The 176,884-nt window shown below is 64.1% G+C and carries 165 protein-coding genes, 1 tRNA gene, 1 pseudogene and 2 riboswitches; of the genes and pseudogenes, 85 read left to right on the top strand and 82 right to left on the bottom strand.

All coding sequences use genetic code 11. The features are described 5' to 3' along the window. Window positions 1-102 precede the first annotated feature (102 nt). Window positions 103-1,536: a S1C family serine protease gene (locus HNP71_RS07070; RefSeq protein ID WP_183266185.1), complete on the bottom strand. Its 1,434-nt coding sequence runs from the start codon at window positions 1,534-1,536 to the stop codon at window positions 103-105. Window positions 1,537-1,600: 64 nt separating this feature from the next. On the opposite strand from HNP71_RS07070, the gene apbC reads away from it, so the two are divergent. The 3 genes from apbC to HNP71_RS07055 are packed head-to-tail and all read left to right on the top strand — an operon-like array spanning window position 1,601 to window position 3,602. After that, entirely contained in the window at window positions 1,601-2,602 is a 1,002-nt protein-coding gene (gene apbC / locus HNP71_RS07065) for an iron-sulfur cluster carrier protein ApbC (protein WP_183266184.1), read from the top strand. Next, entirely contained in the window at window positions 2,602-3,048 is a 447-nt protein-coding gene (locus tag HNP71_RS07060) for a DNA polymerase III subunit chi (protein WP_183266183.1), read from the top strand. Before apbC ends, HNP71_RS07060 begins: the two co-directional genes overlap by 1 nt. 29 nt (window positions 3,049-3,077) lie before the next feature. Continuing rightward, window positions 3,078-3,602 (top strand): hypothetical protein, encoded by a 525-nt coding sequence (locus HNP71_RS07055; RefSeq protein ID WP_183266182.1) that lies wholly within the window; start codon window positions 3,078-3,080, stop codon window positions 3,600-3,602. Here the strand turns inward: HNP71_RS07055 and HNP71_RS07050 are convergent. Continuing rightward, the gene (locus HNP71_RS07050) at window positions 3,599-4,477 is read right to left on the bottom strand and encodes a Kdo hydroxylase family protein (RefSeq protein ID WP_183266181.1); all 879 of its coding nucleotides are present in this window, start codon (window positions 4,475-4,477) and stop codon (window positions 3,599-3,601) included. The two genes, HNP71_RS07055 and HNP71_RS07050, sit on opposite strands and share 4 nt — an antisense overlap. Before the next feature lie 165 nt (window positions 4,478-4,642). Between HNP71_RS07050 and HNP71_RS07045 the strand changes: the two genes are divergently transcribed. After that, window positions 4,643-5,200 (top strand): nitroreductase family protein, encoded by a 558-nt coding sequence (locus HNP71_RS07045; RefSeq protein WP_183266180.1) that lies wholly within the window; start codon window positions 4,643-4,645, stop codon window positions 5,198-5,200. On the opposite strand, the gene HNP71_RS07040 is transcribed toward HNP71_RS07045, so the two are convergent. Together HNP71_RS07040 and HNP71_RS07035 are read right to left on the bottom strand one after the other, a co-directional pair. Further along, window positions 5,197-5,802: a ribonuclease HII gene (locus tag HNP71_RS07040; protein ID WP_183266179.1), complete on the bottom strand. Its 606-nt coding sequence runs from the start codon at window positions 5,800-5,802 to the stop codon at window positions 5,197-5,199. The two genes, HNP71_RS07045 and HNP71_RS07040, sit on opposite strands and share 4 nt — an antisense overlap. Continuing rightward, complete coding sequence (locus HNP71_RS07035; protein ID WP_221246670.1) at window positions 5,795-6,232, bottom strand: nucleoside deaminase; 438 nt, start codon at window positions 6,230-6,232, stop codon at window positions 5,795-5,797. Before HNP71_RS07035 ends, HNP71_RS07040 begins: the two co-directional genes overlap by 8 nt. A gap of 58 nt (window positions 6,233-6,290) precedes the next feature. Between HNP71_RS07035 and HNP71_RS07030 the strand changes: the two genes are divergently transcribed. From HNP71_RS07030 to rsmD, 3 genes are read left to right on the top strand one after another with little or no spacing between them, the layout of a single operon-like run. Beyond that, on the top strand, window positions 6,291-7,001 hold the full coding sequence (locus HNP71_RS07030; RefSeq protein ID WP_183266177.1) for a gamma-glutamyl-gamma-aminobutyrate hydrolase family protein: 711 nt from the start codon (window positions 6,291-6,293) through the stop codon (window positions 6,999-7,001). Continuing rightward, entirely contained in the window at window positions 6,994-7,740 is a 747-nt protein-coding gene (locus tag HNP71_RS07025) for a pseudouridine synthase (RefSeq protein ID WP_183266176.1), read from the top strand. The genes HNP71_RS07030 and HNP71_RS07025 overlap by 8 nt, the downstream gene beginning before the upstream one ends. Next, complete coding sequence (gene rsmD / locus HNP71_RS07020) at window positions 7,737-8,285, top strand: 16S rRNA (guanine(966)-N(2))-methyltransferase RsmD (RefSeq protein WP_183266175.1); 549 nt, start codon at window positions 7,737-7,739, stop codon at window positions 8,283-8,285. Before HNP71_RS07025 ends, rsmD begins: the two co-directional genes overlap by 4 nt. Here the strand turns inward: rsmD and HNP71_RS07015 are convergent. Continuing rightward, complete coding sequence (locus tag HNP71_RS07015) at window positions 8,275-8,997, bottom strand: type 1 glutamine amidotransferase (protein ID WP_183266174.1); 723 nt, start codon at window positions 8,995-8,997, stop codon at window positions 8,275-8,277. The two genes, rsmD and HNP71_RS07015, sit on opposite strands and share 11 nt — an antisense overlap. A 95-nt stretch (window positions 8,998-9,092) precedes the next feature. Here HNP71_RS07015 and HNP71_RS07010 point away from each other — a divergent pair, with 95 nt between their 5' ends. From HNP71_RS07010 to HNP71_RS07000, 3 genes are read left to right on the top strand one after another with little or no spacing between them, the layout of a single operon-like run. Beyond that, window positions 9,093-10,865 carry a putative bifunctional diguanylate cyclase/phosphodiesterase gene (locus tag HNP71_RS07010; protein WP_183266173.1) on the top strand — a complete coding sequence of 591 codons (1,773 nt, stop codon included), beginning with the start codon at window positions 9,093-9,095 and terminating at the stop codon, window positions 10,863-10,865. Between the two features lie 28 nt (window positions 10,866-10,893). After that, window positions 10,894-12,642, top strand: coding sequence for a DNA mismatch repair endonuclease MutL (gene mutL, locus HNP71_RS07005; RefSeq protein WP_183266172.1), 1,749 nt, complete (start codon window positions 10,894-10,896; stop codon window positions 12,640-12,642). Window positions 12,643-12,700: 58 nt separating this feature from the next. Further along, window positions 12,701-13,108, top strand: coding sequence for a ketosteroid isomerase-related protein (locus tag HNP71_RS07000; protein ID WP_183266171.1), 408 nt, complete (start codon window positions 12,701-12,703; stop codon window positions 13,106-13,108). 71 nt (window positions 13,109-13,179) lie between these two features. Here the strand turns inward: HNP71_RS07000 and HNP71_RS06995 are convergent, their stop codons facing one another. From HNP71_RS06995 to HNP71_RS06940, 12 genes are all read right to left on the bottom strand, one after another. After that, the gene (locus HNP71_RS06995) at window positions 13,180-14,394 is read right to left on the bottom strand and encodes a porin family protein (protein ID WP_183266170.1); all 1,215 of its coding nucleotides are present in this window, start codon (window positions 14,392-14,394) and stop codon (window positions 13,180-13,182) included. Window positions 14,395-14,604: 210 nt separating this feature from the next. Continuing rightward, window positions 14,605-15,012 carry a fluoride efflux transporter CrcB gene (gene crcB / locus HNP71_RS06990; protein ID WP_221246669.1) on the bottom strand — a complete coding sequence of 136 codons (408 nt, stop codon included), beginning with the start codon at window positions 15,010-15,012 and terminating at the stop codon, window positions 14,605-14,607. A gap of 1 nt (window position 15,013) precedes the next feature. Then, window positions 15,014-16,465, bottom strand: coding sequence for an amidophosphoribosyltransferase (gene purF, locus HNP71_RS06985; protein ID WP_183266169.1), 1,452 nt, complete (start codon window positions 16,463-16,465; stop codon window positions 15,014-15,016). A 91-nt stretch (window positions 16,466-16,556) separates the two neighbouring features. Further along, entirely contained in the window at window positions 16,557-17,132 is a 576-nt protein-coding gene (locus HNP71_RS06980) for a CvpA family protein (RefSeq protein WP_183266168.1), read from the bottom strand. Then, window positions 17,132-18,541 carry a DNA repair protein RadA gene (gene radA, locus HNP71_RS06975; RefSeq protein ID WP_183266167.1) on the bottom strand — a complete coding sequence of 470 codons (1,410 nt, stop codon included), beginning with the start codon at window positions 18,539-18,541 and terminating at the stop codon, window positions 17,132-17,134. Before radA ends, HNP71_RS06980 begins: the two co-directional genes overlap by 1 nt. A gap of 2 nt (window positions 18,542-18,543) precedes the next feature. After that, a complete protein-coding gene (locus HNP71_RS06970) occupies window positions 18,544-19,599 on the bottom strand; it encodes a hypothetical protein (protein ID WP_183266166.1) in 1,056 nt (351 codons plus the stop codon). 52 nt (window positions 19,600-19,651) lie between these two features. Then, the gene (locus tag HNP71_RS06965; RefSeq protein ID WP_183266165.1) at window positions 19,652-20,167 is read right to left on the bottom strand and encodes an adenine phosphoribosyltransferase; all 516 of its coding nucleotides are present in this window, start codon (window positions 20,165-20,167) and stop codon (window positions 19,652-19,654) included. A 66-nt stretch (window positions 20,168-20,233) separates the two neighbouring features. Then, entirely contained in the window at window positions 20,234-20,644 is a 411-nt protein-coding gene (locus tag HNP71_RS06960) for a hypothetical protein (RefSeq protein ID WP_183266164.1), read from the bottom strand. 55 nt (window positions 20,645-20,699) lie between these two features. After that, entirely contained in the window at window positions 20,700-21,281 is a 582-nt protein-coding gene (gene pgsA / locus HNP71_RS06955; protein ID WP_183266163.1) for a CDP-diacylglycerol--glycerol-3-phosphate 3-phosphatidyltransferase, read from the bottom strand. A 10-nt stretch (window positions 21,282-21,291) separates the two neighbouring features. Beyond that, on the bottom strand, window positions 21,292-21,984 hold the full coding sequence (locus tag HNP71_RS06950; protein WP_183266162.1) for a TVP38/TMEM64 family protein: 693 nt from the start codon (window positions 21,982-21,984) through the stop codon (window positions 21,292-21,294). Then, the gene (locus tag HNP71_RS06945) at window positions 21,974-22,720 is read right to left on the bottom strand and encodes a glycosyltransferase family 2 protein (RefSeq protein ID WP_183266161.1); all 747 of its coding nucleotides are present in this window, start codon (window positions 22,718-22,720) and stop codon (window positions 21,974-21,976) included. The genes HNP71_RS06950 and HNP71_RS06945 overlap by 11 nt, the downstream gene beginning before the upstream one ends. Before the next feature lie 4 nt (window positions 22,721-22,724). Continuing rightward, a complete protein-coding gene (locus tag HNP71_RS06940) occupies window positions 22,725-23,369 on the bottom strand; it encodes a 2OG-Fe(II) oxygenase (protein ID WP_183266160.1) in 645 nt (214 codons plus the stop codon). 116 nt (window positions 23,370-23,485) lie between these two features. Here HNP71_RS06940 and zapE point away from each other — a divergent pair, with 116 nt between their 5' ends. From zapE to odhB, 5 genes are all read left to right on the top strand, one after another. Then, window positions 23,486-24,640 (top strand): cell division protein ZapE, encoded by a 1,155-nt coding sequence (gene zapE, locus HNP71_RS06935; RefSeq protein ID WP_183266159.1) that lies wholly within the window; start codon window positions 23,486-23,488, stop codon window positions 24,638-24,640. Between the two features lie 156 nt (window positions 24,641-24,796). Next, window positions 24,797-25,993: an ADP-forming succinate--CoA ligase subunit beta gene (gene sucC / locus HNP71_RS06930; RefSeq protein WP_183266158.1), complete on the top strand. Its 1,197-nt coding sequence runs from the start codon at window positions 24,797-24,799 to the stop codon at window positions 25,991-25,993. Next, the gene (gene sucD / locus HNP71_RS06925) at window positions 25,993-26,868 is read left to right on the top strand and encodes a succinate--CoA ligase subunit alpha (protein WP_183266157.1); all 876 of its coding nucleotides are present in this window, start codon (window positions 25,993-25,995) and stop codon (window positions 26,866-26,868) included. The genes sucC and sucD overlap by 1 nt, the downstream gene beginning before the upstream one ends. A gap of 192 nt (window positions 26,869-27,060) precedes the next feature. After that, window positions 27,061-29,916 (top strand): 2-oxoglutarate dehydrogenase E1 component, encoded by a 2,856-nt coding sequence (locus HNP71_RS06920; protein WP_183266156.1) that lies wholly within the window; start codon window positions 27,061-27,063, stop codon window positions 29,914-29,916. A gap of 46 nt (window positions 29,917-29,962) precedes the next feature. Then, entirely contained in the window at window positions 29,963-31,171 is a 1,209-nt protein-coding gene (odhB, locus tag HNP71_RS06915; RefSeq protein WP_183266155.1) for a 2-oxoglutarate dehydrogenase complex dihydrolipoyllysine-residue succinyltransferase, read from the top strand. Window positions 31,172-31,216: 45 nt separating this feature from the next. On the opposite strand, the gene HNP71_RS06910 is transcribed toward odhB, so the two are convergent. Further along, complete coding sequence (locus tag HNP71_RS06910) at window positions 31,217-31,882, bottom strand: transglycosylase SLT domain-containing protein (protein WP_183266154.1); 666 nt, start codon at window positions 31,880-31,882, stop codon at window positions 31,217-31,219. 257 nt (window positions 31,883-32,139) lie between these two features. Between HNP71_RS06910 and typA the strand changes: the two genes are divergently transcribed. After that, window positions 32,140-33,975: a translational GTPase TypA gene (gene typA / locus HNP71_RS06905; protein ID WP_183266153.1), complete on the top strand. Its 1,836-nt coding sequence runs from the start codon at window positions 32,140-32,142 to the stop codon at window positions 33,973-33,975. A gap of 98 nt (window positions 33,976-34,073) precedes the next feature. Here the strand turns inward: typA and HNP71_RS06900 are convergent, their stop codons facing one another. Together HNP71_RS06900 and HNP71_RS06895 are read right to left on the bottom strand one after the other, a co-directional pair. Then, window positions 34,074-34,811, bottom strand: a complete 738-nt coding sequence (locus tag HNP71_RS06900; RefSeq protein ID WP_183266152.1) for an energy transducer TonB — start codon at window positions 34,809-34,811, stop codon at window positions 34,074-34,076. A 7-nt stretch (window positions 34,812-34,818) separates the two neighbouring features. After that, window positions 34,819-35,034 carry a hypothetical protein gene (locus HNP71_RS06895; protein WP_183266151.1) on the bottom strand — a complete coding sequence of 72 codons (216 nt, stop codon included), beginning with the start codon at window positions 35,032-35,034 and terminating at the stop codon, window positions 34,819-34,821. 175 nt (window positions 35,035-35,209) lie between these two features. Here HNP71_RS06895 and HNP71_RS06890 point away from each other — a divergent pair, with 175 nt between their 5' ends. Continuing rightward, complete coding sequence (locus HNP71_RS06890; RefSeq protein ID WP_183266150.1) at window positions 35,210-36,229, top strand: transporter; 1,020 nt, start codon at window positions 35,210-35,212, stop codon at window positions 36,227-36,229. 15 nt (window positions 36,230-36,244) lie between these two features. On the opposite strand, the gene HNP71_RS06885 is transcribed toward HNP71_RS06890, so the two are convergent. The 5 genes from HNP71_RS06885 to HNP71_RS06865 form a co-directional block, all read right to left on the bottom strand. Next, complete coding sequence (locus tag HNP71_RS06885; protein ID WP_183266149.1) at window positions 36,245-38,200, bottom strand: TonB-dependent receptor plug domain-containing protein; 1,956 nt, start codon at window positions 38,198-38,200, stop codon at window positions 36,245-36,247. Window positions 38,201-38,308: 108 nt separating this feature from the next. Next, window positions 38,309-38,498: riboswitch (cobalamin riboswitch) on the bottom strand. A gap of 29 nt (window positions 38,499-38,527) precedes the next feature. Next, window positions 38,528-38,947, bottom strand: a complete 420-nt coding sequence (arfB, locus tag HNP71_RS06880) for an alternative ribosome rescue aminoacyl-tRNA hydrolase ArfB (RefSeq protein WP_183266148.1) — start codon at window positions 38,945-38,947, stop codon at window positions 38,528-38,530. A gap of 29 nt (window positions 38,948-38,976) precedes the next feature. Further along, complete coding sequence (rpmB, locus tag HNP71_RS06875; protein WP_183266147.1) at window positions 38,977-39,276, bottom strand: 50S ribosomal protein L28; 300 nt, start codon at window positions 39,274-39,276, stop codon at window positions 38,977-38,979. An 84-nt stretch (window positions 39,277-39,360) separates the two neighbouring features. Further along, entirely contained in the window at window positions 39,361-39,621 is a 261-nt protein-coding gene (locus tag HNP71_RS06870) for a hypothetical protein (protein ID WP_183266146.1), read from the bottom strand. Window positions 39,622-39,677: 56 nt separating this feature from the next. Next, on the bottom strand, window positions 39,678-41,534 hold the full coding sequence (locus tag HNP71_RS06865; protein WP_183266145.1) for an ABCB family ABC transporter ATP-binding protein/permease: 1,857 nt from the start codon (window positions 41,532-41,534) through the stop codon (window positions 39,678-39,680). 10 nt (window positions 41,535-41,544) lie between these two features. Here HNP71_RS06865 and HNP71_RS06860 point away from each other — a divergent pair, with 10 nt between their 5' ends. From HNP71_RS06860 to HNP71_RS06800, 13 genes are all read left to right on the top strand, one after another. After that, window positions 41,545-42,375 carry an NUDIX hydrolase gene (locus HNP71_RS06860; RefSeq protein ID WP_183266144.1) on the top strand — a complete coding sequence of 277 codons (831 nt, stop codon included), beginning with the start codon at window positions 41,545-41,547 and terminating at the stop codon, window positions 42,373-42,375. Window positions 42,376-42,438: 63 nt separating this feature from the next. After that, entirely contained in the window at window positions 42,439-44,121 is a 1,683-nt protein-coding gene (locus HNP71_RS06855) for an NF038122 family metalloprotease (protein ID WP_183266143.1), read from the top strand. 106 nt (window positions 44,122-44,227) lie between these two features. After that, window positions 44,228-45,601 carry a signal recognition particle protein gene (gene ffh / locus HNP71_RS06850; protein WP_183266142.1) on the top strand — a complete coding sequence of 458 codons (1,374 nt, stop codon included), beginning with the start codon at window positions 44,228-44,230 and terminating at the stop codon, window positions 45,599-45,601. A 29-nt stretch (window positions 45,602-45,630) separates the two neighbouring features. Beyond that, the gene (rpsP, locus tag HNP71_RS06845; protein WP_183266141.1) at window positions 45,631-45,978 is read left to right on the top strand and encodes a 30S ribosomal protein S16; all 348 of its coding nucleotides are present in this window, start codon (window positions 45,631-45,633) and stop codon (window positions 45,976-45,978) included. Window positions 45,979-45,993: 15 nt separating this feature from the next. Then, window positions 45,994-46,509 (top strand): ribosome maturation factor RimM, encoded by a 516-nt coding sequence (gene rimM / locus HNP71_RS06840; RefSeq protein WP_183266140.1) that lies wholly within the window; start codon window positions 45,994-45,996, stop codon window positions 46,507-46,509. After that, a complete protein-coding gene (gene trmD, locus HNP71_RS06835) occupies window positions 46,506-47,207 on the top strand; it encodes a tRNA (guanosine(37)-N1)-methyltransferase TrmD (RefSeq protein ID WP_183266139.1) in 702 nt (233 codons plus the stop codon). Before rimM ends, trmD begins: the two co-directional genes overlap by 4 nt. Before the next feature lie 28 nt (window positions 47,208-47,235). Next, complete coding sequence (gene rplS, locus HNP71_RS06830; protein WP_183266138.1) at window positions 47,236-47,625, top strand: 50S ribosomal protein L19; 390 nt, start codon at window positions 47,236-47,238, stop codon at window positions 47,623-47,625. Between the two features lie 169 nt (window positions 47,626-47,794). After that, on the top strand, window positions 47,795-49,198 hold the full coding sequence (leuC, locus tag HNP71_RS06825) for a 3-isopropylmalate dehydratase large subunit (RefSeq protein WP_183266137.1): 1,404 nt from the start codon (window positions 47,795-47,797) through the stop codon (window positions 49,196-49,198). Further along, window positions 49,198-49,812, top strand: a complete 615-nt coding sequence (gene leuD, locus HNP71_RS06820; protein WP_183266136.1) for a 3-isopropylmalate dehydratase small subunit — start codon at window positions 49,198-49,200, stop codon at window positions 49,810-49,812. The genes leuC and leuD overlap by 1 nt, the downstream gene beginning before the upstream one ends. Window positions 49,813-49,818: 6 nt before the next feature. After that, on the top strand, window positions 49,819-50,928 hold the full coding sequence (gene leuB / locus HNP71_RS06815; protein WP_183266135.1) for a 3-isopropylmalate dehydrogenase: 1,110 nt from the start codon (window positions 49,819-49,821) through the stop codon (window positions 50,926-50,928). 55 nt (window positions 50,929-50,983) lie between these two features. Then, window positions 50,984-51,060, top strand: a tRNA-Arg gene (locus HNP71_RS06810). A gap of 200 nt (window positions 51,061-51,260) precedes the next feature. Beyond that, window positions 51,261-52,316, top strand: a complete 1,056-nt coding sequence (locus HNP71_RS06805; protein WP_183266134.1) for a DMT family transporter — start codon at window positions 51,261-51,263, stop codon at window positions 52,314-52,316. 454 nt (window positions 52,317-52,770) lie between these two features. Further along, a complete protein-coding gene (locus tag HNP71_RS06800; RefSeq protein WP_221246668.1) occupies window positions 52,771-53,358 on the top strand; it encodes a Spy/CpxP family protein refolding chaperone in 588 nt (195 codons plus the stop codon). Window positions 53,359-53,444: 86 nt separating this feature from the next. On the opposite strand, the gene HNP71_RS06795 is transcribed toward HNP71_RS06800, so the two are convergent. Then, window positions 53,445-53,654 (bottom strand): hypothetical protein, encoded by a 210-nt coding sequence (locus HNP71_RS06795; RefSeq protein ID WP_183266132.1) that lies wholly within the window; start codon window positions 53,652-53,654, stop codon window positions 53,445-53,447. Between the two features lie 206 nt (window positions 53,655-53,860). On the opposite strand from HNP71_RS06795, the gene HNP71_RS06790 reads away from it, so the two are divergent. Next, the gene (locus HNP71_RS06790) at window positions 53,861-54,922 is read left to right on the top strand and encodes an ArsO family NAD(P)H-dependent flavin-containing monooxygenase (RefSeq protein WP_183266131.1); all 1,062 of its coding nucleotides are present in this window, start codon (window positions 53,861-53,863) and stop codon (window positions 54,920-54,922) included. Window positions 54,923-55,226: 304 nt separating this feature from the next. On the opposite strand, the gene HNP71_RS06785 is transcribed toward HNP71_RS06790, so the two are convergent. Beyond that, window positions 55,227-55,997, bottom strand: a complete 771-nt coding sequence (locus HNP71_RS06785; RefSeq protein ID WP_183266130.1) for a crotonase/enoyl-CoA hydratase family protein — start codon at window positions 55,995-55,997, stop codon at window positions 55,227-55,229. A gap of 78 nt (window positions 55,998-56,075) precedes the next feature. Between HNP71_RS06785 and HNP71_RS06780 the strand changes: the two genes are divergently transcribed. Together HNP71_RS06780 and HNP71_RS06775 are read left to right on the top strand one after the other, a co-directional pair. Then, window positions 56,076-56,675 (top strand): TetR/AcrR family transcriptional regulator, encoded by a 600-nt coding sequence (locus HNP71_RS06780; RefSeq protein WP_183266129.1) that lies wholly within the window; start codon window positions 56,076-56,078, stop codon window positions 56,673-56,675. Then, the gene (locus tag HNP71_RS06775) at window positions 56,672-57,136 is read left to right on the top strand and encodes a MaoC family dehydratase (protein WP_246344109.1); all 465 of its coding nucleotides are present in this window, start codon (window positions 56,672-56,674) and stop codon (window positions 57,134-57,136) included. Before HNP71_RS06780 ends, HNP71_RS06775 begins: the two co-directional genes overlap by 4 nt. Before the next feature lie 156 nt (window positions 57,137-57,292). Here the strand turns inward: HNP71_RS06775 and thiC are convergent, their stop codons facing one another. Continuing rightward, complete coding sequence (gene thiC / locus HNP71_RS06770; RefSeq protein WP_183266128.1) at window positions 57,293-59,104, bottom strand: phosphomethylpyrimidine synthase ThiC; 1,812 nt, start codon at window positions 59,102-59,104, stop codon at window positions 57,293-57,295. Between the two features lie 46 nt (window positions 59,105-59,150). Next, window positions 59,151-59,273: riboswitch (TPP riboswitch) on the bottom strand. 177 nt (window positions 59,274-59,450) lie between these two features. Here thiC and HNP71_RS06765 point away from each other — a divergent pair. Next, window positions 59,451-59,945 carry a metal-dependent hydrolase gene (locus tag HNP71_RS06765; protein ID WP_183266127.1) on the top strand — a complete coding sequence of 165 codons (495 nt, stop codon included), beginning with the start codon at window positions 59,451-59,453 and terminating at the stop codon, window positions 59,943-59,945. Window positions 59,946-60,152: 207 nt separating this feature from the next. Here HNP71_RS06765 and hmpA read toward each other — a convergent pair whose 3' ends face one another. After that, the gene (gene hmpA, locus HNP71_RS06760) at window positions 60,153-61,340 is read right to left on the bottom strand and encodes an NO-inducible flavohemoprotein (protein WP_183266126.1); all 1,188 of its coding nucleotides are present in this window, start codon (window positions 61,338-61,340) and stop codon (window positions 60,153-60,155) included. Window positions 61,341-61,571: 231 nt separating this feature from the next. Here hmpA and HNP71_RS06755 point away from each other — a divergent pair, with 231 nt between their 5' ends. The 3 genes from HNP71_RS06755 (at window position 61,572) to HNP71_RS06745 (ending at window position 64,174) form a co-directional block, all read left to right on the top strand. Beyond that, a complete protein-coding gene (locus HNP71_RS06755; RefSeq protein ID WP_183266125.1) occupies window positions 61,572-62,030 on the top strand; it encodes an RrF2 family transcriptional regulator in 459 nt (152 codons plus the stop codon). Between the two features lie 401 nt (window positions 62,031-62,431). Continuing rightward, on the top strand, window positions 62,432-63,421 hold the full coding sequence (locus HNP71_RS06750; protein WP_183266124.1) for an aldo/keto reductase: 990 nt from the start codon (window positions 62,432-62,434) through the stop codon (window positions 63,419-63,421). Between the two features lie 12 nt (window positions 63,422-63,433). After that, entirely contained in the window at window positions 63,434-64,174 is a 741-nt protein-coding gene (locus tag HNP71_RS06745) for an SDR family oxidoreductase (RefSeq protein WP_183266123.1), read from the top strand. A 115-nt stretch (window positions 64,175-64,289) separates the two neighbouring features. Here the strand turns inward: HNP71_RS06745 and HNP71_RS06740 are convergent, their stop codons facing one another. Next, window positions 64,290-65,339, bottom strand: a complete 1,050-nt coding sequence (locus HNP71_RS06740) for an NAD(P)-dependent alcohol dehydrogenase (RefSeq protein WP_281376885.1) — start codon at window positions 65,337-65,339, stop codon at window positions 64,290-64,292. 8 nt (window positions 65,340-65,347) lie between these two features. Then, the gene (locus HNP71_RS06735; protein ID WP_183266122.1) at window positions 65,348-65,749 is read right to left on the bottom strand and encodes a (R)-mandelonitrile lyase; all 402 of its coding nucleotides are present in this window, start codon (window positions 65,747-65,749) and stop codon (window positions 65,348-65,350) included. Window positions 65,750-65,850: 101 nt separating this feature from the next. Between HNP71_RS06735 and HNP71_RS06730 the strand changes: the two genes are divergently transcribed. After that, window positions 65,851-66,744: a LysR family transcriptional regulator gene (locus HNP71_RS06730; protein ID WP_183266121.1), complete on the top strand. Its 894-nt coding sequence runs from the start codon at window positions 65,851-65,853 to the stop codon at window positions 66,742-66,744. A 3-nt stretch (window positions 66,745-66,747) separates the two neighbouring features. Here the strand turns inward: HNP71_RS06730 and HNP71_RS14065 are convergent, their stop codons facing one another. After that, entirely contained in the window at window positions 66,748-67,023 is a 276-nt protein-coding gene (locus HNP71_RS14065) for a hypothetical protein (protein ID WP_221246667.1), read from the bottom strand. A gap of 525 nt (window positions 67,024-67,548) precedes the next feature. On the opposite strand from HNP71_RS14065, the gene HNP71_RS06720 reads away from it, so the two are divergent. The 8 genes from HNP71_RS06720 (at window position 67,549) to HNP71_RS06685 (ending at window position 75,137) form a co-directional block, all read left to right on the top strand. Further along, the gene (locus tag HNP71_RS06720; protein ID WP_183266120.1) at window positions 67,549-68,676 is read left to right on the top strand and encodes a 4Fe-4S dicluster domain-containing protein; all 1,128 of its coding nucleotides are present in this window, start codon (window positions 67,549-67,551) and stop codon (window positions 68,674-68,676) included. Then, the gene (locus HNP71_RS06715; protein ID WP_183266119.1) at window positions 68,663-69,127 is read left to right on the top strand and encodes a cyclic nucleotide-binding domain-containing protein; all 465 of its coding nucleotides are present in this window, start codon (window positions 68,663-68,665) and stop codon (window positions 69,125-69,127) included. The genes HNP71_RS06720 and HNP71_RS06715 overlap by 14 nt, the downstream gene beginning before the upstream one ends. Then, complete coding sequence (locus tag HNP71_RS06710; protein WP_221246666.1) at window positions 69,108-69,944, top strand: FAD/NAD(P)-binding protein; 837 nt, start codon at window positions 69,108-69,110, stop codon at window positions 69,942-69,944. Before HNP71_RS06715 ends, HNP71_RS06710 begins: the two co-directional genes overlap by 20 nt. Window positions 69,945-69,946: 2 nt before the next feature. Next, window positions 69,947-70,723, top strand: a complete 777-nt coding sequence (locus HNP71_RS06705) for an NADH-quinone oxidoreductase subunit B family protein (RefSeq protein ID WP_183266117.1) — start codon at window positions 69,947-69,949, stop codon at window positions 70,721-70,723. Next, window positions 70,704-71,993: a Ni/Fe hydrogenase subunit alpha gene (locus HNP71_RS06700; RefSeq protein WP_183266116.1), complete on the top strand. Its 1,290-nt coding sequence runs from the start codon at window positions 70,704-70,706 to the stop codon at window positions 71,991-71,993. The genes HNP71_RS06705 and HNP71_RS06700 overlap by 20 nt, the downstream gene beginning before the upstream one ends. Beyond that, window positions 71,990-72,403, top strand: a complete 414-nt coding sequence (locus tag HNP71_RS06695) for a hydrogenase maturation protease (protein WP_183266115.1) — start codon at window positions 71,990-71,992, stop codon at window positions 72,401-72,403. Before HNP71_RS06700 ends, HNP71_RS06695 begins: the two co-directional genes overlap by 4 nt. Before the next feature lie 134 nt (window positions 72,404-72,537). Next, complete coding sequence (locus HNP71_RS06690; RefSeq protein WP_183266114.1) at window positions 72,538-73,008, top strand: septal ring lytic transglycosylase RlpA family protein; 471 nt, start codon at window positions 72,538-72,540, stop codon at window positions 73,006-73,008. Window positions 73,009-73,289: 281 nt separating this feature from the next. Continuing rightward, on the top strand, window positions 73,290-75,137 hold the full coding sequence (locus HNP71_RS06685) for a methyl-accepting chemotaxis protein (protein WP_183266113.1): 1,848 nt from the start codon (window positions 73,290-73,292) through the stop codon (window positions 75,135-75,137). A 215-nt stretch (window positions 75,138-75,352) separates the two neighbouring features. Here the strand turns inward: HNP71_RS06685 and prpF are convergent, their stop codons facing one another. Genes prpF through HNP71_RS06670 form a run of 3 tightly spaced genes read right to left on the bottom strand, consistent with a single transcriptional unit; the run spans window position 75,353 to window position 79,838 of the window. Then, a complete protein-coding gene (prpF, locus tag HNP71_RS06680) occupies window positions 75,353-76,534 on the bottom strand; it encodes a 2-methylaconitate cis-trans isomerase PrpF (protein ID WP_183266112.1) in 1,182 nt (393 codons plus the stop codon). An 11-nt stretch (window positions 76,535-76,545) separates the two neighbouring features. Next, window positions 76,546-79,143, bottom strand: a complete 2,598-nt coding sequence (acnD, locus tag HNP71_RS06675; protein ID WP_183266111.1) for a Fe/S-dependent 2-methylisocitrate dehydratase AcnD — start codon at window positions 79,141-79,143, stop codon at window positions 76,546-76,548. After that, the gene (locus tag HNP71_RS06670) at window positions 79,140-79,838 is read right to left on the bottom strand and encodes a GntR family transcriptional regulator (protein WP_183266110.1); all 699 of its coding nucleotides are present in this window, start codon (window positions 79,836-79,838) and stop codon (window positions 79,140-79,142) included. The genes acnD and HNP71_RS06670 overlap by 4 nt, the downstream gene beginning before the upstream one ends. A 176-nt stretch (window positions 79,839-80,014) precedes the next feature. Between HNP71_RS06670 and HNP71_RS06665 the strand changes: the two genes are divergently transcribed. Next, window positions 80,015-80,548: a DUF1543 domain-containing protein gene (locus HNP71_RS06665; protein ID WP_183266109.1), complete on the top strand. Its 534-nt coding sequence runs from the start codon at window positions 80,015-80,017 to the stop codon at window positions 80,546-80,548. A gap of 36 nt (window positions 80,549-80,584) precedes the next feature. On the opposite strand, the gene HNP71_RS06660 is transcribed toward HNP71_RS06665, so the two are convergent. The 3 genes from HNP71_RS06660 to HNP71_RS06650 are packed head-to-tail and all read right to left on the bottom strand — an operon-like array spanning window position 80,585 to window position 86,024. After that, window positions 80,585-83,641 (bottom strand): efflux RND transporter permease subunit, encoded by a 3,057-nt coding sequence (locus tag HNP71_RS06660; RefSeq protein ID WP_183266108.1) that lies wholly within the window; start codon window positions 83,639-83,641, stop codon window positions 80,585-80,587. Beyond that, window positions 83,638-84,687, bottom strand: coding sequence for an efflux RND transporter periplasmic adaptor subunit (locus tag HNP71_RS06655; RefSeq protein WP_183266107.1), 1,050 nt, complete (start codon window positions 84,685-84,687; stop codon window positions 83,638-83,640). The genes HNP71_RS06660 and HNP71_RS06655 overlap by 4 nt, the downstream gene beginning before the upstream one ends. Then, window positions 84,684-86,024 carry a TolC family protein gene (locus HNP71_RS06650; RefSeq protein ID WP_183266106.1) on the bottom strand — a complete coding sequence of 447 codons (1,341 nt, stop codon included), beginning with the start codon at window positions 86,022-86,024 and terminating at the stop codon, window positions 84,684-84,686. Before HNP71_RS06650 ends, HNP71_RS06655 begins: the two co-directional genes overlap by 4 nt. Window positions 86,025-86,130: 106 nt before the next feature. Here HNP71_RS06650 and HNP71_RS06645 point away from each other — a divergent pair, with 106 nt between their 5' ends. Next, window positions 86,131-86,805 carry a winged helix-turn-helix domain-containing protein gene (locus HNP71_RS06645; protein ID WP_183266105.1) on the top strand — a complete coding sequence of 225 codons (675 nt, stop codon included), beginning with the start codon at window positions 86,131-86,133 and terminating at the stop codon, window positions 86,803-86,805. Continuing rightward, window positions 86,795-88,207, top strand: a complete 1,413-nt coding sequence (locus HNP71_RS06640) for a sensor histidine kinase (protein ID WP_183266104.1) — start codon at window positions 86,795-86,797, stop codon at window positions 88,205-88,207. The genes HNP71_RS06645 and HNP71_RS06640 overlap by 11 nt, the downstream gene beginning before the upstream one ends. 56 nt (window positions 88,208-88,263) lie before the next feature. Here HNP71_RS06640 and katG read toward each other — a convergent pair whose 3' ends face one another. The 3 genes from katG to HNP71_RS06625 form a co-directional block, all read right to left on the bottom strand. Beyond that, on the bottom strand, window positions 88,264-90,435 hold the full coding sequence (katG, locus tag HNP71_RS06635) for a catalase/peroxidase HPI (protein WP_183266103.1): 2,172 nt from the start codon (window positions 90,433-90,435) through the stop codon (window positions 88,264-88,266). 201 nt (window positions 90,436-90,636) lie between these two features. Continuing rightward, window positions 90,637-92,259: an ABC-F family ATP-binding cassette domain-containing protein gene (locus HNP71_RS06630; protein ID WP_183266102.1), complete on the bottom strand. Its 1,623-nt coding sequence runs from the start codon at window positions 92,257-92,259 to the stop codon at window positions 90,637-90,639. 139 nt (window positions 92,260-92,398) lie between these two features. After that, a complete protein-coding gene (locus tag HNP71_RS06625; protein WP_183266101.1) occupies window positions 92,399-92,848 on the bottom strand; it encodes a desulfoferrodoxin family protein in 450 nt (149 codons plus the stop codon). Between the two features lie 227 nt (window positions 92,849-93,075). Between HNP71_RS06625 and HNP71_RS06620 the strand changes: the two genes are divergently transcribed. Next, the gene (locus HNP71_RS06620) at window positions 93,076-94,761 is read left to right on the top strand and encodes a sigma-54-dependent Fis family transcriptional regulator (protein WP_221246665.1); all 1,686 of its coding nucleotides are present in this window, start codon (window positions 93,076-93,078) and stop codon (window positions 94,759-94,761) included. A gap of 30 nt (window positions 94,762-94,791) precedes the next feature. On the opposite strand, the gene HNP71_RS06615 is transcribed toward HNP71_RS06620, so the two are convergent. Together HNP71_RS06615 and HNP71_RS06610 are read right to left on the bottom strand one after the other, a co-directional pair. After that, window positions 94,792-95,838, bottom strand: a complete 1,047-nt coding sequence (locus HNP71_RS06615) for an aromatic ring-hydroxylating dioxygenase subunit alpha (RefSeq protein WP_183266099.1) — start codon at window positions 95,836-95,838, stop codon at window positions 94,792-94,794. Window positions 95,839-95,913: 75 nt separating this feature from the next. Then, on the bottom strand, window positions 95,914-96,840 hold the full coding sequence (locus HNP71_RS06610) for a PDR/VanB family oxidoreductase (RefSeq protein ID WP_246344108.1): 927 nt from the start codon (window positions 96,838-96,840) through the stop codon (window positions 95,914-95,916). 130 nt (window positions 96,841-96,970) lie between these two features. Between HNP71_RS06610 and HNP71_RS06605 the strand changes: the two genes are divergently transcribed. From HNP71_RS06605 to HNP71_RS06595, 3 genes are read left to right on the top strand one after another with little or no spacing between them, the layout of a single operon-like run. Next, window positions 96,971-97,156, top strand: a complete 186-nt coding sequence (locus tag HNP71_RS06605; protein WP_183266097.1) for a hypothetical protein — start codon at window positions 96,971-96,973, stop codon at window positions 97,154-97,156. A gap of 50 nt (window positions 97,157-97,206) precedes the next feature. Beyond that, window positions 97,207-97,503: a 2Fe-2S iron-sulfur cluster-binding protein gene (locus tag HNP71_RS06600; protein ID WP_221246664.1), complete on the top strand. Its 297-nt coding sequence runs from the start codon at window positions 97,207-97,209 to the stop codon at window positions 97,501-97,503. 3 nt (window positions 97,504-97,506) lie between these two features. Then, complete coding sequence (locus HNP71_RS06595) at window positions 97,507-98,736, top strand: NAD(P)/FAD-dependent oxidoreductase (protein WP_183266095.1); 1,230 nt, start codon at window positions 97,507-97,509, stop codon at window positions 98,734-98,736. On the opposite strand, the gene HNP71_RS06590 is transcribed toward HNP71_RS06595, so the two are convergent. The 15 genes from HNP71_RS06590 to HNP71_RS06520 form a co-directional block, all read right to left on the bottom strand. Further along, window positions 98,733-100,142: a sigma 54-interacting transcriptional regulator gene (locus HNP71_RS06590; protein WP_183266094.1), complete on the bottom strand. Its 1,410-nt coding sequence runs from the start codon at window positions 100,140-100,142 to the stop codon at window positions 98,733-98,735. The two genes, HNP71_RS06595 and HNP71_RS06590, sit on opposite strands and share 4 nt — an antisense overlap. Continuing rightward, window positions 100,139-100,969 (bottom strand): PAS domain-containing protein, encoded by an 831-nt coding sequence (locus HNP71_RS06585; RefSeq protein WP_183266093.1) that lies wholly within the window; start codon window positions 100,967-100,969, stop codon window positions 100,139-100,141. The genes HNP71_RS06590 and HNP71_RS06585 overlap by 4 nt, the downstream gene beginning before the upstream one ends. A gap of 12 nt (window positions 100,970-100,981) precedes the next feature. Continuing rightward, window positions 100,982-101,746: a type 1 glutamine amidotransferase gene (locus HNP71_RS06580; protein ID WP_183266092.1), complete on the bottom strand. Its 765-nt coding sequence runs from the start codon at window positions 101,744-101,746 to the stop codon at window positions 100,982-100,984. After that, window positions 101,743-102,948 carry a cytochrome P450 gene (locus HNP71_RS06575; protein ID WP_183266091.1) on the bottom strand — a complete coding sequence of 402 codons (1,206 nt, stop codon included), beginning with the start codon at window positions 102,946-102,948 and terminating at the stop codon, window positions 101,743-101,745. Before HNP71_RS06575 ends, HNP71_RS06580 begins: the two co-directional genes overlap by 4 nt. A gap of 61 nt (window positions 102,949-103,009) precedes the next feature. Beyond that, window positions 103,010-104,500: a glutamine synthetase family protein gene (locus HNP71_RS06570; protein WP_183266090.1), complete on the bottom strand. Its 1,491-nt coding sequence runs from the start codon at window positions 104,498-104,500 to the stop codon at window positions 103,010-103,012. Between the two features lie 19 nt (window positions 104,501-104,519). Continuing rightward, on the bottom strand, window positions 104,520-105,848 hold the full coding sequence (locus tag HNP71_RS06565; protein ID WP_183266089.1) for a type I glutamate--ammonia ligase: 1,329 nt from the start codon (window positions 105,846-105,848) through the stop codon (window positions 104,520-104,522). A gap of 30 nt (window positions 105,849-105,878) precedes the next feature. After that, on the bottom strand, window positions 105,879-107,375 hold the full coding sequence (locus tag HNP71_RS06560) for an APC family permease (RefSeq protein ID WP_183266088.1): 1,497 nt from the start codon (window positions 107,373-107,375) through the stop codon (window positions 105,879-105,881). A gap of 297 nt (window positions 107,376-107,672) precedes the next feature. Further along, the gene (locus HNP71_RS06555) at window positions 107,673-109,181 is read right to left on the bottom strand and encodes a succinate CoA transferase (protein WP_183266087.1); all 1,509 of its coding nucleotides are present in this window, start codon (window positions 109,179-109,181) and stop codon (window positions 107,673-107,675) included. A 273-nt stretch (window positions 109,182-109,454) separates the two neighbouring features. Continuing rightward, window positions 109,455-110,171, bottom strand: a complete 717-nt coding sequence (locus HNP71_RS06550; RefSeq protein WP_183266086.1) for a BON domain-containing protein — start codon at window positions 110,169-110,171, stop codon at window positions 109,455-109,457. Next, window positions 110,168-110,719 (bottom strand): HPF/RaiA family ribosome-associated protein, encoded by a 552-nt coding sequence (locus HNP71_RS06545; protein WP_183266085.1) that lies wholly within the window; start codon window positions 110,717-110,719, stop codon window positions 110,168-110,170. Before HNP71_RS06545 ends, HNP71_RS06550 begins: the two co-directional genes overlap by 4 nt. A 76-nt stretch (window positions 110,720-110,795) precedes the next feature. Beyond that, window positions 110,796-111,758 carry a ribose-phosphate diphosphokinase gene (locus HNP71_RS06540; RefSeq protein WP_183266084.1) on the bottom strand — a complete coding sequence of 321 codons (963 nt, stop codon included), beginning with the start codon at window positions 111,756-111,758 and terminating at the stop codon, window positions 110,796-110,798. After that, window positions 111,755-112,405 (bottom strand): phosphoribosyltransferase, encoded by a 651-nt coding sequence (locus HNP71_RS06535; RefSeq protein ID WP_183266083.1) that lies wholly within the window; start codon window positions 112,403-112,405, stop codon window positions 111,755-111,757. The genes HNP71_RS06540 and HNP71_RS06535 overlap by 4 nt, the downstream gene beginning before the upstream one ends. 1 nt (window position 112,406) lies before the next feature. Continuing rightward, a complete protein-coding gene (locus tag HNP71_RS06530; RefSeq protein WP_183266082.1) occupies window positions 112,407-113,057 on the bottom strand; it encodes a dienelactone hydrolase family protein in 651 nt (216 codons plus the stop codon). Window positions 113,058-113,064: 7 nt separating this feature from the next. Further along, complete coding sequence (locus HNP71_RS06525; RefSeq protein ID WP_183266081.1) at window positions 113,065-114,138, bottom strand: phosphotransferase; 1,074 nt, start codon at window positions 114,136-114,138, stop codon at window positions 113,065-113,067. Further along, entirely contained in the window at window positions 114,135-115,469 is a 1,335-nt protein-coding gene (locus tag HNP71_RS06520; protein ID WP_183266080.1) for a nicotinate phosphoribosyltransferase, read from the bottom strand. The genes HNP71_RS06525 and HNP71_RS06520 overlap by 4 nt, the downstream gene beginning before the upstream one ends. 251 nt (window positions 115,470-115,720) lie before the next feature. Between HNP71_RS06520 and HNP71_RS06515 the strand changes: the two genes are divergently transcribed. After that, entirely contained in the window at window positions 115,721-116,410 is a 690-nt protein-coding gene (locus tag HNP71_RS06515) for a polysaccharide deacetylase family protein (RefSeq protein WP_221246663.1), read from the top strand. Beyond that, a complete protein-coding gene (locus HNP71_RS06510; RefSeq protein ID WP_183266078.1) occupies window positions 116,407-117,651 on the top strand; it encodes a putative glycoside hydrolase in 1,245 nt (414 codons plus the stop codon). The genes HNP71_RS06515 and HNP71_RS06510 overlap by 4 nt, the downstream gene beginning before the upstream one ends. A 19-nt stretch (window positions 117,652-117,670) precedes the next feature. Here the strand turns inward: HNP71_RS06510 and dmpG are convergent, their stop codons facing one another. The 3 genes from dmpG to HNP71_RS06495 all read right to left on the bottom strand — a co-directional run bounded on the left by dmpG (window position 117,671) and on the right by HNP71_RS06495 (window position 120,657). Beyond that, window positions 117,671-118,723 (bottom strand): 4-hydroxy-2-oxovalerate aldolase, encoded by a 1,053-nt coding sequence (gene dmpG, locus HNP71_RS06505; protein ID WP_183266077.1) that lies wholly within the window; start codon window positions 118,721-118,723, stop codon window positions 117,671-117,673. Window position 118,724: 1 nt separating this feature from the next. Then, entirely contained in the window at window positions 118,725-119,639 is a 915-nt protein-coding gene (locus tag HNP71_RS06500; RefSeq protein WP_183266076.1) for an acetaldehyde dehydrogenase (acetylating), read from the bottom strand. Window positions 119,640-119,745: 106 nt separating this feature from the next. After that, complete coding sequence (locus tag HNP71_RS06495) at window positions 119,746-120,657, bottom strand: LysR substrate-binding domain-containing protein (RefSeq protein WP_221246662.1); 912 nt, start codon at window positions 120,655-120,657, stop codon at window positions 119,746-119,748. 172 nt (window positions 120,658-120,829) lie between these two features. Between HNP71_RS06495 and HNP71_RS06490 the strand changes: the two genes are divergently transcribed. The 7 genes from HNP71_RS06490 to HNP71_RS06460 are packed head-to-tail and all read left to right on the top strand — an operon-like array spanning window position 120,830 to window position 126,443. After that, complete coding sequence (locus tag HNP71_RS06490) at window positions 120,830-121,198, top strand: 2Fe-2S iron-sulfur cluster binding domain-containing protein (protein ID WP_183266075.1); 369 nt, start codon at window positions 120,830-120,832, stop codon at window positions 121,196-121,198. Between the two features lie 29 nt (window positions 121,199-121,227). Further along, window positions 121,228-122,157: a catechol 2,3-dioxygenase gene (locus tag HNP71_RS06485; protein ID WP_183266074.1), complete on the top strand. Its 930-nt coding sequence runs from the start codon at window positions 121,228-121,230 to the stop codon at window positions 122,155-122,157. Between the two features lie 33 nt (window positions 122,158-122,190). Continuing rightward, the gene (locus HNP71_RS06480) at window positions 122,191-123,648 is read left to right on the top strand and encodes a 2-hydroxymuconic semialdehyde dehydrogenase (RefSeq protein ID WP_183266073.1); all 1,458 of its coding nucleotides are present in this window, start codon (window positions 122,191-122,193) and stop codon (window positions 123,646-123,648) included. Continuing rightward, window positions 123,629-124,432 carry a 2-oxopent-4-enoate hydratase gene (gene dmpE, locus HNP71_RS06475; protein WP_183266072.1) on the top strand — a complete coding sequence of 268 codons (804 nt, stop codon included), beginning with the start codon at window positions 123,629-123,631 and terminating at the stop codon, window positions 124,430-124,432. Before HNP71_RS06480 ends, dmpE begins: the two co-directional genes overlap by 20 nt. Before the next feature lie 10 nt (window positions 124,433-124,442). Next, window positions 124,443-125,231: a 2-oxo-3-hexenedioate decarboxylase gene (dmpH, locus tag HNP71_RS06470; protein WP_183266071.1), complete on the top strand. Its 789-nt coding sequence runs from the start codon at window positions 124,443-124,445 to the stop codon at window positions 125,229-125,231. Then, a complete protein-coding gene (locus tag HNP71_RS06465; RefSeq protein ID WP_183266070.1) occupies window positions 125,231-125,980 on the top strand; it encodes an SDR family NAD(P)-dependent oxidoreductase in 750 nt (249 codons plus the stop codon). The genes dmpH and HNP71_RS06465 overlap by 1 nt, the downstream gene beginning before the upstream one ends. A 16-nt stretch (window positions 125,981-125,996) precedes the next feature. After that, a complete protein-coding gene (locus HNP71_RS06460) occupies window positions 125,997-126,443 on the top strand; it encodes a tautomerase family protein (protein ID WP_183266069.1) in 447 nt (148 codons plus the stop codon). Here HNP71_RS06460 and HNP71_RS06455 read toward each other — a convergent pair. Then, window positions 126,435-127,049: a DNA-3-methyladenine glycosylase I gene (locus HNP71_RS06455; RefSeq protein WP_456304182.1), complete on the bottom strand. Its 615-nt coding sequence runs from the start codon at window positions 127,047-127,049 to the stop codon at window positions 126,435-126,437. The genes HNP71_RS06460 and HNP71_RS06455 overlap by 9 nt on opposite strands. A 169-nt stretch (window positions 127,050-127,218) precedes the next feature. On the opposite strand from HNP71_RS06455, the gene HNP71_RS06450 reads away from it, so the two are divergent. Then, on the top strand, window positions 127,219-128,940 hold the full coding sequence (locus HNP71_RS06450) for a cytochrome c biogenesis protein DipZ (RefSeq protein WP_221246661.1): 1,722 nt from the start codon (window positions 127,219-127,221) through the stop codon (window positions 128,938-128,940). A 49-nt stretch (window positions 128,941-128,989) separates the two neighbouring features. On the opposite strand, the gene HNP71_RS06445 is transcribed toward HNP71_RS06450, so the two are convergent. From HNP71_RS06445 to HNP71_RS06430, 4 genes are all read right to left on the bottom strand, one after another. Continuing rightward, on the bottom strand, window positions 128,990-130,099 hold the full coding sequence (locus HNP71_RS06445; protein ID WP_183266067.1) for an NAD(P)-dependent alcohol dehydrogenase: 1,110 nt from the start codon (window positions 130,097-130,099) through the stop codon (window positions 128,990-128,992). A 35-nt stretch (window positions 130,100-130,134) separates the two neighbouring features. Beyond that, window positions 130,135-131,610: a benzaldehyde dehydrogenase gene (locus HNP71_RS06440; RefSeq protein ID WP_183266066.1), complete on the bottom strand. Its 1,476-nt coding sequence runs from the start codon at window positions 131,608-131,610 to the stop codon at window positions 130,135-130,137. 130 nt (window positions 131,611-131,740) lie between these two features. Next, the gene (locus HNP71_RS06435; protein WP_183266065.1) at window positions 131,741-132,667 is read right to left on the bottom strand and encodes a helix-turn-helix domain-containing protein; all 927 of its coding nucleotides are present in this window, start codon (window positions 132,665-132,667) and stop codon (window positions 131,741-131,743) included. 259 nt (window positions 132,668-132,926) lie between these two features. Continuing rightward, a complete protein-coding gene (locus HNP71_RS06430; RefSeq protein ID WP_183266064.1) occupies window positions 132,927-133,568 on the bottom strand; it encodes a pyridoxamine 5'-phosphate oxidase family protein in 642 nt (213 codons plus the stop codon). Between the two features lie 178 nt (window positions 133,569-133,746). Between HNP71_RS06430 and pdxR the strand changes: the two genes are divergently transcribed. Further along, complete coding sequence (pdxR, locus tag HNP71_RS06425) at window positions 133,747-135,282, top strand: MocR-like pyridoxine biosynthesis transcription factor PdxR (RefSeq protein ID WP_183266063.1); 1,536 nt, start codon at window positions 133,747-133,749, stop codon at window positions 135,280-135,282. On the opposite strand, the gene HNP71_RS06420 is transcribed toward pdxR, so the two are convergent. Both HNP71_RS06420 and HNP71_RS06415 read right to left on the bottom strand, forming a co-directional pair. Further along, window positions 135,236-136,069, bottom strand: a complete 834-nt coding sequence (locus tag HNP71_RS06420; protein ID WP_343062293.1) for a shikimate 5-dehydrogenase — start codon at window positions 136,067-136,069, stop codon at window positions 135,236-135,238. The genes pdxR and HNP71_RS06420 overlap by 47 nt on opposite strands. Before the next feature lie 79 nt (window positions 136,070-136,148). After that, complete coding sequence (locus tag HNP71_RS06415) at window positions 136,149-136,886, bottom strand: TetR/AcrR family transcriptional regulator (RefSeq protein ID WP_183266062.1); 738 nt, start codon at window positions 136,884-136,886, stop codon at window positions 136,149-136,151. 201 nt (window positions 136,887-137,087) lie between these two features. Between HNP71_RS06415 and HNP71_RS06410 the strand changes: the two genes are divergently transcribed. From HNP71_RS06410 to HNP71_RS06385, 6 genes are all read left to right on the top strand, one after another. After that, entirely contained in the window at window positions 137,088-138,218 is a 1,131-nt protein-coding gene (locus tag HNP71_RS06410; RefSeq protein WP_183266061.1) for an aromatic ring-hydroxylating oxygenase subunit alpha, read from the top strand. Between the two features lie 152 nt (window positions 138,219-138,370). Then, window positions 138,371-139,726 (top strand): type III glutamate--ammonia ligase, encoded by a 1,356-nt coding sequence (gene glnT / locus HNP71_RS06405; protein ID WP_343062290.1) that lies wholly within the window; start codon window positions 138,371-138,373, stop codon window positions 139,724-139,726. 53 nt (window positions 139,727-139,779) lie between these two features. After that, window positions 139,780-140,787: an alpha/beta fold hydrolase gene (locus HNP71_RS06400; protein ID WP_183266059.1), complete on the top strand. Its 1,008-nt coding sequence runs from the start codon at window positions 139,780-139,782 to the stop codon at window positions 140,785-140,787. A 96-nt stretch (window positions 140,788-140,883) separates the two neighbouring features. Then, window positions 140,884-142,752: a sigma-54-dependent Fis family transcriptional regulator gene (locus tag HNP71_RS06395; protein ID WP_183266058.1), complete on the top strand. Its 1,869-nt coding sequence runs from the start codon at window positions 140,884-140,886 to the stop codon at window positions 142,750-142,752. Window positions 142,753-142,876: 124 nt separating this feature from the next. Next, on the top strand, window positions 142,877-143,953 hold the full coding sequence (locus HNP71_RS06390; protein ID WP_183266057.1) for a 2,3-butanediol dehydrogenase: 1,077 nt from the start codon (window positions 142,877-142,879) through the stop codon (window positions 143,951-143,953). 18 nt (window positions 143,954-143,971) lie between these two features. Then, complete coding sequence (locus HNP71_RS06385) at window positions 143,972-145,789, top strand: NAD(P)/FAD-dependent oxidoreductase (protein WP_183266056.1); 1,818 nt, start codon at window positions 143,972-143,974, stop codon at window positions 145,787-145,789. 1,445 nt (window positions 145,790-147,234) lie between these two features. Here HNP71_RS06385 and HNP71_RS06380 read toward each other — a convergent pair. The 4 genes from HNP71_RS06380 to HNP71_RS06365 all read right to left on the bottom strand — a co-directional run bounded on the left by HNP71_RS06380 (window position 147,235) and on the right by HNP71_RS06365 (window position 150,413). Further along, entirely contained in the window at window positions 147,235-147,600 is a 366-nt protein-coding gene (locus HNP71_RS06380; protein ID WP_183266055.1) for a phenol hydroxylase subunit P4, read from the bottom strand. Between the two features lie 12 nt (window positions 147,601-147,612). Next, a complete protein-coding gene (locus HNP71_RS06375) occupies window positions 147,613-149,127 on the bottom strand; it encodes an aromatic/alkene/methane monooxygenase hydroxylase/oxygenase subunit alpha (RefSeq protein ID WP_183266054.1) in 1,515 nt (504 codons plus the stop codon). A 96-nt stretch (window positions 149,128-149,223) separates the two neighbouring features. After that, entirely contained in the window at window positions 149,224-149,316 is a 93-nt protein-coding gene (locus tag HNP71_RS14410) for a hypothetical protein (RefSeq protein WP_183266053.1), read from the bottom strand. Window positions 149,317-149,423: 107 nt separating this feature from the next. Beyond that, complete coding sequence (locus HNP71_RS06365) at window positions 149,424-150,413, bottom strand: ferritin family protein (RefSeq protein WP_183266052.1); 990 nt, start codon at window positions 150,411-150,413, stop codon at window positions 149,424-149,426. Between the two features lie 590 nt (window positions 150,414-151,003). Between HNP71_RS06365 and istA the strand changes: the two are divergent. Continuing rightward, window positions 151,004-152,531: pseudogene (gene istA / locus HNP71_RS06360) on the top strand (IS21 family transposase). A gap of 10 nt (window positions 152,532-152,541) precedes the next feature. Continuing rightward, window positions 152,542-153,288, top strand: a complete 747-nt coding sequence (gene istB, locus HNP71_RS06355; RefSeq protein ID WP_183266051.1) for an IS21-like element helper ATPase IstB — start codon at window positions 152,542-152,544, stop codon at window positions 153,286-153,288. 1,109 nt (window positions 153,289-154,397) lie between these two features. Here the strand turns inward: istB and HNP71_RS06350 are convergent. Continuing rightward, on the bottom strand, window positions 154,398-154,787 hold the full coding sequence (locus HNP71_RS06350; protein WP_221246659.1) for a hypothetical protein: 390 nt from the start codon (window positions 154,785-154,787) through the stop codon (window positions 154,398-154,400). A 430-nt stretch (window positions 154,788-155,217) separates the two neighbouring features. After that, window positions 155,218-155,493, bottom strand: coding sequence for a metal/formaldehyde-sensitive transcriptional repressor (locus tag HNP71_RS06345; protein ID WP_183266049.1), 276 nt, complete (start codon window positions 155,491-155,493; stop codon window positions 155,218-155,220). Window positions 155,494-155,775: 282 nt separating this feature from the next. Between HNP71_RS06345 and HNP71_RS06340 the strand changes: the two genes are divergently transcribed. The 5 genes from HNP71_RS06340 to HNP71_RS06320 all read left to right on the top strand — a co-directional run bounded on the left by HNP71_RS06340 (window position 155,776) and on the right by HNP71_RS06320 (window position 159,451). Beyond that, entirely contained in the window at window positions 155,776-155,955 is a 180-nt protein-coding gene (locus HNP71_RS06340) for a hypothetical protein (RefSeq protein WP_183266048.1), read from the top strand. 43 nt (window positions 155,956-155,998) lie between these two features. Further along, on the top strand, window positions 155,999-157,372 hold the full coding sequence (locus tag HNP71_RS06335; RefSeq protein WP_183266047.1) for an NRAMP family divalent metal transporter: 1,374 nt from the start codon (window positions 155,999-156,001) through the stop codon (window positions 157,370-157,372). Window positions 157,373-157,380: 8 nt separating this feature from the next. Next, window positions 157,381-157,578 carry a hypothetical protein gene (locus tag HNP71_RS06330; RefSeq protein WP_183266192.1) on the top strand — a complete coding sequence of 66 codons (198 nt, stop codon included), beginning with the start codon at window positions 157,381-157,383 and terminating at the stop codon, window positions 157,576-157,578. Between the two features lie 11 nt (window positions 157,579-157,589). Then, window positions 157,590-158,285 (top strand): MgtC/SapB family protein, encoded by a 696-nt coding sequence (locus HNP71_RS06325; protein WP_183266046.1) that lies wholly within the window; start codon window positions 157,590-157,592, stop codon window positions 158,283-158,285. Window positions 158,286-158,845: 560 nt separating this feature from the next. Further along, on the top strand, window positions 158,846-159,451 hold the full coding sequence (locus HNP71_RS06320; RefSeq protein ID WP_183266045.1) for an acyltransferase: 606 nt from the start codon (window positions 158,846-158,848) through the stop codon (window positions 159,449-159,451). Between the two features lie 3 nt (window positions 159,452-159,454). Here the strand turns inward: HNP71_RS06320 and HNP71_RS06315 are convergent, their stop codons facing one another. Beyond that, a complete protein-coding gene (locus HNP71_RS06315) occupies window positions 159,455-161,521 on the bottom strand; it encodes an FAD-dependent oxidoreductase (protein WP_183266044.1) in 2,067 nt (688 codons plus the stop codon). Between the two features lie 2 nt (window positions 161,522-161,523). Next, window positions 161,524-162,732 (bottom strand): 3-oxoadipyl-CoA thiolase, encoded by a 1,209-nt coding sequence (pcaF, locus tag HNP71_RS06310; protein ID WP_183266043.1) that lies wholly within the window; start codon window positions 162,730-162,732, stop codon window positions 161,524-161,526. Window positions 162,733-162,868: 136 nt separating this feature from the next. Between pcaF and paaI the strand changes: the two genes are divergently transcribed. Both paaI and paaK read left to right on the top strand, forming a co-directional pair. Continuing rightward, entirely contained in the window at window positions 162,869-163,369 is a 501-nt protein-coding gene (gene paaI, locus HNP71_RS06305; RefSeq protein ID WP_183266042.1) for a hydroxyphenylacetyl-CoA thioesterase PaaI, read from the top strand. 20 nt (window positions 163,370-163,389) lie between these two features. Continuing rightward, window positions 163,390-164,730, top strand: coding sequence for a phenylacetate--CoA ligase PaaK (gene paaK / locus HNP71_RS06300; RefSeq protein WP_183266041.1), 1,341 nt, complete (start codon window positions 163,390-163,392; stop codon window positions 164,728-164,730). A 26-nt stretch (window positions 164,731-164,756) separates the two neighbouring features. On the opposite strand, the gene HNP71_RS06295 is transcribed toward paaK, so the two are convergent. The 5 genes from HNP71_RS06295 to paaG form a co-directional block, all read right to left on the bottom strand. Beyond that, on the bottom strand, window positions 164,757-165,359 hold the full coding sequence (locus HNP71_RS06295; RefSeq protein ID WP_183266040.1) for a TetR/AcrR family transcriptional regulator: 603 nt from the start codon (window positions 165,357-165,359) through the stop codon (window positions 164,757-164,759). A gap of 100 nt (window positions 165,360-165,459) precedes the next feature. Further along, complete coding sequence (locus tag HNP71_RS06290) at window positions 165,460-166,050, bottom strand: TetR/AcrR family transcriptional regulator (RefSeq protein WP_183266039.1); 591 nt, start codon at window positions 166,048-166,050, stop codon at window positions 165,460-165,462. A 79-nt stretch (window positions 166,051-166,129) separates the two neighbouring features. After that, on the bottom strand, window positions 166,130-166,438 hold the full coding sequence (locus tag HNP71_RS06285) for an EthD family reductase (protein ID WP_183266038.1): 309 nt from the start codon (window positions 166,436-166,438) through the stop codon (window positions 166,130-166,132). A gap of 10 nt (window positions 166,439-166,448) precedes the next feature. After that, a complete protein-coding gene (gene paaZ, locus HNP71_RS06280) occupies window positions 166,449-168,473 on the bottom strand; it encodes a phenylacetic acid degradation bifunctional protein PaaZ (protein WP_183266037.1) in 2,025 nt (674 codons plus the stop codon). A gap of 16 nt (window positions 168,474-168,489) precedes the next feature. Then, a complete protein-coding gene (gene paaG, locus HNP71_RS06275; RefSeq protein ID WP_183266036.1) occupies window positions 168,490-169,278 on the bottom strand; it encodes a 2-(1,2-epoxy-1,2-dihydrophenyl)acetyl-CoA isomerase PaaG in 789 nt (262 codons plus the stop codon). Window positions 169,279-169,436: 158 nt separating this feature from the next. On the opposite strand from paaG, the gene paaA reads away from it, so the two are divergent. Genes paaA through paaE form a run of 5 tightly spaced genes read left to right on the top strand, consistent with a single transcriptional unit; the run spans window position 169,437 to window position 173,024 of the window. After that, window positions 169,437-170,423 (top strand): 1,2-phenylacetyl-CoA epoxidase subunit PaaA, encoded by a 987-nt coding sequence (gene paaA / locus HNP71_RS06270; RefSeq protein ID WP_183266035.1) that lies wholly within the window; start codon window positions 169,437-169,439, stop codon window positions 170,421-170,423. A 1-nt stretch (window position 170,424) separates the two neighbouring features. Next, a complete protein-coding gene (gene paaB / locus HNP71_RS06265) occupies window positions 170,425-170,709 on the top strand; it encodes a 1,2-phenylacetyl-CoA epoxidase subunit PaaB (protein WP_183266034.1) in 285 nt (94 codons plus the stop codon). Continuing rightward, entirely contained in the window at window positions 170,709-171,431 is a 723-nt protein-coding gene (paaC, locus tag HNP71_RS06260; protein ID WP_183266033.1) for a 1,2-phenylacetyl-CoA epoxidase subunit PaaC, read from the top strand. The genes paaB and paaC overlap by 1 nt, the downstream gene beginning before the upstream one ends. A gap of 4 nt (window positions 171,432-171,435) precedes the next feature. Beyond that, entirely contained in the window at window positions 171,436-171,927 is a 492-nt protein-coding gene (paaD, locus tag HNP71_RS06255) for a 1,2-phenylacetyl-CoA epoxidase subunit PaaD (protein ID WP_183266032.1), read from the top strand. An 11-nt stretch (window positions 171,928-171,938) separates the two neighbouring features. Next, window positions 171,939-173,024 (top strand): 1,2-phenylacetyl-CoA epoxidase subunit PaaE, encoded by a 1,086-nt coding sequence (gene paaE / locus HNP71_RS06250; protein WP_183266031.1) that lies wholly within the window; start codon window positions 171,939-171,941, stop codon window positions 173,022-173,024. An 844-nt stretch (window positions 173,025-173,868) separates the two neighbouring features. Here the strand turns inward: paaE and HNP71_RS06245 are convergent. After that, complete coding sequence (locus tag HNP71_RS06245; RefSeq protein WP_221246657.1) at window positions 173,869-175,746, bottom strand: sigma-54-dependent Fis family transcriptional regulator; 1,878 nt, start codon at window positions 175,744-175,746, stop codon at window positions 173,869-173,871. Between the two features lie 491 nt (window positions 175,747-176,237). On the opposite strand from HNP71_RS06245, the gene HNP71_RS06240 reads away from it, so the two are divergent. Continuing rightward, complete coding sequence (locus HNP71_RS06240; protein ID WP_183266029.1) at window positions 176,238-176,849, top strand: thiolase family protein; 612 nt, start codon at window positions 176,238-176,240, stop codon at window positions 176,847-176,849. Window positions 176,850-176,884: the final 35 nt, after the last annotated feature.

Raw genomic sequence — 176,884 nt, 5'->3', positions numbered from 1 at the left:
TTTCTTTGCTTATACCTCGATAACCCATTCTTTTTGTTGAGCATTCGACCATAATACCACAGTATTCATGGTCTAGAGCCTTTTTAAAAAGCCCCCACGTTCTTAGTTCTTAGCTTCCACAGCCACCCAGCGCGGGCCGGGGTTGGTGCCGTCAGCCGTGTTGCCGCTGATGAGGAAAACGGGCGTCTGTCCCGCCAGCGCCTTCAGCTTGGCTTGCAAATCATCCGCCGAGGCCACTGTCTGCCCGTTCACCTGCTCGATGACATCGCCCGGCACGATCCCCGCCTTGCCCGCCGCCCCCTTGGCGGCCAGCACGCTCACGCCGTTATCCGCCGGTTTGGCGGCAACACTTAGTCCCAGTCCTTGCAGCGCCACCGGGCCGGGCGTGGGCGGGGTTACGGTGTCGTCCAGCGCCGCGGGCGGCACGTCGATGGTGATCTTCGTCTTCTGCGCCGAACCGTCGCGCCAGTATTTCACGCTCACGCTCTGCCCGGCCGGGATCTCGGCGGTGCGGATCTGCAATTCGCGCGGGTTGGCCACATCCACCCCGCCGAGCACGGTCACCACATCGCCCGCCTGCAACGCGCCATCCGACGGCCCGCCCGGCGAGACGGAGCCGATGAGCGCGCCGCTGGTGCCGGGCAGATGCAGCGCCGCCTGCACCTGGGGTGTCACTTCCTCGGTGGCGAGGCCGAGCCAGCCGCGCGTCATGGAGCCCTCATGCGCCAACTCCTCGGCCACCGGAGCGGCCATGGCGGCGGGAATGGCGAATCCCACACCGTCCGACGCGCCGCTGGGGGCGTAGATGGCGGAATCCACGCCGATCACCTGCCCCTGCATGTTGAACAGCGGCCCGCCGGAATTGCCTTTGTTGATGGCGGCGTCGGTCTGGATGAAATCGTCTAAATCTGTGTCGCCGATGTCGCGGTGCAGGGCGCTGACGATGCCCGCCGAGCTGGAACCGGGCAGTCCGAACGGGTTGCCCACGGCCATCACCCAATCGCCCACATGCACGGTCGCGGAATCACCGAACTTCACATAAGGCAGCTTGTGCCCAGCATCGATCTTCAGCACCGCGAGGTCCGCCGCTTTGTCCCGCCCGGCTATGCTGGCGGTGTAGACCGTGCCATCGGGGAAGGTGACAATAACGGCATTGGCGTTGTTCACCACATGGGCGTTGGTGAGGATGTAGCCGTCCGGGTCGAAGACGAAGCCGGAGCCAAGGGATTCGATGGTCTTGGGCGGAGGCACCACGGTGCCGGAGGTGTTGTCCGGCGTGTCGGCGGTGGCGTGGAGCGAGCTGTCGGCGCCACTGTTATCGCCACCGCTATTATCGCCGCCATCGCCATTATCCGGGGCGTTATCGCCATCGTCCTGGTTGCTGTTGTCGCCAGCCGGGGCCATGGCCGCGATGCTGACCACCGCCGGCAGCACCTTGGCCGCCAAGGGTTGCAGCGAGGGCGGCATGTCGGCGGCGCGGGCAGCGCTGCCGGCCAGGAGGAAGAGCGCGCAGAGCGGGCGGACCGGGAATGGCATGCATGAAGTTTGCGGGCGGGGGACGATCTTCGCAAGAGGGGGCTGGCGGGATATGTCTTGTCGCATGACTGAGGATGATATTCGCGCGGCGCTGGCGCCGTTCAACATCGCCAACCGGCTGGATGGCGTGCATGTGCAAGGCGGGATGGTGCAGGTGAGTCTGGCCGCCACCCGGGACGAGGCTGCCAAGCTGGAGCCGCTACGTCGCGAGGTGGAAGCTGCCCTGCGCGCCATGCCGGGGGTGAAATCCGCCACCGTGGTGCTGACGGCCCATGCCGCCCCCTCCTCCCCACCAGCCGCCGAGGTGCTGCTGCCGGGGGTGAAGCACGTGATCGCCGTGGCCTCGGGCAAGGGCGGCGTGGGTAAATCCACCGTGGCCGTGAACCTCGCCGTGGCGCTGGCGCAGAGCGGGTTGAAAACCGGGCTGCTGGATGCGGATATCTATGGTCCGTCTCTGCCCAAGATGCTGGGCATCACCTCCCGGCCCGAGGTGCGCGATGGCAAGATGATCCCCCTGGAAGCCTGGGGGCTGAAAGTGATGTCCATCGGCTTCCTGGTGCCGGAGGAGAAGGCGCTCATCTGGCGCGGGCCGATGGTGATGGGCGCGCTGAACCAGATGCTGGGCCAAGCCGAATGGGGCGAACTGGACGTGCTGGTGGTGGACATGCCCCCCGGCACGGGCGACGCGCAGCTTACCCTGGCACAGAAAGCCAAGCCGCATGGCGCGGTCATCGTCTCCACCCCGCAGGACATCGCCCTGCTGGACGCGCGGCGCGGCGTGCAGATGTTCGCCCAGGTGGGCGTGCCAGTGCTGGGGATCGTGGAGAACATGTCCTATTTCTGCTGCCCCAATTGCGGGCATAGGTCCGAGATCTTCGGCCATGGCGGGGCGCGGGCCGAGGCCGAGCGCATCGGCGTGCCGTTCCTGGGCGAAATCCCGCTTCAACTGGCCATCCGCGAGGCCGGGGATAATGGCGCGCCTGTGGTGGTGGCGCAGCCCGAGGGCGAAGTGGCGACGGCCTTCCGCAACGTGGCGGCCGAAGTGGCGCAGGCGCTAAGCCGCTAATGGCCGAGATCGGGTTCTACCACCTCACCCGCAGCGATGTATTCGCCGCCCTGCCCGCGCTGCTGGGGCGCACCTTGCAGGCGGGCGAAAAGGCGCTGGTGGTGTGCCCGGACGAAGCCCTGTTGAAGCTGCTCGACGAGCGGCTATGGACCTGCCCCACCCCGGAGTGGCTGCCCCACGGCACGGCCAAAACCCCGCACCCTGAATGGCAGCCCGTTTTCCTCACCACCCAGGCTGAGGAAAACCCGGCCCAGGCTGGTTTCCTGTTCCGCATCAACGGCGCGGGTGGAGATAGCGCGGGGTTCAAACGCGTGTTCGACCTGTTTGACGGCAATGACGAGGAGGCCGTGATGGCGGCGCGGGAGCGCTGGCGCGCGGCCAAGGCCGAGGGCCACACCCTGGCCTATTGGAAGCAGGAAGAGACAGGCTGGGTGAAGGCGGGGTAAGATAAAGGTACCATCAGAGGAGGCCCATCATGCCGAATGTCATCCGGGAGATCGTCGCGGCGTTTGATACGCCGGAAGCCTTGGACAACGCCGTCTTCACCTTGGAAAGCCAGGGCTTCGACCGCGCGGCGTTTTCCGTGCTGGCCACGGAGGAAACCGTGAACAGCGTGCTCGGGCATCGCTACGAGCAGGTGAAAGAGGTGGAGGACGATCCGCAAGTGCCGTGCGAGACGTTCTTCTCCCGCATGTCCCGGCTGGAGGCGGAAGCCTTCCCCGTTCCCGTCCTGGCCTCCCTGGGCTGGCTGACCGTGGCCGGAATTGGCGGGCCCATTACGGCGGTAATCGCCGCCGGGGCAGGCGGACTGATCGGCGCGGTGCTGAGCGGGCTCATCCATCACCACCATGCGGAGCGGGTGCAGGAGCAGCTGGCCCGGGGCGGGATGGTGCTATGGGTGAGCGTGCGCGATGCCGTGGCGGAGCAAAAAGCCCTGCGCGTTTTGCAAGAACAGGGCGCGCATGATCTGCACGCTCACGACATCCCCCTGCAGGCTTAAGCCGGGCAGCGCATGTCCTTACCCGCCATGCGCGAGAGCACGGAGAGCGGCGCGCGCTCGGGCACCTGCATGCATTCGGGCTCGACAAGGAAAGTCTGCTCCAGGGCGTTGCGGCCCGAGAGCACGGCATGCGCCACCTGGTCGGTATAGACCATCCAGACATGTCCTGGGAGGAAGGAGAATTCCTGCGCCGGGGCGGTACGCTGCCAGCCCATGTCGCGCTTGGCGGCGTCGTGCAGGGCTAACATCGCCTCGTCGTAATGCGAGCGGCGGGCCTTGGTCAGCCCCAGCAGATGCCGCAGACTAGCCGCCCCCGGCAGTGGCGTTTTCAGCGGCCAGAACTCCTGCGCATAAGCCTCGAAATCCGGCCCCACGCGCCAGCGGCGGGGCGTGCCGTTCTGGTCCACATTGGCGAAGACGCGCAAAATCCGCCGCCCCTGCACCGGTGAGGAGGGAAAGGCATCGACATGGCGGCGCGTATCGTCCTGCCGCCAGGAGCGCACGCGCCCTGAAATCTCCACCGGGCGGAAGCTGGTCCGCGCGCGGGTGAGGCCACTGGCATAGGCGGGCAGAACGGTACGCACCAGCGCCTCGGTGAACTCGCCATAGCGTCGCATCATGCCCATCAGCGTCTTGCGCACCGCACCTTCCAGCGCCGTGCCCTTGATCTCGCCTTTAGCCGGATCATAGCTAACATTCTTGGCCGTGCCCTCGGCATGACCGGCGCGGATCAGCGCGGCTTCCTCGGGCTTCAGCGCGAAGGACAGGGCCGGAAACTGAAGCACCGCGCCGCCTTCCAGCGCCAGGGTGGCGCGCTGAGCTAGGGCTGCATCCACTCCGGCCAGACCGGCAATTTCGATTTGCTCAAGCATCATTACATTCCCTGCGCATGGGACAGCATCAATCGGCGGCCTGAGTATCACCCCGCAACCACCGGAACCACAACAAATTTGTCATATTGGCCCGCAACCCGGGCTTGACTTCAGTCAAGGCGGCGCACGGCACCTTGGAATATCGTGTAATGTTAAAAGGGGGACGCCATGGAACTCAGAGAAGCAATTTATGGCCGCCGTTCAACAAGAGGCTACACATCGGAGCCTATACCCGCGCCAGTAATCGAGGGACTCATCTCCGCCGCCATCCAGGCGCCGAGCGCCGTGAACGAACAGCCCTGGCATTTTACCATCGTGCGCAGCCAGGAAACGCTGGACCGCATCTCAACCGCCGCCAAGGCGCATATGCTGAAGCTGATGGAAAGCAGTTCTTTTCCGCATCATCTGCATGGCCGGCTGCAAGACCCCGGGTTTCATATTTTCTACCGCGCGCCTGCGCTGATCGTGATTTCTACGCGCGAAGGCGACTGGCATGTGGAAAACGCCGCCCTGGCCGCGCAGAACCTGATGCTGGCGGCACATGGCGCAGGGCTTGGCTCGTGCTGGATAGGCTTTGCCCAGCGCTGGCTGGAAACCAGCGAAGGCCGGATGATCCTGGGCCTGCCGGAGCATTATCTTCCTGTGGCGCCGATCATCATCGGCCACGCCAAACACCCGGTACCGCCCGTACCGCGCGAGGCACCCTGGCTGCACTGGCTGGATTAAACCAGCTTACCCTGCAATAGCGCGCCGAATCCCATGCGGTGATGCTTTGTCGGGCCATGAGCGATAATCGCCTCGCGGTGTACTTTCGCGGCGTAGCCGGCGTTCTTCTCCCAGGCATAGGCCGGATAGCGCAAGGCCAGTTTTTCCATCAGCGCATCACGGGTCTGCTTGGCGAAGATTGAGGCAGCCGCAATGGAAAGTGAAAGTGCGTCGCCGCCTACCAGCGTTGTGCAGGGCAGGCCGCAAGCGGGGGCGCGGTTACCGTCCACCAGCACATGGCTTGGCGAAACCGGCAGGCGAGCGATGGCACGGCGCATCGCCAGCATCGAGGCGTGCAGGATGTTAAGGTCGTAAATCTCGCGCACCGAGGCAGCGCCGAGCGCCATCACCGCACCGCTCTCGCGCAGAGCGGCCAATGCCTTCGCCCGCTTTGCGGCGGAAAGTTTCTTGGAATCGTCGATGAGTTTGGCGATCTCACCAGGAAGCTCTGCGGGCAGGATCACCGCCGCGGCCACCACCGGCCCCGCCAGCGGGCCGCGCCCGACCTCGTCCACCCCGGCGACAAGACCGCCGATGCGCGCCTCGCGCGAGAGATCAGGCACTGCGGAACCCCGCGAAAAATTCCTTCAGCAGCGCCGAACAATCGGAATCACGCACGCCGCCGATCACCTCCGGCTTGTGGTGCGTGGTGGCGTGGAAGAACACGCGCGGCCCGTGCTCCACGGCGCCAGTTTTGGGATCGTACGCGCCGAACACCACCCTCTTCACCCGGAAGGCGGCAATGGCCCCGGCACACATGGCGCAGGGCTCCAGCGTTACGGTGAGCGTGCAATCGGCCAGATATTTGCCGCCGCGCGCGGCACGGGCCTGGGCCAGCACCAGCATCTCGGCATGGGCGGCGGGGTCTTCCTCAGCCTCGGTCCGGTTACCCGCCACCGCCAGCACCGCGCCCGTGGCGTCGGTCAGCACCGCGCCCACGGGCACCTCGCCAGCGGCGGCGGCGCGGCGGGCTTCCTCCAGGGCTATGTCCATCGGGTTTTGCATCGGCGCAGATTTGCCTTGGGCGGCGGCGGCGGTCTAGGTGCTACACATGAAAAAACGCCCCCTGATTGGTCTGACCCTGGATGCCGAGCCGGCTGGCGGCTGGTCCAAATACCCGTGGTACGCGCTGCGGCAGAATTACACCGAGGCGGTGAACAGCCTCGGCGGCTTGGCCGTGGCGCTGCCGCACGATGCCGCACTTGCCGAGGAGTATCTGGACCGGCTGGACGGGCTGATCGTGACCGGCGGGGCGTTCGACGTGGACCCGGCGCTGTACGGCGAGACGGAGCGGCACCAGACAGTGGAGCTGAAGGCCGACCGCACCACGGCGGAGCTGGCGCTACTGCAGGGCGCGCTGCGCCGGAACATGCCGGTGCTGGGCATTTGCGGCGGGCAGCAGCTTATGGCGGTGGCGCTGGGCGGCACGCTGCACCAGCATATCCCCGATGCCATACCGGACGCGCTGGAGCATGAGCAGAAGACCAGCCATTACGAGCCCGGGCATGAGGTGAAGATCCTGGCCGGGACGAAGCTGTACGACATCGTCGGCCCGGTGATGAAGGCCAATACCTCGCACCATCAGGCAGTGCGCGCCCCCGGGCGCAGCGTGGTGAACGCGCTGGCGCCGGATGGGGTGATCGAGGGGATCGAGGACCCGACACGTAAATTCTGCATCGGGGTGCAGTGGCACCCGGAATATTTCGTCGATGCGGGAGACAAGGCGCTATATGAAGCCTTCCTGGGAGCATGCCATGACTGAGACGCCCGAAACCGCGGAGCGCGGGGAGCGCATAGCCAAATTCCTCTCCCGCGCCGGGGTAACTTCCCGTCGCGATGCCGAGGCGATGATCGCGGCCGGACGCGTGCGGCTGAACAATGAGCCGGTGACCCAGCCCGCCACCTTCGTGAAGCCGGGCGACATGGTGCTGGTGGATGGCAAGCCCGTCTCCGAGCCCGAGCGCACGCGGCTGTGGCGCTACCACAAGCCCGACGGCCTCGTGACCACGCACAAAGACCCGGAAGGCCGCCCGACCGTGTTCGAGCATCTGCCCCCCGGCCTGCCGCGCGTGATCTCGGTGGGGCGGCTGGACCTCACCTCCGAGGGGCTGCTGCTGCTCACCAACGATGGCGCGCTCGCCCGCAGGCTGGAACTGCCCGCCACAGGCTGGCTGCGCCGCTACCGCGTGCGCGTGCATGGCGGCGTCTCTCCCGAGAAGCTGAAACGCCTGGCCAGCGGCATGCAGGTGGAAGGCGTGCAATACGGCCCCATCGAGGCGCATATTGATAGCGTGCAACGCTCCAACACCTGGCTCTCCATGAGCCTGCACGAGGGCAAGAACCGCGAAATCCGCCGTGTGATGCAGGCGCTGGAACTGCCGGTGACGCGCCTGATCCGTGTGGCCTACGGGCCTTTCCAGCTTGGCACACTGCCGCGCGGCGCGGTGGAAGAGGTGAACGGCAAGGTGCTGCGCGAACAGGTGCCGGGCCTCGCCAAATGAGCGAGCCGAGGATCATCGCCGGGGAGTTCAAGGGCCGCAAGCTCGCCGTCCCCGCGGGGCTGGAGACGCGTCCCACCAATGCCCGCGCCCGGCAGGCGGTGTTCGACATTCTGGCCCACGCCCCCTGGTGCGAGTTGCGTGGCGCCAAGGTGCTAGACGTGTTCGCCGGGACCGGGGCGTACGGACTGGAGGCGCTCTCGCGCGGGGCGGCATCGGCGGTGTTTTTCGAGCAGGCCCCGGCGGCGGTAGCGGCGCTGCGGGCGAATATCGCGGCGTGTAAAATGCAGGATGCTGCGCGCGTGGTGACAGGCGATGTACTCGCCGTCCCGCAGGGTACGGCGCACGACCTCGTGTTCCTCGACCCGCCTTACGGCAAGGATCTGGTACCCAAGGCACTCGCCGCCTTGCGGGCGCGCGCGTGGATCGCGCCCCAGGCGGTCATCGTGGCCGAGCTGGGCCCCGACGACACGCTGGAGACGCCCGACCTGCTGGCCGAGCGAGCCCATGGCAAGGCGCGGGTGAAAATCTGGCGCGTTACGCCTTAACCGCCAGCGCGGTCTCGGCGATGCGCAGGAAATTGCTGAAGACCTTGTTCGCGGCGTCGTTCAGCGCGGCGAAATTATCCTCCACCTCGGCCTGGATCAGCGGCAGGCTGCCCGGCCCGCGCACGCGCTCCAGCGCTGCCTCGTACTCCGGCAGCGCGCCCCATTCAGCGGCGGTGGTGTGGGTCAGCTCCATGTGGAATTGCAGCCCGTAGGCGGACTCGCCCAGGCGGAAGGCCTGGATGCCGCAGGCATCGGAGCTGGCCAGCAAAGTGGCGCCCTCGGGCAGACGCTTCACCTCCGCCCCGTGCCACTGGAAGCAGGTACAGAGCGGCGGCACGCCGGTGAAGATCGGGTCCGGCTGGATGGGCACCTGCGAAATGCCGACTTCCGGCGCGCCGTCCATGAGCGCCACATGACCGCCGCAGGCCTGGGCCAGGAGCTGGTGGCCAAGGCACAGCCCCAGATAAGGCCGCCCGGCCTGCACCCAGTCGCGGATCACCGTCATCTCCTCGACCAGCCAGGGATGCTTGTCGGTCTCCCACACATCCATCGGGCCGCCCATCACGAGCAGGATGTCGTAACCATCGAGCGGCGGAATCGTCTCGCCCTCATCCAGCTCCACGGCGTGCATCTCATGGCCTTCGCGGGCCATCACGTCGCGGAAACTGCCCGGATGCTCCGAGGCCACATGCTGAAACACAAGAATTCTCATGAGTAACCACTCCCCAGCGTCACCTCATATTTATTGCAGGGAACAAAAATTTCGTAAACCGCGCGTTGAGCGGCGGTTAAGGTTTTTCGGCTTTGATGAACCCCGTTTTTACCATTCGGGGCATGACGATGGGCTATCTGCATATCGACGGTTCCGCCGCCGCAACCCTGGCGGCACTGGCTCTGGCGGCGCTGGCGTTTGTGGCCATGCGGCTGGACAGCGCCGCCCTGCACCGGCGCCTGAAGGCCGAGAACGAGGCGCGGCGGCTGTGGAACCGAGGACTTGCCGATGCCAGCCTCGACGGGCTGCTGGTACACCGCCAGGGCGTGATTCTGATGATGAACCGCGCCCTGGTGCGAATGCTCGGGGTACGTGAGCGCGAATGGGTGGGGCAGAGCTTCGCCACGCTGGCGCAGGATGACCATGTGGCTCCCCTGCGCGCCGAGCTGGAGGCCCCGCAGACGGCCCTGGCGGAATTCACCCTGCTGCGGGCCGACAAGATGCCTCTCGTGGTGGAGATCAGCAGCCAGGCAATGGAGTTCGAGGGCCTGCCCGCCACCGCCACGGCGGTGCGCGACATCACCCAGCGCCGCGCCGATGCCGAAAAAATTGCCCGACTGACGCATTACGACGCGCTGACCGGCCTGCCCAACCGCGAGCTGTTCACGGGGGCATTGCAGGCGGCTCTCGCCGGGACCACGCGCGGCCAAGCGGGGGTGACACTACTGCTGATGGATATCGACAACTTCAAGATCCAGAACCAGCAGCTCGGGCGCGTGGGCGGCGACATGCTGTTGCAAATGCTGGCGATGCGCATGCTCTCCCTGCTGACCACGGAGGATATGCTGGCCCGGCTTGGCGGCGATAAATTCGCCCTGCTGCTGGGCGCCAGCGGGCCGCCCAATCGCGGCGCGAGTCTGGGCGGGCAGTTACTCGCGGCCTGCGGTGAGCCATTCATCGTGGAAGGGCGGCTGGCGCGGCTCACGCTCTCCGCCGGACTGGCCATGTACCCAGAACACGCCGCCGAGGCGGAGGCGCTGCTGCGCGTGGCGGAGCTGGCCCTGGGCAAAGCCAAAGAAAGCGGCGGCGGGCTGTATGTGTACCGGCACGAGGATCAACGCCCGCAGCGGATCACCGGCCCGGCCCCGGAAACGCTGCGCGGCGAGCCCAGGGTGCTGTACCAGCCCGTGTTCAGCCTGGCCGATCTGTCGCTCGCCGGGTTCGAGGCCCTGCCCCGCTGGCAGCACCCCTCGCGCGGACTGCTGGGGCCGGATGAGTTCATGCCGCTGGCCGAGTCGGCCGGTGTGGCCCAGGAGCTATGCGGCCAGATGATCGAGCGCGCCTGCGCCGAGTCCCTGGCCGCCAACGTGCCCCGCATCTCGCTCAACCTGCTGGAACTGAGCACCAACCTGCCCGCGCGCATCGCCGCGATCCTGCGCAAGACAGGGTTGAGGCCCGAAGCCCTCGAAATCGAGGTCAGCGAGGCGCAGATGGCCAACCGGCCCGAACAGGGACAGTTGCTGCGCGAGCTGCAAAGCATCGGCGTGGGCATCGCGCTGGACGATTTCGGCACCGGTGCCACCACGCTTAACGCGCTGCGCCATCTGCCGCTGACGCGGCTGAAGATCGACCGCCGCTACACCGCCAAGCTGGGACTCGACCGCAATGCCGACGCCATGCTCGGCGCCACTCTCACCCTGGCGGCGAGTTTGCACCTGGAGGTAACGGCTCTGGGGGTGGAGACCGAGGCGCAGCTCGCCTTGCTGCGCGAGGCGGGGTGCCATGCGGCGCAAGGGCGGCTGCTGGGCGAACCAGCCTCGCGCCCCGTGGCCCGGCCAGCTTCTCGGCGCGAGGCGGCCATGGGCTGAGACTCGGGCTGCGTGCTATAGAGAGAAGATGCCGCCGCAGATCCGCCGCCTTGCCGAAACCACCGTCAACCGCATCGCCGCCGGCGAAGTGATCGAGCGCCCCGCCGCCGCCGTGAAGGAGCTTGTGGAGAACGCGCTGGATGCCGGGGCGAAGCGGATCGAGGTGATCCTCGCCGGGGGCGGGATCGAGCGGATCGAGATCATCGACGATGGCTGCGGCATTGCCGCCGAGCAACTGGCTTTGGCCATCGAGCGGCACGCCACCTCCAAGCTGGCCGACGAGGCGCTGGTGCGCATCACCACGCTGGGGTTCCGGGGCGAGGCACTACCTTCCATCGGCGCGGCAGCGAAGCTCACGCTCATCAGCCGCCCGGCGGAGCAGGATTCGGCGTATCGCATCAATGTCTCCGGGGGGGCGGTCAGCGAGGTGGCGCCCGCGCCCGGCGTTACAGGCACGCGGGCCATCGTCGAGGATTTGTTCTACGCCACCCCGGCGCGTCGTAAGTTCCTGCGCTCGCCGCGCGCCGAGGCCGCCGAGCGCACCGTGTGGCGGCTGGCGTTGGCGGCACCGCATGTCGCCTTCCGGCTGGTCTCCGGCGAGCGCGTGCTGTTCGACCTGCCCGCCCAGACCGAGGCGGCGCGGGTGTCGGCACTATTCGGGCGCGAGACCGCCGCCTCCCTGCTGCCGCTGGAAGCCGAGCGCGAGGATGTGCAGCTCACTGGGCTGATCGGTCCCGCCAGCCTCTCACGCGCCACGATGGGGCTGCAAAGTTTCGTTGTGAATGGCCGCCCGGTGCAGGACCCGATGCTGCGGCTCTCGCTGCGCCTCGCCTACCGCGACGTGATGCAGGCCGGACGCCATGCCGTGGCGGCGTTGCGCCTGACGTTGCCCGAAGAGGCGCTGGACGTGAACGTGCATCCGGCCAAGACGGAGCTGCGCTTTGCCGACGCCAATGGCATCCGCAGCCTCGTCATCGGCGCCATCACCCGCACGCTGGAACGCCCCGTCTCACTGGCTTTGGCCCCGGCAGCCGCCCCCGCCCCAAGCCGCGCCCCCGCACCGCGCCTACCTTTTGGCGCACCGCCGCCCCCCTCCTACGCCGCGCGTGGCTTTGCCGAGGCCGAGTTGGCTTTGGCCGCGCCGCCCGCTGCAAGACAATTTTCCGCGCCCCCTGCCCCGCCGCCCACCGAACATCCGCTGGGCGCGCCGCTGGCGCAGATATTGGATACCTACATCCTGGCCGCCGCCGCCGATGGCTCGCTGGTGATCGTGGATCAGCACGCCGCACATGAGCGCCTGACCGAGGAGCGGCTGCGCGAGGAATTCACCGCCGGGCGAGTGGCGAGTCAGCCGCTGCTGGTGCCGGTGGTGGTGGATTTCCCGCCCATCGAGGCCGCTCGGCTGATGGCGGAAGCCGGGACACTGGAAAGACTAGGCCTGGAGATCGAGGCCTTCGGGCCTGGGGCGATTCTGGTGCGCGCCGTGCCCGCCGCGCTGAAGAACCCGGATGCCGCCGGGCTACTGCGCGACCTCGCGGGCGAGTTCGCCGAGTCGGATGCGCCGCTGGCTCTGGAAGCCAAGCTCGACGGCGCGCTGGCACGGCTGGCGTGCCATCGCTCCATCCGCGCCGGACGACGGCTGGCGCTGGAGGAAATGTCCGCCCTGCTGCGCGAGATGGAGGCAACCCCCCGCGCCGCCACATGCAGCCACGGACGCCCGACCTTCCTGAAACTCTCCCGCGCGGATCTCGAAGTGATGTTCGGACGCCGCAACTAATTCGTCTCTTGCCCCGCAGCCGGGGTGCACGGCATGGTTATTCCAGAAAGGAAAAAACATGACCGAGACCGTCCATCAGCTCATCAACGCCTATTATGCCGCCTTCAACAACGGCGACACCGCGGCGATGCTGAGTCTGCTCACCGACGATGTGAAACACGACATCAACCAATCCGGCAGCGAAACCGGCAAGGCGGCCTTCGCCGTGTTTCTGGAGGAGATGAGCCGCTGCTACCGTGAACGGCTCACCGATATCGTGGTACTGGCCGATAAGAGCGGCACCCGCGCCGCGGCGGAATACCTGGTGCATGGCGAGTATCTGGAAGCCGGGCATGGCATGCCCGTGGCACATGGGCAGAAATATGTGCTGCCAGGTGGGGCGTTTTTTTCCATCCGCGACGGTAAGATCGCCCGCGTCACGAATTACTATAACCTGCCCGACTGGCTGGCGCAGGTTTCCAAATAAACTAACACCGTTCAGGCAATAAAAAGGCCGGGGAAATTCCCCGGCCTTTTCCGTTTTGGCTGAGCGCCAGATTAGAACAGCAGACCGGCTTCCAGCGTGCCGGTGAACTGGCCATGGCTGCCGGAGTAAGGCTGGTAGGAGACACCGTCAGACCCCTTGGTGTGCAGCAGGTAGATGTAACCAGCGTTCGCACGAGCAAACAGGTTCTTGTACTGCCAGGTCGGCGCAACGGCGAGGCCGATGGCTTCCGCGTTCGGGCTGATCGCCCAGGTGTAGGTCGTCGGGGTCTGACCCGGCACCGTCGACGCATTCGCCGCGGCATGAGAGTCGAAATACTCAACCCAGCCACCCAGAGAGTAGGGGGAGGTGCCGAAGGTATAGTCGCCGAACAGGGCGGCACCGAAGGTGCTGGACTCGCCCGTAATGCCGATCTGACGATCCGGACGGGCATAGGTGTACTGGATCTCCGGCACCAAGCTCAGGTTGCCCAGGGTGTAGTTGTAATAGGCGCCGATCAGAGCGTTGTTGGCATAGGCATTACCCCAACCGGTGATGCCGTTCGGCTGCTTACCACCACTAGGCAGCGCGTACATGTAGGTGTTCGGGCCGGTCTTGCCGAGGTTGTAGGCGCCATACACGTTCAGCACGTTGTTAGCGTTGAACTTGTAGCTCAACAGGGCCTGGAGGGTGTTCCACACGCCGGAGTCGGTGGAGTCACCGAACTGCACGGTGGCGGAGAACGGCCCTTCGGTCAGGGTCGCCTCAACGCCACGGGCGTTGTTGTTCTGCACGTAGTACAGCAGGGTCTCGAGCTGCACGGCGTTATAGTAGTCGGCGCCATATTCCCAACCTTCGACGGAGGGGAGCATACCAGCGGAGACGGTGACCGGGGAATTCGGCGGGGCAATGGTGATGTAGCCCTCATAGAGCGGGCCGGTCGGGAACTGGGTGATGGAGGCGTTGGCGATATGGCCCTTGCTGTCGTAAGCCTCGGCGCCCAGAACCTGGAAGGAGTTCGCGCCCAGCTCAATGGTGAACTGCACAATGCCAGTGGTCTTCTGGATGTTCAGGATGCCGGAGCTGATGTTGAAGCCGTTGGACTGGATGCCATTCGGCGTGTTGCTCATGACATAGCCGTAACCGTCAACGCCGCCGCTGATTTCCAGGTTGCCGAGCGGGCCGCCATCGATGGTGATGGGCTGCGGGGCCGTCATGGCGTGGGCAGCGTGCAGGGCCAGGAGGGAGGACGCGGCCGCGAAGCCGAGGCCAAGAAGATGACGACGCATATATAAGTCTCCTCTACGCGCATTTTGAATGCGACTGATAACAGGACCCCGCCCACCACTCCCCAGACATTCAGGATCTCTGCCGTGGAGGGCTAAAAGGGTAACGACTATATTTCTAACCGCCAAAAAGGCATCGGTACTAGGCAAAAAGCGCAACCCTATAACTTTGCAGCATTTGTGTGGCGCAAATGACACAAAATCTTAAACGGTTCAGCCTTGACGCGGGGCGTTTACTGCTTGTGCGACAGACACGCCCAAAGCGCAGGCAAGCAGACATAAAATCACTGACGCAATGACATAAAAAACAGCACGGCCGGTATGGCCGTTGCGGGCCAGTTCAACCGTTTGCAAACTGAAAGAAGAAAAAGTGGTGAATCCGCCGCAAACACCTACGGTCACGAAGAGTCGGGCTTCTAACGGCAATGGGAATCGCCCCTGCGCACTGGCGATGGTGCCGAAGCAGCTGATGACGAAGGAGCCGAGCACATTGATGAGCAGCGTACCCCAGGGAAACGAGGCACCCAGGGCGAGCGTCATGGCATTGCCCAAAGCATAACGGGCGACGCTGCCGAGAGCGCCGCCCAGAGCCACCCAGAGATAGGCGGCGATATCGTCCATGTTACTTCGTTTCGGCCAGCAGGCTCGGCTGGTTGTCGCGCGGCTCGTTGTTGTCGGTCAGGTCGATCGGGTAATCGCCGGTGAAGCAGGCATCGCAGAAAGCCGGCGATGCGGCATCTCGCCCAGGCTTTCCGAGCGCCCGGTAAAGACCGTCGATGGAAATGAACGCGAGGCTGTCCGCGCCGATCAGCTTGGCCATTTCCTCGACGCTGTTGCGCGCGGCCAGCAGCTTGCTGCGTTCGGGCGTATCGATGCCATAGAAGCAGGAATAAGAGGTCGGCGGGCCGGCGATGCGCAAATGCACCTCGGCCGCACCGGCTTGGCGCACCATCTCCACGATCTTCTGCGAGGTGGTGCCACGCACGATCGAGTCGTCCACCAAGACCACACGCTTGCCCTCGATCATCGCGCGGTTGGCGGAGTGCTTGAGACGCACGCCCAGATGGCGGATCTGGTCGGTGGGCTCAATGAAGGTCCGGCCCACGTAATGGTTACGGATGATGCCAAGCTCAAAGGCAACTCCCGAAGCCTCGGCGAAGCCCATGGCGGCGGGCACGCCGGAATCGGGCACCGGCACGATCACATCGGCCTCAACCGGGGCTTCCTTGGCCAGCTGGGCGCCGATCATCTTGCGCGCGGTATAGACCGAGGTTCCCTCCATCACGGAGTCGGGCCGGGCGAAATAGATGTACTCGAACACACAGAAGCGCGGCGGCTGCGGGGTGAAGGGCTTGATGCTCTGCACCCCCCTGTCGTCGATAATGACGATCTCGCCCGGCTCCACGTCGCGCACGAACTCTGCGCCCACAATTTCCAGCGCACAGGTCTCGGAGGCCAGCACCCAGCCGGTCTTGCCGTCCGCTCCATGGGTGCGGCCCAGGATCAGCGGGCGCACGCCCAACGGGTCGCGCACGCCGATGAGCTGCTCCTGCGTCAGCGCCACCAGCGAGTACGCGCCGATAACCTGCTTCACCGCGTCGATCAGACGATCGATGACGTTGGAGTAGAGCGATATGGCGATGAGGTGGACAAACACCTCGGAGTCCATGGTGGACTGGAACAGGCAGCCCCGGCGCACCAGCGCGCGGCGCAGCGTGTTGGCGTTCGTCAAGTTGCCGTTATGGCCGACCGCCAGCCCGCCGAACTCGAACTCCGCGAAGAGCGGCTGCACGTTGCGCAGCACCGTCTCGCCCGAGGTGGCATAACGGTTATGCCCGATGGCGCGGGTGCCGGGCAGGCTCGCCATCACCTTGGCATCGCCGAAATTGTCGCCGACCAGACCAAGCCCCTTATGGGAATGGAACCGTACGCCATCATGCGTCACGATACCGGTCGCCTCCTGGCCGCGGTGCTGCAGGGCATGCAAGCCCAGCGCAGTAATCGCCGCCGAATCCGCCACATTCCAGGCGCCGAAAACGCCGCACTCCTCGTGCAGCTTGTCATCATCAATCATCGGGCCCAACCTCCAAGCCTACGCGCGCGTCAACTACTCGCGCACCGCCGTGATGTCGAGGCGGCTGCGCAAAAAAGTGCCACCGCCGTGTTTAATATGTTTGCAATGCGCTGCCCGCGACGGGCTGCTGCATCAGCGTGGCGGCTGCCGGGGCGGGACTGCCGGGCAGCGGGTCCACCTTTGGCTGATAGGTGCCAGGCAGCAGGGAAACCAGCGCCTTCGCGCCCTGATAGGCCATCGGCAGGAAGCGCGCCTTCACCACCGGATCGGGCCATTGCGGCTGCGCCACGCCCACCGAAAGCGCGACGTAAGCGACGCACACCACCAACGCCCCGCGCACCGCGCCGAACACCAGCCCAAGGCTGTGATCCAGCCCTGAGAGCGCCGAGTCCCGCACCAGACCGCCAATAAGCGCGCTGACCAAGCTGAGCACGATCAGCACGATCAGGAACACCACGGCCATGGCGCCGTAGATCACGAAGTTCTTCATGCTCGCGGGCAGGATGGAGGCGATCTCGGGCTGCGCCAGCGGGTAGAGCTTCACCGCCGCGAAGGCGGCGCCCACCCAGGCGCCTACGCCCAGAACCTCACGCACAAAGCCGCGCACCATCGAAATTGCCGCGGAAAGCAGCACCACCACCAGCGCGGCGGCATCGATCCAGGTCATCAATTCTCCTCGTTACGCCCTGGTTTTACCCCGGCCGCGATGATCCCAACAAGGTCGGTCAGGTGCCCAATTTCAACCAGTCCCAGCGATTTCGGTACAGAAATTTTTGCAGTCCCGCCCGCCACGCGCTTCGGCGCCGCCGCGCGAGCGAAGCCGAGCTTCGCCGCCTCCTTCAGGCGCAGCTCCGTCTGCGCCACCTGGCGCAGTTCGCCGGAGAGCCCGACCTCGCCAAAGAACACCATTTCCGGGCTGGTCGGCACGTCGGATGCCGCCGAGATCAGCGCCGCCGCCACGGCGAGGTCCGCCGCCGGTTCGCCCACGCGCAGCCCGCCCGCCACGTTCAGGTACACGTCGTTCATGGCGAGCTTCAGCCCGCAGCGCGTCTCCAGCACCGCGAGCAGCATGGAGAGCCGCCCGGAATCCCAGCCGATGACCGAACGCCGGGGCGAGCCGCCCGGGTTGGGGGCGAGCAGCACCTGGATTTCCACCAGCACGGGGCGCGAGCCCTCCAGCCCCGCGAACACTGCACTGCCCGAGACATTGCCCCGCCGCTCGGCCAGGAACAGCGCCGAGGGGTTGGCGACCTCGGAGAGGCCGGAGCCGGTCATCTCGAACACGCCAATTTCGTCGGTCGCGCCGAAGCGGTTCTTGATGCCGCGCAGGATGCGGAACTGATGGCCGCGATCGCCCTCGAAATGCAGCACCACGTCCACCATGTGCTCCAGCACGCGCGGCCCGGCGATGTTGCCCTCCTTGGTGACATGCCCGACCAGCATGAGCGCGAAGCCTTGCGTCTTGGCGGCGCGGATCAGCTCGAAAGCGGCGGCGCGCACTTGCGTGACCGAGCCGGGGGCGGAGTCCACGCCCTCGGTCCACATGGTCTGGATGGAGTCGATGACCACCAGCGCCGCCTTGGGGAATTGCGCGAGGCTGGCCAGGATGTCCCCCAGCTGGGTCGCGGCGGCGAGATGCATGGGCGATTGCGTGAGGCCCAGCCTGCGCGCGCGCAGGCGGATCTGGTCCACGGATTCTTCGCCGGAGATATACACGACCTCCCGCCCTGCCCGGCCCAAAGCCGCCCCCGCCTGGAGCAGCAGGGTGGATTTGCCGATGCCCGGATCGCCGCCGACCAGCACCACCGAGGCGGGAACCAGCCCGCCGCCGAGCACACGGTCGAACTCCGCGATAGTGGTGGGCACGCGGGGCGGCGGTGGGGAGATGCCCTCCAGCCCGACGAACTCGATCTTTCCGGCCTGCCGCGCGCCGTCCTTCAGCCCGCCCGGCAGAGCCTTGGGAACAATCTGCTCCTCCAGCGTGTTCCACTCGCCACAGGCCTCACACCGCCCCGCCCATTTCGGGAAGACGCTGCCGCAGGCGGAGCAGACATAGGTTTTAGCCGGCTTCGCCAAGGTTAGCTTGGCTGCCAGCCATAGGTCTTGGCGAGGAAGGTTTGCAGGCTAACCTGAGCGTCCACCGGCAGGCTGAGCGCGGCCAGGGCTGCAGCCAGCACCGGGGCGGGTTGCAGGCTGATGGCGCTGGCATCGGCGGCGGCGGAAAGCCCTGGCGTGGTGCTGGCGGTCGTGGCCGCCTTGCGCCATTGCGCCACGGAATTGGCGTCGGTCAGGCGCGGGAGCACCAGCAGGAAATCCAGCCGCGCGGCAACGGCGGCGGCGGCGTAGGCTGCATCCAGGAATGGTTCTGTGCCGGGGCCGAAGGCGAGGGCGTCGGGCAGGCTGGGAAAGAGCGGATCGGCGGCGACACGGCCGCTGGCATCCATGGCACCAAGGCTGAAGGCCGGTACGGCGCCCGAGGCGGAGAGCGGTGCCAGATCCTCTGGCACGCCCTCACCGCTGATGAACACCGCATCCACCTCGCCCGCGATGAAGGCGCGGGTTTTGGCGGCTGTATCGCGCAGGCCGAACACCGGGGCGGTGGCCACGCCGATTCGCGCCAGCGCCAGCAGCGCCGCGAGATCGGCGCTCTGCGGCGAATCCGCGCCCAGGCGCAGCGGGGCCATGGATTTGAGCAGGTTGAGATCAGGCTTCACGCCGCCTGCGGCGCGAACCATCAGCACGCCGGAATTGCCACCCGCGAGCAGCGGGGTCCAGCGCGTGGGGTCGAAATGCACGCGGCTGTCGCCGCAGAGGAAAGCGATGAGCGCCACGCCGGGTAGGATGGCGGCAGTCTTGCCGTCGGGCACCACCAGGGCGTCCAGCCGGTTGGCGCCGGTCACGCCGTCCAGCCCGCCGACCGTCATGGTATTTATGGCCGGATTGCCGGGGAAACAGCCGGACATGGCGAGCGCGCAGGCATCGCCCCAGCGGCTGGTCTGCTGGCCGTCCGGCCCGGCGACGAGCAGGGTCAGCGGCGGCGCGGCAACGGTGACCGACACATTGTCGGCCCACCCCTTGCGCGCCAGCATGGCGGCGAGCGCCAATCCGGTGAACATATCCCGGCGTTTCAGCATTCCACCTTTCCGCGTTTCCTGGCGGCGGACATTAGGGGAACCCCCGGTTTCGTCAATTGTCGTACTGAACGAGCGCCTCGAACGGCACGTCCAGCTTGTCACGGCCGCCCAGGAAGGTCAGCTCGATGAGCGACGCGGCGGCGACCACATCGCCCCCCACCTTCTGCAGCAGCTGGATCCCCGCCGCCATGGTGCCACCGGTGGCGAGAAGATCATCCACCACGACAACGCGCGCGCCGGGCTCGATGGCGTCCGCCTGGATCTCGATCCGGTCCGTGCCGTATTCCAGCGCGTAGTCCAGCCCCACGGTGGCGCCCGGCAGCTTGCCCGGCTTGCGCAGCATCACGAAGCCGCAGCCCAGCTTCAACGCCAGCGGGGCCGCAAGCAGGAAGCCGCGGCTCTCAACGCCCGCCAGCACGGTGGGGTGATAGGCGCGCACCACGTTGGCCAGACGGCCCATCGCCACCTGCCAGGCATCGGCGTGCCGCAGCAGGGTCGAGATGTCATAGAAAAGGATCCCCGGTTTGGGGAAATCCGGAATACCGCGAATATGTTGCTTCAGGTCCATGATGGCGCTCCTATAGCCGGTCCGGCCCGGGGGGCAAATCCTGCCGCCGCGTGGCCGGGGCTGGGGTTATCTTGCGTCGCCCGGTACGGCGGGCACCACCTGCGGCGCGCCGTTCACTGTGTTGTAGAGTTGGCCATCAGTGGGACTTTCGGACTTGCCGTTATCCTTCGGCTCCTCGCCGGGCGGATAAGGCGACGGCAAGGACGGCGTATAGCCCTGGCCGAGCGGCAGGTTCGAATATTTCTGGACCTGGCTCAGCGTCGGCATCGGCTGCACGGGGCCGGGCCAGACATCGCCGGGCTGCGGTTGCAGCGGGGCGAGGGTCACGTCATGTCCCAGGGCGCGCTGCGCCGTCTCGCTGGTGGTGGCCGGGGCGTTGGGGTTGCCGAACGGCCACAGGGAATGAGCGGCGAAATGCCGCTCGCTGGCACAGCCGGAGAGAACCAGCAACAGGCCCACGGCCAGGGATATTCGCAAACTTCCGTCTCCTTGGGGATGGGGGCAAAGCAGTGTGAGAAAGCCCGCGGCGCTCTCAGGCATCCACGCCGACGCCAGCATGCCGCAGCCCGGCGGTGAGGTAGTCCCAGCCGGTAATCAGGGTCAGCGCCGCGGCAAGCCAGAGCAGCGTGCCGCCGATCCAGTCCATCGGCAGGGAACCCAGGCCCATGACGCGCGCGCCATCGCCGCCCAGCAGCAGCAGGCCTAGGGCGACCATCTGCACGCCGGTCTTCCATTTGGCGAGCTTTGTCACCGGCAGGCCAACGCGGATCTCGGCCAGATATTCACGCAGGCCCGAGACCAGAATCTCGCGCAGCATGATGACAATGGCCGGGTACAGCCCGTAGGCCGGTAGCCGCCCGAAGCCGACCAGAGCCATCAGCGTGGCGCCTACCAGCAACTTGTCGGCAATAGGGTCGAGCATGCGGCCAAAATCGGAAAGCTGCTTGCGCTCGCGGGCAAGGTAGCCGTCTAGATAATCGGTGATCCCGGCCAGGGTGAACACCAGCGCGGCGAGAAAATCGGGCAGCGGCCCGCGCAATGCCGCCAGCAGCACCAGCAGGGGGATCGCGCCGATCCGGGACAAGGTCAGGACATTGGGCAAATCTGTCAGCATTGCCGCTACCCTAAACGGGTTTTTGCGCTGGTGAAACCGCTAAAACCCGCGCCAGCAACCGTCCCAGATACCAGGCGAGCGCCAGCGTGGCCACGGCACCGACCAGTAGCAAGGCGGTATGCAACCAGCGCTCGGGCCCGGCGGGCAGGCGCGTCCCCCAGCCGCCCAGCGCACCGATGACGACGTAGCCGAACAAGGCCGGCAGCGAGGCCAGAGTTCCCATCATGTAATGGCGCGGCGAGACGCCGGAGAGCCCCAGCGCGTAGGAGGTGAGGCAGAACGGCATGACTGGCGACACACGCAGCAGCGCCACCAGCCGCCAGTCTTCGGCGGAGACGGCGCCGTCCAGCCGGGCGAGAAACCCACCGCGGCGCAGCAGCGCCTGCGCCCAGGGCCGCGCCACGCCGCGTGCCAGCGCAAAAGCCGTCACCGCCCCGGCCATGACCCCAGCGGCACTGGCGGCGAATCCGGCAACCACCCCGAACACCACGCCAGCCGCGATGCCGATCAGCCCGCCCGGCACGATGCCCACGAGCGCGAAAACAAACGCAGCGCCGCAGAACAGGACGAGCCCCAGCGCCCCCAGCGCGCGCAGGCTGTCCGCTCCCGCTACCACGGCTCCCGCAATGCGCGGCCCGGCCAGCACGCTCACCCCCAGGGAGAGCGCCACGACCGCCAGCAGCACGAGGACCTTAACCCGCATCGGCGAAGAGCGGGTCTTGCCGCCACCCCCAGCGCGCCAGCCGGTAGGTGAGCGCGGTGCGCAGCACGCCCAGCCCATACACCACCGAGCGGCGGAAATTGATCGAGGAGGCCTCGGCGAAATAGCGCGTGGGACAGGAGATCTCGCCGATCTCGGCATTATGCCACCGGGCCAGGGCCAGCATCTCGTTATCGAACACGAAATCGTCCGAGCAGCGCTCCAGGGGCAAAGCGCGCAGCAGCGCCGCCGACCACGCCCGGTAGCCGGTATGGTATTCGGAGAGTTTCAGCCCAAGCAGGATATTCTCGACGAAAGTAAGTCCACGATTGGCGATGTATTTGTAGAACGGCATGCCGCCCTTGAGCGCCCCGCGCCCGAGAATGCGCGAAGCCAGCACCGCGTTGTAATGGCCCGAGGCGATCATGGAGGCCATGGCCGCCACCAGCTTCGGCGAATACTGATAATCGGGGTGCAGCATCACCACGATATCCGCGCCACGCGCCAGGGCCTCTTCGTAGCAGGTCTTCTGGTTGCCGCCATATCCGCGGTTCTTCTCATGCACCAGCGTGTGCAGCCCGAGCCGGCGCGCGAGGGCCACCGTCTCGTCCTTGCTGCCGTCGTCGGTAAGGATCACATCGTCCACGATGTCGCGCGGGATTTCCGCCACGGTGCGCTCCAGCGTGCGCGCCGCATTATAGGCGGGGAGGATGACAGCGACTTTTTTTCCAGCCAGCATCTGCTCAGGCCGCCCGGGTAAGGCGCTTGATGAACGCCGAGAGATGGTGCCGGCGCATCTCGGCCTTCGCCTTGGCGCTGGTGGTCATGTAGTTCATCTGCACCACGTAGCGCTGACCTATATACTGCTTGTGCCCATGCCAGGTGGTCGGGCCGTTGGGGAAGACGAGGAGCGTGCCGTCCACCGGCGGCACCTCGGCGGCGTAGTTCTCCAGGTCGTCCGGCCCGCGCAGCAGGCGCAGGCAGCCTTCCCGCCGGGCCCAGGCAGCACCGTTGCTGGGGTTCAGATACAGCAGGATGGTCACGCGCTTAGCCAAGGAATCGGTGTGGATCTGTCCATCCTGCTCACCGGAATTGCCGCGCAGCGTGGTCATGGAGGGCGCGCCCTTCAGGTCGAGCCCGAATTTCTCAGCCACGATCTCGCGGAACGTCTCGCTCTGCAGTCCGGCGATGGCGGCCTTGGCGGCGGGGGCGAGCTTCAGCGCCTCGATGGGGAAGCTTCCCCGCCCTTTCATTGGCGGCAATGCTGCAAATACGGCCTGCAGCGCCTCGGGCTTCACAAAACGCGGCAACAGGATATGCGCGAACGGGTCGTTAGACACCCGTGTGGCACGCAGCGCCTCGAAATCTAGCACATCCATAGGTTGCATCCCTAGCAAAACTCCTGCTCCGACATCAATGCGCCGTTAAAATTTGCGCATCAACCCCGCGCGAGTGACAGTTTTCCCGTGTTGCTCCGCACAATCGGTTGCAGTATCGCCGCGGAATGTCCAGCGCCTCCTCCACCGTGACCGGCGTGATTCCGGCCTACCGCGCCCGCATTGCCGCCGGCACCATCGTTTACGACCCGGCCCAGGCCGCCGCTGCCGAGCGGTTACAGGATTTGTGGAGCAAGCTGCGCGGCTACAATCCCTCCCCCCTGCCCTCCACGAGCAATAGCGGCTTCCTCAGCCGCCTGCTGCGCCGCAAGCCAGTGGATGAAACCCAGGACCACCCGAACGGGCTGTATATCGTCGGCGAGGTGGGGCGCGGCAAATCCATGCTCATGGATCTGTTCTTCGAGGCGGCGGAAGTGCCGCGCAAAAAACGCATCCACTTCCACGAATTCATGCAGCAGACGCATAGGCGCTTCCACGCCATCAAGCGCGCGCATCCCGAGATCTCGGACCCGATCCCCCCGCTGGCCGACGAGATCGCGGGGGAAGCCGCCCTGCTCTGCTTCGACGAATTCCAGGTGCACGACATCGTGGACGCGATGATCCTGGGCCGGTTGTTCGAGGCGCTGTTCGCCCGCCATGTGGTGGTGGTCGCCACCTCCAACACGATCCCCGATGACCTTTATAAAGGTAAGCCGGGACGCGATGCCTTTCTGCCCTTTATTGCGCTCATCAAGCAGAAACTCGACGTGCTGGTGCTGGAGTCGGCGCAGGATTACCGGCGCGGGCGCCTGCACGGCCTGCGCGCGTGGTACGTGCCCGCCGACAGCCGGGCCGACGCCGCGCTGGACAAGGTCTTCAGCACACTGACCGAAGGCGACAAAGTGCGGGCTGACACGCTGACGATCCAGGGCCGCAAGCTTACCGTGCCGCTGGCCGGGGCCGGAGCCGCGCGGTTCGACTTCCATGCCTTGTGCGGCGTGGCGCTGGGGCCGGGCGACTACCTCGCTCTGGCCACGCATTATCACACCCTGGTGATCGACGGCGTTCCGCGACTCTCGCCGGATAATTTCGACGAGGCCCGGCGTTTCGTCACGCTGATCGACGCGCTCTACGAGCACCGGGTGAAGCTCTACGCCTCCGCCGCCGCCTTCCCCGATGAGCTGTATCGCTCCGGCGAAGGAGCGCAGATCTTTGAACGTACGGCATCGCGCCTGGAGGAAATGCAAAGCGAGACCTATCTCGCTTTGCCGCACCTGACATAGCACCCCCGGCGACCCGGCATAACACCTGACATAAAATGCATTCACTCGGGGCTCGTGGTTTTTGCCATGCAGCCAAGTGCTTGCTGCGCTCCATGAATGATAGTAGCACCCCCTGCGACGCCCCTTTAACCCAAGAAACAGGTAGGCTGAACGTACATGAACATACATGAATACCAGGGCAAAGAACTGCTGAAGGCCTATGGCGTCGCGGTTCTCGATGGGCATGTTGCCTGGACGCCCGAAGAAGCGGTCGAAGCCGCGAAGAAGCTCCCCGGTCCTATTTATGTGGTGAAGTCCCAGATCCACGCCGGTGGCCGTGGCGCCGGTAAGTTCAAGGAAGACCCGAATGGCAAGGGCGGTGTGCGCCTGGCCAAGACCCTCGACGAAGTGCGTGACGCCGCGAGCGCGATGATCGGCCACACGCTGATCACCAAGCAGACAGGCCCGCACGGCCGCCTGGTCCGCCGCGTGTATGTGGAAGCGGGTTGCGACATCAAGCGCGAGCTGTACCTCTCCCTGCTGATCGACCGCTCGGTGTCCGAGATCGTGATCATGGCCTCCACCGAGGGCGGCATGGAGATCGAGGAAGTCGCCGAGCACCACCCCGAGAAGATCCTGCGCGCCCCGGTTGACCCGGCCTCCGGCATCTCCGGCTTCCATGCCCGCAAGCTGGCCTTCGGCCTGGGCCTCGAAGGCAAGCAGATCGCCACCTTCGGCAAGTTCATCACCGCCATGTACAACGCCTATGTGGCGCTGGACGCGGCAATCATCGAGATCAACCCGCTGGTCGTGACCGGCGCTGGCGAGATCTACGCGCTCGACGCCAAGGTGTCCTTCGACGACAACGCCCTGTACCGCCACCCCGAGATCGAGGCGCTGCGCGACGAGGGCGAGGAAGACCCGAAGGAGCTGGAAGCCAACAAGCACTCGCTCTCCTATGTGGCGCTCGATGGCAACATCGGCTGCATGGTGAATGGCGCGGGCCTGGCCATGGCGACCATGGACATCATCAAGCTCTACGGCGCCGAGCCCGCGAACTTCCTGGACGTCGGCGGCGGCGCCACCAAGGAGCGCGTGACGGCGGCGTTCAAGATCATCCTCTCGGATCCGAACGTCGAGGGCATCCTGGTCAACATCTTCGGTGGCATCATGCGCTGCGACGTCATCGCCGAGGGCGTTATCGCCGCGGCGCGCGAGGTCTCGCTCTCCGTGCCGCTGGTGGTGCGCCTCGAGGGCACCAACGTGCAGCTCGGCAAGGACATCATGGCGAAGTCCGGCCTGCCCATCATCCCGGCCGACAACCTGGCCGATGCCGCTGAGAAAATCGTCAAAGCCGTGAAGGAAGCCGCGTAATGGCCATTCTCGTCAACAAAGAAACCAAGGTCATCACCCAGGGCTTCACCGGCGCTCAGGGCACCTTCCACTCCGAGCAGGCTCTGGCCTACGGCACCAAGGTCGTCGGCGGCGTGACCCCCGGCAAGGGCGGCACCAAGCACCTGGACCTGCCGGTGTTCAACACCGTTGAGGAGGCCGTGGCCAAAACCGGCGCCAACGCCTCGGCCATCTACGTGCCGCCGCCGTTCGCCGCCGACTCCATCCTGGAGGCGATCGACGCGGGCGTGGAGCTGATCGTCTGCATCACCGAGGGTATCCCGGTGCTGGACATGGTCAAGGTCAAGCGCGCCCTCTGCGGCTCCAAGTCCCGCCTCGTCGGCCCGAACTGCCCGGGCGTGATCACCCCGGACGAGTGCAAGATCGGCATCATGCCCGGCCACATCCACAAGCGCGGCTCCATTGGCATCGTCTCCCGCTCCGGCACTCTCACCTATGAGGCCGTGGCGCAGACCACCGCCGCTGGCCTCGGCCAGTCAACCTGCGTGGGCATCGGCGGCGACCCGGTGAAGGGCACCGACTTCATCGAAGTGCTGGACCTGTTCCTGCACGACGATGAGACCCAGGCGATCATCATGATCGGCGAGATCGGCGGCCCCTCCGAGATCGACGCGGCCGAGTTCCTGGCCCGCCACAAGATCAAGAAGCCGACCGTCGGGTTCATCGCCGGCGCCACCGCGCCTCCGGGCCGCCGCATGGGCCATGCCGGCGCCGTGATCTCCGGCGGTAAGGACACTGCTGCTGCCAAAATCGCCGCGATGAAGGAGGCCGGAATTTTCGTGGCTGATAGTCCTTCTTCGCTTGGCAGCACCATGGTTAAGGCTTTGAAGGGCTAAATCCTTGAAGGGGCGGGGAAAACACCGGCAACCATGCACGGTGAACAACCCTGCCCCTTTAACTTGGATAACGGCATCATAACCCTAGTGGGCTTATATGCGGCGCGGATGGGGAGACTTCGCCGTGCTGCCGTGAACTCCCCGGTCCACCCGCCTCACCGGGCGGGAGCATTGTAAATGTGAGGAACAGGTATGGCCGGTGTAGATGTGATTGCCACCGCGATGAATGGCGCGAATGCCCAGTTCATTGCCCAGCTTTATGCCAAATGGGTTGAAGCGCCTAACTCCGTTGATCCGGATTTCGCCGCCCTGTTTGCTGCGCTGGACGACGAAACGCGCTCCATCATGATGGATGCCACCGGCGCCTCCTGGGCCCCGCGTCCGAAGGCTTTCGGTCCTGATGAGGCCGAAGGCGCGGCCAAGCCCGCCAAGTCCACCACCTCCCCGGCCGAAACCCGCGCCGCCACGCTCGATTCCATCCGCGCCCTGATGCTGATCCGTGCCTACCGCGTGCGCGGCCATCTGGAAGCGCAGCTCGACCCGCTGGGGCTGAAGCAGCCCGGCCACCATATCGAGCTCGACCCCGCCACTTACGGCTTTACCGCCGCCGACATGGACCGCCCGATCTTCATCGACGGCGTGCTCGGTTTCGAGACCGCGACGTTGCGCGAGGTTATCGCCGCGCTGCGCAAGAGCTATTGCGGCGAAATTGGCGTCGAGTTCATGCATATCCAGGACCCGGCCCAGAAGAGCTGGATCCAGCGCCGCATCGAGGGCGCGCCCTGGCTCAACGCCTTCGACGCCAAGGCCAAGGCCAAGATCCTGAACCAGCTCACCGAGGCCGACAGCTTCGAGAACTTCTGCCAGCGCCGCTTTGTCGGCACCAAGCGCTTCGGCCTGGAAGGCGGCGAGAGCACCATCCCGGCGCTGCACTCCATCATCGAGACCGCCGCCAATGCCGGCGTGCGCGAAATCGCCATCGGCATGCCGCATCGCGGTCGCCTCAACACCCTGGTCAACATCGTCAAGAAACCGCTGGTGCAGCTCTTCGCCGAGTTCGGCGGCGCCTCCGCCAAGCCCGATGACGTGCAGGGCTCCGGCGACGTGAAATACCATCTCGGCACCTCCACCGACATCGTCGTCAACGGCAACAAGGTCCATCTCTCGCTGCAGCCCAACCCCTCGCATCTCGAGGCGGTGGATCCGGTGGTGGTCGGCAAGATCCGCGCCCGCCTGGACATGGCGGGTGACCGCACCCGCAAATCCGCCATGGCCATCATCATGCATGGCGACGCCGCCTTCGCCGGCCAGGGCCTGGTGTACGAGACCCTGGCGATGAGCCAGCTCATCGGCTATCGCACCGGCGGTTCCATCCATCTCGTCGTCAATAACCAAATCGGCTTCACCACCGTTCCGGCGCATGCCTTCTCCGGCCTGTACTGCACGGACGTCGCCAAGGCCGTGCAGGCGCCAATCCTGCATGTGAATGGCGACAACCCGGAAGCCGTGGTGTTCGCCACCAAGCTGGCCGCCGAGTTCCGCCAGGAATTCGCCGTGGACGTTGTGATCGACCTCGTCTGCTACCGCCGCCACGGCCATAACGAAAACGAAGAGCCGGCATTCACCCAGCCGATCATGTACAAGGCGATCAAGGCGCTGAAGACCACCCGCGCCCTGTATGCCGAGCGCCTGATCCAGGAAAACAGCGTCACCGCCGATGAGGCGAAGGCCATGGTGGATGATTACATCCAGACCCTGGAAGACGCCTATAAGGGCGCTCAGGACTATAAGGTGAACAAGGCCGACTGGCTGGAAGGCCACTGGGCCGGCCTGAAGCAGGCCGATGAGGAGGCTGAGCGCCAGGAGGAAGTGACCTCCGCGTCGCTCGAGCAGCTCAAGGAAGTCGGCGCCGCCATCTCCCGCCCGCCCGAGAACTTCGACCTCAACTCGAAGATCGCCCGCCAGCTCGAAGCCAAGAAACATGCGATCGAGACCGGCGAAGGCATCGACTGGGCAACCGGCGAGGCGCTGGCCTTCGGCACCCTGATGCTCGATGGCCACCGCGTGCGTCTCTCCGGCGAGGACTGCCAGCGCGGCACCTTCAGCCAGCGCCATGCCGTGCTGATCGACCAGACCAACCAGAACGAATACACCCCGCTGAACAATATCCGCCCCGACCAGGCGCATATCGAGATCTTCAACTCCCTGCTCTCCGAATACGGCGTGCTGGGCTTTGAATACGGCTACGCGGTGTCCGACCCGAACGTGCTGGTGTTGTGGGAAGCGCAGTTCGGCGACTTCGCCAATGGCGCACAGGTGTTGATCGACCAGTTCATCGCCTCGGGCGAGACCAAGTGGCTGCGTATGTGCGGCTTGGTGATGCTGCTGCCGCATGGCAGCGAAGGCCAGGGGCCGGAGCACTCCTCCGCCCGCCTGGAGCGCTATCTGCAGCTCTGCGCCGAGAACAACATGGCGGTGTGCAACATCTCCACTCCGGCCAACTACTTCCACGCGCTGCGCCGCCAGCTGAAGCGGAACTTCCGCAAGCCGTTGGTGCTGATGACGCCGAAGTCGCTGCTGCGCCACAAGCTGTGCGTCTCCAGCCTCAGCGAGTTCGCGCCGGGCTCCAGCTTCAAGTTCGTCATCCCCGAGACCGACGAGCTGGTGGCGCCGGAGAAGGTCAAGCGCGTCGTCATCTGCTCCGGCAAGGTGTATTACGACCTGCTGGCCGAGCGCCGTGAGCGCGGCATCAAGGATGTCGCCATCGTGCGCCTGGAGCAGTTCTATCCGTTCCCCGTGAAGAACCTGAAAGCCGCGATCGAGGCGTATACCAACGCCGAAGTCGTGTGGTGCCAGGAGGAGCCGGAGAACAATGGCGGCTGGACCTTTGTCGATCGCCGGATCGAGGGTGTGCTGACCTGCCTGAACAACGCCGCCAAGCGTCCCCGCTATGTGGGCCGTGCCGCCGCCGCCTCGCCCGCCACGGGTCTGGCCAAGGTGCACGCCGCCGAGCAGGCCGCTCTGGTCAACGAGGCGCTGAGCGTCTGACGTTATCTGAAATCGCGAAGTCAACAAGCAGTAATCAGGAGTAGCTATGGCCGCCGATATCAAAGTCCCCACACTGGGCGAGAGCGTGACCAGCGCGACCATCGCGCGCTGGATCAAGAAGGCCGGTGACGCCGTTGCCGCCGACGAACCCGTGGTGGAGCTGGAGACCGACAAGGTGACCGTTGAGGTCAACGCGCCGGAAGCTGGCGTGCTGTCCGAGATCATCGCCCCGGAAGGTGCGGAAGTGGAAGTGGGCGCCCTGCTGGGCCGCGTTGACGTCGGCGCCGCCGCCGCCAAGCCCGCCGCCGCCCCGGCCCCGGTGGCCGCCGCCGGCGTGCATGCGCCGCAGGCCGCCCCCGGCCCGGTGGCCCGCCCCGGCGCCGCCCCGCTGCCCGCCGCGGCGAAGCTGATCGAGGAAAACAAGATCGCCGCTGGCGCCATCCAGGGCACCGCCAAGGATGGCCGCGTCTCCAAGGGCGATGTGCTTGAGTTCCTGAACAAGCCCGCCGCCGCCCCGGCCGCTGCCGCGCCGAAAGCCCCGCGCGTGGCCGATGTCCGCGAAGAGCGCGTGAAGATGACGCGCCTGCGCAAGACCATCGCCGCCCGCCTGAAGGACGCGCAGAACACCGCCGCCATGCTCACCACCTTCAACGAGGTGGACATGAGCGCGATCATGGCGCTGCGCTCCGAGTACAAGGAGACCTTCGAGAAGAAGCACAAGGGCATCCGCCTGGGCTTCAACGGCTTCTTCGTGAAGGCTGTCTGCGCCGCGCTGGCCGAGTTCCCGGCTGTGAACGCCGAGATCGACGGTGACGAGATCGTCTACAAGAAGTTCGTGAACATGGGCATCGCCGTTGGCGGCGCCTCCGGCCTCGTGGTGCCCGTGATCCGCGATGCCGAGCAGAAGTCCATCGCCGAGATCGAGGCTGAGATCGCCGGCTTCGCCAAGGCGGCGAAAGAGGGCACGCTGAAGCTGGAACAGCTCTCCGGCGGCACGTTCTCCATCACCAATGGTGGCGTGTACGGCTCACTGATGTCCACCCCGATCATCAACCCGCCACAGTCCGCCATCCTGGGCATGCACAAGATCCAGGAGCGCCCGGTGGCCCTGAATGGTCAGGTGGTGATTCGCCCGATGATGTATCTGGCCGTGTCCTACGACCACCGCATCATCGACGGCCGCGAGGCTGTCTCCTTCCTGGTGCGCGTCAAGGAGTCCCTGGAGGATCCGCGCCGCCTGCTGCTGGAAATCTGATCCACGACAACGGAAAAGGGCCCCAAACGGGGCCCTTTTTTATTGCTAATCGCCTTCGTACACATGCGGCAGGCCGGGGCGCCAAGCCGCGTCCATTGGCTGGCTGGAGGTGTACACATGGATACGCTTCGCCGCGGCCGACTGGATGATCGCCACGTTATCCGGCGGCGGGATGTAGCTGGCCTCCTGCACGTCGGCGGTGAAATTGAACGGCATGTTGCCCATGCGCTTCCACGCCGCCAGCACCAAGCGCTGATACGGCAAGCCCAAATCCGGCAGGGCGGAATGGTAATCGGCGATCGCGGTGGTCCAGGAGCCGGTCCGCCCTTTCAGCGCGGAGAGGAAGCGCGCGGCGTAGGCGGCGTTTTTCGCGGGGTCAAAAGCCTCGTCCAGCGAGGCAAAGGCATCCGGGTGGCTCTCCAGGCTGATCTGGAAACAGCCGACATCGATATCCCGCGCGCCCGATTCCTGGGCGAAGCGCACGAAGGCCATCGCGGCCTCCTTGGTGGGGAAATACTGGCCATTGCCATCGGCATTCACGGTCCAGGGCCAGGGGGTCATGTGGCCGGTCGCGGGGTCGGGGTGGCCGCTTTCCACCATGCCGATGGAGAGCAGCAGATTGGCGGGCAACGCCCCTTCCTGCTCGGCTTCGTGGCCCGCGGTGGTGCAGGCGGCGCCGGGCGGGGTGTCCGCCCATGCGAAGCCCCCCATGGCAGCCGCAACACCTATGCACAACAATAGTCTACGCACCGCATCTCCCGGTGAAGCCATACCCAGATGACAGGGCTTTAACCCTTAACCGCCCCAAAAACCACAGCCGCAACGATGCCACATTGCGCCCATGTGCAATTAACCCTCGCTTTTGCGCGGCAATATCGCTATGCCGTGCGCAAATCTCACCGCCCAAACCGAATTGCGGGGCAAACGCCCCGTGATTCGGCTTGGGCTAGCCATTGGGTAGTTTCTGTATGTCCGCGCCGAAAATTCGCAACATTGCCATCATCGCACACGTCGACCATGGCAAGACCACGCTTACCGACCAGCTGCTGAAGCAGTCCGGCGCCTTCGCCGCCCACCAGGCCGTGGCCGAGCGTGCGCTCGACCGCAACGACCTGGAAAAGGAGCGCGGCATCACCATTCTGGCGAAGGTTGCCTCGGTGGTGTGGAAGGACACGCGCATCAACATCGTTGACACCCCTGGCCACGCCGATTTCGGCGGTGAGGTGGAGCGCATCCTGAGCATGGTGGATGGCGCCGTGATCCTGGTGGACGCCGCCGAGGGCGTGCTGCCGCAGACCAAGTTCGTGCTCGGCAAGGCGCTGGCGCGCGGCCTGAAGCCGATCGTGGTGGTGAACAAGATCGACCGTGGCGATGCCCGCCCGGACGACGTGCATAACGAGATGTTCGACCTGTTCGCCTCGTTGGACGCGAACGAGGAGCAGCTGGACTTCCCCATGCTGTTCGCCTCGGGCCGCCAGGGCTGGGCTGTCGCCAATCTGGACGACCCGCGCGAGAGCCTGACCCCGCTCTTCGACCTGATCCTGAGCCATGTTCCCGCCCCGAACCTGGACGTGGACGCGCCCTTCGCCATGGTTGCCACCATTCTGGAGTCCGACACCTTCCTCGGCCGCGTGCTGACCGGGCGCGTGGAGCAGGGCAAGGCGACCGTGAACATGCCGGTGAAGGTGCTGGGCCTGGATGGCAAGGTCGTCGAGACCGGCCGTCTGACCAAGCTGCTCTCCTTCCGCGGGCTGGAGCGCGTGCCGGTGGACGAGGTCTCCGCCGGTGACATCGTCGCCGTGGCCGGTCTGACCGACGCCACCATCCCCTACACCATCTGCTCACCGGAAGTGGCCGAGCCCCTGCCCGCCACCCCGATCGATCCGCCGACCCTCTCCATGACCTTCCGCATCAACGACGGTCCGCTCGGCGGCCGCGAGGGCAAGAAGGTTACCTCCCGCCAGATCCGCGACCGTCTGTTCAGCGAGATCGAGGGCAATGTCGCCATTCAGGTGGTCGCCTCCACCGAGAGCGACGCCTTCGAGGTGTTCGGCCGTGGCGAACTCCAGCTCGGCGTGCTCATCGAGACCATGCGCCGCGAGGGCTTCGAGCTGACCATCGGCCGCCCCCGCGTGCTGACGCGCCTCAACGAGGAAACCGGCGAGCGCGAGGAGCCGTATGAGGAAGTGCTGATCGACGTGGACGAGCCCTATGCCGGCGCCGTCGTCGAGAAGATGTCCCGCCGCAAGGGCGAGCTGTCCGACATCCGCCCCTCCGGCGGCGACAAGCAGCGCCTGACCTTCAAGATCCCGTCGCGCGGCCTGATCGGCTATCACGGCGAGTTCCTGACCGACACGCGCGGCACCGGCGTGATGAACCGCCTGTTCGCCGGTTACGGCCCCTGGAAGGGTAAGATCGAAGGCCGCCGCAATGGCGCGCTGATCTCCTCCGAGGATGGCGAGGCCGTGCAGTACTCTCTGTTCTCCCTGCAGGACCGCGGCGTGCTGTTCGTGAGCCCCGGCGAGAAGGTCTATGTGGGCATGATTCTCGGCGAACATAGCCGCGAAAACGACCTCGACGTAAACCCGGTGCGCGAGAAGAAGCTGACCAACATCCGCGCCGCCGGCAAGGACGAGGCGCTGCTGCTGGTGCCGCCCCGCAAGATGTCGCTGGAACAGGCGATTGCCTACATCGAGGACGACGAGCTGGTGGAGGTTACCCCGTCCGCCGTGCGCATCCGCAAGCGCTATCTGAACCCGCATGACCGCAAGAAGGCCGAGCGCCGGTCTGACGACGCGGCATAAAACCAAAAGGGCCCCAAACGGGGCCCTTTTTTTGTGGCTTCGGCCCAAAGTCACAGAATTTTTGGTGCCGCTTTTTCTAACAAGCGGCGTCTTTCGCGCTATTGCGGCTCGAAGCGTACCCAGAGCTTCAGCGTGGAAGCCACCGGCTTGCCGTTGATCTGGGCCGGGTGGAAATGCCATTGAAGGGCCGCCATGCGCACGCTGTCGTCGAGGTCGGGATAGCCGCTGCTGCCGGTGACGCTGACATTGTTCACGCTGCCCCAGGGCGTGATGCTCACCACGAAATGCACCTCGCCCTGCTCGCCCGCCATGCGGGCCTGCTCGCTGTAATCGGGCACAACATTGCTCGCATCGGGTGAGGCCGGGCGAGTGATCCGCACCTCCTGCGTGCCGCGATGCGGTGCCGGAACATGGCTGCCCTGGGTGCGGGCCTGGGGCTGCGGCGTGGGGCGTGGCGGTACCGGACGTGGCGGCGCGGCGGGCGGCGGAAGCGGCAATGCATCGTCTGGCGTCTGGGCCATGCTGGCCGTGAGCTTGGGCTGCGGCGGTTGCGGCACGGGCGGCGTGGCTTGGGGCTGGGCCTCACCTTGCGGCGGGGCTTCGGGGATCACCTCGACCACCGACTCGTCGGGTGGCGGCGGCAGGCGCAGCACCACCAGCGCCAATACCAGCACCAAGGTCGCCACATGCAACCCGGCGGACACGATCCCCGCCTCCCAATCATAGGACAAAGGCAAGCTGAGACGGGGAAAGCGGGCATCGCCCCAGGCACGCAGGCCTGTTTTCTGCGCCCGTATCTCCGGGGCAAGCGGCCGGGTCCGCTGAGAGGCGGTCATGCGGGCCTCAAGGCACCAGCGCGCCCTCTTGCTTGGCCTTCTCAGTCGGCTCGACATGAATGGTAACGATGACCAGCGCGGAGGACGCCACGTTCACAAGGGCTTCCAGAGCGTCCGAAAGCAAGGCAGTACCGCCACTGACTTTTGCCGCCAGCATCTTGCCGGCAAACACCAGGGCCCCGACCGCGACGCTCCCAGCTGCGATTTTCTGGATCGGTTTCACGCGCCTAGCTACCAGGGCTTTGAGGCGAAACGCAACGCTGGGATCCGCCGCCGCCCAGCCGGCAAAATTGTTATTCGCCTGTCAATTCTATTGACAATCTCATAAGCACTCTTTGACAAGTAACTATATACATCCGGCGTCCTGCCAGGATCACAACATCACAAGGGACAGGCTTATGTGGGGGGTATTACGGCGCGTCGTTCTGCTGGGCGCAAGTGTTGCGCTATGCCTGGGTGGACAAGCCGCGCGGGCCTCCGTCCCCTTGCCGGGGGATGCCGTCCAACCTCCGGCCAACATCAATATCCTGCTCTATTACAACGTGCTCGACGGCGCCGGAGAGTTCGCCCCCGTGCGCGGAAACGGCTACGGCAAGAACACGCGCGTCTCGATCGATGTCCAGGCCATCCGCTACATCCACACCTTCAATGTCGCCGGCATGGTCGGCGGAGTGCAGCTGTATCAGGTGTACACTAACTTTCTCGGCCCGCAGGAAATCGGCACCCCCAACCTGCCCGGCCTTGGCTCGGGGCGCGCGCGCCTCCGCCATGGCGACGGCCTTGCCCAACCCAATCTGGGCGCGTTCCTCTTCCCCTATGCCAACGACAAAAACGGCACCTATCTGGTGCTGGGCCAGTGGTTCGACCCGCCAATCGGCAGCTACGACAAGACGGCGACCTTGAACTATACGAAGAATATGTGGACCTTCGAGAGCGAGGCGGGGTTCCGCACCACGTTGCTAGGCTCGCCGCAGGGGCGGAACCTGTCCATCGAAGTCTGGGGCGAGCTGTATATCTTCAGCGACAATAACGGCGCGGGGGTGGTCTCGCCCGCCCTCTACGCCAACGACTACCTAGCCTATGGGCCTATCCGACCGGCCAGCACGGTGCCGGCACGGTTGCACCAGCAGCCCGAAGGCGAGTTCCGTGTATTCCTGCCTTTCCAGTTCTACCCGGCCACCCTCGCCACAATCACGCCAGGGTTTTACCAGTCCCTCGGCGGCAAGCAGGTTTACCGCCTGCAAAACGGCGCAACGCTGGATTCCGGCAGCAGAACCGAAGAGAGCCAGGTCTTCCTCGGACTATCCTCTTACGTCTCTCCGCATTGGCAGGTGATGCTGAACGGCGAGTACGATGTGCTGGTGCATGGCGGGCCGGTGAACCGCGCCGTGGAGCTGCGGGTGGCGACGGCTTTTTAGCCGCCGCCCGCGCCGTTACTCGACCGTGGCGCGCACCCCGATCAGCATCGAGGCGCCGGGGATCTGCAGCCCGTTCGCGGCCTCGAAATTCGAGTTCAGAATGTTCCTGCCGGTGGCGAACAAGGTAAGCTTGTCGTTGAGCCGGTAGGAGACATTGAGGTTCACCACCGTGCCCGGGTCCGCGTTGCCAGTGCCGGTGAGATAGCCGGCATCGTTGTACAAATAGTCATTGAAGCGGCCGATATACTGCACCTGCGGCGCGATGGAGAGCCCCGGTACCGGCGTGAAGGTGAAACTGGCGCTGCCTGAGTGCTGAGGACGGCGCAGCAGGGGCGTGCCATCGGTGCCGGAAACGGCGTGGGTGTAGGTATAGTCGATAGTGGCGGTCACCCAGTTGGCCGGATGCAGCGTAAGCCCGGTTTCCACGCCCTGGATATTGGCCCGGGCCACGTTCTGCTCGGTGTAGGTATAATCGGCGTTTGCCTGGGCTTGGATGAGCCCGCGGATGCAGGTGGAAAAATAAGTGGCCGAGAGGGTGGCGAAATCCTCCTGGCCGAAGGCGGGAAGGTCGAACTCCGGCCCCAGCTCCCACCCCGTGCTGTATTCAGGGCGCAGGTTCGGGTTACCGCGATCACCGTAATTATCGATGTAATGCAGGTCGAACAGCGAGGGGGCGAGGAAGCCCGTGCCAACCGAGCCTTTCAGCATGGCGTCGATCTCGGGCAGAGCCAGTACCGCGCCCGCGCGCCAGGTAATGGCATTGCCGAAGCTGGAAACGGTATCGTTGCGCAATGCGCCGGTAAGGGTGAGGCGGTTGGCGATGGTCGTTTGCAGGCCCATATGGCCGGACCAGCTATGCTGCGAGGCGCTGAGGCTGGTGGTGTAGCCGCCGCTCTCCTCGTTCACGTTCTCGTCAGCGTGGTCGTTGCTGTACTCGGCGCCGAAGAGCAGCGAGGAGTGGGTGAGCAGCCCTGCATCGGGCAGGCGCAGCGTGTTGTTCCACTGCGTGTCGGTCCGGCGTCCGTGATAAATATCGTTGGCGCTGGCGTAGTTTGGATCGGTGGCGTCGAGCAGGTTGCGGTTATGGATGTCGTTCCACATACGGGCCACGAACAGATCGGTGCTCAGGCGGCCATCGAACAGCGTGCTGGAGACGCCGAGCTTGCCGAAATAGCTGCTGTTGTAGAACATGTTGTTGGGGTCATCGAACTCGGGATAGGCGAGGTTCGGCGAAGCGGAATCAGTACCCTGGGCGCGGGCGATGAGGTAGACCCGCGTCATCGGCGCGACAGTGTAGCCCAACTGCACGGAGCCCATGCGGGCGCGATACGGGTCCTGGTGATTGGCGTACACGCTCATGCGCCGGGGGGTGTAGTCGAACCCCGCCTCCTCATCGATGCCGCCGCTCAAGGAGTAGTCGAAATTGCCCGTAACACCGGAGATGGTGGCGCTGGCCTGGGCCTGGGCTGGGTAGCCGCCCGCCACCGAGATGGTGGCCTGGGACGGCTTGGTGCCGCGCTTGGTGATGATGTTGATGACACCGCCGATGGCGTGCGAGCCATACAGCCCGGACATCGCGCCGCGCACGACCTCCACGCGCTCGATATCGGGGATCTGGAACTGGCCAAAATCGAAGGCGCCATTGGCGTTGGCCGGGTCGTTCACCGGCACGCCGTCGAGCAGCACCAACACGTCCTCGGAATTGGTGCCGCGGATGAACACGCTGGCTTGGTTGCCCGGACCGCCGAGCTGCACCACGTTCAGGCCCGGTACTGTGCTCAGCGCCTCGGTGAGGGTGGTGTCGCCCTGGCGGGCGAAATCGGCCTGGGTGAGCACGGTGACGCCAGCAGGCACTTGGCCAACTGGGGTGGCAATGCGCGTGGCGGTTACGGTGATGGGCTGGTCGTCGGCCCAGGCGGCAAATGGCAGCAACGCCGCCGCCAGGCAGAGGCCGAATCGGTTATGAGGCATGAATCCCCTCCTCGCGGTACGCCGGCAATCTGAGCCGGCGCTTGATAACAGCGACAGAGGCTTGGGGACTTTACCCCTTCATCCCCGGTGCACCCCGCCCGGAAACGCGCAAATGTCTCGATGCTGGCCGGTCTCCTGGCTCGCGGGTCAACGCTCCACCCCGCCTTCTCGCCCGATTGGGCAATGGCTTTCCGGGGCGGCACTCACCGCTCACAGTTGCGGGGGCAGCCGCGGAGTCTGGCACCGCGTTCCCGTTTCAGCCCGGTTTTCACGGGCCACCTGCATCTGGCGCGGGTGGTAAACCGGCCGGGCGGTGCGGGGCAAGGGTTAAAAATCCTTATCGCGCCGTAAACGCTTAATGTCGCCCCGGCGGGATTTCTCGTCCAGGCGACGGGTCTTGGAGCCTTTGGTCGGCTTGGTCGGGCGGCGCACCTTGGGCACTACCGCAGCCTCGCGGATCAGGGCGAAGAGCCGCTCTCGCGCGTCCTCGCGATTGCGCGGCTGATCGCGGTACTGCTCGGCCTGGATGATGACCACGCCGTCCTTGGTCAGCCGCCAGCCGGCCAATTGCGCCAGCTTGGCCTTTACATGCTCGGGCAGCGTGGTGTTGGCGGCGAGGTTGAAGCGCAGCTGCACCGCGCTCGCCACCTTGTTCACGTTCTGCCCGCCAGGACCTGAAGCGGTGACAAACGATTCCTCCAGATCAGACTCGCTGATCTGGAGGCTCCGAGTAATTCTTATAAGCACGGGAGCCTCTTCTCAGGGCTCCGGCAGGCTCAGGCGGCCTTGGCTTCTTTCTTCGCCAGCGCGCGCTCCAGGCGGCGCTTCAGGGCCAGGCCCTCGCCGGTCAGCTTGGCGTCGGTCTGGCTCAGCAGGAAGGAGTCCAGGCCACCATTGTGCTCGATCGTACGGATCGCGCGGGTGGAGAGGCGCAGGCGGACATTGCCGAGCGCATCGGAGAGCAGCGTGGTGACCTGCAGGTTCGGCAGGAACCGGCGGCGGGTCTTGTTGTTCGCGTGGCTGACATTATTGCCAGTTTGCACGGTCTTTCCGGTCAGTTCGCAACGGCGGGCCATGGGTCTATCCTCAAAAAACGCAAAGCGGGTTGGCAGGGCCAACCCGGAATTGGGCAGGCTTATGGGGTGAAACGGCAGGAGTCGTCAAGCCTCGCCAGCGTGATCCTCGCCATCGGCGCGGCTCATTTCGCCATTTTCAATGCTTTCAATGGCGTTTTCCAGGATCTGCACCACCACCTCATCGGGCAGGACTCGGGTGAGCAGGCCCATCGCACCACCCAGCAGGGCGGAGGCAATGGCCAGTTCGCTCAGCTCCTGACCGATCATGAACTCGATCGCCTTGTCGACTACCGAGCCGGCGTGGCTCAGCTCGCGTTCCGGCGGGGATTGTCTGTCGTCGCTCATTGCATCTTCCACTTCACATCAAACCAAAATCTTGCCCGGCGCTAGCACGCGCCAGATCATTCCGCCACGTCCGCAATGGCGGGGCTGGCGTCATCCAACTCCACCTGCGCGGCCCACATGCCGGCGTAAACACCATTCTGAGCCAGAAGCGCCGCATGCGTGCCGCGTTCCACGATCAGCCCTTCGCGCAGCACCAGAATCTCGTCAGCGTCCGTCACGGTGGAGAGGCGGTGGGCGATGACAAGGGTGGTGCGGTCATGCGCCACGTCGCGCAGGGCGGCGGAAATTTCCTGCTCGGTATGGGTGTCGAGCGCGCTGGTCGCCTCGTCGAGGATCAGGATTCGCGGGTTCTTCAGGATGGTGCGGGCGATGGCGACTCGCTGTTTCTCGCCGCCCGAGAGCTTCAGCCCGCGCTCGCCCACCTTGGTCTTGTAGCCCTGAGGGAGCGAGACAATGAAGTCATGCACCTGCGCCAGCTTGGCGGCGTGTTCGATCTCTTCCACCGTGGCGCCGGGACGGCCATAGGCGATGTTGTAGAAGATCGTGTCGTTGAACAGCACCGTATCCTGCGGCACCACGCCAATGGCGGCGCGCAGCGAGTTCTGGGTGTAGTCGCGCACGTCATGGCCATCGACCAGCACACGCCCCTCTGTCGCGTCGTAAAAACGGAACAGCAGGCGCGAAATGGTGGACTTGCCCGAGCCGGTGGGACCGACGATGGCAATCTTCTGCCCGGGGGCGGCGGTGAAGCTCACTCCCTTGAGGATCTGCCGGTCCGGATTGTAGGCGAAATGCACGTCCTCGAAGCTGACCTCGGCCGGTGCGCCGTGGCGCTCCAGCTCCAGCGCGCCGGGGGTGTCCTTCACCTCCTGGTTGACGCGCAGCAGCGAGAACATCTGCTCCATGTCGATCAGACCCTGGTTCAGGGTAAGATAGGTGAAGCCAAGGAAGTTCAGCGGCACGTAAAGCTGCATCAGATAGGTGTTCACCACCACGAAGCTGCCGGGCGACATGTGGTTATACACCACGCCCCAGGCGGCCATGAGCATCATCGCGCCCAGGGCCAGGGAGATGATGACCGCCTGCCCGATATTCAGCGCGTTCAGCGAGACTTGGGACTTCACCGAGGCGGTCTCATACCGGGCCAGGCTTTCGTCGAAGCGATTGGACTCATGAGCCTCGTTGCCGAAATACTTCACCGTCTCGAAATTCAGCAGGGAGTCGATAGCCTTGCCCTGCGCCTCGGTGTCCGTCTCGTTCATGGCGCGGCGGAACTTGGTGCGCCAGGCGGTGAAGGCGAAGGTGAACGCGATATAGAGTCCAATAGCCGTGAAGGTGATGAGCGCGTACCAGACATTGAACAGATGCCACAGCATGAAGGTGGTGAGCAGCAATTCGATGATGGTGGGCAGCAGGTTGAACGTGGCGAGGCGCAGCACGTTCTGGATGCCCAGCGTACCGCGCAGGATGATGTTGGAGAGCCCGCCGGTCTGCCTGTCGAGATGAAAGCGCATGGAGAGCGCGTGCAGATGCTCGAAGGTTTTGCGCGCCACGACGCGCGAGGCACGCATCTGAACAGCCGCGAACAAGGCGTCGCGCATCTCGCCAAAGGCCGCCGCCGCCACGCGCACCAGCGCGTAGCCAATGATCAACGCCGCCGGAACGGCCAGCGGCCCGGCCTGATGGGTGAGCTTGTCCACCGACCGGCCATAGATAACCGGGATATACACCGTGGCCACCTTGGAGAGCAGCATGGCGAGGCTTGCCAGCACCAGCCGGGCGCGCAGGGCTGGTTCGCCCTTTGGCCAGAGATAAGGCAACAGTGAAATAATTGTGGCAAGGGAGCCATGCGTCTGCTTGGTTCCGGGGGCAGGCGCAAGATGGGGGTTGGCACGGGCGGCATTACGGGTCATGGGAGCGCACATGGCATCTGACGCACGAATTGCAAAGCTTCTCTCGCACATAGCGGCCTGCCACACGGCCGTTTTGCCCGGTACGCGCCTGCCGCTTTACGCGGGGGCGCACCATATCGGCTATGTCCGCCCTGCCTTGGCGGCGCGGCTGGCCGAGATCTCGCCGCGCGTGACCGTGCTGGAACACAAAGCGCTGCTGAACGAGGCCGCCCTGCCCCAGCTCAACGAGCTCGCCGCCGCCGCGGGCGTTCCCACCCGCTCGGAGGATTTCGACGTGCGCGAGGAGGGCGAAGGCCCGGTGCTGGCGGTGCTGGACCGTGGGGCGCTGCCGAGCTTCGGGGTGATCGGGGTTGGCGTGCATCTCAACGGCATCGTGCGCCGGGCGGATGGCGTGCATCTCTGGGTGGGCAAGCGCGCCGCCAACAAAAAGCTGGACCCCGGCAAGCTCGACCATCTGGTGGCGGGCGGAGTACCTGCCGGGTACACGCCGTTCGAGGCCCTGGTGAAGGAGGCCGAGGAAGAGGCCGCCCTGCCCGAGGCTTTGGCCGTGCAGGCGCGGCATGTCGCCAGCTTCCGCTACGACATGGAGCGCCCGGAGGGGCTGCGCCGCGACCTGATCCACGCTTATGACTTGGAGTTGCCCGAGGATTTCACCCCCGAGCCGGTGGATGGCGAGGTGGAGTCCTTCTCGCTCTGGCCGCTGCCGCGGGTGCTGGAGGTGCTCGCCACCACCGATGAGTTCAAGTTCAACGTCGCCCTGGTGCTGACCGACCTACTGATCCGCGAAGGGTTGATCACCGGCGAGGCCGCCGAGACGCTGCGCACCGCCCTGCATCCGTAACCCCCCTTGCGGCGGAATGGTTTTCCGCCATTCTGATGGCGTATCAACGCCGGGGAGCGCCGTATGGAGATCGATCTCAACTTCACCAGCAGCGTCTCGCTGGCGCCGAGCGGCTTTGTCGCGGCGGTTGAGTATGCGGCCCAGGCACTGGATTCGCTGATTACCGACAGTATCAACGTTGGCATCAACGTGTCCTGGGACACGAGCGGGACTATCCTTGGCGAGAGCGAGCTGATGCCCGTCTTCCATATCAGCTACGCCTCGCTGGTGAGCCTGCTGGAGAGCCATGCCAGCGCCGCCGTGGCCCTCGGGGTGGTCAGCGGCAGCATCGCCCTCACCGCCGCGGCGGACATGCCCACGGCAGACCCCACCAATGGCAAAGGCGTGTGGCTGACCGAAGCCCAGGGCAGGGCACTGGACGTGCAAGGCGCTGCGGGCACGGCCTTTCTCAGCTCCGCCGAGCCGACAGTGATCTTCGGCACCGGCGGCGCCGACCTAAATTTCAGCACCATCAACCTCTCCGTCGCGGGCGAGATCACCTTTCTCGGCGTGGCGCTGCATGAGCTTACCCACGCCCTGGGGCGGGCTGGTGCAGGCGATGGCGTGGACTATACGGTGATGGACCTGCTACGTTACCACGCTCCCGGCGTGCTGGAGGAGAGCGCCAACCCTTCGACCGGCAGTTCACCCAGCGCCTATTTCTCCATCGACGGCGGCAAGACCAACCTCGCCGATTTCTCCACCACCAGCGATTATTACGACTGGTCGGGCACCGTCCCGAACGACTCCTTCGACGCATATGCCAATTACGGCGCCGCAGACACCATCTCGGCGGCGGATGAGACCCTGCTGACCGCGCTTGGCTTCAACCTCGCCGCCACCTGCTTCACGCCCGGCACGCGCATCCGCACGCCAGAGGGCGAAATGCCGGTGGAGGCGCTTCGCCCAGGCGATGCCGTGCTTACCCGGCTGCGCGGGGCGCAAAGAGTGAAGTGGGTCGGCAAGCGCGAATATGACGGGCGGTTCGTGGGCGATAATCATCTGATCCTGCCCGTGACCATCCGGGCCGGGGCACTGGGGCCGGGCGTGCCGGCGCGGGATCTCATCGTTTCTCCCGGCCATGGCATCTGCCTGCACGGCGCGCTGGTGCCTGCGTGGCGGCTGGTGAATGGCGCCTCCATCACCCAGGCTACGCAGGTGGAGCGCGTGACCTATTATCATGTGGAACTGGCGGCCCATGATTTGCTGCTGGCCGAGAACTGCCTGTGCGAGAGCTATCTCGATAGTGGCGACCGTGCGCAATTCCACAACGCCACCGAATACGCGGCGCTGTATCCAGGCGAGGCCGCGCCCGCCCTGCCCTGCCTCCCCCGGCTGGAGTCGGGCTTCGCCCTGGCGGAAGCGCAGGTCGAAGTGAACGCCCGAGCCGGCCTCCCCCCGATGACGGAAGTGGCGGGCGGACTGCGCGGCTTTATCGACATCGCCGGGCCAGACCGCGTGACCGGCTGGGCGCAGTGCGAAGCCTCCCCCGAGGCTCCCGTGGCGCTGGACATACTGGCCGGCGGCGTTCCCGTGGCGCGGGTGCTGGCCAATCTCTACCGAGCGGATCTGCGCCGGGCGGGGCTGGGGAGCGGGTGCCATGGCTTTGAACTCATCCTTCCCGCCGGGGTGGAAGGGCCGATCACCATCCGCCGGGCGCTGGATGGCGCGCTCCTGCCCTTTACCGAAGCCGCGCTGGCCGCGTAACCCCATTGACTTGCGCGCCCCAGGGGCGCATGAGCCAATCTACATAAACCGCCGTGCTGCGAGGGTTCGCACCACGGCGCGTTTTGCGTTGTAAGGAATTCTGGCCATGTTCGACACGCTGTCGGGCAAATTTTCGGATATTTTCGACCGGCTCCGCCGCCGTGGCGCGCTGTCCGAATCTGATGTGAACGACGCGCTGCGGGAAATCCGCCTGGCGCTGCTGGATGCCGACGTGGCCTTGCCGGTGGTGAAGGATTTCGTCGCCAAGGTGAAGGAGCAGGCGGTCGGCGCGGAAGTGCTGCGCTCCGTCTCCCCGGGCCAGATGGTGGTGAAGATCGTCAACGACGCGCTGATCGAAGCGCTCGGCGGCGCGCCCTCCCCGCTCAACCTGTTCGCCCCGGCGCCCATCCCCTTCCTGATGGTCGGCCTCCAGGGCTCGGGCAAAACCACCACCTCCGCCAAGATCGCGCTGCGGCTGAAGACCCGCGAGCGCAAGAAGGTGCTGCTGGCCAGCCTGGATACCCAGCGCCCCGCCGCCCAGCTCCAGCTTGAGCAGCTGGCGCAGAAGGCCGAGGTTGTCTCCCTGCCCATCATCCCCGGGCAGACGCCGCTGCAGATCGCGCAGCGCGCCATGGAGACCGCGCGGCGCGAAGTTTACGACGTGGTGATCCTGGATACCGCCGGGCGTCTGTCCATCGACCTCGCGTTGATGGAAGAGGTCAAGGCGATCCGCGCCGCGGTGAACCCGGTGGAGACCCTGCTCGTCGTGGACGCCATGACCGGCCAGGACGCCGTGACCACCGCCACCGCCTTCAACGAGGCCGTGCAGATCACCGGCATCGTGATGACCCGGCTGGACGGCGATGCCCGTGGCGGTGCGGCACTCTCCATGCGCTCGGTCACCGGCGCGCCGGTCAAGCTCGCCGGCATGGGCGAGAAGCTGGACGCGCTGGACGAGTTCAACCCGGAGCGTATCGCCGGGCGCATCCTGGGCATGGGCGATATCGTCGGGCTGGTGGAACGCGCCGCCGCGAATATCGACCAGGTGGAAGCCGAGAAGCTCGCCAAGAAGATGGCGAAGGGCAAGTTCGACCTCGACGACTACGCCTCCCAGCTCAAGCAGATTTCCAAGATGGGGTCGCTCTCGGGCATCCTCGGCATGCTGCCGGGTGTCGGCAAGATCAAGCAGCAGATCGAGTCGGCGAATTTGGATACCACCGTGTTCAAGAAGCACGTCGCCATCATCTCCTCGATGACCCCCGCCGAGCGCCGCGCCCCGGACATCCTGAAGGCCAGCCGCAAAAAGCGCATCGCGGCGGGCTCCGGCACCACCGTGCAGGAAGTGAACAAGCTGCTGAAGCAGTTCGACGATATGTCGACCATGATGAAGCGCATGAACAAGATGGGCGGCGCGGAGGCGATGATGCGCCAGGTGCAGGCCGCCATGGGTGGCCAGAAACCCGGCCGCCGACCCTTTTAACCAGTTTTTAGTTAACCGAAGGAGTACTCATGTCTGTTAAAATTCGTCTCGCCCGTGGCGGCGCCAAAAAGCGCCCGTTCTACCACATCGTCATCGCCGATGCGAACGCCCCGCGCGACGGCAAGTTCATCGAGCGCGTTGGCACCTATAACCCGATGCTGCCGGCCGACCACGCCGAGCGCGTGACCCTGGTGACCGAGCGCCTGCAGCATTGGCTGGCCAACGGCGCGCAGCCGACCGACCGCGTTGCCCGCTTCCTCGCCAAGGCCGAGCTGATCAAGGCACCGGTGCGCACCGAACAGCCGAAGCAGTCCGCGCCGAAGAAGAAGGCGCAGGAGCGTGCCGCCGAGCGCGCCAAGGCCGAAGCAGCCGCCTAACCGGAAAGAGGACGCGTGGACGACCGGTTGATCCTGATGGGCGTGATTGGCAAGCCGCACGGCGTGCGCGGCCAGGTGCGCGTGAACGTTTTCGCCGAGGACCCGGAGGCCCTGGCGACGTACACGCTTACCGACCGCAAGGGCCGGCAGTTTGCGCTGGACTGGGCGCATGAGAATGCCGCCTGGATCAGCGAGGTTACGCCCAAGGGCAAGCGCCGGATTACCGACCGCAACGAGGCCGAGACGCTGACCAATGTGGAGCTGTTCATCCCCCGCGAGGCTTTGCCCGAGGTGGAGGATGAGGAGTTCTACCACACGGACCTGATCGGCCTTACCGCCCGCAACGCGGCTGGCGAGGAGATCGGGCGCGTGGCCAACGTGCTGGATTACGGTGCCGGTGCCTGCCTGGAGCTGACACCGGGCGGCGCGCTGATCCCCTTCACCAAGGCCTGCGTGCCTGTGGTGAATATCAGCGGCGGCTTCGTCGTCGTCTCCCCGCCGGACGAGGTGGAGGCACGCGAGGAAGCATGACCTGGCGCGCGGACATCCTTACACTGTTTCCCGCCATGTTTCCGGGCCCGCTGGGGGATTCCCTGGCCGGCAAGGCGCTGGCGGAGGACAAGTGGAGCCTGAAGGTCACGGATATCCGCGACTTTGGGCTGGGGCGGCACCGCAGCGTGGACGACACGCCCTTCGGCGGCGGCGCAGGCATGGTGCTGCGCCCGGATGTGCTGGACGCGGCCATCGGTGCCGTGGCTGATGAGCGGCCACTTATCTTCCTCACCCCGCGCGGCACGCCGCTCACCCAGTCCCGCGTGCGGGCGCTGGCGGACGGCCCAGGCGCCGTGCTGGTGTGCGGGCGGTTCGAGGGCTTCGACCAGCGCGTCATCGAGGCGCGGGGGGGCGAGGAGATCAGCATCGGGGATTATGTCCTCTCCGGCGGGGAACTCCCTGCCTTGGTGCTGCTCGATGCCGTCATCCGCCTGCTGCCGGGCGTGATGGGCCATGCGGAAAGTGGCGTGGAGGAGAGCTTCTCCGAGGCGCTGCTGGAATACCCGCATTACACCCGCCCCGCCCTGTGGGAAGGCCATGCCGTGCCGGAGGTGCTTACCTCGGGCAACCATGCCGCCATAGCCGCCTGGCGCCTGGAGCAATCCAGGCAGATTACGCAGTCCCGCCGGCCCGACCTCTATCATCAATACATTGCATCCGGCGCCCACGCGCCCTAAACACCCCATTCGAGAAGGACCCGAACCCATGAACATCATCCAGACGCTGGAAGCCGAGCAGATCGCGAAGCTGACCGAAGCCAAGACCATCCCCACCTTCGTCCCCGGCGACACGCTGCGCGTGAACGTGCAGGTGAAGGAAGGCGAGCGTTCGCGTATCCAGGCTTTCGAGGGCCTGTGCATCGCCCGCTCCAACCGTGGCATCAACTCCTCCTTCACCGTGCGGAAGATCTCCTACGGCGAGGGCGTTGAGCGTATCTTCCCGCTCTATGCCCCGGTCATCGCCGACATCACCGTGGTCCGCCGCGGCGATGTGCGCCGCGCCAAGCTGTACTACCTGCGCGGCCGCCGCGGTAAGTCCGCCCGTATCGCCGAGAAGGCGCGTGAGGTCGTGACCGAGACCGCCGCCGCCGAGTAAGGCATACAAGGGGGGAGGTTCCTCCCCCCAACGCCCCCCCAGCAATGAGCCGGGAGGCTCTTGGAACCCCGGCGACGGGCTACGACATGGGGGCTTCGAGCCCCCTTTTTCATATCCGGCAGCCCGCACCGCCGAGGACCGGAATTTTACGCAGGAGACCCCAGTTTCGATGCCGCGCACGTTATTCGACAAGATTTGGGATGCGCATGTGGTGGACCGGTTGGAGGACGGCACGTGCGTGCTCTACATCGACCGGCATCTCGTGCATGAGGTCACCAGCCCGCAGGCCTTCGAAGGGCTGCGCATGGCCGGGCGCAAGGTACGCCGGGTGGAGAACACCATCGCCGTAGTGGACCACAACGTGCCCACCGACGCGGACCGCCTGAAGGGCGTGAACGAGCCCGAGAGCAAGCTGCAGATCGAGACGCTGGAGCAGAACGTCGCCGAGTTCGGGGTGACGTATTTCCCCATGTCCGACGCGCGCCAGGGCATCGTCCACGTGGTGGGGCCGGAACAGGGCATCTCGCTGCCCGGCATGACCATCGTGTGTGGCGACTCCCACACCTCCACCCATGGCGCGATGGGCGCGCTGGCGTTCGGCATCGGCACCTCCGAGGTGGAGCATGTGCTGGCCACCCAGACCCTGCTGCAGAAGCCCGCCAAGAACATGCTGGTGCGCGTGGACGGCAAGTTGGCCCCCGGCGTGACCGGCAAGGATATCGTGCTCGCCATCATCGGCAAGATCGGCACCGCGGGCGGCACCGGGCATGTCATCGAGTTCGCGGGCGAAGCGATTCGCTCGCTCGACATGGCCGGGCGGCTGACCGTGTGCAACATGGCCATCGAGGCCGGGGCGCGCGCCGGGCTGATCGCGCCGGATGAGACGACCTTCGCGTACATCAAGGGCCGCCCCTTCGCGCCCAAGGGCAAGGATTTCGAAGCCGCCGTCAATTACTGGAAGACCCTGCCTTCCGATGAGGGCGCGCATTACGACAAGGTCGTGGTGCTCGACGCCGCCGAGATCGCCCCGGAAGTGACCTGGGGCACCAACCCCGAGGCGGTGATCCCCATCACCGGCACCGTGCCCAACCCTGCTGATGAGCCGGACGAGACCAAGCGCGCCCAGATGGAGCGCATGCTCTCCTATATGGACCTGAAGCCGGGCCAGAAAATCGCGGGCACCAAGGTGGACGTGGTGTTCATCGGCTCCTGCACCAATTCGCGCATCGAGGATCTCCGCCAAGCCGCCGCCGTGGCCAAGGGCAAGCATGTGGCCCCCGGCGTGCGCGCGCTGGTGGTGCCGGGCTCGGGCCTTGTGAAGAAGCAGGCCGAGGAAGAGGGCACGGCGCAGATCCTGATCGACGCCGGGTTCGAGTGGCGCGAGGCCGGGTGCTCGATGTGCCTGGGTATGAACCCCGACAAGCTGACGCCGGGGCAGCGCTGCGCCTCCACCTCCAACCGCAATTTCGAGGGCCGCCAGGGACCGGGGGGGCGTACCCACCTGCTCTCCCCGGGCATGGCCGCCGCCGCCGCCGTGACCGGCGCGCTCACTGATGTCCGGGAGCTGATCTGATGGATAAGTTCACCACCCTCACCGCCGTCGCCGCGCCGCTGAACGTGGCGAATGTGGATACCGACAAGATCATTCCCGCGCGCTTCCTCAAGACGATCAAGCGCACCGGGCTGGGCAAGTCGCTTTTCGCCGATATGCGCTACAACGCGGATGGCTCGGAGAAGGCCGATTTCGTGCTGAACCAGGAGAAGTACCGCAAGGCGCAGATCCTGGTCGCGGGCGATAATTTCGGCTGCGGCTCCTCTCGCGAGCACGCCCCCTGGGCGCTGCTGGATTTCGGCATTCGCTGCGTTATCGCGCCCAGCTTCGCCGATATCTTCTTCAACAACTGCTTCAAGAACGGCATCCTGCCGATCCGCCTGCCGGAAGACGTCTGCGCCAAGCTGATGGATGACGCAGCGCTCGGCACCAATGCGCGCCTCACCGTGGACCTGGAGCGCCAGGTGGTGGTGCGGCCCAATGGCGAGGAGTTCGCCTTCAACGTCGATCCGTTCTGCAAGCACTGCCTGCTGAACGGGCTGGACGATATCGGCCTGACGCTGGAACACACCGCCGCCATCGACGCCTATGAAGCCCGCCAGCCTTCCTGGCAGCCCAAGATTCACGGAGCCTGACCCATAATGACTGCGAACAAGACCCTTCTGCTTCTCCCCGGCGACGGCATCGGCCCCGAGGTGATGACCCAGGCCAAGCGCGTGCTGAACTGGCTCCAGGCCTCCGGCCGCGCCAGCTTCACCATCGCCGAGGACCTCGTCGGCGGCGCGTCCATCGACGCCAATGGCGTGCCGGTGACCGACGCCACCGTGGCCAAGGCCAAGGAAGTGGACGCGGTGCTGTTCGGCTCCGTCGGCGGGCCCAAGTGGGACAAGGTGCCCTTCGAGATCCGCCCCGAGGCCGGGCTGCTGCGTCTGCGCGCCGAGCTGCAGGTGTTCGCCAATCTCCGCCCCGCCAAGGTGTTCGATGCGCTGGCCGATTCGTCCTCGCTGAAGCCGGAGCTGGTGCGCGGGCTGGATATCATGATCGTGCGCGAATGCATCGGCGGCATTTATTTCGGCGAGCCGCGCGGCATCGAGACCCTGCCCAATGGCGAACAGCGCGGCATCAACACCGAGGTTTACACCACGCATGAGATCCAGCGCGTGGGCCGAGTCGCGTTCGACCTCGCCCGCAAGCGCCAGGGCCGCGTGTGCAGCGTGGAGAAGGCGAATGTGATGGAGGCCGGGCTGCTCTGGCGCCAGGTGATGACGAAGCTGCAGGCCGAGGAATTCCCCGATGTGCAACTGAGCCACATGTACGCCGATAACTGCGCCATGCAGCTCGCGAAGAATCCGAAGCAGTTCGACGTGATCGTCACCGGCAATCTGTTCGGCGACATTCTCTCCGACCTCGCGGCGATGCTGACGGGCTCGCTGGGCCTGCTGCCCTCCGCGACCCTGGGCGCCAAGGACGAGGCCACAGGCCGCCGTCCAGGCTTCTACGAGCCGATCCACGGCTCCGCCCCGGATATCGCCGGCAAGGGGGTTGCCAACCCGCTGGCGCAGATCCTGAGCCTCGCCATGCTGCTGCGCTATTCCTTCGACATGCAGGAAGACGCCGCCGCCATCGAGGCCGCCGTGGAGCGCGTGTTGGCTAAGGCTGGCCGTACGCCTGACATCGCCGTGCCCGGCCGCGCCACCATTTCCACCTCCGAGATGGGCGATGCACTGATTGCGGAGCTCGAAGCGATTTAATTTGCCGGTGGGGGTTGCCTGATCGAGAAGGTTCGATTACACCCCCGCTCACAACGCGCCCGTAGCTCAGCTGGATAGAGCATCAGACTACGAATCTGAGGGTCAGGAGTTCGAATCTCTTCGGGCGCGCCACGGAATTCCTTGGCAATCACGCGTTAACGGGCCGGTCAGCGATGACCGGCCCGTTGGCGTTTTAGGGCACCCCACCACTCCCCCCAATGGTCCCGGAACGCCGCAGATCGCCCGGTGGGAAGCGCGCGGCGGGGCGGGCAGCGCCCAACGCAACCGCGATGCCCGACGACAGCCGGGGGCGACTAGGCTAGGGTGCCGCCATGTCACGCACAGGCATCCTGCTCGCCCTTCTCTCGGCCGTTCTGTTCGGCGCCAGCACGCCGCTTGCCAAGCTCCTGCTCGGGGTGGTGAGCCCTTGGATGATGGCCGGGCTTCTCTACCTGAGCGCCGGCCTTGGGCTCGCCTCCATCCAAATCTTCCGTGCGGGGTTGCGCATCCCAGCGGCGGAGGCGCCGCTGCGGCGCGCAGACCTGCCCTGGCTCGGGCTGGTGATCCTCTCCGGCGGCCTCGGCGGGCCGCTCCTGCTCATGTTTGGCCTGTCTCACACGGGGGCGGCGAACGCCTCGCTACTGCTAAACCTTGAGGGACTCGCCACCATGGGCATCGCCTGGGTCACCTTCCGGGAGAACGTGGACCGGCGGCTGCTGCTCGGCGCCTTCGCCATCCTGGCCGGGGCGGCGCTGCTCTCCTGGCAGGGGCGGGCGAGCCTGGATGTCGGCGCCGGGCTGATCGCCGGCGCCTGCCTGTGCTGGGGCATCGATAACAACCTCACCCGGAAATTGTCCTCAGCGGACCCGGTGCAGATCGCGATGATGAAGGGGCTGGTGGCCGGCGCGGTGAACGTGGCGCTGGCGCTTGGTGCGGGTGGGCATTTCCCTACGGCGGGGCTGCTCGCGGCGGCCGGGCTGGTCGGCTTCCTCGGCTACGGGGTTAGCCTGGTGCTGTTCGTTCTGGCGCTCCGCCATCTCGGCACCGCCCGGACCGGCGCGTATTTCTCCCTCGCCCCCTTCGTGGGTGCCGCGATCGCCGTGGTGTTCCTCGGCGAGCCCTTGTCCGCTAGGCTGCTAGTCTCGGGCGCGCTCATGGGCCTCGGCCTCTGGCTGCATCTGGCGGAGCGGCATGAGCACGAGCATGTCCATGATGAACTGGAGCACGAGCACCGCCACAGTCACGATGAACACCACCAGCACGAGCACGGCGCGAACGTACCGCCGGGAGAGCCACACTCACACAGGCACCGGCACGCGCGACTGGTCCACAGCCATGCGCACTACCCGGACTTGCACCACCGGCACACGCATAGACGCACGCCCTAATAGGCCCTGCCCTTCCCCAACGCGCCCAGCCGCACCATCACCACAGCCTAATCCAGCTTTCTCCTCCACCCCGCCGGTAGCGATGGCGGCTGGTGGTGCTGTTTCCGCCCCAGGTCGGGCCGTTCGTCTTTCGCTGGCTGGTTGCCTTCCCAGGAGGTCAGACCGCGCGGGCTAAACCGGCACGGAACACGATAGGCTACGAAACATCATCCTCTGGACGGCTCAGCGCCCCCGCACTGAACCACGGGCCGTTGCAGGCTCCTTAGTTCCCACCGCCCGAAGCTGGGTTGAGCGAAATCAAGGACACATCCTCCCGCCCGTGTTTTGTTCCCACCGGCATGAGGCTGCCAGCCTCTCGTGCAGCGCTATGCCAGCAGTCATAGGAGAGAATTTCATGGGCAAGACATCACACGGCCTTGCTGCATTTGTCGCAGCAGGTCTGGCTTTTGCTGGCATGGCACCGGCCGCCCTGGCGCAGGCATCAGGCACCGCCGCATCCCCCCCCACGGCCCAGCCGGAGGAACCGGCAGGCTATGGCTACGGCCCTGGCATGATGGGCGGCAGCTGGGGCGACGGACTTGGCATGATGGGTGGCGGCATGATGCCCGGTTGGGGTGGAAAACCCTGGCCCGGTATGATGGGCGGTTGGGGTGGTCCCGGCACCGGACCCGGCCATTGGGGCGGACCGGCGGTCTCGATCGCGGACCGGCTGGCAGCGCTGAAAGACGAGCTGAACATCACGGCCGGCGAAACCGATGCCTGGAACACCTATGCGGCGGCAGTGACGGCGGCGGATCAGAGCTTCGCGGACGGGGTGAAGTCGTTGTGGCACCCGCCAGCCAGCGGTGCGGTGACACCCGATCAACGTTTCGACACCATGACCAAGATGGTCGCGCTGATGAAGCAGGGTTACGACCAGAAGAAAGCCGCTGCTGATGCGCTCATGCCGCATCTGACGCAGTATCAGCAGGGCCAAGCCAGCGAGATTCTGCCTGGTCTGGCCACCCGGCACGGCGGCCGGGGCATGATGGGCGGCTGGTAAGCCGGCTAAGGCCGAAACCCAACAAAAAAACAAATGCTGCTGCATGGCGCATCGGGCGTTCCCCGGCGCGCCATGCTTCTGACTCCCTATAACCCACCAGAGCGCAGCGGGGCCTGAACGCCCCGCCCCTGCGCGAAGCACGCATCAGCGGTCCAGCCGGTGCCGCTCTCGCGCAGCACGCGCTCCAGCATGGCGATGTGGTCCTCATGCTGGCACTGGAAGAACCGGACCTTGGCCCTCTCGAAGGACACTCGCATCTCAACCGTGATGTCCTTCGAGAAGACGTCGGTCTTCACCGCCAAAAGCCCAATCAACGCCCCTAATCGCGTGACACCTACCCCAGAGAGAGGCCCCGGTTTCATTTTGGCAGACACCGGTTCCGCACAGCTAGCCGCTTGGTCGATTTTGTCGCTCGATCTCTCACTATAAGTGGCATGAAACATCCGCTAAGCACGTATAATCCACCCCCCAGGCCTCTACCCATGTGGAAATTTTGAACAGCATGAGCATTCCGGACCACAGCGTCATCATAATAGGCTGTGGCCAAGCAGGTTTGGCGACAGCCTATTACCTGCGCCGGGCCGGGCTGGACTTCATGCTCTTTGACGCTGGCACAACCCCCGGGGGAGCATGGATCCATGGCTGGAATTCCCTGCGCCTATTCTCACCCGCCGCCTTCAGCTCGCTGCCAGGTTGGCCCATGCCCGCCAGCGCGAGCGCGGACTACCCCACGCGAGATGAGGTCATAGACTATCTGACCCGTTACGAAGCCCGCTACGGCTTCCCGGTTGAGCGCCCCGCCAAGGTGGAGGCCGTTACGCGCGATGGTGCGCTGCTGCGCCTTAGCCTTGCCGATGGCAGCTGCCGCACGGCGCGTGCCGTTGTCAGCGCCACCGGCACCTGGTCTGCCCCCTTCATTCCGGATTATCCAGACCGCGCGCTGTTTCAAGGCGAGCAGCTGCACTCGGCACAGTACCGTAATCCAGAGCGTTTCACTGGCAAACACGTCCTTATCGTCGGCGGCGGCAATTCCGGTGCGCAGCTTGTGGCAGAGCTGAGTTGGGTTGCCGATACGCGCTGGGTAACCACCTCAGAGCCGGTTTTTCTGCCCGATGATGTCGATGGCCGCGTGCTGTTCGAGCGGGCCAGTGCCCGCGTAAAAGGCGATTTCGGCACAGCCGCCACCACGACAATTGGCGACATTGTCATGGTACCGCCGGTAAAGGAGGCGCGTGACCGTGGCGTTCTGACCTCTGTGCGGCCCTTCTCACGCTTCACGAAAACCGGGGTGGTCTGGCCGGACGGAACAGAAACGCTCGTTGATGCGGTCATCTGGTGCACCGGCTACAGGCCCGCAACCGGGCACCTCAAACCGCTGGGCATTGTTGGCGATGATGGGCGCGTCGAGGTGGTCAAGCAGCGCGCCTTGCATGAGCCGCGCCTGTGGCTTGCAGGCTATGGCAACTGGACCGGCGCGGCATCTGCGACTCTGATCGGGGCAGGCCGGACCGCGCGGGAATTCACCCCGGACATCACCCACCTACTGGCGCAACCTACGTACTGACGCACGCCCCACAACGCGGAGGCGCCAGACCAGCGCCTGCGAGCTGGCCAGTTCACGTAGCGCTACAAGCGCCGTTTCCGTACGCTCTTCTTGGACCACGACCATGACGACATTGAGCGTGGCGAAGCCAATCAGAATCAGGGCCTCGGCGAAATTGCCAAGCAACAGCTAGCCCCCCACTGCGGCAATCGTTGTCATTATGACAACGACACGCATGCCGCCTTGAGGTAGCGCAAGGTGGGGGCTCTTGGCTTAATGCAACGATGCTCCGCGACCGAACAGCCGCGAAGACTTCAAGCCACCCTCAGGAGTTGCGCCGGTTCTGGAAGGCGCGAAAAGCGTCGATCGCTTCTTGCGACTTCAAGCGAGCTACGAAATGCCGTCCTTCCTCTTCGATCCGGCTCAGCACCGCGGTCTTGTCGCCGCGCAGAAGCCGGCGGGTAAGGGCCAGGGCTTCGGGTGGTTTGGCCGCCAGCCTGGCGGCGGCGGCAAGCGTCTCACGCTCCACATCCTCTGGCGCCGTCACTTTCCAGACCAGCCCCGCCTGCTGGGCATCGTGGGCTGAGAACTTCTCGCCCGCAGCCAACAGCGCAAAGGCGCGTTGATGCCCCATGGTCAGCGGCCCCAGCAGGCTCGACGCCGCTTCGGGCACCAATCCGAGATCGACGAAAGGCGTAGCAAAAACCGACCGGCTGGAGGCAATGCTGAGATCGCAATGGAAATTCAGTGTCGTGCCGATCCCGACAGCGAGACCGTCAATGCCCGCGAGAAGAGGTTTGTCAAAGCCGACCAAAGCCTGGAGAAAGAAAAACGCCGCCGGCGCCTCGCCGGCGGCGGCAGGGTTCGAGGCGATGTGGATGAATTCCGCAAGATCATTGCCCGCGCTGAAAGCACCTTCCGATCCCAGAAACACGGCGGCACGGACCTCGGGATCTTCGTTGGCCGCATCGAGCGCCTCCGTCATGCCGTGATACATGGCGGCCGTCAGGGCATTCTTTTTCTCCGGCCTCGTCAAACGGATGACAAGTATGCGCGGATCGGCCGCCAGCTTCTCGGCAATGAATTCAGCACTCACGTTTCTCTCCTCCAAATCGCTCTTGACGTTGGCGCCACGCTAGCCCACCCTAGACTGACCGGTCTAGAGAGAAACCGCATGAGTTCAACCCGCGAACGCCTCGTCGATGCCATGGCCACATCGCTGGCCCGCAAGGGCTTCGCCGGCGTCGGCGTGAACGAGATCCTGGAACGGGCACAAGCTCCCAAAGGCGTGCTTTATCACCACTTCGCCGACGGCAAGACTGGCCTTGCCATTGCCGCCATCAGACTATCGATTGAGCGTATCACCGCCTCTCTCACCCGCAAGCGCGCGGCAAGCGCCGATCCGATCGAGGCACTGGAACTCTGGCTTGAGGGCATGCGCCAGCGCCTGGAAGCCAGCGGCTTCGAATATGGCTGCCCGCTGGCGGCAACGGCGTTGGAGGTGCACGCCGAACAAACCGAACTGCGCGCTGCCCTCGCCGAGGGCTTCCGCGCCCTGCAGGCCGAGGTGGCACGGACCATTGAGGCCACCGGTATTCCCGCGCCCCGGGCGCTTGAACTCGCCGTCTTTTTCGTCAGCGCCTATGAGGGCGCGCTGATGCAGGCGCGCGTGGCTAGCGACAGCACGTTGCTGCGCGGCATCTGCGCGACGCTGCTCGGATTGTTGCGCGCCGAACAACGCCACGTCATCCCACCCCCAAAGGAGCGTCCATGATGTCTGATCACGCCGCCCGCGAACTCTATCTCGACGATATTGCCGTCGGAGACGAGTTCGTCAGCGCCGAGCACCAGCTCGATGCCGCACAGATCATCGCTTTTGCCTCGCAGTTCGACCCTCAGCCCTTCCATCTCGACGACGAAGCCGCACAGGCCTCGTTCTTTCAGGGGCTGGCCGCCAGCGGGTGGCATACAACAGCCATCACCATGAGGCTGCTGGTGCAGAGCCTGCCCTTCGCCTCGGGCCTTATCGGTGCGGGCGCCAATGTGACCTGGCCACAGCCAACCCGCCCCGGCGACATCCTGCATGTCAGAAGCCGGATCATCAACATCACCCCCTCCCGCTCCAAGCCGGACCGGGCCATCGTGGAGGCGCGCAGCCTGACCTATGCCCAGGACGGACAAATACGGCAGGACCTAACGGCTCGGCTACTGGCATTCAAACGGGCAAACAGCTGACCGGCATTGCCGCGAAGCCAAGCGTGCGCGTGCCTTCGAGGCAGGATGACGCGGCGGATGCCGCGCGGATTACAGAGGGCGCATCTTCACGCTGCGCCCTCCTCTGAACCTGCCCGGCCTGCCGCCGATGAAGCCGCCCCGGCTTCGAGGCCAGCCTCAAGGGGTGGCGACGTAAATCTTCCCGCCACCTTCGTTGAAGGCTGCGCTCATCTCGCACATCCCCTCTTCCCGCCGCACCTTCTCGCGGATGTCCTGGCTGATCTTCATGGAGCAGAATTTGGGGCCGCACATGGAGCAGAAATGCGCGGTCTTGTGGGCTTCCTTGGGCAGGGTCTGGTCATGGAAATCCCTCGCCGTGTCAGCATCCAGGCCGAGATTGAACTGATCCTCCCAGCGGAATTCGAAACGTGCGCGGGAGATGGCGTCATCGCGCAGCCGCGCGGCCGGGTGCCCCTTGGCAAGGTCCGCCGCGTGGGCCGCGAGTTTGTAGGTGATGACGCCTGTTTTCACATCCTCACGATTGGGCAGGCCAAGATGTTCCTTGGGCGTGACGTAGCAGAGCATGGCTGTGCCGAACCAACCGATCATCGCCGCACCTATGGCCGAGGTGATGTGGTCGTACCCAGGCGCGATGTCTGTGGTGAGCGGCCCCAGCGTGTAGAAGGGCGCCTCGCCGCAGGTGGCGAGCTGCTTGTCCATATTGGCCTTGATTTTGTGCATAGGCACATGGCCGGGGCCTTCGATCATCACCTGGCAGCCTTTGTCCCAGGCCAGGCGTGTCAGCTCGCCCAGCGTCTCCAGCTCGGCGAATTGCGCGGCGTCGTTGGCATCGGCGTTGGAGCCGGGGCGCAGACCGTCGCCTAGCGAGAAGGAGACGTCGTATTTACGCATGATGTCGCAGATCTCGCTGAAATGCTCATAGAGAAAGCTCTCGCGGTGATGCGCGAGGCACCATTGCGCCATGATCGAACCACCGCGGCTGACGATGCCGGTGACACGATCGGCGGTGAGCGGAATATGCGCAAGCCGTACCCCGGCATGGATGGTGAAATAATCCACCCCCTGCTCGGCCTGCTCGATCAGCGTGTCCCTGAACACCTCCCAGTCGAGTTTGCTTGCGTCGCCGCCAACTTTCTCCAGCGCTTGGTAGAGCGGCACGGTGCCGATGGGCACGGGCGAATTGCGCAAGATCCAGTCACGGATATTGTGGATGTTGCGCCCGGTGGAGAGATCCATCACCGTATCCGCGCCCCAGCGTATTGCCCAGACCAGCTTCTCCACCTCCTCGGCAGCCGATGAGGTGACGGCGGAATTGCCGATATTGGCGTTGATCTTCACCAGGAAATTGCGTCCGATGATCATCGGCTCCAGCTCCGGGTGGTTGATGTTGGCCGGGATGATCGCACACCCGGCGGCGATCTCCGCGCGCACGAATTCCGGCGTCACGAAGCTGGGGATGCTGGCGCCGAAGCTCTCGCCATCGGCCAGACGCTCCGAGGCCCCCTCGGCGGCCTGGACACGGCCGAGATTCTCCCGGTGCGCGACGTAGATCATCTCCTCGGTAACGATCCCCGCGCGGGCGAATTCATATTGCGTCACCGGCGCGCCCTCGCGGCCCATCTGCACGTCATGCGGCGCCGGGCAAGGCGGCACCAGCATCTCGGCGCTCGCAAAGCCGTTATCCTCGGGTCGCACGGCGCGGCCCGGCACGCTGGCGAAACCCCGCCGCACCAGCCAAGCGGCGCGGGTCCAGGGCGCGCCCTCGTTCAGATCGATCCGCAGCGCCGGATCGGTATAGGGACCGGAGGTGTCATAGAGCCGGAACGGCGGCTCGTTGGCGCTAGGGTGCAGCAGCACCTCGCGGAAAGGCACGGCGATATCGGGCCGTTCCGGCGGCGCGGCGTAGACCCGGCGCGAGCCGGGGATGGGGCCGGTGGTGACTTTTGCGGGTTCCGTCTGGGCCGTCATGCACGCTCTCCTTTGCATACGGAGAGCGGGACGTACGCAGGACGCTCCTGTGTAAAACCCCCGTCCCTCCGCCGGTGTTAACCGGATCAGGTTCAAAGGGTCCGTCGCGGCGGGCTTTGGGCCCCTGGCAACGTCTCAGCTCCGTCTCGGAGCACCCCTCGGTGAGGCCGAGCCGAGCATCATGGGCGGGGGCTGTCAAGTCATTCTTGCAGAGGCGCTTGGCCGGGGACGCCTTGGCCTTGCCTAGCGCGGTTACCGCTTGGCACCGCGAAAGGCCAAGACGAGGCATTCACGAGCAGCGGGGCGGCGTCTTGCCGCGTTCAAGCGGTGCGTATAGCCACGTGGAATGATGGTTAAATCCCATGTCGTTGTCGGCCTTGCGGCGTGGATCGCCGCGGCGCCCCTGTTACACCTCTCCTCCTTCGATCCAGCTTATCTCGCACTGGCCGTGGGCGGATCGCTCCTGCCGGACGTGGACCACCCCAACTCCTGGATTGGCCGGCGCGCCCGGCCGATTTCAACGGCGATCGCCGCAATCCTGGGCCACCGTGGCTTAACGCACTCGGCTGTCGCGGTGGTTGGTCTGGTGGCGCTGCTGCTGCACTCAGGGTACCGGCAAGCGGAGGTGTCCGCCTTGGCCGTTGGCTACCTGTCCCACCTAGCGGCGGACATGCTGACACCGCGAGGGTTGAGGCTGGCCTGGCCGCTTCAAAAAACCTGGGGATTGCCGCTATGCCGCACTGGTTCTCCCATGGAGGGCGTCATCGTCGCTCTCTTGGTTTGCGGGGTCACTTGGCGGTATCTCGCGCATGACACAAGCCCATTAACGGCACTCCTCTAAGCCACTGAGGGCCGCCGCGGCCAGCGCCGCAGTCTGGATGATGGTGCCGTCCGCGTCTGGCATGCCCGTGTCTTCTGGGCCGGTTACGGTTCAAGCTAGAACGGCGCGGCGTAGCAGTGGCGCAGACCGTGCAGGCGCAACCTCCGCCTCCCGCCGGGCAGAAAATATGCCGCCGCCCTCTACGGACGGCGGCATATGGGAAAGCGCTTAGTTCAACGCCTCGGCGGGGCCGAAGAACTCGAAGTGCAGGCGCTCCTGCGGCAGACCCAGCGCCAACAGGCTCTTGCGGATAAATGCCATGAAGGGCTTGGGGCCAAGGAAATAGGCTTCGCAATCACGGCTCTCGGGCAACCATTCCTCGAGATGCGCGATCTCGGGCCGGCCCAGCTTGGTCGGCCACGCGCCGTCCTCCTTGCCCCCCTGCTCGTACACCACATGCGCGCGAAACTGCGGATAGGCCTCGGCCCAGGCGCCGATCTGATCACCGAAGGCATGGACATCGCCATTGCGGGCATAATGGGCGAAGATGACATCTCGCTTACCTTCCGCCAACGCGGCTTCGGCCATCGCCAACGTGGGGGTGATGCCCACACCGCCACTGACGAGCACCAGAGGGGATGTGCCGGGTTTAAGCGTGAACTCGCCGGCTGGCGGGAATACGTCGATGACATCGCCCGCCGCCACTTTGTCGTGCAGGTAATTCGAGACCACCCCGCCCTTCTCGCGCTTCACGCTGATGCGCAGGGTTTTGCCATTCGCCGCCTGCGAGAGCGAGTAGTTGCGGCGCACCTCCTGGCCATCAATGACAAGGCGCAGGCCCAAATACTGACCCGGCAGATACTCGACCACCGCGCCGCCATCCACCGGCTCCAGGTAGAACGAGGTGATCTCCTGGCTCTCGGCCACCTTGCGGGCCACGCGGAACTGCCGTGCGCCGCGCCAGCCGCCGGGTGCCGTTGCCAGACGGTCATACTCCGCCTTCTCGGCCCCGATGAGGATGTTGGCGAGCTGCCAATAGGCCGCGCCCCAGGCCTCGATCACCGCATCGGTCGCGATTTCCGCACCCAGCACCTCGCGGATGGCGCGCAGCAGGCACGTGCCCACGATGGGGTAATGCTCGGGCTGGATCTGCAGCGCGACATGCTTCTGGATGATCTGCGCCGGGAGATTGCCGAGCGCACCGAGATTATCAATGTGGCGCGCATATTGCAGCACGCTGTTGGCCAGGGCGCGGGGCTGGGAGCCGCTGGCCTGATGAGCCTGATTGAAGAGCGGGCGCACCTCGTCATACTCGCTGAGCATGGTCTTGTAGAAATGCGTGGTCAGCGCCTCACCGCCGGTCTCCAGGAGAGGAACGGTGGCTTTGATAATGGCGGTTTGTTCCGGTGTAAGCATTTTCTGTCTTTCGTGGTTTGGTGACGTGTTGCGCCGTGCACCTCCCTCGGGAGGGAGACGCTGAGTCCGGCGCGGTAGGCGGAAGGACTACGTGGCGTTTTGGCCGCCCCGTGGGGCCGGATCCGGCTCAGAGTCTGTCATGAATTGCACTCCAAATCATGCATTACAGATGCTATATATCGGAGACAAACATATCATGCAATACGGATGCATGTTTTAGGATGATGCGAAATGCGCCTGACCCGCTTCTCTGACTACGCCATCCGCGTGCTGCTCTACCTTGCCGCCCATACCGACCGGCTTTGCTCAATCGGCGAGATCGCCACCGCCTATGACATTTCGCAAAACCACCTAATGAAGGTGGTCAGCGACTTGGCGGGCAGTGGCTATCTCCAGTCGCTGCGCGGACGCACAGGTGGCATCCGGCTGGCCCGGCCGGCCGGTGAGATCAATATCGGCCGGCTGCTGCGCCATACCGAGGGCGAGATCGACCTCGTCGGCTGCGCCGAGTGCAAGCTCAATGGCGCTTGCGGCCTGCCCGACCCGCTGGATCAGGCGCTGGAGGCGTTTTTCGCCGTGCTGGAGCGCTTCTCGCTGGCAGATGTCATGGGCCGTGACCAGCTGCTACAGCGGCTTGGCGTTGGCGGGCACGGCGACGCTGAGGTAATCCGCCGCCACCGAGAGCCTTGAACCTCCCGGGTTGATCTGCCGTATAGGCTTGACTGTTGATTTGCGCTGAGAATGGACCCGGGAGTGGCGGACGCCGACGGCTGACCCCGGCCAGAGCTGCTGCGTGCATCCAGACCGCGCCAACTCCACCATCCATCGTCAAAATTCCAGCGGGTACGCCGCTCGATATCGCCGCATCAGACATATACCAAAAAAGCTTAAAACTGCTGCTCAAACCAGGGTAACTTCAACCCCACTGTCAGAGTGCGGCGCTGAGCGACTCTGACGGTCAAGCCGCCGCATTCATGAATGCTGCGCATCACGTCATGCTGTTTGTTGCGGCTAATCAACCGTGCGCCGGGCCATTAATCTATCCAACTAATCTGGCCGGCGGGACAGCCGCCTTTGCAAGGAGAAAGACAATGCAAACACGGCAATTGGGCAAAAGCGGGCTTGAGGTTTCAACGCTTGGCTTCGGCTGCATGGGGCTGAATTTTGGTTATGGCACAACGCTGGAGAAGAGTGAGGCCATCGCCCTGATCCGCGCCGCCGCCGAACGCGGCGTCACCTTCTTCGACACTGCCGAGGTTTACGGCCCCTACACCAACGAGGAACTGGTGGGCGAGGCGCTGGCGCCGGTACGTGACAAGGTGATGATCGCGACCAAGTTCGGGTTCAACATCGTGGACGGAAAGATGTTCGGCATGAACAGCCGGCCGGAGCAAATCCGCGCGGTGTGCGAAGCCTCGCTCAAGCGCCTGCGGACCGACCGCATCGACCTGTTCTACCAGCACCGGGTGGACCCGGACGTGCCCATCGAGGATGTGGCCGGAACGGTGAAGGAGCTGATCGCCGCAGGCAAGGTGAAGCATTTCGGCCTGTCGGAACCCGGTGCGGCGACCGTCCGCCGGGCCCATGCCGTGCAGAAAGTGAGCGCGCTGCAAAACGAATATTCACTCTGGACGCGCGGGGTGGAGAGCAACGGTATTCTGGAGGTTTGCAAGGAGCTGGGTATCGGCCTCGTGCCATACAGTCCGCTGGGCAAGGGCTTCCTCACCGGCGCCATGGGCAAGGACACGAAGCTGATGGAAAATGATTTCCGCCGCCTGCTGCCCCGCTTCACGCCAGAGGCGATGGAAGCCAACCAGGCGCTGGTCGATCTGCTCCAAGCCATCGCGGCGCGCCACAACGCCACCGCCGCGCAGGTGGCATTGGGCTGGCTGCTCGCCCAGGCGCCGTGGATCGTGCCTATCCCCGGCACCACCAAGCTGCATCGGTTGGAAGAAAACCTCGCCGCCGCCGACCTGACGCTGCTTCCCGCCGATCTTGCCGAGATCGAGACGGCGTCGGCCAAAATTCATATCGAGGGCGAGCGCTACCCGGCTCATCTGCTCGCCACCACCGGGCGCTGAGAGCGCACGCATATGACCAACAACATCGAAGGCAAAATCGTCGTCATTACGGGCGCCAGCTCAGGGCTGGGCGAGGCAACAGCCCGGCACCTTGCCGGGCTAGGCGCGAAGCTCATGCTGGGGGCAAGGCGCATTGAGCGGCTGGAAGCACTGATCTGGGAGCTGGGGCAGGATCAGGCCTCCTGCCTCAAAACCGATGTCACCGAAGCCGCCCAGGTAAAGGCGCTGGTTGACCAGGCCGTCAGCCTGCACGGGCGCGTGGATGTTCTGCTCAACAATGCCGGCGTGATGCCGCACTCCCCGCTCGAGCGGCTGAAAATCGCCGAATGGGAGCAGATGATCGACGTAAACTTCAAAGGCGTACTCTACGGCATCGCCGCCGCGCTGCCGCATATGACGGTGCGGAAATCCGGGCATATCATCAACGTCTCGTCAGTGGCCGGGCACAAGGTTCGGGCGGGAAGCTCGGTCTATGCCGCCACCAAGGCGGCGGTGCGCATGCTCTCCGAAGGACTGCGCCAGGAGGTGAAGCCCTACAACATCCGCACCACGATCATTTCGCCGGGTGCGGTGGAATCCGAGTTGCCCAACAGCATCACCGAACCGGATGTGGCGGCGGGGATCAGGAGCTTTTACGAAAGCTGCGCCATTCCGGCCGAGAGCTTCGCCCGTATGGTGGCTTTCGCCATCTCTCAGCCTGACGAGGTGGATGTGAACGAGATCCTCTTCCGCCCCACGTCGCAGGAATTCTGAGCTTCCATCTCCGCGCTGGCGGTGGCGCGTCGGGGGGGCGTGCCGGATGGCGCTCAGGCCGTAACGGGCGGGCCGTGCGGTGCCGTAGCACGGCACTGCACGGCCCGGTTGTAGGTCAGGCATCGAGGGATGCCATGTCGATGACGAAGCGGTAGCGCACATCGGCACGGTCCATGCGCTCAAAGGCGGTGTTGATGTCCTGGATGTTGATCATCTCGCACTCGGGCAGGATGTTCTTGCGTGCACAGAAATCCAGCATCTCCTGCGTCTCCGCGATGCCGCCGATAGGCGACCCGGTAATGCGGCGGCGGCCCAGGATCAACGGCACTGTGCTTGGCTCCGCGACTGGGCCGATCTGCCCGACCAGCACCAGCGTGCCGTCCACATCCAGCAGCGGCAGATAGAGGTTGAGGTCGTGCTTCACCGGCACGGTGTCGATAATGAGGTCGAAACCCGATGCCGCCTTGGCCATCGCCGCCGCGTCGGTGGAAACCAGCAGCCGCGCCGCGCCCAGGGCCAAAGCGTCGGCCTCCTTGCCCTGGTGGCGGCTCAGCACAGTCACTTCCGCGCCCATCCCCGCGGCAAGCTTCACCGCCATATGGCCAAGCCCGCCAAGCCCCACCACGCCCACGCGGCTGCCAGGTCCCACATTCCAGGTGCGCAGCGGCGAATAGGTGGTGATGCCCGCGCAGAGCAGCGGCGCGGCACGGGAGAGGTCGAGCCCTTCCGGCACGCGCAGGGCGAATTCCTCACGCACCACCAAATACTTGGAATAGCCACCCTGGGTAGGTTCGCCGGTGATGCGGTCACGCCCGCCATAAGTGCCGGTGTTGCCCTCCCGGCAGAGCTGTTCCAGCCCCTTCCGGCATTGGTCACAGCTCTGGCAGCTATCCACCATGCAGCCCACGGCCACGGCACCGCCCACCTTGTAGCGGGTTACGGCGTTGCCGGTTTCAATAACACGCCCGACAATCTCGTGCCCCGGCGCCACCGGGTATGAGGTCCAGCCCCAGTCATTGTGGGCCCAGTGCAGGTCTGAATGGCAGACGCCGCAATAGAGGATCTCCATGACAATATCATTCTCGCGCGGAGCCCGGCGCTCGAAGCTGAACGGCGCGAGCGGCGTGTCGCAGGTGAAAGCGGCGTAGCCTTTGGTTTTCATCATGGTCTCCATCAAATTGCGGCGGTGTAGTCGGCGTCGCTCACCTGTTCCATCCAGGTGACCACTGAACCATCCAGCGCTTCCGCGATGGCGATATGCGTCATCGCGCAGTGCGGCGCGGCGCCGTGCCAGTGTTTTTCACCGGGCTTGATCCAGACGATATCGCCGGGGCGGATCTCCTGCACCGGCTCGCCCTCTTTCTGCACACGGCCGAGCCCGGCGGTGACGATCAGCGTCTGCCCCAGCGGATGGGTGTGCCAGGCTGTGCGCGCACCTGGCTCGAAGGTGACGGTGGCGCCGCTGACACGCGCGCCATCGGTGCCAGCGAAAGGCGCATCGACGCGCACCGTTCCCGTGAAATAATCGACCGGACCGGGCCGCGAGGCCGTGCCACCGTTGCGCATAATGTCCATGATCAAATTCTCCCGGAATTTCTGGTGCATCTTGTATGGCACTCAGCCGGGAACAGGATTAGATCGGATAATCAGCTTGAAGTCATATCAGAGGTTCATGAATGCAGCGGGAAGATCTCGTTGATCTCAACGCCTTTCTCACGGTGGCGGAGGAGCGGAACTTCACCCGCGCGGCGGCGAAGCTCGGCACCTCGCAATCGGCGTTGAGCCATACCATCCGCAGACTTGAGGCAAGGCTCGGGATCAGGCTGCTCACCCGCACCACACGCAGCGTCGCCCCCACCGAGGCTGGCGAGCGCCTGCTGAAAACGCTCGGCCCGGCGCTGGGGAGCATCGGGACAGAGCTGAACGCGCTGAGCCGTCTACGTGAAAAACCGGCTGGCAATATCCGCATCACCACCTCGGAGCATGCCGCCCATACCGTACTCTGGCCCGCGCTGGAAAAGCTGCTGCCAGAATACCCGGACCTTCATGTCGAGCTCGACATCAATTCCGGCTTGACCGACATCGTCACCGAGCGGTTCGACGCCGGTGTGCGGCTTGGCGAATCCATCGCCAAGGACATGGTGGCCGTGCGGATCGGGCCGGAACTGCGCATGGCCGTGGTTGGCGCGCCGGACTATTTCGCACGCCACGGCAAACCGCACACGCCGCAGGATCTGGCGCATCACCACTGCATCAACATGCGCCTGCCCACGGCGGGCGGGCTCTATGCCTGGGAGTTTGAAAAAGACGGCCGTGAGCTGCGCGTGCGCGTGGAAGGACAGCTGGCGTTCAACAATGTCGGGCTGATCATGCGCGCCACGCTATCCGGCATGGGCCTCGCCTGCGTGACAACCGATCACGCCGAAACCTACATTGCCCAGGGCCGCCTGGAGCGTGTGCTGGAGGATTGGTGCCCGCCTTTCGCGGGCTACCATCTTTACTACCCCAGCCGCCGTCAGCCCTCGGCGGCATTCTCGCTTTTCGTCGAGGCGCTGCGCTACAAGGGGTAATACTTATTCCCAGGCCGGATATTGGCCGAGCAGACCGGCACCCTTGGCGGTATCGCGGATCGTGCCGAGCACGCTATACCCTCGGGCGCGGAAGCGTAGAGCCGCTCCACCACATCCTTGCCGATGATCTGCGGTCTGCACCACCAGCCCCTTCTCCCTGCGCGTCTCCGGCGTGGTGGTGGACTGGCCGGGCAGCGGCAGGGGCACGCCGCGTTCGGTCAGCACCTCGTTGGTGGCGTGCAGAAAGTCGAAATCCTTGACGATGCCGACATAAGGCACGGCCTGATAAAGAATCTCCCCAGAAGATAGACCAGGCAGGAATCAGGCAGCGCGGCGACCGCCACCTCCTTCGCGCCAAGCACGACCGGCGTGGGAACGCCGCTGTCATAAATCGTCGCATCGCCTCGGATCTTGATGTCTCCGGCAGGCTCGGCCAAGCGACGGCAGAGATTGCCGTACAAATCGCGTGACCAGACCCGCTGGAGTGGTGCTGAATGTTTCCCGGGTGCACAGATCCGCCGTGCGGTCCCGCGCAGGGAAAGCGGGCAGGTCAGGGATATTTCGCAGCCATAGTGAATGAGCATTGGGGCTCCGATTCTTGTGTCTTCGTGGCCCGAAACACCAGAAACCAGGGCACACTTCGACGTACTACGCGAAACCAGAACGGGACGGTGTCATTTTCCCATCATACCACCCGGGCCCGGACCGGCTCACATCTCTGGCCAGCCGGGCATTGCGGCGCTAAACTGGCTGCGTAACGTCTGTGTCGCCCTCCCGCCCGGGGGCGAAAAACGGAGGCGGCTGATGCAACAAGCGACAGCGGCAATACGAGTTCTGGCGCCGGAGGCGCTGCAGGACCTCATCTCGGCGCTGGCCGCCACCCGCGTGGTGCTAGGCCCTGTGCGGCGCGACGGCGCCATCGTATACGACGAAATTTCCCGCCTCGACGATCTGCCCGCAGGCTGGACCGACCGCCAGGAGGCAGGCCAGTACCGGCTGGAGCCGCGCACCGATGCCGCTTTGTTCGGCTATGCCGTGGGGCCGCATTCCTGGAAGCAATTCCTGCTCCCGCCGCGCGAGGTGCTGTTCACCACACGCCAGACGGCCGACGGCCTGGACTTCCTGCCCCCACCGGCAGAGGAGCGGACATACGCCTTCATCGGCGTGCGCGCCTGCGAGTTGGCGGCGATCGCGGTGCAGGACAAGGTGCTGCGCGACGGCCCCTACGCCGACACCGCCTACGCCGCGCGGCGGGAGAACGCCTTCATCGTGGCGGTGAATTGCGGCACCGCCGCGCCCACCTGCTTCTGCGCCTCCATGAATACCGGGCCAAAGGCGGCGGCCGGGTACGACATCGCACTCACCGAATTGCTGGACGGCCGCCATGAGTTCCTGGCCGAAGCGGGCAGCGAGGCGGGCGAGGCGCTGCTGGCCGCCCTGCCCAGCCGCCCCGCCAGCGCGGGCGACCTTGCCGCCGCCGAAGCCGTGACCGTAAACACCGCCGCCGCGCAGACCCGCGCGCTGAACACCGAAAACCTGCCCGCGCAGCTCGCCGCCGCCGCCAACCATCCGCACTGGCAGGAGGTGGCGCAGCGCTGCCTCTCCTGCGGCAACTGCACCATGGTCTGCCCCACCTGCTTCTGCACCACGGTGGCCGACCATACCGACCTCACCACCGCCGACGCCCAGCGCGTGCGCAGCTGGGACTCCTGCTTCACGCTCGACTTCTCCTACCTGCATGGCGGCTCGGTACGGCAGAGCACCGCCGCCCGCTACCGCCAATGGCTGACGCACAAGCTCTCCACCTGGGTCGAGCAGTTCGGCACGATGGGCTGCGTCGGCTGCGGGCGCTGCATCACCTGGTGTCCCACGGGCATCGACCTCGTGGCCGAGGCCACGGCCCTGCGGGAGGCGCAGAATGGAAACTCTTGAGCGCGTCATCGGCACGCAGCGCGTATTTGCGGAGCTGGCGCCCGAGCATCTCGCGGTGCTCACGGGCTGCGCGCGCAACCATCGCTTTACGGCGGGGCAGTATCTGTGCCGCGAGGGCCTGCCCGCCAACGAGTTCTTCATCATCCGCCAGGGCCGCGCGGCGCTGGAGATCGCCCCGCCCGCCCGCCACGCGGTGGTGCTGGAGACACTCGGCCCTGGCGATGTCGCCGGTGCCTCCTGGCTGATTCCGCCCTACCGCTGGAGCGCCGACATAAGGGCCGTGGAAACCACACTGGCCCTGGGGATCGACGCCGCCTGCCTGCGCAGCAAATGCGAAACCGACCATGATTTCGGCTATGCCATGATGAAATGCTTCCTGCCCATGCTGGTGCAGAGCCTGAACGCGGCGCGGCTGCAGGTGCTCGATGTCTATGCCGGCCCCTATTACTGAGCGCGGCGCCTTTGTGCCCACGCCCTACCGCGTCATCGCGGCGCGGCGGGAGCTGGGCGACACGGTGACGCTGAACATCGCCCCGCAGGCCGGGGCGCTACCCGCGATACTGCCCGGGCAGTTCAACATGCTCTACGTGCCCGGCGTGGGCGAGGCCGCCATCTCCCTCTCCGGCGCCACTGAGGCGGCGTTCATCCACACCATCCGCGATGTCGGCGCCATCAGCCACGCGCTGACCCGCCTGCCCCCGGGGGCCAGCCTGGGGCTGCGCGGCCCCTTCGGCACCGCCTGGCCAGTGGCCGAGACGCAAGGGCGCGACGTGCTCATCGTCGCGGGTGGGCTCGGCCTGGCCCCGCTGCGCCCTGCCATCCGCCATCTGCTCGCCCACCGCGAGCGCTACGGCAAGCTGTCGCTGCTGATCGGCGCTCGCACCCCGCCGGATATCCTGTACCCGCACGAGATCGCCCAGTGGCGCGCCAATCTCGACCTGTACGTGGCCGTTACCATGGACCGGGCCGATGCCATGTGGCACGGCCATGTCGGGGTGGTGCCGCTGCTTCTGCCCCGCGCGGATTTCGACCCGGCGAACACCGCCGCCCTCATCTGTGGCCCCGAGGTGATGATGCGCGCCACCGCCCAGGCCCTGCTCGGCATGGCGGTGCCCGCCGAGCGCATCCACCTCTCCCTGGAGCGCAACATGAAATGCGCCATCGGCCTGTGCGGCCATTGCCAATTCGGCGCCGCCTTCATCTGCAAGGACGGCCCGGTGATGCGCTACGACCGTATCGCCCCCGCTTTGGCCGTAAGGGAGCTGTAGCCATGCCCCGCTTGCGCCTCGCCGTGTTCAAATTCGCCTCCTGCGACGGTTGCCAGCTCTCGCTGCTGGACTGCGAGGACGAGCTGCTGGCGATTACCGATGCCGTCGAGATCGCCCATTTCGCCGAGGCCTCCAGCACGCTCGCCCCCGGCCCCTACGACCTCGTGCTGGTGGAAGGCTCCATCACCACCGCGCAGGACGCTGAACGCATCCAGGAGATCCGCAAACAGGCCGGGCTGCTGGTGACCATCGGCGCCTGCGCCACCGCAGGCGGCATCCAGGCGCTGCGCAATTTCGCGGATGCCGCCGAGTACACGCGGGCCGTCTACCCGCACCCCGACTATATCTCGACGCTTGCCACCTCCACCCCCATCGCGGCGCATGTGAAGGTGGATGCCGAACTGCGCGGCTGCCCGATCAGCAAGGAGAGTTTGCTGGAGTTCATCGCCGCCACGCTGGCTGGGCGCGCGCCGGTGCTGCCCGCCCGCCCGGTGTGCATCGAGTGCAAATCGCGCGGCACGGTGTGCGTGCTGGTGCAAGGCACGCCCTGCCTGGGGCCGGTGACGCATGCGGGCTGCGGCGCGCTGTGCCCCAGCTACCGGCGCGGCTGCTATGGCTGCTTCGGCCCCTCCGAAACCCCCAACACCGCCGCCCTGGCCGCGCGCTTCACGGCGCTTGGCCAGACGCCGCGTGAGATCGTCCATGCCTTCCGCAACTTCAACGCCGGGGCGGCGGCTTTCAAGCGGGAGAGCGAGGCCAATGAGCACAAGACGGATTGAGGTCGATCTGCTCACCCGCGTGGAGGGCGAGGGCGCGCTCGATATCGAGATCGAGAACGGCGGGCTGAAAACCGCGCATCTACGCATCTTCGAGCCGCCCCGCTTCTTCGAGGCCCTGCTGCGCGGGCGCGACTACGCTGAAATCCCCGACATCACGGCGCGCATCTGCGGCATCTGCCCCATCGCCTACCAGATGGGCGCGGTACAGGCGGTCGAGCGCGCCTTTGGCGCGGACATCCCCGCCGCGATGCGCGATTTACGCCGGCTGCTGTATTGCGGCGAGTGGATCGAGAGCCATGCCCTGCATGTGGTCATGCTGCACGCGCCCGATTTCTGCGGGCTGCCCGACGGCATTGCGCTCGCCAGGGAGCAACCCGGCATCGTGCGCGCGGGGCTGGCACTCAAAAAGACCGGCAACGCGCTAATGCGTGTCATCGGCGGACGAGAAATCCACCCGGTGAATCTGCGGCCCGGCGGCGTGTTCCGCCTGCCCACGCGCGCCGAACTGGCGGCGCTGGCACCAGCGCTTGAGGAAGGGCGGGAGACCGCCATCCGCCTGTTCCGCTGGGCGGCGGCCCTGCCCTTCCCGGAGGTGGAGCGGGACTATGAATTCGTGGCCCTGCGCCATGGCGGCGAATATCCCATCACCGCCGGGCGGCTGGCCTCGTCGCGCGGGCTGGACATCGACATCGGCGATTTCGAGACCGAATTCGAGGAACGGCAGGTCACCCATTCCACCGCCCTGCACGCGCTGCGGCGGAACGGCGGGGCTTATCTCACCGGCCCGCTGGCGCGTTACGCGCTGAATTCCAACCTGCTGCCCGAGACCGCCAAGACCCTGGCCGAGGAGGCCGGGCTGGGGCCGGTCTGCCGCAACCCGTATAAGAGCATCCTGGTCCGCTGCCTGGAAATGCTCTTCGCCTGCGAGGAAGCCTTGCGGCTCATCGCCGCCTACACCCCGCCCGCCGAAGCTTTCCAACCGCTCACCCCGCGCGCCGCCACCGGCTTTGGCTGCACCGAGGCCCCGCGCGGCATCTGCTGGCACCGCTACGATTTCGCCGGGGATGGCAGCGTGCTGGCCGCGCGCATCGTCGCCCCCACCACCCAGAACCAGCCGGCCATCGAGGAAGACCTCGTGGCGCTGGTGGGCGGCATGCTGGCCGCGCCGGATGACGCCATCCGCGCCGCCGCCGAGGCCGCCATCCGCAACCACGACCCCTGCATCTCCTGCGCCACGCATTTCCTGCGCCTTTCCGTGCGCCGGGCATGACCACGCTCATCCTTGGCTTCGGCAACCCGGACCGGGGGGACGACGCGCTCGGCCCTATCGCCACCGCGCAGTTGGGCGGGGCCCATGCAAACCCGCTGACGATCGACCTCGCGGGCGTGACCACGCTCATCTGCCTGGATGCCGCCGCCCCCAACGGCACGCCGGGGCGCATTCATGAATTCGACGCCTCCGCCGCGCAGCTGCCCGCCGCGCTGGAGGCTGTGTCGTCGCACGGCTTCGGCCTCGCCGCCGCGCTGGAACTGGCCCGCGCGCTGGGGGAACTGCCGCCGCGCGTGCTCGTCTTCGCGGTGGAAGGAGTGTGTTTTGACCATGGCGCGCCGCTCTCCCCAGCCGTGGCGGCGGCGCTGCCGGAGTTGCAACGCCGCGTGCGGGCCGTGCCCGGCGCATAGCGCCACCGCGCTCTGAGCGCGAAAACTGTGCGAAAAATGCTAAAAACAAGGGCTCAAAGCTATGCAAGAGCATCAGATACGGGTTACGCTCCCCGCATGGACAAGCCCGCAACACAATCCGGCGGCCTGTTTTAATGAGCAGGACCCGTCTTGTGCCATTCCTGGCGCTCGCCCTTCTTTCCGGTGGCCTTTCCGCCTGCGCCACCGCGCCCGCCCCGCAGGCCACTATTGCCGCGCCCGCCCCAGCCCCCGCGCTAGTGCAACTCACCCCGCCCGCGCCGCAATATCAGGCCACCGGTCCCGCCGTTGTCGGCATGGCCTCCTGGTACCGCCCCGGCCCCGGCCTGCACCGCACCTGCACGGGCGAGGCCTTCACCCGCGACACGCTGACCGCCGCCTCATCCTCCATCCCTATGGGCACTCAGGTGCGCGTCTCACTCATCGGCGATAGCCGCTCCATCGTGGTGCGAGTGAATGACTGCATGCCGCACGGCCACCGCATCATCGACCTCTCCGAAGCCGCGGCGAAACAGTTGGGGCTGGTTAGCAGCGGCGTGGCCAAAGTGACCGTGACCAAGCTGGAACTGGCTGACATCCGGCAATAGGCGATGCTGGCCAGCGCCCGGCGCGGTTAGCTTCCTGCAATCGAAGACGCGGTTGAACCAGGGCCAAAAAGTCGCTGACCGCTTCGTGCTGCAATGCGTGCCCACCCCGGCAAGGCGCTGGCCGCGCCTGCCCGGCACAGCTTCATAAAAGCGCTGTTAATTTAGCATAAATATCAACGCCATATTTTGAGGTGCGTGCGGCCGCAAGCACACAACATGCGCCAACACATTACAAAACAAGACTTTTGCCAGACACATCTGGTTGTTCAGGAGCCCATTGCATGAGCCGGTTATTGGATAAGCTTTCCATCACCAAACAGTTCGTCCTGATCTTCCTGATGGCGCTGGCGATCATGGCGTCCGGCACCGGCATGGCGCTGCTGCACAGCTACAACCTGCACCTTGGAGCCAAGAAAAAAGAGCTACAGGACATTCTGGACACCACGCGCACCATTACCAGCTACTACGTGGCCCAGGCGCAAAGCGGGGCGATGACCACGCAGGAGGCGCAGAGCAAGGCGCTGGCCGCGATTTCCGCCATACGCTACGACAATTCAAACTATATCTTCGTGGTGGGGGAGGATGGCACCATCCTCTCAGAGCTGAACCCTGCGCTGAACGGCACCAACCAGATGAACCTGGCCGATGCGGACGGACACCCGGTGTTCAAGCCGCTGATCGAAGCCGCGATGGCCGGACAGCCCGCCTATAACAGCTACGCCTTCCCCCAGATTGCGGGCGGTCCGCCGGAGCCGAAGATCGCCCTGGCGGTGGAGGTGCCGCAATGGCGCTGGATCATCGGCACGGGCGTGTATGTCACGGAAATCCGTACCGACATGCTGAACTACCTGCTCGGGCTGGCCGAGATCTTCACGCCGCTGCTGGCGGCCTATGTGGCCTTGGCCGTGTGGGTGATGGGGCGGCAGAAAGACCTGCTGAACGGGCTGTCCGGCACCATGCGCCGCCTGGCGGGCGGGGCGCTGCACGGCAGCATCCCCGGGCTGCAACGCGCCGACGAGATCGGCGACATGGCCCGCGCGGTGCAGGTGTTTAAAGAGAACGCGCAGGAGAAGCAACGCCTGGAGGCCGAGGCCCAGGCCCAGAGCCAGCGCCTGGAAGACGAGCGCAAACGCAACGAGGCCGAGCGCGAGGCGGCGGCCAAGGAACTTGCCTTTGTGGTGCATGAGCTGGCCTCGGGGCTGGAGCGGCTCTCGGGCGGGGACCTGATGATCCGCCTCAACACCGGCTTTGGCAGCGGCTACGAGAAGCTGCGTCAGGACTTCAATGCCGCCATGGACAAGCTGCACGAAACGATGCGCGCCATCGCCCACAACACCAGCGGCGTGCGCAGCGGCGCCGGGGAGATCACTCAGGCGGCGGACGACCTCTCCCGCCGCACCGAACATCAGGCCGCCAGCCTGGAGCAGACCGCCGCGGCGCTCGACCAGGTGACCGCGACCATCCGCAAAACCGCCGAAAGCGCGGACGGCGCCCGCAAGACCGCCGAAACCGCCAAGGCCGATGCCGAGCATTCCGGCGCGGTTGTGCGCGAAACCGTGGAGGCCATGAGCGGGATCGAGACGTCGTCAAAGCAGATCGGCAACATCATCGGCGTCATCGACGAGATCGCCTTCCAGACCAACCTACTGGCGCTGAACGCGGGGGTAGAGGCGGCGCGCGCGGGCGATGCCGGGCGCGGCTTTGCCGTGGTGGCCACCGAGGTCCGCTCCCTGGCCCAGCGCTCGGCCGATGCCGCCAAGGAGATCAAACAGCTCATCTCGGCCTCGGGCCAGCAAGTGGAAACCGGGGTGCGGCTGGTGGGGGAAACCGGCAAAGCGCTCACCCGCATCGCCGAGCATGTGGCACAACTCAACGGGTTGGTGTCGGACATCGCCGCCGCCGCGCGGGAACAGGCTGCGGGACTCTCGGAGGTGAACTCCGCCGTGAACCAGATGGATCAGGTAACCCAGCAGAACGCCGCCATGGTGGAGCAAACCACCGCCGCCAGCCACGGGCTGGAAAAAGAAGCGCGGGAACTGGCCCAGCTTGTGGGGCAGTTTATCATTCGCGGCGCGGAACCTGTCCCCGCGATGGCACCGAAGCGCGAGCAGGTGCCCGAACTGGCCTGAGCAAAGCGAGGCGAAGCTCTTGGGGCGCTTTTTGTAAAAAGTGCCCCAAACCCCGCAAAAACTTTTAATAATATCAAAGCATTGGCAAGACACACGCGTGCACTTGCCCGCAAAACAAAAATAGAGCCTTCGGCCAAAGGCTGAAGGCTCTAAATCCGGCTCGCCAGAGGTTCTGTTGTGACCGGCACCGGCCACAACAAAACCAATTCAGTCATTTACCCGGCGAAGGGCACATGAACCCAGCCGCTCATCAGGATGCGTGCGCTACGGCTCATGATGGCCTTGCTGACCTGCCACTCGCCATTCACCAGCTCCGCCTTGGAGCCGACGCGCAGCGTGCCCGAGGGATGGCCAAAATTGACCGTCTCGCGCTCGCCGCCACCCGCCGCCAGATTGACCAGCGTGCCGGGGATGGACGCCGCCGTGGCGATGGCCACCGAGGCCGTGCCCATCATCGCGTGGTGCAGCTTGCCCATGGAGAGCGCGCGCACCAGCACGTCAATATCACTGGCCTTAATCGCCTTGCCGCTGGAGGAGGTATAGTCCTTCGGCGGGGCGACGAAGGCGATCTTCGGCGTGTGCTGGCGCGAGGCGGCGTCTTCAAGCTTCTTGATCAGCCCCATCTTCAGCGCGCCATAGGCGCGGATGGTCTCGAACTTCGCGAGCGCCGCGTTATCGTTATTGATCGCGTCCTGCAGCTCGGTGCCGGTGTAGCCAAGCTCATCGGCGTTGAGGAAGATCGTCGGGATGCCGGAGTTGATCATCGTCGCCTTGAAGGTGCCGATGCCCGGCACTTCGAGGTCATCGACCAGATGGCCGGTCGGGAACAGCGCGCCGCCATCCCCTTCCTCGGCCGGATCCATGAACTCCACGACGATCTCGGCCGCCGGGAAGGTCACGCCATCCAGCTCGAAATCACCGGTCTCCTGCACCTCGCCGTTGGTGACGGGCACATGCGCGACGATGGTCTTGCCGATATTGGCCTGCCAGATGCGGATCACCGCCACGCCGTTCTGCGGCACGCGGGCCGGGTCCACCAGCCCGTTGCGGATGGCGAACGGGCCGACCGCGGCGGAGAGATTGCCGCAATTGCCCGACCAATCCACGAAAGACTTATCGATGGAGACCTGCCCGAACAGGTAGTCCACATCGTGGCCTTCCTTGGCGCTGCGGCCGATGATCACGGTCTTGGACGTGCTGGAGGACGCGCCGCCCATGCCGTCGATCTGCTTGCCATACGGATCGGGGCTGCCGATCACGCGCAGCAGCAGCGCATCGCGCGCCGCGCCAGGAACCCGGCAGGCTTCCGGCAGCTCATCCAGCGAGAAGAAAACGCCCTTGGAGGTGCCGCCACGCATATACGTGGCGGGAACCTTGATCTGGGGTGCGAAGCTCATGGTTCGTCCCCTTACTCAGCCGCCTGCGCGGCTTCCAGGAAGTCCTGGGCGAAGCGCTGAAGCACGCCGCCGGCCTCGTAGACCGAGACCTCCTCGGCGGTATCCAGGCGGCTCGTCACCGGCACTTCGGCCTTGCTGCCGTCGCGGCGGTGGATCACCAGCGTGAGGTCCGCGCGCGGCTTGCGCTCGCCGATCACGTCATAGGTCTCGGTGCCGTCCAGCCCCAGGGTCAGGCGGGTGGTGCCCGGCTTGAACTCCAGCGGCAGCACGCCCATACCGATCAGGTTGGTGCGGTGGATGCGCTCGAAGCCCTCGGCCACGATGGCCTCCACGCCCGCGAGACGCACGCCCTTGGCTGCCCAATCGCGCGAGGAGCCCTGGCCGTAATCCGCACCCGCGATGATGATCAGCGGCTGCTTGCGGTTCATGTAGGTCTCGATCGCCTCCCACATGCGCATCACCTTGCCTTCCGGCTCCACGCGGGCCAGCGAGCCCTTCTTCACCGAGCCGTCCTCGTTGCGGACCATCTCGTTGAGCAGGGTCGGGTTGGCGAAGGTAGCGCGCTGCGCGGTCAGGTGGTCACCGCGATGGGTGGCGTAGGAGTTATAATCCTCCTCCGGCAGGCCCATCTTGTGCAGGTACTCGCCCGCCGCCGAGTCCGGCAGGATGGCGTTGGAGGGGGAGAGATGGTCGGTGGTGATGTTGTCACCCAGCACCGCCAACGGCACCAGCCCCTTCAGCGTGCGCTCACCGGCCAGCGCGCCCTCCCAATAAGGCGGACGGCGGATATAGGTGCTCTGCGGACGCCAAGCGTAAAGCGGGCTCACCTGCTTACGGGCACCGCGATGGCCGAACATCGGCTCGTACACCTTGGTGAACTGCTCCGGCTTTACCGCGGTGCTCACCACGGCGTCGATCTCCTCGTCGGTCGGCCAGATGTCCTTCAGGCGGATTTCCTTGCCCTCGGGGCTGATGCCCAGCACGTCCTTCTCGATGTCGAAGCGGATGGTGCCCGCGATGGCATAGGCCACCACCAGCGGCGGCGAGGCCAGGAAGGCCTGCTTGGCGTAGGGGTGGATACGGCCGTCGAAATTGCGGTTACCCGAGAGCACGGCGGTGGCGTAGAGATCGCGGTCGATGATCTCCTGCTGGATCTTCGGATCCAGCGCGCCGGACATGCCGTTACAGGTGGTGCAGGCGAAGGCGACGATGCCAAAGCCCAGCTTCTCCAGATCGGCGGTCAGCCCGGCTTCGTCCAGATACAGCGCCACGGCCTTCGAGCCAGGGGCGAGCGAGGACTTCACCCAGGGCTTGCGGGTCAGGCCGACCTTGTTGGCGTTGCGCGCCAGCAGCGCGGCGGCGATCACGTTGCGCGGGTTGGAAGTGTTGGTGCAGCTGGTGATGGCGGCGATGATCACGGCACCGTCCGGCATCTTGCCCTCTTCCTGCGTCCAGGCATGGGCGATGCCGCGCTCGGCCAGCGCCGAAACCGGCAGGCGGCGGTGCGGGTTGGAGGGACCGGCCAGCGTGCGCACCACGGTGGAGAGGTCGAACTTCAGCACGCGCTCATACTGGGCCTTGACCAGCGTGTCGGACCACAGACCAGCGGTGCGGGCATAGGTCTCGACCAGCTTCAGCTGCTCGGGCGTGCGGCCGGTGAGGCGCAGATACTCGATGGTCTGCGCGTCGATGGAGAACATCGCCGCGGTGGCGCCGTATTCGGGGGCCATGTTGGAGATGGTGGCGCGGTCGCCCAGCGTCAGGCTGGACGCACCTTCGCCGTAGAACTCCAGGTAAGCGCCCACGACCTTTTCCTTACGCAGGAACTCGGTCAGCGAGAGCACGATATCGGTGGCGGTGATGCCGGGCTGGCGCTTGCCGCTCAGCTCCACGCCGATGATGTCCGGCAGGCGCATCCAGGAGGCGCGGCCGAGCATCACGTTCTCGGCCTCAAGCCCACCCACGCCGATGGCGATCACGCCCAGCGCGTCCACATGCGGGGTGTGGCTGTCCGTGCCGACCAGCGTGTCGGGGAAGGCCACGCCGTCTTTGGAGAAGATCACCGGGGACATACGCTCGAGGTTGATCTGGTGCATGATGCCGTTACCGGCGGGCACCACGTCCATGTTGTCGAACGCGTCCTTGGTCCAGTTGATGAAGTGGAAGCGGTCCTCGTTGCGGCGGTCCTCGATGGCGCGGTTCTGCGCGAAGGCGTCCTTCTCGAAACCCGCATGCTCAACGGCCAGCGAGTGGTCGACGATGAGCTGCACCGGCACCACCGGGTTCACCTTGGCCGGATCGCCGCCCATATCGGCAATGGCGTCGCGCAGACCGGCGAGGTCCACCAGCGCGGTCTGGCCCAGAATGTCGTGACAGACGACGCGGGCAGGGAACCAGGGGAAGTCGATCTCACGCTTGCGCTCGATGAGCTGCTTCAGCGCGTCCGTCAGCAGTGCGGGCTCGCAGCGGCGGACCAGGTTTTCGGCCAGAACGCGGGAGGTGTAGGGCAGCGTGTCGTAAGCGCCGGGGGCGATCGCCTCCACGGCCTCGCGCGCGTCGAAATAATCCAGCCCGGTGCCGGGCAGAGGCTTACGGAATTTCGTGTTCATGCCTTGGTTTCCTGTGGGATTTGCCGTTCGATGTTGAGACGGGAGGTGCGGATGTGACGGCGCATCAGCAGCTCGGCCAGTTCGCCATCGCGCTCGGCAATGGCGTCTAGGATACGGTGATGCTCGGCGAAGGCCTGACCGGGGCGGTTGGGCGTGGCCGAGGTTTGGATACGGTACATGCGGGCGAGCTGGTACAGCTCGTCGCAGAGCAGGCGGATGAGCATCCCGTTCCCGCTTCCCTGCACGATCCGGTAATGGAAGTCGAAATCGCCTTCCTGCAAATAATAGCCGCGCCCGGCCTGGAAGGCTTCGTCGCGCTCATGCTCGCGCAGCACCTCGCGCAGCTCCTCCACCTCGGCGGGGGTCATGCGCTCGGCGGCGAGGCGGCAGGCCAGCCCCTCCAGCGATTCGCGGATCTGGTAAAGCTCGCCCAGCTCCTGGCGGCTCAGCGAGACGACGCGCGCGCCCACATGCGGCACGCGCACCAGCAGCTTCTGCCCTTCCAGCCGGTGCAGCGCCTCGCGCAGCGGGCCGCGGCTGATGCCATAGGCGCGCGCCAGCTCGGGCTCGGAGATTTTGCTCCCCGGCGCGATCTCGCCTTTGACGATGGCGGATTGAATCTGACGCAAGACATGATCGGAGAGTGTTTCGCCCTCGATGGTGCTGATGACCGGCAATGTCTGCGTTTTTTGCATACTGTCGACAATAATGGTGCTGATTGCCCGATAAACTGGCGGTTTTCTAAAGCCACCCAGGCAGATTGTCAACAATAACATGATCCCGCGCCAGATGCCGGAGGCAGCCCTGATGACCGGCTCCGGCATGGGGGATATGGTCCGAGTCCTAACCCGGAAGTCCGAAGGAGACCCGTGTGAAACTGTTCATGTTTGCCATCGGCGGCGATTACCGCAACTCAAATGTGGAGCTGCACGACGTGCGCTTTGCCACCGGCGAGACCGAGGCCGAGTGCTACCCCGAGCTGCACCGCCAATGGTGGGGCGATGCCGAGAGCCTGCATCTGGACGCCTGGGGCGAGCTGGCCCAGGCCGATGGTTACGACATCACCATCTCCGCCGAGCCGGTGGCGGCGGGGCAGCCCAGGCTCTTCTTCGTCAATCTCGGTGGGTATAACGGCACGGAGTTCGGCGAGCTGCACAAAAACCTGCTGCTCGTGGCCGAGGACGCCAAGGCCGCCGTGGCCCGTGCCCTGGCGCAGGTGCAGGGCTGGAACGAGCCGCATAAGGACGGCGTGTTCGAGGTGGACAAGGCGCTCGACCTCAGCGCCGATCTCGCCCGGCGCGGCCTGCATCTGCACCTGCGCCCCGCGAGCGCGGAGCAGCCTTTCCGCTTCAGCTGCGGCTATATTCCCATCGGCCGCATGCCGGAGACCTACCCAGCGGGTTGAACCGCTGCCAGCACATGCGCGCCCGGCGGCGCTTTCTTAATCGAAGGCGCCGCCGGGCTTTGGGCGTAGCGGCAACGAGAGCAGCACGGGCAGCGCCAGGAGAACGAGCGGAAACTGCACCAGCAATCCGGCGATGATGGCGACAGCGAGGGGCTGCTGCATCCCAGCCCCCTGCCCCAGGTCGAGCGCCAGCGGCAGCAGGGTTAAGATGGCTGCGAGCGTGGTCATGGCAATTGGCCGCAGACGGTTGGCGCTGGCTACCATCAAGGCGTCATGCAGATTCATGTGGGCCAGCAGATGCTGCAACTCGGAAACGTAAAAGATCGCCATTTCCGTCGCGATACCCACGATCATCACCATGCCCATCAGCGCCGTGATGTTGAGCTCAAGCCCGGTAACGTAGAGTCCGGTGAAAACAGCCGTGGTGGAGAGCAATGACGTGCACATGACCGCGGCCACCCAAACGAAGCGCTCGTACAGAAACAACAGCAGGATGAACTCCGCGAGCAGCGCGGCGAGGAACACGCGCGCGAGCCCGGCGAAGGCGATCTGCTGCTGCTGGTAGAGCCCGCCCAGCGTATAGGTCACCCCGGGGCCGAGCACGCCCGGCTTGGCCAGCACCGCCCGCACATCCGTAATGCCAGCACCAAGCCCGCGCCCGGTGAGGCGTGCCGTCACATTCACGATCTGTTGTAAATTCTCGCGGGTGATCTCAGGCTGACCGGACACGATGGTGAAGCGCGCGATGCTGCTCAGCGGCACCAGCCCACCCGAGGGCGTGGCGATGGGCAGTGCCTTCAGCTCGTCGCTGTTGATCTGCGCGGCACCGGGCAGACGCACGCGCACGCCGATGAGCTGCTGCGCCCCCTCGTATTGCGTAGCCACTGTGCCGGCCATCTCAGCCTGCACCGTGGCGGCGACTTTCGCGGGGTCGAGCCCAAGCGCCGCCGCGCGTACCGGGTCCACGGCGATGTCGATCGCATCGCCTGCGGGGATGACGCCATCATCCACCGAATCCACGCCCTGGATCCGACTGATCGCGGCGGCCACGCGCTCTGCCGTGGGAGCGAGCTGCGCCGGATCACCCGCCGCGAGCTTGATCTCGATTGGCTGCGGCACGCCAGTCAGGTCGCCGATCTCGTCGCCCATCAGCTGATGCGGGTCGATCTGCACGCCCGGCACCTTGGCGGTGATCTCGGTGCTGATCCGGTTCATCACCTCATCGATCAGCGGGCGCTGCGAGAGCGGCACGAGGCGGATCACGAAATCCCCCTTGTTGGACTCCGCCAAATCGCCGCCAAAGCCCCCGCCCGCCCGCATGGAGTAGCTGGCCACCGCCGGGTCCTGGCGCAGAATAGCCTCGATCTCGCCCATCTCACGCTCGGTCTCGGCCAGCGAGGTACCGGGCGCGGTGAGGTAATCCAGCACAAAGCCGCCTTCATCCAGGTTCGGCATGAATCCGGTTTGCACATTGCGGTAGGAGATCAGCCCCACGCCCAGCAGCAGGGCCACCGGCAGCACGAGCAGGAACGGACGGCGGAACAACGCCGCCAGCAAGCGCCCATGCATATGGAAGAGCCTGCCCTCGCGGTTAAGGCCTGGGTCTTTCCAGCGTTTGAAGTCGATCAGCGCTCCGGCCAGCAGCGGCACGGCGAACGCGGTAAGCGCCCAGGAGGCGATCAGCGTTGCCGCCATGGTGAGCGAGAGCGCCTTGAAGAACGCCCCGGTAACGCCTGAGAGAAAGCCGAGCGGTGCGAACACGATGAGCGTGGCGGCGGAGGAGCCGGTGAGCGGGCGGAAGAATTCCGCACCCGCGTTCAGCACCCAGAGCCGCCCCTCCTGCTGCTCACCGCCAATGCTGCGCCGGGCGATATGCTCGATCATCACGATCACGTCGTCGATGACTAGCCCCACCGAGGCGGCGATGCCTCCCAGCGTCATGATGTTGAAGCTGAGCCCAAACAGGGAGAGTGCGAGAATGGCGCCGGCCAGCGAGGCGGGCACGATGGTGACCGCGAGCAGGGTGATGCGCCAGCTACGCAGGAAGACGAACAGCACCAATGCGGCCAGTACCATGCCGATGAGAATGGCATCGCGCACCGAACCCGCCGCAGCCAGTACCAGCGTGCTCTGGTCGTACCATTTGCTTAGCGTGACACCGGGTGGGATCTGTGGACCGAAACCGGCCAGCGCCTGGGTGACAGCATGCGCGGCGGCCACCATGCTGGAGCCCGGCTGCTGGTAGAGCAGCAAGGTGACGGCGCGCTTGCCGTCCGCGTCCACGCCCAGGAATTGCGGCACCACGCCCATATGCACGGCGGCGACATCGGAAAGCCGCACCACCCCGGAGGGACCAGCGCGGAGCACGGTGTTCTGTACGTCGCCCAGGCCGTGGAAGCTGTTATCGGCCATCAGCAGATAGAGCAGCTCATGGTCCTCCACCCGGCCCACGGCCTGCAAGGTGTTCGCGGCGTTGAGCGCGCTCACCAGATCATCCAGCGTGAGGTGATAGGCGGCCAAGCGGCGCGGGTCGGCCTCCACCTCCACCTCCCCCGTGTCCCCACCCTGCACCTGCGCGCGCGCGATGCCGGGCAGGCCGGAGAGCAATGGCACGATCTGGTAGGTGGCGATGTTTTGCAGCCGCGTCTGGCTTACCGTGGAGGAGGTGAGCGCATAGGCCATGAACGGGAACACCGTGGGAGCCATGCGCAGCACGGTATAGTTCACCCCGCGCGGAAGATTGGCGAGGCTCTGCGCCATCGCCGCGTTCACGCCCAGCGTGGCGGCGGTCATGTTCGTTCCCCAGGCGAAGTCCACGGTAAGCTGGGCGGAGCCGCGCGAGGTGGTGGAGAGCACGTCCACCACGCCGGGCACGGCGCGTACCGCCTGCTCCACGGGCTGGGTGGTTTGTAGCACCATCTGCCCGGCGGGCTGGCTGCCGGCGTCGATATTGATGCGCACGCGGGGGAAGGAGGCGTCCGGGTACAGGCCGATCGGCAGCGAGAGCGCGGCGGCGATGCCCGCGATGGCCAACGCCAGCGCCAGCGTGAGGACGGAGCGGCGGTGCCGGTCCAGCCAGGGGACGACACTCAATTCCCCGCCCCCTGCAACGTCGCGGTCATGCCGTCCGAGAGCTGGTAGGCGCCGGTGGTGGCGAGCTTCATCGCAGGATCGAGGGTGGGCGCCAGAACGACGGTCCCGCCCTCCGCATCCAGCACATGCACAGCCTCACGATGCGCGACGTTATGGGTATCGAGCTGATAAACATAATCGCCCTGTTCGTCATTCAGCACGGCGCCACGGGGCACGGGGTAGCCCGTCACGGTTCCGGTGGTAATGGTCACCCCCACCGGCTCACCCAGCGGCGCGGTATCTCGGAGAGCCAGGGTAACGTCGACCAGACCAGTCTGCGGGTCCAGCATGGCGGCGCGCTGCGCGACCGTGGCGGGAAGCTGCGCGCCGGTGTTGAGCAGGCTAACCGTGGCGGCATCGCCCGGCCGCACGCGCAACGCATCAGCTTCCGGCAGGCCAACGAGCACGGTGAGCCCTCCGGCGGCGGCAAGCTTAAGCACCGCCGTACCGGCTGGTTGCACGCCGCCCTGTGCCGCCGTGATGGCCGTGACGATGCCCGCGAACGGCGCCCGTATTGTCTGGTTCTCTCCCGTGCCCGCATTATGCAGCGCGGCGAGGGCGGCGGTTGCGTCGTCAAGCGCCTGCGTCGCGGCGGCGAGGTCGGCCGTGGTCGCCAGATGCTGTTGCAGCAACGCCGCGACATGGCCGCGCTGGGCCTGGGCGGCGCGCGCCGCGTCCTCCGCCTTGCGCAGATCGGCGATGGATTGCGGGTCCGGCGCCACCACCGCCAGCGCCTGCCCGGCGGTCACCGCCTGACCCGGATGCACCAGGACGCCGGTGATGACGCCAGGCGCCGCCATGGCGATATTCGTCTCCGCCTGACCAGCCACGACGCTGCCCCAGGCGCTGACATGAAGCTCCACGCTGCGCTGCGTAATGGGGATGGCGCTGACGGTGGCGCTGGGGGCGGGCGGGCCGTCCGCCGGGGCGGCGGGGCGGGTAAGCACATACGCTATGGCGGCAAGGGCAATCGCCGCCAACCCGGCAAGCAGGTGGGAGGTCTTCATGGGGAGAGATCCTTCGGTGCGGCGGCGAGCGGCGGCAAGCCAAGGCCAAGCAACGTGGCAAGCGAAATTTCGGAGCTTTGCAACTGGGCATCGAGGCCTATGGCGGCGCGTTCACGCTCACCGGCCGTGGATTGCAGATTGGCCAGGGCGGTGGCGCTGATCTGCCCTTCGGCAAAGGCGGTGCGCGCGGATTGGGCCATTACGGCAGCCTGATCCGCCTGATGCCGGGCAATCTCCGCCTGGGAGCCCAGGAGCAATATGTTGGCGTAGAGCGCGCGCGCACCACCCTCGGCATTGGCCAGCGCCGCCGCATATTGGGCCGAGAGTGCCGCCCGCGTGGCCTGGGCGGCCGCGATGCCGCCACGGTTGCGATTGAACAGCGGCAAGGTCAGGCTCATCTGCGGCCCGGCGGAAAGCACGCCGGACGTATCGCGCCCATAGGACGCGCCAACGCTCACTGGCAGAAATTGCGACAGGATGGCGGCGCGCAGCCGGGCATCCGCCTGGGCGTAACCGTAGCGCAGTGCGATGAGGTCCGGGCGGCGCTGCGGCAGCGTGGCCAAGGCGGGGGCGATGGCATCCGGCACCGGCGGGGTAGCCTCGGGCAAGGCAAGCGGGATTTCGGTGCCCGGCTCCAGGCCGAGCAGAGCGTCGAGCTGGTCGCGGTCATGAGCTTCGGTCTGCTGCGCCGCATTGAGCGCGGATTGCGCGACCGCCAGCGCCGCCATGCTTGCGGCGGCATCGTTCAGCGTCAGATTATGCTGGACGATCTGTGTCTGAGTGGCATTGTTGACATCCGCCAGCACCGTGACATCGGCGTGGAGGCTGGCGGTGGCCGCCGCATCGGCGGCGAGCGTCACGGCAAGCTGCTCCGACTGCGATGCCACCTGCCATTCCTGCCAAAGGATCCCGGCATCCACCTGGGCGAGCCCCGCCTTGGCCGCCGCGCGGTTCGCCCGGTAGGTGATGAGCGCGCCGACATCCTGCATGAACCCGGCGCTGATGGAGGACATGCTCGCGGGTCCGCCAAGCAGGGCGGCGAACCCGGCATTGATGGCCGGGTCCGGCGGCAACCCGGCGCTCAGCAGCTCGGCGGAGGAGACATCGTGCTGTGCCCGGGCGGCGATCAGGTCGGGGTCGTTGAGCACGGCAAGCGCCGCCACATCCCGCAGGGCGAGCGGCCCGGCCGTGGAGATTTCACCGCCATCCGGCAGGTTATGGCGCAGCTGGGCCAGGGTCTCCCGCAATGGCGGAGAGGCCGGTAGCGGAGAAGGCCGATACGTGGCACAGGCCGTGAGGCTTGCGCAAAGGACCAGAATGGAGAGAGCGAACCGCATGAACACCTCCATGCCGACGCGATCTTGCCCAACGGATGACGCCAACATTGTCAACAATTAATGTCTGGCCACGCGCTGGTCTGGAAATTTTGCTAACTGGTGATGCATGCGGATATTGCTGATAGAGGACGATACGAAGGCCGCCGCGCATCTCTGCCAGGGGCTGGCACCGGAGGGGCATGAGGTGCAGGTGGCGCCGGATGGTCGCGCCGGGCTGCTGACGGCCGCATCCGGCGCGTTCGACATTCTGATCATCGACCGCATGCTCCCTGGGCTCGATGGACTAGCCCTGCTGCGGACACTCCGGGGCGCTGGCGTGCAAACCCCGGCCTTGTTCCTCACGGCGCTTGGCGGGCTGGACGACCGGCTGGAGGGATTGCGCGCCGGGGGGGACGATTATCTGGTCAAACCTTTCGCCATGGCGGAACTCGCCGCGCGCGTCGCCGCTCTGGCCCGGCGCAATGCCGCGCCGCCCAAAGCCACCACGCTGTGCATCGCGGATCTGGAGCTCGACCGGGTCACCCGGACGGTCCGGCGCGGCGGCCGGAAGATCGAACTCAAACCCCGGGAGTACGAGGTGCTGGAGTACCTGATGCTGCGTCCGGGCCAGGTGGTTACCCGCACGATGCTGCTGGAGGATGTCTGGGGCTTCCACTTCGTTCCGCAAACCAGCCTCGTCGAGGCGCATATCAGCAGGCTGCGCGGAAAGGTGGATAACGGCTTCTCCCCCGCCCTCATCCACACCTACCGGGGGGCTGGCTACAAGATCGATGCGGCTTAACACGATACTCCGCCAGTTCGTCCGCATTTCCGGCTTCCGCCTGGCGCTACGCAGCCTTGCCCTCTCGCTCGGCGGCGCCTGCCTTGTCTTCGTCATCATCCACCATGCGGCGGAGTCCACGTGGCGCGGGCAGATCGACAGCAATGTCTCCGGCGCGCTGACCGACCTGCTTGGCGATTTGCAAACCAATCATCGGGGGCTGGCCTGGAATGTCCGTACGACGATGGCCGAGGGCAACGGCTTGTTCTACGCGGCGCTAGCCCCCGACGGCGCCTGGGAAGCCGGGAACTTCCGCCTCACCGCCCCGGCGGCCGCGCGCTGGAAAGGCATGGAAACCCTGCGCCCGCGCGATGGGCTCAGCCTGCCGTCCAGGGTCGATGCGGTACGCGGCACGGCGATGCGCTTTCCCAATGGTGAGGTCTTATTCATCGCCGCCGACGCCACCGCCCTGCGCAGCCTGGACCAGCTGATCTCGCGCTCCTTCCTGGCCGTGTTCGGGACGATCATGGCGCTCGGGCTGCTCGGCAGCTACCTTGCGGCACATGCCGTGCAACGGCGCGTCGATGCCTTCGCCACCACGATCCGCAATATCATGGACGGGGATCTGTCCCGCCGGATCGGGCTCAGCGGCAGCGGGGATGAATTCGACCGTCTCGCCACCGGAATGAACGCCATGCTCCAGCGCATCCAGGAGCTGATGGAAAACCTGAGACAGGTCACCAATGACATTTCCCACGACCTGCGCTCGCCTTTGGCGCGGCTGCGCGAGCATCTCGAACTTTCCCGCGCACGGTTCAGCGAGCCGGCGTTGACGGACATGTTTGAGGAGGCCCTGGCCCAGACCGATCAGGCGCTTGGCATCTTCGCGGCCATGCTCCGCATCGCCGAGGTGGAAGCCGGGGCGCGGCGGGCAGGTTTCGGTATGGTGGCGCTCTCGCCGCTGCTGGCCATGCTGGCGGAGAGTTATGAGCCGTCTTTCGATGCCAATGGCATAACGGTTGAAGCGGACATCGCCCCTGGCCTCGCTCTTCCTGGCGACAAGGAGTTGCTCGCGCAGCTTTTCACCAATCTGCTCGACAACATCATGCTGCATGCCGAAAATGTGTCCCGCGTCAGCATCCACGCCTCACAGGCCGGCGAGCTGATCGAGGTCAGCATCGCCGACAATGGCTGCGGCATCGCGGCCGGGCAAAAAGCCCGCGTTATGCAGCGCTTTGCCCGGCTCGAAGCTTCCCGGCATCGCCCTGGTTACGGGCTCGGCCTGCCGCTTGCCTCGGCCATCGCCGCTTTGCACGGAGGGCGGATCAGGCTGGAGGACAACGGGCCGGGGCTGAGGGTCTGCATTAGGCTGCGGACCTCGCTCAGCGCCATGCGCCTCGGCGAAGACCACTCAACGGCGTAATAAAAGTACCAGATACCGCCTCCGGTATTCTCCGGAGGCGGCGGGTTCGGGTCAGGTCAGGTCAGGTCGAACCGGTCGGCGTTCATCACCTTGGTCCAGGCGGCCACGAAATCGCGGACGAACTTCTCCTTGTTGTCGTCCTGCGCATAGACTTCCGCATAGGCGCGCAGGATCGAGTTGGAGCCGAAGACGAGGTCCACCCGGGTCGCCGTCCACTTGAGCGCGTTGGTCTTGCGGTCACGGATTTCGTAAAGGCCCTGGGCCGCGGGCTTCCACGTGTAACCCATATCGGTCAGGTTGACGAAGAAGTCGTTGGTCAGCGCGCCTTCTCGGTCCGTGAACACGCCGTGCTTCGTGCCGCCGTGATTGGCGCCGAGCACGCGCAAGCCGCCGACGAGAACCGTCATCTCGGCAGCGGTCAGCCCCATCAGCTGGGTACGGTCGAGCATCAGCTCTTCCGCCCGCACGGCGTAGTCCTTCTTCAGCCAGTTGCGGTAACCGTCATGGATCGGCTCCAGCACCTCGAAGGAGGCGGCATCGGTCGTTTCATCCGTTGCGTCGCCACGGCCCGGCGCGAAGGGCACGGCGATGTCGAACCCGGCGGCCTTCGCGGCCTGCTCGATGCCGGTATTGCCCGCCAGCACGATCACATCCGCCACACTCGCCCCGCTGGCCTTGGCGATCGGCTCCAGCACCGCCAGCACTTTGGCGAGACGGGCAGGCTCGTTGCCTTGCCAATCCTTCTGCGGCGCGAGACGGATGCGCGCGCCGTTGGCGCCGCCGCGCTTGTCCGAACCGCGGAAGGTGCGGGCGCTGTCCCACGCGGTGGTGACCAGATCGCTGACGCTCAGCCCGCTCGCGGCGATCTTCGCCTTCACTGCGTTCGCATCGTAGCTGGTGCTGCCTGCGGGAACCGGATCCTGCCAGATCAGATCCTCCTTTGGCACATCCGGCCCGATATAGCGCGCCTTCGGCCCCATGTCGCGGTGCGTCAGCTTGAACCAAGCCCGCGCGAAGGCGTCCGAGAACGCGGCGGGATCCTTGTGGAACCGCTCGGAAATCTTGCGGTATTCCGGGTCCATCTTCATCGCCATGTCGGCGTCGGTCATCACCGGGTTGTGGCGGATCGAGGGATCCTCGACATCGGCGGGCTTGTCTTCCTCCCTGATGCTGACGGGCTCCCATTGATGCGCCCCGGCGGGGCTCAGCTTCTGCTCCCATTCATGGTTCAGCAGCATGTCGAAATAGCCGTTGTCCCACTGGGTCGGGTGGGTGGTCCAGGCGCCTTCGATGCCGCTGGTCACGGTGTTGCGGCCGATGCCACGGCTGGTGTGGTTGATCCACCCCAGGCCCTGCTCCTCGACCTCGGCGGCCTCGGGGACGGGGCCCAGCAGCTTGACATCGCCATTGCCGTGGGTTTTGCCGACCGTATGGCCGCCGGCGGTCAGGGCGACGGTTTCCTCATCGTTCATCGCCATGCGCGCGAAGGTCTCGCGCACGTCCTTCGCGGTGCGCAGCGGATCGGGGTGGCCATCGACACCTTCGGGGTTCACGTAGATCAGCCCCATCATCACGGCGGCGAGAGGGTTTTCCAAATCGCGCTCGCCAGAGTAACGGCTGTTGGCACTGCCGGTCGGGGCGAGCCATTCCTTCTCCGAGCCCCAATAGGTGTCCTTTTCCGGGGCCCAGATATCCTCACGGCCAAAGCCAAAGCCAAAGGTCTTCAGGCCCATGGATTCATAGGCCATGGTGCCGGCCAGGAGGATCAGGTCGGCCCAGCTTAGCTTGTTGCCGTATTTCCTCTTGATCGGCCATAGCAGGCGGCGCGCCTTGTCCAGGTTGACGTTGTCCGGCCAGGAGTTCAGCGGCGCGAAGCGTTGGTTACCCCGGCCGCCGCCGCCACGGCCATCGGCCACGCGGTAGGAGCCGGCAGAGTGCCAGGCCATGCGGATCATCAGGCCGCCATAATGCCCCCAATCCGCCGGCCACCAATCCTGGCTGTCGGTCATCAGGGCTTTGAGATCTGTCTTGAGCGCCTCGAAATCGAGCTTTTTAACCTCTTCCCGGTAATTGAAGCTCTTCCCCAGGGGATTGGTCTTGGTGTCGTGCTGGTGGAGGATGTCCAGGTTCAGGGCTTTCGGCCACCAATCCGTGTTCGACGTGCCCATGGAGGTGTTTCCACCGTGCATCACAGGACATTTGCCCTGCCGATGTGACGTGTCGTTCATTATGTGTCTCCTTCCTGAGTCCAGGCCGCCCTGAGCCAAGGGAACCCTGGAGGCCCGCAGCATAGCAAACGGGGAGGTATTTTCGAAGGAAAGACTTCCTGAATTGTTATGAGAAATTTTGATCGACAGAATCGATTAACTGAATATCCCGCGCCGAGCCCCCGTTTTTAGGTCTCGGCGCGCATTGGTCCCGAGCCGCGCTTAAGCGTGCAGCCCTGGTGCCTCCTGCCCCGTGCGGGCGACATATTCGGTGTAGCCACCGTCGTAGTAGTGGATGCCCTCGGGGGTGAGTTCCAGCACGCGGTTGGACAATTCAGCGAGGAAATGGCGGTCATGCGAGACGAACAGCATGGTGCCCTCGTAATTCGAGAGCGCTGTGATGAGCATCTCTTTGGTGGCGAGGTCGAGATGGTTGGTCGGCTCGTCGAGGACCAGGAAATTCGGCGGGTCGTAGAGCATCAACGCCATCACCAGCCGTGCTTTCTCGCCGCCCGAGAGCACTCGGCAGCGCTTATCGATCTCGTCGCCCGAGAAGCCGAACGCCCCGGCCAAGGCGCGCAAGCTGCCCTGGCCCGCATGGGGGAAGGTGGAATCCAGCGTCTCAAACACCGTGGCGTCACCATCCAGCAGATCCATGGCGTGCTGGGCGAAATAGCTCATCTTCACGCTGCCGCCGAGAGTAACGGTACCGGAATCCGGCGCGGCGGTGCCAGTCACCAGCTTCAGCAGCGTGGATTTGCCCGCGCCGTTCACGCCCAGCACGCAGCAGCGCTCCTTGCGGCGGATCAGCAGGTCCATTCCATCATAAATCACGCGCTGGCCATAGCTTTTGGAGACGCCGCGCAGATTGGCCACATCCTCGCCGGAGCGCGGAGCGGGCTTGAACTCGAAGGCGATGGTCTGGCGGCGCTTGGGCGGCTCCACGCGGTCGATCTTATCCAGCTTCTTTACCCGGCTCTGGACCTGGGCCGCATGGGAGGCGCGGGCCTTGAAGCGCTCGATAAAGGCGATCTCCTTGGCCAGCATCGCCTGCTGGCGCTCGAACTGCGCCTGCTGCTGCTTCTCGTTGAGCGCACTCTGGCGGGCATAGAACTCGTAATCGCCGGAGAAGCTGGTGAGGTTGCCGCCGTCGATCTCGATGACCTTGTTAATGACGCGGTTCATGAATTCGCGGTCGTGCGAGGTCATCAGCAGCGCACCGTCGAACCCCGCCAGAAACTGCTCGAGCCAGATTAGGCTTTCGAGGTCCAGATGGTTGGAGGGTTCGTCGAGCAGCATCACGTCCGGGCGCATAAGCAGGATGCGGGCGAGCGCCACGCGCATCTTCCAGCCGCCGGAAAGGCGGCCGACATCGCCGTCCATCATCTCCTGGCTGAAGCCCAAGCCGTCGAGCACCTCGCGGGCCTTGCCCTCCAGCGCATAGCCGCCCAACTCCTCGAAGCGAGCCTGCACCTCGCCGAAGCGCTCCAGGATGGCATCGAGCTGGTCGGCTTGGTCGGGGTCGGCCAAGGCGGCTTCCAGCTTGGCCAGCTCTTCGCCAACCTCGCTCACCGGCCCGGCACCGGCCATCACCTCGGCCACCGCGCTGCGGCCCGCCATCTCGCCCACATCCTGGCTGAACAGGCCGATGCTCACGCCACGGTCGATCAGGACCTGACCTTCATCGGGCTCCTCCTGGCCGGTGATCATGCGGAACAGCGTGGACTTGCCCGCGCCGTTGGGGCCGACGAGGCCGATCTTCTCGCCCCTCTGCAAAGCGGCCGAAGCCTCGACGAAAATAAGGCGCGAGCCGTTCTGCTTGCTGATGTTGTCCAGGCGAATCATAAGTCCTCGATGGGCGAAATTGTCCGGGGCTCTTAGAACAACTTCGCCACGCCGTGAACTGTGGCGGCACGGATGATACCAAGCTCACGACGTGGAAAAACACCCGTGACCTCCAGCACAGACACGGCGCGCGTCAAACTCAGACGGTCATCGTCTTGACCCAAAAATCGTGCAGATTGCAGGTGCTGGTGACAGTCACCTTCCCGCTATATCCAGCCGGCAGGATGTGCTTGGAAGCGGGCTGGTCCTTCCAGGAGAAGGTCTTCCGATCGAGAAATTGGCCGTTTTCGAGCACCACGGTGTGGCTCACGATGTAGTGCGCCTCGGTCATCGGGTGCGGCGTCGAGACGGAAAGCTGGTTCCCCGAAACACTTACATTTGGCACGTGCAGCTGCGCCAAGCTCTGCCAGTGGCCGGGATTCTCCTCGGTAAAGACGATGTTGAGCTCAGCATCCATTCCCGAACCCACGCCCATGGCCCCTTGGTTCATTCCAGAACCTTGGTTCGTTCCGTATTGGGCCAGAGCGGCCGCCGGAAGCGCTGCCGCCGCCGTGGCGAGAGCCGTTTTAGCAAGCATACGACGTTGCATGATGTTTCTCCCAAAACAGGGCGCCAAACGGCAGCCCCACTGGGGTGAATACTCCCGCAGGCAACGGCACAGACATGAAAATTGGTCCAGCTATCCGCAGGAAAGCAATTCCGGTGGGATGAGTGGCAACCCGAAGACCGTAGCGCAAACACCTCCCATGCTGTACGCTTCCGGAAAAAGAAGTTTTGGGGGAAACGCTACCGATGTCATCCGCATCCAGGCGGCCGATGACTCTCATTGCCGAGTCAACCGACGACCGCGTACTTGCCGGCCACCTGCATTTCTCGCCCGATACCGGGCACATCCAACTCTTCGACCAAAGAATGCTGCTGATGCACGGCTTTTCGGTCGCGGCGCTGCGACATGAGATTGTCGAACGCCTGGGGCAGGAAAAGGCCCGGGAGATCTTCACCCGCCTGGGCTACCAGCAGGGCATGGCCGATGCGCTGCACCTGCGTGCGCATGAGGGCGAAGAGCTGAGCCGCGTGCTGGCGCTCGGGCCGCGCCTGCGCGAGATCGAAGGTTTTGTACGCAACCAGGCCATCGACCGCATGCAGTTCAACGCCCGCACCGGCGAGTTCTGGGGTGATTATTACTGGCAGGCCTCGTGGGAGGCCGAGGCGCACCTGGCGCATTTTGGCGTGTGCGGCGAGCCCGCCTGCTGGATGATGGTCGGCTATGCCTGCGGCTTCACCACCTCGCTCATGGGACGGCCGATTTTATGGCGCGAGACGGAATGCGTGGCCATGGGCCATGCGCGCTGCCGGGTGGTGGGACGGCCGCTGGAGGAATGGGAAGACGCCGCGGCGGATCTCCGTTTCATGCAGATCGAGGATTTCGTGTCGCCGCCACGCCCGGTACGCACGCATGCAACGATGCCACCACCGGCCCCGCCGCCGGCCAACATACTGCCCGACCTCGTCGGCGCCTCCGCCCCTTTCAACGCCGTGGCGCACAAGATCAAGCGCGTGGCCACCACCAACGCCACGGTGCTGTTCCTGGGCGAAAGCGGCGTGGGCAAGGAGCGCTTCACCACGACGCTGCACGCCATCAGCCGCCGCGCGGGCGGGCCGCTCGTGTCGCTCAACTGCGCCGCCATCCCGGCGGAGCTGGTCGAGGCCGAGCTGTTCGGCGTGGAGAAGGGGGCGTACACCGGCGCCACCGCCGCGCGGCCCGGCAAGTTCGAGCGCGCCGAGGGCGGCACCATCTTCCTCGATGAAGTCAGCAGCCTGCCACTTTCCGCCCAGGGCAAGCTGCTGCGCGTGTTGCAGGAGCGCGAGGTGGAGCGCGTGGGCGATACGCGGGTGCGCCGGGTGGATGTGCGCGTGGTGGCGGCGGCCAACCGCGATCTGCGCGCCGAGGTGGCGGCGGGGCGGTTCCGCGAGGATCTATTCTTCCGCCTGAACGTGTTTCCCATCGAGATCCCGCCTTTGCGCGAGCGCCGCGAGGACATTCCGCTGCTGGTCAACGTGTTCGTCAAACGCACGACCGAGCGCCTGGGCAAGACGATCAGCGGCCTCACCCAGCGCGCCGCGGAGGCGTTATGGGCCTATGACTGGCCCGGCAATGTCCGCGAGTTGGAGAACATGATCGAGCGCGCCGTGATCCTGGCCGACGAGGGCGGCACACTGGACGTGCGGCACCTGTTCTCGGGCGAGGAAGCTTTGGCGCCACGGGTGCTGCATCTGGCCGCGGATGGCCATCTCGACGCCGATACGCCTGCCGCACCGTCCGTACCGGATGATCTCGGCGCGCTGCTAGCTCAGTCCGGCGGATTGGAGAGTTTGGAGACGCAACTCTTCGACTATGCGCTGAAAAGCAGCAACGGCAATATCTCGGCGGCGGCACGGCTGTTGAAGCTGCGGCGCGGGCAGTTGGAATATAGGCTGAAAAAGACCCGGCGCCATGAATGACGCCGGGCAAGTTGTACGCAGAGGAAAGTTTCAGCCCTGTTGTTCGATGAGCTGACGCAGGAGGCGCCGCACCTTCACCGGGGCAATGTCGTTGCTCATCAGCACCGGTGACAATGAGAAGAACTCGCCGCCATCCATCTCCTTCTCCACCGCCTCCAGCAGGGGCAGATCCTCGTTGGCGAAAGCGCCGTGCATGGCTTCGATCTTGATCTTGTTGAAGGCTTCATCCTCGACCAGATGATTGCGCCGCGTGGCGAACCAGTAATGCGTGGTGGTCTCGGTCTCGGGGGTGACGGTGTGCAAATCGTACTGGCCGATGCAGTTCGCGAGGTCGAGCGCGCCGTTATTCTGGGTCGCCCCCACCGAGAGCTGGATATTGGCGGGCGGCGCCCAGGTGATGTCGAAGAAATGCCGGGCCTCGTCCTCGGGCTTGGGCAGGAACTGGTTGAAGATCAGCAAAGCCGGGGTCTGCTCCCACTCCCACCGGGCGGAGAGGGTGGTGTCGCTCTCACGCAGCGCGGGGGTGATGGGCGAGAGCTTGCCGCGCGTGGTGATGATCTCGCCGTGCAGATGGTCGATATGGCTGAGATCCATCACGTTATCCACGATCAGTTCGTAATTCGCGGCGGTGTGCATGTAGGTGTAGCCCACGGCGTTCTCATGGCCAGTGACCAGCGGCGAGTAGTCGGGCAGCAGGCTCTCATCCGCCTCGGCGTCGCTCAGCCAGATCCAGACAAAACCGTAGCGCTCCAGCAGCGGGTAGGTGCGTACCTTGGCGGCCTTGGGGATGAGCTTGTTGCCGTGCGGGTTATGCGTGCAGGCGCCTGAGCCGTTGAAGCGCAGGCCATGATAAGGGCACACCACCTCGTCGCCATCGCGCTTGCCCAGATGCAGCGGCACGAAGCGGTGCGGGCAGCGATCCTGCATCGCCACCGCCTCGCCGTTCTCGGTGCGGTACATCAGCACGTTCCGGTTCAGCAGCGTGCGCGCGAGGAGATCGGTGCCGTTGAGGTCGGTGGAGAGCGCGGCGACGTACCAGGCGTTCTCCAGGAAGATACCAGGGGATTTTTGCAGCATTCTTGGGTCCTCATGTTTTTGTTGAACGGCGCTTGATGGGGATCATGGCGGCCGCGCCTTCAGCCGCCACGAAACTCAGAGGTCGAGCACCAGCTCTTGCGTGCGGGCGCGTGAGACGCAGGGGGTGAAGCAGTTGTTGCGGGCACGCTCGGCCTTGGTGAGAAAGCTGTCGCGGTGTTCGGGCTCGCCCTCCAGCACGCGGGTGACGCAGGTGCCGCAAATGCCCTGCTCGCAGGAGACGGGCAGATCGACCCCAACCGCCAGCAGCGCATCCAGAGCCGATTGCTCCGCCCTCACCGGCACGACGATGCCGCGCTTGGTCAGGCGTAGATTGAACTCACCGCCGGGAGCTGCAGGAGTTGCAGCGAAGGATTCCGAATGCAGCCGATCTTCCGCCCAGCCTGCGGCGCGGGCAGTGGCGTAGATATGCGCGATGAACCCCGCCGGGCCGCAGACATATATATGCGTGCCGGGCGAAGCGGCGGCCAGCACGGCGGCGGCGTCGAGTTTCTGGCTGGCGGGACCATCATCCGTGTGGAACCACATAGCGCCGCCGAACGGGCCGGCGCGTAGTTCGTCGCGGAAGGCGGCGGCGGATTTGGTGCGAGTGCAGTAATGCAGGGCGAACGCTCTGCCCAGCCGGTGCAGCGTATGGGCCATGGCAAGCAGCGGCGTCACCCCGATACCGCCCGCGAACAGCAGCGCCCCGCCCTCGGGCGCCAGCGGGAACAAATTGCGAGGCTCGCCGATGTTCAGCGCCGTCCCTTCGCGTATATCCGCATGCGCGCTGAGCGAACCACCCCGGCTGTTGGGATCGCGCAGAATGGCGATCTCGTAGCGATGCGTCTCGACCGGGTCGTTCAGCAGCGAGTACTGCCGCATCAGGCCGTTGGGCAGCATCACGTCAATATGAGCGCCGGCACTGAAGGCAGGCAGCGTGGCGCCAGCGGCGGAGCGCAATTCAAGCGCGATGATGTTGTCGGCAACCACACGGCGCCGCATGACTTGAACTGTAAGCACCTGTTTCTCCCCAATTCTGGTTTTGTTGAGGGACGGGTTCGCAAAGCCCATGCCAAACCAAAAGCGCCGATTTTGCCCTCTGCTGAGCTCAAATTTCGTCAATTGCGGAAAAATGCGCGGCAAGCTTGGAGAATTTCCCGGATATGAGCAAATGGTAGAAGATGGACGCCCGGCACGGACAAACCCCAAACAAAATCGCAGCGGCATAGGCAAATTTGCACCACACAAAACACCAATCGCCGCGCTTCTTCTTGCTTTCCTCTCCGGCACAATTCTTGCTGTTTACTTTGGCAAGTAATTATCGCTGAACTCAGAATGAGGAGGAATTGTGTCTTGGTGGATTTAGTCGTGATCGATCGCACGGGCGCAGAACATAAATTTGCCGCCGCGCCGGGGATGTCCCTCATGGAGACAATCCGCGACCAGGGCATTTACGACATCAAGGCCCTGTGCGGGGGAAGCTGTTCATGCGCCACCTGCCATGTGTACGTGGACAGCGAAGCCCCGCTCTCGGCCATGAGCGAGGATGAAGACGACCTGCTCGACGGCACCTCGGAACGCCAGAAGAATTCGCGCCTCGCCTGCCAAGTCATCCTGGCCGAGGGCATGGCGCCGCTGCATGTGATCATCGCACCCGAGGATTGAGCCTTGTCCGCATCAGATGTCCTGATCGTCGGGGGCGGCCAGGCGGGTGCCACCGCCGCCATCACCCTGCGCCAACTCGGCTTTACGGGCAGCGTGGTCATTCTAGAGGCCACGGCTGAATTGCCCTATGAGCGGCCGCCACTCTCGAAAGACTACATGCTCGGGCAGCGCACATTCGAGACCTGCCTGATCCGTCCCGCCCGCTTCTGGGCCGAGCAGAAAATCGACATCCTCACCAACGCCGCCGTGACGGCGATTGATCCCACGCGCCAACAGGTGACGCTGGCCAATGGCCGCAATTTCGGCTTCGGCAAGCTGCTCTGGGCCACGGGCGGCACGCCCCGGCGCCTCACCTGCCCCGGCGCGGACCTCGCCAGCGTGTTCACGCTGCACGACAAGAAAGATGCCGACGCGATCGCCGCCAAACTCGACGTCCCCCGCCGCGCGGTCGTCATTGGCGGCGGGTATATCGGGCTGGAGATGGCGGCAGTGCTGCGCAAGCGTGGGCATCATGTCACCGTGCTGGAGGCGCAGGAGCGCGTGCTGGCGCGCGTCGCCGGGGAGGCGCTCTCGCGCTTCATCGAGGCCGAGCATCGCGCGCATGGGGTGGAGATCCGCCTTGGCGCCCAGCTGCGCGAATTTCGTGGCGCGAACGGCGCCGTTACCAGCGTCGTGCTGGTCAATGGCGAGGAACTTCCCGCCGATTTCGTGATCACGGGCATCGGCATCGTGCCGGTGGTGGCGCCGCTGCTGGCGGCGGGGGCGGCCGGGGGTAACGGGGTGGAGGTGGACGAATTCTGCGCCACCAGCCTGCCCGGCATCTACGCGGCGGGCGATGGCGCGCGCCACCATAACCGCTTTGCCCAGGGCGAGTGGGTACGGCTTGAATCGGTACAGAACGCGACAGACCAGGCGATCACCGCTGCTCATGCCATCGCTGGCCAGGCCAAGCCTTATGAGGCTCTGCCCTGGTTCTGGTCCAACCAGTATGATCTGCGCCTGCAAAGCGCCGGTCTGAACATGGGGCACGACACGGCGTTGTTGCGCGGCGATCAGGCTGCCCGCAGCTTTGCCATCCTGTATCTGCGGGAGGGACGGCTCATCGCGCTGGACTGCGTGAACCGCACCAAGGACTATGCCGCCGGAAAAGCCCTGGTGTCGAGCGGTGCGCGGTTGGATGCCAGCCGCGCCGCCGATGGGAACATCCCGCTGAAGGAAACACTGGCCGGCTAACCGGCCAGCCCTTGCCCCGGGAGGCGGCGTAGCTTGCGGATCAGCGTGGCGTTGTCGATCCCCAGATGCTGCGCGGCCTCGCGCTTCGAGCCGTATCTGGCGATGGCGTCGCGCAGCACCTGATCCTCAAAGACAGCGGTCATCTCCTTTAGCGTCGTGCCCTCGGCCTGCAAAAATGGCACGGCCGGGGGCGCGCCAGCCACGCTCAGCACCGTTTCCAGATGCTTCGGCATCGCCACCTCATCCGCGACAATGTCGAGATAGTCGATAATGCCGGAGAGTTCCCGCACATTGCCAGGCAGATGCGCGGCCAGCAGCGCCGCCCGGCAGTCGGGGGCCAGACGCAGCTGCGGCTGCCGCCCAACATTCACCTTTGCCAGCAGCGCATCGAGCAGTGCCTCCTTGTCTGGCCTGTCGCGCAGCGAGGGCACGAGCATGGGAAAGGTGGCGATGCGGTAGAACAAATCCTCACGGAACCGTCCCTGCGCGATCATCTCGCGCAGGTCGCGGTTGGTGGCGGTGATCACAGTGGTCTCGATGCGTTTGGAAACCGGCGAACCGACCGGCTGGATCGTGCTGTCCTCAAGAAACTTTAGCAGCTTGGCCTGTGAGGAAAGCGGGATCTCGCCCACCTCGTCGAGGAACAGCGTGCCGCCGCGCGCGGCCTCGACAAAACCGCGCTTACCCGCCTGCAACGCACCGGTAAAGGCCCCGCGCTCATAGCCGAACATTTCAGACTCGAACAATGTTTCCGGGATGCTGCCGCAGTTCACATGCACGAACGGCGCTTCCTTACCCGCCGCCAGATCGTGGACATGCCGGGCTATCACCGTCTTGCCGACGCCAGACTCGCCAAGCAGGAGAATCCGCACCCCGCGCCGATACGCCCTGGTGGCGCGTTGCACCTGCTCCTTCAGCCCTGGCGGCAGGGCCAGTTCGGGAGCATCGGCGCGGGGGGCCGCGCGGGAGGCGCGGCGCGGCAAGACCGGGGTTTCACCGGGACGGACAATGTAGAGCCGGTATCCGCGAGCCAGCTCACCGCTGGCCAGAACGCGGCGCTGCACCGGCAGAAACCGGCCATCGGCGGTGGAGACCAGCCGGGCCAAGCCATCGGTGCGCCCTTCATCCTCGGGGTTTTCCTCCAGCCGGAACCCGGCGCGGCGGAGGAAATTGGCCAGCGGCAGGCGCTCGGCGCTGGCGGCGGGAATACCGGAGAGCTGCGCCATCGCCGCGTTCAGGAACAGGATGTTCTCGTCCGAATCCACGGCCAGCAGCGGGTCCGGCAGCGCCGCGGCGACAATGCGAAAGGCGGGCAGCGCGAACAAGGCGGCCAGCGTCTCGTCGGACACCGCCTCCTGCCCCCTGATCCCGAGCCGGAAGGGGCTGATTTCGGTGGGGCGGATCATGTCGTCTGCGCGGGCGGGCGGACCAGGCGGCAATTCCCCCAGATGCGGTACAGAAAAGTCTCGCGGATCTCAGCCCGCACATCGTTCTCGAGATTCACCGTGGTGCCGTCATGGCGGCGGTCCGAGGAAATACCAGCATCAATGTGGTAATTGGCATCGATGATCTGACCGACGAACGCCTCGTTCTCCGGCGTGCGCGGCCAGTAGAGCCGGACGTCGAAAGAGCGGAACTCTCCGGCATTCGGCAACTGGTAGAGAGCCATCATGGCCGGGTTGGCCACGCGCCAGATCGAGCGGTTGGCGAAGATTTGGTCCACCACCTCCTCACGCGCGCGGTTGATATCGACCGGTTCGAGAAACTCGATGCACCAATGCGCCTCGCTGGCATCGGCAATGATACGGCGGAACAGCTCGTTATCGGCCTGGAGGTCGTCGTACGCCCGGCCGACATGGCCGAGATTGAGCTTGATGAGCCGGAAACAGGGCTGCCCGGCGCGCAGGATCTTGCGGCAGCGGGCCAATGTGCGCACACGCCGCCCGCCCTGGCCGGCGAGGTCCAGCTCCAGCGTGGTCACGAAACCGTCGGGCAGGGTACGTCCGAACAGTTCGCGCAACGCCTCGGCCGAACCCGGCGCGTAGCAGGCCTCGATATTCAGCCCGGCCATGTCAGCCGGGGACAAGCCCAGGCACTCGGCCTGCGTGCTATTCACCCATATGATTTGGCCAGTCGCGTCAACGACATCCACCAGCAGATCGCTGATGAAATCGTCCCAGTTGCCGCCATCGTCAGGCTGGTTCGTCAGCCCGCCATCCTGCCGTGCCGTCAAGGTGCCACCTCGTCATCCATGCTGCAGTATTGCGCGAGGCGCTGCGCTTTCGCAACGCGCCGTCAAGGCGTGGCGGAGGAAGTTCTCCACCATGCCCTGGCAATCGGGAATGAAGCTGTAGCAGCGGGACTGTTCGGGGTCGAGCTCGGCCCAACATGTCGCCATGCGGTCGCAAGTCGTCTCCGGGTGGAACTGCACCGAAACCCAGTTGCCGCCATGGTCCAGCGCCGCGTGCGGCAGGCCGGGGCGTGTGGCCAAAGTGACGGCGCCGGGCGGGGCAATGTCCACATGGTCGAAATTGCCGAAGAAGAACTGGGAGTCATCGGTAAAGCCCCGGAACAGAAAATGGCTGCGCCCGGCCTCGGTGCGGGTGACGGGCAGGCTGCCCACGACCGGCCCCTCGGGCCGTTTGCCGACATGGCCGCCAAGCACGACTGACATCTGTTGATGCCCGCCGCAAATGCCCATCAGGGGCTTGCCTGTGCGCCGCCAGGCGGTGAGCCATTTCTGGATCTCGCGCTGCCAGGGGTAGTCGTCATGCACCGAGGCAAAGCTGCCGCCAAGCACGGCCACATCGTAATCGAGCGAGATGTCCTCGCCCTCATGCGCGGAGACGCCGACATACTCGAACTCGTCGGCCAGCCCTGAGGAGTCCAGCAGGGCCTTGAAGCCGATGGTCTCGTCATCGCCGCCCAGCACGCGCACCCATTTGGATTTGTCGTAAGAGCCAGGATGCGCGAACTGCGCGATATAGGCGAGGCGCGGCTTGGCGGTCATACCACGCCTCCACGACGCTGGAACGTGATGGGCAGCGAGAGCGGGCCGGTATTGCCGCTATCGGGCAGCCATTGGCCAGGCCCGTCATTGGCCAGGGCGGTCACGCGCGCGGGCCAAACGCGCAGCACCACCGCCATGTCGGACCGGGCCACGGCATGGCCCAGGCAGTGATGCCCGCCCATGCCGAAGCCGAAATGCAGCGGGCGGCGGGCGGCAATGTCGAAGCCCGGGTTCTCCACCGCGCGCGGATCGGAACCAGCGGATTCCGAGAACAGATGCACCGTGGTGCCAGCTTTGATGGGGAGCCCCTGGAACTCAAAATCCTCCACCGCCTCGCGGGTGACCCAGGTGACGGTGGGGCGCACGCGCATCACCTCTTCCACGGCCTGGGCGGAAAGCTCCGGCTGCTTCGCCAACAGCTCCCACTGGTCCGGGTGGTCGATGAACGTCTGCACGCCAAGGCCGAGCTGGTTGCGGGTGGTGTCGATGCCGCCGAAGATCGCCAGCACGATGATGTCCAGCAATTCGGCATCGCTCAGCGCGCCATCATTGTCGGAAGCCTGGACGAGCTGGGTGAGGAAGTCCTCGCCGGGATTGGTGCGGCGCTCGCGGATCAGCCCGCGCGAATAGTCGAACAAAGCTTCCGTCGCGGCGTCCACGATCTTCTGGTCGCGCTTGTAGTTCACGCCCAGCGCCATGCCCATTTGCGTCGCCCAATCGGCGATCATGCGCCAATCGGCCTCGCGGGTGCCGAGCAGCATGCAGATCACGCGGGTGGCGTAGGGCTCGGAGAAATCGCCCATGAACTCGCAACGGCCTTCGTCGATGAAGCCGTCGAGCAGTTCGTTGGCCAGCGCATCGAAACGCGGAGTAAGGTTCTTGAGCAGCTTGGGCGTGAAGGCGGCGCTGATGAGCTTGCGCAGGCGGGAATGATCGGCGCCCTCCTTGTTGAGCAGGATATTGTCCCACCAGAGCTTGAAGGCGCCGTCGGTCACCCCGTTATGCGCGGGCCAGGCGTAGCTGCCCTGGCGCAGATGCGGGTCCTTGATCAGCGCGTTCACCTCGGCATAGCGAAGAATCGCGAGGCCATAGGGCGTACGGGCGTACCAGTTGCGCTCGCGCGCATCGCGCACCGCCTGCGAGCGGATGGAAAAAGCCGGGTCGGCAACATTCAGGAAATCGGCGTCCAATGTGACACTCATCTGTCCGTCCTTTCTGCACGGGCCGGGGCAGCCAAAGCCGCCCCGGATGGAAGGTGAAATATTACGGGATCATTTCCAGGTAGCGGTTGAAGTCCCACTCGGTGACGGTGGAGATGAAGCGCTCCCATTCGTCGCGCTTCAGCTCGAAGAACACGCGCGACATGTCGCCCGGCAAGGCGCTCATCACCACCTCGTCTTCCTCCAACGCGTTCAGCGCCGCGCCGAGATCCGTCGGCAGGCGCTTCACCTGCTTGCCGGCTTCCATCGCCTCGTAGATGTTGCGCTGCTCCGGCTGGCCAGGGTCGCGCCGGTTGGTCAGGCCGTCATCGAAGGTGCGCAGCAGCGCGCCGCCCATCAGGTATGGGTTCACCAGGCTGTCCACGGCGCGGTATTCCACACGGCCGGGGGCGGAAACGCGGATGCCCACGGTGCGGTTCTGCATGCCCCAATCGGCATAGACCGGCGCCCAGTAGCCGAGATCGCTCATGCGGCGGTAAGAGTTCACGGTCGAGGAACCAAGTGCCGTAAGTGCGGGCAGATGCTCGATCATGCCGCCGATGCAGTGCAGGCCGGTTTCGGTCGGCATCCACTCGCCGGTGGGGCGCAGGAACTCATTGGCGCCGCCCTTGCGGTAGCTGAACATCTCGTCCATGCCGGGCAACTCGTCCTCGAACTCCAGCCGGTTCAGCCGCTCCTCGCCGCCCGACCACAGCGACACGTTGTGGTGGCAGCCATTGGCGGAAACACCCATGAACGGCTTGGTCATGAAGGTGGCGATGAGGTTGAACTCACGCGCCACCTGGGCGCAGATCTGCCGATAGGTGATCAGGCGGTCGGCGTTGCGCAGCACATCGTCGTACATGATGTTCAGTTCGAGCTGGCCCGGAGCGTCCTCATGGTCGCCCTGGATCATGTCCAGCCCCATGGCGCGGGCGTAGTCATGCACGCGCATGATGACTGGGGAGAGCTGCTCAAACTGGTCGATGTGATAGGCGTAGGGCTTGGTCACGCCGCCGGCGGCCTTGCCGTCCTCGCCGCGCTTCAGCCACATCATCTCCGGCTCGCAGCCCACGCGCAGTTCCATGCCGTGCTTGGCCTTGAACGCCGCATGGATGCGCCGCAGATTGCCGCGGCAGTCGGAGGTGAGGAACGCACCCGCGTCCACGTCTTCCTCGCGGTGGCGGAATAGCGTGCAGAACACGCGGCCCACGCGCCTGTTCCAGGGGAGCTGCACGAAGGTCTCGGGATCCGGCAGCGCCACCAGCTCGGCGGCATTGGAGGGATAGCCGATATAATTGCCGCGCCGGTCGGCACAGACATCGGCCACCGCGCCGTACCAAAGCTGCACGCCCTTGTTGGCGATAGCCTCCCAATGCGCTGCGGGCACGGCCTTGCCCATCACGCGCCCAGTGGCGGAGACGAACTGGTAATACACATGGTCGATGCCCAGCGCCTTGATCTTGGCCGCCACCTGGCGGACGCGCTCAACGCGCAGAGGGTCGGCGACGAAGGCTTCGAGGTCGGATTTGTAGGTGTGGGTAACAGCATCCATTTTGAAGTTTCCTTTTTTCTTAAGCGGATTCGAAATAACGGGACTTCTCGGCCACGCTCACGGCACGGCGCAGAGCCTCCACCTCATGCAGGCGCGACTGCACGAAGCGGTCGATGAAGGGCTTGCCGAACAGCTCGGCGGCGGTGTCGCTGCCGGCCAGGGCCTGGGTGGCAGCGAAGAGGTCGCGCGGCAGCGGGGTGAGGCCCGGCAGGGCGGATTCATTGCCCGAGGCACGCACCGGCTCGGATGGCGCGATGCGGTTCTCGATGCCCCACAGCCCGGCACCGAGGAAAAAGCCCAGGCCCAGCCAGGGATTCACATCAGCGGCGGGGATTCGGAATTCGAGGCGCGGGGCGGCGAGCGGCTCCGTTACCGCGCGGATGGCCGTGGTGTAGCCGCCCAGGCTCCAGGTGGCGGTGCGCGGCGCCCAGTTGCCCGGCGTCATGCGGCGGTAGGCGTTCACCGTATGCGCGGGCAGCGCCAGCGCCTCGGGCAGCAGCTTCAGTACGCCGCCGACGAAATGCCGCCCTGCTTCGGAAAGCTCGCCCGGCCCGGCGGCGAAGATGTTCTTACCCGACGCATCCAGCACCGAAAGCTGGATATGGCCGGAAAGCCCAGGGGCCGCGGCGTCCGACTGCGCCATGAAGCAGGCGCTCATGCCCTGCTGGCGGAAGAACGCCTTGGTCACGGCCTTGAAGAACACCGCGTCATCGGCGGCGCGCAGCGGGTCGGTATGGCGCAGCGTGGCCTCCAGGCAGCCCTTACCCAGCTCCATGCCCAACCCGGCAGTGGTGATGTCCGCCGCCGCCAGCGTCTCCTCAAGCGCTGCGATCAACGGCGCATTGGCGGCACCCGAGAGCGTGTCCCAGCAGCGGTTATCCACCGCGAACGGGGTCAGTCCCTCGTAGTGCTTGGCGCGCAGGCTGGCGGCGTCCTCCTCGAACACCAGCCACTCGAACTCAAACGCCGCCTGCATGGAAAAGCCGAGTTTGCGGGCCTTCTCGATCTGCCGGATTAGCACGTTGCGCGTGCTGGTCTCGGCGGACGGGCCGGTGAAGTCGGTGACCACCCAGGCCGCGTTGGGCTCGAACGGGTAAGGACGATACGAGGACCCGTCCACCGCCACCGCCTCGCTCTCGAAGGGCGCGTCGCCGAACACGTTGTCGGCGGCGTCCCATTTATGCAGCACGTTGCAGAAGCTGCCGCCGGTACACACGTTGGCCTCGAAAGTTTCGCGGGAGACGCGGCGTTCACGCAGGCCGCCGTCGATATCCGGCAGGACGACGTGGAAACAAGCCGCCCCTCGCGGATCCGGGGGCATGCCCCCGGCCGTCAATTCAGTCGTCATTTAAGTTATCCGTTAGTTAGAGGATCAGGATCAGCCCAGGCGCTTGTGCAGCTTTGCTGCGTCGGCATAGGGTGCGGTTCCGCGCAGATACGGGCGCCCGACCAGCATGTAGAAAATGCCAGCACCGCCGATGATCACGACCGTGAGCGGCATGGACCAGTTCAGGTACCAAGCCTCGGAGGGCGTGCGCGGCCAAGCCATGTTGACGATGGCGGAAACACCATAGGCCAGCGCCACAATATTCACCGGCCAAGCCCAGACCCCCAGGCGGAAATGACCGCTCGGCTGCCAGCCGCGGGCACGGGCGTAAAGCGCCGCCACAACCACCATCTGGAAGGATAGATAGATGCCGATCACCGCGAAGTTCAGCACCGTGGCCAGGGCATCCTGCAGGAAGTAGCCGATCACCACGATCGCCGCCGGCACCAGCCCGGCCACGAACAGCGAGCCCTCGGGCACATGAGCGTTCTTGGCCAGACGGGTGAGGAAGGTGCTGCCGATAATCATCTTGTCACGCGCATAGGCGAACAGCAGGCGGCTGACGGCGGCCTGCAGGCTGAGCACGCAGGAGATGAACGAGACCATCACCACCACGATGACCGCCTTGGCGCCGATCGGCCCGAACGCGGTGGCCAGCACCTCGCCGATCGGGTCGGCGACCTTGCCGGAGATCACGTCGGCCATGTTGGGGATCGACATCATCAGCGCCAGGCAGACGAAGATGGACGCGCCGACACCGACATAAATCGTCATGCGCATCGCCTTGGGAATCTTGACGCCGGGATTGGGCGTCTCTTCCGCCACGTCGCCGCACGCTTCGAAGCCGTAGCAACAGAACAGCCCGACGAGCGCCGCCGCCAGGAAGGCTGGCCAGTAAGAACCGGTGCCCTGAATGTTGAAGGTGTTGAACACCACAGAAAATGGCTGCACCCGGTGAAGGGTGAACAGGTCGATCCCCACCACGATGGCGCCAACAAGTTCGCAGATGAAGCCGAACATCGCCACCTGGGCCAGCAGCTTGGTGCCACGCATGTTGATGGCGGTGGACAGCCCAAGCAGCGCCAGCGCCGCGATAGTGGTGAATACCGGCGTGTTACTCACCCCGAACAGCGTGGCCAGGAACGGCCCCGCCCCAAGGGTCACGGCGGCGATAGTGGTGAACAGCGCCCAACCATAGAGCCAGCCGGCCATCCAGGCCCAGCGGCGCCCAACCAAGCGGCGCGCCCAGGGGTACAGCCCACCCGAGATGGGGAATTGCGAGACGACCTCGCCAAATACCAGCGCCACGAGGAACTGCCCCAGGCCCGCGAGCACATAGGACCAGATCATCGGCGGGCCGCCGGCCTGCAACCCGAAGGCAAAAACAGAATACACGCCGACAACCGGCGAAAGATAAGTGAATCCCAAGGCGAAATTCTGCCACACGGACATGGTGCGGTCGAAATTCGAGCTATACCCAAGCGCTGCCAGTTGCACGTCGTCAGAGGCGACGTGGACGGCATCTGCGTGATGCTCATGCGGTTCCATTAACAACTCCCTTGAACATTAGACACCAAGAATCAGCCACGGCCTGCGCCATGTGATTCGCGTCTCCCCCTCCACGCCGGTTTTATGGGTCCGGTCTTGGCGGGGGTCTTCCCTGCCCATCGCGAGATGGACAGAGAGGGATGAGCAACCACCGTGCCAAAAATAACTTATTGAAATTTATTGGTTTATTTTTGTGCCTGGGAATTTTTTGCAAAATTGCCATGAAATGTCATGCAAATTTGCAGCTCAGTTCAGGGAGGTCAGGCGCGGCACCATCCACCGCGCCTGGGTCGTGGATCAGAAGCGCATCGAGCCGGTTTCGACGAAACGCTGATGCCAGGAGAGCGCCTCGCCCAGCAGATGCGGCGTATCGCCTCCATATTGGCCGCTCTCGGCGCGGTTGAGGTAATCCAGCAGCATCGGCTGGTAGTCGGGGTGGGCGCAGTTAGCGATGATCGCGCGGGCGCGCTGGCGGGCCGAGAGACCGCGCAGATCGGCGAGGCCCTGCTCCGTTACCATGATCTGCACGTCCTGGTTGATGTGGTCGACATGCGAGACCATTGGCACGATGGCGGAGATGCTGCCGGCCTTGGCCATCGATGGCGCCATGAAGATGGAGAGCAGCGCGCTGCGGGCGAAATCGCCCGAGCCGCCGATGCCGTTCTGCACGCGCGAGCCCATGACGCGGGTGGAGTTCACGTTGCCGTAGATATCCGCCTCGATCATGGTGTTCATGGCGATGCAACCCAGGCGGCGCACAACCTCGGGGTTGTTGCTCACCTCCTGCTGGCGCAGCACGATATGCTTGCGCAGGAACTCCATGTCGGCGTTCAGGCGCTTCGCCTCGTCCACGCTCACTGAGAAGGCAGCGCCGGAGACCGCGCGCATCTTGCCCGAGCGCAGCATGGCCAGCATGCCATCCTGGATCACCTCGGTATAGGCGACCAGATTCTCGAAAGGCCCCTCGCTGAAGGCGGCCATCACCGCGTTGGCCACGTTGCCCACGCCCGATTGCAGGGGCGGCAGCGTTTGCGGCAGGCGGCCGCGGGCGGTTTCGTGGCGGAAGAACTCCATGAGATGTCCGGCGATCTGGCGCGCGCCGTCGTCGGTCTCGCGGAAGGAGGCATTGAGGTCGGGCTCATTGGTTAGCACCACGGCACGCACCTTGGCCGGGTCCACCCGCAGCACGGTCTCGCCGATGCGATCATCCACGCGGCGGATGGGCAGTGCGCTACCCGGCAACGTGTCGCCGCCCCAGATGTCGTGCATGCCCTCGATGGCCGCGCTGTGGTGGCTGTTGACCTCGATGATCACGGTCTTGGCCATGTCGAGCCAGGTCTTGTTGTTACCGATCGAGAGGGTGGGTACGATGCCGCCATCCTCGCGGATCGCCGCCGCTTCGATGATCGCCACGTCGATCTCGCCGAAGAACCCGGCGCGCACCCAGGGGGCCACGCGGCTGAGATGGGCGTCGACATAGGCCGTCTCGCCGGCATTGATGCGCCCGCGCAGCTGAGCGTCACCGTTATAGGGCATGCGGAAGCTGATCGCGTTCTCGCGGGCCAGGGCGCCGTCCAGCGCCGGGCTGGAGGACGCGCCGGTGAACAGCCGCACGGAGAAAGGCTCGCCCCGGCCGTGCGCCTCGGCCGCCCGCTGCGCCAGCGCACGCGAGACAGCCTTGGGCGCGCCCGAAGGGGTGAACCCGCCACAGCCCAGGCTCATGCCATCGCTAATCAGCGCGGCGGCATCTTCGGCCCCGCAAATCCGGCTCCGCAAGGCGGTGGATTTAACCCGGTCTTGTTCCATGCTTCGAACTCTCTCACTCTGTTGGGCTGAATGGTGAGCGGCTCAATGCCTGCTCTCGAGAACGACCGCCACGGCTGGCAAGGCACAGCATTTGGTCCGGAAACCGCCAAAATCTAGCCATTCCCGGTTGCGCCCTACCTGCAAGCATAGCCTCCCGCCTTTGCGTCCATAACTCTACAGCGCGGCTTCTGACCTATTTAGGGAAATTTGGCAATCAAACGGAATAAAACAGCCCATGCCCCATGCATCGGGGGCTTTATTCGAGCTTTTTAGTCAACGGATTTCGAGCTGGTTCACGACCTGATCAACGCCGAAGACATACCATGCGTCATCCTCGGCGAGCTTACGCTCCGCCGGGCGCGGCACGCTGCCCGTCAATGTCACAATCCGCCCGCGCGTGTATACATGAATGCTCTCGGCATTGATGAACGGATCTTTTTCCAGCACTTGGAGCACTGCATCCGTCACCGCGGCTTCGCTATCCTGCTCCGGCGGTGTAACGCCTATGCCGTTGATGACATCGCGGCTACCCGGCACCCACCAGGCAAGCACACCGGCGATGCGCTTCTCCCCGGGGCCTGGAACATCGCCATCCAGCGTCACCACACCATCGTCGACACGGATCTCGATCTCACCGTCGGCTTCAGGCGGGGCCTGCACCGTCTCCACATGTCCCTTGCTGCGGACGCGAACAACGCAGGATGCAAGCGCGATTTCCTGCACCAGCGCGTCCCGCACCTGGTTGAGGAGTTCGCCATCTCCCATGGGCGAGGACGGGTGAACATGCAGCTTGTCGATGATCCGGTCCACGCCAGGAATGCGCGCCACCGCTTCCAGCGCCAGCTTCTTGCCGGCGATATGGTCCACCTCACCGGCCATTGTCAGTTCGCCATTGGCAAGGGCTAGATTAATCTGGCCACATGAATGAATCCTCGGCTCACTGTGCAGCGCGGCGCGAACAGCCTCCAACAACTCCCGCCCAGCGCTCATAGCGGAATCACCGTGCTAGCGTGAGGGCCTTTTTCGTTTTCTCCCGCATCCGCCACATAGCGCACCTTATCGCCCACATGCAGGTCGTCGAACTTACCGCCAACGACAGCATTCTTGTGCAGATACAGCTCGTTGCCATCGCTCGTGCGCAGAAAGCCATAGCCTTTGTCACGCACAAGATGCGTGATCTCCCCTATCTCCGGCTCGACATGCGCCTTGATGTCACCCCGCATCTCCCTCACGTAATCCTGCAGCTGGCGCTTCGCTGCATCGAAAGCATCCTTGATCGCGACATGTATGTCCTCATTCGCATGATGCGCGGAAGGCTCGCGTTTTACCACGATCTCGCGCCCCGGCACGACTAGATCGACGCGGATATGATACAAATTCCCCTGGTGATGGCGCTTATGCTCAGGCTCAACCAGAACCTTGCATGCGGTGATTCGGTTGAAGAATGTTTCGAGATGAGCCACATGGCCGCGGATCGAATCTTCGATCCCCATCGGCGTATCCATCCCCCGGAATGCGATTTGAACTTGCTCTTGCATGAGAGCCTCCTGGATGAGGTTGCAAAACTACACCCAAGCCGCCCGAAGCAGCGTTAATTTTTAGTCAACTGCACGCTCAGAACGCGTCGTGACAGGCCATAACAGCTTGTGCGATCGCGCCACTGACATCGACAATCATCGCACGCTGCGCCCCAACATTCGCGGGCAGGCGGAAAGGCGGCACCGTATTGGCAATGGTGATGCCGCTGATCTCCGCCGTACTGAACAACTCCGCCGCGCCGCCAATGAACAAGCCATGCGCCGCCGCGGTGAACACCCGCAACGCCCCGCCCTCCCGGCAGGCCTTCGCCGCGCGCACCAAAGTGTTGCCAGTGCTGATAAGGTCATCAACGATGATCGCCACCTTGCCGCGCACATCACCCGCCAACAGCTCTCCACTGACCACGCCTGAGCTGCGGTATTTCTCCATATAGGCACTGCCGACGCTGTGGTTAGTCAGCCCCTCCAGCGCCAGACGGAACTGCTCGGCGCGCTTGGCGCCACCCGCATCGGGTGACACCGCCACAATCTTCTCATCCCGCAGCAGCGGCGCGAAATGCGCGGCGAAAAGCGGCATCGTGTCGATATGCAGGACCGGGCAGCGGAATGCGTTCTCGAACGCGGCAAGGTTGTGCACCTCCACGGCGATAACGCCATCCACCTGCATCGCCTCGAACAAGGCGGCGACGTAACGTGTGGTGATGGGATCGTTGGGTTTGGTACGCCTGTCCTTGCGGGCGTAGCAGAGATACGGCACCACGGCGGTTACCCGCGCCGCCCCCGCATCGCGCAGCGCACCGCAGAAGAACAGCAAGCGGCAGAGCTTGTCGTTGGCGGTCTCGCGGTCGTCGCCATGCAGGCTGTGCAGCACGAATACATCGTGCCCGCGCACATCCTGCAACGGCCTGGCTTTATGCTCGCCATCCTCGAAATGCCGCTCCTCGTGGAGAGCGGGCGTCACCTCCAGCCGGGCGGCGACGGTTTCCGTCAATTCGCGACTGCCGACCAAGCCGAAAAGGGTGAGCGGGCGTGAACTCATGGTGTGTTTCTCTCCGCCTGTGCCAGCAGGGCGATGACCTCGTCATCCTGGGTCTGACCGAAATTCTGGTAGAACTGCCCAACAGCCGAGAAATGTTCAGGCTCGTGCAGGCATATCGTCTCATCCGCCTCGGCCCGCAACCGCCACAGCGAGTCCGGCGGGGCCACCGGCACCGCCAGCACCAGCCGCGCCGGGTTGCGCCGCCGCACCGCGCGCAGCGCCGCGCGCATAGTGGCGCCTGTGGCGATGCCGTCATCAACGATGATGGCCGTATGCCCGGCGATCTCAACTGGCGCGCGGTTGCCCAGGTAAACGCGGCGGCGGCGCTCAATCTCTTCCAGCGCCTCGGCTTTCGCCTGCGCCACATAGTCTTCCGATATGTTCAGGCTGCGGCGGTTGTCTTCGTCGATCACGAGTTCCGGCTCCCCGCCATCGGCGATAGCGCCGAGCGCGTATTCCTCCTGGAACGGCACGCCGATCTTGCGTACCAGCACCAGATCCAGCGGCGCGGCCAGGGCCTTCGCCACCTCGAACGCCACCGGTACGCCGCCACGCGGCAACGCTAGAACCATAGGTTTTTCATCCTTTAGGTGCAGCAGTCGCTTGGCGAGTTTCTTGCCGGCATCGGCACGGTCGGTAAACAGCATGTCATGCCCCCGGCGGGCTGAGATGCTGCAAGAACCAGTCCCGCGCCAGCTCCACCACCTGCTCCAGAGTGCCCGGCTCCTCGAACAGATGCGTCGCCCCCGGTACCACCGCCACGCGGCGCTCACAGCGCATCTGGCGGGAGGCGGTGCGGTTCAACGCCAGCACGTCGGCATCGTCCCCGCCCACGATCAGCAGCGTCGCGGCTTTCACCGATCCGAGCGCATCACCTGCCAGATCCGGCCGCCCACCACGGCTGACCACGGCCAGCACATCCCGCCGCGCGGCAGCACCCACCAGCGCTGCCGCCGCCCCCGTGCTGGCGCCGAAATAGCCCAGCGGCATCGGCCAGCCTGGTAGATTGGTCTCCAGCCAAGTAGCGGCCTTGTTCAGCCGCGACGCGAGCAGCGAAATATCGAATACGTTGGCGCGGTCCTCAGCTTCCTCATCGGTCAGCAGGTCGAACAGCAGAAAGGCGAGCCCGGCTTTCCGCAGCGCCTCGGCCACGAACATGTTGCGCGGGCTGCCATGGCTGCTGCCACTGCCATGGGCGAAGAGCACGATCCCGCGCGGCGTACCCGCCGGCAGGCCGAGCGCCCCCTCACGCTCGAATGGCGGCAGGCGCACCTGGAGAGTACGGCCAAACTCGGACATGATCCTCTCAGCCCTTGCTTCGGGGAGACTCAAACTCTTTCCGCTGCATTTCTGCATTGATCCGCGTCAAGCCTCGCCAGTGCGGTGCAAGAAAGCTCCGTCCAGCGGCTATGTGCCGCCGCGCCAGCGCCATCTTGCGCGCGGCCTGGGCCGGATCCGCTTGCCGGGTGGCGCTGCCCGCCAGAGCATAGGCGCGGGTTCCGGCACGCAGGGCCAGGAACAAAGGCAGTGCGCGCAGCCCGTCGGTTTCCGGCGCCACATCCAGATACGCATCAAGCGCGGCATTGGCGAGGTCGGCACAGCCATGCACGAGCAAGTCCATCAATAGGAAGGCGAGGTCGTACAACACGTCGATACAGCCGATCTCGTCGCTGAACTCGATGGCGTCGAACGGCGTCGGCACCCCCGCCCACAGGCAGATATTGGCCAGCCGCAAATCGCCATGGCCACGCCGAACCTTGCCCTCGGCCCGTCGCCGGTCGAGCAACTCCGCCACATCCTCCAGCGCCGCGGCGGTGCGGGCGGTGAGCGCGCTGGCATCGGCCCCGTCCAACGCGCTGGCCACGCGGGCCAGTTCGCGCGCATTATCCGCGATCACACGCCGCATCGCGGCACTACCACCGAATTGCGGCGTCCGCTCGGCGCCATTATGCAGCCGCGCGATGGCCCGGCCCAGCGCTTGCATCAACGCGGGCGTCAGCCTGCCATGCTCCAGCAAATGGTCGAACAGCGCGGTTTGCGCGAAGCGGCGCATGGCCACCAGGGGCTCCAGCACCGGGCCGGGGCCGTCAAACACGAGCTTGCCATCCGGGGCACGGCAGATATTGCTGACACCAAGATAGATTGCCGGCGCGGTACGCCGGTTGAGGACCAACTCAACCGCACAGGCGGCTTGGCGCCGCGCCAGCGTGGTGTAGTCGAGCGACGAATAGCGGAGCATGCGTTTCAACTTATAGGCGCGCTCCCCAGCCAGGAACACGATGGAGCAATGGGTCTCGATCTTCTCCACAGTGCCGCCATGCAGCCCGTAGCTTTCCGGGCGGGAAAGAAACCCGATCACCTCGTCCTGGCTGTTCGTCATGCGGCGTTGTCCCGGTCCAGCCGCGCCGCCAGGGCGCGCAAACCAGGACTGATTTCAACCGGCACATCTGCCTTTTCCAGCCGCCGTAACGGCGGGGGCAGTTGGGCCAGAGAGGCGGCAGCGCGGGTACGAGCTTCAGCCAGCCCGGTCAGGCTTGGCACTGGCAGGCCGCCGCGCATCGCGGGTTGCAACAACGGCTCTCCGGCCACCAGCTCGTCGAGCAGGGCCACAGTGTCGCTCAGGATCGTACCATCCGGGGCATAACGCCGATACACCTGCTTGCGCCCGGGCCATGTCGCCTTGCCCTCGCTGCGCTTGCGCCGGGGCGTACCGGCATATTCCTGTAACTTGTAGGCGCAATCCAGCGCTGGAACGTCCGAGGACGTGGTCAGTGCGGTACCAACGCCGAAACCCTCGATCGGCGCGTCAGCGTTGCACAGCGCCTGCACGCTGTATTCATCCAGCCCGCCGCTGGCGAAAATGCGGATGTTGGGCTGCCCGGCATCGTCCAGAATGGCGCGCACGGCGCGGGCATGGGCGGCGAGGTCGCCACTATCCAGCCGTACGGCGCCCACCGTGACGCCCTCCGCCGCCAAGCGTGGGGCCAGGGCCGCGACGATCCGGGCGCCGCGCTCGGTGTTGTAGGTGTCGATCAGCAATGTCAGCACCCTAGGCCGCACCCGGGCGAAGTATTCGAAGGCAGCTGCCTCGTCGTCATGCGCCTGCACGTAGGAATGCGCCATGGTGCCTATGGCGGGGATGCCGAAGTCCCGGCTGGCCTGCAATGTCGCGGTGCCGCCGAACCCGGCAAGGTAGCTGGCCCGTGCCGCCAGCAGCCCGGCCTCGGCCCCATGCGCCCGGCGCAGGCCGAAATCCACCAGTTGCTTGCCGGGCGCAGCCAGCACCACGCGCGCCGCCTTGGTGGCAATCACGGTCTGGAAATGAACCAAGTTGAGCAGCCTGGTTTCCACCAGCTGCGCCTGCGGCAGCGGGGCGATGACGCGCAGCACGGGCTCATCGGCAAACACCACCGTCCCCTCCGGCACGGCATCGACATCACCAGTAAAGCGGAATTCAGCCAGTGATGCCACGAAATCCGGCGCGAACAGGCCGGAGGCGGCGAGCCAGTCCAGCTCCTCCGCCCCAAACCGCAAATTTTGCAGGAACTCCACCGCCTGCTCCAGCCCGGCCGCCAGCAAAAACCCTCGCTCCGGTGGCAGCTTTCGGAAAAACAGCTCGAACACCGCGATCTCCGCCATGCCGTGCGCCCGGTAGGCCTCCAACATCGACAGCTCATACGCATCGGTCAGCAGCAGGCTTTGTTCAATCATTTTGCGCCGCGTTTCAGTTAAAAAGGTCAACGATCTCCCGCCTCAGTCGCGGCCTATTCATATTCCTGACGTGCGGCAGGGGCGTTGATCCGCGTCAATGCCCCCACTGGGCTTGCCACCGCAACGGCCCGTCCTCTACGCTGCGACTATAAATTGTTTAACTCGCTTGCAATCAGGTTGCTCCGTTCATGCCGCTTTTTGGGCTTCGCGCCGTTATTGCAGGCTTGTTCTGCGCCCTTGCCGGCTCCGCCATGGCGGAGCCATCTGTTCTCATACTCGTGTATCACCGGTTCGACCCCGTAAAATCCGGGCTGACAACCGTAACCACAAGCGCGTTCGAGCAACAGCTTGACTGGCTGGCGGCGCATCATTGCAAAATCGTTCCGTTACAAAACCTCGTGCAGTGGCACGATATTCCTGCTCATGCCGTGGCGATCACGGTCGATGACGGGCATGAATCCGTCTTCACCCAGCTCTATCCCATCCTCCAGCAGCGTCATATCCACGTCACGCTGTTCATCTACCCCTCGGCGATCTCCAACGCCTCCTATGCCCTCACCTGGGCGCAGCTGGACGAGATGGTGAAATCCGGCCTCGTCGATGTGCAGTCTCACACCTATTGGCACCCTGATTTCCGCAAGGAGCGGGCGACGCGCAGCCCGGCCGATTACAGCGCCTTCGTGAACATGCAGTTGACCCGCTCCAAGAGCCTACTGGAGCAGAAGCTCGGCATCTCCGTGACCATGCTGGCTTGGCCCTATGGGATTTACGACCCGGGCCTTGAAGCCGCCGCCAAGCGCGCGGGCTATCAATGGGGGTTCGCCTTCGCTGGCGGGCAGGCGCACCCTGAGAGTGACGCACTGGCCATTCCACGCATCCCCGTTTCCGGCGGGCTGAGTCTTTCCGGTTTCGCTGCTCTGGTCGCTGAGCCCGCGCAATGATGCGCCGCCTGATCTCGGCCCTGCTCGTACTGACGCTGTCACCCCCGGCATGGGCGGCATCTCTGCAAGTGGTGGATGCCGTCACGGGCAAGGCGATCCCGGATGCCATGGCCGTGGAAGCCGGCCAGATGCTGCGCCCTGATGCCAAAGACGGGTTCGACCCGCAGGGCAACACGGGAATGCTGTTCATCCGCGCCCCCGGCTACCGCGCCGGCAGCTTCGACCTCGCCACCCTGCCCACCAACGGCAAGCTCCCCCTCCCCCCATTCACACCGCATGCTCTGTATCTTAGCGCCTACGGCGCGGGCTCGCGTGTTCTTCTGGGCAATGCGCTGGCGCTCGCGCAAGGCGGCGCGGTCAATGCGCTGGTTGTGAACATCAAGGACGATAACGGCCTCATCCCCTATCCCAGCGCGGTGCCCCTGGCGCAGCAGGACGGCGCAAGGCGCATCACCACCATCCCCGATCTCGCTGCCTTCGTGCGGATGCTGCACGCCAAGGGCCTCTACGCCATCGCCCGCATCGTCACCTTCAAGGACGATCCACTCGCCACCTACCGGCCTGACCTCGCCGTACATACCGGCGGCGGGTTGTTCCGCGACCGCGAGAACATGGCCTGGACCGACCCGTTCCAGCCCGAGGTGCGGGAGTACGACATCGCCATCGCCGCCGAGGCCGCGAAGGCCGGGTTCGACGAAATCCAGTTCGACTATCTGCGCTTCCCCGATGCCTCGCAGACCCTGCAATTCTCACAGCCGGTATCCGCTCCGGCGCGCATCGCCGCCATCGCCGGGTTCCTGACCGAGGCGAGACAGCAATTACTGCCCTATAATGTTTACATCTCCGCCGACATCTTCGGCTATGTCTGCTGGAACCGCAACGATACCGGCATCGGCCAGACGCTCGACGCCGTGGCCCCCAATGTCGACTACATCTCCCCGATGCTCTACCCCTCCGGCTTCCAATTCGGCATCCCCGGCTACCCGAACCCGGTCGCCCATGCCTACCAGATCGTCTATCTTTCACTCACGCAGGCGCGGCAGCGGCTGAACATTTCACCGCTGCGCTTCCGCCCCTGGCTCCAGGCCTTTACGGATTACGCCTTCGACCATCGCCCCTTCGGAGCGGAGGAGATCGGGGAGCAGACCAAGGCCGCCGCGGATTTCGGCGCCGACGGCTGGATGCTGTGGAACCCGCGCAACGACTACAGCAATGCCGGGCTGGCGCGCGCGGGGGATTAACCGCGCGCGCCAGCCCGCCTCAGGCGGCGTGGCTGACCTTGATGCCGCGCTCCTTGGCCATGGTCAGCGCGGTATCCTCGATCATATCCTCCTGACCGCCGATCATCTTCTTTCGGCCCAACTCCACCAGAATGTCACGGGCCGGGACGCCATAGCGGGCCTCGGCGCGCTTGGCGTGCAGCAGGAAGGTGGAATAGACGCCAGCGAAGCCGAGCGTCAGCGCCTCGCGGGTGACGCGCACCATGTGGTCCATCATCGGCACGACGACTTCCTCGGCCATGTCCATAAGGCCGAACAGGTTGCAGCCGGTCTCGATGCCCATGCGCTCGCATACCGCAACGAACACTTCCAGCGGCGTATTGCCCGCCCCAGCGCCGAGGCCAGCCACCGACGCGTCGATGCGCGTGGCGCCCGCCGCGATGGCGGCGATGGAGTTGGCGATGCCCATGCCGAGATTATGATGCCCGTGAAAGCCGATTTCCGTCTCGGGCTTCAGCGCGTCGCGCAGGGCGCCGATGCGGGCGGTGACATCCTCGGGCAGCATGTAGCCAGCCGAGTCCGTCACGTAGATCGTCTGAGCGCCGTAGCTTTCCATCAGCTTGCCCTGGGCCACGATGCCCTCGGGCGAGTTGAGGTGGGACATCATCAGGAAGCCCGAGGTATCCATGCCCAGCTTGCGGCCATAGGCGATGTGCTGCTGGGCGGTGTCGGCCTCGGTGCAATGCGTGGCCACATGCACCGAGCGCGCGCCGCAGTTATAGGCTGCGTCCAACTCGCGCATTGTGCCGAGCCCGGGGATCAGCAACACAGAGATGGTCGCCTGCTTCACCACCTCGGCCACGGCGGAGATGTAAGCCTCGTTGGTATGCGGGGCGAAACCATGCTGGATGGAATTGCCCCCCAGACCGGCGCCGTGCGTCACCTGCATCATCGGCACACCTGCGGCATCCAGCGCCGAAGCAACCTTTACCATCTGGTCGAGCGAGATCTGCTCGCGCTTGGCGTGCATGCCATCGCGCAGGCACATGTCGTGGATGAGGACCTTACGGCCCTTAAGGTCGGGGAAGCTCATCTCATGCCTCCTGCGGCGTGGGAAGTTTCAGGCTGCCCGCCAGGATTTTCTCGGCGAACATCTCGGCGGTGCGGGTGGCGGCGGCTGTCATGATGTCGAGATTGCCCGCGTAAGTTGGCAGGTAGTCACCCAACCCCGCCACCTCTAGGAACACGGCGACGCGATTGCCGTCGAACACCGGGCCGTTCACCAGCTTGTAACCGGGCACGTATTTCTGCACGTCGCCGATCATCTCCCGCACCGAGGCTGTGATGCGCGCCTCGTCCGGCTCGTCGTCGGTAAGGCAATAGACGGTGTTGCGCATAATCATCGGCGGTTCGGCCGGGTTGATGACCGCCAGCGCCTTGCCACGCCGCGCACCTCCCACCGCCACCAGTGCGTCGGAAGTGGTGTAAGTGAATTCATCGAGATTGGCGCGCGTACCAGGACCGACCGACTTGGAGGCCAGTGTCGCGACGATCTCGGCATAATCCACGCTCTGGACGCGCGAGACGGCATGCACGATGGGAATGGTCGCCTGGCCCGCGCAGGAGATCATGTTCACGTTCATCTCCAGCTTGGCGGTGTGCTGCTTGAGATTCACCGGCGGGACGCAAAGCGGGCCGATGGCGGCGGGGGTCAGGTCGATCATCATCACGCTCAGCGCGTTGAGCTTGCGGCTGTTCTCCGCATGCACATAGGCGCTGGTGGCATCAAAAGCGATCTGGATATTATCTGCCAGCACATGTGGCAGCAGCCCCTCCACACCTTCGGCGGTGGTCTTCAGCCCCATCCCGGCGGCGCGCTTCAGCCCTTCGGATTCAGGGTCAATACCGACCATCCATACAGGTTCCAGCACTTCGCTGCGGCGCAGCTTGTAGATCAGATCAGTCCCGATATTGCCGGAACCGATCAATGCACATCGGATCTTCGCCATGTCCTCCCACTTTCCCGCCCCGATTGGCTGGGCGGCGGTTAAGCAGGCAGGCTAGGTGGCAAGCGTCATGCCGTCCAATACCATTTGGCAGTGTGCGCCATACCTCTCATGCATCGTCAGTCACGCCGTTCTCGGCGCGGAACTCCTCCAGAATGCGCAGGAATTCACGCAAGATCGGTGAGGGATCGTCCTGCAGATATAAGCAGCTTACATCCAGCATGGTGGGCGGCGATTCCTTCAACCGCACATATACCACGCCCGAGGCTCTGAAGTGGGTGGCTGATTCCGGGACAATGCAAACGCCAAAGCCCGACGCCACCAGCGCCACGCCGGTGACAGCATCCCCCACCTCCTGCACCACCTGGGGGATGAAGCCGTGCTCGCGGCATTGGTGCGCCACGAAATCGGAAAAATTCGGATGCCCCGTGCTGGGGAACAGTACCAAAGGCTGCCCGGCCAGATCGGCAATGGACAAAGCCTCCCGCTCCGCCAACGGGTTGGAACGCGGCAGGCCCACGACCAAGCGCTCCCACATCACCACACGCGACTTGATATCGGGGTATTTCGGCACCAGCCGGTTGAAGCCGATGGTGATACGCCGCTGGCGCAGCGCCTCCACCTGCTCGGTCTTGGTCATGGTGTGCATGGCGATTTCCACATCCGGGAAGGCGTTGCGGAACCTCAGCAGCACGCGGGGCACGATATCGAACATGCCTGTACCAAAGATACCGACATCAAGCCGCCCGAGCTGCCCATGGGCGGCCCGGCGGGAGCGCTCCACGGCAAGATCGGCCAGTGAGAGAATCGCCTTGGCATCGGCATACAGCGCCTGACCGGCTGCGGTCATCTCCACGCCCTTTACCGAGCGGATGAACAGAGGCGCGCCGATAATCTCCTCCAATTGCTGGATCTGACGCGTCAGCGGCGGTTGCGAGATGTTCAGCGCCAGCGCCGCACGGCCGATATTCTGCTCCTTGGCCACGGCGACGAAGTATTTTAGATGACGAAGTTCCAGCATTTTTCTCGATTGTTCCTCATAAATGCCGCGTCTCGTTTTGCAGAGCACAATTCGCAGATGCAGCAAACCTCATACCCAGCGAGTATGAATTAATAGCTAAAAAAAGTATTTTCAGGAATAGCGCAAATCTTGCAATCTCTCGAAACTAACAAGAATCAAGAGGTTTAGGGCAATGGACGTTCCCGCCGGCACCGCGCCGGGCAAACAAGGTGCGGTCGAGCATGTTGTGGTGACGATAACGGACACCAACGAGAATTATCGCTGCCGGACCGATGAGAGCCTACTCACCGGCATGCACAGGCTGGGCAAGCGCGGCATTCCGGTGGGGTGCCGGGGCGGTGGATGCTCGGTATGCAAGGTGCAGGTCATCGCCGGCGCCTATGAGCAGATGCGCCCCATGAGCCGCGAATATGTCAGTGAAGAAGACCTCGCGCAGGGCCGTGTGCTGGCCTGCTGCGTGCGCCCGTTGGAGGAGGTGAGCGTCGCGGTCATCGGCAAGCTTCACAAGAGCATCACGCGTCCTGGCCAACCGGCCGCATAGAGTTTTAAAAACAAAGGGAGAAAGCGGATATGGGTATTAATGGTGTACTGCGTCCCGGCCACGCGCAAATTCGCGTGCTGAACCTGGAAGAGGACGCGAAGTTCTACCGCGAGGTTCTGGGGCTGGAGGAAGTTGGCCGCGACGCGCAGGACCGCGTCTATTTCAAGGCCTGGGACGAGCGCGACCATCACAGCGTCATCATCCGTCAGGCCGACAAGGCGGGTCTCGACTTCTTCGGCTTCAAGGTTTCCGACAACGCCACGCTGAACAAGCTGGAGGCCGATCTGAACGCTTATGGCGTGAAGACCGAGCGCGTGCCGGCCGGCGAGCTGCTGGCCACCGGTGAGCGCGTACGCTTCACCGTGCCGACCGGCCATGTCATCGAGCTATATGCTGAGAAGAAGGACGTGGGCAACGGCCTCTCCTACTCCAACCCGGCGCCCTGGCCGGCCCAGGCGGAGAAGGGCATCGCCCCCACCCGCATGGACCACGCGCTGCTGGGCGGCGGCGACCTTGATGGCTCCCGCGATATCTTCATCAACGTGCTGGGCTTCTACCTCACTGAGGAAGTGGTGGCCGAGGACGGCAAGACGCAGATCGCCGTGTGGCTATCCTGTTCAAACAAGACGCACGACATCGCCTTCGTGCGCGCGCCGGAAGACGGCAAACTGCACCACGTCTCCTACTGGATCGACACCTGGGAGAAAGTGCTGCGCGCGGCTGACCTGATGTCGATGAACCACGTGCCGGTGGATATTGGCCCGACCCGCCATGGCATTACCCGTGGTGCGACGATCTACGCGTTCGACCGTTCGGGAAACCGCTTCGAGACCTTCGCGGGCGGCTACATCTCCTACCCGGACATGCACAAGCTCACCTGGCCCATCGAGCATCTGCCCGAAGGCCTGGACTACGCGCAGCGCAAGCTGCACGAAACCTTCCTGACCGTGTTCAGCTAACCTCTGAACAGAATTACTGACGGACGAAACCTCGTGACCCACATTCTGAATTTTATCAACGGCGCTTTCAGCGAAGGCGCCGAAGGGAAGAGCTTTGAAAAACGCTCACCGCTGAACAACACGGTCATCGCCACGGTGGCCGAGGCGGCGAAAGCGGATGTGGACGCGGCGGTATCGTCCGCCAGGGCCGCGATGAAGGGCAAATGGGGTAAGCTTACCCTGGCCGACCGTGTCGAACTGCTCAACGCCGTTGCCGCCGAGATGGAGAGGCGCGCGGATGACTTCATCGCCGCCGAGATTGCCGATACCGGCATGCCCGCGGGTGTGGCCAAGCATATGTGCGCGCGGGGTGCCGCCAATTTCCGCGTCTTCGCCGATGTGGTGAAGAACGTGCCAACAGAATTCTTCGAGATGTCCACCCCCGATGGCCGGGGCGCGCTGAACTACGCCATCCGCAGGCCGGTGGGTGTGGTGGGCGTCATCTGCCCCTGGAACGCGCCGTTGCTGCTGATGACCTGGAAGGTCGGCCCTGCCCTCGCCTGTGGCAATGCCGTGGTGGTGAAGCCCTCCGAAGAGACGCCGCAAACCGCCGCCCTGCTGGGCGAGGTGATGAATGCCGTTGGCATCCCCGCGGGCGTTTACAACGTGGTGCACGGCTTCGGCCCCGGCTCCACGGGCGAGTTCCTAACCACCCATCCGGGTGTTTCCGCCGTCACCTTCACCGGTGAAACCCGTACGGGTGCCGCGATCATGAAGGCCGCCGCCGATGGCGCGCGCCCTGTCTCCCTGGAGATGGGCGGCAAGAACCCAGGCGTCATCTTTGCTGATGCCGATCTCGATGCCGCCATCGAGGGCACGCTGCGCTCCTGTTTCATGAATACCGGGCAGGTCTGCCTGGGGACCGAGCGGCTGTTCGTTGAACGTCCGTTCTTCAACAAATTCGTGGCCGCGCTGAAAACTGCTGCTGAGGGCATGCGCGTCGGCCCGCCGCACGAGCCGGGCGTGGCCATGGGGCCGCTGATCTCACAGGAGCACCGGCAGAAAGTGCTGTCCTACTACGCCAAAGCCGTGGAGGAAGGGGCGACCGTGGTGACCGGCGGCGGCGTACCGGGGATGCCGGGCGAATATGCGAACGGCGCCTGGGTGCAGCCGACCATCTGGATCGGGCTGGGCGACGACGCCGCCATCTGCCGCGAGGAAATCTTCGGCCCGTGCTGCCATATCGCGCCGTTCGATACCGAGGACGAGGTGATCGAACGCGCCAACTCCACCAATTACGGCCTCTCCGCCGCAGTGTGGACGCGCGACCTCGCCCGCGCCCACCGCATGGCCGCCGCCGTGGAGGCGGGCGTGGTCTGGGTGAACTCCTGGTTCCTGCGCGACCTGCGCACGCCCTTCGGCGGCGCGAAACATTCGGGCATTGGCCGCGAAGGCGGCGTGCATTCCCTGGAATTCTACACCGAGTTGAAAAATGTCTGCATTAAGCTCTAATTCCCGCGAGGTCCTGCTCGCCACCCTAGGTGACGAACTGCACGCAGCGCTGGTGGCGCGCACGCCTGTCACCCCCCTCACCTCGCGCGGGCATGACCTCACCATTGAGGACGCCTACCGCATTCAGGAACATATGCTGCGTCACCGCCTTTCGACGGGGGCTAGCATCGTCGGCAAGAAGGTCGGCGCCACCTCCCGCGCCGTGCAGACGCTGCTGGACGTAAACCAGCCGGATTTCGGGCTGCTGCTCTCGGATATGATCTACAACGAGAGCGACGTGATCCCGATGTCCCGGCTCATCCAGCCCAAGGCGGAGGGGGAGATCGCCTTCCTCATGAAGCGCGACCTCACCGGGCCGGGGGTGACGGTGGCCGATGTCATCACCGCCACCGAGGCCGTGATGCCGTGCTTTGAAATCGTCGACTCCCGCATTCAGGACTGGAAGATCAACATCCAGGACACGGTGGCGGATAACGCCTCCTGCGGCGTGTTCGTGCTCGGCGGCATGGCGCTGGCCCCGCGTAAGCTGGACCTTGCACTTTGCGGCATGGTGCTGGAGAAGAACGGCGAGGTGGTGGCAACGGGTGCCGGAGCTGCGGCGCTGGGGCATCCGGCCAATGCGGTGGCGTGGCTTGCCAATACGCTCGGGCCACTCGGCATCTCGCTCAAGGCTGGGGAGGTTGTGCTCTCCGGCTCGCTCGCCACGCTCATTCCCATCGCCGCAGGCGATCATCTCAGCATGACCATCGGCGGGCTTGGCTCCTGCTCCGTCCGCTTTGCCTAAGGGACCTGCCATGACACTTTCCCCCGAGCAGACCGCTGAATTGGCGGAGTATCTGGAAAACGCCGAGCTGAACGCCAAGGCCGTGCCGCAGATCTCTCTGCGCTATCCCGGCATTACCGAGGCCGATGGCTATGCCATCCAGCACGAAATCCGCCGCCGCAAGATAGCACGCGGAACCCAGATCGTCGGCATGAAGGCCGGGCTCACCTCGCGCGCCAAGATGCGCCAGGTGGGCGTGGAGAATCCGTCCTACGGATTTCTGGCCGATTATTTCGCCGTGCCCGATGGCGGGGAGATCGAGCGCGCCAAGCTCATCCACCCGCGTGTCGAGCCGGAAATCGCCTTCGTGCTGAAGAAACCCTTGCGCGGCCCTGGTTGCCATATCGGCGCCGTGCTGGCGGCCACCGAGTTCGTGATGCCCGCACTTGAAATCATCGATTCCCGCTACGAGAATTTCAAGTTCGACTTCGCCTCGGTGGTCGCCGACAACTCATCCTCCTCGCGTTTCGTGCTGGGCGGGCGCGCCCGGCCTGTGGAAGACCTCGACCTGCGCACGCTGGGCATGGCTCTAGAGCATAACGGCAAGCCGTTCTCCTTCGGTGCGGGGGCGGCGGTGCTGGGGCATCCGGCGCTAGCCGTGGCGTTGGTGGTGAACCTGCTGGCCCGGCGCGATGAAGGGCTGGAGGCCGGAACGCTGATCATGACAGGCGGCATCACCGAGGCCGTTGCTTGCAAAGCGGGCGACCATGTGTGCCTGCGCATGCAGGATCTCGGCACCGTCTCCGCGCGGTTCGTGTAATGGCGCGGGAACTCGCCATCGTCTCCGGCGGGACCGGAGCCATCGGGCAGGTGATTACGCGCCGGCTGGTGGAGCGTGGATTGGATGTGATCATCGTCGGTCGCCGCGCGGAGGAGTTGGAGGCGCTGGCCGCGACTAGCCCGCATATCCGCCCCTGCCCGGCCGACCTCGCCAGCGACGACGCCATCGCCACGGTAAGCGCGGCGCTGGATGCGCCGGTGCGGGCCATCGTGCACTCGGTGGGTGTACCAGTGGCGGGCGGGGTGCTGGAAGCCTCCACCGAGGCACTGCTGGGGGCGGTGAACGTGAAGGTCTGCGGCCTGCTGCGCCTAGTGCGCGCTGCCGAGGCGCGGTTCGTGCCGCAATCACGCATCATCGCCATTGGCGGGCATTACGGGCTGGAACCCACCGCCTATGCCGCCACGGCGGGCGTTGGCAATGCGGCGCTGATGAATCTCTGCCGCCAGCTTTCCCTGGCCTATGGGCCGCGCGGCGTTACCGCGCATGTCGTCGCCCCCGGCCCGGCCGACACCGAGCGGCTGCGTAACGTCGCCGCCAGCCGCGCCGCCCAGCGCGGCGTGGATATGGCTGAGGTGTTCGCTGAGCTGAAGGCCGAATCCGCCATTGGCGCCTTCACCACGTCCGAGCAGGTGGCCTGGGGTGTGGCCACACTTCTCGCCCCCGAGGCCGACGCCATGACCGGCTCGACCCTGATGCTCGATTCCGGCCGCCGACGCGGCCTGCCGTAACCGGAAAGGAACCTCCATGCCTGTCGCCCATATCAACCTGCTGCAAGGCCATCCGCGCGCCGTGCTGCGCAATGTCATCGCCGAGGTCTCGGAAGCGATGTCCGACATCCTGATCGCGCCGAAGGACCGGCTGGAGGTGTGGATCACCGAGATCGACCCCGAGCTGTGGGGCATTGCAGGCGCGCCCGCCGCCGAGGTGCTGAAATCCACCCCACGCGGGCAGGTGGAGATGCCATTCGTGCAGATGGTGCTGATGGAAGGCCGCCCGAAAGAGCAGCACCATCGTATCATCGCCGCCATCACCGAGATTTTGCACCGCAATCTGGGCACCGAAAAAGGGCGCATCCGCGTGCATATCGCCCCTGCGCAGCCGGATAGCTGGGGCATTGGCGGCACCCCCGCCAGCATTGCCCGCGCCGCCGAGCTGGCCGCCCGCGCCAAGGCGGAGGCGACGCTAGGCTGACCACCCCGGCCGCCGGAACGCGGCGCGGGCCTGCTCGGCCTGCACCCGGACGGCGCAGCCCTCGGCATGGTCGTTCACGAGGCCCATCGCCTGCATGAAGGCATAAACGGTGGTCGGCCCCACGAACGCCCAGCCGCGCTTCTTCAGCGCCTTGGACATGGCAATCGAAGCCGGGGACGTCGCAACCATCTGCGGCTTCGCCAATGCCGGGGGTTCGAAGCTCCAGATGAACGCGGCCAGCGACCCCGCCTCGCGCACCAGCTCCTGGGCGCGCTTGGCGTTGTTGATCGCGGCTTCGATCTTGCCGCGATGGCGTACGATGCCCGCATCCCGCAACAAGCGCTCGACATCCGCCGGACCGAATTGCGCCACGGCATTGTAGTCGAAGTCCCTGAACGCCGCGCGGAAATTCTCGCGCTTGGCCAGGATGGTGCGCCAGCTCAACCCAGACTGGAAACCCTCCAGGCAGAGCTTCTCGAACAGGCGCGTATCATCGGCCACCGGGAAACCCCATTCGGTGTCGTGGTAGCGCAGATATTCCGGCGTCGCCGCGCACCAGGCGCAGCGCGACTGGCCGTCGGGGCCGGGGATCGTCTGGCTCATCATGCCCTCCATTGGTTTCCTGATTAGCATTTTCCGCCGTCCAAACCATCGGCTCCCCTGCCAAGGCATCAAAACGATGCCCATTTGGAATTGGACGCTGAAGCGGACGGCGATCAAATCAACGGCTGGAGACGGCCCCGGCGGACGGGGCCGCGCCAAAGGGGAGTTAGCCATGCTGAGTTTGTTGCTGGTGACGTATCTGGGGGGCGTGCTCACCATTCTGAGCCCCTGTATTCTGCCTGTGCTGCCCTTCGTGTTTGCCCGTGCCGGACGGCCATTCACCGTCAGCACCCTGCCGCTTCTGGCGGGCATGGCTATCACTTTCGCAGGGCTGGCCTCGGTGGCGGCGCTTGGCGGGGCCTGGATCGTGCGGACCAACGAATATGGCCGGAACATTGCCCTGGCCCTATTCGCCTTGCTGGGATTGAGCCTGCTCTTCCCCAGCTTGGCCGACCGCATGACGCGCCCATTGGTTGCGCTGGGCAACAAGCTCTCGGCGGCGGCGCAGACGCAGCGGCACGAAACCCTGGGTGCCGGGCTGCTCGGCGTGGCGGTGGGGTTTTTATGGGCCCCCTGCGCCGGGCCGATCCTGGGGCTGGTGCTGGCGGGTTCGGCGCTCACCGGGGCCAGCCTGCGCACCGGTTTCCTGCTGCTGGCCTATGCCGCCGGGGCCGCGACCTCGCTGGGCTTGGCCGTGGGCGTAGGCGGCGGGCTATTCAAGCAGATGAAGCGCGAATTGCATCTGGGGGAGTGGGTGCGCCGCGGCGCCGGGGTGGTAGTGCTGCTGGCCGTTGCGGGCATCGCCTCGGGCGCCGAGACCGGCGTGCTGGCGCGCCTCTCCTCGGCCAACACCACGGCGCTGGAGCAAGGACTGCTGCGGCTGTTCGGCGCCAAGCCCTCAGGCTCCGCCCCGATGCTCGCAAGCGTGGCGCAGGCCGACCAGATGCCGCCACTGACGGGCGCCACCGCCTGGCTGAACTCACCTACCCTCGCCCCGGCAGACCTGCGCGGCAAGGTGGTGCTGATCGATTTCTGGACCTATTCCTGCATCAACTGCCTGCGCACTTTGCCTTACGTCACGGCCTGGAACGCCAAATACAAGGATCATGGCCTCGTCATCATCGGCGTGCATTCGCCGGAATTCGCCTTCGAGCGTGATACCGCCAATGTCGCGGCGGCGGTGAAGCGGCTCGGCATCACCTACCCCGTGGCGGTGGACAGCAACCTCGCCATCTGGAACGCCTTCGCCAACCAGTACTGGCCAGCGGAATATCTGGTGAATGCCCAGGGTGAGGTCGTGAGCAGCCATTTCGGAGAAGGCGACTATGCGGCCACTGAGATGGAGATCCAGCAGCAGCTTCGCCTGGCGGGCTATGCCGATGTGCCGGGCGGGGTAGTTACCCCCGGCGGCAGCGGCGCCGAGGCCGCAGCCGACATGGCGGATGACAACTCGCCCGAGACCTATATCGGCTATGCGCGAGCGGAGAATTTCGCCTCGCCGCAGGGCATGGCCGACGACCAGCCCGCGAGTTACACCATCCCCGCCAGGCTTGGCCTGAACCAATGGGCGCTTGGCGGCACCTGGCAGGATGGCGCGCAAGCCGCGCGGCTGGTTAGCGCGCCCGGCAGCATCGCCTTCCATTTCCAGGCGCGCGACCTGCATCTAGTACTCGGCCCCGGCAAGCCGGGCGAAACGATCCGCTTCCGCGTACTGTTGGACGGCGCCGCCCCCGGAGCCGACCACGGCGCCGATACCGACGCCCAGGGCTACGGCGTGGTGGATGGCGAGCGCCTGTATCAGCTGGTGCGCCAGAGCGGCACGGTGCGCGACCGTGTCTTCACCATCCAGTTCCTCGACCCGGATGTGGACGCTTATAGCTTTACCTTTGGCTAGGCGGCGTCCAGCCTCACCGTGCGCCGCCCGTCATCGGCCAAGTAGAGTCTTACGCCGCCGTACACAGGATCGGCTTCAGCACGCTGCCTTTCTCGGAGGCTTCAACGGCCTCGTTGATTTCATCGAGCTTATAGAAGCGGACCAGCTTGTCGAACGGAAAGCGCCCCTGCTTCCACAGCTCGATAAGCTGCGGGATAAAGATATCCGGCACAGACTCCCCCTCGATGACGCCGCGCACGGAACGGCCGAACAGAATGGAATTCATATCGAACGTCACCTCGGTCCCCAGCGCCGCCGCGCCCACCAGGGCGCACTGGCCGGTGACGCGCAGGCAATCCACCGCCTGGCGGAACACGGCGGGGACGGAGGTGCACTCGATGGAGTATTCCACACCCAGCCCGCCGGTCAGCTCTTGGATCTTCTCCACGCTGTTGCCCTCGCGCCCGTTGACGACATGGGTGGCGCCAAGTTCCAGGGCGAAGTTCAGGCGGTCCTGGTTCAAATCCACGGCGATGATGGTGGTGCAGCCCACCGCCTTGGCCGCCATGACCGCCGAAAGCCCCACCGAGCCCGCGCCAAAGATGGCGATGGAACTGCCGGCGCCGGGGCGCAGCGCGTTCATCACCGTGCCCGCACCCGTGGAAATACCGCAGCCCAGCGGGCCCATCAGCTCCAGCGGCACATCCTTGCCGATCTTCACCACATTGCGTTCCAGCGCCAGGGCATGGGTGCCGAAGGAGGACTGGCTGAAGAAGCAGCCCGAGATGGGCGAACCGTCGGCGGCTTGGTAGGGCTTGGAACCGTCCGGCCGGCAACCGGCGAAATTGTAGCCGAAGAAGTTGAGGCAATAGCCCGGCTTGCCCTGCTTGCAGTTGATGCACTCGCCGCAGGAGCCGAAGGCCAGCACCACATGATCGCCCGGCTCCACCTTGGTGACGCCAGCGCCAACCTTCAGCACGCGGCCCGAGCCCTCATGCCCCAGCACGGCGAGTAGCGGGGTGGGGTAATACTGGTCGCGGACCACGATGTCGGTATGGCAGATGCCGACGCCGGCAATCTCCACCAGCACCTCGCCGGGGCGAGGGTCTTCGAGGGTAAGTGTCTCCACCGAGAAGCGCTGGGACTTGCCGTGAACGACGGCGCATGTGCAGGATACCATGATTTTTCCTTGGAGGTTGGTTTGTTGTTGGTGGTTCAGAAGGGATAGGCGGGCGGGGTGTCCTTCACCGTCACCCATTGCCATTGGGTGAACTCGTCCCAGTTGGCCGGACCGCCGATGCGTCCGCCATTGCCCGAGCTGCCAACACCGCCGAAGGGAATATGCGGCTCGTGCACGACGGTCTGGTCGTTGATGTGCAGCATGCCGGTGCGGATGCGCGCGCCCACCGCCTTGGCGCGCTCGATATCGGCGGTGATGATGCCAGCACTCAGGCCATACTGGCCGGCATTGGCCATGGCCACGGCTTCATCCTCGGTGCTGAAACGGACGATGTTGGCGACAGGGCCGAACACCTCCTCCTCGAACACCGCCATGCCGGGGGTGACGCCATCCAGCACCGTGGCCGGGTAGAACAGCCCGTCCGGCGTGCCGCCCGCCAGCAGTTTTGCTCCTGCCGCCATGCTCTCCTGCACCAAGCGGTGCACACGCTCGGCCTGGCGCTGGTTGATGATGGGGCCAAGCGCCACCTGACCGGACATCGGGTCTCCCGCCGGAAGGCGCGCCGCGTGCTCGGCGAGCGAGGCGGCGAACGCATCGGCGATAGCCTCGTGCACCAGGATGCGCCCGGAAGCCATGCAGATCTGCCCCTGGTGAAGGAAGGCACCGTAGGAGGCGGCGGAGACAGCGAGTTCCAGATCGGCATCCGGCAGCACGATGAGCGCGTTCTTGCCGCCGAGCTCCAGGCTGGTCTTCTTCAAGTGTTCGCCAGCCAGCGCGCCCACTTTTCGCCCGGCGGCGGTGGAGCCGGTGAAGGCGATCATGCGGATGCGCGGCTCGCGGCACAGCGCCTCGCCGACATCCGCGCCGCCCGGCAGCACGTTGAACAGGCCCGGCGGCAGGCCTGCGGCCTCGAAGAGCGGGGCCATTATCAGCCCGCCGCTGATGGGCGTCTGCGGGTCCGGCTTCAGCAGCACAGCATTGCCGGTGGCCAAAGCCGGGGCGACGGCGCGCATGGACAGGATCAGCGGGAAATTGAACGGCGCGATGATGCCCACCAGCCCGTGCGGCACGCGCTGCGCATAGCTATGCGCAGCACCCGTGGCCTGCACCTCCAGGTAATGGGGCTCGTCCAGCATCGCGGCGGCCTCCTTGAAGAAGGCGGCAACGGTGAAGATCTCGAAATCCGCCTTGGGACGCACGCCGCCGGTCTCGCGCATGATCCACGCGGCGGCCACGTCCCAGTTGGCCTCCAGCCGGGCGGCGACATCGCGCAATATGGCGGCGCGCTCGGCGGCCGGGGTAGCGGCCCAGGCGGCCTGGGCCGCGGCGGCGCGCTCGGTCACGCGGGTGACGTCCTCCGCCGTGGCGAGGCCAGTGGCGGCCAACTCCGCGCCGGTGGCTTTCTCGTATACAATCAGCGTACCGCCAGAGGCAGGGCTGAACGTGCCGTCATACAGCGTACCGCTCCAATGCGGCTCGGCATGCGGGGGAATGCCGGTCATCTGGTCCATGCCATAGGCCTCCTTGTGGTGGATTTCATCGTCATCGTTTCCTCCTTGGGGGTTGAGAACAGGCCGTGCGGCGCCATTCCCGGCACGCAGGGGGCGTGCAAGGCGGTTCGTCCGGCGGGATGGGTGACGGTTAGGGTGGCAGCATGCGCATCTGGCGCGGCGTTACGCCATAACGCTCCTTGAACATGCGGCTGAAATGCGCGGCGCTGACAAAGCCGCAGCGCCAGGCGATGGCCTCGATGCTCTGCCCGCGCCAGCGCGGGGCGGCGAGCATCTCGCGCGCCAGATCCAGCCGGCGGTTCCACACAAAGCGCATCAGCGAGCTATCCTCCGCCGCGAACAACCGGTTGAGATGCCCGGTGGAGAGGTTCACGGCGGCGGCGATCTTCGCCGCATCCAGTGCCGTATCACCCAGGTTCTGCGCGATGTAATGCTTCACCTTCAGCCGCGTTGTCTCGGCTGGGGCGGCCATGTCCTCGCGGATGATGACATCCATCAGGTCCAGCAACTGGTAGCCAAGGCGGGTGCGCATCTCCTCGTTCAGTACGGGGCTATGCGTGGCGATCAGGCGGATCATATCCTGCACCAGCCGTACATCGGGCGAGCTGGTATCCGGCGCCACCCAGCGGTTCAGCCGGTAACGGTAGCCACGCTCACGCAAAGCCTGTTTGGGGCAGCTCACCACCAACAGCTTGGCGTGCTCCACCACATGCTCCAGGAAGGGCTGCGCCGGGTCCACGATGACCAGCCCGCCCGCGCCGAAGCGGCATTGCTCGCCATCACGCTCGAACACAGCCTCGCCCTCCACGATCATCTTGACCATCAGCACGTCTTCCTCAACGCGCTGGCGGCCTTGGGGAGAAAGCGTCTGGGGGGGCATCCGCACATCCGCGACCTTTAGCCCGCCGATCCAATCCATGCTGATGGCGGAGGCGAAGGCGGCGCCGCGCGGCTGCCGGCACCCGAGGGCGTAGTCGCGGTCCAGCGCCTCGCGCCAGAGGTCGAACGGCAGCGCCGTACCACAACGGCCCTCCATGCTGGCCATATTCTTGGTCATCTCCCCTCCTTGCCTGCACACCTGGGCTGCTTGCTGGCGGCGGGAAGACGGAACAGGGACAAAACCGCTCCCGCCCGGCACTGGCCGAAGGGGCTAAGACAATTTTCCTCCGTTTCCGTTCCGCCGCCGGGGAAGCCCCGGCCGAGGACATTGGAATTTTCGATATTTATACGCCAAGTATAGCGGCGTTATTTACCGGATGGGCAGGAATTCTTGTCTCAGACGCTTATGTGCCATCCGGCGGATGGCCACGGGGGAGCTACCCGATTTTGAACTTATGGCCGTCCTCCGGGAATTCCACCCCGGGCACGTTCTTCGGGTTGGGAATCGGAGCGCCAATTTCATGGCGAACCGGGATTACGCCGGTCCAGACCGGGAAATCCGCGTCCTCGTCGTCATCCGGCTGGCCCGAGCGCAGCTTGGCCGAAGCCTCGGTGATCTTCATGCTCAGCACCGTGGTCGCCTTCAGTTCCTGCGGCTTGACCGGGCGCAAGCGCTCCCACTGGCCGGGAATCGTCTTGTTGACCATATTGCGCAGCTGTACGGCTTTTTCCTCGTCCGAGAGTTTCTCCGGCTTGCCGAAGATCATCACCGAGCGATGGTTGATATTATAATTATAGGCGGAGCGCGCCATCACCAGGCCGTCATAGATACTGACAGTCACACAGACATCCTGACATTCCGCACTCTCCAGCATACGGCTGGCGGCGGAGCCATGCCAGAAGATGCAGTCACCATCGCGCCATTGCAGTGTCGGCGTGACAAAGGGCGAGCCGTTGAACACGTAGCCGACATGGCATAGCGGCATCGCGTCGAGAATGGCGTGGATGGTCGCAGGATCGTAATCGGCGATATGGTTGTAACGCTTCACACGGGCACGTTCGCTCGGCGGGGTGGACATGGGCGATATCCTTCGTTCGGGATGAACCAGTGCCACCATCCTGTCCGCCGGAGACGAGGCATAACAGGGCCAATACCACCTCTCGTTTGGAGCCAATTTAAAATTGGCCTTTTCCACTCGCCAAGCGCCATTGGTTCATGCCACGCTCGAACACGATGAAACAGCAGGAGCAGAATGCGTGAAAAAGCGGGCCTCGTTCGGGTCGCTAATCGCGCTCACGCTGGACGCGGCACAGCCAGAGCCGCTGTACCAGCAATTATACGAACAACTGCGCGGCGCGATTGTCGGCAGCCGTCTGCCCGGCGGCACGCGCCTGCCCGCGAGCCGTGTATTGGCGCAAGAACTGAAGCTTTCCCGGAATACGGTCACCTCGGCCTATGAGTTGTTGAGCAACGAGGGGTATATCCTGACCCGCGTTGGCGACGGCGCTTACGTCGCCAATATCCTGCCCGAGGACAGGCTGCTGCCACGCAAATCCTCGAAAGCCGACGGTCCCCCCCCGGCAGCCTCCCATCCTTCGCTCTCGGCGCGAGGACGGTTGCTTACCGAACTGTCTGTCACCGCCGGTCCAGCGCAACCGGTGCCCTTCGTCGCGGATCTACCGGCCTTCGACGCGTTTCCGCTGCACGCCTGGGCGCGGCTGATGGTGCAAAGCTGGCGGCAGGTGCAGCCGGACATGCTGGGCTATGCCGATCCGGCTGGCTACGAACCGCTGCGCGAACTGATCAGCCAGCACCTGAAAGCCACACGTTTTCTGGATTGCGTCGGGCAGGATGTGATCATGACATCAGGTTCGCAGCAATCGCTGGACCTGCTCGCCCGCGTGCTACTCGACCATGGCGATTCCGTTTGGGTCGAGGAGCCGGGTTATGTCGGCACACGCAGCGCGCTGATCGCCGCCGGTGCGCGGCTGGTACCGGTGCCCGTTGACGGCCAGGGGCTGCTGGTGAGTGCTGGCGAGATGCTTGAGCCCAGGCCACGGCTGATTTTCATCACGCCGTCGCGGCAATATCCGCTGGGCATGACGATGAGTATGGAACGCCGCAAGGAGCTGCTCGCCTTTGCCGAAAAATCCGGAGCATGGATCGTCGAGGATGATTATGACAGCGAGTTCCGTTACCACGGCACACCGTTGCCCGCAGTGCAGAGCCTAGACCGCACAGGGCGCGTGATCTATCTCGGCACCTTCAGTAAATCTCTGCTGCCCTCCTTCCGCCTTGGCTTTCTGGTGGTGCCTGGCTACCTCGCGCGCGCCTTCGGCAATGCCAAGAGCGTCATCGACCGGCACCCTTCCCTGCTGGAACAGATGACGCTTCTGGGCTTTATGCAAAGCGGACAATTCGCCGCGCATATAAGGCGCATGCGGCAGCTTTATGAGGAACGGCAGCAGGTCCTGATCCAGGAGATCGAGCGCAAGCTCGGCGGTTTTCTGCAAATCACCCAAGCCGAATCCGGCATGCATCTGGTGGCGGAGCTGCCCGATGGCGTTGATGATGTCAGCTTCTGCCAAGCAGCAAAATCATGGGGCGTGTCTGTCCAACCTCTGTCCGCCTATTACACGGCAGAGCCGCGGCGGAATGGCGTGATCCTTGGTTTTGCCGCCATTCCGCCAAAGAGCATCGTCCGGGGTGTTGAACGTCTGGCCGCCGCTGTTGCAAGCGGACAGGCTACGCCCCCCGCGCGAAAGCTGCCGCCTGGGCCGCCAGTTCGGTAGAAGGGCGTACCCCCGTGTAAAGCACGAATTGCTCCAGCGCCTGCAACACAGCGACCTCAGCACCCGAGATGCGCTGCTTGCCCGCTTTTTCAGCCGCGCGCAGGAGCGGTGTTTCCACCGGCAGCGCGACGACATCGAACACGGTATGGGCGGCCTTGATCGCCGCTTCTGGAAACGCAAGACTGTCCTCGTCAGCCCCGGCCATGCCCAGCGGCGTGGCATTGATGAGCAGCGGCGCTGTCAGGTCATCAGGCGCCGCTTCCCACCCGAACCCATACAACGCCGCCAGCGCACGCCCCTTCGCCTCGTTGCGTGCCACAACCACGCCATTTGTTTGACCACGATTGAACAGCGCGGCGGCCACCGCCTTGGCCATGCCGCCTGCGCCGCGCAGGATGAACCTCGTATCCGGGCCAATGCCGGCACGTTCCAGCAGCGTGTAGATCGCCGTATAGTCGGTATTGTAGCCTGTCAGGCGCCCATCATCGTTGACGATGGTGTTGACGCTGTCGATCGCCCCGGCGGAGGGGGCCATCGCATCCAGCAGCGGGATCACCGCCTCCTTGAACGGCATGGAGATGGCACAACCGCGAATCTGCAACGCGCGCACGCCGCCAATGGCGGCAGGCAGGTCGGTGGTGGTGAAGGCTTTGTAGACGTAGTCGAGGCCCAGCTGCTCATAGAGCCTGTTATGGAAACGGGTTCCGAACGTTCCCGGCCGCGCGGCCAACGACATGCACAAGCGGGTTTTCGGGCCAATTGGCGGTTTGGTTGCGTCTGTCGTCACGCGGCGGAGCCTCCCCAATCTGGTCAGTATCAATTAATGTATCTTGAACCCGCCAGAAGGCAAATATCCCGGCATGTCGCTATTTTTCTTCCAGATAGCGCAGGGTTACGTCGCACAGATTCCGGATCGCCGCGCGCTGGTCGAATTTATCACGGAACATTACCGAGCGGATCAGAGCGCCATCGAGGAAGGTCGAGATAAAGGTGATCATACCGTTTACATCACACGGCTTGAAAACGCTTTCAGAGATGCCCCGGCGCAAGGCGTTGCCAAGAACCTCTTCCTCGATATCGTAGAACTTGCGGATGGCGTTATCGATACGTTCGGACCGGTCGTGGATAGTCGCGTAATCCAGACTGATCTTGATGAGCTTCTGCATCAGGCTGAACTGCAGGATATGATTCTCGATCCACAGGGAGATTACCTCCCGTGGCGCGACCGCATTGTTGCGGATCGCCTCGAAGGTCTCGAAAGCCTCGTTCGCCGCCGCCTCGACGACTTTCAGGAACAAATCTTCCTTGCTCGCAAAATAGTAATGAACAAGAGCCGCATTCACCCCCGCGGCACTGGCGATATTCTTAACCGTCACGGACGAGTAATTCTGTTCCGAAAACAGATCGAGCGCGACGCGGAGCAGAGTCGCCGCATTATCACCCGACGAGTTTTTCGGCCGGCCAAGCCGCTTTTTGACGGGCGCTTCGATGTCTGCTGTTTGCATGAGGCCCTTTTCGGCCAGCGGTTGAACGGAGCTTGCGGCCTTGTTCTTGTGCGAAGTTTTCACACCCGCAGCAGTAGCAAGGAGAAAGATGGTACGCAAGCAACACCTCTGATACTGCATATATTTTAATCAAAGAGACTATTTTATAGTCATAATTACAAAAAACGCGGCCACAAAAATAATTAATTAATCAGCTTATTATTTGTTGCGCATTTTCTACGCAGAAATTAAACTCTGCACGAGCTAAGCATGCGAACCCGCAGCCAGAGCATTTTTGAGGCCAGACGAAAGGAGTTGAACATGCGTTCGATCTTAGATGTCCCGCCACAAACTGCCGGGCGGGATGCCCTGGTGGCGATGCTGAATGCCGCCACGCGCGGCGCCTGCCGCGCCCTGGAACACGCCGAGACCCTACCCCCATCAACCTACGTGTCCGATGAGTTCTTTGCTCTGGAAGTCGAGAAGATTTTTAAACCCGGCTGGGTTTGCGTGGGGCACGTCTCCCAGGTGCCAGAAGCCGGGGACTATTTTACTCTCGACCTGTTCGATGAGATGCTTGTCATCGTTCGGGGGCGAGATAGCGTTATTCGCACCTTGTCGGGCATCTGCACCCATCACTGGGCACCGCTTGTCGAAGGCAAAGGAAACATCAAGCTTTTCTCCTGCCCATTCCATAAATGGGGCTTCGACCTCACCGGCAAGCTGCTTGGTGCGCCGCTGATGGACAAGGTTGAATTCCACCAGAATGATTGCGATCTGCCCGGCTTTTCAACCGAGGTTGTTGACGGCTTCATCTATGCCAATCTCTCCGGCGATGCTCCCTCGCTGGCGCCGCAACTGGCTGACCTCTCCGCGCAACTCGCCAAGTTCAAACTCGATGAACTGATCGTAGTTGGTGAATACAGCTATGACTGTAAATCCAACTGGAAAATCATGGTGGAAACGTTCATGGAATGTTACCACCATATCGCCGCACATCCCGAGACGTTTGAGGCCTCCTTCCCTGCCCGGCTGTCTTATATCGAGGATGGACATCCGGCCTGGACGTATGGGGTCTCGCCCGCGCGCGAAACAGTACGCGACGAAGACATCCTGATTGGCACGCCTTTGTTAAGTGATGATCTGACCACGTTTGATCGGCGCTGTTTTCAGCTCTTCCTCGTGTATCCATTCCATATGATTAATATCTGGCCTGATCGTGTATACTGGTTCCGCTCGCAGCCGGTCGCGGCAAACCGCACGATGGTGCAGACCTATGTGCTCGCCCGCCCCAAAGCCAGGGATATGCCCGGTTACGAAGCCTTCATGGAAAAGGAGATGCAGTTCGTCGACAAGGTCAATCTGGAAGATTTTGCCGTTAAGAAGATTTTGCCGTTAATGAGATGCAGCAACTTGGAGCAAAAACAGGTGCCGCCCGCCCCGGCCGCTTGAGCCATCTGGAAAAAGCGGTCTGGCAATTATCCGAATACGTCCGCGCGAAAATCGCGCAGTAACCCTCCATTCACGCAACGCTTCCCATGACTGCTGGCCATTCCGCTGGCGGATGAGGAGGTGCACGCCCACGCCCCGGATAGAAGAGAGACATGAATATCATGATAAAAGAGACATCTTTGCTTGAAGCTGCCATCGCTGAAAAGAAGATTGAATTTCTTTTGGCAAGTTATGTTGACATGCATGGCGTTTCCAAAGGCAAGATTGTGCCGGTCGACCATGCCGACCAGATGCTGCACGGTTCAGAACTATTTACCGGCGCCGCCCTTGAGGGCGTACCGCAGAGTGTGCATGACGACGAGGTGGCGGCAAGGCCCGATCCCTCCTCCGTCACCGTTCTTCCCTGGCGTACCAACGTTGCCTGGCTGGCGAGCGATCTCTGGCTGGGTGGCAAACCCTTCTCGGCCTGCAGCCGGGGAATTTTGAAACGCCAGACCAAGGCAGCAGCCGATCTCGGCTATAAGTTCAATCTCGGCATGGAGGCGGAATTCTACGTGCTGCGCCGGGACGCGGGCGGCAATGCTGAGCACGTGACCAAGCGCCAGCTCAGCAAGCCATGCTACGATATCGGTGCGGCTCTCGATAATTTCGACTGGTTAAGCGAACTCGTCACCGCGATGAACGGACTGGGATGGGATGTCTATTCCTTCGATCAGGAGGACGGACAGGGACAGTTCGAGATCGACTTCCAATATGCCGAAGCGGTGACGATGTCCGACCGCTACGTGTTCCTGCGCATGATGGCCAACCAGATCGCCCGCAAGCATGGCTGCTTCGCCAGCTTCATGCCCAAGCCTTACGCCAACCGCTCGGGCAGCGGCGCTCACTTCAACATGTCGCTCGCCGATCTTGCAACGGGCAAAAACCTCTTTGCAGATAATGCCGACCCGCGCGGTTGCGGCCTCTCCACGCTCGGCTATCATTTCATCGCTGGCGTCATCGCGCATCTGCCCGCGATCTGCGCGGTGATCTCGCCCACAGTCAACAGCTATAAGCGTCTCGTCAAGCAGGGCAGCATGTCCGGCTTCACCTGGGCGCCGATCTTCGCCTGCTACGGCAACAACAACCGTACCAACGCCGTACGCATTCCCGGCGGCGGCGGACGTATCGAGCTGCGGTCGGCGGACAGCTCCTGCAACCCCTATCTGGGGGCCGCAATGGTGCTGGCCGCGGGGCTGGAAGGCGTGCGCGCCGCCGCCGATCCCGGCGAGCCGAACCGCGCGAACATGTACAAGGCCACCAACGAGGAGCTGGAGCGCAAAGGCATCCGCCAGCTGCCGCACACGCTGGGCGAAGCGCTGGACGCCTTCGAGGCTGATCCGCTCTCCGAACAGGTCTTTGGCCCGGAGATGAAGGCCTCCTGGCTCGAATACAAGCGCGACGAATGGCTCTCCTACATGGCGCACGTCTCCGAATGGGAGACCAAGCGCTATCTCGAGTTTTTCTGAGCCTCAACGGCCCTGGGACAAAGCTTCCAGGGCCTTTACTGGGAGCTGGCGGCATGGAGTTGGCGCGTTTTCCTCTTGGCGATGTCACGCTGCGTTCCAGCGCGATGCTGGAAGATGCGGTCCTCGCCTATGCCACATGGGGGCGGCTGAATACGGCGGGCGATAACTGTATCCTGCTGCCGACTTATTATACCGGCACGCACCAATCCTATGCCGGGCTGATCGGGCCGGGGCGGGCGCTGGACCCGGACCGGTATTTCATCGTCTCACCCAATATGTTCGGCAACGGCGTTTCCACCTCGCCTAGCCACCGCCCCGCGGGGGCGGCACGGGGCGCTTTCCCGGCTGTGGATATCCACGACAACGTCGCCTGCCAGCACCGGCTGCTGAGTGAACATCTGGGCGTGCGGCGTATCGCTCTCGCCGCTGGTTGGTCGATGGGCGCGATGCAAGCCTATTCCTGGGCCGCCGCTTACCCTGAGATGGTGAAGGCGCTACTACCCATCTGCGGCACGTCACGCTGCTGGCCGCTCAACCGGGTGTTTCTCGAAGGGGTGGCCGCGGCGCTGAGGGCCGACTGCAATTACGCAGGCGGTGCCTATTTGCGCCCTCCCACCGAGGGGCTGAAAGCCTTTGGCCGCGCCTATTGCGGCTGGGCCTACTCAGCGCCGTTCTTCCGCAAGGCGCTCTACCGCCAACTCGGCGCCGACAGCCTAGAGGCGTTTCTGGTGCAGTGGGAGAATGAGCATCTGTCCTTCGATGCAGGCGATCTGCTTGCCATGCTCAGCACCTGGGCCAACGCGGATATCGGCGCCCTGCCCGGCTGCAGCGGAGATTACCGCGCCGCTCTCAGCCACATCACCGCCCGAACCATCGCGATGCCCTGCCGGTACGATGCCTATTTCACCGCCGAGGAGGCGGCTCACGAGACCAGCTTCATCCCTGGCGCGCGGCTGGAGGTGCTCGACTCCGTCTATGGCCATTGCGCCGGCGCGCCGGGACGTTTTCCGGTGGAAACCGCCAAAATCGAGCAAACCATGCGGGAGCTGCTGGCGCGATAATTCTTGCATTCCCCCTGCGCGGCGCGCAGATTTCCCGCAAAAGTAAAAATTTGCCGTCTGACACGCTGGCGTGCATGGGCGGCAGGGGGAACAGAGATGAGCACTGCCGAGCATGTGCGCGAGATCGAGACCGCTTGGCGCGGCGGCACGTCCGGTCGGGATGCCTATGTCGTGCAGTCCTGGCGCCGCTGCCTGGATGAATACCGCCTGGACCCGGCGGTGAATTGCGAGGCGGTCATCCTGCCCGAGGGGCGGCTGAAAGAGCATCGCCAGCAGGCGGAGGAACTGATCGTCATCGCCCGCTCGGGGCTGGAGCGGCTGTACGGCCATGTCTCGGGCCAGAATTACGTGCTGCTGCTGACCAACCGCCAGGGCATCGCCGTGGAGTATTTCGGCGACCCGAGGCAAACGCATGAGCTACGTAAGGCAGGGCTGTATCTGGGCGCCGACTGGGCCGAAGCCCGTGCCGGCACTTGCGCCGTGGGCGCATGCATTGCCACAGGTGAGGCGCTGACCATCCACCAGACCGACCATTTCGACATGACGCACACGCCGCTCTCCTGCACCGCCGCGCCAATCTACGACACGACCGGGGAGCTCTCGGCGGTGTTGGATATTTCCCTGCTCTCCTCCCCGCGCGAGAAGATCAGCCAGACCTTGGCGCGGCATCTGGTCACCGCCACGGCGCGGCGTATCGAGCTTGCCAATCTGATGGCGCAGACGCGCCGGCAATGGGTGCTGCGCTTTGCGCTCTCGCCCGAGTTTCTGGACGTGGACCCGGAGGGCGCTGTCGCCATCGACAATGCCGGGCGCATTGCGGGTATGACGCACGCCGCGGCGCGCATGCTGGCGCAGTCGGCCGAGCTGGACTGGCGGCGGCCTGAGCTGGTGCTTGGCAAGCCGGTTTCGCATTTCCTCAACCTCACCGTGGACGATCTGCCCAGCCTAACCCGCGCCCGCCCCACCCAGGAGCGCGTGCTAAGCGCGCGGAACGGCCAGCTGCTGTTTGCCCACGCCATTGAGCCGCCGCCCGGCACGCGGATACGCGCGCCTTCCCCCGCCATCCCCGTGGCGCTGCGGGAATTCGGCGGCGGGGTGCCGGGTATCGACACGCTTCTGGAGAAGGCAACGCGCCTCGCCCGCACCGCGCTGCCGGTGTGCCTGCATGGCGAAACCGGCACAGGAAAGGAATTCCTGGCCAGGGCCATCCATGCGGCAAGCGGGCTGGAGGGGCCGTTCGTGGCGGTGAACTGTGCCGCGATCCCGGAAGCTCTCGCCGAGGCGGAGTTGTTCGGCCATGCCCCCGGCGCCTTTACCGGCGCCGCCCCAAAGGGCCGCAAGGGGCTCGTGGAGACCGCCAACCGCGGCACACTGTTCCTCGATGAAATCGGCGATATGCCGCTGCTGCTGCAAACCCGGCTGCTGCGCGTGCTGGCGGAGCAGGAGGTGCTGCCCCTGGGCGGCACCCAACCGCGTCAGGTGCGCGTGCGGGTGATTTCCGCCTCGCACCGCGACCTCGCCACCCTGGTGGCCGAAGGACGGTTCCGCGAAGACCTCTATTACCGCTTGCATGCCGCCGCCCTCACCCTGCCGCCTTTGCGCGAGCGGGCGGATTTTGACTGGCTGGTGGAGCGGCTGCTGGCACGGCACAGCCCGTCAGGCCGCTACTTGTCCATCGCCCCGAAGGCGCGGGAGGCGCTGCGGGCGCATCGCTGGCCGGGGAATCTGCGCGAGCTGGACAACGCCATCGCCACGGCGGCGGCATTGTGCGAGGGCGGAGAAATCGGGCTGGTGGATCTGCCGGAGCGTCTTGCCGGCGGACTGGCAGGCTCCGAGGCCGAGCAACTCCGCGCGGCATTGACGGGATGTGGCGGCAATGTCTCGGCCCTGGCGCGGCAATTGGGCGTGGACCGCACGACCATCCACCGGAGGATGCGCCGTATGGGGCTGATGCGCCACAGTTAGGCGCCACACCTGCCGCCACAGTGTGGCGGCACATCCACAGCTTCTCAAGCCTTTTCAATGAGTTGAATTTGGCACGGCGGTTGCTCCTGGTCTCCTTGCGACAACAAAAACCAGGAGGAGCCGCTTGCAAGCCCTACGATTCCATGCCGCGCGCGATTTGCGCGTGGAAGACATTCCCGCCCCGTCCGACCAGCCCCCGCCGGGCCAGGTGCGAGTGCGCAACCGCTTTGTCGGCATCTGCGGCACCGATCTGCACGAATACGCCTACGGGCCGATCTTCATCCCCACCACGCCGCATCCCTTTACCGGGGCGTTTGGCCCGCAGATTCTGGGGCATGAGTTCGGCGGCGTGGTCGAGGCAGTGGGCGATGGCGTCACCAATGTAAAACCCGGCGACCGCGTCTCCATCCAGCCGCTGATCATGCCCCGCGCGGGGGAATATTTTGCCGAGCGCGGGCTATTTCACTTAAGCCCGCAATTGGCTTTGGCGGGGCTGAGCTGGGCCTGGGGCGGCATGGCCGATGCCGCCACGGTGTATGACTATAACGTCCAGAAAATCCCCGAGAGTTTAAGCGACGAGGAGGCAGCGCTCGTCGAACCCACCGCCGTCGCCGTGTATTCCTGCGACCGTGGCGGGGTGCGTGCGGGCAATTCCGTGCTGGTGACCGGTGCTGGGCCGATCGGCCTGCTCACGCTACTCGCCGCCCGCGCCGCCGGGGCCGGGCTGCTCTTCCTCTCGGACCTCAACGACTCCCGTCTCGCCTTCGCCCGCACGGTGCTGCCGGATCTCGTCACCCTCAACCCCAAGCGCGACAATATTGGCGAGGCCGTGCGCGCGGGCACCGAGGGCGGCGTGGGCTGCGACGTGGCGCTGGAATGCGTGGGCAATGAGCACGCGCTGAAAGCCTGCCTGGACGCCGTGCGCAAGCAGGGCGTGGTGGTGCAGACCGGGCTGCACCCGCGCGAGAACCCGCTCGACTGGTTCCAGGTGACGTTCAAGGACGTCGATCTGCGTGGCGCCTGGGCCTACCCCACGCATTACTGGCCGCGCGTGATCCGCCTCATCGCCTCCGGCGCGCTGCCGGCCTCCAAGGTCGTCACCGCGCGCATCAAGCTGCAGGACGCCGTGGCGCAAGGGTTCGAGGCGCTGCTCGACCCGTCCGGCAAGCATCTCAAAATCCTCATCGACCTCAACAGCTAACCAAAAAGGGAAACGGACATGAACGATATGACGATGGGCCTGAAAACCGGCACGCCCCGCGCGATCACGGAATCCTGGCTCGCCGCCTTCAACAGCGCGCTGGCCGAGGGCGATGTGGACAACGCCGCGCGCCTCTTCGCCACCACCAGCTTCTGGCGCGATCTCATCGCCTTCACCTGGAACCTCAAGACGGTGGAGAACCCCGACGGCGTGCGCGACATGCTGAGCGCCACGCTGCCGCATCTGGGTGGCGTGCGCTTCGCCATTGCCGATGAGCCGACGCAGAGCGGCGAGATTGTGGAGGCGTGGCTGAGCTTCGAAACCGGCATCGGCCGTGGCGAAGCCTATGTACGCCTGCGCGACGGCGTGGCCTGGACGCTGCTGACCACGTTGACCGAGCTTAAAGGCTATGAGGAGGCCACGGGCTTTCGTCGCCCGATGGGTGCGGAGCATGGCATTTCGAAAACCCGCAAGAGCTGGCTAGAGAAACGCGAGGAGGAAGTGCGCACTCTGGGTTATGAGACACAACCTTACGTGCTGATCATCGGCGGCGGCCAGGGCGGCATCGCGCTCGGCGCGCGGATGCGCCAGCTCGGTGTGCCGCATATCGTCATCGACAAGCACGACCGCCCCGGCGACCAGTGGCGCAAGCGCTACAAATCCCTCTGCCTGCACGACCCGGTGTGGTACGACCATCTGCCCTATATCGATTTCCCCAAGAACTGGCCTGTGTTCTCGCCCAAGGACAAGGTCGGCGACTGGCTGGAGTTCTACACCAAGGTCATGGAGATCAATTACTGGTCCAAGACCATCGCCAAGCATGCGGAATTCGACGAGGCGACCAAGACCTGGCGCGTGACAGTGGTGCGGGACGGACAGGAGATCGAGCTGCGCCCCACCCAGCTTGTGCTGGCCACCGGCATGTCCGGCAAGCCGAACATCCCCAACTTCAAAGGCATGGACAAGTTCCGTGGCGAACAGCAGCACAGCTCGCAGCATCCGGGACCGGATGCCTATGCCGGCAAGAAAGTTGTGGTAATCGGCGCCAACAACTCCGCGCATGATATCTGTGCCGCATTGTGGGAGGTGGGCGCCGATGTGACGATGGTGCAGCGGTCCAGCACGCATATCGTTCGCTCTGACTCGCTAATGGAAGAGGCGCTCGGCGGGCTCTACTCGGAACAGGCCGTGGCCAATGGCGTAACCACCCGCAAGGCGGACATGACCTTCGCTTCCATACCGTACAAGATCATGCACGAATTCCACATCCCAGTGTATGAGAAGATCCAGCAGCGCGACAAGGAATTCTACGATGCACTGCGTAAGGCTGGGTTCATGCTGGATTTCGGCGACGACGGATCCGGCCTGTTCATGAAATATCTGCGCCGTGGTTCTGGGTATTACATCGATGTCGGTGCCTGCGAGCTGGTCATCAATGGCGGCATCAAGCTCAAGAGCGGGGTGGAGATCGAGGAAATTACCGAGACGGGCGTCAAATTCGTCGACGGCACGGAGCTGCCCGCCGATCTCATCGTGTACGCCACCGGCTATGGCTCGATGAATGGCTGGGCGGCCGACCTCATCAGCCAGGAGGTGGCGGACAAGGTGGGCAAGGTGTGGGGCCTGGGTTCCGCCACGGCCAAGGACCCCGGTCCATGGGAGGGTGAGGAGCGCAATATGTGGAAGCCGACGCAGCAGGAAAACCTGTGGTTCCATGGCGGTAACCTGCATCAGTCGCGCCACTACTCGCTGTATCTGGCGTTGCAGCTCAAGGCGCGGATGGAAGGTCTACCCACGCCGGTTTATGGTCTGCAACAGGTGCATCATCTGCGCTGATTTAAAAGAATGGGGCTGGCGGCGTAACGCCAGCCCTAAATGCCGAACATGAGTCGCCTAGCGTAGCCGAGCAAGCGACCCGGGCACTCACAAAAAATATTCGCCGCGAAAACAGAAGCTGGCCTGATGCAAACCAGCCAACCTTAAGGTTCTTCTTTATGTTATTGATTATACTGAAAAATTTTCTCACAATTTCCGCTAATGCCGGCCTGAAATTGCCCATATCATCACCAATAATCTGCGTCTCGAAAGGAGATACAGCCCCCCTCCACGCCACCCGATATGTAACAGCCAAACCTACCAGCAACCTCAGCAGGCTCAATCCGCCGAGGGGTGGGAATGTTATAAGGCAGAGCGCGTGAAAGCAGCCATGGAGACGCGCAAGCAAGTCGTCCACGTGCTCAAGCCGGATAACGGCCAATAAAAACGTCATTTCTGCCCTTGGCTGCGCCGGCTCTGTCCGGCCCTACTTGAAAACACAGACTGGGCAGCCAACCAAAACCTGTCTTTTTGACCGAAACCTCCCGATGAGCCGGATCTGAACGAAAGAACGCGATATTCTCCGATGAGGATGCGCTAACCGCGTATGCCGAGATAGAGCGACGCAAGATTTAGTTTTCCACTGCTTTCATTTTCTTTTGAATCAGTGGGTTTGCGCAGGTTTCGATCTGCATTCGAGTCGCCGATCTTCGAAAGATTTTCAAACAAATACAAAGCATTAAACGGATTCAGCAAAGTCAAGGGCAATTTACGGCAGCTTTGGGCCCTAGCTGGGTTGTCCCGGCTCTTGTCACAATGTCCACATACTTATCCACTGGGTTATCAAGATGCCTGTGGATAAACCATGTCCCAACTCAGCTGATGAGGAAATTAGTATGCAGGATAGGGGCAATGCGCTCCCTCTTCTGGCTGTCGCCCGGCCAGCGGCCGCCTCATTACTGTTTTACGCTCTATGCGCTGGCGGAGCGCCAAGCTGATCGGCCTTTAAACAGCGAGCCTCAAACTGTTTCACTACCTTGCCGTTGGCATGTTGGGATTGTAGTTTTTTGCCCCCCTGCGAGGTGAGCGCTTTTGGCGACCACAACAACCTCTCATTATCTCCATAAGCGCTATGAAATCTCTGGATGTATGAACATGGGCTGGCAAGGCGTTGCGCAGGGCCGAGGCGACGAAGTCAAGACACACTCTCAGCTTCAGGGGCATTTACGGCCGGCCCGCATGCATCAGGCTCACTGGCACGGGCGGAGGCTCTAAAGCCGGCAGCAGGCGGACCAACTCGCCTGCCGCCGCCCCACCTGAGCTTGGTAGGAAAGAAAGCACACACGTAACCCCTAGCCCATGCGGCTTCGATGGCGGCCTCGGCGGTGGTGACGGTCAAGCGTAGGCATTACACGAACCTCCGTAGCCATCAACAAGGCAACGGCTGAGCGTCGTTCACCGTCATATCAGTTGGACGTCCCCTTGTAGCCGTGTAGGCCGGGGGTCCAGAAACGGATGAGGGATTTATGACCAACACCATTCTCACCAATGGACTTACCGAAATCTGGGGTGGCCTTCTTGTCATCAATCATCCATTCGGCCTTGGCCCAGTCGACGTCGGCGGCGTCAGGATGATCGCCATAGATGCCTTTGGCGATCTCGCAGATGGCACCGAAGGGCGTGTCCGGCGGCAGCGGCACGCCAAAGGCGGAGACAAAGGAGATATGCTCCTCCCAGTGCACATAAACCAATAAGGATCCGTGGTAGAGTTCCTGCTCGTCACGGTACTGGATATGCTTTTCATAATCTGGGGTAATGGCAATGACTGACATTTCAGGCTCCCTCTAGCTGGCTTCGCTCAGGCGTTGTTCGGCCCAGGACTTCCATAGAGCTTCGTCTGGCGAGCCCACATAGTCACCGTTATCCACGCCAACATTGATATGGTACCACTTCAACACCTCCGGAACCGTAGCTCCGCCGCAATTGCCCTGGAAAATCTGGTTCACAGGCAACCAGGACTGCACGTATTTCTCAGGCTCGTTGTCGAAGATGTCCTTGCAGCCATCGGAGCAGAAATGATAGCGGGTATCTTTGAAGGTTGAACTGCGGAAGCAGGTCTTGGTGGGATCGCCCGGCTCGGTATAGAGCATGGGCAGCTGGCAGCAGCTGCAAAGCTGCGGCAGACCGTTGAAGTAGAAGCGCTTTCCGTCCTTCTCCTGTTTCGCCCACATTTCGAAGCGAGGCCTATAATATTTATCGAACGTATTGGGATATTTCTCCGAGAGCCAGTCGAGATGTGCGGCGTCCGGCATCCAAGCATGGAAGCCCGCGACGTGGCAGAGCTGGTAGAAGAGCCCCCAGTTCTGGTGAGAAATATGCTCGCACGCCTCGGTCGCCACGTCCGCATATTTTGGCATCTTCAGGCCATAGCGCGCCAGATCCTTGAAGAGTGCACCGCCGGCCTCAACGAAGTATATATCCCACGCCTCCTTCCATGACATCACTTTCTTCGGCAGCATGTAGTCCATCATCGCGGCGACGATGCCGAGCAGGCGAAAACCACGCCAGAACCACTTGTCCACCCATTTCTGCACGATCGGCAAGTTGTCCGGGTGCTGCTCCAGCAGGAACTTGATCACTTCGATACCCAGCGTCATGTGACGGCTTTCATCCGACTGCGCTGAAAAGCCGAAAGTCACCGTTGACATGTCGCCATTATACGCCGCACCGGACATGAACGGCACGAACAGAAGGTTTGTTAACAGGTATTCGAAGGCAAAGCCGATCGCGATCATGAACTCGAACGGCCCTGCCGAGCGCGCATCGTCGAAGAAGCTTTTCGGCACGGATAGGTAGAACACACGATCATGCTGGGCCGGGAATTCCGACATGCCATCGAAGAACTTGTTGTAGTGACTGATCGTGTGGATCTGTGTCTGCACATGACGCAACTCGTCGATCGACTGCATCTGGCAAGCCACACGCGTACCGGCGCCACGGAAATGGCGGCCGGTGAAGGCGAAGCCGCGATGCGCCTGATACTCTTCCGGCGAAATGCCCGTGAGGAAGATCTTCAGAACATTGACGTAGCGCCCATCGGAGATCCCGGTCTGGCCGTTGTTCTGGGCAAATGCGTCGATCACGGCGTAGAGCTTCCGCTCCTTCTCAGCCTGGAATTTCCAGTAGGAATCCATGGTCAGGCGGAACGGATCCTCCCAGCCGGACCAATCCTTGATCTTGATCCCCTCGAACTGGTCATAGGGAAAGATTGCATCAATGGGTTGGTAGCTTGGCTCCCAATCCAGATCGCGGGTTAAGAATTCGTAGCGCTGCTTCAGGCTCAGTTTCTTGGCGGTCATATTGTTCCTCACTTCTTATTTTTGTCAGCTCAATGTAAACTGGTCGTCATCCTCATCCAAATGGCCCGCCATGGAGACAAGCGTGAGTTGGATCTCTTATGGACTCCATGGTTTGCCTAACCGCTCCTCAACCGAGGCGCGGTTGACGATGATCAGACCATCGCAATTGAGTTTGATGGCACCTGGCATATTCAACACGCATACACCGGGATTATCTGCATGATGGCATCGATGACCGGACGGGCTTCGCCGTTCTGCATCAGCGTGACGGAGGCGATCTGCGTCATGTCGCTTCCTTACAGAGCTAATCCAAGGGCGCGGGCATGAGCCGTCGTGGCCTCGCCGGCGACGCGGGCGGCAGTGTCATCACCAAGTACGGCCACACTGAGCGGCACGGCTGCATCGGCGGCACGGGCAATCCAGTCCTTGGCCCACTTGGAAACCAGCGCATTGTTCTCGGGTGATTCAGCCGCGACTGCCTTGATGACGGCATCACTCCAGCGGCCTTCCTCGGCCAACCAGTCAGCGCAGAACTCAGTGAGCATGGCCAGCGCCATACCCGCGGTTCCGTAGCTCGCCTCCAGCCCCGTATAGGCAATGCGCAACAGTACGGCATTCATCCCCAGGGTCTGCGCGACGTAAAGGTGGAACCAGTCACGCTCCACCAAGCTATCCTCCATGAGCTTGCGGATGCCTTGCCAAGCGGTCACGGTCATCCACGTCTGTTTGGCGGCGCGTAGGCTCTCGCCGGTCAGGCCATCGAGCAGAAGCCCGATGCGGCTGATGATCTGCGCCATTCCGAGATGGTCCATGGCTGAAAAGATGCACGGGGCCGTTACCGCCGTGCCGTAACCGCGCTGGCAAATCTCCGCCATGTTCATGTTGCTCCCCCAGTGCGCATGGCGCAGCGGCAGCAGGGTATCGATAATCTTGGCCTTCAGCTCGGCAGGCAAATTAGCCAACAGGCCGCGCTCATCGGCAAAGGTGAAATTGCGTTCAACAGCCTGCTGCATATTGGCGCGGGCGATGTTGTACGTGGCGTAGTAATACTGGCGTGGGTCGAGCGGTTTATACCAATCTGCCATCTTCACAGCTGTCTTCGCCTGATCGTAATGCCAGAATTCGGGCTCCCAGAGTGGCTTATAGTGGAAATTCTCGGTGGCCTGGAGGTCCAACGTCCCCTCCTGGTAGCGTGAGGCAGATCTGTCACCCCCCAGACGCCGAGCTATATGGCCGAACGTGTGCCGCTTGGGCGTGAATTCCACTGTCTTGATCTGGATGGTCAAAAAGTTATCTCCTTTTTTCTTATTTCTTGTACGAATTTGTTAAAAACGCCGCTCTGCATTACGAGTTATGCCATCAACTGAGGTGGCCGCTCAGCCGTGCGGCCAAACTCATCAAACCTTCTCTGGTGCACGCCCTGCGTACAAGTAGGCATACGGAAATCTACAAAGATCATCGCGCACTTTATTTTCCAGGTTTAATCCTGCTTCACTTACCCAAAACCTTCCGAAACTCTACGCGAGATGCTTTCGAACGATTTGGTTTTCTCAGCTCCCATTTTGGGGGTAAGACTATTTTTTTGCACTCATCGGGAAAAATACTTTTTTTACCCCGGTGACATACCAGATGGGTATGCCTGAGCCCGTCGAATTCAATACTGATGATTCCGGGGCAAGGCGCCCACTGATTCCGAGATGATGACGCTCACCCATTCCGATTTGATGGCGCCCGGGATTCCGATTTAGCCCCGCCCTCGATTCCGGGATGATGTCGCCCGGGGTTTGGGGGTGAAGGCATCTTCGCTGACTGCGGTAGAGTTTCCTCTTTGGCTTTTGCTGAAGGGGGATGATCGATGCCAGCGGGGAGAGTTTGCATGCGCCATGTGCGCGAGATTTTGCGTTTGACGGCAGCCGGGGTTTCGAAGCGGGAGATTGCCCGGCGGCTGGGCGTGGTGCCCTCGACGGTGCGCGAGACGCTGCGCCGCTCTGCCGGCGCCGGGTTGGCCTGGCCGTTGGCGGCGGAGGTCACGGACGCGGCGCTGGAAGTGCTGCTGTACAAGAACAACGGCACCAGGCAGGGGCATCGCCAGCATGCCGAGCCGGATTGGGCCTGGATGCACCAGGAACTCAAGCGCAAGCACGTCACGCTTTCGATCCTATGGGACGAGTATATTGCCCAGGTACCGGCGGGGTATCGCTATTCCAGGTTCTGTGAGCTGTACCGGGGCTGGGAGAGCAAGCTGCCGGTGACGATGCGACAATCGCACGCGGGCGGCGACAAACTCTTCGTGGATTATGCCGGGGATGCGGTGCCGGTGGTGGTTGACCGGCTGACCGGCGAGACCCGGCCGGCGTGGATTTTTGTCGCGGCGCTGGGGGCATCGAGCTTCACCTATGCCGAAGCGACCTGGACCCAGGGCTTGGGCGACTGGATTGGCGCGCATGCGGGCGCGTTTGCCGCGATCGGCGGGGTGCCACGGCTGATCGTGCCGGACAATCCGAAGACGGCGGTGGTCAAAGCCTGCTTCTTTGAGCCCACGGTCAACCGCAGCTACACCGAGATGGCGGCGCATTATGACACCGCCATTCTGCCGGCACGTCCGCGCAAGCCGCGCGACAAGGCCAAGGTCGAGGCTGCCGTGCTAATCATGGAACGCTGGCTGTTGGGCCGCCTACGCCACCGGGTTTTCCATAGCCTGGCCGAGCTGAACGCCGCGATCCGGGACCTGCTGGTGCGGGTGAACGATGAGCGACCGCTGCGCCGGCTGGGCGTTACCCGCCGCCAACTCCTGGAAAGCCTGGACCGCCCGCACCTCAAGCCCCTGCCGGTGGAGCCCTATGTCTTCGCGGAATGGCGCATCCGGCGCGTCGGGCTCGATTATCACGTCGATGTCGACCGGCATTACTACAGCGTGCCGTACCGCTTCGCGAAGGAGCAGGTGGAGGTGCGCCTGACGGCGCGCAGTGTGGAGATCTTCATGCGCGGCGAGCGCATCGCGGCGCATATGCGCGGGAGCGGCAATGGCAAGCACACGACATTGCCCGAGCACATGCCCTCCAGCCACCGGCGTTACGCGGGCTGGACGGTCGAGCGTATCCAACGGGATGCCGCTACGATCGGTCCCGCCGCCGACGCTTTATGCACACGGATCCTGGAGGAGCGCGCGCACCCGGAACAAGGCTTCCGGGCCTGTCTTGGCATCGTCCGGCTGGTGAAAGCGTTTGGCCGGGAACGGGTGGAGGCCGCCTGTGCCCGGGCGCTGGAGATCGCGCGCGCGAACCTACGGCTCGGTCAAATCCATCTTGGACAATAACCTCGATCGCCATGCCCCACCCCAGCACGCCGCGGACAACCAGGCGATCGAGCACCGCAACATCCGCGGCGCGGGCTATTACCATTGAGGAGACCAGCATGCTGACTCACCCCACCTTCGACCAGCTCAACCAGCTGGGACTGTTCGGCATGGCCAAGGCATTCGGGGAAACCGAAGCCTCGGCCGAGGCTGCCACGCTAACCCATCCCGAATGGCTGGCCCTGCTGCTCGACCGGGAATTGGCCTACCGCCACGACAAGAAACTCGCCGCCCGGCTGCGCCTTGCCAAGCTACGCCAGAATGCTCTGGTCGAGGATGTCGATTACCGTGCCGCGCGCGGGCTCGACCGGCCGCTGTTCCAGAAACTCGTGGCCGGTGCCTGGCTCGACGCGCACGACAATCTGGTGATCAGTGGGCCAACCGGCGTGGGAAAGAGCTGGCTCGCCTGTGCGCTCGGCCACAAAGCCTGCCGCGATAACCGCTCCGTCCTCTACCAGCGTGTGCCGAAACTGTTCGGCGAGCTGGCGCTGGCCCGCGGTGACGGCCGCTACGTCCGCATCAGCCGGGCGCTCGGCAGGATCGATCTTCTGATCCTCGACGATTGGGGTCTGGAGCCGCTCGACGGCCAGGCAAGGCACGACCTCCTTGAAATCCTCGAAGAACGATACGGCAGGCGCTCGACCATCGTCACCAGCCAACTGCCCGTCGAGCAGTGGCACGCCGTCATCGGCGATCCCACCTATGCGGACGCCATTCTCGATCGCCTCGTCCACAACGCCCACCGGCTCAACCTCACCGGCGACAGCCTGCGCAAAACCAGAATCAAAACCGCCGAGAAAACTTGACGCAATCAAAATATCAATGCCAGAAAAAACGCAGCCAGCGAAGCGAGGCGAGACGGGCGGCTTCATGTCGGAATCCCGGGCGCCATCAAATCGGAATCAACGGGCGACTTCGTCGGAATCCGCACAATACAGCGGATTTGTGCACGGGACGGGAGAGGCGGACAACGGCAGCACTTTTCACGGTGGCTTGTAGAGCTGAGCTGTCTTGGTTCGATGTGGCCGCCCCGTTGGATGGCTAGGCAGCTGCGAGCATCGTTGCCTCGGGCGCCGAAGTCTGCACGGTCTAGCCAGGCATAATCCTCGCCTGTTTGGTGCCGTCGATCACCAGCACATGTAACCCGACAGGAAGCGCTCAGGCAGATTTCAGCCGCCCATTAGGAGACAAAAACCCGTTTTGCAGCAGTGAACCGCCGCTGGAAATTTGGTCTGGACACAAGGCGGACCGGTAATGGTTGATGGCAAGCTGCCCTACTTGCGAACCCCAGCGTGACAGCCAGCGTCTCAAAGGCTAAATTAACGCCAGCCTGATCTAAGAACATGGACCTCGCCTTGCGCCTCGTTACTTTACCCTTTTTCCTGTTTCCGGGGTTCCTCCCACTGTTCCTTGCTGGATGCCATGAGAGCTACTCCCCAAACACCTATGCCGCCGACGCCGCCCAGTTAGAGGCGCCTGTGCAGCGTGGGGTGATTATCGGCGTGCGGCAGGTGCTCATTAGCGCGGATGGCACGGTCGGCGCGGCCGCCGGTGGTGCCGCTGGCGGCGTCGCGGGGGCACAATTGTCAGGCGCGCCGGAAGCAACTGCATTCGGAGCAATCGGGGGGGCTTTGGTCGGTGGCATTGGCGGCGTGGCAGCCGAGCAGGCGGTCGCGGATACCAAGGGCTGGGAATACATCGTCCAGCAGACCAGCGGAAACCTGGTTTCCGTTACTCAGACCAGCAAGACAGCGCTTCCGATCGGGCTGCATGTGCTGGTGATCGACGGCACCAAGCAGGCGCGGATCGTGCCTGACTACACCGTGCAGACACCGGCGCCCGTGGCAACGACGCCTGTAGCTGCCAAGGCGTCCAACGGAGCGGCCACATCGGCTGGTTCTACGGCCACTTCAAATCAACCCAGCAGCCCAATGCCCCCAGCTGCCGTTACAAGTGGGTCTACAGCCTCGTCGGCGCAAACTCCGGGACCTGCCGCAGTCACCGCGACGCCAGCTGCATCATCGACCACGTCCGGCGAGGCCGCCGCGCCTGCCCAGGTGACGCCAGCAACACCGAGTTCCACGTCACCGGCAAGCTCCTCCTCTACGGCCAGCTCGAACCAAGCCAGCCCAACTCTACAAACGGCCGCGAAAAACACTGCTACAGCCTCGTCGGCACAAGACCAAGCGGCCGCCGTCATCACTCCGGCGCCTGCGGCATCCTCCTCCTCGTCCGGCCAAGTTACCCCGCCGGCATCGGCGGGCAACAGCGGTTCCACTACCGGCACTTCTTCCGCCGAAAACACATCCGCGCACTGAATCCCCTCGCCAGGCCGCCAACAAGACAGGCAAGATGACGATACGGATCTCTGGCGGCCACATAGGCTCTGGCTCCGCCTGTTGCGTAATTTATTGGTGACCAGCTTGGGGATGTAACCCGCCCCCCGGCAATTGCACAAGCGGCCACTGTTCTGGTCCGGGTGGTTTCGGCGTTCGTCTTCCGCTCTCTCGCGAGGCTGGAATGGAGACACAGAATACAGCTCTCCCCATAAGCTCATGCATACCAAGAAAGGCTGCCGCGCGACGATCCTAATCCGTAGAGAGGAAGGCCGATTCAAGCCTGGGCGACAGCGCACTGGAAACTGCGTACGCCATCATTAACATGGTCGGGAATTTGCAAATCTTAGCCCACCTATGCCGGTATCAGCAGATACCGGCTCGTCCACTGTCAGTGGTCTATGTTAAATAGGCGTGCACCACCTTGATCAGTTCCTCGGCGGCGCGGGCACGGTCTTCGTCAGTGGCGTCAGGCCCGGCGACATGCTGACGCACATGATGCTCGATCACCGTGCCGATAAACCCGTCCATGGCCCCCCGGCAGGCTACGGCTTGTTGCAAAAGCGCGGTGCACGAGGCGTCCTCGGCCAAGGCCGCCTGTATCGCCTCGATCTGGCCGCGTATCCGGCTCAGACGGTTGACGAGCTTGCGTCTTTCACTGTCAGCGTATCTCATTATGGGCTTGACTATATACCCCCACGGGTATACCCGGCAACCGCTCGATGGCGCCCGGCGCCACGAGCATCCCACAACCCAAAGCAGGATCACATGAACCCGCGATCTACCGGTCAGACCTCGGAAAGCGATAGTAGACGCTTAACGTCTTCTCCTCCGCTAACCATGGTCTGCCAATACGTCCGGGATGGATATACTGGAGGAACAACACGCTCCGGCTGTTGATCCTTAGGCCTGTCCCTCCCGGTTTGTCTGAATGTCAAACACGAAGGAGGGATCATCATGATCTTCCGTAAGACCACCGCACGCCCCGTTGCTGTTTCTGTTGCGCATACCGACGCGATGGCCATGCTGCCCCCGCACCGCCGTATCGTCGCCACTTGGCGCCGAGACGAGGCAACCGGCCGCGTGAGAATTGTCTGGAAACTACTTGGTTCGCTCGAGGCCCCGCTGGTGCGCTGACACGCCGGCCCTCCGTACGTTCCTCATTTCCGGAGTTTTTCTCATGTCCACCGACCGTATCAACGTGCTGCCCGCTGACGGGGCGCCGCTCTCCATGCCCGAAGGCCTTGAGGCCCGTCTGCGCGACCGCCTGCGCATCGCCAAACTGCGCGCCGCCCCACGTACGCTCACCAACCGCCTCACCCTGGGGCTCGCCCTGGTGGGGCCGGGCCTACTCGTTATGCTAGGTGACAACGACGCTGGCGGCGTTGTCACCTACGCGCAGACTGGTGCCACGTATGGCTTCAGCCTGTTCATCCCCCTACTGATCCCGCTAGGTTTCATCGCGTATCTCGTGCAGGAGATGACCATCCGCCTCGGCGCCGTCACCCGCCGCGGCCACGCCGAGATGATCTGGAAGCGCTATGGCGCTTTCTGGGGCGCGTTCTCTCTCATCGACCTCGTCGCCGCCAACATCCTCACGCTCATGACCGAGTTCATCGGCATCCGCGTGGCCAGCGCGGTGTTCGGGGTTTCCTACCTTATCACCATCCCACTGGCGTTTTGCTTCATCATCGGCATTCTGCTCTTTCTGAAATATCATAGCTGGGAACGCATCTCGCTCTTCGTGGCGGCGCTCAACCTAGTCTTCATCCCACTGGCCCTGTGCGCTCATCCGGACTGGAGCGCCATCGGCCGTACCTTCGCGGGTGGCGGCTGGGCGGTGCCGGGCGGGTTGTTCTCGGCCTCGTTCCTCATACTGGTCTCGGCCAATATCGGTACTACCATCGCGCCCTGGCAGCTCTTCTTCCAGCAATCCTGTGTGGTCGACAAAGGGCTGCTGCCGCAGGACATCGCCGCCAGCCGGCGCGACCTGATGCTGGGCGTGGTCGGCATGGTGCTGGTAGCCGCCGCCATCATCGCCCTGGCCGCGCAGTACCTGCACGGCCTGCCCAATGCCGCATCGCTGGGCGACAATGACGTACTAAGCGCCATTGGCACGCACATCGGCCGCGCCGCCATGATCATCTTCGCGCTGGGGCTGGTCGAGGCCGGATTGATCGCCGCCATCGTCGTCACAGCCAGCAGCGCCTGGGCGATCGGCGAGGCGTTTGACCTGCCGCGCTCGATCAACCTGGAGCCGATGCAGGCTCTGCCGTTCTACGGCCCGGCCATCGCCGGCACTGCGCTGGCGGCCGGTGTGCTGATGCTCCCACATGTGCCGGTTGGTTTCCTCAACCTCACCGTCCAAGTCATCGCCACCGTGTTCATGCCCGCGGCCATGCTGTTCCTGCTGATGCTACTCAATGACCGTGAGTTGCTGGGGGAACACGTGAATTCACCAATCCGCAACGCCTTGTCGATTGGCGTGATGGTGCTGCTGATCGTATGCAATGGCCTCTACGGTCTGGTCACCGTCTTCCCCAACGCGCTGTGAGGTCTGTGATGAGCTATTACGACAAAAGCAAAGAACAAGCCCTCATCGCATTGGCGGAACAAGAGAACTGGCTAGCGCCGCCCATGGAAATTGGCCGCGTGGTATTACGCCCCTGGCAGCAGACAGTGTTCTGGGGACTGCGCCTTTACATCGCGGTCATGCTCGCGGTGATGGGCTGGGGCTTTTATCACAATCTCGGCCAGTAGCCGGGGGCAGCATGCTCTCACACCTGCCCCAAAGCTTCGTCGCTTTCGCCACCGCCTTCGTGCTGGGCACACTCATCGGCGCTGAGCGACAATGGCGCCAGCGTTCCGCTGGGCTGCGCACCACGGTACTGGTGGCGCTGGGCGCGGCGGCCTTCGCCGATCTGGGCATACAGCTGGCCGGGCCGGAGGGTTCGACCCGTATCGTCGCTTATATCGTCTCCGGTATCGGCTTCCTCGGGGCTGGCGTCATCCTCAAGGACGGCGCCAACATCCGCGGCCTCAACACGGCTGGAACGTTGTGGTGCTCGGCGGCGGTGGGAGCCTTCTCGGGCTGCGGCTATCCGGGGCAGGCCACGCTGCTCACCTTCTTCGTGCTGGCTGGCAACACGCTGCTGCGCCCGCTGGTGAACTACATCAACCGGCGCCCGGTGGATGAGACCAGCACCGAGGCGCAATACACGGTCCACGCCACCTGCGCGCCGGAGGACGTGCCAGACGTCCGCGACTTGCTGTTCGACAAGCTGGAAGCCGCCCACTACCCGGTGCGTGAGGTAGCGGTCCTGACCGAGAGCGACGATCTCGTGGAACTTGGCGCGACATTGGTTGCTTCCAGTGCCGCCGCTGGCGAGTTGGACCAAGTAGTCACGACCCTCGAAAAATCTCCAGCCGTGAAGACCGCAACCTGGACAGCGAGTACGGTAACGTAAAACCAACCTGCCGCCTCAAGGCAACAGCACCTTCAAATTAGGCTTTAAAAGCGCAACGCGCACAGACGGAAGATCACTTGATCGGCCGGAGTGGATGGCTTCGGCCCAGCAGTGCTGGAAGCCAATCATGGCATCATCTCCACGGAAAGCCTAATCTTGGGTGTCATATCCGCCAGCGGCGGTACCTGCTTTAAAACCTGCCATGCGCGTGGCAGACTTAACAGCCGAAGGGTATGGCTCCGTGGGAGCCGTGCCGAAAAACGATATGGTCGCACCCAGCGGCCAGTCCGTCTCCAGCCAATCGCCCAGCAAACTCATCGAAGGCAACTATTTCAACCGTACAGATTCCGGAAAGCTCTTGCCGGCTTCTCTAAATCTCGTGCTCAGGCGCATGGCCGAGATAGGGAGCAAGCACCCGGCGGCGATATTTCTCCGCTGCTGCCTCAAGAGCGTTAGTTTTTGGGCAGTCGTAATAAGAGGGGCTTCGCCTGTCGCGTATTGCGCATGGCTCTTATATATACTTCTTTTAACCAGGGCATTCAGAAAGCAGGATTTTGTCCATGCCGATCTATAAATTCGAAAACTTGGTTCCGGTGGTTGATCCGCTGGCTTATGTTCATCCCTCCGCCGATCTGATTGGTGATGTCATCATCGGTCCGCATTGCTATGTCGGCCCGGGGGCGTCGCTGCGTGGTGATTTCGGGCGGATTATCATGTTGGCCGGATCGAACATTCAGGACAACTGCACAACTCACAGCTTTCCGGGGCAGGATGTCGTTGTCGAAGAGAATGGCCATATCGGCCATGGTGCCGTGCTGCATGGCTGCGTGGTAAGACGCAATGCGCTGGTGGGCATGAATGCAGTGGTGATGGATGGCGTTGAGGTGGGCGAGGCCGCATTTGTCGCGGCCATGAGCTTTGTACGCGCCGGGTTCAAGGTTCCGGCGCGCAGCCTAGTGGCGGGCGTACCGGCCAAGCTCATCCGGGAACTGGAAGAGCGGGAGATGACATGGAAGTACAACGGCACGCTGCAGTATCAGGAGCTTGCGCGGCGCTGCCTTGCGGGGCTCACGCCTTGCGCGCCACTCACCGAGGTGGAGCCCGAACGCCATCGCGTGCAGCAGGCCGCTGCCACACCGCTGCATCAGGTGAAGGCGGGGGGCTGAACCTCAGCCCCGCCAGCCCGCGAAGCTGCCGCCGCGACGGACGAGTTCAATGAGGAGAGGCGCGGGTTCAGAGCCCGCGCCGCCAGAGGCGTAAGCGGCCTCCACCTCGGCCAGAACCTGGGCCAGCCCGATCTGGTCGGCGGCAAACATCGGCCCTCCCTTGAGGCGCGGAAAGCCGTAGCCGTTGACGAAGGTGAGGTCGATATCGGAAGCACGCAGCGCCACGCCCTCGGCCAGCGCCTTCGCGCCCTCATTGGCCATCACGGCCAGCAAGCGGCGCTGGATTTGCTCGGGCGATAGCAGACGCGGGACAATTCCCTTTGCTTCCCGCGCTTCGGAGATCAGTTTTTCTGTCGCCGTGTCCACGATCTTGCGGCCGGTAGCATCGTACGCATACCATCCTGCGCCAGTCTTGCGCCCCAGCCGCCCGGCCTCGCACAGGCGATCGGGGATGACGACGTAGCGCTCCCTCGGGTCACGGCGCGCCTCGCGGCGCTGGCGCATGGCGTAGGCAATGTCGAGCCCCGACATGTCAGATACCGCGAAGACCCCCATCGCGAAACCATAAGCCTCCAGAGCGGCATCCACCTCCTGCGGGGCGGCACCGTCCTCGACGAGATATTCGGCGTGGCGGCGGTAAACGGCATAGATGCGGTTTCCGATAAAGCCATCGCAGTTGCCCGCAACGATGGGCTGCTTGCCGAGCCTCTTGGCCACAGCCAGAGCGGTGGCCAACACATCTGGCGCGGTGTGCGCTGCGCGGACGATTTCCAGCAGCTTCATCACATTGGCTGGCGAGAAAAAGTGCAAGCCGACAACATCTCGCGGGCGGCTGGTGACGGTGGCAATGGCGTCAATGTCCAGATACGAAGTGTTGCTGGCCAACACCGCGCCGGGTTTGGCCGCCCCGTCAAGCCGCCTGAAAATGCTGCGCTTTACCTCAAGGTCCTCAAAGGCCGCCTCTATGACGAGATCAGCTTCCATGAGCGCTGCCCAGTCCGCCGTGGCGCTCACGCGGCACAGCTTGGCGGCGGCGTCATCCCCGCTCAGCCGCCCGCTTTGTACCTGTTTCTCATACGTTCCCCGTACGCGCGCAAGACCAGCGGTGGCCGCAGCGTCGTCGCGCTCAATTAGTGCCACGGGCCAGCCGGAATCGGCCAGCGCCACGGCAATGCCGGCGCCCATCGTGCCTGCACCGATCACCGCCGCGCGAACCACAGGCCGTGCGGTCGCTCCGGCTAGGCCGGGTACTTTGCCGGCCTCGCGCGCAGCCAGGAACAAGTGCCGCAGCGCCTTGGCTTCCTCGCTTTCTCGTAAACCGAGGAAGGAGGCGCGCTCCAGGGCCAGCCCCTCACCAAAGTCCATCTCCCCTGCCGCGCGGACGACACGTAGCGCCTCAGCGATGGCCGGAACGCCCTTTGCTCCCTTCAACGCCTTTTCTGACGCAGCGTCTTCAGCCACCGTATCACGGGCGGGCACCGGCAGGGCCGACACAGGCCGTTTGGCTGTGCCCGGCGCCCTACTCACTGCCACGGCGAGCAGGTCTGCCTCAATCACCTCATCTAGAATCCCGAGGTCTCGCGCCTCGTTCGCAGCCATAACACGCCCCTCGGCGATCAGTGTCATCGCTTGCCCCACACCAACAAGGCGTGGCAAGCGCTGGGTGCCGCCCGCACCGGGAATGATGCCAAGCCGTGTCTCGGTAAGTCCCAGCGTGGCGCCAGGACTGCCGAGCCGTAGATCGCAGGCCAGCGCGATTTCCAGCCCTCCGCCTAGTGCCGCGCCATCGATGGCCGCCACCACTGGCTTCGTCATGGCTTCGATCGCCGCCACCACATCGGGCAGAAACGGTGCATCCGGCGGCAGGCTCATCTCCCTTAAATCCGCCCCGGCGATGAACCGCCCTGCCCCGCCGCTCAGCACAATGGCGGTAACGGCTTGATCCTGTGCCAGCTCCCGCATTGCGCTGATAAGCCCCTCGCGCACGGCCTTGCTCAGCGCGTTCACGGGGGGTTCGTTGATCTGCACGACCGCTACCGCGCCGTGCCGGGCGATGCTGACCTGCGCCATGGCTACACGCGCTCGATGAGCGCGGCGATGCCCTGGCCGACGCCGATGCACATGGTGGCGATGGCCCGCTTGCCGCCACGCTGCTCCAGCGCGCTCACGCAAGTCATGGCCAGACGCGCGCCGGACATGCCAAGCGGGTGCCCCAGCGAAATGGCGCCGCCATGCGGATTCACATGTTCGGCGTCATCAGGCAGACCAAGATGGCGCAGCACGGCTAGCGCCTGCGAGGCGAAAGCTTCGTTCAGCTCGATCAGGTCGATATCGGCCAAAGTCAGGCCGGTCCGGGCGAGAAGCTTCTCCGTCGCCGGGGCGGGGCCAAAGCCCATGATACGCGGCGGCACACCGGTTGCCACGGTGGCCACAATGCGGGCCCTCGGCGTCAGCCCGTATTTGCGCACCGCGGCCTCCGAGGCGATGATCAGCGCCGCGGAACCGTCATTCACGCCCGAAGCATTGCCCGCCGTCACCGACCCTCCCTCCTTGCGGAATGGCGCCTTGAGTTTTGCGAGTTGCTCCATCGTGGTATCGGAGCGCGGATGCTCGTCGATGCTGACCAAGGTGGTCGCACCCTTTTTACCGGGAACCTCGATTGGTGCGATTTCGCGTGCAAAGAACCCGGCTTCCCGCGCAGCCTTGGTACGCTGCTGCGAGCGCCAGGCGAAGAGATCCTGGTCCTCGCGCGAGATGTTGAAATCCTGCGCCACGTTCTCGGCGGTCTCGGGCATGGAATCGATGCCATATTGCGCCTTGAGCACAGGGTTGATGAAACGCCAGCCAATGGTGGTGTCGTAGATCTCCGCCGCGCGGGAGAATGCCTCCGCAGCCTTACCTTGGACGAAAGGCGCGCGCGTCATGCTCTCCACGCCTCCCGCGATGATCAGTTCCGCATCACCAGCCCGGATCGCGCGGGCGGCCATGCCGACGGCATCCAGCCCCGAGCCGCACAGGCGATTGATCGTGGTACCGGGCGCGGAAACAGGAAGACCGGCCAACAGCACAGCCATGCGTGCGACATCCCGGTTGTCCTCGCCGGCTTGGTTGGCGCAGCCCAGGATCACATCGTCCACAGCCCCCCAATCAATCGAGGGGTTGCGCGCCTTAAGAACGCGGAGCGGATGTGCCGCCAAATCATCCGCGCGCACATCCTTCAAGGCGCCGGCATAGCGGCCGATCGGCGTTCGGACGAAATCACAGATATAGGCGTCGCTCATGGTCATCTCCTCATGTGCGGCCCGCTGCACTTATCTGTTGACAAGCCTGGGCCTTGCATTAGATTGACCGTACGTTCGGTTAATTCAAGAGCTGCGTCAAGAGCGGCCGTTAAAGCAAACTGGGGTGTAGAACGAGATGGGCCTACCAAGTACAGCGCCGAACGGCAGCGCCCCGCATCGGGCGGACCCACAGGCGACCGCCGAGCTGGCCGCCAAAACGCTATGGACCACCGACCGCGCCGCGCAGGAACTCGGCATTGAACTGCTCGCCGTCGGCCCCGGCACGGCGACACTGGCCATGACCGTGCGGGAAAACATGGTAAATGGCCATGAGACCGCGCATGGCGGTTTCATCTTCGCGCTGGCGGACACCGCCTTCGCCTATGCCTGCAATTCGCACGGCCATGTCACTGTCGCAGCGCAATGCGCCATCACCTTCATCCGCCCTGGCAAGCGGGGTGGACGGCTGATCGCCGAGGCGCGGGAGGTTTCCCGCTCGGGCCGGTCAGGTATCTACGATGTGCGCATCAGCGCCGATGACGAGGTCATTGCCGAGTTTCGCGGTCATTCGCGCACCATTGGCGGTTCGTTCATACCAGCTTCCGGCGTGCCCGGTGGCGCAGGCGAACCTATCTAAGCAGATAAATGGAGGGGATAATGTCCACGGCTTTTTTAGAACGGACGCCTGACCGGTCCATCACCAACGGACTTGACGCCGCCGAACGCGCCTCGCGGGACGAGATACTCGCCCTGCAGCGTGAGCGCTTGGCCTGGACCCTGCGCCACGCCTACGAAAACGTGCCGCACTACCGCGCCGCGTTCGATGCGGCCGGCGTAAAGCCTGAGGATTTCAAGGAGCTTTCCGATCTTCGGCATTTCCCCTTCACGGTGAAAACCGACCTGCGCGACAATTACCCGTTCGGGCTTTTTGCCGTACCGCGCGAGAAAATCGCACGGCTGCATGGGTCATCGGGCACAACCGGCAAGCCTGTTGTCGTCGGGTACACGCAGAATGACATCGACATGTGGGCCGACGTGGTGGCTCGTTCATTGCGCGCGGCAGGCGTGAGGCCGGGCATGACGGTGCATAACGCCTATGGTTATGGCCTGTTCACCGGCGGGCTTGGCGCACATTACGGGGCCGAACGCCTGGGTTGCACCGTGGTGCCCATTTCCGGCGGCATGACCGAGCGGCAGGTGCAACTGATCCAGGATTTTCGCCCCGACGCGATCATGGTGACGCCGAGCTACATGTTCACCCTGCTCGACGGATTCATCAAGGCCGGGATCGACCCGCGTGAAACCTCGCTGCGCTTTGGCATCTTCGGCGCCGAGCCATGGTCCAACGCCATGCGCCTGGAGATAGAGAAATCCTTTGGCCTCGACGCCACCGATATTTACGGCCTCTCCGAGGTCATCGGCCCCGGCGTGGCGCAGGAATGTGTCGAGACCAAGGATGGGCTGCATATCTGGGAGGATCATTTCTACCCGGAAGTGATCGATCCTTACACTGGCGAAGTGCTGCCGGATGGCGAAAAGGGCGAACTGGTGTTCACCTCGCTCACCAAGGAGGCATTCCCGATTATTCGCTATCGAACCCGCGACCTTACGCGCCTGCTGGCTGGCACGGCCCGGCCCGGAATGCGCCGCATGGAGAAGGTGACAGGCCGTTCCGACGATATGATCATTCTGCGTGGAGTTAATGTCTTCCCAACGCAAATTGAGGAGCTGCTGCTCGCGACCCCCTGGTGCACCGGGCATTATCAGCTTGAACTCACACGCAGCGGGCGGATGGATGATCTGACGGTACATGCCGAGGTCAGAGGCGAAATGTTTGATGGCCTTGATGTGGACCGGGCAGCGCAGGATCTGATCCGGCGGATCAAGGCCAATCTTGGTGTTACCACCTACGCGGTACTGCATGAGCCGGGCGGAGTTGAACGCTCGGCCACGGGCAAGGCCAAGCGGGTGGTGGATCGTCGGCCCAAGGATCGGTAACGAGAGCGCCCCGGGCTGTGCTGTCCTTACCCTGGGGCTATTGCCTCTTTGCCGCCGCAGATGATCAACTGGCAGGCCATGCGCGCATAGTCGGCGCGAGAGAAGCCGCGCCCTTCGCGGAACCACAGATAATGCCAGTTGATCATACCGAACCATGCCATGGTCAGCGGCTTGAGCGTGGTGGTTCCGGCAACGCCAGGTACGACCTGGCTGATTGCTTCGGCGACAGGCGTCACCAAGGAACGTTCAAGACCGCGCAGCACGGCCTGCTTGTCCTCCGGCAGCAAGCCTAGATTGGCAATCTGCACCTGGTGTTCGGCATAGGCATCGCGGTACGCGTCGAGCAGGGCCTCTCCAATGGCGAGCAGACGGGGGGCGCCGGGAGGTGCTGTCGCCACGACAGCTTCCATGAGTGCAACCAGCCTGATCAAATGTGCATGCAGGATGTCGAACAGAACCGCCTCTTTGTCAGGGTAATAATGGTACAATAATGCCTTTGAGACACCGCAGGCTTTGGCGATCATGCTGATCGAGGTACCGGTATACCCGTGCTGCGCGAAAAGCTGGGCAGCCTGATGCAGGATCAACTCCCGCTTCTCGACGTAATCCTGGGCGCGCGTCCGGGCCATCAGCCTGGAATATCCTTGTCAACCGTCATGCTACCGACCCTTATTAATCGTTCGGTCGATCAATGCAGCCCGGCCAAGCCTCATGTCAAATGGTCAGCCCTTATGCAGGCAAGCCGCCCAGAAACATGTCCGTCGCCATATCGGCGATGGCTCCGCTCTTCACCGGACCGTTCGGGTCGAACCAGATATGCGTCCAGTTGAGCATCCCGAAAAACATCATGACAATGGGCCGGCGCAGGGTGGGGTTATCGCTCAGATGAGGCCGCAGCTCGATCAAAAGCCGGTCCACCACATCTATCACCAGGCGCTGCTGCCGCACGATTTCGGCGCGCCGCTCAGGCGGGAGGTTGCTCAGCTCGTTGAGCAGGATCTTCTGGTCAACCTGGGCACCGTTGTAAAGGCGCATCAATTCATGCGCCAAATGCCGTAGCCTTGTTTCGGGCGCACCTCCCTCGGCCTCGACCCGCTGCGCCGCCTCGACAAGCATCTGCACATGCGTATCCATCACATCGAAGAGGATGTCCTCCTTCGAAGGATAGTAATGGTAGATGAGCGATTTCGATGTATCGCAGGCTTCGGCGACGGCCGCGATCGAGGCGCCAAGAAAGCCTTTCTTGGCGTAAAGCTCCGCCGCAACGTCCCGGATCATGTCTCGGCGCTTATCGTAATCCGCCGATTGCGTTCTCGCCATGCAAAGCCCTTCTCACGCGGCACCCCCGCCGCCCGCCTTAATATCCTGCGACAGGATGCACCGCCAGACCGGTCGGTGATCAGGTTTCGGTCATCGCCAGCATGGTGAACAGCCCCTTGGCGAATTGCATGGCATCCCGCCCGGCTGCACGGTTCTCGGGCGAGGCCATGGCGGCGTCGAACGCGGCCTGATCGGCGAAATGCAGTTCCGCGATCATGAAATAGGCTGGCTCGCCACCCATCGGGTTCTGGTCCACACGGTTGACCAGAACCTTCTGCAGCCCCGGAATTTTCGTCACCAGCGGCAGATGCACCTCGCGGTAATGCGTCCAAAACGCCGCCTCATCCTCGGGGCGGCGGTAGAAAACCATGAGTTTTACTGTTGCCATATTCCCCTCCTCAGATCGCGTTCATGGTCAGCAACTCGTAACTCGCCACCGTGTCATCGTCCTGATTGGTCACCAGCGCGTCCCAGGTCACTTCGCCATATTCGGCATTGCGCTGGTTCTTGGCCTTGGCGGTGAGGCGTACCTTGATGGAATCGCCCGGCGAGACGGGTTTGAGGAAACGCAAATTTTCCAGCCCGTAATTGGCCAGCACGGGGCCAGGCGCGGGGTCCACGAACAGCCCGGCAGCGAAGGAGAGGATGAGATAGCCATGCGCCACACGGCCGGGGAAAAACGGATTGGCCGCGGCAGCCTCTTCGTCCATATGCGCGTAGAAGGTGTCGCCGGTGAAATTGGCGAAATGCTCGATGTCATCGAGCGTGATGACGCGCAACGGGCTGGTGAAGGTCTTGCCCAAAGCCAGCTGGGTGAAGCTCTCGCGGAAAGGATGGACCGTGTTCTCCAGCTCCGGCGCCCCGGAAATCCAGCGGCGGGTTACGGCACTCAAAATCCGCGGTGAGCCCTGCAGGGCGGTGCGTTGCATATAATGCTTCACGCCACGGATACCGCCCATCTCCTCGCCGCCACCAGCACGGCCAGGGCCGCCATGCACCAAAGCGGGCAACGGCGAGCCGTGCCCGGTGGATTCCCGGGCGCAGTCGCGATCATTGATAAGTACACGGCCATGGAAGGATGCTGCGCCCTCAACCACAGCGACCGCCACATCTGGGTCATGGGTAAAGAGCGACATGACCAGAGACCCGGCGCCGCGATTGCACAGCGCAATGGCGTCGGCGAGATCCGTATAGGGCATCAGCGTGGAAACCGGGCCAAAGGCTTCCATTTCATGCACATTCCGCGCCGCCCACGGGGCATCACAACGTAACAGCACGGGCGAGATGAACGCGCCATCGGCATCGGTTCCGGGGGGCGGGATGTTCGGGTCCCCAAACACAATCGTCGCATCCTCGGCCAGCTTGGCAATGGTCCCACGCACGTCACGCAGCTGCGATGTGCTGATGAGCGCGCCCATGGTCACGCCGTCCTGCACCGGGTTACCAACCACCACTTTCTCCAAGCGGGCACGCAGGGCGGCTTCCACGGCGTCCATCAGCGCACTGGGAACAAAGGCTCGGCGGATGGCGGTGCATTTCTGCCCAGCCTTCACTGTCATCTCGCGGACGATCTCTTTTATAAACAAATCGAACTCGGGCGTCTCGGGCGTTGCATCCGGCCCCAGCACGGTGGCGTTCAAACTGTCGCGCTCGGCGACAAAGCGTACGCTCTCACGGGCGATGACGGGATGGTTCTGCAGCTTCTGCGCCGTTGCCGCCGAGCCGGTGAAGGAGACGACATCCTGACCGGTGAGATGGTCAAACAGATCACCGGTAGAACCGGCGATGAGCTGCAGCGCGCCTTCAGGCAGCAGCCCGGTCTCGACCATGATGCGCACGCAATGCTCGGTGACATAGGCTGAGGCAGTCGCGGGCTTCACGATCGCCGGCACGCCGGCCAGCAGCGTCGGACCAAGCTTCTCCAGCATACCCCAGACGGGGAAGTTGAAGGCGTTGATATGCACCGCCACGCCCTGCAACGAGGTGTAAAGATGCTGGCCGACAAAACTGCCGCGCTTGGAAAGGGCTTCCACCCCGCCATCAATCAGCACGCGGTCGTTGGGCAATTCGCGGCGGCCCTTGGAGGCGTAGGTGAACAGCGTGGCGGCACCGCCCTCAATGTCGATCCAGCTATCGGTCCGCGTGGCGCCGGTGTGGGCAGAAAGGGCATAGAGCTCCTCTTTGCGGGCGTTGATGGCGTCAGCCAAACCACGCAGGATCTTGGCGCGTTCATGGAAGGTCAGCGCGCGCAGAGCAGGCCCACCCGTTTGGCGGGCGTAGGCGGCGGCGGCGGCAAAGTCGATGCCTGACGAGCCGATCTGCGCCACAGCCGCGCCGTCCAGCGCCGAGGGAATCACGCTCAGCCCGGTGGAAGCCGTGTACCAGCCGCCCAAAATATAATTCTGAAGAACAGTGGAGGTCATGGTCATGCTCCGATTTCTAGCGGCCTTGAAAATTGGGTTTGCGCTTAGCGATGAAAGCGGCGACGCCTTCCTGATAATCCGCCGTGCGGCCAAGACGGCGCATGGTATCGCGCTCAAGATCCAGCTCCTCGTCCAGGCTGTGCAGCCAGCTGGCGCGGATCATCTGCTTGGTTGCGGCCAGCCCCGCCGTGGGGGCTTGCTGGAACTGCGCCAGCAGCGCCTCCACCGTCGCGCCAAGCGCGTCATCCTCCACCGCCTCCCAGATCAGCCCCCATTCGGCGGCCTGGGTAGCGGAGATGGGCTTGCCGGTAAGCGCCATGCCCAGCGCCCGCGCCTGACCGGCGAGGCGCGGCAACACCCAGGTACCGCCTGAATCCGGGATCAGCCCGATATTGGCGAAGGATTGGATGAACTTGGCACTGCGCGCGGCGATCACGATGTCCCCCGCCAGGGCGATGCTGGCCCCTGCCCCAGCCGCCACGCCGTTCACCGCGCACACCACGGGAAAGGGCAACGCCACCAGCCGGCGAATGAGCGGGTTGTAGAAACGTTCCACAGAGTCTCCGAGATCGACGCTCTCGCCCGGCGTCACGGCACGGTCAGCGAGATCCTGCCCGGCACAGAATCCCCGCCCGGCACCCGTGAGGAGCAAGACACGCATATCCGGAGCGGCCTCCAGTGCGCTCAACGCCTCGGCCACCTCCTGGTGCATCCGCACGGTAAAGCTGTTCAGCCGCTCGGGGCGGTTCAGCGTCAGCCGGCCAACGCCGTCAGTGATCGAAAACAGGATGGTTTCAAAGGCCACGATACAACGCCCCCGGTGATTCAGTTTTGTGGTTCTGGCTTCTACTCCATAACCATATCCGTCCGGTCGGTCAATTAATTCAGCCCACGCGATCGAAAATAAATCGATTGACCGGTCAATTTATTAAAGCTAGGCTCACCACTAGTGGAGGAGCCATCATGTACACAGTCGATTATTCAAAACCCCAGGACGCGCGCGCAGCCCAGGTTGAGGATGCCGACCGGCTTGCCGCCTTCGACGCCCGCGTCGCCGCCGATGATTTCATCGAGCCAAAGGATTGGATGCCCGAGGCCTACCGCAAGACGCTGATCCGCCAGATCTCACAACACGCCCATTCCGAGGTTGTCGGCATGTTGCCCGAGGGCAACTGGCTCACCCGCGCCCCCTCGCTCCGCCGCAAGGCCATTCTGCTGGCCAAGATCCAGGATGAAGGCGGACATGGGCTGTATCTTTACTCCGCCGCCGAGACGCTGGGCGTCACCCGCGAGGAGCTGATCGAGGCATTGCATTCCGGTCGCGCGAAATACTCCACCATCTTCAACTACCCAACGCTCACCTGGGCGGATATCGGCGCCATCGGCTGGCTGGTGGACGGTGCGGCGATCATGAACCAGGTGGCGCTGCAACGCACCTCCTACGGCCCTTATGCCCGCGCTATGGTGCGCATCTGCAAGGAGGAAAGTTTCCACCAGCGTCAGGGCTACGAGGCGCTGATGGTGCTGGCCAACGGCACGCACGCCCAGCGGCGCATGGCGCAGGACGCGCTGAACCGCTGGTGGTGGCCATCGCTGATGATGTTCGGCCCGCCGGACGACAACTCGCCGAACTCGGCGCAGTCCATCCGCTGGCGCATCAAGCGCGAAACTAATGACGAGTTGCGTCAGCGTTTCATCGACGCCACCGTGCCCCAGGCCGAGGCGCTGGGCTTGAGCATCCCCGATCCCGCGCTGAAGTGGAATGAAGCCACGCAGCACTACGATTGCGGGCAGATCGACTGGGAGGAATTCTACGCCGTGGTGCGCGGCGAAGGGGCGACCGCGAAAGACCGCATCCAGGCGCGCATCGACGCCTGGGAAAAGAACGCCTGGGTGCGCGAAGCCGCCCTGGCCCACGCCGCGAAACGTTCAACGAAACAGGCAGCCTGACATGAGCAATGTAACACCGATCTGGGAAGTTTTTGTCCGCGCGAAGAATGGTCTTTCACACCGCCATGTCGGCAGCGTGCACGCCGCCGACGCCCGCGGCGCGGTGGAGGCGGCGCGCGACGTCTATACCCGCCGCGCGGAAGGCGTCAGCCTGTGGGTTGTTCCCTCCAGCACCATCATCGCCTCCGACCCCGGCGAGGCCGCAGCTCTGTTCGCCCCGGCGGAAGATAAGATCTACCGTCATCCGACCTTCTATGTCGTCCCTGACAACGTGAAGCACATCTGATGTCACAGACCTTCACGCTCTCCCCCGCCGAACTCGCCCTGCGCCTGGGCGACGACGCGCTTATCCTCAGCCACCGGCTCTGCGAATGGTGCGGCCATGCACCAACGCTGGAGGTTGATCTCGCGCTCTCCAATATCGGACTGGACCTGCTCGGGCAGGCGCAATTCTTTCTCAACTATGCCGGTGAAATGGAAAATGCGGGACGTGACGCCGATGCTCTGGCTTATCACCGCGATGAGCACGAGTTTAAAAACTGCCTGCTGACGGAGCAGCCCAATGGCGATTTCGCCCGCAGCATCGTACGCCAGTTTTTTTTCTCGGCTTGGCAGCAGTTGCGCTTTCACGAGCTGGCAAAGTCAGGCGACGCCACTATGGCCGCCATTGCCACAAAAGCCTTGAAGGAGATCGCCTACCATGTGCAGTTCGCCGCCGAATGGGTTGTGCGGCTGGGCGATGGCACGGAAGAGAGCAAATGCCGCGTGGCGGACGGCATCTCTTGGTCCTGGCGTTTTGTAGATGAACTATTCACCGGCGAAGACGCCGCCCTGCGTCCCGCCTGGGAGGCGCGCGTGCGCGCCACGCTGAACGAAGCCGGGCTCGACCTCCCTGCCCCGGTGCGCGGCATCACCGGGGGACGCGAGGGACGCCATTCGGAGTATCTGGGCCATCTTCTGGCGGAGATGCAGTATGTCCAGCGCTGCCACCCCAACGCACAGTGGTAGCGCCATGGCAGCGGATGCCAACGGCCTAGCGGAACGCGTTTTCACCCTGCTCTCCGCGGTGCCTGACCCTGAAATTCCCGTCATCTCGCTGACGGATCTCGGGATCATCCGCGAGGTCAGGCCGGGTTCCCCCGCGGAGGTGGTCATTACGCCCACCTACTCCGGCTGTCCCGCGTCCATCGCCATTCAACTCAGCATCCGCCAAGCGCTGGACGCCGCCGGGCTGGCCGACATCCAGATCAGAACCGAGCTTTCCCCGGCCTGGACGACGGATTGGATCTCCGAGGCTGGGCGCCAGAAGCTCCTGGCTTACGGCATCGCCCCGCCGGAAAGCGCCGAAGCCAGACTGAAGCTTAAAGGCGACGCTCCGGCGATCTGTCCGCAATGCGGCTCCGCGCGCACCCAGGAGATCAGCCGGTACGGTTCCACCCCCTGCAAGGCGTTGTGGCGCTGCCTCGACTGCGCCGAACCCTTTGATCGCTTCAAATGCATCTAGTTGGATCTTCCATGACAAGCACCAAAAACCAATTTCATTCCCTGCGCATCCGCGACGTCCGGCGGGAAACCCCAAGCGCGGTCTCCATCAGCTTTGACGTTCCCGCACCGCTGCAGCCGCAATTCAGCTTCAAGGCGGGGCAGTATCTGACGCTGAAGGCCGATATCAACGGTGAGGATGTCCGCCGCAATTATTCGGTTTGCGCCTCGCCACTGGATGGCGAGTTGCGCGTGGCCATCAAGGCGCTGCCGGGCGGACGTTTTTCCACCTACGCCAACCAGACGCTACGCGCGGGGGATGTGCTCGAAGTCCTTCCCGCATCGGGCCATTTCACCACCGAATTCGCGCCCGGCCAGACGCGCCACTACGCGGCTTTCGCGGCGGGGTCCGGCATCACCCCTGTGCTCTCGCTGATCAGGACCGCGCTGCAAACCGCGCCATCCAGCCGCTTTACGCTATTCTATGGCAACCGCCACAGCACCGACATTCTGTTTCTTGAAGAACTGGCCGGGCTCAAAAACCTCTTCATGGAACGCCTGGAAGTGTTCCACTTCCTCTCCGCGGAAGAAGACGACATCGCCCTGTTCAACGGCCGCCTTACCCTTGAGAAATGCAACGAGATCCTGCGCACCCTCATCAACCCGGCGGAAATTGACCTGTTTTTTATCTGCGGGCCGGAGGGCATGATGCTGGCGGCCGAAGCGGCGTTGTTGGAAGCGGGCATCGAGCCAGCGAAAATCCTGCTTGAACGCTTCGCCGCAGCCGGAGAAAGCCCCGCCCACAGCGCCCAAGCCCGTGAAGCCGCGCAGGCCGCCGCAGGCCGGAAGATCGGCGTGGTGCTGGATGGCCGCAAATCGACCGTGACCTTCAATGCCGAGTTGGGAAATATTCTCGACAGCGTGCGCGCCGCCGGAATGTCCGCTCCTTATGCCTGCAAGGGCGGCGTCTGCGCCACCTGCCGAGCCAAGGTGATCTCGGGCAGTGTCGAGATGCTGCTTAATTACGGCCTCACCGATGACGAGGTGGCGCAAGGTTATATCCTCACATGCCAATCGACGCCGAAAAGCGATGACGTGGTGATCAGCTACGATAGTTGATGCTGATTTTTGGTCGAGGCCCTGTGCGCCAGAGCGGCGCAGGGACCAGACACACCGTCCTCAGTCTAACAATTAGACTTCGAGGATTTGCCACGTTCGACCATTAGCAGTCAGGCACTCCAAGTGAATCTGAATTGCCCCAACTCTGCGCTATCGGAACGCGCCGTTTACCGCCACCACAACATTTTGTTTTCATGATGTAATTTCCACAAAAGCCAATCCATTTTTGCTTGACACTCTGCTGGTCACATCAGCGCGCGCTATAGTTCGCAATGAACAGCATTATATATTTCAATGGCTTATTTCTGGTTGTGGCGGCCGGATTTGAACTGACGACCTTCAGGTTATGAAGACGAACGGAAATTAATAAATTCTTCAATTATATTCATGATTTTTGTTGAATCATATGCACATTACCCTAGAAGCTACACTTAAAAATCGCGGGCGTTTGTAATTTTCGTCCAAAAGCGCCCTAATCGATCAGGTCTCACCACAAGAACCGGGAAAAGCACCTGGCGCAACGCCGACACCGTCCGAATTATTCACGCCCCTCTTCTCCATCATTGCTTATGCACGGCACATCGAGGAGCAGCGGGAGTGCCGCTGGCCGATGGTAATAGATCACCACCGGGGAACGTCATACTTGCCAAAGCATTCCGGCAAATCGCGCCAGCCATAATACGCTACGGCAGCAACTGGCCGTGTACGGACGGAGCATATCCGACATTGCTGCCAAGCTCGGCTACGCCGAGACAATTACCTTCACCCGGGCCTTCACAAGCTGACACGGCGTTTCCCCACGCCAATGGTAGACACAACGCAAGAGTAGCCCGGCATCAGGCGTTCATGCACCCCGAGCCGACGAGGCTCGATGAATGCCGTATCGCTTCATTTTTTCGTAAAGCGTGCTTTTGGCAATCCCCAGTGTCCCGGCAGCGCGGGTCAAATTTCCGCCTTCAGCCTGGATGGCCGCCAGGATCGCCTGCCGTTCACTGTCGGCAAGCCGCCCCCTAATTCCAGCGGATATCATGGTTGCCGGCGCAGTATCCTCGCCCCAGCCAGCAGACATAAAAAATTCCGGCGGAAGATCATCCACAGTCAGGGCATCACCAGTGGAAAGCAATACCATGCTCTCCATGAGGTTACGAAGCTCGCGCAGATTTCCTGGCCAGGAATAGGACTGAAAAATCTCCAATACCTCCGGCGAAGGATATTTCGGCTGCACGCCGTAGCGCCGGGCCGTGGCATCGGCAAAATGCCGGGCCAATAGCAGCATGTCCTCCCTACGCTCCGCCAGCCCCGGTAAATGCAGGACCGTAACCGCCAGACGGTAGAACAGATCCATGCGGAACTTGCCCGCGGCGACGTCCGCGCGAAGGTCGCGGTTGGTGGCGGCGATTAGCCGCACCGAGACCTTGCGCGGCTTGTTTTCGCCCAGGCGATAGACTTCGCCACCTTCCAATACCCTCAAGAAATGCGTCTGTAGTTCCAAAGGCATCTCGCCGATCTCGTCCAGAAACAGCGCCCCCCCGTTCGCGGCCTCGAACTTGCCTATCATGCCGCCACGTCGCGCGCCGGTAAAGGCGCCTTCCGCATACCCGAACAATTCGCTGGCCAACAGGTCACGCGTCATACCGCCGCAATTCACAGGCACGAATGGGCCACCGGGATTAGTACCGCCTTCGTGCAAAGCACGGGCGAAGACCTCTTTACCCGCGCCGGTCGGGCCCATCAGCAACACGGGAACCGTCAATCTGGCGAGTTGCTGGGCCTTGTTTTTCACCTTAAACAGCGCCTGGCTGGCGCCGACAATGGCATCAAAGGGCGCGGCTGGAGTCTTTACCACGGTCTCCGGCACTTCCTGCGGCATGACAGGCATTGGCCGGGGCGCATGCGACGGGAGGGCAAGCACCGTACCCAGGCGCTCATTGCGGTCGACAACAGGCTCGACCCAGTCCAATTTGAGCCACGACGGAAGGCGGCGCGGCAGGGCTTCGCCTCGGCCGATATCGAGCGCCTCGCAGGCTTTCAGGTCCAACCCCAATCCGCTCAGGAAAATGCTTGCATCCTCGTTGGCGCGGACCAGACGCCCCCGACGGTCGAAAATCACCAGCCCATTGCTGCTCCAGCGATTGCTTCGGCCGTAAGTCATCTCCAGCAACCGGGCCCGCTTTTCCATTTCAATCTTAGCGAGGCGGCTTTCGATGCGGCCAGCACCGGTGACCGCAAGCGCCAAGCAATGCGTATTATGGCTGCCGCTGAGACCAGAAATATCCAATATTCCAACTATCTGGCCGTCATAAGGGTCGCGAATAACATTCGCCGAGCAAGTCCAACGCTTGATCGTGGCGCAGTAATGCTCCTCCGCGCAGATCTGCACCGGCTGCCCGGAAGCCAGAGCCGTGCCTATGGCATTCGTCCCGGTTTTCGTCTCTCCCCAGATGCCCCCGGGCACCAGCTGAATACCCAGCCCCTTATCCTTGGCGCCCTCATCACCCTCCATCCACAGGATGACACCTTCAGAATCCGTCAGCACCATAACTGTTCCTGACTCATGCAGGAACTCCCGCGCATGTTCCATCACGGGCCGGGCCGCTTCAATCAATTCCGCATGACGCTGGCGGAGCGAGTACAAGCCATCTCCGGCCACGGCGAGAGGCGCTGCCCCCTGTCGCGGATTCACACCCTGCTCCAGGCAGCGGCGCCAGGAATCCTCAATCAACCGACGGACGGCCGCCTGCGGAACCTCGCCATCTGATATGAACTTTTCCCACGCCCTCACTACAGGCCGGCCACCGCCAAGCCGGACGGATGGGAGCCGAGCAGCTTCCCGCTTCATACGAATCCTCCGGGAGAGCCGCACCATACACTCCCCATTTTGTCTTTGCGCTATTTCAAACCATTTTGCTCACAAGCTGTAAATAAATTTCTTTAAAAGCCCTTGACCAACCGCGCACCACTCGACTGCCAGCGCAATCATGCCATACCTACGCGGCCGAATTTCGGACACGAGCACGAAACGCGAACGCCCTGCGATCGGAAACCACACCACAAAATTCAATTTTTATTTTTAATCCAACAAGTTAATAAAGCGCATTGCATCCACAGCCTTTTTGGCATGACGATTGCTAGAACCGCCATTGTCATTAACCCCCCCCTCGGGGGTTGCCTCTTTCGGACGGAACAACACAGAAAATCGCAGGAGCGTTTTTTATGTCGCCATGCATTGTCGGTTTCTCTTGCGGCAAACTTGAAAAACTCGAGAATGAATATTTGAAAAGCCTGATCGTTCAGGCTGTAGCTGACGCGATTGCCAAAACAGCACTTGAGCCTATTGATATAGACGCAATTTACATTGGGGCCATGACTGCAGACCTATGCCGCCATGAGTTTCCTGCGTCTCTGATCCTACAAGCCTATCCTGATCTTCATTGTAAGCCAGCAACACGTGTCGAGAACGATTGCGCCACAGGCTCCGCTGCGATTTACCAGGGATTTTCATCGATAGCTGAAAAAAGTGTACGTTTTGCTTTAGTGGTCGGCGCAGCAAAAATAAAACATCTCAGCAGTACAACTATGGGAGATGTACTCATCAAAACCTCCTACATACCGGAAGGAGTTAAGATATTATTTGGTTTTGTCTGCGTATTCTCGAACATCACAGATCTTTATTTTGAAAAATACAGTATTCAGTTTGACACACTTGTACGAATCCCTGCAAAGAACCATCGAAACGGTGCATGCAACCCAAGCTCTTGTCTCAGTGGTGACGTGCTCCCCTTTTTGTTCGCGCTCAGGCGCAGTGTCTTTCCCCTTCATGCTTGATGGTTGAGGTGGTTTCAATGTGCCCTGGGGCATGC

The sequence above is a fragment of the Acidocella aromatica genome, from assembly GCF_014201825.1.
GTDB classification, from domain to species: domain Bacteria; phylum Pseudomonadota; class Alphaproteobacteria; order Acetobacterales; family Acetobacteraceae; genus Acidocella; species Acidocella aromatica.
The sequence above is the reverse complement of the archived record's forward strand: the minus strand, read 5'-3'. Positions and strand labels throughout refer to the sequence as shown.

Coding starts and splice junctions, on each gene's coding strand:
- HNP71_RS07070 (WP_183266185.1), bottom strand. CDS start 1,536: ATGCCATTCCCGGTCCGCCCGCTCTGCGCGCTCTTCCTCCTGGCCGGC.
- apbC (WP_183266184.1), top strand. CDS start 1,601: ATGACTGAGGATGATATTCGCGCGGCGCTGGCGCCGTTCAACATCGCC.
- HNP71_RS07060 (WP_183266183.1), top strand. CDS start 2,602: ATGGCCGAGATCGGGTTCTACCACCTCACCCGCAGCGATGTATTCGCC.
- HNP71_RS07055 (WP_183266182.1), top strand. CDS start 3,078: ATGCCGAATGTCATCCGGGAGATCGTCGCGGCGTTTGATACGCCGGAA.
- HNP71_RS07050 (WP_183266181.1), bottom strand. CDS start 4,477: ATGATGCTTGAGCAAATCGAAATTGCCGGTCTGGCCGGAGTGGATGCA.
- HNP71_RS07045 (WP_183266180.1), top strand. CDS start 4,643: ATGGAACTCAGAGAAGCAATTTATGGCCGCCGTTCAACAAGAGGCTAC.
- HNP71_RS07035 (WP_221246670.1), bottom strand. CDS start 6,232: ATGGACATAGCCCTGGAGGAAGCCCGCCGCGCCGCCGCCGCTGGCGAG.
- HNP71_RS07030 (WP_183266177.1), top strand. CDS start 6,291: ATGAAAAAACGCCCCCTGATTGGTCTGACCCTGGATGCCGAGCCGGCT.
- HNP71_RS07025 (WP_183266176.1), top strand. CDS start 6,994: ATGACTGAGACGCCCGAAACCGCGGAGCGCGGGGAGCGCATAGCCAAA.
- rsmD (WP_183266175.1), top strand. CDS start 7,737: ATGAGCGAGCCGAGGATCATCGCCGGGGAGTTCAAGGGCCGCAAGCTC.
- HNP71_RS07015 (WP_183266174.1), bottom strand. CDS start 8,997: ATGAGAATTCTTGTGTTTCAGCATGTGGCCTCGGAGCATCCGGGCAGT.
- HNP71_RS07010 (WP_183266173.1), top strand. CDS start 9,093: ATGAACCCCGTTTTTACCATTCGGGGCATGACGATGGGCTATCTGCAT.
- mutL (WP_183266172.1), top strand. CDS start 10,894: ATGCCGCCGCAGATCCGCCGCCTTGCCGAAACCACCGTCAACCGCATC.
- HNP71_RS07000 (WP_183266171.1), top strand. CDS start 12,701: ATGACCGAGACCGTCCATCAGCTCATCAACGCCTATTATGCCGCCTTC.
- HNP71_RS06995 (WP_183266170.1), bottom strand. CDS start 14,394: ATGCGTCGTCATCTTCTTGGCCTCGGCTTCGCGGCCGCGTCCTCCCTC.
- crcB (WP_221246669.1), bottom strand. CDS start 15,012: ATGGACGATATCGCCGCCTATCTCTGGGTGGCTCTGGGCGGCGCTCTC.
- purF (WP_183266169.1), bottom strand. CDS start 16,465: ATGATTGATGATGACAAGCTGCACGAGGAGTGCGGCGTTTTCGGCGCC.
- HNP71_RS06980 (WP_183266168.1), bottom strand. CDS start 17,132: ATGACCTGGATCGATGCCGCCGCGCTGGTGGTGGTGCTGCTTTCCGCG.
- HNP71_RS06970 (WP_183266166.1), bottom strand. CDS start 19,599: ATGCTGAAACGCCGGGATATGTTCACCGGATTGGCGCTCGCCGCCATG.
- HNP71_RS06965 (WP_183266165.1), bottom strand. CDS start 20,167: ATGGACCTGAAGCAACATATTCGCGGTATTCCGGATTTCCCCAAACCG.
- pgsA (WP_183266163.1), bottom strand. CDS start 21,281: ATGCTGACAGATTTGCCCAATGTCCTGACCTTGTCCCGGATCGGCGCG.
- HNP71_RS06950 (WP_183266162.1), bottom strand. CDS start 21,984: ATGCGGGTTAAGGTCCTCGTGCTGCTGGCGGTCGTGGCGCTCTCCCTG.
- HNP71_RS06945 (WP_183266161.1), bottom strand. CDS start 22,720: ATGCTGGCTGGAAAAAAAGTCGCTGTCATCCTCCCCGCCTATAATGCG.
- HNP71_RS06940 (WP_183266160.1), bottom strand. CDS start 23,369: ATGCAACCTATGGATGTGCTAGATTTCGAGGCGCTGCGTGCCACACGG.
- zapE (WP_183266159.1), top strand. CDS start 23,486: ATGTCCAGCGCCTCCTCCACCGTGACCGGCGTGATTCCGGCCTACCGC.
- sucC (WP_183266158.1), top strand. CDS start 24,797: ATGAACATACATGAATACCAGGGCAAAGAACTGCTGAAGGCCTATGGC.
- sucD (WP_183266157.1), top strand. CDS start 25,993: ATGGCCATTCTCGTCAACAAAGAAACCAAGGTCATCACCCAGGGCTTC.
- HNP71_RS06920 (WP_183266156.1), top strand. CDS start 27,061: ATGGCCGGTGTAGATGTGATTGCCACCGCGATGAATGGCGCGAATGCC.
- odhB (WP_183266155.1), top strand. CDS start 29,963: ATGGCCGCCGATATCAAAGTCCCCACACTGGGCGAGAGCGTGACCAGC.
- HNP71_RS06910 (WP_183266154.1), bottom strand. CDS start 31,882: ATGGGGGGCTTCGCATGGGCGGACACCCCGCCCGGCGCCGCCTGCACC.
- typA (WP_183266153.1), top strand. CDS start 32,140: ATGTCCGCGCCGAAAATTCGCAACATTGCCATCATCGCACACGTCGAC.
- HNP71_RS06900 (WP_183266152.1), bottom strand. CDS start 34,811: ATGACCGCCTCTCAGCGGACCCGGCCGCTTGCCCCGGAGATACGGGCG.
- HNP71_RS06890 (WP_183266150.1), top strand. CDS start 35,210: ATGTGGGGGGTATTACGGCGCGTCGTTCTGCTGGGCGCAAGTGTTGCG.
- HNP71_RS06885 (WP_183266149.1), bottom strand. CDS start 38,200: ATGCCTCATAACCGATTCGGCCTCTGCCTGGCGGCGGCGTTGCTGCCA.
- rpmB (WP_183266147.1), bottom strand. CDS start 39,276: ATGGCCCGCCGTTGCGAACTGACCGGAAAGACCGTGCAAACTGGCAAT.
- HNP71_RS06870 (WP_183266146.1), bottom strand. CDS start 39,621: ATGAGCGACGACAGACAATCCCCGCCGGAACGCGAGCTGAGCCACGCC.
- HNP71_RS06865 (WP_183266145.1), bottom strand. CDS start 41,534: ATGACCCGTAATGCCGCCCGTGCCAACCCCCATCTTGCGCCTGCCCCC.
- HNP71_RS06860 (WP_183266144.1), top strand. CDS start 41,545: ATGGCATCTGACGCACGAATTGCAAAGCTTCTCTCGCACATAGCGGCC.
- HNP71_RS06855 (WP_183266143.1), top strand. CDS start 42,439: ATGGAGATCGATCTCAACTTCACCAGCAGCGTCTCGCTGGCGCCGAGC.
- ffh (WP_183266142.1), top strand. CDS start 44,228: ATGTTCGACACGCTGTCGGGCAAATTTTCGGATATTTTCGACCGGCTC.
- rpsP (WP_183266141.1), top strand. CDS start 45,631: ATGTCTGTTAAAATTCGTCTCGCCCGTGGCGGCGCCAAAAAGCGCCCG.
- trmD (WP_183266139.1), top strand. CDS start 46,506: ATGACCTGGCGCGCGGACATCCTTACACTGTTTCCCGCCATGTTTCCG.
- rplS (WP_183266138.1), top strand. CDS start 47,236: ATGAACATCATCCAGACGCTGGAAGCCGAGCAGATCGCGAAGCTGACC.
- leuC (WP_183266137.1), top strand. CDS start 47,795: ATGCCGCGCACGTTATTCGACAAGATTTGGGATGCGCATGTGGTGGAC.
- leuD (WP_183266136.1), top strand. CDS start 49,198: ATGGATAAGTTCACCACCCTCACCGCCGTCGCCGCGCCGCTGAACGTG.
- leuB (WP_183266135.1), top strand. CDS start 49,819: ATGACTGCGAACAAGACCCTTCTGCTTCTCCCCGGCGACGGCATCGGC.
- HNP71_RS06805 (WP_183266134.1), top strand. CDS start 51,261: ATGTCACGCACAGGCATCCTGCTCGCCCTTCTCTCGGCCGTTCTGTTC.
- HNP71_RS06800 (WP_221246668.1), top strand. CDS start 52,771: ATGGCACCGGCCGCCCTGGCGCAGGCATCAGGCACCGCCGCATCCCCC.
- HNP71_RS06790 (WP_183266131.1), top strand. CDS start 53,861: ATGAGCATTCCGGACCACAGCGTCATCATAATAGGCTGTGGCCAAGCA.
- HNP71_RS06780 (WP_183266129.1), top strand. CDS start 56,076: ATGAGTTCAACCCGCGAACGCCTCGTCGATGCCATGGCCACATCGCTG.
- HNP71_RS06775 (WP_246344109.1), top strand. CDS start 56,672: ATGATGTCTGATCACGCCGCCCGCGAACTCTATCTCGACGATATTGCC.
- thiC (WP_183266128.1), bottom strand. CDS start 59,104: ATGACGGCCCAGACGGAACCCGCAAAAGTCACCACCGGCCCCATCCCC.
- HNP71_RS06765 (WP_183266127.1), top strand. CDS start 59,451: ATGATGGTTAAATCCCATGTCGTTGTCGGCCTTGCGGCGTGGATCGCC.
- hmpA (WP_183266126.1), bottom strand. CDS start 61,340: ATGCTTACACCGGAACAAACCGCCATTATCAAAGCCACCGTTCCTCTC.
- HNP71_RS06755 (WP_183266125.1), top strand. CDS start 61,572: ATGCGCCTGACCCGCTTCTCTGACTACGCCATCCGCGTGCTGCTCTAC.
- HNP71_RS06750 (WP_183266124.1), top strand. CDS start 62,432: ATGCAAACACGGCAATTGGGCAAAAGCGGGCTTGAGGTTTCAACGCTT.
- HNP71_RS06745 (WP_183266123.1), top strand. CDS start 63,434: ATGACCAACAACATCGAAGGCAAAATCGTCGTCATTACGGGCGCCAGC.
- HNP71_RS06740 (WP_281376885.1), bottom strand. CDS start 65,339: ATGATGAAAACCAAAGGCTACGCCGCTTTCACCTGCGACACGCCGCTC.
- HNP71_RS06735 (WP_183266122.1), bottom strand. CDS start 65,749: ATGGACATTATGCGCAACGGTGGCACGGCCTCGCGGCCCGGTCCGGTC.
- HNP71_RS06730 (WP_183266121.1), top strand. CDS start 65,851: ATGCAGCGGGAAGATCTCGTTGATCTCAACGCCTTTCTCACGGTGGCG.
- HNP71_RS06720 (WP_183266120.1), top strand. CDS start 67,549: ATGCAACAAGCGACAGCGGCAATACGAGTTCTGGCGCCGGAGGCGCTG.
- HNP71_RS06715 (WP_183266119.1), top strand. CDS start 68,663: ATGGAAACTCTTGAGCGCGTCATCGGCACGCAGCGCGTATTTGCGGAG.
- HNP71_RS06710 (WP_221246666.1), top strand. CDS start 69,108: ATGCCGGCCCCTATTACTGAGCGCGGCGCCTTTGTGCCCACGCCCTAC.
- HNP71_RS06705 (WP_183266117.1), top strand. CDS start 69,947: ATGCCCCGCTTGCGCCTCGCCGTGTTCAAATTCGCCTCCTGCGACGGT.
- HNP71_RS06700 (WP_183266116.1), top strand. CDS start 70,704: ATGAGCACAAGACGGATTGAGGTCGATCTGCTCACCCGCGTGGAGGGC.
- HNP71_RS06695 (WP_183266115.1), top strand. CDS start 71,990: ATGACCACGCTCATCCTTGGCTTCGGCAACCCGGACCGGGGGGACGAC.
- HNP71_RS06690 (WP_183266114.1), top strand. CDS start 72,538: ATGAGCAGGACCCGTCTTGTGCCATTCCTGGCGCTCGCCCTTCTTTCC.
- HNP71_RS06685 (WP_183266113.1), top strand. CDS start 73,290: ATGAGCCGGTTATTGGATAAGCTTTCCATCACCAAACAGTTCGTCCTG.
- prpF (WP_183266112.1), bottom strand. CDS start 76,534: ATGAGCTTCGCACCCCAGATCAAGGTTCCCGCCACGTATATGCGTGGC.
- acnD (WP_183266111.1), bottom strand. CDS start 79,143: ATGAACACGAAATTCCGTAAGCCTCTGCCCGGCACCGGGCTGGATTAT.
- HNP71_RS06670 (WP_183266110.1), bottom strand. CDS start 79,838: ATGCAAAAAACGCAGACATTGCCGGTCATCAGCACCATCGAGGGCGAA.
- HNP71_RS06655 (WP_183266107.1), bottom strand. CDS start 84,687: ATGAAGACCTCCCACCTGCTTGCCGGGTTGGCGGCGATTGCCCTTGCC.
- HNP71_RS06650 (WP_183266106.1), bottom strand. CDS start 86,024: ATGCGGTTCGCTCTCTCCATTCTGGTCCTTTGCGCAAGCCTCACGGCC.
- HNP71_RS06645 (WP_183266105.1), top strand. CDS start 86,131: ATGCGGATATTGCTGATAGAGGACGATACGAAGGCCGCCGCGCATCTC.
- HNP71_RS06640 (WP_183266104.1), top strand. CDS start 86,795: ATGCGGCTTAACACGATACTCCGCCAGTTCGTCCGCATTTCCGGCTTC.
- katG (WP_183266103.1), bottom strand. CDS start 90,435: ATGAACGACACGTCACATCGGCAGGGCAAATGTCCTGTGATGCACGGT.
- HNP71_RS06630 (WP_183266102.1), bottom strand. CDS start 92,259: ATGATTCGCCTGGACAACATCAGCAAGCAGAACGGCTCGCGCCTTATT.
- HNP71_RS06625 (WP_183266101.1), bottom strand. CDS start 92,848: ATGCAACGTCGTATGCTTGCTAAAACGGCTCTCGCCACGGCGGCGGCA.
- HNP71_RS06620 (WP_221246665.1), top strand. CDS start 93,076: ATGACTCTCATTGCCGAGTCAACCGACGACCGCGTACTTGCCGGCCAC.
- HNP71_RS06615 (WP_183266099.1), bottom strand. CDS start 95,838: ATGCTGCAAAAATCCCCTGGTATCTTCCTGGAGAACGCCTGGTACGTC.
- HNP71_RS06610 (WP_246344108.1), bottom strand. CDS start 96,840: ATGCGGCGCCGTGTGGTTGCCGACAACATCATCGCGCTTGAATTGCGC.
- HNP71_RS06605 (WP_183266097.1), top strand. CDS start 96,971: ATGCGCGGCAAGCTTGGAGAATTTCCCGGATATGAGCAAATGGTAGAA.
- HNP71_RS06590 (WP_183266094.1), bottom strand. CDS start 100,142: ATGATCCGCCCCACCGAAATCAGCCCCTTCCGGCTCGGGATCAGGGGG.
- HNP71_RS06580 (WP_183266092.1), bottom strand. CDS start 101,746: ATGACCGCCAAGCCGCGCCTCGCCTATATCGCGCAGTTCGCGCATCCT.
- HNP71_RS06575 (WP_183266091.1), bottom strand. CDS start 102,948: ATGAGTGTCACATTGGACGCCGATTTCCTGAATGTTGCCGACCCGGCT.
- HNP71_RS06570 (WP_183266090.1), bottom strand. CDS start 104,500: ATGGATGCTGTTACCCACACCTACAAATCCGACCTCGAAGCCTTCGTC.
- HNP71_RS06565 (WP_183266089.1), bottom strand. CDS start 105,848: ATGACGACTGAATTGACGGCCGGGGGCATGCCCCCGGATCCGCGAGGG.
- HNP71_RS06560 (WP_183266088.1), bottom strand. CDS start 107,375: ATGGAACCGCATGAGCATCACGCAGATGCCGTCCACGTCGCCTCTGAC.
- HNP71_RS06555 (WP_183266087.1), bottom strand. CDS start 109,181: ATGGAACAAGACCGGGTTAAATCCACCGCCTTGCGGAGCCGGATTTGC.
- HNP71_RS06550 (WP_183266086.1), bottom strand. CDS start 110,171: ATGAGCGCTGGGCGGGAGTTGTTGGAGGCTGTTCGCGCCGCGCTGCAC.
- HNP71_RS06545 (WP_183266085.1), bottom strand. CDS start 110,719: ATGCAAGAGCAAGTTCAAATCGCATTCCGGGGGATGGATACGCCGATG.
- HNP71_RS06540 (WP_183266084.1), bottom strand. CDS start 111,758: ATGAGTTCACGCCCGCTCACCCTTTTCGGCTTGGTCGGCAGTCGCGAA.
- HNP71_RS06535 (WP_183266083.1), bottom strand. CDS start 112,405: ATGCTGTTTACCGACCGTGCCGATGCCGGCAAGAAACTCGCCAAGCGA.
- HNP71_RS06530 (WP_183266082.1), bottom strand. CDS start 113,057: ATGTCCGAGTTTGGCCGTACTCTCCAGGTGCGCCTGCCGCCATTCGAG.
- HNP71_RS06525 (WP_183266081.1), bottom strand. CDS start 114,138: ATGACGAACAGCCAGGACGAGGTGATCGGGTTTCTTTCCCGCCCGGAA.
- HNP71_RS06520 (WP_183266080.1), bottom strand. CDS start 115,469: ATGATTGAACAAAGCCTGCTGCTGACCGATGCGTATGAGCTGTCGATG.
- HNP71_RS06515 (WP_221246663.1), top strand. CDS start 115,721: ATGGCGGAGCCATCTGTTCTCATACTCGTGTATCACCGGTTCGACCCC.
- HNP71_RS06510 (WP_183266078.1), top strand. CDS start 116,407: ATGATGCGCCGCCTGATCTCGGCCCTGCTCGTACTGACGCTGTCACCC.
- dmpG (WP_183266077.1), bottom strand. CDS start 118,723: ATGAGCTTCCCCGACCTTAAGGGCCGTAAGGTCCTCATCCACGACATG.
- HNP71_RS06500 (WP_183266076.1), bottom strand. CDS start 119,639: ATGGCGAAGATCCGATGTGCATTGATCGGTTCCGGCAATATCGGGACT.
- HNP71_RS06495 (WP_221246662.1), bottom strand. CDS start 120,657: ATGCTGGAACTTCGTCATCTAAAATACTTCGTCGCCGTGGCCAAGGAG.
- HNP71_RS06490 (WP_183266075.1), top strand. CDS start 120,830: ATGGACGTTCCCGCCGGCACCGCGCCGGGCAAACAAGGTGCGGTCGAG.
- HNP71_RS06485 (WP_183266074.1), top strand. CDS start 121,228: ATGGGTATTAATGGTGTACTGCGTCCCGGCCACGCGCAAATTCGCGTG.
- dmpE (WP_183266072.1), top strand. CDS start 123,629: ATGTCTGCATTAAGCTCTAATTCCCGCGAGGTCCTGCTCGCCACCCTA.
- dmpH (WP_183266071.1), top strand. CDS start 124,443: ATGACACTTTCCCCCGAGCAGACCGCTGAATTGGCGGAGTATCTGGAA.
- HNP71_RS06465 (WP_183266070.1), top strand. CDS start 125,231: ATGGCGCGGGAACTCGCCATCGTCTCCGGCGGGACCGGAGCCATCGGG.
- HNP71_RS06460 (WP_183266069.1), top strand. CDS start 125,997: ATGCCTGTCGCCCATATCAACCTGCTGCAAGGCCATCCGCGCGCCGTG.
- HNP71_RS06455 (WP_456304182.1), bottom strand. CDS start 127,049: ATGATGAGCCAGACGATCCCCGGCCCCGACGGCCAGTCGCGCTGCGCC.
- HNP71_RS06450 (WP_221246661.1), top strand. CDS start 127,219: ATGCTGAGTTTGTTGCTGGTGACGTATCTGGGGGGCGTGCTCACCATT.
- HNP71_RS06445 (WP_183266067.1), bottom strand. CDS start 130,099: ATGGTATCCTGCACATGCGCCGTCGTTCACGGCAAGTCCCAGCGCTTC.
- HNP71_RS06440 (WP_183266066.1), bottom strand. CDS start 131,610: ATGGACCAGATGACCGGCATTCCCCCGCATGCCGAGCCGCATTGGAGC.
- HNP71_RS06435 (WP_183266065.1), bottom strand. CDS start 132,667: ATGACCAAGAATATGGCCAGCATGGAGGGCCGTTGTGGTACGGCGCTG.
- HNP71_RS06430 (WP_183266064.1), bottom strand. CDS start 133,568: ATGTCCACCCCGCCGAGCGAACGTGCCCGTGTGAAGCGTTACAACCAT.
- HNP71_RS06410 (WP_183266061.1), top strand. CDS start 137,088: ATGCGTTCGATCTTAGATGTCCCGCCACAAACTGCCGGGCGGGATGCC.
- glnT (WP_343062290.1), top strand. CDS start 138,371: ATGAATATCATGATAAAAGAGACATCTTTGCTTGAAGCTGCCATCGCT.
- HNP71_RS06400 (WP_183266059.1), top strand. CDS start 139,780: ATGGAGTTGGCGCGTTTTCCTCTTGGCGATGTCACGCTGCGTTCCAGC.
- HNP71_RS06395 (WP_183266058.1), top strand. CDS start 140,884: ATGAGCACTGCCGAGCATGTGCGCGAGATCGAGACCGCTTGGCGCGGC.
- HNP71_RS06385 (WP_183266056.1), top strand. CDS start 143,972: ATGAACGATATGACGATGGGCCTGAAAACCGGCACGCCCCGCGCGATC.
- HNP71_RS06380 (WP_183266055.1), bottom strand. CDS start 147,600: ATGTCAGTCATTGCCATTACCCCAGATTATGAAAAGCATATCCAGTAC.
- HNP71_RS06375 (WP_183266054.1), bottom strand. CDS start 149,127: ATGACCGCCAAGAAACTGAGCCTGAAGCAGCGCTACGAATTCTTAACC.
- HNP71_RS14410 (WP_183266053.1), bottom strand. CDS start 149,316: ATGCCAGGTGCCATCAAACTCAATTGCGATGGTCTGATCATCGTCAAC.
- istB (WP_183266051.1), top strand. CDS start 152,542: ATGCTGACTCACCCCACCTTCGACCAGCTCAACCAGCTGGGACTGTTC.
- HNP71_RS06345 (WP_183266049.1), bottom strand. CDS start 155,493: ATGAGATACGCTGACAGTGAAAGACGCAAGCTCGTCAACCGTCTGAGC.
- HNP71_RS06340 (WP_183266048.1), top strand. CDS start 155,776: ATGATCTTCCGTAAGACCACCGCACGCCCCGTTGCTGTTTCTGTTGCG.
- HNP71_RS06335 (WP_183266047.1), top strand. CDS start 155,999: ATGTCCACCGACCGTATCAACGTGCTGCCCGCTGACGGGGCGCCGCTC.
- HNP71_RS06330 (WP_183266192.1), top strand. CDS start 157,381: ATGAGCTATTACGACAAAAGCAAAGAACAAGCCCTCATCGCATTGGCG.
- HNP71_RS06325 (WP_183266046.1), top strand. CDS start 157,590: ATGCTCTCACACCTGCCCCAAAGCTTCGTCGCTTTCGCCACCGCCTTC.
- HNP71_RS06320 (WP_183266045.1), top strand. CDS start 158,846: ATGCCGATCTATAAATTCGAAAACTTGGTTCCGGTGGTTGATCCGCTG.
- HNP71_RS06315 (WP_183266044.1), bottom strand. CDS start 161,521: ATGGCGCAGGTCAGCATCGCCCGGCACGGCGCGGTAGCGGTCGTGCAG.
- pcaF (WP_183266043.1), bottom strand. CDS start 162,732: ATGAGCGACGCCTATATCTGTGATTTCGTCCGAACGCCGATCGGCCGC.
- paaI (WP_183266042.1), top strand. CDS start 162,869: ATGGGCCTACCAAGTACAGCGCCGAACGGCAGCGCCCCGCATCGGGCG.
- paaK (WP_183266041.1), top strand. CDS start 163,390: ATGTCCACGGCTTTTTTAGAACGGACGCCTGACCGGTCCATCACCAAC.
- HNP71_RS06295 (WP_183266040.1), bottom strand. CDS start 165,359: ATGGCCCGGACGCGCGCCCAGGATTACGTCGAGAAGCGGGAGTTGATC.
- HNP71_RS06290 (WP_183266039.1), bottom strand. CDS start 166,050: ATGGCGAGAACGCAATCGGCGGATTACGATAAGCGCCGAGACATGATC.
- HNP71_RS06285 (WP_183266038.1), bottom strand. CDS start 166,438: ATGGCAACAGTAAAACTCATGGTTTTCTACCGCCGCCCCGAGGATGAG.
- paaZ (WP_183266037.1), bottom strand. CDS start 168,473: ATGACCTCCACTGTTCTTCAGAATTATATTTTGGGCGGCTGGTACACG.
- paaA (WP_183266035.1), top strand. CDS start 169,437: ATGTACACAGTCGATTATTCAAAACCCCAGGACGCGCGCGCAGCCCAG.
- paaB (WP_183266034.1), top strand. CDS start 170,425: ATGAGCAATGTAACACCGATCTGGGAAGTTTTTGTCCGCGCGAAGAAT.
- paaC (WP_183266033.1), top strand. CDS start 170,709: ATGTCACAGACCTTCACGCTCTCCCCCGCCGAACTCGCCCTGCGCCTG.
- paaD (WP_183266032.1), top strand. CDS start 171,436: ATGGCAGCGGATGCCAACGGCCTAGCGGAACGCGTTTTCACCCTGCTC.
- paaE (WP_183266031.1), top strand. CDS start 171,939: ATGACAAGCACCAAAAACCAATTTCATTCCCTGCGCATCCGCGACGTC.
- HNP71_RS06240 (WP_183266029.1), top strand. CDS start 176,238: ATGTCGCCATGCATTGTCGGTTTCTCTTGCGGCAAACTTGAAAAACTC.